The organism is Marivita hallyeonensis (assembly GCF_900129875.1).
GTDB lineage: Bacteria > Pseudomonadota > Alphaproteobacteria > Rhodobacterales > Rhodobacteraceae > Marivita > Marivita hallyeonensis.
The window spans coordinates 452,380-677,770 of record NZ_FQXC01000004.1; the positions used below are offsets into that span (position 1 = coordinate 452,380).

At 60.6% G+C, this 225,391-nt stretch carries 222 protein-coding genes, 2 tRNA genes and 1 pseudogene (1 of these 225 cut by a window edge); 139 read left to right on the forward strand and 86 right to left on the reverse strand.

Going from position 1 to position 225,391, the window contains the following annotated elements; translation table 11 throughout:
- On the forward strand, positions 1 to 550 hold the 3' portion of the coding sequence (locus tag BUA42_RS15070; RefSeq protein ID WP_072779117.1) for a DMT family transporter. Its footprint begins 374 nt before the window's first position; only the last 550 of its 924 coding nucleotides appear in the window; the start codon falls outside the window, past its left edge; it ends in the stop codon at positions 548 to 550.
- An 89-nt stretch (positions 551 to 639) separates the two neighbouring features.
- Complete coding sequence (locus BUA42_RS15075; protein ID WP_084066265.1) at positions 640 to 2,355, forward strand: SLC13 family permease; 1,716 nt, start codon at positions 640 to 642, stop codon at positions 2,353 to 2,355.
- 28 nt (positions 2,356 to 2,383) lie between these two features.
- On the opposite strand, the gene BUA42_RS15080 is transcribed toward BUA42_RS15075, so the two are convergent.
- On the reverse strand, positions 2,384 to 3,118 hold the full coding sequence (locus tag BUA42_RS15080; protein WP_072779118.1) for a glutamine amidotransferase: 735 nt from the start codon (positions 3,116 to 3,118) through the stop codon (positions 2,384 to 2,386).
- Positions 3,119 to 3,242: 124 nt separating this feature from the next.
- On the opposite strand from BUA42_RS15080, the gene BUA42_RS15085 reads away from it, so the two are divergent.
- Positions 3,243 to 3,983: a YebC/PmpR family DNA-binding transcriptional regulator gene (locus BUA42_RS15085; protein WP_072779353.1), complete on the forward strand. Its 741-nt coding sequence runs from the start codon at positions 3,243 to 3,245 to the stop codon at positions 3,981 to 3,983.
- Between the two features lie 187 nt (positions 3,984 to 4,170).
- Entirely contained in the window at positions 4,171 to 5,205 is a 1,035-nt protein-coding gene (locus BUA42_RS15090; protein ID WP_072779119.1) for a fatty acid desaturase, read from the forward strand.
- Positions 5,206 to 5,230: 25 nt separating this feature from the next.
- On the opposite strand, the gene BUA42_RS15095 is transcribed toward BUA42_RS15090, so the two are convergent.
- Complete coding sequence (locus BUA42_RS15095) at positions 5,231 to 5,956, reverse strand: FG-GAP repeat domain-containing protein (protein WP_245819028.1); 726 nt, start codon at positions 5,954 to 5,956, stop codon at positions 5,231 to 5,233.
- A gap of 7 nt (positions 5,957 to 5,963) precedes the next feature.
- Positions 5,964 to 6,287, reverse strand: a complete 324-nt coding sequence (locus BUA42_RS15100) for a 2Fe-2S iron-sulfur cluster-binding protein (protein WP_072779121.1) — start codon at positions 6,285 to 6,287, stop codon at positions 5,964 to 5,966.
- A 199-nt stretch (positions 6,288 to 6,486) separates the two neighbouring features.
- Here BUA42_RS15100 and BUA42_RS15105 point away from each other — a divergent pair, with 199 nt between their 5' ends.
- The gene (locus tag BUA42_RS15105) at positions 6,487 to 8,001 is read left to right on the forward strand and encodes a winged helix-turn-helix domain-containing protein (RefSeq protein ID WP_072779122.1); all 1,515 of its coding nucleotides are present in this window, start codon (positions 6,487 to 6,489) and stop codon (positions 7,999 to 8,001) included.
- Here the strand turns inward: BUA42_RS15105 and BUA42_RS15110 are convergent.
- Positions 7,998 to 8,204, reverse strand: a complete 207-nt coding sequence (locus tag BUA42_RS15110) for a hypothetical protein (RefSeq protein WP_072779123.1) — start codon at positions 8,202 to 8,204, stop codon at positions 7,998 to 8,000. The two genes, BUA42_RS15105 and BUA42_RS15110, sit on opposite strands and share 4 nt — an antisense overlap.
- Before the next feature lie 152 nt (positions 8,205 to 8,356).
- On the opposite strand from BUA42_RS15110, the gene BUA42_RS15115 reads away from it, so the two are divergent.
- From BUA42_RS15115 to prpE, 3 genes are all read left to right on the forward strand, one after another.
- A complete protein-coding gene (locus BUA42_RS15115; protein WP_072779124.1) occupies positions 8,357 to 8,758 on the forward strand; it encodes an OB-fold nucleic acid binding domain-containing protein in 402 nt (133 codons plus the stop codon).
- Positions 8,759 to 8,800: 42 nt separating this feature from the next.
- Positions 8,801 to 9,355 carry a peptidoglycan-binding domain-containing protein gene (locus BUA42_RS15120; RefSeq protein WP_072779125.1) on the forward strand — a complete coding sequence of 185 codons (555 nt, stop codon included), beginning with the start codon at positions 8,801 to 8,803 and terminating at the stop codon, positions 9,353 to 9,355.
- A 238-nt stretch (positions 9,356 to 9,593) separates the two neighbouring features.
- A complete protein-coding gene (prpE, locus tag BUA42_RS15125) occupies positions 9,594 to 11,486 on the forward strand; it encodes a propionate-CoA ligase PrpE (protein WP_072779126.1) in 1,893 nt (630 codons plus the stop codon).
- Between the two features lie 237 nt (positions 11,487 to 11,723).
- Here prpE and BUA42_RS15130 read toward each other — a convergent pair whose 3' ends face one another.
- The 5 genes from BUA42_RS15130 to BUA42_RS15150 form a co-directional block, all read right to left on the reverse strand.
- Positions 11,724 to 13,223, reverse strand: coding sequence for a DegQ family serine endoprotease (locus tag BUA42_RS15130; RefSeq protein WP_072779354.1), 1,500 nt, complete (start codon positions 13,221 to 13,223; stop codon positions 11,724 to 11,726).
- 121 nt (positions 13,224 to 13,344) lie between these two features.
- Entirely contained in the window at positions 13,345 to 13,536 is a 192-nt protein-coding gene (locus BUA42_RS15135) for a DUF2065 domain-containing protein (protein ID WP_072779127.1), read from the reverse strand.
- Positions 13,533 to 14,519, reverse strand: coding sequence for a protease modulator HflC (hflC, locus tag BUA42_RS15140; RefSeq protein ID WP_084066247.1), 987 nt, complete (start codon positions 14,517 to 14,519; stop codon positions 13,533 to 13,535). Before hflC ends, BUA42_RS15135 begins: the two co-directional genes overlap by 4 nt.
- The gene (hflK, locus tag BUA42_RS15145) at positions 14,519 to 15,679 is read right to left on the reverse strand and encodes an FtsH protease activity modulator HflK (RefSeq protein WP_072779128.1); all 1,161 of its coding nucleotides are present in this window, start codon (positions 15,677 to 15,679) and stop codon (positions 14,519 to 14,521) included. The genes hflC and hflK overlap by 1 nt, the downstream gene beginning before the upstream one ends.
- Positions 15,680 to 15,751: 72 nt before the next feature.
- Positions 15,752 to 17,191, reverse strand: a complete 1,440-nt coding sequence (locus BUA42_RS15150) for an FAD-dependent oxidoreductase (protein WP_072779129.1) — start codon at positions 17,189 to 17,191, stop codon at positions 15,752 to 15,754.
- A gap of 137 nt (positions 17,192 to 17,328) precedes the next feature.
- Here BUA42_RS15150 and BUA42_RS15155 point away from each other — a divergent pair, with 137 nt between their 5' ends.
- Together BUA42_RS15155 and BUA42_RS15160 are read left to right on the forward strand one after the other, a co-directional pair.
- Positions 17,329 to 18,612: a tetratricopeptide repeat protein gene (locus tag BUA42_RS15155; RefSeq protein ID WP_072779130.1), complete on the forward strand. Its 1,284-nt coding sequence runs from the start codon at positions 17,329 to 17,331 to the stop codon at positions 18,610 to 18,612.
- A gap of 2 nt (positions 18,613 to 18,614) precedes the next feature.
- Complete coding sequence (locus BUA42_RS15160) at positions 18,615 to 19,073, forward strand: GNAT family N-acetyltransferase (RefSeq protein WP_072779131.1); 459 nt, start codon at positions 18,615 to 18,617, stop codon at positions 19,071 to 19,073.
- Positions 19,074 to 19,082: 9 nt separating this feature from the next.
- Here BUA42_RS15160 and rpiA read toward each other — a convergent pair whose 3' ends face one another.
- Both rpiA and BUA42_RS15170 read right to left on the reverse strand, forming a co-directional pair.
- A complete protein-coding gene (rpiA, locus tag BUA42_RS15165; protein ID WP_072779355.1) occupies positions 19,083 to 19,865 on the reverse strand; it encodes a ribose-5-phosphate isomerase RpiA in 783 nt (260 codons plus the stop codon).
- Between the two features lie 137 nt (positions 19,866 to 20,002).
- Positions 20,003 to 20,206, reverse strand: coding sequence for a hypothetical protein (locus tag BUA42_RS15170; protein ID WP_072779132.1), 204 nt, complete (start codon positions 20,204 to 20,206; stop codon positions 20,003 to 20,005).
- Between the two features lie 137 nt (positions 20,207 to 20,343).
- Between BUA42_RS15170 and BUA42_RS15175 the strand changes: the two genes are divergently transcribed.
- The 3 genes from BUA42_RS15175 (at position 20,344) to BUA42_RS15185 (ending at position 23,447) form a co-directional block, all read left to right on the forward strand.
- Positions 20,344 to 21,036 (forward strand): glutathione S-transferase family protein, encoded by a 693-nt coding sequence (locus tag BUA42_RS15175; protein WP_072779133.1) that lies wholly within the window; start codon positions 20,344 to 20,346, stop codon positions 21,034 to 21,036.
- 2 nt (positions 21,037 to 21,038) lie between these two features.
- Complete coding sequence (locus tag BUA42_RS15180) at positions 21,039 to 22,412, forward strand: L-serine ammonia-lyase (RefSeq protein ID WP_072779134.1); 1,374 nt, start codon at positions 21,039 to 21,041, stop codon at positions 22,410 to 22,412.
- A gap of 90 nt (positions 22,413 to 22,502) precedes the next feature.
- Positions 22,503 to 23,447 (forward strand): DMT family transporter, encoded by a 945-nt coding sequence (locus BUA42_RS15185; protein ID WP_072779135.1) that lies wholly within the window; start codon positions 22,503 to 22,505, stop codon positions 23,445 to 23,447.
- Here the strand turns inward: BUA42_RS15185 and BUA42_RS15190 are convergent.
- The gene (locus tag BUA42_RS15190; protein ID WP_072779136.1) at positions 23,371 to 24,054 is read right to left on the reverse strand and encodes a thiamine diphosphokinase; all 684 of its coding nucleotides are present in this window, start codon (positions 24,052 to 24,054) and stop codon (positions 23,371 to 23,373) included. The genes BUA42_RS15185 and BUA42_RS15190 overlap by 77 nt on opposite strands.
- 137 nt (positions 24,055 to 24,191) lie before the next feature.
- Between BUA42_RS15190 and BUA42_RS20975 the strand changes: the two genes are divergently transcribed.
- The 3 genes from BUA42_RS20975 to BUA42_RS15205 all read left to right on the forward strand — a co-directional run bounded on the left by BUA42_RS20975 (position 24,192) and on the right by BUA42_RS15205 (position 27,842).
- A complete protein-coding gene (locus BUA42_RS20975) occupies positions 24,192 to 26,822 on the forward strand; it encodes a hypothetical protein (protein WP_143152712.1) in 2,631 nt (876 codons plus the stop codon).
- A gap of 157 nt (positions 26,823 to 26,979) precedes the next feature.
- Entirely contained in the window at positions 26,980 to 27,336 is a 357-nt protein-coding gene (locus tag BUA42_RS15200; RefSeq protein ID WP_072779138.1) for an ArsR/SmtB family transcription factor, read from the forward strand.
- Positions 27,333 to 27,842 (forward strand): SRPBCC family protein, encoded by a 510-nt coding sequence (locus BUA42_RS15205; protein WP_072779139.1) that lies wholly within the window; start codon positions 27,333 to 27,335, stop codon positions 27,840 to 27,842. Before BUA42_RS15200 ends, BUA42_RS15205 begins: the two co-directional genes overlap by 4 nt.
- A gap of 91 nt (positions 27,843 to 27,933) precedes the next feature.
- Here BUA42_RS15205 and BUA42_RS15210 read toward each other — a convergent pair whose 3' ends face one another.
- Together BUA42_RS15210 and BUA42_RS15215 are read right to left on the reverse strand one after the other, a co-directional pair.
- Entirely contained in the window at positions 27,934 to 28,155 is a 222-nt protein-coding gene (locus BUA42_RS15210) for a DUF2842 domain-containing protein (protein WP_072779140.1), read from the reverse strand.
- Positions 28,156 to 28,174: 19 nt separating this feature from the next.
- Positions 28,175 to 29,470: an adenylosuccinate synthase gene (locus tag BUA42_RS15215; protein ID WP_072779141.1), complete on the reverse strand. Its 1,296-nt coding sequence runs from the start codon at positions 29,468 to 29,470 to the stop codon at positions 28,175 to 28,177.
- A gap of 155 nt (positions 29,471 to 29,625) precedes the next feature.
- Here BUA42_RS15215 and BUA42_RS15220 point away from each other — a divergent pair, with 155 nt between their 5' ends.
- From BUA42_RS15220 to cutA, 5 genes are all read left to right on the forward strand, one after another.
- On the forward strand, positions 29,626 to 30,015 hold the full coding sequence (locus tag BUA42_RS15220; RefSeq protein WP_072779142.1) for a DUF6524 family protein: 390 nt from the start codon (positions 29,626 to 29,628) through the stop codon (positions 30,013 to 30,015).
- A 110-nt stretch (positions 30,016 to 30,125) separates the two neighbouring features.
- A complete protein-coding gene (gene secG / locus BUA42_RS15225; protein ID WP_072779143.1) occupies positions 30,126 to 30,500 on the forward strand; it encodes a preprotein translocase subunit SecG in 375 nt (124 codons plus the stop codon).
- A 228-nt stretch (positions 30,501 to 30,728) separates the two neighbouring features.
- Positions 30,729 to 32,372, forward strand: coding sequence for a CTP synthase (locus tag BUA42_RS15230; protein ID WP_072779144.1), 1,644 nt, complete (start codon positions 30,729 to 30,731; stop codon positions 32,370 to 32,372).
- A gap of 4 nt (positions 32,373 to 32,376) precedes the next feature.
- Positions 32,377 to 33,087 carry a hypothetical protein gene (locus BUA42_RS15235; RefSeq protein ID WP_072779145.1) on the forward strand — a complete coding sequence of 237 codons (711 nt, stop codon included), beginning with the start codon at positions 32,377 to 32,379 and terminating at the stop codon, positions 33,085 to 33,087.
- A 269-nt stretch (positions 33,088 to 33,356) separates the two neighbouring features.
- On the forward strand, positions 33,357 to 33,665 hold the full coding sequence (cutA, locus tag BUA42_RS15240; RefSeq protein WP_072779146.1) for a divalent-cation tolerance protein CutA: 309 nt from the start codon (positions 33,357 to 33,359) through the stop codon (positions 33,663 to 33,665).
- A 28-nt stretch (positions 33,666 to 33,693) separates the two neighbouring features.
- On the opposite strand, the gene BUA42_RS15245 is transcribed toward cutA, so the two are convergent.
- Positions 33,694 to 34,995, reverse strand: a complete 1,302-nt coding sequence (locus BUA42_RS15245) for a PQQ-dependent sugar dehydrogenase (protein WP_072779356.1) — start codon at positions 34,993 to 34,995, stop codon at positions 33,694 to 33,696.
- Positions 34,996 to 35,194: 199 nt separating this feature from the next.
- Here BUA42_RS15245 and BUA42_RS15250 point away from each other — a divergent pair, with 199 nt between their 5' ends.
- The 12 genes from BUA42_RS15250 (at position 35,195) to BUA42_RS15305 (ending at position 46,262) form a co-directional block, all read left to right on the forward strand.
- The gene (locus BUA42_RS15250; RefSeq protein WP_072779147.1) at positions 35,195 to 35,956 is read left to right on the forward strand and encodes a 23S rRNA (adenine(2030)-N(6))-methyltransferase RlmJ; all 762 of its coding nucleotides are present in this window, start codon (positions 35,195 to 35,197) and stop codon (positions 35,954 to 35,956) included.
- Positions 35,953 to 36,639 carry a hypothetical protein gene (locus BUA42_RS15255; RefSeq protein WP_072779148.1) on the forward strand — a complete coding sequence of 229 codons (687 nt, stop codon included), beginning with the start codon at positions 35,953 to 35,955 and terminating at the stop codon, positions 36,637 to 36,639. Before BUA42_RS15250 ends, BUA42_RS15255 begins: the two co-directional genes overlap by 4 nt.
- A gap of 41 nt (positions 36,640 to 36,680) precedes the next feature.
- Positions 36,681 to 37,118 carry a tellurite resistance TerB family protein gene (locus BUA42_RS15260; RefSeq protein ID WP_072779149.1) on the forward strand — a complete coding sequence of 146 codons (438 nt, stop codon included), beginning with the start codon at positions 36,681 to 36,683 and terminating at the stop codon, positions 37,116 to 37,118.
- The gene (locus BUA42_RS15265) at positions 37,115 to 37,876 is read left to right on the forward strand and encodes a phosphate/phosphite/phosphonate ABC transporter substrate-binding protein (RefSeq protein ID WP_072779150.1); all 762 of its coding nucleotides are present in this window, start codon (positions 37,115 to 37,117) and stop codon (positions 37,874 to 37,876) included. The genes BUA42_RS15260 and BUA42_RS15265 overlap by 4 nt, the downstream gene beginning before the upstream one ends.
- 111 nt (positions 37,877 to 37,987) lie before the next feature.
- Entirely contained in the window at positions 37,988 to 38,761 is a 774-nt protein-coding gene (locus tag BUA42_RS15270) for an ABC transporter ATP-binding protein (RefSeq protein WP_072779151.1), read from the forward strand.
- 26 nt (positions 38,762 to 38,787) lie between these two features.
- Entirely contained in the window at positions 38,788 to 39,516 is a 729-nt protein-coding gene (locus BUA42_RS15275; protein ID WP_072779152.1) for a transporter substrate-binding domain-containing protein, read from the forward strand.
- Positions 39,517 to 39,597: 81 nt separating this feature from the next.
- Positions 39,598 to 40,482: an ABC transporter permease gene (locus BUA42_RS15280; RefSeq protein ID WP_178346920.1), complete on the forward strand. Its 885-nt coding sequence runs from the start codon at positions 39,598 to 39,600 to the stop codon at positions 40,480 to 40,482.
- Between the two features lie 91 nt (positions 40,483 to 40,573).
- Positions 40,574 to 41,380 (forward strand): ABC transporter permease, encoded by an 807-nt coding sequence (locus BUA42_RS15285; RefSeq protein WP_072779357.1) that lies wholly within the window; start codon positions 40,574 to 40,576, stop codon positions 41,378 to 41,380.
- A gap of 82 nt (positions 41,381 to 41,462) precedes the next feature.
- A complete protein-coding gene (locus BUA42_RS15290; RefSeq protein WP_072779358.1) occupies positions 41,463 to 42,797 on the forward strand; it encodes a glutamine synthetase family protein in 1,335 nt (444 codons plus the stop codon).
- A gap of 62 nt (positions 42,798 to 42,859) precedes the next feature.
- The gene (locus BUA42_RS15295) at positions 42,860 to 43,543 is read left to right on the forward strand and encodes a type 1 glutamine amidotransferase (RefSeq protein ID WP_072779154.1); all 684 of its coding nucleotides are present in this window, start codon (positions 42,860 to 42,862) and stop codon (positions 43,541 to 43,543) included.
- Positions 43,540 to 44,904 (forward strand): glutamine synthetase family protein, encoded by a 1,365-nt coding sequence (locus tag BUA42_RS15300; RefSeq protein ID WP_072779155.1) that lies wholly within the window; start codon positions 43,540 to 43,542, stop codon positions 44,902 to 44,904. The genes BUA42_RS15295 and BUA42_RS15300 overlap by 4 nt, the downstream gene beginning before the upstream one ends.
- A 53-nt stretch (positions 44,905 to 44,957) precedes the next feature.
- Complete coding sequence (locus tag BUA42_RS15305; RefSeq protein WP_072779156.1) at positions 44,958 to 46,262, forward strand: NAD(P)/FAD-dependent oxidoreductase; 1,305 nt, start codon at positions 44,958 to 44,960, stop codon at positions 46,260 to 46,262.
- A 28-nt stretch (positions 46,263 to 46,290) separates the two neighbouring features.
- Here BUA42_RS15305 and BUA42_RS15310 read toward each other — a convergent pair whose 3' ends face one another.
- Positions 46,291 to 46,755, reverse strand: a complete 465-nt coding sequence (locus BUA42_RS15310) for a GatB/YqeY domain-containing protein (protein ID WP_072779157.1) — start codon at positions 46,753 to 46,755, stop codon at positions 46,291 to 46,293.
- Between the two features lie 178 nt (positions 46,756 to 46,933).
- Here BUA42_RS15310 and carA point away from each other — a divergent pair, with 178 nt between their 5' ends.
- The gene (carA, locus tag BUA42_RS15315) at positions 46,934 to 48,103 is read left to right on the forward strand and encodes a glutamine-hydrolyzing carbamoyl-phosphate synthase small subunit (RefSeq protein ID WP_072779158.1); all 1,170 of its coding nucleotides are present in this window, start codon (positions 46,934 to 46,936) and stop codon (positions 48,101 to 48,103) included.
- Between the two features lie 63 nt (positions 48,104 to 48,166).
- Positions 48,167 to 49,963, forward strand: a complete 1,797-nt coding sequence (locus tag BUA42_RS15320) for a glycosyltransferase (RefSeq protein ID WP_072779159.1) — start codon at positions 48,167 to 48,169, stop codon at positions 49,961 to 49,963.
- Here BUA42_RS15320 and BUA42_RS15325 read toward each other — a convergent pair.
- Positions 49,960 to 50,610, reverse strand: coding sequence for a GntR family transcriptional regulator (locus tag BUA42_RS15325; RefSeq protein ID WP_072779160.1), 651 nt, complete (start codon positions 50,608 to 50,610; stop codon positions 49,960 to 49,962). The genes BUA42_RS15320 and BUA42_RS15325 overlap by 4 nt on opposite strands.
- 102 nt (positions 50,611 to 50,712) lie before the next feature.
- On the opposite strand from BUA42_RS15325, the gene BUA42_RS15330 reads away from it, so the two are divergent.
- From BUA42_RS15330 to BUA42_RS15340, 3 genes are all read left to right on the forward strand, one after another.
- Positions 50,713 to 51,357, forward strand: a complete 645-nt coding sequence (locus tag BUA42_RS15330) for a pyrimidine 5'-nucleotidase (RefSeq protein ID WP_072779359.1) — start codon at positions 50,713 to 50,715, stop codon at positions 51,355 to 51,357.
- Between the two features lie 87 nt (positions 51,358 to 51,444).
- Complete coding sequence (locus tag BUA42_RS15335) at positions 51,445 to 51,675, forward strand: hypothetical protein (RefSeq protein ID WP_072779161.1); 231 nt, start codon at positions 51,445 to 51,447, stop codon at positions 51,673 to 51,675.
- An 81-nt stretch (positions 51,676 to 51,756) separates the two neighbouring features.
- On the forward strand, positions 51,757 to 52,953 hold the full coding sequence (locus tag BUA42_RS15340) for a UbiH/UbiF family hydroxylase (protein WP_072779162.1): 1,197 nt from the start codon (positions 51,757 to 51,759) through the stop codon (positions 52,951 to 52,953).
- On the opposite strand, the gene msrB is transcribed toward BUA42_RS15340, so the two are convergent.
- Both msrB and BUA42_RS15350 read right to left on the reverse strand, forming a co-directional pair.
- Positions 52,950 to 53,423: a peptide-methionine (R)-S-oxide reductase MsrB gene (gene msrB / locus BUA42_RS15345; RefSeq protein WP_072779163.1), complete on the reverse strand. Its 474-nt coding sequence runs from the start codon at positions 53,421 to 53,423 to the stop codon at positions 52,950 to 52,952. The genes BUA42_RS15340 and msrB overlap by 4 nt on opposite strands.
- Before the next feature lie 98 nt (positions 53,424 to 53,521).
- Positions 53,522 to 54,361 (reverse strand): hypothetical protein, encoded by an 840-nt coding sequence (locus BUA42_RS15350; RefSeq protein WP_072779164.1) that lies wholly within the window; start codon positions 54,359 to 54,361, stop codon positions 53,522 to 53,524.
- A 91-nt stretch (positions 54,362 to 54,452) separates the two neighbouring features.
- Between BUA42_RS15350 and cobS the strand changes: the two genes are divergently transcribed.
- The 4 genes from cobS (at position 54,453) to BUA42_RS15370 (ending at position 59,710) form a co-directional block, all read left to right on the forward strand.
- Positions 54,453 to 55,439 carry a cobaltochelatase subunit CobS gene (gene cobS, locus BUA42_RS15355; RefSeq protein WP_072779165.1) on the forward strand — a complete coding sequence of 329 codons (987 nt, stop codon included), beginning with the start codon at positions 54,453 to 54,455 and terminating at the stop codon, positions 55,437 to 55,439.
- 117 nt (positions 55,440 to 55,556) lie between these two features.
- The gene (gene cobT / locus BUA42_RS15360) at positions 55,557 to 57,434 is read left to right on the forward strand and encodes a cobaltochelatase subunit CobT (protein ID WP_072779166.1); all 1,878 of its coding nucleotides are present in this window, start codon (positions 55,557 to 55,559) and stop codon (positions 57,432 to 57,434) included.
- Positions 57,435 to 57,523: 89 nt separating this feature from the next.
- Complete coding sequence (locus BUA42_RS15365) at positions 57,524 to 59,305, forward strand: aminopeptidase P family protein (protein WP_072779167.1); 1,782 nt, start codon at positions 57,524 to 57,526, stop codon at positions 59,303 to 59,305.
- A gap of 60 nt (positions 59,306 to 59,365) precedes the next feature.
- Positions 59,366 to 59,710, forward strand: a complete 345-nt coding sequence (locus BUA42_RS15370) for a DUF427 domain-containing protein (protein WP_072779168.1) — start codon at positions 59,366 to 59,368, stop codon at positions 59,708 to 59,710.
- 14 nt (positions 59,711 to 59,724) lie between these two features.
- On the opposite strand, the gene BUA42_RS15375 is transcribed toward BUA42_RS15370, so the two are convergent.
- Together BUA42_RS15375 and BUA42_RS15380 are read right to left on the reverse strand one after the other, a co-directional pair.
- Positions 59,725 to 61,401, reverse strand: a complete 1,677-nt coding sequence (locus BUA42_RS15375) for a chloride channel protein (protein ID WP_072779169.1) — start codon at positions 61,399 to 61,401, stop codon at positions 59,725 to 59,727.
- A gap of 117 nt (positions 61,402 to 61,518) precedes the next feature.
- A complete protein-coding gene (locus BUA42_RS15380) occupies positions 61,519 to 62,118 on the reverse strand; it encodes a TetR/AcrR family transcriptional regulator (protein ID WP_072779170.1) in 600 nt (199 codons plus the stop codon).
- A 98-nt stretch (positions 62,119 to 62,216) separates the two neighbouring features.
- Here BUA42_RS15380 and BUA42_RS15385 point away from each other — a divergent pair, with 98 nt between their 5' ends.
- The gene (locus tag BUA42_RS15385) at positions 62,217 to 62,759 is read left to right on the forward strand and encodes an anthrone oxygenase family protein (RefSeq protein WP_245819029.1); all 543 of its coding nucleotides are present in this window, start codon (positions 62,217 to 62,219) and stop codon (positions 62,757 to 62,759) included.
- Here the strand turns inward: BUA42_RS15385 and recN are convergent.
- The 14 genes from recN to ftsW all read right to left on the reverse strand — a co-directional run bounded on the left by recN (position 62,756) and on the right by ftsW (position 78,410).
- Positions 62,756 to 64,408, reverse strand: a complete 1,653-nt coding sequence (recN, locus tag BUA42_RS15390; RefSeq protein WP_072779171.1) for a DNA repair protein RecN — start codon at positions 64,406 to 64,408, stop codon at positions 62,756 to 62,758. The two genes, BUA42_RS15385 and recN, sit on opposite strands and share 4 nt — an antisense overlap.
- Positions 64,409 to 64,441: 33 nt before the next feature.
- Positions 64,442 to 65,296 carry an outer membrane protein assembly factor BamD gene (locus BUA42_RS15395; protein ID WP_072779172.1) on the reverse strand — a complete coding sequence of 285 codons (855 nt, stop codon included), beginning with the start codon at positions 65,294 to 65,296 and terminating at the stop codon, positions 64,442 to 64,444.
- Positions 65,297 to 65,455: 159 nt separating this feature from the next.
- The gene (gene lpxC / locus BUA42_RS15400) at positions 65,456 to 66,376 is read right to left on the reverse strand and encodes a UDP-3-O-acyl-N-acetylglucosamine deacetylase (protein ID WP_072779173.1); all 921 of its coding nucleotides are present in this window, start codon (positions 66,374 to 66,376) and stop codon (positions 65,456 to 65,458) included.
- 213 nt (positions 66,377 to 66,589) lie between these two features.
- Positions 66,590 to 68,218 carry a cell division protein FtsZ gene (gene ftsZ, locus BUA42_RS15405; protein WP_072779174.1) on the reverse strand — a complete coding sequence of 543 codons (1,629 nt, stop codon included), beginning with the start codon at positions 68,216 to 68,218 and terminating at the stop codon, positions 66,590 to 66,592.
- 183 nt (positions 68,219 to 68,401) lie between these two features.
- Entirely contained in the window at positions 68,402 to 69,736 is a 1,335-nt protein-coding gene (gene ftsA / locus BUA42_RS15410) for a cell division protein FtsA (protein WP_072779175.1), read from the reverse strand.
- Positions 69,733 to 70,608: a cell division protein FtsQ/DivIB gene (locus tag BUA42_RS15415; protein ID WP_072779176.1), complete on the reverse strand. Its 876-nt coding sequence runs from the start codon at positions 70,606 to 70,608 to the stop codon at positions 69,733 to 69,735. Before BUA42_RS15415 ends, ftsA begins: the two co-directional genes overlap by 4 nt.
- Entirely contained in the window at positions 70,596 to 71,516 is a 921-nt protein-coding gene (locus tag BUA42_RS15420; RefSeq protein ID WP_143152714.1) for a D-alanine--D-alanine ligase, read from the reverse strand. Before BUA42_RS15420 ends, BUA42_RS15415 begins: the two co-directional genes overlap by 13 nt.
- A gap of 100 nt (positions 71,517 to 71,616) precedes the next feature.
- The gene (murB, locus tag BUA42_RS15425; RefSeq protein WP_072779178.1) at positions 71,617 to 72,552 is read right to left on the reverse strand and encodes a UDP-N-acetylmuramate dehydrogenase; all 936 of its coding nucleotides are present in this window, start codon (positions 72,550 to 72,552) and stop codon (positions 71,617 to 71,619) included.
- A gap of 39 nt (positions 72,553 to 72,591) precedes the next feature.
- Positions 72,592 to 72,849, reverse strand: coding sequence for a DUF2484 family protein (locus tag BUA42_RS15430; RefSeq protein ID WP_072779179.1), 258 nt, complete (start codon positions 72,847 to 72,849; stop codon positions 72,592 to 72,594).
- A 79-nt stretch (positions 72,850 to 72,928) separates the two neighbouring features.
- The gene (locus BUA42_RS15435; RefSeq protein WP_072779180.1) at positions 72,929 to 74,116 is read right to left on the reverse strand and encodes an APC family permease; all 1,188 of its coding nucleotides are present in this window, start codon (positions 74,114 to 74,116) and stop codon (positions 72,929 to 72,931) included.
- Positions 74,117 to 74,195: 79 nt separating this feature from the next.
- Complete coding sequence (locus tag BUA42_RS15440) at positions 74,196 to 74,528, reverse strand: DUF2484 family protein (RefSeq protein WP_245819030.1); 333 nt, start codon at positions 74,526 to 74,528, stop codon at positions 74,196 to 74,198.
- Between the two features lie 112 nt (positions 74,529 to 74,640).
- The gene (gene murC / locus BUA42_RS15445; protein WP_072779181.1) at positions 74,641 to 76,038 is read right to left on the reverse strand and encodes a UDP-N-acetylmuramate--L-alanine ligase; all 1,398 of its coding nucleotides are present in this window, start codon (positions 76,036 to 76,038) and stop codon (positions 74,641 to 74,643) included.
- Positions 76,035 to 77,153 carry a UDP-N-acetylglucosamine--N-acetylmuramyl-(pentapeptide) pyrophosphoryl-undecaprenol N-acetylglucosamine transferase gene (locus tag BUA42_RS15450; RefSeq protein ID WP_072779182.1) on the reverse strand — a complete coding sequence of 373 codons (1,119 nt, stop codon included), beginning with the start codon at positions 77,151 to 77,153 and terminating at the stop codon, positions 76,035 to 76,037. Before BUA42_RS15450 ends, murC begins: the two co-directional genes overlap by 4 nt.
- A gap of 90 nt (positions 77,154 to 77,243) precedes the next feature.
- A complete protein-coding gene (gene ftsW, locus BUA42_RS15455; protein ID WP_072779183.1) occupies positions 77,244 to 78,410 on the reverse strand; it encodes a putative lipid II flippase FtsW in 1,167 nt (388 codons plus the stop codon).
- Between the two features lie 127 nt (positions 78,411 to 78,537).
- Here ftsW and BUA42_RS15460 point away from each other — a divergent pair, with 127 nt between their 5' ends.
- Genes BUA42_RS15460 through BUA42_RS15470 form a run of 3 tightly spaced genes read left to right on the forward strand, consistent with a single transcriptional unit; the run spans position 78,538 to position 81,083 of the window.
- Entirely contained in the window at positions 78,538 to 79,734 is a 1,197-nt protein-coding gene (locus tag BUA42_RS15460; RefSeq protein ID WP_245819031.1) for a BaiN/RdsA family NAD(P)/FAD-dependent oxidoreductase, read from the forward strand.
- Positions 79,735 to 79,782: 48 nt separating this feature from the next.
- A complete protein-coding gene (locus BUA42_RS15465; RefSeq protein WP_143152715.1) occupies positions 79,783 to 80,430 on the forward strand; it encodes a ParB N-terminal domain-containing protein in 648 nt (215 codons plus the stop codon).
- The gene (locus BUA42_RS15470; protein WP_072779184.1) at positions 80,427 to 81,083 is read left to right on the forward strand and encodes a hypothetical protein; all 657 of its coding nucleotides are present in this window, start codon (positions 80,427 to 80,429) and stop codon (positions 81,081 to 81,083) included. The genes BUA42_RS15465 and BUA42_RS15470 overlap by 4 nt, the downstream gene beginning before the upstream one ends.
- Positions 81,084 to 81,094: 11 nt before the next feature.
- Here the strand turns inward: BUA42_RS15470 and murD are convergent, their stop codons facing one another.
- From murD to BUA42_RS21215, 6 genes are read right to left on the reverse strand one after another with little or no spacing between them, the layout of a single operon-like run.
- Complete coding sequence (gene murD, locus BUA42_RS15475) at positions 81,095 to 82,498, reverse strand: UDP-N-acetylmuramoyl-L-alanine--D-glutamate ligase (protein WP_072779185.1); 1,404 nt, start codon at positions 82,496 to 82,498, stop codon at positions 81,095 to 81,097.
- 57 nt (positions 82,499 to 82,555) lie between these two features.
- Positions 82,556 to 83,857: a histidinol dehydrogenase gene (gene hisD, locus BUA42_RS15480; protein WP_072779186.1), complete on the reverse strand. Its 1,302-nt coding sequence runs from the start codon at positions 83,855 to 83,857 to the stop codon at positions 82,556 to 82,558.
- A gap of 53 nt (positions 83,858 to 83,910) precedes the next feature.
- A complete protein-coding gene (locus tag BUA42_RS15485) occupies positions 83,911 to 84,429 on the reverse strand; it encodes a GNAT family N-acetyltransferase (protein ID WP_072779187.1) in 519 nt (172 codons plus the stop codon).
- Positions 84,426 to 84,896, reverse strand: coding sequence for a DUF2948 family protein (locus BUA42_RS15490; RefSeq protein WP_072779188.1), 471 nt, complete (start codon positions 84,894 to 84,896; stop codon positions 84,426 to 84,428). The genes BUA42_RS15485 and BUA42_RS15490 overlap by 4 nt, the downstream gene beginning before the upstream one ends.
- Positions 84,893 to 86,164, reverse strand: coding sequence for a UDP-N-acetylglucosamine 1-carboxyvinyltransferase (murA, locus tag BUA42_RS15495; RefSeq protein ID WP_072779189.1), 1,272 nt, complete (start codon positions 86,162 to 86,164; stop codon positions 84,893 to 84,895). The genes BUA42_RS15490 and murA overlap by 4 nt, the downstream gene beginning before the upstream one ends.
- Before the next feature lie 5 nt (positions 86,165 to 86,169).
- Positions 86,170 to 86,331 carry a hypothetical protein gene (locus tag BUA42_RS21215; RefSeq protein ID WP_178346915.1) on the reverse strand — a complete coding sequence of 54 codons (162 nt, stop codon included), beginning with the start codon at positions 86,329 to 86,331 and terminating at the stop codon, positions 86,170 to 86,172.
- A 99-nt stretch (positions 86,332 to 86,430) separates the two neighbouring features.
- Here BUA42_RS21215 and BUA42_RS15500 point away from each other — a divergent pair.
- From BUA42_RS15500 to ptsP, 12 genes are all read left to right on the forward strand, one after another.
- Positions 86,431 to 86,505, forward strand: a tRNA-Thr gene (locus BUA42_RS15500).
- Positions 86,506 to 86,545: 40 nt separating this feature from the next.
- Positions 86,546 to 87,955: a methyltransferase domain-containing protein gene (locus tag BUA42_RS15505; RefSeq protein WP_218588639.1), complete on the forward strand. Its 1,410-nt coding sequence runs from the start codon at positions 86,546 to 86,548 to the stop codon at positions 87,953 to 87,955.
- Positions 87,956 to 88,076: 121 nt separating this feature from the next.
- Positions 88,077 to 89,219: a glycosyltransferase gene (locus BUA42_RS15510; protein WP_072779191.1), complete on the forward strand. Its 1,143-nt coding sequence runs from the start codon at positions 88,077 to 88,079 to the stop codon at positions 89,217 to 89,219.
- A gap of 11 nt (positions 89,220 to 89,230) precedes the next feature.
- Positions 89,231 to 90,445, forward strand: coding sequence for a 3-deoxy-D-manno-octulosonic acid transferase (locus BUA42_RS15515; RefSeq protein WP_072779192.1), 1,215 nt, complete (start codon positions 89,231 to 89,233; stop codon positions 90,443 to 90,445).
- A 75-nt stretch (positions 90,446 to 90,520) separates the two neighbouring features.
- Entirely contained in the window at positions 90,521 to 90,955 is a 435-nt protein-coding gene (locus BUA42_RS15520) for a DUF1178 family protein (protein WP_072779193.1), read from the forward strand.
- The gene (locus BUA42_RS15525; RefSeq protein ID WP_072779194.1) at positions 90,955 to 91,605 is read left to right on the forward strand and encodes an SDR family oxidoreductase; all 651 of its coding nucleotides are present in this window, start codon (positions 90,955 to 90,957) and stop codon (positions 91,603 to 91,605) included. Before BUA42_RS15520 ends, BUA42_RS15525 begins: the two co-directional genes overlap by 1 nt.
- Positions 91,578 to 92,051 (forward strand): SgcJ/EcaC family oxidoreductase, encoded by a 474-nt coding sequence (locus tag BUA42_RS15530; RefSeq protein ID WP_245819032.1) that lies wholly within the window; start codon positions 91,578 to 91,580, stop codon positions 92,049 to 92,051. The genes BUA42_RS15525 and BUA42_RS15530 overlap by 28 nt, the downstream gene beginning before the upstream one ends.
- An 82-nt stretch (positions 92,052 to 92,133) precedes the next feature.
- The gene (locus BUA42_RS15535) at positions 92,134 to 93,372 is read left to right on the forward strand and encodes an aspartate kinase (protein WP_072779195.1); all 1,239 of its coding nucleotides are present in this window, start codon (positions 92,134 to 92,136) and stop codon (positions 93,370 to 93,372) included.
- A 178-nt stretch (positions 93,373 to 93,550) separates the two neighbouring features.
- On the forward strand, positions 93,551 to 93,973 hold the full coding sequence (locus BUA42_RS15540) for a DUF4437 domain-containing protein (protein WP_072779196.1): 423 nt from the start codon (positions 93,551 to 93,553) through the stop codon (positions 93,971 to 93,973).
- On the forward strand, positions 93,970 to 94,290 hold the full coding sequence (locus tag BUA42_RS15545) for an ArsR/SmtB family transcription factor (protein ID WP_072779197.1): 321 nt from the start codon (positions 93,970 to 93,972) through the stop codon (positions 94,288 to 94,290). The genes BUA42_RS15540 and BUA42_RS15545 overlap by 4 nt, the downstream gene beginning before the upstream one ends.
- Positions 94,287 to 94,700, forward strand: a complete 414-nt coding sequence (locus BUA42_RS15550; protein ID WP_072779198.1) for an SRPBCC family protein — start codon at positions 94,287 to 94,289, stop codon at positions 94,698 to 94,700. The genes BUA42_RS15545 and BUA42_RS15550 overlap by 4 nt, the downstream gene beginning before the upstream one ends.
- Positions 94,701 to 94,879: 179 nt before the next feature.
- Entirely contained in the window at positions 94,880 to 97,120 is a 2,241-nt protein-coding gene (ptsP, locus tag BUA42_RS15555; RefSeq protein ID WP_072779199.1) for a phosphoenolpyruvate--protein phosphotransferase, read from the forward strand.
- A 437-nt stretch (positions 97,121 to 97,557) separates the two neighbouring features.
- On the opposite strand, the gene BUA42_RS15560 is transcribed toward ptsP, so the two are convergent.
- Both BUA42_RS15560 and BUA42_RS15565 read right to left on the reverse strand, forming a co-directional pair.
- Positions 97,558 to 98,316: an EcsC family protein gene (locus BUA42_RS15560; RefSeq protein ID WP_072779200.1), complete on the reverse strand. Its 759-nt coding sequence runs from the start codon at positions 98,314 to 98,316 to the stop codon at positions 97,558 to 97,560.
- A 31-nt stretch (positions 98,317 to 98,347) separates the two neighbouring features.
- Complete coding sequence (locus BUA42_RS15565; RefSeq protein WP_072779201.1) at positions 98,348 to 98,833, reverse strand: GNAT family N-acetyltransferase; 486 nt, start codon at positions 98,831 to 98,833, stop codon at positions 98,348 to 98,350.
- Positions 98,834 to 98,933: 100 nt separating this feature from the next.
- Here BUA42_RS15565 and BUA42_RS15570 point away from each other — a divergent pair, with 100 nt between their 5' ends.
- From BUA42_RS15570 to BUA42_RS21540, 4 genes and pseudogenes are all read left to right on the forward strand, one after another.
- A complete protein-coding gene (locus BUA42_RS15570) occupies positions 98,934 to 99,542 on the forward strand; it encodes a flavin reductase family protein (protein WP_072779202.1) in 609 nt (202 codons plus the stop codon).
- 146 nt (positions 99,543 to 99,688) lie between these two features.
- Positions 99,689 to 100,039, forward strand: coding sequence for a Lin0512 family protein (locus tag BUA42_RS15575; protein ID WP_072779203.1), 351 nt, complete (start codon positions 99,689 to 99,691; stop codon positions 100,037 to 100,039).
- Positions 100,036 to 100,380: a Lin0512 family protein gene (locus tag BUA42_RS15580; protein ID WP_072779204.1), complete on the forward strand. Its 345-nt coding sequence runs from the start codon at positions 100,036 to 100,038 to the stop codon at positions 100,378 to 100,380. The genes BUA42_RS15575 and BUA42_RS15580 overlap by 4 nt, the downstream gene beginning before the upstream one ends.
- Before the next feature lie 61 nt (positions 100,381 to 100,441).
- A pseudogene (locus BUA42_RS21540) lies at positions 100,442 to 100,831 on the forward strand (GFA family protein).
- A 135-nt stretch (positions 100,832 to 100,966) separates the two neighbouring features.
- Here the strand turns inward: BUA42_RS21540 and BUA42_RS15590 are convergent.
- The 6 genes from BUA42_RS15590 to BUA42_RS15615 form a co-directional block, all read right to left on the reverse strand.
- Positions 100,967 to 101,878 (reverse strand): YwqG family protein, encoded by a 912-nt coding sequence (locus BUA42_RS15590; protein ID WP_072779205.1) that lies wholly within the window; start codon positions 101,876 to 101,878, stop codon positions 100,967 to 100,969.
- Between the two features lie 423 nt (positions 101,879 to 102,301).
- Positions 102,302 to 102,646, reverse strand: a complete 345-nt coding sequence (locus tag BUA42_RS15595) for a VOC family protein (RefSeq protein WP_143152718.1) — start codon at positions 102,644 to 102,646, stop codon at positions 102,302 to 102,304.
- A gap of 199 nt (positions 102,647 to 102,845) precedes the next feature.
- Positions 102,846 to 103,445 (reverse strand): short chain dehydrogenase, encoded by a 600-nt coding sequence (locus BUA42_RS15600; RefSeq protein ID WP_072779207.1) that lies wholly within the window; start codon positions 103,443 to 103,445, stop codon positions 102,846 to 102,848.
- Entirely contained in the window at positions 103,442 to 103,804 is a 363-nt protein-coding gene (locus BUA42_RS15605; protein ID WP_072779208.1) for a MerR family transcriptional regulator, read from the reverse strand. Before BUA42_RS15605 ends, BUA42_RS15600 begins: the two co-directional genes overlap by 4 nt.
- Before the next feature lie 181 nt (positions 103,805 to 103,985).
- Complete coding sequence (locus BUA42_RS15610) at positions 103,986 to 104,573, reverse strand: transglutaminase-like cysteine peptidase (RefSeq protein ID WP_072779209.1); 588 nt, start codon at positions 104,571 to 104,573, stop codon at positions 103,986 to 103,988.
- A gap of 35 nt (positions 104,574 to 104,608) precedes the next feature.
- Complete coding sequence (locus BUA42_RS15615; RefSeq protein WP_072779210.1) at positions 104,609 to 106,243, reverse strand: SulP family inorganic anion transporter; 1,635 nt, start codon at positions 106,241 to 106,243, stop codon at positions 104,609 to 104,611.
- Positions 106,244 to 106,405: 162 nt separating this feature from the next.
- On the opposite strand from BUA42_RS15615, the gene BUA42_RS15620 reads away from it, so the two are divergent.
- The 3 genes from BUA42_RS15620 to BUA42_RS15630 are packed head-to-tail and all read left to right on the forward strand — an operon-like array spanning position 106,406 to position 108,478.
- Positions 106,406 to 107,293 carry an S-methyl-5'-thioadenosine phosphorylase gene (locus BUA42_RS15620; protein WP_072779365.1) on the forward strand — a complete coding sequence of 296 codons (888 nt, stop codon included), beginning with the start codon at positions 106,406 to 106,408 and terminating at the stop codon, positions 107,291 to 107,293.
- A gap of 14 nt (positions 107,294 to 107,307) precedes the next feature.
- Entirely contained in the window at positions 107,308 to 107,931 is a 624-nt protein-coding gene (locus BUA42_RS15625) for a LysE family translocator (protein ID WP_072779211.1), read from the forward strand.
- A 7-nt stretch (positions 107,932 to 107,938) separates the two neighbouring features.
- Positions 107,939 to 108,478 carry an adenine phosphoribosyltransferase gene (locus tag BUA42_RS15630; RefSeq protein ID WP_072779212.1) on the forward strand — a complete coding sequence of 180 codons (540 nt, stop codon included), beginning with the start codon at positions 107,939 to 107,941 and terminating at the stop codon, positions 108,476 to 108,478.
- A 137-nt stretch (positions 108,479 to 108,615) separates the two neighbouring features.
- Here BUA42_RS15630 and BUA42_RS15635 read toward each other — a convergent pair whose 3' ends face one another.
- The 7 genes from BUA42_RS15635 to tldD all read right to left on the reverse strand — a co-directional run bounded on the left by BUA42_RS15635 (position 108,616) and on the right by tldD (position 117,003).
- Positions 108,616 to 108,906, reverse strand: coding sequence for a GNAT family N-acetyltransferase (locus BUA42_RS15635; RefSeq protein WP_072779213.1), 291 nt, complete (start codon positions 108,904 to 108,906; stop codon positions 108,616 to 108,618).
- Positions 108,899 to 109,525 (reverse strand): 3-oxoacid CoA-transferase subunit B, encoded by a 627-nt coding sequence (locus tag BUA42_RS15640; RefSeq protein WP_072779214.1) that lies wholly within the window; start codon positions 109,523 to 109,525, stop codon positions 108,899 to 108,901. The genes BUA42_RS15635 and BUA42_RS15640 overlap by 8 nt, the downstream gene beginning before the upstream one ends.
- 41 nt (positions 109,526 to 109,566) lie before the next feature.
- Positions 109,567 to 110,637, reverse strand: coding sequence for a PAS domain-containing protein (locus BUA42_RS15645; protein WP_072779215.1), 1,071 nt, complete (start codon positions 110,635 to 110,637; stop codon positions 109,567 to 109,569).
- A gap of 19 nt (positions 110,638 to 110,656) precedes the next feature.
- Positions 110,657 to 111,361: a CoA transferase subunit A gene (locus tag BUA42_RS15650; protein WP_072779216.1), complete on the reverse strand. Its 705-nt coding sequence runs from the start codon at positions 111,359 to 111,361 to the stop codon at positions 110,657 to 110,659.
- Between the two features lie 219 nt (positions 111,362 to 111,580).
- A complete protein-coding gene (topA, locus tag BUA42_RS15655; RefSeq protein WP_072779217.1) occupies positions 111,581 to 114,136 on the reverse strand; it encodes a type I DNA topoisomerase in 2,556 nt (851 codons plus the stop codon).
- 189 nt (positions 114,137 to 114,325) lie between these two features.
- A complete protein-coding gene (gene dprA / locus BUA42_RS15660; RefSeq protein WP_072779218.1) occupies positions 114,326 to 115,459 on the reverse strand; it encodes a DNA-processing protein DprA in 1,134 nt (377 codons plus the stop codon).
- Positions 115,460 to 115,581: 122 nt separating this feature from the next.
- Positions 115,582 to 117,003, reverse strand: coding sequence for a metalloprotease TldD (gene tldD, locus BUA42_RS15665; RefSeq protein WP_072779366.1), 1,422 nt, complete (start codon positions 117,001 to 117,003; stop codon positions 115,582 to 115,584).
- Positions 117,004 to 117,191: 188 nt separating this feature from the next.
- On the opposite strand from tldD, the gene coxB reads away from it, so the two are divergent.
- The 11 genes from coxB (at position 117,192) to BUA42_RS15715 (ending at position 127,051) form a co-directional block, all read left to right on the forward strand.
- Positions 117,192 to 118,070: a cytochrome c oxidase subunit II gene (gene coxB / locus BUA42_RS15670; RefSeq protein ID WP_072779219.1), complete on the forward strand. Its 879-nt coding sequence runs from the start codon at positions 117,192 to 117,194 to the stop codon at positions 118,068 to 118,070.
- Between the two features lie 75 nt (positions 118,071 to 118,145).
- Positions 118,146 to 119,093, forward strand: a complete 948-nt coding sequence (gene cyoE / locus BUA42_RS15675) for a heme o synthase (RefSeq protein WP_072779220.1) — start codon at positions 118,146 to 118,148, stop codon at positions 119,091 to 119,093.
- Positions 119,090 to 119,254: a hypothetical protein gene (locus BUA42_RS21220; RefSeq protein WP_178346916.1), complete on the forward strand. Its 165-nt coding sequence runs from the start codon at positions 119,090 to 119,092 to the stop codon at positions 119,252 to 119,254. Before cyoE ends, BUA42_RS21220 begins: the two co-directional genes overlap by 4 nt.
- Positions 119,251 to 119,835 carry a cytochrome c oxidase assembly protein gene (locus BUA42_RS15680; protein WP_072779221.1) on the forward strand — a complete coding sequence of 195 codons (585 nt, stop codon included), beginning with the start codon at positions 119,251 to 119,253 and terminating at the stop codon, positions 119,833 to 119,835. Before BUA42_RS21220 ends, BUA42_RS15680 begins: the two co-directional genes overlap by 4 nt.
- A 23-nt stretch (positions 119,836 to 119,858) precedes the next feature.
- Entirely contained in the window at positions 119,859 to 120,659 is an 801-nt protein-coding gene (locus BUA42_RS15685; protein WP_072779222.1) for a cytochrome c oxidase subunit 3, read from the forward strand.
- 99 nt (positions 120,660 to 120,758) lie between these two features.
- On the forward strand, positions 120,759 to 121,451 hold the full coding sequence (locus tag BUA42_RS15690; RefSeq protein WP_072779223.1) for an SURF1 family protein: 693 nt from the start codon (positions 120,759 to 120,761) through the stop codon (positions 121,449 to 121,451).
- Complete coding sequence (thrC, locus tag BUA42_RS15695) at positions 121,451 to 122,839, forward strand: threonine synthase (RefSeq protein ID WP_072779224.1); 1,389 nt, start codon at positions 121,451 to 121,453, stop codon at positions 122,837 to 122,839. The genes BUA42_RS15690 and thrC overlap by 1 nt, the downstream gene beginning before the upstream one ends.
- Entirely contained in the window at positions 122,836 to 124,098 is a 1,263-nt protein-coding gene (locus BUA42_RS15700) for a M16 family metallopeptidase (protein ID WP_072779225.1), read from the forward strand. Before thrC ends, BUA42_RS15700 begins: the two co-directional genes overlap by 4 nt.
- Complete coding sequence (locus BUA42_RS15705; protein ID WP_072779226.1) at positions 124,098 to 124,682, forward strand: GNAT family N-acetyltransferase; 585 nt, start codon at positions 124,098 to 124,100, stop codon at positions 124,680 to 124,682. Before BUA42_RS15700 ends, BUA42_RS15705 begins: the two co-directional genes overlap by 1 nt.
- A 90-nt stretch (positions 124,683 to 124,772) precedes the next feature.
- Positions 124,773 to 125,612, forward strand: a complete 840-nt coding sequence (locus tag BUA42_RS15710) for an MBL fold metallo-hydrolase (RefSeq protein WP_072779227.1) — start codon at positions 124,773 to 124,775, stop codon at positions 125,610 to 125,612.
- A 17-nt stretch (positions 125,613 to 125,629) separates the two neighbouring features.
- Positions 125,630 to 127,051, forward strand: a complete 1,422-nt coding sequence (locus BUA42_RS15715) for an FAD-binding oxidoreductase (protein WP_072779228.1) — start codon at positions 125,630 to 125,632, stop codon at positions 127,049 to 127,051.
- Here BUA42_RS15715 and BUA42_RS15720 read toward each other — a convergent pair.
- On the reverse strand, positions 127,043 to 127,858 hold the full coding sequence (locus BUA42_RS15720) for a lytic transglycosylase domain-containing protein (RefSeq protein ID WP_072779229.1): 816 nt from the start codon (positions 127,856 to 127,858) through the stop codon (positions 127,043 to 127,045). The genes BUA42_RS15715 and BUA42_RS15720 overlap by 9 nt on opposite strands.
- A gap of 351 nt (positions 127,859 to 128,209) precedes the next feature.
- Between BUA42_RS15720 and BUA42_RS15725 the strand changes: the two genes are divergently transcribed.
- The 20 genes from BUA42_RS15725 (at position 128,210) to BUA42_RS15820 (ending at position 145,456) form a co-directional block, all read left to right on the forward strand.
- The gene (locus BUA42_RS15725) at positions 128,210 to 128,413 is read left to right on the forward strand and encodes a Flp family type IVb pilin (RefSeq protein WP_072779367.1); all 204 of its coding nucleotides are present in this window, start codon (positions 128,210 to 128,212) and stop codon (positions 128,411 to 128,413) included.
- A 75-nt stretch (positions 128,414 to 128,488) separates the two neighbouring features.
- The gene (locus BUA42_RS15730; protein ID WP_072779368.1) at positions 128,489 to 128,692 is read left to right on the forward strand and encodes a Flp family type IVb pilin; all 204 of its coding nucleotides are present in this window, start codon (positions 128,489 to 128,491) and stop codon (positions 128,690 to 128,692) included.
- Positions 128,693 to 128,921: 229 nt separating this feature from the next.
- The gene (gene cpaB / locus BUA42_RS15735; RefSeq protein WP_072779230.1) at positions 128,922 to 129,779 is read left to right on the forward strand and encodes a Flp pilus assembly protein CpaB; all 858 of its coding nucleotides are present in this window, start codon (positions 128,922 to 128,924) and stop codon (positions 129,777 to 129,779) included.
- Positions 129,780 to 129,973: 194 nt separating this feature from the next.
- Complete coding sequence (locus BUA42_RS15740) at positions 129,974 to 131,389, forward strand: type II and III secretion system protein family protein (protein ID WP_072779231.1); 1,416 nt, start codon at positions 129,974 to 129,976, stop codon at positions 131,387 to 131,389.
- Positions 131,390 to 131,393: 4 nt separating this feature from the next.
- Entirely contained in the window at positions 131,394 to 132,068 is a 675-nt protein-coding gene (locus tag BUA42_RS15745) for an OmpA family protein (protein WP_072779232.1), read from the forward strand.
- Positions 132,069 to 132,259: 191 nt separating this feature from the next.
- Positions 132,260 to 133,504 (forward strand): CpaE/TadZ family protein, encoded by a 1,245-nt coding sequence (locus tag BUA42_RS15750; RefSeq protein WP_072779233.1) that lies wholly within the window; start codon positions 132,260 to 132,262, stop codon positions 133,502 to 133,504.
- Between the two features lie 11 nt (positions 133,505 to 133,515).
- Positions 133,516 to 134,961: a TadA family conjugal transfer-associated ATPase gene (locus BUA42_RS15755; protein WP_072779234.1), complete on the forward strand. Its 1,446-nt coding sequence runs from the start codon at positions 133,516 to 133,518 to the stop codon at positions 134,959 to 134,961.
- Between the two features lie 2 nt (positions 134,962 to 134,963).
- The gene (locus BUA42_RS15760; RefSeq protein WP_072779235.1) at positions 134,964 to 135,932 is read left to right on the forward strand and encodes a type II secretion system F family protein; all 969 of its coding nucleotides are present in this window, start codon (positions 134,964 to 134,966) and stop codon (positions 135,930 to 135,932) included.
- 10 nt (positions 135,933 to 135,942) lie between these two features.
- Entirely contained in the window at positions 135,943 to 136,917 is a 975-nt protein-coding gene (locus BUA42_RS15765) for a type II secretion system F family protein (protein WP_072779236.1), read from the forward strand.
- 4 nt (positions 136,918 to 136,921) lie between these two features.
- A complete protein-coding gene (locus BUA42_RS15770; RefSeq protein ID WP_084066253.1) occupies positions 136,922 to 137,482 on the forward strand; it encodes a tetratricopeptide repeat protein in 561 nt (186 codons plus the stop codon).
- 27 nt (positions 137,483 to 137,509) lie between these two features.
- On the forward strand, positions 137,510 to 138,370 hold the full coding sequence (locus tag BUA42_RS15775) for a tetratricopeptide repeat protein (RefSeq protein ID WP_072779238.1): 861 nt from the start codon (positions 137,510 to 137,512) through the stop codon (positions 138,368 to 138,370).
- Positions 138,371 to 138,379: 9 nt separating this feature from the next.
- A complete protein-coding gene (locus tag BUA42_RS15780) occupies positions 138,380 to 138,871 on the forward strand; it encodes a prepilin peptidase (RefSeq protein WP_072779239.1) in 492 nt (163 codons plus the stop codon).
- 96 nt (positions 138,872 to 138,967) lie between these two features.
- The gene (locus BUA42_RS15785) at positions 138,968 to 140,272 is read left to right on the forward strand and encodes an ATPase (protein ID WP_072779240.1); all 1,305 of its coding nucleotides are present in this window, start codon (positions 138,968 to 138,970) and stop codon (positions 140,270 to 140,272) included.
- 114 nt (positions 140,273 to 140,386) lie between these two features.
- A tRNA-Met gene (locus BUA42_RS15790) sits at positions 140,387 to 140,463 on the forward strand.
- A 151-nt stretch (positions 140,464 to 140,614) separates the two neighbouring features.
- Positions 140,615 to 141,820, forward strand: coding sequence for a 3-oxoadipyl-CoA thiolase (gene pcaF, locus BUA42_RS15795; RefSeq protein ID WP_072779241.1), 1,206 nt, complete (start codon positions 140,615 to 140,617; stop codon positions 141,818 to 141,820).
- A 3-nt stretch (positions 141,821 to 141,823) separates the two neighbouring features.
- Complete coding sequence (gene paaA, locus BUA42_RS15800) at positions 141,824 to 142,801, forward strand: 1,2-phenylacetyl-CoA epoxidase subunit PaaA (RefSeq protein WP_072779242.1); 978 nt, start codon at positions 141,824 to 141,826, stop codon at positions 142,799 to 142,801.
- A gap of 69 nt (positions 142,802 to 142,870) precedes the next feature.
- Positions 142,871 to 143,155, forward strand: a complete 285-nt coding sequence (paaB, locus tag BUA42_RS15805; protein WP_072779243.1) for a 1,2-phenylacetyl-CoA epoxidase subunit PaaB — start codon at positions 142,871 to 142,873, stop codon at positions 143,153 to 143,155.
- Entirely contained in the window at positions 143,155 to 143,916 is a 762-nt protein-coding gene (gene paaC, locus BUA42_RS15810) for a 1,2-phenylacetyl-CoA epoxidase subunit PaaC (protein WP_072779244.1), read from the forward strand. The genes paaB and paaC overlap by 1 nt, the downstream gene beginning before the upstream one ends.
- A gap of 1 nt (position 143,917) precedes the next feature.
- A complete protein-coding gene (gene paaD, locus BUA42_RS15815; RefSeq protein WP_072779245.1) occupies positions 143,918 to 144,376 on the forward strand; it encodes a 1,2-phenylacetyl-CoA epoxidase subunit PaaD in 459 nt (152 codons plus the stop codon).
- Between the two features lie 15 nt (positions 144,377 to 144,391).
- Positions 144,392 to 145,456 (forward strand): 2Fe-2S iron-sulfur cluster-binding protein, encoded by a 1,065-nt coding sequence (locus BUA42_RS15820; RefSeq protein WP_072779246.1) that lies wholly within the window; start codon positions 144,392 to 144,394, stop codon positions 145,454 to 145,456.
- Between the two features lie 13 nt (positions 145,457 to 145,469).
- Here BUA42_RS15820 and BUA42_RS15825 read toward each other — a convergent pair whose 3' ends face one another.
- The 3 genes from BUA42_RS15825 to paaI all read right to left on the reverse strand — a co-directional run bounded on the left by BUA42_RS15825 (position 145,470) and on the right by paaI (position 148,514).
- On the reverse strand, positions 145,470 to 146,654 hold the full coding sequence (locus BUA42_RS15825) for a LytS/YhcK type 5TM receptor domain-containing protein (RefSeq protein ID WP_072779247.1): 1,185 nt from the start codon (positions 146,652 to 146,654) through the stop codon (positions 145,470 to 145,472).
- Positions 146,655 to 146,761: 107 nt separating this feature from the next.
- The gene (gene paaK / locus BUA42_RS15830) at positions 146,762 to 148,069 is read right to left on the reverse strand and encodes a phenylacetate--CoA ligase PaaK (RefSeq protein WP_072779248.1); all 1,308 of its coding nucleotides are present in this window, start codon (positions 148,067 to 148,069) and stop codon (positions 146,762 to 146,764) included.
- Between the two features lie 16 nt (positions 148,070 to 148,085).
- Positions 148,086 to 148,514, reverse strand: coding sequence for a hydroxyphenylacetyl-CoA thioesterase PaaI (gene paaI / locus BUA42_RS15835; protein ID WP_072779249.1), 429 nt, complete (start codon positions 148,512 to 148,514; stop codon positions 148,086 to 148,088).
- Between the two features lie 67 nt (positions 148,515 to 148,581).
- On the opposite strand from paaI, the gene paaZ reads away from it, so the two are divergent.
- Together paaZ and BUA42_RS15845 are read left to right on the forward strand one after the other, a co-directional pair.
- The gene (paaZ, locus tag BUA42_RS15840) at positions 148,582 to 150,624 is read left to right on the forward strand and encodes a phenylacetic acid degradation bifunctional protein PaaZ (protein ID WP_072779250.1); all 2,043 of its coding nucleotides are present in this window, start codon (positions 148,582 to 148,584) and stop codon (positions 150,622 to 150,624) included.
- 38 nt (positions 150,625 to 150,662) lie between these two features.
- Positions 150,663 to 151,457, forward strand: a complete 795-nt coding sequence (locus BUA42_RS15845) for a PaaX family transcriptional regulator C-terminal domain-containing protein (protein ID WP_072779251.1) — start codon at positions 150,663 to 150,665, stop codon at positions 151,455 to 151,457.
- On the opposite strand, the gene BUA42_RS15850 is transcribed toward BUA42_RS15845, so the two are convergent.
- Positions 151,458 to 153,893, reverse strand: a complete 2,436-nt coding sequence (locus tag BUA42_RS15850) for a GcvT family protein (protein ID WP_072779369.1) — start codon at positions 153,891 to 153,893, stop codon at positions 151,458 to 151,460.
- A 151-nt stretch (positions 153,894 to 154,044) separates the two neighbouring features.
- On the opposite strand from BUA42_RS15850, the gene BUA42_RS15855 reads away from it, so the two are divergent.
- The 10 genes from BUA42_RS15855 to BUA42_RS15900 all read left to right on the forward strand — a co-directional run bounded on the left by BUA42_RS15855 (position 154,045) and on the right by BUA42_RS15900 (position 166,436).
- Complete coding sequence (locus BUA42_RS15855) at positions 154,045 to 155,601, forward strand: trimethylamine methyltransferase family protein (RefSeq protein WP_072779370.1); 1,557 nt, start codon at positions 154,045 to 154,047, stop codon at positions 155,599 to 155,601.
- Entirely contained in the window at positions 155,598 to 157,235 is a 1,638-nt protein-coding gene (locus BUA42_RS15860; RefSeq protein ID WP_178346917.1) for a sulfatase-like hydrolase/transferase, read from the forward strand. Before BUA42_RS15855 ends, BUA42_RS15860 begins: the two co-directional genes overlap by 4 nt.
- A 45-nt stretch (positions 157,236 to 157,280) precedes the next feature.
- The gene (gene xylB / locus BUA42_RS15865) at positions 157,281 to 158,717 is read left to right on the forward strand and encodes a xylulokinase (protein WP_072779252.1); all 1,437 of its coding nucleotides are present in this window, start codon (positions 157,281 to 157,283) and stop codon (positions 158,715 to 158,717) included.
- A gap of 178 nt (positions 158,718 to 158,895) precedes the next feature.
- The gene (locus tag BUA42_RS15870; RefSeq protein WP_072779253.1) at positions 158,896 to 159,927 is read left to right on the forward strand and encodes a LacI family DNA-binding transcriptional regulator; all 1,032 of its coding nucleotides are present in this window, start codon (positions 158,896 to 158,898) and stop codon (positions 159,925 to 159,927) included.
- Between the two features lie 91 nt (positions 159,928 to 160,018).
- On the forward strand, positions 160,019 to 161,323 hold the full coding sequence (locus tag BUA42_RS15875) for an ABC transporter substrate-binding protein (RefSeq protein ID WP_072779254.1): 1,305 nt from the start codon (positions 160,019 to 160,021) through the stop codon (positions 161,321 to 161,323).
- Positions 161,324 to 161,426: 103 nt separating this feature from the next.
- Complete coding sequence (locus BUA42_RS15880) at positions 161,427 to 162,293, forward strand: carbohydrate ABC transporter permease (protein WP_072779255.1); 867 nt, start codon at positions 161,427 to 161,429, stop codon at positions 162,291 to 162,293.
- Positions 162,294 to 162,306: 13 nt separating this feature from the next.
- Positions 162,307 to 163,137 carry a carbohydrate ABC transporter permease gene (locus BUA42_RS15885; protein ID WP_072779256.1) on the forward strand — a complete coding sequence of 277 codons (831 nt, stop codon included), beginning with the start codon at positions 162,307 to 162,309 and terminating at the stop codon, positions 163,135 to 163,137.
- 25 nt (positions 163,138 to 163,162) lie between these two features.
- Positions 163,163 to 164,167, forward strand: a complete 1,005-nt coding sequence (locus BUA42_RS15890) for an ABC transporter ATP-binding protein (RefSeq protein ID WP_072779257.1) — start codon at positions 163,163 to 163,165, stop codon at positions 164,165 to 164,167.
- On the forward strand, positions 164,164 to 164,937 hold the full coding sequence (locus BUA42_RS15895; protein ID WP_072779258.1) for an L-iditol 2-dehydrogenase: 774 nt from the start codon (positions 164,164 to 164,166) through the stop codon (positions 164,935 to 164,937). Before BUA42_RS15890 ends, BUA42_RS15895 begins: the two co-directional genes overlap by 4 nt.
- Positions 164,937 to 166,436: a mannitol dehydrogenase family protein gene (locus BUA42_RS15900; RefSeq protein WP_425435037.1), complete on the forward strand. Its 1,500-nt coding sequence runs from the start codon at positions 164,937 to 164,939 to the stop codon at positions 166,434 to 166,436. Before BUA42_RS15895 ends, BUA42_RS15900 begins: the two co-directional genes overlap by 1 nt.
- Positions 166,437 to 166,459: 23 nt before the next feature.
- Here the strand turns inward: BUA42_RS15900 and nagA are convergent, their stop codons facing one another.
- The 3 genes from nagA to BUA42_RS15915 all read right to left on the reverse strand — a co-directional run bounded on the left by nagA (position 166,460) and on the right by BUA42_RS15915 (position 169,227).
- A complete protein-coding gene (gene nagA / locus BUA42_RS15905; protein ID WP_245819033.1) occupies positions 166,460 to 167,614 on the reverse strand; it encodes an N-acetylglucosamine-6-phosphate deacetylase in 1,155 nt (384 codons plus the stop codon).
- A gap of 2 nt (positions 167,615 to 167,616) precedes the next feature.
- Positions 167,617 to 168,498 (reverse strand): glucosamine kinase nucleotide-binding domain-containing protein, encoded by an 882-nt coding sequence (locus BUA42_RS15910; protein WP_072779374.1) that lies wholly within the window; start codon positions 168,496 to 168,498, stop codon positions 167,617 to 167,619.
- 78 nt (positions 168,499 to 168,576) lie between these two features.
- Positions 168,577 to 169,227, reverse strand: coding sequence for a GntR family transcriptional regulator (locus BUA42_RS15915; RefSeq protein ID WP_072779259.1), 651 nt, complete (start codon positions 169,225 to 169,227; stop codon positions 168,577 to 168,579).
- A gap of 139 nt (positions 169,228 to 169,366) precedes the next feature.
- Here BUA42_RS15915 and dctP point away from each other — a divergent pair, with 139 nt between their 5' ends.
- The 6 genes from dctP (at position 169,367) to BUA42_RS15945 (ending at position 175,838) form a co-directional block, all read left to right on the forward strand.
- A complete protein-coding gene (dctP, locus tag BUA42_RS15920; protein ID WP_072779260.1) occupies positions 169,367 to 170,347 on the forward strand; it encodes a TRAP transporter substrate-binding protein DctP in 981 nt (326 codons plus the stop codon).
- Between the two features lie 74 nt (positions 170,348 to 170,421).
- Positions 170,422 to 170,973 carry a TRAP transporter small permease gene (locus BUA42_RS15925; protein ID WP_072779261.1) on the forward strand — a complete coding sequence of 184 codons (552 nt, stop codon included), beginning with the start codon at positions 170,422 to 170,424 and terminating at the stop codon, positions 170,971 to 170,973.
- The gene (locus BUA42_RS15930; protein ID WP_072779262.1) at positions 170,973 to 172,289 is read left to right on the forward strand and encodes a TRAP transporter large permease; all 1,317 of its coding nucleotides are present in this window, start codon (positions 170,973 to 170,975) and stop codon (positions 172,287 to 172,289) included. Before BUA42_RS15925 ends, BUA42_RS15930 begins: the two co-directional genes overlap by 1 nt.
- Positions 172,286 to 173,533 carry a malonyl-CoA decarboxylase gene (locus BUA42_RS15935; protein WP_072779263.1) on the forward strand — a complete coding sequence of 416 codons (1,248 nt, stop codon included), beginning with the start codon at positions 172,286 to 172,288 and terminating at the stop codon, positions 173,531 to 173,533. Before BUA42_RS15930 ends, BUA42_RS15935 begins: the two co-directional genes overlap by 4 nt.
- A gap of 10 nt (positions 173,534 to 173,543) precedes the next feature.
- Positions 173,544 to 175,067, forward strand: coding sequence for a malonate--CoA ligase (locus BUA42_RS15940; protein WP_072779264.1), 1,524 nt, complete (start codon positions 173,544 to 173,546; stop codon positions 175,065 to 175,067).
- Between the two features lie 75 nt (positions 175,068 to 175,142).
- Positions 175,143 to 175,838 carry a PQQ-dependent catabolism-associated CXXCW motif protein gene (locus BUA42_RS15945; RefSeq protein WP_245819034.1) on the forward strand — a complete coding sequence of 232 codons (696 nt, stop codon included), beginning with the start codon at positions 175,143 to 175,145 and terminating at the stop codon, positions 175,836 to 175,838.
- On the opposite strand, the gene BUA42_RS15950 is transcribed toward BUA42_RS15945, so the two are convergent.
- Both BUA42_RS15950 and BUA42_RS15955 read right to left on the reverse strand, forming a co-directional pair.
- Positions 175,835 to 176,776: a quinoprotein relay system zinc metallohydrolase 1 gene (locus BUA42_RS15950; RefSeq protein WP_072779265.1), complete on the reverse strand. Its 942-nt coding sequence runs from the start codon at positions 176,774 to 176,776 to the stop codon at positions 175,835 to 175,837. The genes BUA42_RS15945 and BUA42_RS15950 overlap by 4 nt on opposite strands.
- Positions 176,776 to 177,561: a quinoprotein dehydrogenase-associated SoxYZ-like carrier gene (locus BUA42_RS15955; protein ID WP_072779266.1), complete on the reverse strand. Its 786-nt coding sequence runs from the start codon at positions 177,559 to 177,561 to the stop codon at positions 176,776 to 176,778. The genes BUA42_RS15950 and BUA42_RS15955 overlap by 1 nt, the downstream gene beginning before the upstream one ends.
- A gap of 655 nt (positions 177,562 to 178,216) precedes the next feature.
- Here BUA42_RS15955 and BUA42_RS15960 point away from each other — a divergent pair.
- The 7 genes from BUA42_RS15960 to BUA42_RS15990 all read left to right on the forward strand — a co-directional run bounded on the left by BUA42_RS15960 (position 178,217) and on the right by BUA42_RS15990 (position 185,381).
- On the forward strand, positions 178,217 to 179,098 hold the full coding sequence (locus BUA42_RS15960) for an alpha/beta fold hydrolase (RefSeq protein WP_072779267.1): 882 nt from the start codon (positions 178,217 to 178,219) through the stop codon (positions 179,096 to 179,098).
- A complete protein-coding gene (locus tag BUA42_RS15965) occupies positions 179,095 to 180,159 on the forward strand; it encodes a tartrate dehydrogenase (protein ID WP_072779268.1) in 1,065 nt (354 codons plus the stop codon). Before BUA42_RS15960 ends, BUA42_RS15965 begins: the two co-directional genes overlap by 4 nt.
- Before the next feature lie 126 nt (positions 180,160 to 180,285).
- Entirely contained in the window at positions 180,286 to 182,154 is a 1,869-nt protein-coding gene (locus BUA42_RS15970) for an NAD(P)H-dependent oxidoreductase subunit E (protein ID WP_084066254.1), read from the forward strand.
- The gene (locus tag BUA42_RS15975; protein WP_072779269.1) at positions 182,151 to 182,864 is read left to right on the forward strand and encodes a 2Fe-2S iron-sulfur cluster-binding protein; all 714 of its coding nucleotides are present in this window, start codon (positions 182,151 to 182,153) and stop codon (positions 182,862 to 182,864) included. The genes BUA42_RS15970 and BUA42_RS15975 overlap by 4 nt, the downstream gene beginning before the upstream one ends.
- Positions 182,857 to 183,426, forward strand: coding sequence for an NADH-quinone oxidoreductase subunit B family protein (locus tag BUA42_RS15980; RefSeq protein WP_072779270.1), 570 nt, complete (start codon positions 182,857 to 182,859; stop codon positions 183,424 to 183,426). The genes BUA42_RS15975 and BUA42_RS15980 overlap by 8 nt, the downstream gene beginning before the upstream one ends.
- A 27-nt stretch (positions 183,427 to 183,453) precedes the next feature.
- Positions 183,454 to 184,896: a Ni/Fe hydrogenase subunit alpha gene (locus tag BUA42_RS15985; protein ID WP_072779271.1), complete on the forward strand. Its 1,443-nt coding sequence runs from the start codon at positions 183,454 to 183,456 to the stop codon at positions 184,894 to 184,896.
- Complete coding sequence (locus BUA42_RS15990) at positions 184,893 to 185,381, forward strand: hydrogenase maturation protease (RefSeq protein ID WP_072779272.1); 489 nt, start codon at positions 184,893 to 184,895, stop codon at positions 185,379 to 185,381. Before BUA42_RS15985 ends, BUA42_RS15990 begins: the two co-directional genes overlap by 4 nt.
- Positions 185,382 to 185,472: 91 nt before the next feature.
- Here BUA42_RS15990 and BUA42_RS15995 read toward each other — a convergent pair whose 3' ends face one another.
- The 5 genes from BUA42_RS15995 to BUA42_RS16015 all read right to left on the reverse strand — a co-directional run bounded on the left by BUA42_RS15995 (position 185,473) and on the right by BUA42_RS16015 (position 190,572).
- Complete coding sequence (locus tag BUA42_RS15995; protein WP_072779273.1) at positions 185,473 to 186,252, reverse strand: citryl-CoA lyase; 780 nt, start codon at positions 186,250 to 186,252, stop codon at positions 185,473 to 185,475.
- Positions 186,249 to 187,457, reverse strand: a complete 1,209-nt coding sequence (locus BUA42_RS16000) for a CaiB/BaiF CoA transferase family protein (protein WP_072779274.1) — start codon at positions 187,455 to 187,457, stop codon at positions 186,249 to 186,251. Before BUA42_RS16000 ends, BUA42_RS15995 begins: the two co-directional genes overlap by 4 nt.
- Positions 187,447 to 188,970, reverse strand: a complete 1,524-nt coding sequence (locus BUA42_RS16005; protein ID WP_072779275.1) for a tripartite tricarboxylate transporter permease — start codon at positions 188,968 to 188,970, stop codon at positions 187,447 to 187,449. Before BUA42_RS16005 ends, BUA42_RS16000 begins: the two co-directional genes overlap by 11 nt.
- Before the next feature lie 3 nt (positions 188,971 to 188,973).
- Positions 188,974 to 189,468, reverse strand: coding sequence for a tripartite tricarboxylate transporter TctB family protein (locus tag BUA42_RS16010; protein WP_072779276.1), 495 nt, complete (start codon positions 189,466 to 189,468; stop codon positions 188,974 to 188,976).
- Positions 189,469 to 189,588: 120 nt separating this feature from the next.
- Positions 189,589 to 190,572: a Bug family tripartite tricarboxylate transporter substrate binding protein gene (locus BUA42_RS16015; protein WP_072779277.1), complete on the reverse strand. Its 984-nt coding sequence runs from the start codon at positions 190,570 to 190,572 to the stop codon at positions 189,589 to 189,591.
- A gap of 106 nt (positions 190,573 to 190,678) precedes the next feature.
- On the opposite strand from BUA42_RS16015, the gene BUA42_RS16020 reads away from it, so the two are divergent.
- The 4 genes from BUA42_RS16020 (at position 190,679) to selD (ending at position 196,454) form a co-directional block, all read left to right on the forward strand.
- A complete protein-coding gene (locus tag BUA42_RS16020; RefSeq protein ID WP_072779278.1) occupies positions 190,679 to 191,347 on the forward strand; it encodes a response regulator transcription factor in 669 nt (222 codons plus the stop codon).
- Positions 191,344 to 192,714 (forward strand): sensor histidine kinase, encoded by a 1,371-nt coding sequence (locus tag BUA42_RS16025; protein WP_072779279.1) that lies wholly within the window; start codon positions 191,344 to 191,346, stop codon positions 192,712 to 192,714. The genes BUA42_RS16020 and BUA42_RS16025 overlap by 4 nt, the downstream gene beginning before the upstream one ends.
- Positions 192,684 to 193,709, forward strand: a complete 1,026-nt coding sequence (locus BUA42_RS16030) for an extracellular solute-binding protein (RefSeq protein ID WP_072779280.1) — start codon at positions 192,684 to 192,686, stop codon at positions 193,707 to 193,709. The genes BUA42_RS16025 and BUA42_RS16030 overlap by 31 nt, the downstream gene beginning before the upstream one ends.
- A gap of 576 nt (positions 193,710 to 194,285) precedes the next feature.
- Entirely contained in the window at positions 194,286 to 196,454 is a 2,169-nt protein-coding gene (gene selD, locus BUA42_RS16035; protein ID WP_072779281.1) for a selenide, water dikinase SelD, read from the forward strand.
- On the opposite strand, the gene mnmH is transcribed toward selD, so the two are convergent.
- The 6 genes from mnmH to BUA42_RS16065 all read right to left on the reverse strand — a co-directional run bounded on the left by mnmH (position 196,436) and on the right by BUA42_RS16065 (position 202,439).
- Entirely contained in the window at positions 196,436 to 197,491 is a 1,056-nt protein-coding gene (gene mnmH / locus BUA42_RS16040; RefSeq protein WP_072779282.1) for a tRNA 2-selenouridine(34) synthase MnmH, read from the reverse strand. The two genes, selD and mnmH, sit on opposite strands and share 19 nt — an antisense overlap.
- 6 nt (positions 197,492 to 197,497) lie before the next feature.
- Positions 197,498 to 198,073: a PqiC family protein gene (locus tag BUA42_RS16045; RefSeq protein ID WP_072779283.1), complete on the reverse strand. Its 576-nt coding sequence runs from the start codon at positions 198,071 to 198,073 to the stop codon at positions 197,498 to 197,500.
- 16 nt (positions 198,074 to 198,089) lie between these two features.
- Complete coding sequence (locus BUA42_RS16050) at positions 198,090 to 200,543, reverse strand: MlaD family protein (protein ID WP_143152719.1); 2,454 nt, start codon at positions 200,541 to 200,543, stop codon at positions 198,090 to 198,092.
- Positions 200,540 to 201,172 (reverse strand): paraquat-inducible protein A, encoded by a 633-nt coding sequence (locus tag BUA42_RS16055; protein WP_072779285.1) that lies wholly within the window; start codon positions 201,170 to 201,172, stop codon positions 200,540 to 200,542. The genes BUA42_RS16050 and BUA42_RS16055 overlap by 4 nt, the downstream gene beginning before the upstream one ends.
- Positions 201,142 to 201,762, reverse strand: a complete 621-nt coding sequence (locus tag BUA42_RS16060; RefSeq protein WP_072779286.1) for a paraquat-inducible protein A — start codon at positions 201,760 to 201,762, stop codon at positions 201,142 to 201,144. The genes BUA42_RS16055 and BUA42_RS16060 overlap by 31 nt, the downstream gene beginning before the upstream one ends.
- Positions 201,763 to 201,941: 179 nt before the next feature.
- The gene (locus tag BUA42_RS16065; protein WP_084066255.1) at positions 201,942 to 202,439 is read right to left on the reverse strand and encodes a pseudoazurin; all 498 of its coding nucleotides are present in this window, start codon (positions 202,437 to 202,439) and stop codon (positions 201,942 to 201,944) included.
- Positions 202,440 to 202,723: 284 nt separating this feature from the next.
- On the opposite strand from BUA42_RS16065, the gene BUA42_RS16070 reads away from it, so the two are divergent.
- A complete protein-coding gene (locus tag BUA42_RS16070; protein WP_072779287.1) occupies positions 202,724 to 203,989 on the forward strand; it encodes an MFS transporter in 1,266 nt (421 codons plus the stop codon).
- Positions 203,990 to 204,135: 146 nt separating this feature from the next.
- Here the strand turns inward: BUA42_RS16070 and betA are convergent, their stop codons facing one another.
- Genes betA through betI form a run of 3 tightly spaced genes read right to left on the reverse strand, consistent with a single transcriptional unit; the run spans position 204,136 to position 207,854 of the window.
- Positions 204,136 to 205,794: a choline dehydrogenase gene (gene betA, locus BUA42_RS16075; protein WP_072779288.1), complete on the reverse strand. Its 1,659-nt coding sequence runs from the start codon at positions 205,792 to 205,794 to the stop codon at positions 204,136 to 204,138.
- 9 nt (positions 205,795 to 205,803) lie between these two features.
- Positions 205,804 to 207,261 (reverse strand): betaine-aldehyde dehydrogenase, encoded by a 1,458-nt coding sequence (betB, locus tag BUA42_RS16080; RefSeq protein WP_072779289.1) that lies wholly within the window; start codon positions 207,259 to 207,261, stop codon positions 205,804 to 205,806.
- Complete coding sequence (betI, locus tag BUA42_RS16085; RefSeq protein ID WP_072779290.1) at positions 207,261 to 207,854, reverse strand: choline-binding transcriptional repressor BetI; 594 nt, start codon at positions 207,852 to 207,854, stop codon at positions 207,261 to 207,263. Before betI ends, betB begins: the two co-directional genes overlap by 1 nt.
- Before the next feature lie 96 nt (positions 207,855 to 207,950).
- On the opposite strand from betI, the gene choX reads away from it, so the two are divergent.
- The 3 genes from choX (at position 207,951) to choV (ending at position 210,809) form a co-directional block, all read left to right on the forward strand.
- Positions 207,951 to 208,868 (forward strand): choline ABC transporter substrate-binding protein, encoded by a 918-nt coding sequence (gene choX / locus BUA42_RS16090; RefSeq protein WP_143152720.1) that lies wholly within the window; start codon positions 207,951 to 207,953, stop codon positions 208,866 to 208,868.
- Positions 208,869 to 208,929: 61 nt separating this feature from the next.
- On the forward strand, positions 208,930 to 209,766 hold the full coding sequence (choW, locus tag BUA42_RS16095) for a choline ABC transporter permease subunit (RefSeq protein ID WP_072779292.1): 837 nt from the start codon (positions 208,930 to 208,932) through the stop codon (positions 209,764 to 209,766).
- The gene (gene choV / locus BUA42_RS16100; protein ID WP_072779293.1) at positions 209,763 to 210,809 is read left to right on the forward strand and encodes a choline ABC transporter ATP-binding protein; all 1,047 of its coding nucleotides are present in this window, start codon (positions 209,763 to 209,765) and stop codon (positions 210,807 to 210,809) included. Before choW ends, choV begins: the two co-directional genes overlap by 4 nt.
- On the opposite strand, the gene BUA42_RS16105 is transcribed toward choV, so the two are convergent.
- Entirely contained in the window at positions 210,770 to 211,480 is a 711-nt protein-coding gene (locus BUA42_RS16105) for a DUF1045 domain-containing protein (RefSeq protein WP_143152721.1), read from the reverse strand. The genes choV and BUA42_RS16105 overlap by 40 nt on opposite strands.
- A gap of 84 nt (positions 211,481 to 211,564) precedes the next feature.
- On the opposite strand from BUA42_RS16105, the gene BUA42_RS16110 reads away from it, so the two are divergent.
- Genes BUA42_RS16110 through BUA42_RS16125 form a run of 4 tightly spaced genes read left to right on the forward strand, consistent with a single transcriptional unit; the run spans position 211,565 to position 213,739 of the window.
- Complete coding sequence (locus BUA42_RS16110) at positions 211,565 to 212,428, forward strand: MBL fold metallo-hydrolase (RefSeq protein WP_072779295.1); 864 nt, start codon at positions 211,565 to 211,567, stop codon at positions 212,426 to 212,428.
- 4 nt (positions 212,429 to 212,432) lie between these two features.
- A complete protein-coding gene (locus BUA42_RS16115) occupies positions 212,433 to 212,858 on the forward strand; it encodes a YeeE/YedE family protein (protein WP_072779296.1) in 426 nt (141 codons plus the stop codon).
- Entirely contained in the window at positions 212,858 to 213,292 is a 435-nt protein-coding gene (locus tag BUA42_RS16120; protein ID WP_072779297.1) for a DUF6691 family protein, read from the forward strand. Before BUA42_RS16115 ends, BUA42_RS16120 begins: the two co-directional genes overlap by 1 nt.
- Positions 213,293 to 213,301: 9 nt before the next feature.
- The gene (locus BUA42_RS16125; protein WP_072779298.1) at positions 213,302 to 213,739 is read left to right on the forward strand and encodes a protein tyrosine phosphatase family protein; all 438 of its coding nucleotides are present in this window, start codon (positions 213,302 to 213,304) and stop codon (positions 213,737 to 213,739) included.
- Positions 213,740 to 213,755: 16 nt separating this feature from the next.
- Here the strand turns inward: BUA42_RS16125 and BUA42_RS16130 are convergent, their stop codons facing one another.
- From BUA42_RS16130 to BUA42_RS16150, 5 genes are all read right to left on the reverse strand, one after another.
- Positions 213,756 to 214,808 (reverse strand): FliM/FliN family flagellar motor switch protein, encoded by a 1,053-nt coding sequence (locus BUA42_RS16130; protein ID WP_072779299.1) that lies wholly within the window; start codon positions 214,806 to 214,808, stop codon positions 213,756 to 213,758.
- An 86-nt stretch (positions 214,809 to 214,894) separates the two neighbouring features.
- Positions 214,895 to 217,582 carry an ATP-binding protein gene (locus tag BUA42_RS16135; RefSeq protein ID WP_072779300.1) on the reverse strand — a complete coding sequence of 896 codons (2,688 nt, stop codon included), beginning with the start codon at positions 217,580 to 217,582 and terminating at the stop codon, positions 214,895 to 214,897.
- Positions 217,579 to 217,860, reverse strand: a complete 282-nt coding sequence (locus tag BUA42_RS16140; RefSeq protein ID WP_072779301.1) for a DUF6611 family protein — start codon at positions 217,858 to 217,860, stop codon at positions 217,579 to 217,581. The genes BUA42_RS16135 and BUA42_RS16140 overlap by 4 nt, the downstream gene beginning before the upstream one ends.
- Positions 217,857 to 218,225 carry a response regulator transcription factor gene (locus BUA42_RS16145; protein ID WP_072779302.1) on the reverse strand — a complete coding sequence of 123 codons (369 nt, stop codon included), beginning with the start codon at positions 218,223 to 218,225 and terminating at the stop codon, positions 217,857 to 217,859. The genes BUA42_RS16140 and BUA42_RS16145 overlap by 4 nt, the downstream gene beginning before the upstream one ends.
- Before the next feature lie 107 nt (positions 218,226 to 218,332).
- Positions 218,333 to 219,634, reverse strand: coding sequence for a helix-turn-helix domain-containing protein (locus BUA42_RS16150; RefSeq protein ID WP_072779303.1), 1,302 nt, complete (start codon positions 219,632 to 219,634; stop codon positions 218,333 to 218,335).
- Positions 219,635 to 219,853: 219 nt separating this feature from the next.
- Here BUA42_RS16150 and BUA42_RS16155 point away from each other — a divergent pair, with 219 nt between their 5' ends.
- The 6 genes from BUA42_RS16155 to BUA42_RS21520 all read left to right on the forward strand — a co-directional run.
- Positions 219,854 to 221,200, forward strand: coding sequence for a substrate-binding protein (locus BUA42_RS16155; protein WP_072779304.1), 1,347 nt, complete (start codon positions 219,854 to 219,856; stop codon positions 221,198 to 221,200).
- Between the two features lie 108 nt (positions 221,201 to 221,308).
- Complete coding sequence (locus BUA42_RS16160) at positions 221,309 to 222,340, forward strand: branched-chain amino acid ABC transporter permease (RefSeq protein ID WP_072779305.1); 1,032 nt, start codon at positions 221,309 to 221,311, stop codon at positions 222,338 to 222,340.
- 3 nt (positions 222,341 to 222,343) lie between these two features.
- Complete coding sequence (locus BUA42_RS16165; protein ID WP_072779306.1) at positions 222,344 to 223,585, forward strand: branched-chain amino acid ABC transporter permease; 1,242 nt, start codon at positions 222,344 to 222,346, stop codon at positions 223,583 to 223,585.
- A gap of 12 nt (positions 223,586 to 223,597) precedes the next feature.
- Positions 223,598 to 224,353 (forward strand): ABC transporter ATP-binding protein, encoded by a 756-nt coding sequence (locus BUA42_RS16170; RefSeq protein WP_072779307.1) that lies wholly within the window; start codon positions 223,598 to 223,600, stop codon positions 224,351 to 224,353.
- Positions 224,354 to 224,405: 52 nt separating this feature from the next.
- Entirely contained in the window at positions 224,406 to 225,161 is a 756-nt protein-coding gene (locus BUA42_RS16175; RefSeq protein ID WP_072779308.1) for an ABC transporter ATP-binding protein, read from the forward strand.
- Between the two features lie 166 nt (positions 225,162 to 225,327).
- Positions 225,328 to 225,391, forward strand: a 64-nt coding sequence (locus BUA42_RS21520) for an acetyl-coenzyme A synthetase N-terminal domain-containing protein (RefSeq protein WP_425435038.1), incomplete at its 3' end; no start/stop codon positions are given.

Below are 225,391 nucleotides of genomic sequence, written 5' to 3' on the forward strand. Positions count from 1 at the left end.
GACGGGATTGAGCCTTGGTTTCATCGGGATCAGCCTTCTGGTTGTGCCAGAGGCCAGCCTGCCGGAGACGGTGGTGACAATCTGGATCTTCGTCGCGCTCTTTTCGTCGCTCTGTTACGCGCTTGAGGGCAACGTGGTGGCAAAGCTGGGCCGCAACGGCCTCGATCCGGTGCAGGTGCTGTGCGGGGCCTCGCTTGTCGGCGCGGTCATGGCGTTGCCTCTGGCCCTCGTGTCGGGTCAATGGATTGCGCCGCATGTCGCCTGGGGCGCGCCGGACACGGCAATCCTCGCGTCTTCGCTGCTACATGCCGCGGCCTATTCCTCTTATGTCTGGCTTGTCGGGCGAGCCGGTCCGGTCTTTACGGCGCAGATCAGCTATCTCGTCACGCTTTTCGGCGTGACCTGGGCCATGCTGTTCCTTGGCGAGAACTATTCGCGGTTCTTCTGGGCCGCTCTTGCCATCATGCTGACAGGGTTGGCATTGGTGCAGCCAAGACCGAAAGCGGCGCTTGTGCCGTCTTCGGAACAACGCCACATTGAATCAACCTGAATGCGAGGGGATCCCGGGCGGTGCTGACTGCGGTTTTCGACATCGACCAGACGACACAGGCGGTGATCGCGCTCGGCACCGTAGTGGTGATGTTCGCGCTGTTCGTGCGCGAGGTCTACCCAACCGAGGTTGTGGCCATCGGTGGCGTCGGTTTTCTTTTGGCCACCGGTATCCTGCCTTACGCGGATGCGCTTCAGGTCTTGTCGAATCCCGCGCCTTGGACCATCGCCGCGATGTTTCTGGTTATGGGCGCATTGGTGCGAACCGGCGCGCTGGCTGCGTTCACGACGGCGGCGCAGAACGCGGCGGAAAAGAACCCCAAAAGGGCGATGGCGGGCATCCTTCTGGTGGTGATCGTCGCCTCGGCCTTCATGAACAACACACCCGTGGTCGTGGTGATGCTGCCGCTTTTCGTGCAGCTGGCGAAAACCCTTGGGCTGGCGCCGTCCAAGCTTCTTATCCCGCTCAGCTATGCGGCGATCCTGGGCGGGACGCTGACGCTCATCGGCACCTCGACCAACCTTCTGGTCGATGGTGTCGCGCGCGCGCAGGGTTTGGCGCCTTTCACCATCTTCGAGGTCACGCCGCTCGCCGTGGTGCTGATCGCGTGGGGGATGCTCTACCTCTGGCTTTTCGGCCGCTTCCTGCTGCCGGACCGGACCAGCATGGCCGGGATGCTGTCGGACAAATCGAAAATGAAGTTTTTCACCGAGGCGGTGATACCGCCGGACAGCAACCTCATCGACCGCGAGGTTCTGAGCGTACAGCTGTTCAAGCGTGAAGGCGTTCGACTTGTAGACGTGATCCGGGGCGATGCGTCACTGCGGCGCAACCTCGAGGGGGTGAAACTGCAGGTTGGTGACCGGGTGGTGCTGCGCACGCAGATGACGGAACTTCTGAGCCTTCAGCGCAACAAGGAACTGCGCCGGGTCGATCAGGTCTCGTCGGTTGAAACCACAACGGTCGAAGTGTTGATCACCCCGGTCTGCAAGATGGTCGGACGGCGCCTGGGTGCCTTGCGCTTGCGGCGGCGCTATGGGGTCTATCCTCTGGCGGTGCATCGGAGAAACCAGAATATCGGGCGGCAACTCGATGACCTTGTCGTACGGGTCGGCGACACGCTGCTGCTCGAGGGCGCGCCGGAAGATATCCAGCGTCTTGCCGAGGACATGAACCTCGTCGATGTCTCGAAACCTGCCGCGCGTGCCTATCGGCGCAGCCACGCCCCCGTGGCGATCGCCGCTTTGGCCGGTCTTGTTCTGCTCGCGGCATTTGGCGTCGCGCCGATTCTGGCTTTGGCGATCATCGCGGTTGCTGTGGTGCTCCTGACGAAATGCGTCGACTCCGAAGAAGCGTTTTCCTTCATCGAAGGCCAGTTGCTCGCGCTTATATTCGCCATGCTTGCCATCGGCGCCGCACTGGAAGCCTCGGGCGCGGTGACGCTGATTGTCGAAGCTTTGGCCCCCTACCTGATGAACCTGCCACCCTGGGCGATTGTCTGGGCCATCTATCTACTCACCAGCGTATTGACTGAGTTGGTGAGCAACAATGCGGTCGCCGTTGTGGTCACGCCGATCGCCATCGGGCTGGCCCAGGCGATGGGGTTCGATCCGCGCCCGCTGGTGGTGGCGGTCATGGTGGCAGCGTCCTGCGCCTTCGCGACGCCCATTGGCTACCAGACCAATACCCTTGTTTACGGTCCGGGCGGATATGCCTTTTCCGACTTCCTGAAAGTCGGTGTGCCGCTGAACCTGACCGTAGGGATGCTGGCCTCGGCTTTGATCCCGCTGATCTGGCCGTTGTAATGCTGGGTCGACGCAGTGACGGAAACGCCTACCGGTACCGTTGAACGAAACGGCGTAGGATGTCGGGCGGGACGGTGACCTCGCTTGACTTGACCGTCACGATCAGGTCCTCCGCCGTTTCCGGCGGAAAGTACCCTCTGTGTTTGTAAATGTTGATGCGGTCTTCAAAAACGTGGCCGTCCGCCTCGGGATGGAACTGCGTCGCATAAACGTTCCGACCGTATCGGATCATCTGGAACGGGCACGGGTCAGACGCGAGAAGATGCACGCAGCCAGTCGGTAGCTCCTGCACTGCCTCTTTGTGACCCACCAGAGCGTCGAATTGCGCGGGCAAACCGGCAAGAAGCGGGTCCGCCGCACCGTCTTCCGTCAAGGTGCAGGACACAGGACCAACCGGTTCGCCGAAGCGTTCCTTGGACACGTCCGCACCAAGGTGATGGGCAAGTATGCCGATCCCGTAACAACATCCCATAAACGGGACGTCCCGCGCGGTGATTTCGGGCATGAGGGACAGGATGTCGGCTTCGATCCTTGCCTCAACCGGGTCTTTGCTGGCTGGATCATCGGATACGCAGCCTGGGCCACCCCCGACAATGACACCGGCATAGTCCGAGAGGTTCAGATCGTCCGGCAGGGCCTGATGATCAAGGCAGATACGATGCACCTCTTCCGTGCGTAATCCGCCCTTGTCGAGAAAGGCTGCGAATTCGCCATCACTGGCCTCGGTCTCGGGACGTAACTGCAGGATCAAAAACGGTTTCATGCTCCTGTCTTTACTGCGCAGATGGCGCGGGGCAAACCGCAAAATGGGCCACTTGTTCCCTCACCTGCTTCTGCTGTACATAGCCGCGAAATCGCCTCCAAAAGACAATCAAGGACAGGACACCATGGCCGGCCATTCCAAATGGGCAAACATCCAGCACCGCAAGGGACGTCAGGACGCCGTGCGGGCCAAGCTCTTTTCGAAGCTTTCCAAGGAAATCACCGTCGCCGCGAAAATGGGCGATCCGGACCCGGAAAAGAACCCGCGCCTGCGTCTGGCGGTGAAGGAAGCCAAATCGCAGTCGATGCCGAAGGACAATATCGAGCGCGCGATCAAGAAGGCGTCCGGCGGTGACAGCGAAGATTACGAGGAAATCCGGTACGAGGGCTATGGCCCCAACGGCGTCGCGGTGATTGTCGAGGCGATGACCGACAATCGCAACCGCACGGCCTCGAACGTGCGGTCCACGTTCACCAAGAACGGCGGAAACCTGGGTGAAACCGGGTCCGTCGGCTTCATGTTCGAGCGCAAGGGTGAGGTGAGCTATCCGGCGGATGTGGGCGATGCGGATACTGTCATGATGGCAGCGATCGAAGCGGGTGCCGAAGACGTGGAGAGCAGCGAGGACGGCCACATCATCTGGTGCGCGGACACCGATCTGAACGAGGTCGCGACGGCGCTGGAGGCGGAGTTGGGCGAATCTGAATCGACAAAGCTGGTCTGGAAGCCCACGACGACCACCGAACTTGATCTTGACGGGATGCAGTCTCTGATGAAGCTGGTCGATGCGCTTGAGGACGACGACGACGTACAGCGCGTCACGACGAATTTCGAAGCGACGGACGAGGTGATGGCGCAGCTCTGATCGCTGTGTCCGACCTGCGGTCAACCGGCGCCCCGCTCCACCTGACTGGGCGGGGCTTCCTTTTGCGCGTCATCTCTCATGGGCCGCCCAACACACCGACTCCTTTTTTCAGGTTCCTCGCGTTTGCCGCATACCCCTCCGGCAGGTTTTCGCTTAAGACGGACCCATAACGACAAGAAGCAGGCACATGGACAACACTTCCGGGACCCCCGAGCAGGCGACTTCCACCCGTTCCGCACGCGAATGGGCACGAGTTCTCAACACTTACCGCGAACCGAACGCATGGCGCAGCTGGTACGAAGTGGCCGTGACCATCGGGCCTTTCGTTTTCCTATGGGCGTTTGCATGGTGGTCACTTGACGTCAGCTACTGGCTGACCTTCGTGATCGCGCTGGTGAACGGTGCATTTCTTTTGCGCTTGTTCATCATCCAGCATGATTGCGGGCACGGCGCGTTCTTCGCCAATCGTACGCTGAGCGACTGGCTCGGCCGGGTCCTTGGCGTTTTGACCCTGACACCATACGACGTGTGGCGGCAGTCACATTCGATCCACCACGGAACGACCGGCAACCTGCATCGACGCGGGATCGGCGACATCCACACGCTTACGGTGAAGGAATACAAAGCCTTATCGATGCCGCGTCGGATCCAGTATCGCCTTTACCGCAATCCGATCGTGCTTTTCGGGCTTGGACCGGGCTACCTGTTTCTGGTCGAGAACCGCATCCCGGTCTGCTTTCCGGACAAGGCCAAATACTGGCTTAGCGCGATGGCTACGAATGCGGGCATCCTCGTCGCCCTTGGTCTGATCCTGTATTTCGGTGGGATCGTACCCATCCTTCTCATCTTCCTCCCGACAACGCTTCTCGCCGCCACCGCTGGCATGTGGCTGTTCTATGTGCAGCACCAGTTCGAGGACACGCACTGGGAAGAGGAAGACGCGTGGAATGTGCAGGACGCCGCGTTTCAGGGCAGTTCGCACTACGTGATGCCAAAGGTCCTGCAGTGGGCCAGTGGCAATATCGGCATTCACCACGTCCATCACCTCCAAAGCCGGATACCGTTTTACCGGCTGACAGAGGTGCTGCGCGACCATGGCGAATTGGCATTCAACAATCGCTTGACCATTCGAGAAAGCCTGCGCAACGCGCGGCTTCACCTGTGGGATGAGGACAAGAAACAGTTGATGTCGTTCTCGCAAGCGCTCGGAGGGGTGCGCTGACCCGAACTGCGCGGTCGGGCAAGAGTCAGCAGGTCAAGGCCTGCTCTAGCGCCGCCGGGCTGTAAGGGCCCAATTCGGTGACGGACAACGCGGAGCCATCGAACCGGACGGCCACAACCTGGGTCCAGTTGGCATCGGCCATGATCATCTCGGGCCCCTGCCCGCAGGTCCGCGTCCCACCGGCAATATAGTCCCAGCCGATGCGATGGTTGGTGAGGCCCGGCAGCGATGCTGCTTCCGTCAGGATCGCCGTGCCATCGGCCTGTGGCTCATAACGCCAGACGCGCAGTGTCTTGGCCAGATGGGGCCGGTCGACATAGGCGATCTCGACCCTGCCGTCACCATCGAGGTCTTCCCACGCCGCAGGAGCCAGCCAACGGAAACGCGTGCCGATATGGGGGGTGGTGGCCAGCGGCATCAGGCGGCCATCACGAAGGCCCCACACGCCCAGCCGCGCGCCTTCGGTGTCGGAGCTTTCGATGGTGATGATCTCGGACGTGCCATCGCCGTCCAGATCGGCCAGTCGCGGCGCGATGTCTTCGAACACCATGCCGGGCTGCCACGTGGCCGAGGTTTGCGCGCCGTTGCTCAGTTGCACGACCAACGTCGTGTACTCCACCGCGTCGCCAAGCACGTTGTGCGGATAACGGTCGGTCGGCCCTTGATAGGTCGCCGACACAATGTCCTGCGCGTCAGCTGCGGTGGCGATCCCAAGCGCCGCCATGACCGAAAGCAGCGCCCTGCCCGGCATGCGCATATCAGATCTGCTTTTCCGGCATTTGCACCACAAGACCATCTAGGTCATCCGAGACCTTGAGCTGGCAGGTCAGGCGCGAGCGGTCGGGATCGGGTTCATAGGCGAAGTCGAGCATGTCTTCTTCCATGTCCTCTTTCTCGGGCAGCTTGCCGACCCAGTCGGGGTGCACGTAGACGTGGCAGGTCGAACAGGCGCAGGCGCCGCCGCAATCCGCCTCGATGCCGGGGATGCCATTGTCCCGCGCACCTTCCATCACGGTCAGACCGTTTGCCACGTCCACCACATGCTCGGTGCCGTTGTGCTCAATGTAAGTGATCTTCGCCATAACGCCGTTCTCTGTCAGTTCTTTCGCGCCATACCTAGTCTGCCCAATCCCGGGCTGCCAGTCCCGAAATGCCATTCCGCGTGATGTGTTGTGCGCCTTCGATGAATTTTGTCCCTGAGGGATTAAACGAGAGCAATCCACTTGGTGAAAAAGCGTGACAACGACTAGGGTTCGGATACGGGAAAGGCTCTGGCTTGGCATGAGTGATTTGCAGATCGATAGCGTCACGCGCAACGTGACCCTGGACGGTTCCGTGCTGACCCTTGGCGCGCGGGCTTTCGATGTGCTGAATTACTTGTCTCAGAACGCCGACCGTGTGGTGACGAAAGAGGACCTGCTGGATCACGTCTGGGCCGGTGTTCTGGTCGAGGAAAGCAACCTGAGCGTCCAGATCGCAGGTCTTCGCAAGGCATTGGGCAAAGATGCCATCAAGACCGTGCCGGGCGTGGGGTACAAACTGACGATGAGTGCGGGAGCCGAACCTGTCGCATCGGAGCCAAAAGCCAAACCCGACCTGCCCGATATGCCGTCACTTGCCGTGTTGCCCTTTGCCAATCTGACGGGGGATGAGGGGCTTCGATACATGGTGGATGGCATCGTGAACGAAATCACCTCTGCGCTCGCACGGGTATCGTCGTTCTTCGTGATCTCGAACACCTCGACATTCACCTATCGCGGCCAAGCCGTTGACCTTGCTCAGATCGGGCAGGACCTTGGCGTGAGATATGTACTGGAGGGCAGCATCCAGAAGGCCGATAACCGTCTGCGGATCTTCACGCAGTTGGTAGAGGCCAAGACCGCGCGGATGATCTGGCACGAGCGGTTCGATGGCACCACCGAGGACATCTTCGATCTGCAAGACCGCGTCGCAGAGCGCGTCGCCGGGGCCATTGAACCCAAAATGATCTGGGCCGAAGCCGCGCGTATACAGGCGAAACCAACACACAACCTTGCCGCATATGACCTGTGCATGAAGGCAGCACCCCTGGTCATGCGCCAAAACTCTCTTGATAACCTGGAAGAAGGGATAGGCTTGTTGAACCAGGCACTTGCGCTCGATCCGGGCTTTGTTCGGGCGAAGGGGCTGTTTTGCTACGCCCATACCGGGTCGTTTGCCGCGCGGTGGTGGTCGTTTGAGAAAGCGCGTGCAGCGCTTCCACTTGCCGAAAAGCTTCTGGACGAGGGCACCGACGACCCATTCGCGCTTGCCACGGCGGGTCATTACATCGCCTATATCGGTCAGGACCCGCACAGGGGGTTGATCGCCGTAAGACGCGCGAATGCGCTGAACCCGAACTCGGCCACCATCTCCTTATTGCTTGGATGGGTCTACAACTACCTGAGCGACGATGACGCGGCTATCGAGCATCTAAAACGCGCCCTGCGGCTAAGCCCTTTGCACCCCAATATCGGCATCACGACATCTGGAATTGCAAATGCCTATTTTCAGAAACAGGACCTTGAGACCGCCATCAGGTATTATGAGGAAGCCCTCATGCAGTATCCGGAATTTGCGACGATCCAGCTTGGATTGATAGGGTGTTACTGGAAGGTCGGCGAGCATGAGAAGTCGGCCCAGATGGCAACGTGGTTTCGCAACAAGGTCCCTGATATGACGGTCGCGACGTTCCTGCGCACGCGCCCGCATCACAATGAGTTTTATCGCAACGCTGTGGTGGACGCCCTACGCGCCAACGGGTTTCCCGAGGATTAGCGCATCAGGTTGTCGACAGCGCGGCGGTGTGTTTCGGCGCGGTTTTGGGCTGCAAGAAGGTCTTCCGGCTTGCGCTTCATGCCCTTTCTCGGCTTTGCAAGATACGCCGCCAGGATCCGGATCAGCCTGCGGAGATGTGTCTTGGTGTCGGTCACTGTGACCGGCGCTGCTGAGATCGTCTTGTCTGTGTCGAAATATGCCATGATGTCCTCGTCGGTATGTGCTGTGTCTGATGGCACTTTCCCACGTGGGTGTGCTCTGCGTCCTTAAGCCAGGATTAAGGGTTCCAAAGCGATCCGAATTTTGCGGAAAATGCCGGCTTGCATGATTTGGCATATGTTCTATTTTTGTTCTCATGCAGAACGCCTATGCCTCTCGCCATTCGGATGGGCCTGACTGGCCGCGCCCGCCGTCGTGCCTGATGGCGTCTCAGCTCAAGCTGCCGCCCAACGGGGCGCGGGTGGCGGTGGCGGGGCTTGTGATCCTGCGGCAGCGGCCCGGCACCGCAAAAGGGGTGATCTTCCTCACGCTTGAAGATGAAACCGGCGTGGTAAACATCATCGTCTGGCGCAAGATGTACGAACGCTTTCGCCGGGCGGTCATCGCCGGGCGGATGCTCCGGGTCACCGGGCGCATTCAGAATGACGGCGACGTCATCCATGTGATCGCGGAAGAAATCGAAGACATTTCGCCGATGCTCGACCTGCTTCTGTCGCCGAAACCCGAGACGCTTTCGCCGGACCTGCAAACCGGCTAGACTGCGCCCGAGCAGAAACAGACAAACAGGCGCAGTTTAATCGTGACCCGTCCCCCGACTGTGATCCGGGCCGTCTGTGCCGTGGTTCTGACGGGGTACCTGTGCGCCTGTACCTCCACCAGTGGCTTTGACGACGGGCCCAGCGATCTCGATGTCCCCGATTTCGCCTCGGCCCAGATCCCGCCACCGCCCGGCGTCAATCCTGGCGGATGCTGGGTGCGCGACGTGGCCCCGGCCGAGCTTCAGACCGTGACGCGTCAGATCGAGGTGTCGCCCGCCGAAATGGCCCCGGACGGCACCCTACTGAAACCCGCGCGGTTCCGAACCGAAACCGCGCAGGTGATCGTGCGAGAGCGGCAGGAGCTAATTTTCGAAACCCCCTGCCCGGCGGACATGACGCGCGAGTTCATCTCGACCCTCCAGCGGGCTCTGGATGCGCGCGGGCTCTATCGCGGACCGATCACCGGAGAGATGGATGTCTTCACCCTGCGGGCCGTGCGGCGATACCAAAGCGGACAAGGCCTGCCGAGCGGGCTGCTGTCCCTGCAATCCGCCCGACGGCTGGGTCTATTGACCACGCCGCGCGATCAACTCTGATCGCGACACGCGACTCAGCACGCCAAACGGTTTGCAAGGTGAAGTTTGCAGTTTTGCAAAAAGCGATTGCCCAGCAGGGCCACCTGCATAAACCCAAGCGCTTTGCAAAACTTTGCAGGTCAAATTCCTGAAAACTGCAAAGTTTTTGCGGCCTTCTGCCGCGTGACAAATCCAGAGACTTGCCGCAACGTCGCCCGCGCCGTAGGCCAGAGCCACGGACGAAGAGGAGGAGCACGGGATGGGCTACCAAGAGGTTTACGACAGCTGGAAATCCGATCCGGAGGGATTCTGGATGGACGCGGCCGAGGCGATTGACTGGGACCGGAAGCCCACGAAAGCGCTGACGGAAACCGGTGCAGATCTGTACGAATGGTTCGCGGACGGTTTGACCAACACCTGCTGGAACGCGGTCGACCGCCATGTGGAGGCCGGGCGCGGCGGACAGGTGGCGATCATCCACGACAGTCCGATCACCGGCACGCTGCACAAGATCACCTATGCCGAGCTGCGCAACCGGGTGGCCCGCCTTGCAGGCGCGCTGCGCGCGAAGGGCGTCGAGAAAGGCGATCGCGTGATCATTTACATGCCGATGGTACCCGAAGCGCTTGAGGCGATGCTGGCCTGCGCGCGTCTGGGTGCGATCCATTCGGTGGTGTTCGGCGGGTTTGCCGCGAACGAGCTGGCGGTGCGGATCGACGACGCAAAGCCCAAGGCGATCATCGCCGCGTCCTGCGGGTTGGAGCCGGGCCGCGTGGTAAAGTACAAGCCATTGCTCGACGGCGCGATCGAGTTGGCGGCGCACAAGCCGGACTTCTGCGTCATTTTCCAGCGCGAGCAGGACGTCGCGCATCTGGAAGACGGGCGCGACGTGGATTGGCACGGGTTCCAGTACGGGGTTGAACCGGCGGATTGCGTACCGGTGGAGGGCAATCACCCGGCCTATATCCTCTACACCTCGGGCACGACCGGCCAGCCCAAAGGTGTGGTGCGCCACACGGGCGGACATCTGGTGGCGCTGAACTGGACGATGAAAAATATCTACAATGTCGATCCGGGTGACGTGTTCTGGGCCGCCTCTGATGTCGGCTGGGTCGTCGGGCACAGCTACATCTGCTACGCGCCACTGATCCACGGCAACACCACGATCGTGTTCGAGGGCAAGCCAGTGGGTACACCGGATGCGGGCACGTTCTGGCGCGTGATCTCGGAGCATAAGGTGCGCAGCTTCTTCACCGCACCGACCGCTTTCCGGGCGGTAAAGCGCGAAGACCCCAAAGGCACGTTTGTCGAGAAATACGATCTGTCGGGGTTGCGGGCGATCTACCTGGCCGGGGAACGCGCCGATCCCGACACCATCGAATGGGCCCAGAACGTGACGGGCAAGCCGATCTACGACCATTGGTGGCAGACCGAAACCGGCTGGACCATCGCGGGCAACCCCGCAGGCATCGAAGCCCTGCCGGTGAAGATGGGCTCTCCGTCCGTGCCGATGCCGGGCTACGATGTGCAGATCCTCGACGAGGCAGGCAATCCGATGCCTCCTGGAGAGCTTGGCGCAATTGCGGTCAAACTGCCGCTTCCGCCGGGCACCCTGCCGACACTTTGGAACGCCGAGGACCGGTTCAGGAAATCATACCTCACCACCTTTCCCGGCTATTACGAGACCGGTGACGCGGGCATCGTGGATGACGATGGCTATCTCTACATCATGGCGCGCACCGATGACGTGATCAATGTGGCGGGACACCGGTTGTCCACTGGCGGCATGGAGGAAGTGCTCGCATCACATCCAGACGTTGCGGAATGCGCGGTCATCGGCGTGACGGATCAGCTCAAGGGGCAGTTGCCGATGGGGTTCGTCTGTCTGACAACCGGCGTGAACCGCCCGCACGACGAGATCACTGCGGAATGCGTGAAGCTGGTGCGGGACAAGATCGGACCCGTCGCGGCATTCAAGCTGTGCGCCGTGGTGGATCGGTTGCCAAAGACCCGGTCTGGCAAGATCCTGCGGGCGACAATGGTCAAGATTGCGGACAGCGAAGACTTCAAGATGCCCGCGACAATCGACGATCCGGCGATCCTTGACGAGATCAAGATCGCGCTGCAGGGCATGGGTTACGCGAAAGGCTGAGAAGCGTATTGGTTCGCGCCGGCGGTGCCGGTCCGACCGGGGCGCGTCTCCGACGCGCGTGAGGGCGCTGCCCTCACACTCCCGGGATATTTCGAAACCAGAGAAGTGAGGACCGCTGGCGCTTCGCGTTGCTCACTTCGCCCTTGGCTCAGCGGTTTGTCAGATCGTCAGATGTGACAAGAAAAAGGGCGCCCTCCGTGGGGCGCCCTTTTGGTTCGTGATCTCTTTGGTAGAGCTTTATTCGTTTTCTGCGATGGTCAACGCCACGAAGCGCGGGTCGCCGGAACGGCGGACGAGAAGGAGGATGGACTTGCGCCCCGCCTCGGATGCCTCTTCGATCCGTTCCTGCAGATCGCTGAGCGACGCCACCTGAGCCTGACCCGCTTCGGTGATCACGTCCCCGGCGCGCAGGCCTTTTTCGAATGCCTCCGACGTTTCGTCGACATCCATCACCGCCAGACCACGCGCCGAGTCCGGCAGTTCGAGCTGCTCACGGATCTCGTCACTGAGCGGGCTGAGGGTAAGACCCATCAGGTCCATGGACATCGGCTCGTCGTCATCTTCCACCGGTTGCGATGCGGGTACCGCGCCTTCGGCTTCCTCGCGACGGCCCAGAGTTACGAGCAGCGTCTGGGTTTCCCCGTTGCGGTTGACGACCACGCGCACGGCTTTGCCGACTTCGGTGTTGCCAACCTGACGAACGAGGCCACGGGTGTCTTCCACCTCGCGCCCATCGAAGCTTACGATCACGTCACCGGCTTCCATGCCGGCTTCCATCGCAGGGCCTTCGGGGACGTCGGAGACCAGCGCACCTTTGGCTTCTTCAAGGCCCAGCGCGTCGGCCACGTCTTCGGTCACATCCTGGATACGGACGCCGAGCCAGCCACGGCGGGTTTCACCGAATTCCTGAAGCTGATCGACCACGCGGACAACAACGTTCGACGCCATCGAGAAACCGATGCCGATCGACCCGCCATTGGGCGACAGGATCGCGGTGTTCACGCCGATCACCTCGCCACCCATGTTGAACAGGGGGCCACCCGAGTTGCCGCGGTTGATCGCCGCGTCGGTCTGGATGTAGTCGTCATATGTGCCGCTGAGCGCGCGGTTGCGGGCCGACACGATCCCAGCAGAGACCGAGAAGCCCTGCCCCAGCGGGTTGCCCATCGCCATGACCCAGTCACCAACGCGGGCGGTATCACTGTCGCCGAACGTGACGTATTTCAGCGGGGTTTCGCTTTCCACTTTCAGCAGCGCGATATCCGTGTTGGGGTCCGTGCCGACGATTTCCGCGGGAAGTTCAAAGCCTTCGAAAAACTCGATCAGGATTTCGTCAGCGCCTTCGATGACGTGATTGTTTGTCACGATGAAGCCGTCTTCGGAAATCACGAAGCCCGATCCAAGCGCGCTTGAGCGGCGCGGACGGTCGCCCTGGCCGTTGCGATCCTGGAATTCGCGGAAGAAATCCTCGAACGGGGAACCTTCGGGCACGATGCCTTGCGGGCCGGTACGGCCTGCGACGGTGGTTGAGGTTGTAATGTTCACAACCGCGGGGCTGATCTGATCGGCAAGATCCGCGAAGCTTTCACGTGCCTGCGCCACCAGCGATTGAGCGAGAATGAGGAAAATCGACAATGAGGTCAGCCAGAAAAGCCGCAGCGGCGTGGCTCGATCCCGATCGATTGCGATTGCCTGTGAGGTCAAGGGAAACTCCTTCGTGTTGGGTGTCGGGTGCATCGCCGACCACCTGCCTTGCATGTCCACAATGTAGGTGCGCGATCGCAACACGCAAATAGGAAAACCCCTGCTCAACCGCTTGTGAGTTGATTGTGACGTCAGGCAGCAGGGGGACGGTTTGTTAAAAGCTGTTTATTATCCAAAGCATGGCCACGCCCGCGGCAATGGACGACACACCGATCAAGCGACGCATATCCAGTGGCATCATGCGCATCGCCTCAAGCATGCGTTCAATAAGCGAAGGGGCCAGCGCGTAGGCCAGCCCCTCGATAATCAGAACAAGGGCAATCCCCAAAAGGATCGTTTCGATCAATTGCCGGCCCCTGCGCCAGTGTCGGTTTCGCTTTCCGTCTGGATCGCCGTGCTTTCGGCACCCGGTGCCTCGGGGATCGCGATGCGGGCGGCGTCTTCTGCCGAGATCCCGCCGCCCTGACCAACAGCGGAGTCAAAGTAATTGAAGAACTCGCTGTCCGGCGCCATGACGAAGGTCGAATTCTCGCCCTGCAGTGCCCGCTGATAGGCGGTCAGAGAGCGATAGAATTCAAAGAATTCCGCGTCCTGGCTGAAAGCATTGGCAAAGATGTTGTTCCGGCGAGCGTCAGCCTCACCGCGAATGATCTCGGCCTGGCGGTTGGCGTCTGAGACAAGCTCGACCACCGTACGATCCGCCTGAGCACGAACACGTTGCGCCGCTTCGTTACCACGTGCGCGTTCGTCGGTCGCTTCACGCTCACGCTCGGCTCGCATCCGGTCGAAGGTGGCGTCGAGGTTTTCCGCCGGAAGGTCGGTGCGCTTGAGGCGCACGTCGATAATTTCGATCCCGAGCGCGCGGGCCTCCTGAATAGCACCGTTGCGAATGCGCAGCATCAGCGCGGCGCGGTCCGAACTCAGGATATCGTTCGACGACACCGAACCAAGGATTTCCCGGGTTTCGGCGCGCAGGATCGAATCCAGACGGCTTTCTGCGGCAGGAATACCGCCAACACCGACGGCCTGACGGAACTGTTCGACATTGACGATCCGGTAACGTGCGAAGGCGTCCACGACGAGACGGCGATCATCCAGAGGCGTGATTTCCAACGGATCGATATCCCGGCTCAGGATGCGGTCGTCGTAGCGGACGACTTCCTGAATGAGCGGGATCTTGAACGCCAGACCGGGGTCCTCCTTGACCGACACCACGCGGCCGAACTGCAGCACCAGCGCGTTTTCGCGTTCGTCCACAATGAAGATGGAGGACAGCAAGCCCGCGATCGCAAGGACAACGACGGGCAAAAGGTACGTTGTTTTACGCATCAGTTCGTCCCTCCGGTGGGCGTATTGCGACGCAGCTCATTGAGCGGCAGATAGGGTACGACACCGCTGCCTCCGCCTTCGCTGCTTTCGTCGAGGATGATCTTGTCGACGCGGCCCAGAACCTCTTCCATCGTTTCGAGGTAAAGGCGCTTACGGGTCACTTCCGGCGCGTTGCGGTATTCGCCAAGAACGGCAAGGAAACGGCTGGCTTCACCTTCCGCTTCGTTCACGACGCGGGCGCGATACCCTTCGGCTTGCTCAAGCACCTGTGCCGCTTCACCGCGTGCCTCTGCGAGGACACGGTTTGCGTAGGCGTCCGCCACGTTCTGCAAGCGGTCGCGTTCCTGCTCGGCGGCCTGAACGTCGCGGAAGGCGGCGATCACCGGCTCGGGCGGGTCGGCCTTGTCAAAGTTCACACGGATGATGTTCACACCGGAATCGTAGCTGTCGAGCGTCGACTGGATCAGCTCCTGCAGGCGCGACGCGATTGCGCCACGGTCCCTGTTGAGGATCGGCGCGAGATCGGACTGCGCAATGATTTCACGCATTGCCGATTCACTCACGGCCCGGATGGTCGGCCGTGGGTCGCGCAGGTTAAACAGGAATTTCGCCGGATCGTTGATGTTCCAGACGACCTGGAAGTCGATATCCACGATGTTTTCATCGCCTGTCAACATCAGTCCCGCGTCAGACCCACGAGCGCCAACACCGATGTCTTCGGTCTGTTCGCGGGTCACCGGGATCACTTCGGCCGAGACGACCGGCCAAGGGGCGAAGTTCAGACCCGGGTTCCCGGTGGCGTAATATTCACCAAGGAAAAGTTCGACTGACTGTTCTTCCGGGCGAACGGTGTAAAAGCTGGCCATGCCCCAGAGGACGATGGCACCGATGACACCAAGACCGATCGTGCCGCGGGTGAACTTGAAGCCGTCGCCGCCACCGCCGCCGGATCCGTTCATCCCGCCATTGCCGCCGCGACCGCCCATTAGCACACGCAGGCGTTCCTGGCCCTTCTTCATCAACTCGTCAATTTCAGGAATTTGCGGTTGGCCGTCATCACCTGGACGCCGCCCGCCATTGTTGCCACCACGCGGGCGATCATCACCACGGTCTCCACCGCCTCCGCCGCCGCCCCACGGGCCGCCACTGTTACCTGCCATCTGGTCTTTTCCCCTCTCGGAAGTCTTACGTCTTTAATGTCTGTCTCTTACCTGTGCGCAATCGTCAGGAATTCAAGCCGTCCGCATCGGTTTGCGCATGGTCACGATCTCTTCGGACATGGTCGGATGGACCGCAACCGTGCGATCGAAGTCTTCCTTCGTCGCGCCCATTTTTACCGCAATGCCAGCCATCTGGATCATTTCGCCGGCCCCGGGGGCCACGATATGGCAGCCAAGAACCCTGCGGCTTTCGGTACTGACGATCAATTTCATGAGAACACGATGCGGTTTTTCGGCGAACGCGGTCTGCATCGGGCGGAACGAGGTACAGTAGACCTCGACCCCTTCTTGGTCACGGGCTTCTTCTTCAGTCATACCGACAGTGCCGAGCTCTGGCTGTGTGAACACCGCTGACGGGATCAGTTCATGATCTACAGGCGTCGGGTTGCCTTTGAATACCGTTTCCACAAAAGCCATGCCTTCGCGGATGGCGACGGGCGTCAGGTTGACCCGGTCCGTCACGTCGCCGATTGCGTAGATCGACGGCACTTTGGTCTGGCTGTACTCGTCAACCTCGATCTCTCCGTTACGACCCAGCGTGACCCCGACCTCTTCGAGACCCATGTCTTCTGTGTTGGGTTTGCGACCGGTGGCGAAAAGTACCTGATCGAACACCTTGATCCGACCGTTGGTCGCCTTGACCTTCAGCGGGCCTTCTTTGGGCGCGTCTTCGGCGGGCTGGGCAAACTGCTTGGCCTCCATCGGCGCTTCCATCCCGTCGGTGTCTTCTCCCCGATAACGCTCCATCTCGACGATGTTGGACCCTGTGTGCAGATCGACGCCCATTTCGCGCATCGACTCGGCGATCAGTCCGCGCGCCTCATCGTCAAAGCCACGCAAGATCTGCGCGCCGCGATAGTACTGGGTCACTTCGACGCCAAGTCCCGCCAGAATGCAGGCGAATTCGCAGGCGATGTAGCCGCCACCGATGATGAGAATGGACTTCGGCAGGGTTTCCAGGTGGAAGATGTCATCCGATACGATGCCCATATCGGCATTCGGCATATCGGGTCGCACCGGGCGACCACCTGTCGCGACGAGAATGTGCTTCGCGGTGTAGGTGTCCCCATTGGCCAGCTCGACCGTATGCGCATCCTTGATCCGTGCGCGGGTGTCGAAGGTCTCGACCCCACTGCCGGACAAAAGGTTGCGGTAGATCTGTTCCAGCCGGTCCAACTCTTCGCGCATCCGGCCCGCGAATTTGTCCCAGGTGAAGCCGTAGTTCCGCAGGTCCCATCCGTAGGCCGTGGACTCGTCCGGGATCGTGGCATAGCTGCTGGCAAAGACCATGAGTTTCTTCGGGACGCAGCCGCGGATGACGCACGTGCCGCCGTAGCGATCATGTTCTGCCAGTGCGACCTTCGCTCCGGCCTCTCCCGCTGCGACGCGGGCGGCGCGAACTCCGCCTGACCCCCCGCCAATCACAAAGAGATCATAGTCGAATTCGCTCATGGGTCGTTCCTCGTTTCGTCGGCGCAGGTATTTCACAGCGTCGCCCGGATGACCAGAGAACGTTGGCACCCAACGCACCAAGATTGCGCGACAGGCGTTTCGCGCCTAGCGTTTCGGGATACAGGGGAGGCCCGCATATGAGACGCGACCGGTACGACAATCCGCTATCGACCCAGTCCGATGCGGCGCGGGATCACTACATTCGCGCGGTTGATCTGCTTCTCGGCGGGCACGCGGGCATTTCAGCGGCGTTTCAAAGCGCGGTTGATGCCGATCCGGAGTTCGCTCTGGCACATGTGGGTCTGGCACGTGGGCTTCAGTTCGAGGGCAAGATGGCGGATGCAAAGGCCGCCATGTCCGCTGCCGCAGCAACCAAAGGCCCGCGCACCGATCGCGAAGACAGCCATCTTGCGGTATTCGACCTGCTCATCTCGGGCAGGACGGCCGAGGCTTACGCCGCGATCCGTACGCATGTCACCGAGCATCCGCGAGACGCATTGGTCGCGCAGACCTGCTCGTCCGTCTTCGGGCTGATCGGGTTTTCGGGCAAGCCCGGACGCGAACCGGAGATCCTGGCCTACACCACATCTTTATTGCCGCATTACGGCGAAGATTGGTGGTGCCTGAGCCAGCACGCCTTCGCGCTGTGCGAAAACGGCAATCAGGACGCGGCGACGACCTATATCGACCGGTCTCTGGCGCTGAATGCGCGCAACGCCAATGGCGCCCATGTGCGCAGCCACATCTATTACGAAAGCGGCGCGCCGGAGCTTGGGATTGCCTACCTCACCGATTGGCTGAAGCCCTATGATCGCGCCGGGTATTTGCACGGGCATCTGTCCTGGCACGCCGCGTTGTGGTCGCTGGAACAAGGTGATGTGGACACGATGTGGCAGCGGATCGAGACGGATATCCTTCCGGACGTGTCGCAAGGTCTGCCGATCAACGTGCTGACGGACACGGCGTCGATCCTGTATCGGGCCGAATTGGCAGGCGTGTCTGTCCCGCGTGAGATATGGATCGCAATCAGCCGCTATGCCTCACGCTTTTTTCCGACGACAGGGATCGGATTTGTCGACATCCACGCCGCGCTTGCGCATGCGATGGCAGACGATGCGGATGCTCTGATGCGCATTGTGTCGGAGCCGAACCCGGTGACGGGCGATCTGGTAACACCCGTGGCGGAAGCCTACCGTGCTTTTGCAGCGCAAGACTGGGCTTTGGGAACAGAGCTACTGGTGTCGGCCATGGGAGATCATGCGCGCCTTGGCGGAAGCCGGGCCCAGCGCGATTTGCTTGAATTCTCGCTTTTGGGTGCCCTTCTGAAGCAAGGCAAGGAGGACGAAGCCAGGCGCCTTTTGGCCCTGCGGCGGCCGGGTCTTGTCGGCACGCACGCCGTGCACGGACTGGCCGCACATTGAGCATGACGGACACGGCAATTGTCCTGCGTCGCGCGTCGATGTCCGATCTGGAACAGATCAAGGTGTGCGCTGTCGCAGCCTATGCACCTTACATTCCAGCGATCGGTCGACCGCCCGCCCCAATGGTCGCGGATTTCGCTGCGTTGATCGACCGGCAGTGCGTCGTGGTTGCCATGTCGGGACAGGACCTTGCGGGATTTGCTGTCTTCTTCCCGCGCGGTGCGGACATGTTCCTCGAAAACGTCGCCGTTGATCCGCGCTATACGGGACAGGGGCTTGGGCGGCGGTTGATCGAAGCCTGCGAAAGCGACGCACGACGCGCGGGGTTGTCGCGCGTAACGCTGTATACCAACGAGAAGATGCTCGGGAACCTGACCCTATATCCCTATCTCGGGTATGCCGAGACCGACCGGCGCACAGAGGACGGGTTCAACCGCGTTTACTTTGCAAAGGACCTTTGATCCCGGCAGTCAGATGTCCGAGAACAGATTGTCGCTGTCGGCAAGGGTGATCCGGTCTTCGCTGACGGTCCCTTCATTGATATCGCGTATTTCGACGCGACCGTCGCTGAAGCCGATGATGACCTTGTCGCAGAGATCGATGAACAGACCGTTTTCCACAACACCGGGCATCTGGTTCAGCGCCATGGCAAGTTGCCGCGCGTTGCCGATACGGCTGAGATGCAGATCGAGGATATAGTTGCCTTCGTCAGTGACGAATGGCTTTTCGCCGTTCATGCGAAGCGTGATCTTGCGGCCCATGACATCGGCGGAGACCAGCAGTTCCTCCACCAACATCTGCGTCGTGGTCCAGCCGAACGGGATCACTTCGATGGGAAGCGGAAACGCACCGAGGGTGCCGACCTCTTTGGCGGCATCGGCAATGATGACCACTTCCTCGCTCGCCGCAGCAACGATCTTTTCCTGCAAGAGCGCACCACCGCCGCCTTTGATCAGGTTCAATTCGCGGTCGAATTCGTCCGCCCCGTCGATGGTGATGTTGAGTGTCTTTGCCTCATCCAGCGTGATTACCTCGATCCCGACCTCGCGGGCGAGCGCGGCTGTGCGCGACGAAGTCGGCACACCTTTGATCCGCAAGCCGTTGTCACGCACCATGTCGCCCAGATGCCGCACCAGCCATGCCGCGGTCGAACCGGTGCCTAGACCGACGCGCATGCCGTCTTCGACCATTTCCGCAGCGCGTTTTGCGGCGACATACTTGGCTTTATCGATGGGCGACAATTCACCGGACATATTGGTGGCTCCGTTGGCAGACATGGCAGCCTTATAGGGTGTCGGTTTTACAGGTGCGAGACCGAATCCGCCGCATCCCATCAAACGCTTTGGCTGCTCTGCCCATGGGCGGTGATTATGTACCCCAAGACACCCCGCTAATTGTCCGCGTGCGAGGCGCCTTTATCCGCCCGTTTTGATGTCTCTGGGTCCAGCGCGACAGGCGGCAAGTCACTGACCGTGATGGTTGGCACCTGAGGGAAGACCACCACATTCGCCGACACAAGATGGGGGACAAAGGCCCAGACGAGCACGGCCAGCGCTGCGGCGACCCATGCAAGCTTGTTGTAGCGTTCCGTCATCTGCGAGCCTTTCGATCAATTGCGGGCCTGCAGCATCGGGCGCAGCAGTAAAAACCGGGTTAAGCGCATCGCTTTTTTGTGACGACGCGCCGTTTTCGCTGGTCTCGTTCGGGACAACCGAGGCTACATGTCATTCCATGAGCGGGTATATTCTTCACTACGCACCAGACAACGCGTCGCTGATCGTTCGGCTGGCGCTGGAAGAGCTTGGCGTGCCGTACCGCACCGCGCTGGTGGACCGCCGGTCAAAGGCGCAACGCAGCGCGGCGTATCTTGCGCTCAATCCCGCCGGGCGCATTCCGGTGCTTGAGACGCCGGACGGCCCGATATTCGAAACCGCTGCCATTTTACTTTGGTTGGCAGATCGTCATCGTAACGCTGCAGACCTTGCGCCGGAGACGAGCGATCCGCTCAGGGGTCGCTTGCTCAGCTGGTTATTCTACCTGTCGAACACTTTGCACGCAGACATGCGATTGCTGTTCTATCCTCCCGATCTGCCGGGCGACACGTTCCCCAAAAACCTTCATGAGCGCCTCGCGGATCACTTCGCCCTATTGAACGCCGAATGCGCGGCCGGAATCGTCATGGGAAGGGCGAATCCGATGATCTGTGATCTTTACCTTGCCGCCTTGCTACGGTGGCCCGCGCTCTATCCAACGGATGGGGATCGCGACTGGTTTGACTTGTCATGCTGGCCCGCGCTTCATGCACTTGCGCAGCGGATCGAGGCTCTTCCCTCTGCCATTGCCGTTGCCCAGGCGGAAGGGCTTGGTCCAACGCCATTTTCCAATCCTCAGCTCCCAAATCCGCCCGAAGGAAGCGCGCTTTAGCCATGTTTCTGTCAGTCTTCGATATGTTCAAAGTGGGCGTGGGTCCGTCGTCGTCCCATACCATGGGCCCGATGGTGGCCGCGGCGCGGTTCCTGCAGATGCTGCGACACGCGCCCTTCAAGGCGCACGGCGTCAGGGCGTCGCTGCACGGCTCGCTTGCATTCACTGGCGTCGGACACGCCACCGATCGCGCGACGATCCTCGGTCTCGCCGGATGCGTGCCGGACAGCTACGACCACGCCAAGGCCGAAGCGCTGTTGGCTGACATCAAGGACAATAAGACCGTTCGCCCGGACGACCTTCCACCTTTGCACTTTGATCCCGAAACGGACCTGATCTTCGATTTCGGACCAAACCGGCCGGGACACGCCAATGGTATGATCCTGAGCGCCACCGACGCGCAGGGAGACGTGATCCTGCAAGAGACGTTCTATTCCATCGGCGGCGGTTTCGTGATGACAGAGGCGGAATTGGCCGCTGGCAAGGACACCGACGATGGACCGCCTGTGCCCTACCCGTTCCACTCCGCCGCTGAAATGCTTGAAATGGCGCGCAATTCCGATCTGAGCATCGCGGACATGAAACGGGCCAATGAGCTGTCGCGCCGCACGGCGACCGACCTTGATGCCGGCATCCAGCGACTGTGGGAGGTGATGAACGACTGCATCAACCGCGGGCTTGAGACGGATGGCATCCTGCCCGGCGGGCTCAAGGTCAAGCGCCGCGCCAAGGGCATCCATGAAAAGCTGCTGGCCGAGCGTGGCATGAACCTGACGGCGCCGCATACGATCAATGACTGGATGAGCGTCTACGCAATGGCGGTGAACGAGGAAAATGCGGCTGGCGGGCAGGTCGTGACAGCACCCACCAATGGCGCGGCAGGTGTGGTGCCTGCAACGTTGCGCTACTACCTCGATTTCGTACCCGGCGCGACCACGACGCGGGTGCCGGAATTCCTTCTGACCGCAGCGGCCATTGGAGGGTTGGTCAAGTTCAACGCATCGATCAGTGGGGCCGAGGCCGGGTGCCAGGCAGAGGTCGGCAGCGCCAGCGCGATGGCGGCAGCGGGCCTTTGCGCCGTGATGGGTGGCACGCCCATGCAGATCGAGAATGCCGCGGAAATCGCGCTGGAACATCATCTTGGCATGACATGTGACCCGGTAAAAGGTCTGGTGCAGGTGCCCTGTATTGAGCGGAACGGGCTGGGTGCCATCAAGGCCGTCTCGGCGGCGAGCCTTGCGCTTCGAGGTGATGGAACCCACTTCGTGCCGCTCGATTCGGCGATCGAGACCATGCGCCAGACCGGCCTCGACATGCATGAAAAGTACAAGGAAACCTCGCTCGGCGGTCTGGCCGTGAACATACCCAACTGCTAGACACTCGGCTGTTCAGGCGAAGAACCGCGCGCTGGCGCCCCCGTGAAGGAGAGCGTTGACAGCCCAGCACAACCAAGAGTAGCGTGTCGCATGCATCAGGATCGCCCCACCCTTGGAATTATGCTCATGCTCGGCTTCTGCATTGTCGCGCCGATGGGTGATGCGATGGCCAAGATCTTGTCGGACAAGGTGGCGTTGGGGCAATTGCTTTTGCTGCGGTTCGGCATTCAAGCGCTCGTCCTCATTCCCATCCTCGTGATGGGGAACCGGATCTGGCGCATGAACCGACGGATCTTTGGACTGACGGCGCTCAGGACCGTGATGCATATCTTCGGCATCGGAATGATGGTGTCGGCGCTATATTACCTGCCCCTCGCGGACGCGGTTGCCATCGCCTTTGTCATGCCATTCATCATGCTACTGCTCGGGCATTATGTGCTGGGTGAAGAAGTGGGCCTGCGCCGCATGATCGCCTGCGCGGTCGGGTTCGCGGGCACGTTGCTGGTCGTTCAACCCTCGTTCCAGCAGGTCGGTTGGCCCGCGCTACTGCCGCTTGGGGTCGCTTTGAACTTCTCTCTTTTCATGTTGATCACCCGCAAGATCGCCAAAGACACCGACCCGGTCGGATTGCAGGCTGTCTCCGGGGTGATGGCGGTGTTCATCATAGCGCCGCTGATCATCCTCATCCCCGATGCCGCCGCGCCAGTCCTCGCTTGGGATAATGGCGTGGGCCAATTCGTGTGGTCGCTTCTGATCATCATCGGGCTGGCCGGAACACTGGCGCATCTTCTGATGACGTGGTCGCTGCGCTATGCACCATCGGCTACGGTTGCACCCATGCAATATCTCGAGATTCCCATTGCCACGATTATCGGCTTCATCGTCTTCGGGGATCTGCCGAATACGATGGCGGCAATCGGCATCGCCATCACCATCGCCGCGGGGCTTTACATCGTGTTCAGAGAGCAGGCCATCGCGCGTCAGACGACAGCAACGCCTCTTGCAGCACAGCGCGCGCCGACACCGGCAGAATAACGAGCAATCCCGGGGACTTTGCCTCAAGCGCAACCGGACCTTCGGCCCGGTTGGACGTTCCGACACGCGTGGATGGGGACAGGGTCAGGCCGTCTATGGGCCAGTGCAATCCAGTCGACCGCCCCTCGACGCGGCGCATCGGGTAGAGCGAGACACGCGTATCTGCTTCCAGCGGCAGCTCAAGTCTGGGCGGCATATGCGCGATGACGTCGCTTTCCCCGACCAGCAAAACACGGCGATCCGGGTATCTTGCCAGAACGGTCATCGCGGCCAGAAGATGGTCTACCCGCCCGCCCAAAAAGCCGATCCCGACAATCAGAGGTGCCGCGATGGACCGCAAGGCCTTGTCGAAATCAGTGCTGTCCTGCTCTGCGATGTGATGCACCCGATCCGGGGGAAGCGCTGCGCGCGTCTCGGGCGAGACGGAATCCAAGTCGCCGATCAGCGCATCCGGCCATCGTCCCATCGCACGAACCCAGTCCGCGCCGCTGTCTGCTGCGACAACGCATGGAAACGCATCCAATAGCTCTGCAAGCTGCTGATTGTCGCCATTCGCGCCACCAACGAGCAGAACTGGTTCTTCCGAGAAAACAATTGCGTCATTCATGGCCGATTAATGGCAATTGGCGAAACAGATCACAATCAGGTCACGAAATGATACCGTAATAAGCACAGATTCGATGCGCTTTGGTCTTGGTAAACATGCATCAACCAAGCGCAGAATTTTGGAAAGTGAGTGTTGCTATGGTGAGTTCTAACAAAATACTCACGGTATCCTACGGTACCTTTTCATGTACGCTCGAAGGGTTCGACGACTCTTTCGACACGATGAAGGCAATCGCCGAGTACTTTCGCGACCTTGCCCAGGACGACCGTTATTTTGGTGCGGAACCCCCCACCCCAGATGCCGAGATGCTCGCCCGGATCGCCGAGCGCGAGATCGAGCGCAGGGTCGAAGCCCGATTTGAAAAAGGTAGTTTGGTTCTGCGCCCGACTGATGAGGCCGAGCCGCCGCGCGGGGATGTCGCGCCGGAACCATCACACGGCGCAGCTCTCGTGGGCGCGACAGCCGGTTTGGCTGCCACTGATCCGGCTGTCGCGGACACACCCGAACCCGAGGTCAAGGTCGACACGCCGGACATCTCGTTCGACAACGTCACGACATTCGACCGCGGTGCGGATATCGAGAGCAGCGAAGTTTCGCTGGACCTGTCTGGTCTCGAAGACGACGGGACGATCATCAAGCTGGTCGAGGACACGAACGGGCTCTTGGATGAGGCTGAGACCGCAGAGGTCGATGACGCCGAAGACGTCGACGATGAACTGAGCATCGACGACCTGATCTCGCAACAGGAAGCGCAGGCCGAGGCACATGCTGCGGAAGACGCCGCCCTGGAAGAATACATCGAAGCAAGTGAAGAGTTGGACGCTGACGAAGAGCTTCAAGCGCAGGCCGAGGAAGAACTGCAGGCTGAGGCCGAGGAAGAGCTGGAAGCGGAGGCCGAGGAAGAGCTGCAAGTGGAGGCCGAGGAAGAGCTGCAAGCGGAGGTCGAGGAAGAACCTGTAGCCGTCGCAGAGACGATCGATGAAGTTTCGCCCGCAGCAGAAGCAGAAGCAGAAGCGGAAGCAGAAGCAGAAGCAGAAGCAGAAGCAGAAGCAGAAGCAGAAGCAGAAGCAGAAGAAATCATCGACGAAACTCCGACGCAAGATGTCGTGCAAGAAGCTCCGGCGCGTACCATTGCCGACACTGTGGCTGACAAACTGCAGCGCATTCGCGCGGTGGTCGCATCCAAGCCTCAAGAAGAGCCTGACTACATCGAAGACGAACACGCGATGTCCGGTCCCGATGGTGACGGCAATGACGAGAACGATGCCATCGACCTTGAGACCCACATGCCGGGATTTGACGACGATGTCGCGGCGGACCAAGACAAAGTGACCGAGGTTGAAGCCGCGGAACTGACCGAAACTGACGACAACCTGTTCACTGACACCATTGCGGCTGTCAGCGACATGGTCGCGTCCGACGAGGACGAGGACGCTCTTCTCCCAGAACTGGCGGATGACGACACCGAGGTCGAGGCAGAAGACACGCACAGCGAAGTCGAAGCGCTGCGGGCCCGTATCGCAGAACTCGAAGCCCTCGCCGCGAACCCGGATCCCGTCGCAGAAGACGACGATGAGGATCTGGCTGAGCTTTCAGAGGACGATTTCGAAGAGTTCGACGACGACGCAGAGGACGATGCCGCGCCGCTGGTTCTTGAGAAGGACCATGCCGTTCGGGACGAGAGCGCCGAAGAGGAGTTGTCCGAGGCGGAAGACGCCCCGCTGGTCGCGCGCGTCAACAAGGTCAAGCGCAGCGATTTCGAGGCTGCTGTGGCGTCGGGCGATCTTGAAGAGGTGGCCGAGGACGAAGCCGAAGATGACGATGTCCCCGGCACTGAAGACAGCTCGCTGACGCCCGAGGAAGAAGCAGAGCTGGCGCAAGAGTTGGCCGAGCTTCAGGCGGAGATCGACGAAGACGAAGACTGGAACTTCGACGTCTCCGAGGACACGGCCGAAGTTGATACGGCAGAAGAAGAAGACGAGCCGGTTGAAGCGCTTTCGGATGAGTATGACGACGAGGCCGAAGCCAACATTCGGAAGGCGGTCAAACTGACCAGCCCGGCCCGCGCGATGCTGACGGACAAGCCCATCGAAGACGACGAAAGCTCTGTAGAGCGTCTGATCGATGAGACCGAGCATGCGATGGAAGAGCCGGAAGGCAATCGCCGTCGCAGCGCCATCGCGCATCTTCGTGCCGCGGTTGCGGCTACCCGCGCAGATCGTTTGTTGGGTCTTGGAAAAAAGAAGGATGACGCCGAGGAACAGTATCGCGAAGACCTCGCCGACGCCGTCCGCCCGCGCCGCCCGACCGTGACACAAGCCACGTCCGAGCGCCCGGCGCCGGTGCGCCCTGCCCCGCTGAAGCTGGTTGCGGAGCAGCGGATCGACGTGGACGAGGATGAGGATGACCGGACCCCGGTGCGCCCGCGTCGTGTGATGCGCAACGAAACGATCGACGCGATGGACGATGTGGCCGGTGACGACACGGGTTTTGCGGAATTCGCCGAAAGCCAGGGGGCGCACACGCTGCCCGAGTTGCTTGAAGCCGCAGCAGCCTACATGTCCTTCGTAGAAGGCCGCGACCAGTTCTCGCGCCCGCAGCTGATGACGAAGCTGCATCAGGCCGAAGGTGAGGCCAGCTCTCGTGAGGAACGGCTGCGCAGCTTTGGCCAGCTTCTGCGCGACGGCAAGATCGAGAAGACCGGTGGCGGACGTTTCACCGCATCGGACAATATCGGTTTCAAGCCGGACGAACGCGCCGCAGGCTAAGTTCCCAAATCCAGAACGACTGAAAAGGCCGGGCCGCGAACGCCCGGCCTTTTTAATGATGCACCTTGGTTTGACGATCGCTCCGCTCCACGGCGGTGAAATCGCTTTGACTTTATTTAACTCTTAAGTTATATAACAAGAAGATAAAGGAATTTCCATGCCCTTCGACATCCCGCAAGACGCCACGTTTACCGCCCTCGCCGACCCCACACGGCGTGCCATTCTCGCGCGACTGGCAGAAGGTCAGGCAACCGTGGCGGAGCTTGCCGATCCGTTTCAGATTTCCCAGCCTGCGATCTCGCGCCACTTGCGCGTTCTGGAGAAAGCCGGGCTGATTTCGACTCGCATCGACGCACAGCGCAGACCACGGCAGCTCAATCCACAGGCTTTGGCACAAGTCGCGACCTGGCTCACCCACCTGGCCGCGCGCTACGAGGCGCAATACCAGCGGCTCGACGCGGTTTTGGAAGACCTGCAATCCGATCCCACCATCCCCGAAGGAGATATGAAATGACCACGCTGATCGCACCTGCCGACGTCACTTTGCCAGATGACCGATCCGTATTGGTCACGCGCGATTTCCACGCATCCGCGCCGCTTGTGTTCCGCGCGTATACCGATCCCGATTTGCTTGTGCGCTGGCTTGTCGGCAGTGACGGCTGGGAGATGACCCGCTGCGATGTCGATCTGCGCGTTGGCGGCAGCTATCGCTGGGAATGGACCCATGTCGACAGCAAAGCCTATTTCGGCTTCTTCGGCGACTTCCTTGAAATCGACGCACCACATCGGATCGTCAATTCCGAAACCTTCGATCCGGGAACCCTGGGCGGGGACATGGGCAAGCCGGCGCAATCCGAGGTGACCTTTGTCGAAAAGAACGGCGTCACAACGTTGACGACGCGGATCACGTATCCAGACCAGGCCTCGCGTGACATGGCCTTGTCGACCGGCATGACCGATGGCATGGAGCAGTCTTATCAGCGGTTGGATACGTTTATCGAAGGCGACCTTCAGCCCTAATCGATGGCTTCTCTGACACTGGACGAGCGGAGGCTGCGTGTGATCCGAAATGTCGCACACCGCGTCCTGTTGGTTCCACCGTGCAGTCAGGTCACTTGCTGGCGTCAGGGTCTTCCTGTCCGATGCCCTTGAACACGAACTTGAACGGCAATGCCCACAGAATGCCTAAGATCAGGTACACGAAAATCTCCAGCCAGAATGGCGGCCGGTCGAGCCAGTTCAGCACCGTCACACAGGCCACGACATACGCCGGCATCCCGATGAGCAGGATCACCAGCGACCATCGTTTGCGGGCTTTGTAGCTTAGCGCCATGGCTCTCTCCGTTGCGGCCTCAGTCTGCGAACGGGTCTGTCACAAGGATTGTGTCTTCCCGCTCCGGTGAGGTGGAAAGTAGCGCAACCGGGCATTCGATCAATTCTTCGACCCGGCGAACGTATTTGATGGCCTCTGCTGGCAGATCGGCCCAGGATCGCGCGCCTTCGGTGGATTGCGACCAACCCGGCATTTCTTCGTAAATCGGGACGCACCGGGCCTGTTCTTCGGCCGCGATGGGCAAGTAATCAAGCCGCTTGCCGTCAAGGTCGTAGCCAACGCAGATTTTCAGTGTTTCGAACCCGTCCAGCACGTCCAGCTTGGTCAGAGAGATGCCATTGACGCCGCTGGTGGCGCAGGTCTGTCGCACAAGGCAGGCATCGAACCAGCCGCAACGCCGCTTGCGGCCCGTGGTCGTACCGAACTCGTGCCCCCGTTCGCCAAGGCGTTGGCCGTCAGCATCTTCCAACTCGGTGGGGAACGGGCCTTCCCCGACGCGGGTCGTGTAGGCCTTTACAATGCCCAGAACGTAATCGATCGCACCCGGCCCCAGGCCAACACCCGTGGCAGCCTGACCCGCGATCACGTTAGACGACGTCACAAAAGGATACGTGCCGAAGTCGATATCGAGGAGCGCGCCTTGCGCCCCCTCGAACAAGATGCGTTTGCCCGCCTTGCGCTTTTCGTTCATCACCTTCCAGACCGGAGCGGCGAAAGGCAGGATATGGTCGGCGATCTCGTTCAGCTGCGCCAGCAGCGCGTCGCGGTCGACCGGCTCAAAACCAAGTCCCTTGCGCAACGGATCGTGGTGCTGCAGCGCCCGGTCCACACGCGCTTCGAGCGTGGCGGCGTCGGCCAGGTCCGCCACGCGGACCGAGCGGCGCCCAACCTTGTCTTCATAGGCGGGGCCGATGCCGCGCCCCGTCGTGCCGATCTTGGTGCCCTTGCTGGCGGCCTCTTCCCGGGCGCGATCCAGTTCGCCATGAATTGGCAGGATCAGCGGCGTGTTTTCGGCGATCATCAGCGTCTCGGGCGTGATCTCCACCCCCTGTTCGCGGATCGTCGCGATTTCCTTCATCAGGTGCCACGGGTCGAGCACCACGCCATTGCCGATGACCGACAGCTTGCCGCCACGCACGACGCCAGACGGCAGCGCGTGCAGCTTGTAGACCTTACCGTCGATGACAAGCGTGTGGCCGGCGTTGTGGCCACCCTGGAAACGGCAGATCACATCCGCGCGCTCGCTGAGCCAGTCCACGATCTTGCCTTTGCCCTCGTCGCCCCACTGGGCGCCCACGACCACAACGTTTGCCATTATCCAAGACCTTTTGTTGAAGTTCCGTCCGTCAAACCCGCGCCCGTATAGCGCCGGATTGCCACAGGCGAAACCGGGAAAGTGACGCGCCCTCTGGACAGCCCGCAACGGGTTGGGCCATCTGCCCAGATCGACACGCAAGACGAGGTAGGATCATGGGGTTTCTTCTACGCTGGCTCTTTGCCTTTGGCCTGATTTCAGCCACCTACAATCCAACCGAATACAACTTCGTTCGCTGGGCCTCCACCTCGGATCAGCTGTCGATCACCGTTCTGGCCGGCCTCGTGCTGCTGGTCGGATATATCATCTATCTGCGCGCCACGCTTCGATCCATCGGCGCGTTCGGGATGATCCTCATCCTCGCGCTCGTCGCTGCACTTTTGTGGGTGCTCTACGATTTCGGGCTGCTCGATCTGCAAAACAGAAACCTGACAGTGTGGATCGGAATCGTTGCACTGGCCACCGTGTTGGGCATCGGTCTCAGCTGGTCCATCGTGCGCCGAAAGCTTACGGGCCAGACGGATGTCGATGACGTGGACGAATAACGTGGACGAATAACGTGGTGTCGTGACGATCCGGTCGGCGAACACGGGTTGCACGGCTTGGCTCTTGGCCTTAGATACCCCCCATTCACACCTGACATCCCGGTTGGCCCATGGAAAACGTCGTTCTCATCATTCACCTGCTTCTGGCGCTCGCGCTGATTGGCGTCGTGCTGTTGCAGCGGTCTGACAGCGGCGGATTGGGTGCCATGGGTGGTGGCGGCGGTGGCGGGTCCATCAGCACACGCAGCGCGGCGACGGGGCTGGGCAAATTGACTTGGATCCTGGCCATTGCCTTCATCTGTACATCGCTGACCCTCACGGTCATCGCGGCGCAGAATGCGTCGGGCAGTTCGATCATGGACCGTCTGACCCGTGGCGGTGGCGCTCCGGCAGAAGACAGCACCAACGAAATCGACACGGACGGGCTTCTGCCCCCGCCTTCGACAATCGACCCGAACACGCCGCTGGTGCCGCGCGCAGATTAAGCCGCCTTTCCTAAGGGTTGGTGCGCGCGCTGGAGATGCTCGGCTGCGCGTGACACTCACGTTCATCGCCCACCATCCCTAGAGGCGGGCTGTTCTGACGCAACATCATCTTGGGCCGAGCCTTGCCAAACGGTGCCGAATCCCTTACCGGTTAAATCCCGTGATGCTGCGTGGTTTTGACTGTGCAGGACGCAAGTTTGACAGGCGCTTCGCGGGAGGTTTCACCACATGGCACGCTTCATTTTCATCACCGGCGGCGTGGTGTCTTCCCTTGGCAAAGGGCTGGCCTCTGCAGCCCTTGGAGCGCTGTTGCAGGCGCGGGGCTTCTCGGTGCGGTTGCGCAAGCTCGACCCCTATCTGAACGTCGATCCCGGCACGATGTCGCCATTTGAGCATGGTGAGGTGTTTGTCACCGATGACGGGGCCGAGACGGACCTTGACCTTGGTCACTACGAACGGTTCACCGGCGTGCCTGCGCGCAAGACCGACAGTATCTCTTCGGGGCGCATCTACACCAACGTGCTCGAGAAAGAGAGGCGCGGCGATTATCTTGGCAAAACGATCCAGGTGATCCCGCATGTCACCAATGAAATCAAGGACTTCATTTCCATTGGCGAGGATGAGGTCGATTTCATGCTCTGCGAAATCGGCGGCACCGTGGGCGATATCGAGGGATTGCCGTTCTTTGAAGCCATCCGCCAGTTCAGTCAGGACAAGCCCCGCGGACAGTGCATCTTCATGCACTTGACCCTGTTGCCCTACATCAAGGCGTCGGGTGAGCTGAAGACCAAACCGACCCAGCACTCGGTCAAGGAACTCCGTTCCATCGGTCTGGCACCAGATATCCTCGTCTGTCGCTCCGAAGGGCCGATCCCCACCAAGGAACGCGAGAAGCTGGCGCTCTTCTGCAACGTCCGGCCCGACAGCGTGATCGCCGCGCAGGATTTGAAATCGATCTACGAGGCGCCGCTGGCCTACCACCGCGAGGGGCTGGATCAGGCGGTGCTGGACGCGTTCCAGATCACCCCTGCCCCGAAGCCGAACCTTGAGAAATGGGAAGACGTGGCCGACCGGATCTACAACCCGGAGGGTGAGGTCAACGTCGCCATCGTCGGCAAATACGTACAGCTTGAGGATGCCTACAAGTCCATCGCCGAGGCGCTGACCCATGGCGGTATGGCGAACCGGGTCAAAGTAAACGTCGAATGGGTCGATGCCGAGATTTTTGAGCGCGAAGATCCGGCCCCGCATCTCGAAGGCTTCCACGCGATCCTCGTTCCCGGCGGTTTCGGCGAACGCGGCACCGAGGGCAAGATCAAGGCTGCGCAGTTCGCACGGGAACACAAGGTGCCTTACCTGGGCATCTGCCTCGGCATGCAAATGGCGGTGATCGAGGCCGCGCGGAACGTGGCAAAACTGCCCGATGCCGGGTCCGAGGAGTTCGACCACGAGGCCGGCAAGAAACGCTTCACCCCGGTGGTCTATCACCTCAAGGAATGGGTGCAGGGCAACGAAAAGGTCAACCGCAAGGTCGATGACGACAAGGGCGGCACGATGCGCCTTGGCGCCTACGACGCGGTGCTTTCGGAAGGGTCAAAGGTGGCAGAGGTCTACGGCACCACCACCATCGACGAACGCCACCGCCACCGCTACGAGGTCGACATCAAATACAAGGACGATCTGGAGAAAGCGGGCCTATGTTTCTCGGGCATGAGCCCGGACGGTCGCCTGCCGGAAATCGTCGAATGGCCGGACCACCCGTGGTTTATCGGGGTGCAGTTCCACCCGGAATTGAAGTCGAAACCGTTTGATCCGCATCCGTTGTTCAAGGATTTTGTCCGGGCGGCGAAGGATGTGTCGCGGTTGGTGTGAAGTTTTGGCAGATCGTTACGAGTTTTTTCTCAAGAATGAGTCGGTAGTACGAGCGAATAAGAACGGCTCTGACGTAAGCGTGAAAGGGCTAGAGTTCGAACAAACCTATTCGCTGTCTAGTCGCCATTTCACGAACAGCTTTAATCTATTGCTACAATTGGAAGACTCCGTCGATGCAGATTTCGCAAGAAACTTTGGCATGCTGGCGTTTCTTTCAGCCGCAATGGGGCTAGAAGCATTTATTAATGCGTACTTTTTGCGTTCGGCGTCTGAGACCGAAGTCCATAAAATTCGAAAGATTGTTCAACGAAGAGACGGATCACTGAAAGATAGAACTAGAGAACTTCTTAAGGCCAGCGGCATTCGTTGCATACACCACAGCGAAATCATTCTGGTCTTAGGATTTCTAAGTGAAAAAAGGCACGAACTTGTTCATCCAAAACCGGTTGAGACAACTGTCGAATTCAAGGGCAGTACTGAAATGGTCTTGGATAAGCTACATGTTCCGCCTTGGCCTCGCTACGGTGACTTGGGCTACTGCTCGCTTCTGTTGGATTGGTGTCTTTTCTTACCTGCCAGCATCGCATTGGAGGTGCAGGAAAACAATCGGCGGTTCATGCTACAGTGGACTGGGCTATCGGACCATGATCCAAGCCAGATTGTGAGTGACGTATGCTTAGAAGTACGTAAGGCACAAAAGAGTGGCTCCATTTAATATGAGGTTGCAACACCGGTCTGGGCTAAGCAGTGTTTTCATGACCAATGCGCCATCGCCAGACCGCGGGATGGCGATCCAACCTCTGAACGACAGCGCTTTATCCCGGCCAAACCCGCGCGCAGAACGAACGTTTTGCCTAGCCCAACCAAATCGCCAGCCCGTCCGGGCGGCCTGGCGATGGCGCGGCCCCTTCGGTGCTATTCGCGCCTTGGCGCTGCGCTTATCGCTGGCGTAGGGTGGGTTTCCAACCCACCAAAAGGCCTGCCATGCCCCTTCTCTCCTACACGACGCTCGACGATGACCAAACTGCGAAAGCCCTCGCCCGCAAAGTGGTCGAGGCGAAACTGGCAGCGTGTGTGCAAATCCAGCCCATCACCTCGGTCTACGAGTGGAACGGCATACAGGAAGAGGCGGAAATCCGGGTGATGTTCAAAACGAGCCGCGCGGCGTATCCGAAGCTCAAGGACCTGATCCTGCGCGAGCACCCCTATGACGAACCGGCGCTCTGGGTGGTTGAGATCGCGGATGGCTCGGAGAGCTTCCTGAACTGGATCGACGCGACGGCGACGGGATGAGCCCGAAGGCTCACCCCAGGTTCAGAGATCAGTTGGACGGCGGCGTGAGCTTGTGGATCTGGCCCTCGTCCACCGCCGTGTAGAGGCTGCCATCGGGGCCGAGCACGACCGAGCGGAAGCGCGCCGATTCCATTGGCAATGTCATCTCGGTCACGTCCTCCACGATGAGCGATCCGCCTTCTTCCACCAGATGGATCACGTCGATCCGCTGACCGATCGGCGTGCCGCCAAAGCCGATGCCCATGATGCCGACGACCATTGCGCCGTCCCAATCGCCCCAGGCCTCGCCTTCGAGGAAGGCCGCTGAGGACGTCCCCCGCGACCAGCCGTTGTTTTCCCAAATGGGGGGCATGGCGTCGGGATAGGTGTCGAAATCGGTCATCGGCATAAAGGCCGCGCGTTCGAAGCGGTTCATGCCTTCGTTCTGGTTGGGCATGTAGCCGCAATAGTTGTCCGGGCAGTCACCTCGTCCGGACATGTTCGGACGCGGGTCCCAGCCGCCATTGCCGCCGTTCACCAGCGGTGTGATCTCGTCCGAATGCCAGGGACCGTGCTCTGCCACGATGGGCTGGCCGGTTTCGGGATGAAACGCAATGCCCTGCACGTTCCGGTGGCCGTAAGTGAAGGTGCGCGGGTCGAACCCTTCGGGCGGTGCGTTGTCGGGCGCAGCGTTTCCGTCAGTGTCGATGCGGATGACCTTGCTGCCCATGATCGCCGGGCTTTGCGGCACCTCGCCATTATGGGTGTCACCGGTGGTCAGGTAGAGGAACCCGTCGGGACCAAAGCGCACCCGCCCCCCATTATGTGCGCCAGTGCCGCCGAACGGGTGATCCGACGCTGCGGTCTTGTACGGCACGTCGTCGACGATGTCGGTGCGGTCCGAGACGTTGGAGAAATCCTCGCTGACGGTGAGGCGCATCAGACGGTTGGTCTGCGGATCAGACAGGTTCGACGTGGAGTAGACATAGATGCGGCGGTTCTCTGCAAAATCAGGATCGACCGCGACACCGTTCATACCAGCTTGACCGTCGCAGAACAGATCCTCCGCCGTGCTGGCGTAGTCGCTGCTGCCCGACATGCCGAGCAAGGCGTTCACCTCTCCCGACGGCAAGCGGACGGACAGGCCATCGCATTTTTCGGTGAAGAACATCGTGCCATCTTCAAGGAACGCCATGTCCCAAGGGCTGTCTAGCTCATCCAAAACAACCGTGTGTTCCAGAGCGCTGGTGTTCATGCCGGTTTGTGCCAGAGCCGGCACCGTCAGAAACGCCGTACCTGCAAGAGCCGACGCGAGCCAGGACGCGGATCGGGTTCGAGTGCGTGTCAACATCATATCCTCCCAAAGTTGAACGAAGGCGCCGGACGCGGGTCCGCGCCTTCCGAAGCCCCGAGCATTTCGGGGACCGGGCAACACGCCGCCGATCACAAGATTACGCAACGTCAACCCAGCTCTGAAGAATTAGCCTTTTGCGGAGTCCGATCAATCTCTGCCTCTACCCGACAGGCGCATTCTCGCCTATCAGTGGGGGATGCTGTCCTATCAACATCTCTACCATGCCGGGAATGCCGCGGACGTTCACAAGCACGCACTGCTTGCCGTGGCGCTGGACTATCTCACCCGGAAGGACAAGCCGCTCACCTATATCGAGACCCATGCCGGCCGTGGTCTCTACGACCTCACCGCCCCTGAGGCGCTGAAAACCAATGAGGCGGCGCAAGGCATTGCCCGGCTGCGCGCCCATTTTGCGCCGGATCACCCGTACCGCAGGGCGCTCGATGCCCATGACCGGTATCCCGGGTCGCCTGCTATCGCCGGGGCTTTGCTGCGCCCGCAGGACACGCTGCATCTCGCAGAACTCCACCCGCAAGAGTACACCGCTTTGCGTGACAACCTCGCCGGGCCAAACGTGCATGTTTACCGACAGGACGGCCTCGAACTGGCGCAAAGCCTGTGCCCACCGACACCGCGACGCGGGTTGATGCTGGTCGATCCGTCCTACGAGGTGAAGGCAGAGTACGCGGCCTTGCCGAAATGGTTGGCCGCAATCACGCGGAAATGGAATGTCGGAACCGTCATGATCTGGTACCCGATCCTCACGTCGAACCTGCATGCGCCAATGCTCAAGGCACTGCGGGAGGCGCATCCGGACGCACTGACCCACGAGGTGGCATTCCCACCAGCGCGCGAGGGCCACCGGATGGTCGGTTCGGGTCTGTTCGTCGTGAACCCGCCCTACGGATTGGAGCCAGAGCTTCAGTCTCTCAGCAAACTATTCGACAAACTACGATGATCCGCGCCGCCGTTCTGTGTCTGCTATTGCCGCAGATCGCTTTCGCCGGTGAGATGAGACCGGTGTCGTTCGACAGCCTGCGAAGCCTGCCGCACAGGATCGAAACCTTCGACACTGTGCCGCGCACGCCCGAGCCGGGCATCGCCTTCGATTATCACTGGCGAGCACCGGGTTTGTCCGTCGCGGAGAGGCTGCTTGGCCAAAACGCAGTGGTGACAGAGACCGCACACGGGCGGTTCGATCGCCTGGCTGGGCACCCCAGTGCGCCGCCGCAGGTCACATCTGGGCAACCGGGCCACAACCTGACCATCGCCTATCACGAGGGGTTTCAATCCAACGCGCTGTTCCCCCTCGGCCCTGCCGGTTTCGCAAGTGCGGATGGGCGCGGTGAGGGAAGTATGGCTTTGGCCTTCGATGACCCGCAGTTCGCGTTTGGATTTCGACTGCATGCCGAATACCCCGACCCTCTGGGGCAGCGCCCGGAGCCACACACAGCACAGGTCACCTTTTACGATGCCGATGCGCGGCTATTGGCCCGTGTGACGCTTGGGTTGACCCACGGGGTCATGTCGCTGGGATGGCGCAACGACGACGGCGTTGCAGCTGTGACCATCGAGACCACCGACCCCGGTGGGATCGCAATCGATGACATTCTGTTCGCCGTCAAAGACCTCTCGGGCTAAAACCCATTGGCGAAGCAGCGGGTCCGGCATATATCACCCTCATGTTTGGTGAATTCCTGAAGCGGCTGACCGCGCCCGACCCCGCCCCTTTGCCCGATTCCGACGCCCGTTTGGCCCTGACGGCCTTGCTTGTGCGTGTCGCGCGAACCGACGGCAATTACGATCAGAGTGAAAAGTCCCGTATCGACAAGATCGCGTCGGCCCGGTACGGCCTGTCGCCATTCGAAGCGACCAAGCTGCGCAGTGATGCTGAGGTGCTGGAAGATGAAGCGCCGGATACGGTGCGCTTTACGTCTGCCATCAAGGACGCCGTGCCTTACGAAGACCGGATCGGCGTCATAGAGGCGCTGTGGCAGGTCGTTCTGGCAGACGGTGTGCGCGAGGCGGAAGAGGATGCATTGTTGCGTTTGGTCTCCAAACTGCTTGGCATCAACGACCGCGACAGCGCGCTTGCCCGCCAACGCGTCGAGAACGCATGACAATAGCCAGCCTGCCGATGTACTGGCGGGCTGAGAACGCAGAGATGTGGCGGGCGTTCTGGTCGGTGTTACAAGATTGCGCAGCGGAGGAAGGCATTGCCTTGCCCAATCTGACACCGCCGAATGATCTCCCGTCCGATCTGTACGCGCATTGGACGGCACCGGACCTTGCCCTGTCGATGACCTGCGGCCTGCCCTTCCGCACTGCGTTGAAGGGAAAGGTCCAGTACATCGGGACGTTGGACTTCAACTTGGACTGCCCCGCAGGGCACTATTATTCCTGCGTCATCGCGGGCTCTGATTCAAACGTCATGACGCGAACGGGCAACCTGCGACTTGCCTACAATGCCGCCGACAGCCAGTCGGGATGGGCAGTGTCGCAAAGCGAGCGGCCATTCGCCCGTCCACCGCGTTTTTCCGGGTTTCTTGAAACCGGGTCGCACGCGACTTCGCTTGCGGCCGTTGCCGAAGGACGGGCCGATATCGCCTATATCGATGCGGTCACATGGCGGCTGCTGGAGCGCTTTGACCCCCGCGCGCAGCAAGTTCATGTACTTGGCCACACGGATGCGACGCCGGGATTGCCGCTCATCGCCGCGAAGGGCGTTGACCCGGCACCCCTGCGTTCCGCCCTGGGCGCCGCGACGACGGGTTTCACGCCAGAGGACCCGTATCTCATGGGTGGACCAATGGCGTTTTGCGTGTTGGAGGAAGCGCAATACCATACGCTGCCTAATCCGGCGCCACCGCCTGCCTGACGCATCGTCACTTTGCCAGTCCTGATGCCAATCGCTGGTTTTCGTTTGCATAAAGACAGGTTTTGGCGTCAAGGTCGCCCGCGACGTTAGCGAAACAATGAACGCCGCCCAGTGACAGACACCCCCGTCCTCGACATTCGGAACCTGCACAAGCAGTACGGCACCCTTGAGGTTATCAAGGGCGTCGATATCTCGGCGCATCGCGGGGACGTCGTGTCCCTGATCGGCTCCTCCGGGTCGGGCAAATCCACGATCCTGCGCTGCGCCAATTTGCTGGAGGACAGCCAGCAGGGCGACATTCTGTTCAAAGGTGAAGCGGTGTCGTGGAAAGGCTCGGGTCTTGGTCGGCATCCGAGCGACCCGAAACAGGTTCTGCGGATCCGCACCAACCTCAGCATGGTGTTCCAGCAGTTCAATCTGTGGTCCCACATGACGATCCTGCAGAACGTGATGGAAGCGCCGCTCACCGTGTTGGGTCGCGACCGGTCCGAAGTCGAACAGGCCGCGCGCGGCTATCTCGACAAGGTGGGCATCGGTGACAAATGCGATGTCTATCCGGCGCAGCTTTCCGGCGGTCAGCAGCAGCGAGCAGCCATCGCGCGGGCGCTTTGCATGGAGCCGGAAGCGCTTTTGTTCGACGAACCCACGTCGGCGCTCGATCCCGAGCTCGAACAGGAGGTGGTCAAGGTCATCAAGGATCTCGCCGCCGAAGGCCGCACGATGCTGATCGTCACGCATGACATGAAACTGGCCCGCGATGTGAGCAACCACGTCGTGTTCCTGCATCAGGGTCTCATCGAAGAAGAAGGCGCGCCCGACACCGTGTTCGGCGCGCCCAAATCAGAACGGCTTCGGGGGTTTCTCTCCTCCACAATGGCCGAATAACCACTCAAAATCAGGGAGTAACCACCATGAAAACCATCCTTTTGGGCACTGCCGCTCTGGCCATCACGGCCACCGTCGCGCTTGCGGGCAGCCATTCGGTCGTCCGCATGGGCACCGAAGGCGCCTACCCTCCGTACAATTTCATCAACGATGCCGGTGAAGTGGACGGGTTTGAGCGTGAACTCGGCGATGAGCTTTGCGCGCGGGCCGAACTGACCTGCGAATGGGTCACGAACGAATGGGACAGCATCATCCCCAATCTCGTATCGGGCAACTACGACACCATCATCGCAGGCATGTCGATCACAGACGAGCGCGATGAAGTCATTGATTTCACACAAAACTACACCCAGCCCGACCCGTCCGCCTACCTCGCCCTCGAAGGTGCGGATGTCGACTTCGAAGGCGGCGTGATCGCGGCGCAGGCAGGCACCATTCAGGCGGCGCATATCGCGTCCTCCGGTGCGACGCTTGTCGAGTTTGCCACACCGGACGAAACGATTGCCGCCGTCCGCAGCGGTGAGGCCGACGCTGTCCTCGCTGACAAAGGCTACCTGACGCCGATCGCCGAAGAGAACGCCGACGTGGCGATCGTGGGCGAAGACGTGCTGCTTGGCGGCGGCATCGGCATGGGTGTCCGCGAAAGTGACACAGAGCTGCGCGACAAGTTCTCTGCCGCGATTCAGAGCATGAAGGATGACGGCTCCCTCAACGCGCTGATTGAAAAGTGGCTGCCCGGCTCGGCCACGTTCTAAGCACTACGGTCGAAGGGGGCGCCACCCTGTCCCCTTCTTCTTTTTCCAAATATGCCACTCTGACCGCGCCAGAGGCTCGCCATCTTCAGCTTTTGCACAGACCCCGACACGCTCGATAGCCTCCGCTGGATGGCGTGTTACCTCACGACCGGAAAGCACATGGCGTTCTACTGGTCGTTCGGCACCGTGCTTTTGCTGTTGGCCATCACGGCCCCTGCGGCGCTGGCATTCGGGTTCGGCGGCGCGTCGATGGCACGGTCGAAAATCGCGCCTCTGCGCTGGTTCGGCAAAGGCTATATCTCCGTGGTGCGCGGTGTGCCGGATATCGCGTTTTTCCTGTTCTTCGTGTTGGCACTCGACATCTTTTTCGAATGGCTGCGGCACGAATGGAAATGTCCGGAGTGGACCGACAACATTTGGCAAGGCAATGATTTCGTCGTCTGCGACATCGCCAAACTGCCGCTCGGCAATGCCCCGCAATGGGTACATGAAACCTACGGGTTCTTCCTTGCCGTCCTGACCTTCGCCATCGTGTTCGGCGCATTTGCGGCCAATGTGCTTTATGGCGCGATGCGCGCTGTCCCCCGCACCCAGCTGGAAACAGCCGAGGCTTACGGGATGACCCAGCGCCAGGTCTATTGGCGCATTCTCGTGCCGCAAATGTGGGTCTTTGCGTTGCCTGGCCTGTCGAACCTTTGGATGGTCCTTATCAAAGCGACACCCCTTCTTTTTCTTCTTGGCGTCGAGGATATCGTTTACTGGGCACGAGAACTTGGCGGCGCGAAAACCGCGCGCTTCACGGACTACCCGCATCCTGACTGGCGGATGTGGTATTTCCTGTTTCTGTTGGTCTTCTACCTCGCCTTCACGCGGGTGTCAGAGATCGTGCTCGACAAGCTGATGCTGAAGCTCACGCATGGGCAGGCCACCATGGCTGGCGAAGCGCAGCGAAAGGCAGCGGCATGATCCCTCTTTCTGCATCGTCCCAATGGAGTCGGAGCGCGCCCGCTTTGCGAACGCTGCCACAGGCGCGGTGCCTCATACGGAGGCCCCGAGCATGAGTTGCTGGGAGACCATCGCCGACTACGGATTGCGTTCCATCGGGATCGGTGAACGTATGTTGCCGCGCGAGGGCTTCACTCTTTGTCAGCAATTCACGCTCATCGGCTCGGGGATGATCTGGAACATCTATTTCGGTGTTGTGGCGTTGTGTGCCGGGTTCTTTTTGGCAACTGCGGTGGCGCTTGGAAAGGCGTCCAACAACTGGCTGATTCAGAAGACGAGCGCTTGGTTCATTTTTGTCTTCCGGGGCTCGCCCCTCTTTATCCAGTTCTTCTTCGCTTATTTCCTGTTTCTCACGTTGAAGCCGGTGTCGCCGTTCTTTGATCCGTTCACCTCTGCGTGGCTCGGCGCGCTGATCGTCCTGTTTTTGAACACCGCCGCATATTCCGGAGAGATCTTTTTCGGCGCGCTGCAATCCGTGCCCAAAGGCGACATTGAAGCGGCGGATGCGTATGGCATGTCCGGGTGGTCACGGTTCAAACGGATCACATGGCCGACGATGCTGCGGCTGGCGTGGCCCGGTTACACGAACGAAGCGATCTTTTTGTTCCACGCCACGACACTTGTCTACTTTTCCGGCTTCCCGGCATGGCAGCAGAGGGGCGACGCGCTTTACTACGCGAATTTCTTTGCCGACAAGACGTTCAACCCGTTCATCCCCTACCCGATCCTTGCGTTCTATTTCATCCTGCTGACGTTGTGCATCATCGGTGTGTTCGGCTTGATCAATCGTCGCCTCAATCGTCATCTTCCGCAGGACGCGCGAACGAAGATGAAGCTCAAGATGAACGTCATCCGCTGAATTCCCCTTGCGTCGCGCTGTGTCGGGCGCCTATCTCTGAATTTGATCAAATTTTCACATCATGGTTCCCATGGATACCCATATTCGAAATTGGCTTCGCAAAAATCCCGAGGTGCGCACGATCCGCGTCGCGGCTTCGGACCTGAATGGTCAGGCGCGGGGCAAGCGTGTTCCGGCGAGGTTCGCAGACAAGGCCATCGAGGGCGGAACGCGGTTTCCGCTCTCGGTGCTGAACCTCGACATCTGGGGCGAAGATATCGACGACAGCCCGCTCGTCTTCGAAGCGGGCGATGCAGACGGAGTGCTCTGGCCGACCGGGCGCGGGTTCGTTCCCATGCCATGGCTTGAAGCACCCAGCGCGCTCTTGCCGCTCTGGATGTATCACGACAGTGGCAAGCCCTACGCCGGAGACCCCCGCCATGCGTTGAATACGGTGGTGCAGCGCTACAAGGCGCGCGGGCTGACACCGGTAGTAGCAATGGAGCTTGAATTCTTCCTGATCGACGACAGCACACGCAACCTGCAGGTGCCCGCCTCTCCGCGGTCGGGCAAGCGGCGCAAAGCCGGTGAGATCCTGTCGATCCGCCTGATCGACCAGTTCGACCGCTTCTTCACCGATCTCTACGATGCCTGCGAAGCGATGGACATTCCGGCTGATACTGTGATTTCCGAGGCCGGGCTCGGCCAATTCGAAATGAACCTGATGCATTGTGACGACGCCTTGCGTGCGGCGGATGATGCGTGGCTCTTCAAGATGCTGGTCAAGGGACTTGCGCGCCGTCACGGCTTTGCGGCGTCTTTCATGGCGAAACCCTATCCGGACTATTCCGGTTCGGGCATGCATACGCATTTCTCGCTTCTGGATGAGGACGGGAACAACGTCTTCGACGATGGTGGGCCAAAGGGCACGGACACACTCCGACACGCCATCGCGGGCTGCATGAACGGTATGTATGACAGCACACTGCTCTTCGCGCCGCATATGAACAGCTATGACCGCCTCGTTCCGGGATCGCACGCACCGACCGGGATCGCCTGGGCCTACGAGAACCGCACAACCGCGATCCGCGTGCCATCGGGCAGCCCGGCAGCGCGTCGGATCGAACATCGTGTGGCAGGCGGCGATGTAAACCCGTACCTGACGCTTGCGGTCATCCTCGGCGCGGCGCTCACCGGGATCGAAGATGCAAAAGATCCGCCTGAACCGGTCAAAGGCAACGCCTACGCGCTCGATCTGCCGCGCATTCCAGGCGACTGGCCGACCGCCGTCGCCGCGTTCGAGAAAAGCACCCTGATGCCTCGCATTTTCGATCCTGAACTGATCCGAAACCTGGTTCTGACGAAGACCCAGGAAATCCACTACATGAACGAGCTCACACCCGCCGAACGGGTGGAGATCTACCTCGACACGGTATGACCGCCGCCTTGCCGTAAGGCAAAGCATCACTTAACTCTTTGACTGAACCCCTTTGGTGACACATGAAAATCGGGATCCTGCAAACCGGCCTTGCGCCTGATGAGCTTGTCGATGACTTCGGCGAGTATCCGGCTTTTTTTGAAAGGCTGCTCGACGGCAACGGCTTCACCTTCCAGAGCTGGTCGGTGGTGCAGCACGTCTTTCCCGATGGTCCGGAAGACGCCGATGGCTGGCTGATCACCGGATCGAAACACGGTGCTTACGAGGATCACGACTGGATCCCACCTCTGGAGCAACTCATCCGCGATATCGTCGCGGCGGAACGGCCGCTGATCGGCGTCTGCTTCGGCCACCAGATCATCGCGCAGGCACTCGGCGGCAAGGTCAACAAATTCGAAGGCGGCTGGGTCGTCGGCCAGCACCACTATACGATCGGTGACGAGGTACTGACCTTTAATGCCTGGCATCAGGATCAGGTGATCGAAGCCCCGCAAGGGGCCGAGGTTGTCGGGACCAGCAACTATTGCGCCAATGCCGCCCTGCTTTATCCCGGCAAGGCATTCACCGTGCAACCGCATCCGGAGTATGGCGACGATTTCATTCAGGGTCTAATCGATACGCGCGGCAAAGGCGTGGTGCCAGACGATCTGATGGAGGCCGCGCAGACCCGTATGGGCCAACCGCTCAGCAACCAGCGCATGGCCCGACAATTCGCCACCTTTTTCCGCGAAGGACGTCTCTCATGAATGACTGGACAGTGAACCTTCCCGATCCGGCCGCGCTTTATCTGCAAGGCAAGCGGTTGGACGAGGTGGAATGCGTGATCGCGGACCTGCCGGGCATCGCGCGAGGCAAAGCGGTGCCTGCCTCAAAGTTCGCGCGCCAGAAGTATTTTCATTTGCCGGACTCGATCTTCTTTCAGACCATCACTGGCGACTGGGGCGAAGCCGCTGACGACGCCGATGGCGGTTTCATTGAACGTGACATGATCCTGAAGCCGGACATGAGCACCGCGACCGCCGCACCTTGGACGGGCGACTGGACATTGCAGGTCATTCACGATGCCTTTGATCGCAAGGACCGACCCGTGCCCTACGCGCCCCGCAACGTTTTGAAACGAGTGGTTCAACTCTATCGTAATCAGGGATGGGAACCGGTCGTCGCACCCGAAATGGAATTCTTCCTGACCGCCCGCAACCTCGATCCGGCAAAACCGATCGAGCCCATGATGGGGCGTTCGGGCCGCCCCGCGGCGGCGCGCCAGGCATACTCGATGACCGCCGTTGACGAGTTCGGCCCGGTTATCGACGACATCTACGACTTCGCCGAAGCGCAAGGATTCGAGATCGACGGCATCACGCAGGAAGGCGGAGCCGGGCAGCTTGAAATCAACCTGCGCCACGGCGATCCGGTCAAGCTTGCCGACGAGGTGTTCTACTTCAAGCGACTGATCCGAGAAGCGGCTCTACGGCATGATTGCTTTGCGACCTTCATGGCGAAGCCGATCGAGAACGAACCTGGCAGTGCCATGCATATCCACCATTCGATCATGGACATGGAGACAGGGCGGAACCTGTTCTCGGGCCCGCAGGGTGGCGAGACGGATGCGTTCTTTCATTTCATCGGTGGCCTGCAAACGTATATGCCAGCGGCGATTGCGGTGATCGCGCCATACGTGAACAGCTACCGCCGCTACGTGAAAGAACACGCCGCGCCGATCAATCTGGAATGGGGTCGGGACAACCGGACCACCGGTATCCGCATTCCTCTTTCCGGCCCCGAAAGCCGCCGGGTGGAAAACCGTCTCGCGGGGATGGATTGCAATCCGTATCTTGGGATCGCGGCGTCGCTGGCCTGCGGCTATCTCGGCTTGATGGAGGAGCGTCGCCCGTCCAAGCAATTCAAAAGCGATGCGTATGAGGGCGATGCAGATATCCCTCAGGTTCTTGGACAAGCGCTGCTGTTGTTTGACGAGGCCAAAGCGCTGCACGATGTGCTTGGCCCAGAATTCTGCCGCGTCTACGCGATCGTCAAACGCGCGGAATACGAGGAATTCCTGCAGGTCATTTCTCCGTGGGAGCGGGAACACCTGTTGTTGAACGTGTGACACTTGGGGGCTCTGCCCCCAAACCCCCGAGATATTTTTGAACCAGAGAAGATATGAACCTGCTTTTCAGCAACGACCGGCGCGGTGAATATCCCCAAAGCTGGTACGCAGCGACCGCGACGCCGCTGGATCCGTTCCCACCATTGGGAGGCGCCACAAAGGCCGATGTCTGCATAATCGGTGCAGGCTTCACCGGTCTCTCGGCAGCGTTGCATCTGGCTGAGATGGGTGCGGATGTCGTTCTTCTTGACGCGCACCGGGTCGGCTTCGGCGCTTCGGGTCGAAACGGCGGCCAGTTGGGATCGGGTCAGAGGCAGGACCAGATCACACTCGAGAAGATGGTGGGGAAAGAGGCTGCGCGTCGGCTTTGGGACCTCGGCGAGGATGCGAAAGCGCTTGTGCGCCAACTGGTGCAGACCCATCAGATCGACTGCTACCTGAAAGACGGTATTGCCTGGGCCGGATCACGCCGCTCCGAAGTGGACGAGCTACATGGCTATGCCGAGCACCTGCAAAAACGCTATGGCTACACCAAGATCAAACCGCTGGATTCCGAGGCTTTTCACGCACTCTGCCCGTCCCCGGACTACAAAGGCGGCACACTCGACATGGGCGCAGCGCATCTGCATCCGCTGCGGCTTACGCTGGGGCTGGCAAAGGCGGCTCAAACGGCAGGCGTCCGGATTCACGAGCGCAGCCATGTCCACGACATCAAACACGGGCAAAAAGTGACGGTGCGCACGGATGCGGGGCATGTCGAAGCTGATCACGTGATCCTCGCCGCCAATGGCTATCTCGGCTCGCTCGAACGGCGCGTCGCGTCGCGCGTCATGCCGATCAACAACTACGTTGTCGCGACCGAACCATTGGGCGACGCAGCCAAGAAGGTTCTGACACAGGACGTCGCTGTTGCGGATTCGCGTTTCGTTGTGAATTATTTCCGTCTGAGCCATGACAAGCGCCTGATTTTCGGCGGCGGTGAGACCTATGGCTACCGCTTTCCGAAAGGCATTTCGGCCTTGGTCCGCAAGCCCATGACCACCATCTTCCCGCATTTGCGCGATGTGAAGATTGACTACGCCTGGGGTGGCACACTGGCAATCACCATCAAACGTATGCCTTTCCTCACCCGGGTTCGCCCCAACATTCTGTCCGCCTCAGGCTATTCCGGGCACGGTGTCGGCAACGCCATTCAGGCCGGAAAACTTCTTGCCGAGGCCACCAGAGGACCCTCGGAGGGCTTTGCCGCTTTCAATGACATCCCGCACACGCCGTTTCCCGGCGGCGGCATGTTTCGCACGCCGATCCTGTCTCTGGCAATGTCATGGTACGCGATGCGGGATCGGCTGGGCGTCTGACGGCGACTGTCAGACGCGGCACAAGACCTCAGGCGTTCGACAACCGATCTTTCACCATCGGACCGACCGCGCCGAAATCCATCTGACCGGTGTATCTGGACTTCAAAGCGCCCATGACGCGGCCCATGTCACGGATCGAGGACGCACCGGTCTCGGTCACGGCAGCGTCAATTGCGCCCGCCACTTCGTCATCGGAGAGTTTGCGCGGCAGAAATTCCTCGATCACCTCAATTTCCGCCAGTTCCCGCTCGGCAAGATCAAGCCGCCCACCCTCTTCGTAGGTGGTCGCCGATTCCTTGCGCTGCTTGGCCATTTTATCAAGGATCGCAAGCACTTCGGCGTCAGAGACCCCATCGTCATTGCCAGTGCCGCGCGCCGCGATATCGCGGTCCTTGATGGCGGCGTTGACCAGGCGAAGCGTTGAAAGACGCGCGCTGTCCTTGTCGCGCATCGCCTGCTTGATCGACGTGGTAATCCGTGTGCGAAGGTCCATGACGTCCCATCCTCGGGTTGTTCGAAGGCGCACATTACGAAAAGCCCCGCTGGGACGCAAGCCAACACGCGCCTACCTAAATCTTTGTTTTTATTGAAAATCGCAATTCCTCTGGAACCTTGACCACAGGCCTGCGCCCCCGTAGGTTCCGGTCGATTTTACCCAGCGGAGTCGCGCCATGTCCCAGCTTTCGAATGACACACCTACGGCCTGTCTCGCGCTGGCGGACGGGACGATCTTCTACGGTCAGGGCTTTGGTGCAACGGGCACGGCGGTGGCGGAGCTGTGCTTCAACACCGCGATGACCGGGTATCAGGAAATCATGACAGACCCGTCCTACGCGGGACAGATCGTGACCTTTACCTTCCCCCATATCGGCAATGTCGGCGTGAACCCGGATGACGATGAAACCGGCGATCCGGTTGCCGAAGGCATGGTTGTCAAATGGATGCCGACGCAAAGCTCGAACTGGCGCGCGACGCAGGAACTCGGTGAATGGTTGTCCGCGCGCGGGCGTATTGCAATTGGGGGTGTCGATACACGGCGCCTGACCCGCGCGATCCGCCAGCAAGGTGCGCCCCATGTCGCGCTGGAGCATAACCCAGAGGGCAAGTTCGATCTGGAAGCGCTGGTCGAGAAAGCCCGAGCATTCCCCGGCCTTGAAGGTCTCGACCTCGCCAAGGATGTCACATGCGCGCAATCCTACCGTTGGGACGAGATGCGCTGGGCGTGGCCTGACGGTTATGCACGGCAGACCGATCCGAAGCACAAGGTCGTGGCAATCGACTATGGCGCGAAGCGTAACATTCTGCGGTGTCTGGCGAGCGCGGGCTGCGATGTAACGGTGCTGCCTGCAACCGCAACGGCAGAGGACGTGCTGTCGCATTCCCCGGATGGCGTGTTTCTATCCAACGGTCCTGGTGATCCTGCCGCGACAGGGAAATACGCCGTGCCAATGATCCAACAGATTTTGAACGAGACGGATTTGCCGATGTTCGGAATCTGCCTTGGTCATCAGATGCTTGCGCTGGCGCTCGGTGCGAAAACAGTAAAGATGAACCACGGGCATCACGGGGCGAACCATCCGGTGAAGGAAATCGAGACCGGCAAGGTCGAGATCACCTCGATGAACCACGGGTTTGCGGTGGACAGCCAGACCCTGCCGACCGGAGTGCTGGAAACACATGTGTCCCTTTTCGACGGATCGAACTGCGGTATTCGGATGGAGGATCGGCCGGTTTTCTCGGTCCAGCAGCACCCCGAGGCCAGCCCTGGTCCACAGGACAGCTTCTATCTTTTCGAACGTTTCGCGGCTTCGATGGACCGCGAAAAGGCATCCAGCGCTTGACGGCATTAACGGTCATTTAACCGTTTAACGTCTTGATACCCCCGAGCTGCTCCCGGGGGTGACATGGTCCTGTCCGCACCAGAAAAATCGGCTTCGCCATTTGTGATGAAGCCAAGTGACCGGTTCGCCACCGAACCGCGTGAGACAGTGTCGCGTGAAGATCGCGTGATCGATCGCGCGACAGCGCTGGCATCGGCGCGGCGGCAACTCGATCCGGTGGATCATCCGCCAACACGCGATCTCGATCACGCCCTGTCACCGGAATTCTGCCTCGAAAACCTTGTGCTGCCCTGGGACAAGGTCGGCAGTGCGACACTTGTCGCCACGGCACATCGCGACTTTCCGGGACAGCTGCGCCATGTCGTGGAAGACGCGATCGGTCCGATCGTCTTTGCCTATCTGCCCGAAGCCGAACTTCAAAACGCGATCAGCGACGTCTTCGGCGAAGACCTTGTCGAACACGCGGAGTCACGCGTCGACAAGGACCTGAGCTGCCGCGACATCAACAAGATGACACTGCGAAGGGCCATTGCGGCAAGCCTGTTCTTCGGGGTCAGCCTCGCGTTGATCTTTCTGTTTCCACGTGCCTTCTTCATCGGGATCACGACAGTTGCGATCACCAATGTCGTGGCCTGTTCGCTGTTCAAGGTCGTGATGTTGTTCGTCGGCTACCGCAAACCCATCAAGAACCCGCAGGCCATTCCACTTGATGAACACCCAGTCGTCAGCATCATGGTACCGATGTATCGCGAGGAGAGGATCGCAAACGAACTGATCGCGCGGTTGAACCGGCTCACTTATCCCAAGGCGCTCATGGACGTGGTGCTGATTGTCGAGAAATTCGACAAGCACACCAAGCGTATGATCGAGGACCAGTCGCTGCCCAGTTGGATGCGGATGATCGAGGTTCCCGACGGGCGCATTCGGACCAAGCCACGCGCGCTGAACTACGCGTTCAAGTTCACGCGCGGCGACATTGTCGGCATTCTGGACGCTGAGGATGCGCCGGCGACAGATCAGATCGAGCGTGTGGTGGAAGCGTTCCACGCAGCGCCGAAAGAGGTCGCATGCGTGCAGGGCATCCTGGATTTCTACAACACCAGATCCAACTGGATTGCCCGGTGCTTCACTATCGAATACGCCACCTGGTTCCGTGTGATCCTCGCCGGTGCCGCGCGGATTGGTCTGCAGATTCCGCTCGGCGGCACCACGGTCTACCTGCGCCGCCACGCGCTGCAGGAGGTCGGCGCGTGGGATGCCCACAATGTCACCGAAGATGCTGATCTCGGCGTCCGCCTCGCCCGGTTCGGCTACCAGACAATCCTCTTGCCGACGGTCACCCGAGAGGAAGCGAACAACCGGATGATCCCGTGGATCAAGCAGCGATCGCGCTGGCTCAAGGGTTACATGATCACTTACATCGTCCACATGCGCAGACCTTTCCGCCATTGGCGCGAGGTCGGAACGAAGAAATTCGTGGGCTTTCAGCTGTTCTTCCTGACCAGCATCCTGCAATTCACCCTGGCCCCGGCACTCTGGTCCTTCTGGTTGGTGTTTTTCGGGCTATCGACGCCCTTCATGGACGTCTTCCCAAGCGACTGGATGAAGGGCCTTCTGGCCCTTTTTTTGATGACGGAACTCATCTCGCTGATGATTGGCTTCGCGGCAGTCGCGCGCACACAGCATGAAAAGCTGATGCAATGGGTGCCGATGATGATGTTCTACCACCCAATGGGTGTGTTCGCAGCGTACAAGGCGCTGGCAGAGTTGGTCATGAACCCGTTTTACTGGGACAAGACGAAACACGGCATGTCGTCACCCGACACGCCCGGTGGCGACATCCACAGTTCGGTCAACTAGCTGTTTTCGTGCGCCAGCGAGTCGAGCTTGAGGCGGGTCACGAAGGCCACCGAAATGTGGTCCCGCAGCGCCTGGTACGCCGCGTCCTCATCCCGTGCACTGATGGCATCGACGATGGCCTGGTGTTCGGCAAGGGCAATCTCTCCCCTACCCTGAGCGGCCAGAGATGTCGTGGCCATGAGCGCCATCGACCGATGCACAAGGTCGAGTTGCTGAACCAGAAAGCGGTTGTGCGAGGCGAGGTGAATTTGCTTGTGAAACCGTCGGTTGGCCCGTGCGAGCGCTGACGGGTCTTCCAGCAAGGCGCGGTCGGCTTCGACCATGTCGCGCAGGACTTGCACCTCTTCATCCGTGGCGTGGCGTGCCGCCAGCCGTGCGGCAAGGCCCTCAAGCTCTGTCCGAACGACATAAAGCTCTGCCATCTGGTTGTGATCAAGCGACGCCACGATAAGGGACCGCCCGTCTCGCGTCAGCAAGGACTGCGTCTCAAGCCGTTGTAAGGCTTCCCGGATCGGCGTCCGCGACATGCCAAAGCGCTCGGCCAGATCGCTTTCGACAAGGCGATCGCCGGGGCGGTACACGCCGACGTCAATCGCCTCAAGGATCGAGGTATACGCGTCCTTCTGCGGTGGCTTTGCATCTTTCATGTCACGTATCCTCCCAACGTCTTCAGAAGGATAGCGCCCTGACCCCAAAAGAGGCAAGCAGAGCCATTGCGCGCGGCACTGCCGGGCCCTACGTTCCGCAACATGGTGAAATCAGCCTTCAAACATGTGCGGCACTGGGTGTTCGATCTGGACAACACCCTTTACCCGCCAGCCATCCGCCTCTTCGATCAGATCGAAGTGCGTATGACCAAATTCGTGATGGATGCGTTGAACGTGACGCGGGCAGAGGCAGATCACCTCCGGGTCAAGTACTGGAAGCAGTACGGCACAACACTCAGCGGGCTGATGCAGGAACATGATGTCGATCCCGGACCATACCTTTACGAGGTGCACGATATCGACTTTTCGGTACTGCCCGAAGACCCTTACCTCGCCGATCTCATCAAGCAGCTTCCCGGCCGCAAGATCGTGTATACGAACGGCTCGGCCCCCTACGCCGAACGCGTGCTCGCAGCGCGCGGGTTGAACGGGATCTTCGACGCGATTTATGGGGTCGAACATGCAGACTTCAAACCAAAACCCGAGCGCGCCGCGTTCGAGCGCGTGTTTGGCCGCGATGGCGTGGATACGACAACCGCAGCGATGTTCGAAGATGAGCCGCGCAACCTGGCAGCACCGCATGACATGGGCATGCAGACGGTCCATGTCGCCGACGAACCGCATGATGCGCCGCATATCCATCACCATACCAATGACCTGGCCGCGTTTCTTGCGCGCTTGACGTGAGACCCGGAATTCGCGCTTGCGGCAATTTGACAGTTTTAGTCAGGCAATCGCCGACTATGTCCTCAATCAGAAAAAGAGGAGTATCAAATGTCTGTTTCCGATCCCGGGTTTTCCCGTGGCACCGCATCCGCGTTCGAACCCGTTATCGAGGCCATCAAAGAGGGCAAGCCGCAGGCAGTCTTCCTTTTGCTCGCTGTCCTGATAGCCGCGCTGGCATTCGCTGTTTCGCAATGGGGTCTTGTCGCGCTTAGCCTGACCGCGCTTGCGCTTGTGCCTGTGATCATGGTGGTACTTGTCCTCATAACCGTCGGGAAATAGACGCAACGGCACTCCTGACGCATCGCGCTTTGCCGGGTCTCGCGTTAAGCAGATACCGGACCACAGGTGAAGGATCTCGGCATGCAGTATGACATCGTCGTATCTGGCGGCGGCATTGCCGGTCTCGCAGCCGCCGCAGCGTTTGGTACTGAAGGCTACTCGGTCCTTTGTGTCGATCCGACACCGCCGGTCACAGACCGCGACGCGGATGGCGCGGACCTTCGCACGACAGCATTTCTGCAGCCCGCTCAAGCGTTTCTCGAAGAAATCGGACTGTGGTCGCATCTTGCAGACCATGCGATGCCGCTTCAGATTATGCGCATTGTGGATGCGGGGGGCGATACACCCACACCGCGGGTCAACAAGTCCTTTGACGCGTCTGATATCTCTGACCTCCCGTTCGGATGGAACTTGCCGAACTGGCTCCTACGACGGGAATTCGTCAAACACCTCGAACGCGTGCCCAATGTTGCTTTCAGGCCTGGCACATCGACAACATCGCTTTTCACCCGTGAGGCCGAGGCGCGCGTCGGGCTGAGCGATGGGACGAAAGTTCGCTGCAAACTGGTGATCGCCGCGGATGGGCGCGGGTCGCCAATGCGGCAGGCGGCGGGCATCGGGGTCCAGACCACACGGTTCGGCCAGAAAGCATTGGCCTTTGCTGTAACGCATCCGATCCCGCACGAGAATGTCTCGACCGAGATCCACCGGACGGGGGGGCCCTTCACCTTCGTACCGCTGCCCGACTTAGACGGTCGCCCGTCGTCCGCCATCGTCTGGATGGAGGAAGGCCCCAAGGCGCAGGCGCTGGCCGAGCTTGACGAGGCCGCATTCGAAGACGCGATGACAACACGGTCATGCAGCCTGTTCGGCCCGTTGAAACTGGCCTCGCGTCGCAGCATCTGGCCCATCATCAGTCAGCAGGCGGATCGATTGAGTGGTGAGCGGATCGCACTTGTCGCCGAAGCTGCACATGTTGTGCCGCCGATCGGGGCGCAGGGGCTGAACATGAGCCTGACCGACCTGCGTGTGCTGCGCGACCTGGCCCGCACACATGGCGACGACATCGGCAGCCGCAAGATGCTCGACGCATACCACAACAAGCGGATTGCCGACGTGCGGGCGCGCGTCGCGGGGATCACGCTGCTCAACCGGACATCGATGCTCAGCGCACAACCGCTGCGGGACTTGCGCGCCAAGGGATTGGACGCGCTCTACACCCTCAAACCGGTGCGCACATCGGTGATGCAGCTGGGACTGGGCGCGCGAGGCGCTTAGGCTGCGCGGAACGTCAGGCTCACCCCATTGATGCAATGCCGCTTGCCGGTAGTTTGCGGCCCATCGTCAAAGATGTGACCCAGATGACTGCCACAGCGCCGGCAGTGGCATTCCGTGCGCACCATAAAGAACGACCGGTCAGGCTTGGTTCCGATGGCATTACTCCGCGCCTGCCAGAAACTCGGCCATCCTGTGCCGCTGTCATATTTGTGCTCCGAGGAATAGAGCGGCAGGTCGCACCCTTTGCAGTGAAATATGCCAGCGCGCTTTTCATCGTTGAGCGGGGATGTGAATGCACGTTCAGTCCCCTCTTCCCGCATCACACGGTACTCAAGAGACGTCAGCATCGCCTTCCATTCGGCCTCGGATCGCGTCACTTCGAAATTGCCTTCCGCCGCGGCGATGGCTTTCGGTGACGCCGACAGCCCCAAAAAGGCCGCTGCACCTTGGAAAAAATTGCGCCTCAACATCGCATCCTCCTTCACTTGCCTTCAACATGGGGTCTCCAATGGGCAACGCGCAAGCAAAAGGCAGACACGATTGCGCGAGTCCCAACCGCATTCAAGGGTCAAAGCGGCAGCAAAATCCCCGCCCGCATGGCCAGCCATAAAACGCCGGCGGCCAGAGCGCCTGCCACCGCATATGGCCAAATCTGCGCCCAGATCGTTTCCTGGTCGGGCGGAACCACGCGCGACGTGATGCGGCGCAAGACCTGCTCGGGCACGGGAATCGGGTCGGTTTCAGACAGCATCAGATGCGCAATCTGACTTTGCCAGAACGCGAGCACGTCAGATATGTCGGCGGGTTGCCCGTTTTCCTCGTGACCACCAACACCAAGCGCTGCCTCGGCAGCACTTATCGTGTCCTCGACGCTGAAATCCGAGCCCGAGATCATGCATGCACGCAACGCGACAATCGCCCCCTGCACCGAGGCACGCACTGTCTCCACATCCACGTCCGCCGCCTGTGCCAGATCGTCATAGCTTTCGCCATCTAGAATGATCCGCCGCATCAGCGTGGCTCGCGCTTTTGGCAGCGTCTCCAGACATCCGGCCAGAGTTGCCGCCTCATCGACGGTGTGATGGCCCGGTTGCGACAGAAGATCGCTGGTCCGCAGCTCTGGAGGTCGGTTCGCGCGGCTGCGCTTCCGGGTTATGGCGCGGTCGCGAATGGTGAGCGCCAGTTCATCGATTGCCGGCAGCGGACCGTCGCGAAAGTGGTCCGCCTGATCCCAAAGATCGACATAGAGCTGCTCGAGAATCTCTTCCGCCTCGACCAGATCTCCAGTGATCCGTTGGGCGATAGCCAGAAACGTCCCCGACGCCTGATGGAAGACCGTCTCGAACGCGACCCGATCCGCCATCGCGATGCGTGCGATCAGGCTGTCTGTCTCCTCAGGCCCTGTCATCGACCGATTCCCGCGCCCTTTCCCTTGCTCCTCCCGCCATTATGTTGCACCACACACGCCAACACGCCCAGCTGAGAAGGATGTCCGCAACATGGCCGACGGGACAATCGACATCAACGCCAAACCGACCGAAGAGATTCTGGTCCGCGAGGTTTTTGGCATCGATACGGATATGGTTGTGCACGGGTTTCCGGAGCGCACGGAGCGTGTGCCGGATATCGACAGCACCTACAAGTTCGACCCGGACACGACGCTCGCCATCCTGGCCGGCTTTCGCAACAACCGTCGCGTAATGATCCAGGGCTATCACGGCACCGGCAAATCAACCCATATCGAGCAGACCGCGGCGCGGCTCAACTGGCCCTGCGTGCGGGTGAACCTCGACAGCCATATCAGCCGGATCGACCTCATCGGCAAGGACGCGATCAAGCTGGTGGATGGCAAGCAGGTGACACAGTTCCAGGAAGGAATTCTGCCCTGGGCGTTGCGGAACCCGACGGCCATCGTGTTCGACGAATACGACGCGGGCCGGGCCGACGTGATGTTCGTCATTCAGCGCGTGCTTGAAACCGACGGCAAACTGACCCTGCTCGACCAGAACGAGGTTATTACACCGCACAAATATTTCCGGATTTTCGCGACGGCCAACACAGTCGGCCTTGGCGACACGACGGGTCTTTACCACGGCACGCAACAGATCAACCAGGGACAGATGGACCGCTGGTCACTCGTGGCGACACTGAATTACCTGTCGATCGACGCAGAGACTTCGATCGTTCTGTCGAAGGCGCCGCATTACAACACCGAAAAGGGCCGCAAGACCGTGCGCCAGATGGTGACCGTGGCTGACCTGAGCCGCACCGCCTTCATGTCGGGCGATCTGTCGACCGTGATGAGCCCGCGCACCGTGATTGCCTGGGCACAAAACGCAGAGATCTTCCGAGACGTGGGCTATGCCTTCCGCGTGTCGTTCCTCAACAAATGCGACGAGCTGGAGCGGCAGACGGTGGCGGAGTTCTATCAGCGTTGCTTTGACGAAGAGCTGCCGGAAAGCGCGGCCAGCCTGAGCATTGCCTGATGGTTTCGGATCGGTTTCACCGATCCAACCGGAGCGCGCCTGCGGCGCGCGTGAGGGCGCTGCCCTCACACTCCCGAGGTGTATTTGAAACAGAGAAGATGAAGAGGCGGGTCAGTCTTGAGCAAACCATCTGACAATCCCGCCGATCCGTTCAAGAAAGCGCTGGCCGAGGCGACGAAGGTCCTGGCGAATGACCCCGAGCTGACGGTCAGCTATTCTGTCGACCCCGCCGGCATGTCCGGAGACGCGATGCGTCTTCCGCAAGTCAGCCGGCGACTGACGCGCGACGAGGTGATGCTCGCCCGCGGTACGGCGGATGCGATGGCCATGTACCGGCGCTACCACGATGCGGGCACGCATCAGCGCTACGTGCCGCAAGGCGATATGGCGCGCGAGTTGTACGAAGCGATGGAGACCGCGCGCTGCGAAGCGATGGGCGCGCGCGACATGCCCGGCACGGCGGGCAATATCGACGCGAAGATCGGTCACGACGCGATGCGCAGGGGCTATGACCAGATCCGGGAAGCGTCCGAAGCGCCCCTTCCCGCCGCCGCCGGGTACCTCGTGCGTCATCTGGCGACAGGGCGCGACCTGCCTGAAGGCGCGCAGAACGTCATGGAGCTCTGGCGCGGGTTCATCGAGCAGCAATGCGGCGGCACGCTCGACGGGCTGGACGACGTTCTGAACGATCAGGCCGCCTTTGCGCGGTTTGCGCGGGCGATGATCACCGATCTCGGCTACGGCGACCAGTTGGGCGACGACCCGGACGAGATCGACGAAGACGCCGAAGATCAGGGTGAGGAAGGCGCGGACGAGGATCAGGAACCCGACAGCACCGGTCAGGACGACGATCAGGAGCAGGACGCCGAGGCCAGCCCCGAACAGAGCCAGGACGAGACACAGGACCCGAGCCAGGCTCAGGTGTCCATGGACGAGATGGCCGACCAGGAGATGGGCGAAGAGGCCGAAATGCCTGAAGGCGAAGCCCCTTTGGAGCCGCCGCCCCCTGCCCCGATCTCGGAAGCGGACCCGGACTACAAGGTGTTCGACACAGCGCATGACGAAGAAATTCTGGCGGAAGAACTGGCGGAGCCGGTCGAACTGGAACGGTTGCGCGCCTATCTCGATCAGCAGCTTGAGCCGCTGAAGGGCGCTGTGAGCCGCCTCGCCAATAAGCTGCAGCGGCGCCTTCAGGCGCAGCAGAACCGCTCGTGGGAATTCGATCTGGAGGAAGGCATCCTCGATGCCGGGCGTCTGGCGCGTGTCGTGGCCAACCCGACGACGCCGCTTTCCTTCAAAGTGGAGAAAGACACCGAGTTCCGGGACACGGTGGTGACCCTGCTTTTGGACAATTCAGGGTCGATGCGCGGGCGACCCATTTCGATTGCCGCGATTTGCGCAGATGTTCTGGCGCGAACCTTGGAGCGGTGTTCGGTCAAGGTGGAGATTCTCGGTTTCACCACACGCGCCTGGAAAGGTGGGCAGGCGCGGGAGAAATGGCTGAACGAAGGCCGCGAACAGCAGCCCGGTCGCCTCAACGATCTGCGGCACATCATATACAAGGGGGCCGATGCGCCGTGGCGGCGCACGCGGGCCAATCTTGGTCTGATGATGAAGGAAGGCCTTCTGAAAGAGAATATCGACGGTGAGGCGCTGGAATGGGCGCACCGGCGCATGATCATGCGGCCTGAGGCGCGCAAGATCCTGATGGTGATCTCGGACGGGGCGCCGGTCGATGACAGCACCTTGTCGGTGAACCCGGCGAATTACCTCGAGAAACACCTACGTGATGTGATCGCGATGGTGGAGCGCCGCAAGCAGGTGGAGCTTCTGGCCATCGGGATCGGGCATGACGTGACGCGCTATTACGAACGCGCGGTGACGATCACGGATGTGGAACAGTTGGCGGGTGCGATGACCGAACAGTTGGCATCGCTCTTTGACAGCGATCCACGGGCGCGGGCACGGCTCATCGGGATCAAGCGCGCGAGTTGAGCCACATGTATGCCCCTTGGCACTTGGGGTGCAGGCCTTTTTAAAGAAAAGAAGGGGCGGCGAGTGCGCTCCGATCCAAGGACGTCGCGATGTTTCAAAGCTTTCATGAGACCTCGAATCCGGAACAAGGCCCGCCCCGGTTGGCCGCCCTGCGCGAGGCGATGGCGGCGGAAGGGCTGGATGGGTTCATCGTTCCACGCGCCGATGCACATCAGGGAGAATACGTCGCGGCGCGGGACGAACGGCTGTCCTGGTTGACCGGCTTTACCGGATCGGCCGGGTTCTGTGTCGCCCTGCGCGAAAAGGCCGGGGTCTTCATCGACGGTCGCTACCGGGTGCAGGTGCGCGCGCAGGTGGCGGAATGTTTCACACCGGTTTCCTGGCCGGAAACCTCTCTCGGAGACTGGATCGCAGAGCATGTGGACGAGGGTGGTGTCGTAGGTTTCGATCCCTGGCTGCACACAGTGGGCCAATTGCGAGACCTGGAGAAAGCATCCGCGGGAGTCACCCTGCGCCGCACAGAAAACCTTGTGGATCGTATCTGGGACGATCAGCCGGAGCCACCATCGGCGCCCGCCTTCGTGCAACCGGTGGAATTGACCGGCGAAGCACACAACGCCAAGATCGCGCGCCTTGCGGAAAGCCTTGGTGAAGCGTCCTGCGCCGTCATCACGCTTCCCGACAGCTTGTGCTGGCTGTTGAACATTCGCGGCGACGACGTTCCCCGCACGCCTTTCATGCACGGATTCGCTCTGCTGCATGCCGACGGCACAGTGTCCCTTTTCGCGGACCCGGCGAAACTGACCGGGCTGGGCGACCATCTGGGTGAGCGCGTACACACGGCGCCAGTGGACGCATTTTTACAGACCCTGTCGAAGCAAAAGGGTCCGGTGCAAATCGACCCGGCCTCATGTCCGGTAATCGTGGCCGATACGCTGATTGCCGCCGGGGTCGAGATCGTCGAGGCATCTGATCCCTGTGCCTTGCCGAAAGCCTGCAAAACGGCGGCCGAGTTGGACGGCGCCCGCGCGGCGCAGTTGCGGGACGGCGCGGCAATAGCGCGGTTTCTGTGCTGGCTCGATGCGCAACCTGCGGGCAGCCTGACCGAGATCGGTGTTGTGAAGCGGCTCGAAGCCGAACGGTCGGCTACGAACGCACTGCGGGATATCAGTTTCGACACGATTTCCGGCGCCGGCCCGAACGGGGCAATCGTACACTACCGGGTGACGGACCGTACCAATCGGACGGTTGAGCCGGGTTTGCTGTTGGTGGACAGCGGCGGTCAATACGTGGATGGCACCACCGATATCACACGTACGGTTGTGATTGGTGAGGCCGGCGAAGAAGAGCGGCGCGCGTTTACTCTGGTCCTCAAGGGCATGATCGCCATATCGCGGTTGCGCTGGCCGAAGGGTCTGGCCGGACGCGATATGGATGCGCTCGCCCGCGTTGCGCTTTGGGAGCATGGTATGGATTACGCCCACGGCACCGGGCATGGCGTGGGGTCCTACCTGAGCGTGCACGAGGGCCCGCAAAGGCTGGCACGCGTCGGCACCGTGCCGTTCGAGCCAGGCATGATCCTGTCGAACGAACCCGGCTTCTACAAGGAAGGCGCGTTCGGCATCCGGATCGAGAACCTGATCGTGGTGCAGGAGGCCGAACCGCTGCCGGAGCAAACCGTGGCCGAGATGCTATCCTTCGAAACGCTGACATGGGCGCCCATTGATACAAGACTGGTGGATGTCGCCCTTCTGACGGAAAAAGAACGGGACTGGCTCAACAGCTATCATGCGCAGGTTCGCGAAAAGATCGGACCTCTGGTCGATGGCGAAGTGTCTGAGTGGCTTTCTAAGGCTTGCGCCCCAATTTGATCCAAAACGTTTACATTCCACCGCTAAGCCCGCTACATCGCGGGCAAAAGGGAGACCGCTATGCAGAAACACATCACAATTACACCGGCCGCGGGAACTTGGTCTGTGCGCGCTGGCGGTGCCGTCCTGGCGGAAAGCAAAAACGCGCTTGAACTGCAGGAAGGCGATCTGCCCTTAGTGATCTACTTTCCGCGATCCGATGTGGCGATGGCGTTTCTTGATGCCAGCGATCACACCACAACTTGCCCGCACAAAGGCACGGCAAGCTATTTCGATATCGTGTCGAAAAGCACCACCCTCAAGAACGCGGTCTGGAGCTACGAGGAGCCAAAGGCTGACGTCGCCGAGATCAAGGGTTACCTTGCCTTCATGGCGCAGGATGGCGTGACCGTCGAACAGGTCTGATCCCCGACCGACTATTAGCTATGCTCTTCTTCGGCCGTCGCTGCCAAAGCGCGGTTGTAGGCTTTCAATGCATCAACATGGAACAACGCGCCTTGCAAGACGGGTGCATTGTCCGGACCTGTGAGGGTGACGACGGGAAGGAAAGCCACGCCCGACTTGTCGAAGAGCGGCAGGGCCGTCTCGAGCGTCGCTTGCGCCTGCACATACAGGCCCTGCTCGATCATTGTGAGACACGCGTCTTCATCGGCCGAGTTCGGGTCGTTGGGCTTACGCATCACGCCCTGCACGCGGAATATTGCCAGCAGATAGGCCTGCGGCCCGGCGGCGAGGTGGACGTTGCGGCGCTCCAATTGCGTGAGAAAGAAAGAGCGGTCGACAAGACGCGCCGCCACGGCTGTCGACATCGAAACCGAGACCATCACAGCGAGCCCGGTCTGCCAGTCCCCGGTCAGTTCAAACACGATGAGCGTTGTGGAGATCGGCGCGCCCAGAACCGCAGCTGCCACCGCGCCCATACCGGCCAGAGCATAGAGTGTGGATGCGCCGGAGTTCTCCGGGAAAAGTCCGGTTGCGATGAGGCCGAACGCCAAACCGGTCAGAGCGCCGAGCATCAGCGACGGAGAGAACACGCCACCGCCCATACGTCCGCCCATCGTGATCGCCACTGCGACCACCTTGAGCACGGCAAAGACCATCGCTTCGTGCCAGAGCAAGGCGCCCGTCAGCGCACGCGACGTGGTCTCGTAACCCACACCGATGATGTGCGGATACCAAATCGCCAACCCGCCAAGCATGACCCCTGCAATAGCGGGCCTCAAGAGATGTGGCAGCCTCAGGCGCTGCTGAAAGCTTGTGCCAAGGTCATCGGCAAGGAACACCGCCCGCATCATGATCACCGCCACCAGCCCACAGACAAGCCCGAGGATGAAAAAGGCCGGAAGTTCGAGGTAGAACTCCACCGTGGTCGTGCCTGGCAACGCGAATTCGGTCACGTCGCCGAACATCAATCGGTTGATGACCGTTCCGGCTGCGCTTGCCACCACAATGGGCGCAAAGGCGTGCAGCGCGAAATGCCTCAGGATCACCTCCATCGCGAACAAAGCTCCGGCGATGGGGGCGTTGAAGCTGGCCGAGACCGCCGCAGCCACGGCACAGCCCAACAGGTCGCGACCGGTGATCCCATCGGCCCGGATGGTATTCGACACCCACGACGAAATCATTGCCGCGATGTGGACAACCGGACCTTCCCGTCCGGTGCTGCCCCCGGTCGACAAGGTGATCCAGGAACAGATGGCAGAGGCGATACCTGCCTTCTTCTCGACCCGCCCGTCATTCAGGGCCGCGCCTTCAATCACATCGGCAACGGATCGCACTCGTCCATCCGGCGTGAAGAAATGGACGATGATCCCCACGACCAATCCGCCAATTGTCGGGATCGTCAGCAGCATCCACCACGGCAGATTGGCGGCATAGCTGTGAATGGTCGTGACGCTTGGCGTGCCATAGACTGTTGTCTGCAGGAACGTGATCGCCAAACGAAAGACCGTCGCCGCGAGACCTGCTGCGATCCCAATCATCAGGGCGATCAACCAGAACTGAAATTGCGACGGTCCTTTATGGCGCAGCAAATCCCAGCCGCGCCCGCACTGCCGCCTCATTTCCAGCAATTGACCACGCAAAGCCGACGCCATGCCAAGCGGTCCTTTCGGTGACGGGGAGAGCCGTCAAAAATCTCCTGATTATCAACGGTTAACCGAAGCGGCCTCGGTGTCCACCCCTTCGAACATCAAACTGTGTGACGGTCGGTGTCAGGACACAGTCGCCAGCGCGATCAGACGTCGTTCGGCACGTCGCGCCCGTTCAGCGATCACCTCCGGTGATACGGGGCCCAAAGCCCCCGTGGCCCGGCGGATTTGCAGGTCACCAACCAACAGATCGACGTAGAGCGAGGCAAGGTCCGCCGGATCTTCCGTCCACCCGTAAGCGTCCCGCAGTAGCGAAAACAGGTCCACCATCAGCGGGAAGACACGCCCACGTCCGGCCTCGGCCAGCGTCTTGCCCAAAGTGCCCGTCGCGTCAGCGGCCGCAGCACGGTTCAACGCAATAGCTCTGTCCCCCAGCAGCATGGTCAAAAGCACGCGTCCAATGTCGGACAATGCCGACTCCTGAATGTCGGATGCCTGAATCTGGTGCCGCAAGCGTTTTGCGACCTCCTCGGCGTTGCTGTCGATCAGCGCCGTAAAAAGGCCGAGCTTGTCCCCGTACCAGCGATAAAGCGTCTCGTTCGACGCCTTCGCCGCCTTCGCCACGGCCAGCATCGACATGTTCTGAAAGCCTTTTTCGGCAAGAATGTCATAGGCCGCCGCCTCAATCTGGGCACGACGCAAAGCCTTTGCTTCGTCTCTCATGTCGCCTCGTGAAATTCCGGGTTGACTAAAATCCGTAACACAGTGTACGGAATTGTAAAGGCGTACACTGCGTTACGGATATTGAAAGTGAGACAGCTATGACCCCTCTTCCCCTGGCCTACTCGGCCCCACCACAGGACATCACCGATGCGATGCGCGTTGCCGCACAAATCTCAGGCTTGGCGGCGGTGCTCTTCAGCGGCGCCATCTTCGGATTTTTCTACGCATGGATTTGTTCGACCATGTGGGGTCTGGATTCTACGGACCCCCGCATCGCAATTCAGGCAATGCAGGCTATGAATGGTTCTGTCCGCAACATGGTCTTCGCACCCGCATTTTTCGGCACGCCCTTCGTTCTTGGGATCGCCGCTTTGCTTGCGCTGAAGGTCGACAATACGCAGGCCGCAGTCGCCTTCGGGCTGGGTGGCGTGATCTACGCGCTTGGCGGAGTGTTCTTGACCATGACCGTCAACGTTCCGATGAACGAAGCGCTTGGCGCTCTGCCGGTGCCCACCGACATCGACGCGGCGCGAGAGATCTGGGTGGCCTATTCCGATGAATGGCAGCTCTACAACACCATCCGCACCGTGTTCAGCGGCATTGCCCTCGCACTTGCGGGCTTTGGAATGATGCGTCTTTAGCCGGCCAGTAGGGCCCGCGCCGCGGCACGGGCCTCGTCCGTCACGGTATCCCCAGACAACATGCGCGCGATTTCACCTTCGCGCGCCGACGCATCCAGCGGAATCACGGTCGAGGTCGTCTGCGCCTCGGCCACCCGCTTTTCCACTCTCCAGTGATGCGCCCCAAGAGCCGCGACCTGAGGCGAATGCGTGACCACCAGAACCTGTCCGCCCTCCGCCAACGCCGCGAGTCGACGCCCGACCGCTGCCGCCGTGGCTCCACCGACCCCGCGATCGATCTCGTCGAAGATCATCGTCAGACCTGCATTGCTTTGCTCGGCCAAGCAAACCTTGAGCGCCAAAAGAAAGCGGCTCAGTTCGCCACCAGAGGCGATCTTTCCTATAGGCCCTGCTGGCGCTCCCGGGTTTGTGGCAACGGTGAACGCCACCTGGTCGACCCCGTCAGGGCCTGCTGCAGCCGTGCTGAGTTCAGTCGAAAACACAGCCCGTTCCATCTTCAACGGAGCCAGTTCTTCACAGACAGCGGTGTCGAGTCGTTTTGCGGCTTTCGCACGGCTCTCTGACAACGCCTTCGCCGCCTTTTGAAAAATCGCTTCCCTAGTGCGCAAATCCGCGGTCAGTTCACTAAGCCGACCCGCGCCCTGATCCAACGCGTCCAGCCTGCCCCGTAGCGTCTCTGCCAACCCGGCAAGGTCATCCGGCGCAACCGCATGTTTTCGTGCCAGCCCGCGCAGGGCAAACAGCCGTTCTTCGGTTGCTTCCAATTCGTGTGGGTCGAAATCCAGCGCATCCAGAACTTCGGCCACGCCGCGCCCAGCCTCGTCCAGTTCTGCCATCGCCCGGGCCAGTGCGGAAAGCGGGTCGTCCAAGCGCCCCTCTGCAGCATCGCTCGCGCCTTCGAGCCACCGCAACGCGTCGCCCATCGCACCTTCGGCCCCATCTAGTCCCATCGCCTGCGCCGCCCGTGCGATGTCGTCGCGGATTCGCTCTGCACCCTGCATCATCCGGCGGCGGGCATCGAGCTCGGCATCCTCGCCCGGCTCTGGGGCCAGCTTGTCCAGTTCGGCAACCGCGTGTCTCAGGAAGTCTTCTTCCGCGCGCGCTTCGGAATAGGCCGTTTCGGCGGCGTTCACGGCTTTGCGCGCTGCTGACATGCCGCTCCATGCGGCTCGCGTGTCAGACAGCAAGCCTTCATGCCCTGCGAAATCGTCAAGCAAGGCCCGGTGGCCCTTCGGATCGAGAAGCCCTCTGTCATCGTGCTGGCCGTGCAACTCGACAAGCGTGTCGGACAAAGCGCGCAGCATTTCACCACTGACCCGACGGTCGTTCACCCACCCGGTCTTGCGACCATCCTTGGCGTTTACACGCCGCAGGATCAACTCGTCAGCATCGTCGAACCCGGCTTCGATGAGGACCTTATGCGCCGCATGATCCTTCGGCAGTTCGAAAACAGCGATGACTTCCCCTTGCTCGGCCCCGGACCGTACCAGTTCGGCCCGACCCCGCCAGCCAAGAACGAAACCGAGACTATCCAAAAGGATCGACTTGCCGGCGCCGGTTTCCCCGGTCAGCACATTGAGACCCGGCTGGAACTCAAGCTCCAGCCGGTCAATGATCAACATGTCCCGTATTTCAAGCGTGCGCAGCATGTCTTGCAGAATGGGTGCGATGCCCCATCGCCCTTACAACCACTGCCCTCTGACCATCTGGCGATAGACCTGACGCAGCCAGTTGTCGCCAGTCGCTGTCAGTTCGAGGCCACGGCCGGTCAAAAGCTTGAAGCTGTCCTCGTACCAGTCGGTCGACTGGAAATTATACCCAAGGATAGCGCCAGCGGTCTGCGCCTCGTCCGTCAGGCCAAGAGACAAATAGGCTTCGACCAAGCGATGCAGCGCTTCTGCGGTGTGCGTTGTGGTCTGGAAATCCTCGACAACCACCCGGAACCGGTTGATCGCGGCAGCGTAATGGTCGCGGCGCAGGTAATAACGCCCGATTTCCATTTCCTTGCCCGCAAGGTGGTCGAACGCCAGATCGAACTTGAGAACGGACGACCGCGCGTATTCGCTATCCGGGTAACGTTCGATGACCGTGCGCAGCGCCTGGAGCGCTTGGAAGGTCAGGCCTTGGTCGCGACCGACCTCCTCGATCTGGTCGTAATAGCTGAGGGCAAGAAGGTATTGCGCGTAGGCTGCGTCTTCGTCGGTCGGGTAGAAGTCGATATATCGCTGCGCCGCGCTTCGGCTGTTTTCATAGTCCTTGTTCTGATGATAGGCGAAGGCCTGCATGATGACCGCGCGCTTGGCCCATTCGGAATACGGATAAAGTCGTTCGACTTCAGAGAAAAAGAACGCCGCATCTCTGGGATCGCTGCGATCCAGTTCGAACTCTCCGCGTTCGAAGATCTGTTCCGCAGTGAAATTCTCGATCGGCACACCACCGGGACCAAAACCGGGGCGTTCCCCATTGCCGCACGCGGTCAGCGTCACAACCAAGAGCCCTGCTCCGATCACAGCTTTTGCGTATCTGCCCGCTGCCATGCCCGTCACCTTCGTTAAGCCGTCGTGGCTATATGTGCCACTTGTCTGCATTTGGTCCTAGCACAATAAATCACAAGGCAAAACGCCTTAAGGGACCGTTGCAAAGGACCACCGGTCGAACACATTCGCTCGACCTTGGGATGGGTCCACAAAATGGGATTACGCGACGGCGGGAACTTCGTGTTCCTCGACACCGGCACCGGGAAGCTGCGCCGCCTCGGCAGGGTCACAATCGCGGATGCGGAACCCGTCCGGCGTTGCGAACAGCGCGCAGAGCAGCATGTTCGTCAATGCGTGCCCGGCCTTGTGACCCTCGTAATGTCCAAGGATCGGCGCGCCAGCCAAGGCAAGATCGCCAAGCGCATCAAGCATTTTGTGGCGCACAGCCTCGTCGTGATGGCGCAAACCGCCGGGCGTCAGCACGGTATCGCCGTCCACCACGACTGCATTTTCAAGCGTCCCACCCAAAGCCTTACCTGCCGCGCGCATCGCGTCCACGTCCGAAGCCCGACAAAACGTGCGGCTGTCGCAGAGTTCACGCACAAATGTGCCGTTGGCCAGGTTCAGCGACTTGCTCTGCCGACCGATGGCCGCATCGGCGAAATCGATGTGAAAGTCCATCGTCAGACCAGTTCCCGGTCCAAGACGCGCCCAACCTTGGGCGGTATGGACTTCGACCGTGCTGAGCACCTCGATCACGCGGATCGGCGCGTTCAGGCGTTTGACGCCAGTTGCCATGATGGCACGCACAAAGGGGGCCGCGCTGCCATCCAGAACAGGAACTTCCGGCCCATCGATCTTGATCAGCGCGTTATGGACACCGCAACCGGCCAAAGCGGCCATCACATGTTCGATGGTCGACACGGACACGCCGGCATCGTTCTTGATCAGAGTACACAACGGCGACTGCTCAGCCTTGTCCCACAGCGCCGGAATAGTTGCGTCGCCCAACCGGATATCGCTGCGCAGAAAGACGATTCCATGATCTGCCGGCGCCGGACACACGACCATCTTCACCGGCTGACCAGTGTGAAGACCCGTGCCGTGAAACCGCACCGTTGATTGAACCGTTGTCTGCAAATGACCCTCGGATTGCTACGCGCACACCCCCATGCCGCGCTTCGAGGTAGGTCATATAGAGTGACCTGTTTGGTCTCAAATCAAAGATTGTAACGGCGTGAAACACAGGCCCGATGAATATCGGCGGATTTTTGCCGTGATAAATAATAGGCTGATCTTAAACGAAAAACGCCCCCGGAATTGGGGGCGCTCCGCTAGAATTGTGTCGCCGACTTAGTTTGCCTGACGGCGCAGGAAGGCCGGAATTTCAATCCGCTCCTGATCGGCATCCGCTTCAGGCTCGGGCGCCGGGGCTGCCGCGGCGGACCGCACAGGTGGCTGCGTCGAGCGGCGCACAGGGGCGTCTGGTGCCTGTCCATGGCCGGTCATGCGGTTGATGAGGGAGTTGATCCCGAAACGCGGGCGATCCGCATCAGCGGGCTCTGCTTCGGTCGCGGCGGCGGGTTTCGCTGCTGCCTCGGGACGGGCGCGAGAGGCTGCTGCCTGCAGGCGGGCCAGCGCTTCTGCGCTCGGTGTGCCCGGTGCCGGAGCACGCGGGGCCACAAACTGCTCCGGATCCGCTTCGATGCTATCTTCACGCGGGCTGAATTCCGCAACCTGCGGTCGATATGCCGGCGCTGGCAGTCCGTCGTCGTCAAGCGCATCCTGAGCGCTGTCATCCTCAAAGATGGTTTCCATCTGCTCTTCGGCTGCGACACGCTCTGTCTCGGTCGGTCCGAAGAGCGACGGCTCTTCTGATGTCTCGGCGGCGCGGGCTGCGACGCGCTCGGGCGAGACCTCTTCACGCTCGGATTTCGCGTGCTCTTCAACCTGGGTCATCTGGGTAAGAGGCGTGGCCAACGACCGGCGCGGGACCGGGATTTCGGTGTGTACGTCGGTTGCATCAATGCCGGTTGCCACAACGCTCACGCGCATCGCGCCCTGCATCGCATCGTCGAGGGTCGAGCCGACGATGATGTTGGCATCTGCATCGACTTCCTCGCGGATACGGTTCGCCGCTTCGTCCAGTTCGAACAGCGTCAGGTCGTGCCCGCCGGTGATATTGATAAGAACACCCTTGGCGCCACGCAGACTGATTTCGTCCAGAAGCGGGTTCGCAATGGCCTTCTCGGCCGCTTGAATGGCGCGATCTTCGCCTTCCGCTTCGCCTGTGCCCATCATCGCTTTGCCCATCTCGTCCATCACGGCACGAACGTCGGCGAAGTCGAGGTTGATAAGACCCGGGCGCACCATCAGGTCGGTTACACCCTTCACACCCTGATACAGCACATCGTCGGCCATCGAGAACGCTTCGGTGAAGGTGGTCTTCTCGTTGGCAAGGCGGAACAGGTTCTGGTTCGGAATGATGATCAGCGTGTCCACGACCTTCTGCAGCGCCTCGACGCCATCTTCGGCCTGCTTCATCCGCTTGCCGCCCTCGAACTGGAACGGCTTCGTCACGACCCCAACCGTCAGAACGCCAAGCTCGCGGGCGGCCTGCGCGATGATCGGGGCAGCGCCGGTTCCGGTGCCGCCACCCATGCCCGCGGTGATGAAGCACATGTGCGCCCCGGCAAGGTGATCGACGATCTGTTCGATGCTTTCTTCGGCAGCGGCGGCCCCAACAGACGCACGCGCCCCGGCACCCAATCCTTCGGTGACCTTGACCCCGAGTTGAATACGGCTGTTCGATTGGCTTTGTTGCAACGCCTGCGCGTCCGTGTTCGCCACCACGAAATCGACGCCATCAAGCGCCTTTTCGATCATGTTGTTCACGGCGTTGCCGCCTGCACCTCCGACACCGAACACGGTGATGCGGGGTTTCAATTCTTCCTGTCCGGGCACCGAAAGGTTCAAAGTCATTTGATTGTCCGCCTGCTACTACAGCCCGATTCCGGGCATTTTCTGCACCTATTCCGCCAATTATTACCGGGCAAGTACCCGAAGGTCACGTAAAAACCTTTGTTATCCACAGTTTCGACACTAAATCTGCCTATCGCCGAAAACCGCAAAACCGGATTTTGTCGAAACCTCAACATCTTGCGATCACCAGTTATCGCGGAACCATTTCACCGCTCGCTTCAAGGACCGGGCGGGATACCGGTCTACGGGGATTTCGAAATCCCACCATTCATCCTGTGGATGTGCCGCAAACAGGCACAAACCCACGGCGCTTGCGAATCCCGGACCGGTCGCGGCCTGTGGCAATCCGTGTACGCGCATGGGGCGGCCCAGACGCACTTGCTGGCCCAGGATCTTTGTCGCCAAGCCATCAAGTCCGGGGATTTGGCTCGCGCCACCCGTCAGCACGATCTGCTGGCTTGGCAAGTGTTCAAACCCCGCCGCATCCAACCGAGCACGTACCTCTTCAAGGATTTCCTCAACGCGTGGTCTCATGATGCCGATCAGTTCCGCGCGGCTGACGGAACGCCGATCATGGTGCCAATCGCCGGTATCGCCACCGATCTCGATCATGTCGCGGTCGTCCATGCCGGTGGCCACGACACCACCGTGAAAGGTCTTGATCCGCTCGGCCACCGCCATCGGGACCTGAAGTCCCATCGAGATGTCGCTTGTCACATGATCCCCGCCCATGCGCACAGCATCGGCGTAAATCATGTGCTTTTTCATGAAGATAGAAAGCCCAGTTGATCCACCACCCATGTCGATACAGGCGGCCCCTAGCTCTTGCTCATCCTCCACCAGCGCGGCAACGCCTGACACATAGGCCGAACTCGCGATGCCCGCGAGTTCCAGATCACACCGCTTCATGCAATGGGCGAGGTTCTGGATCGCCATCGCGTCCACCGTCAGCATATGCATGTCGGTAGCGAGTTCCTGCCCGATCTGCCCGCGCGGGTCGATCAAACCCGACCGGTGATCCAGCGCAAAGTTCACGGGCTGCGCGTGCAGCACCTCGCGCCCGTGGCCGAAATCCGGCACGTCACAGGCCGACAGCACCCGCGCCACATCCTGTTCGTCAACGGTGGTCCCGGCAACTTCGACCTTGCCCGCCAGACCATAGCTGCGCGGATCGGCGCCGCCGAAACAGGCGATCACGTGATCCACCCGGATCTGCGCCATCTTCTGCGCCGCCTGGACCGCCGTCCGGATCGCGCGTTCGGTCTCGCTCATCGAATCGATCTCGCCGAAACGCACGCCGCGCGACCGGGTTGTGGCCGCTCCGATCACCCGGAACCCGGACTGCCCCGCCAAGGACCCGATCGAATCGCTTTCAAGTCCCCGGTCCGTGCCATCGAACCGCAGGACAAGGCAGGCGATCTTCGAGCTTCCGATGTCGAGGATCGCGATAACCCCACGCTGCATCGCCGCCTTGCGCATATTGCGCATCGCCCGTTGAGACTCGTAAAGCTCGATCATTCCACTGGTTCCCCTGCCTCAATCGCCCGGATGCGGATCAATTCCTGCACCGCTCCGTCTGTCATTCTGAGCGTCGGTCTGTGCGGTAACCGCAGGTCGACCGTGACCAGATCGCGCTCCAGCATGTCCACCGCCTGATCCATCGCAATCACACGCTCCAGTGCCTGCGCCGCATCGGCCTCGGGCAGCAGGATGCGTTGGTCGCGGTCAAGCACGACGTCCCAGCGTCGCTCGCCCATACGCACAAAGCCACGCAACCGGTCGGCCAAAGGCTCTGCCGCCTGCATCAGGTTGAGCGCTTCTTCGACGTAGCCATTCGCACCGTCGCCCACGATGAGCGGCAATTCCGGCCAATCGGACCGTACGAAGGCCGGGCCGACCAGTACGCCTTCGTCGTCGAGAAGCTGCAACCCCCGATCGTTCCGCCAAAGCACGACCGGAACGCGCTCGACCACGTCGACCTGAAGAACATTGCCCTGCCGCACGTAGAGCCGTGCCGATTTCACCGGATCGAGAGACACGACCGTCTCGCGCATCGCCTCGAGGTCCAGATCAAAAGAGCTGATCGGGAAATCAACCGGAAGCATCTCGCGCACGCCTTCGGCCACAAGATCGCTCGCACCATCGACAGCCATCATGTTGACCATGAACTCCGGACGGCTTTCCACCTGCGACCGCAGGTCAGCGTAGGTGTCGACCACCATCTGCCGATTTCCTTCGACCGACAGCCACCATGTGGCGACACTGAAGGTCAGCAGACAGGGCAGTCCAAACCGGAGAAGCAACCGGAACAGCGGCGTCAGCATCAGCCGCTCCATTCGGTATTTCAGCCGCGACGGGGCCGGATCGGGACGCGCGTTCATCTGTGACATGACGCGTCCTCCACCATCCAGCGGCACAGCGCCCCAAAGCTCATGCCTGCGTGCTGCGCCTGCTCCGGAGTGAGGGATGTGGGCGTCATACCGGGTTGCGTGTTGGTTTCGAGGAGGATCAGGCCATCCACACCTCGCGCCTCATCCCAGCGGAAATCTGTCCGCGTGACACCGCGACAGCCCAGCGCTTTGTGCGCCCGCACCGCGTAGTCCAGACAGGCTTCGGTGATTTCGGAGGGCAAATCCGCGGGCACCACATGCCGAGACCCGCCCGCCTTGTACTTGGCGTCGTAGTCATACCACCCGTCGGTCAGGATATCCGTCACGCACAGCGCCCGGTCGCCGACGACGGTGGTCGTGAGCTCCCGCCCGGGCGCAAAGGTTTCCACCATCACGGTCTCGGGCATATCATCAGACAAGTGCGGCGGACCGTTCGCGGCGTCATGTACGAGATACACGCCGACAGACGAGCCTTCGTTGTTCGGCTTCACGACGTAGGGCGGTGCCATCACATGGCGCATCCGAACTTCGTCGCGCGGCGCCAGAACGCTCTCGACCACGGGAAGACCTGCGCGCCGGTAGACCTCTTTCGACCGTTCCTTGTCCATCGCAAGGGCCGACGCCAACACACCGGAATGCGTATAGGGCAACTGCATCCATTCCAGCAGGCCCTGAACACACCCATCTTCCCCCCAACGACCGTGGAGCGCGTTGAAACAGACGTCCGGCGAAAGGGCGGTCAGAACAGCAGCAAGGTCACGGCCCGCATCGACCTCGTGAACCTCAAAACTTTCACCCCGCAAAGCGGCCGCGCATTCGCGCCCCGTCGACAGCGACACCTCGCGTTCGGCCGAGGGGCCACCCATCAACACTGCCACTTTCGGGTTTGCCCTGCTCGACATACCCAAAATCGCCTCAAATCAGGGGTTTACCCCCATTTCTGCCTGGGGCCATGCCCCTTATGATTTTGTGCAACCTGCTCGCTGCACCGCCTCAATTCGCAAGGGTTTATCCCTTGTCAGAAGACACCGGTTCACCGATGCGCTTGATTTCCCATACTAACTCTATTCCAGACTGTTGGAAAACCCTTTTTCTCACTTCCTCGCCCAATCCCTCAAGGTCCGCCGCCGTCGCTGACCCGGTGTTGACCAGGAAGTTGGAATGCTTGGGTGACATCTGCGCCCCGCCCCGTGTCGCACCGCGCAAACCGGCGTCATCGATGACCTTCCACGCTTTCAGATCATGCACGTCATCCGCCCGTCCCGTAGACGAAAACCCCGCCGGGTTTCGAAAGGTACTTCCCGCCGATCGGTCCTTGGTCGGTTGCGTCTCGTCGCGTCGCTTGAGCTGTGCCTCCATATGCGCGTGCAACTGCTCAGCGTCGGCGACGTGTCCCTCGAACACGGCCTCCACAATCACGGCCCCCTCGGGGACCTCGGATGACCGGTAGGCAAAGCTCAGATCAGATGGGGTGAGGGTCACCAATTCACCGGACCGCAGCACCGCGCGCACCTCTAACAGATGATCGGCCACGTAAGACCCGTAGCACCCGGCATTCATGCAGACCGCGCCACCAATCGCGCCCGGAATGGTGCGCAGGAAGGTGAGATCAACACCGGCATCAGCCGCCTTTCGTGCAACATGCGCATCGAGCGCGGCGGCGCCTGCCGTAACCCGCGCGCCCTCAACCGAAATGGAGTTGAAACCCCGGCCCAGCCGGACCACCACAGCGCGCAAACCCCCGTCGCGCACGATCAGGTTCGATCCCACTCCCATGGGAAAGACCGGCACCTCTAGTGGCAAATCGCGGAGAAAGTCCTGAAGATCCGCAAGATCGGCAGGTTGGAACAGCCAATCGGCAGGTCCCCCCACGCGCAGCCAGGTCAGATCTGACAGCGGTTTGTTCGGGGTCAGTTTGCCCCGTACTTTCGGTAGCTCAGTCATGCTCCGCGTAATGCAACGCCACGCAAAGCCCGTAAAGCCTCATTCCGGCCGGCGCGCGAACTGCCTGACGATCCACGCCCAGAGATACCGCAACGGCCACCGAAAAACGCTCGCCGCCGCCGCGGTGAAGGCCAACCCGAACAGGATACCATCATTCCAATAGACCATGACTAGGATCGGAGCCCCGATCAGCATCAGGAAATAGGCGCGACGCCAGTGATTGTCATTCGACGGGATCGCCGCAAGGATGGCGGCAAGGATGATCCAACAACACGCGGCGCTTAACGTCAGGCTCATCGCGGTTCTCCCTCAGGCACTGCTCTTCTCGAACTGGGAAACACCAAATCAAATTGACCAAAAATTGGCACAGCCATGGTCATCCCGCGAAAAGAGCGGTCAACAAAGCGGCAAGGCTCAGCACACACCCGAGAACCGGAACAGCAATCGGCACCGTGAAGCCCTCACCCGTGCCACCTCTCAATTTTACCAGAATGAGGGCTCCGTTGACCAGCACGAAGACGCTTAACAACACTATCGACGTGACCTCGGCGAGCGTGGAGATCGGCAACAGCAAAGCACCGAGTATCACGCAAACGCCGACAAGAACCGTCGCCAGTACGGGTGTGCCGAAACGTGGATGTGCGTGATGAAACCCTTTGAAAACCGCAGTCCGACGGCCCAACCCGAACAACACCCGCGCCGCCATCACGTTTTGCGCCAGAACACCGTTCAACGCCGCGAAGACGGCCACGACCGAAAGGAAGTCCGCGCCACGGCCAAGCGCCGTCTCCCAAACCAGTGCAAGCGGTTGCTCGGATGCGGCCAGCGCTCCGACAGGTGCCACCCGCACGGCGGCGTAGGCCACAAGCGCATAGATCGCACTGGTGATCATGAGCGCAAGCAGGATGGCTCTTGGCATCGTCCGGCGCGGGTCGCGCACTTCTTCGGCCATGTTCACGATGTCTTCGAACCCGATGAAAGCAAAGAAGGCCAACAGTGCACCAGCGGCCACACCACCCCAGATCGGCGCAGGCGGTGCCGCCATCTCCGCCACAGGGGACGCGGTCAATCCCACCCAGATCACAAGCGCCAACCCACCGATCTCGATGACCGTGAAGACCGCCGCGACGCTCAGGCTTTCCAACGCACCGAGCACAGCGATTCCGACCAACGCCAGGCCAAGACCGATGATGAGATACGCGGGTGCGACATCCACGAGCGCACCCAGATACCCGACACCCCCGCGCAGAACGGCGGCCGCCGACACCGTTCCGGCGATCACGATCGCCACTCCGACGATCACGCCCAGCCAATTCGCACTGTAGCCTTCCGCGACAAACGCCGCCTCGCCCGCGGCATCCGGCAGACGAGCGGAGAACTCGCCGTAACTTAACGCCGTTGGCGCGGCGACGATGCCCGCAAAGACAAAAGCAAGCGGAGCCCAGACACCGGCTTCGGCCGCCACTGCCCCGATCAACACGTAGATGCCCGCGCCGACCATGACCCCAACGCCGTAGGCGGTCAGCAGCGGCAGACCGATGCGTCGTTTCAAGTGCTCCGCCATGCCGCCCTTTCTCGCCTCATCGCAAGGCGCAGCTAACCGAAATCGGGCAGGTGCATCCATGCGATGGGTCAAACGCGCTTCAGCGCCGCAAATTCACCGGCCAACCCGTCACTTTCTTCCAGAAGAACTTCAGCGGATTGCGATACATCGACAAAAACGCCGCCATCGCGGCAAATCCGGCCCAGAGCGCGACCTCGACGGCGATGACATAAATCAGCATCGGAGCCGCCAACAATAAAAGCACCCCCGGCACATACTGCCGCCGCATCGGCAACATCGCGACCAGAACGGACGCGAAGACCCAGCCGATACTGAGCCAGAGAAGAAGCATGTCGATTTGTTCCTTCGCTATTCGGGGACCGCTGCGATTGTCACCACGTTCAGGGCGAAAGCGCGGCACGAAGACGATCATCCGGTGGCAACGTGATCCTCATCTTCTCTGTTTCGGAAATACCTCGGGGTGTGGGGCAGAGCCCCACCGTTTCCGGACCCGGAAACGCCAAAATGCGGAGACGCATTTTGGTCTACGCGGTCAACCGCGCCGGCAACCCGTTGGCCCAGGCCGAGATCGTGCCGGCGCCAAGGCAGACCACCATATCGCCGGGACGGGCCTGTTCCCGGACCAGCCGTTCCAGGTCGTCCTCGGACAGAATCGCCCGCGCATGGCGGTGACCGTGACGGATCAGCCCCGCCACCAGATCATCGCGCGACGCCCCTTCGATCGGGTTCTCTCCAGCCGAAAACACCTCGGCAATCGCCACCACATCCGCCTCGTTGAAACAGGCGCAGAAATCGTCGAACAAGTGCGCAAGCCGCGAATACCGGTGCGGCTGGTGCACCGCAATGACCCGACCTTCCGAGGCCTGTCGCGCGGCCTTGAGAACGGCGGCGATCTCGACCGGGTGATGGCCGTAATCGTCGATGATGGTGACCCCGTTCCATTCGCCCACCTTGGTGAAGCGCCGGTTCACCCCGCCGAAAGCCGCCAGAGCCGCGCGGATCTCGGATTTCTTCATCCCCAAATGCCGCGCCACAGCGACGGCAGATAGCGCGTTCGATACGTTGTGATCGCCAGGCATGGGCAGGGTGCAGCCCTCGATCACCCCGTCCTCGGCCTGCAGCGCAATGTCGAAATGCGCGACACCCTTCTCGTACCGCAAGTTCACTGCGCGGACGTCTGCCTGTGCGTTGAAGCCATAGGTCACCACCCGACGATCCGTGACCTTTCCGACAAGCCGCTGCACTTCCTCATGGTCGGTGCAGCACACGGCCAGCCCATAGAACGGGATGTTTGAGACGAAGTCCTGAAAACCTTGGCGCAACCGGTCGAAATCGCCCCAGTGCTCCATATGCTCGGGGTCGATATTGGTAACGATCCCGATGGTCGCGGGCAAGCGGTTGAATGACCCGTCGCTCTCGTCTGCCTCCACGACCATCCATTCGCCCTGCCCCATCCGCGCGTTTGAGCCATAGGCGTGGATGATCCCACCATTGATCACGGTCGGATCGAAACCGCCTGCCACCATCAGTTCGGCCATCATCGTTGTGGTCGTGGTTTTCCCGTGGGTCCCCGCAATCGCAATGTTGGACTTGAGCCGCATCAGCTCTGCCAACATGTCCGCCCGCCGCACCACAGGCAGGCCACGGGCGCGTGCCTCGTCAAGTTCCGGATTGCCCGGCTTGATCGCGGTGGACACGACAACCACCTCGGCCCCGTCGAGGTTTTCGGCGCGCTGTCCTTCGAAGATACGTGCGCCAAGATCCGCAAGGCGATTGGTGATCTTCGACGCCTTCAGGTCGGACCCCTGTACCGTGTAGCCGAGGTTCACCAAGACCTCTGCAATCCCGGACATGCCTATCCCGCCGATGCCCACAAAATGAATGGCCCCGATATCGACCGGGAGTTTCGTGGCGGCGTTCATGCGGGTTGTCCTTCTTGGTCTTCGGGCGCCTGTCCGGCGAGCATCTCGACAAGCGCGGCCAACTCTTCGGCGGCGTTGGGCTTCGATTGTCTGACGGCGGCAATGGACATCTGCAAGGCGCCATCGGGATTGTCCAGAACCGCCGCTATCTGTTCCCCAAGGCTGTCCACCGTGAGTTTGCTTTCCGGAATTCGGATCGCCGCACCGGCCTCGACCAGACCTTTGGCATTGGCGGTCTGATGGTCCGCCGTCGCAGCCGCGTATGGGATCAGAATCGCGGGCCGTCCGATGACCGAGATATCGGCGACACTCGAGGCGCCCGAACGCGAAATGACCAGTTGCGCTTCACTCATCCGTTTCGGCACATCGTTGAAGAACGGTTGCACCTCGGCGGTGATCCCGTGCTCTTCATAAAACTGCGCAACGCGCTCGCCGTCCTCGTCGCGCGCCTGATGACTGACCCGCAGCCGCTGCAGTGTCTCTAAAGGCAAGGCGGCAATGGCAGGCGGCACGACATCCGACAGGATGCGCGCGCCCTGGCTGCCGCCGATGACAAGGATCGACATCGGGTAATCCCCCGGCGGGATGAAGGGTGCCGCCGCACGCTCTTTCACGGCAAGCCGGACAGGGTTGCCCACATGGATCGCCTCGACGCCTTCGGGAACTTTGGTCGGCCACGTGCCGCATGCGACAAGGTCCACCCGCTTGGCAAAAAGATCATTGACACGGCCCAGCACACCGTTTTGTTCGTGGATCATGCGCGGCCTGCGCAACAGCGTCGCCGCGCCCAGCGCCGGAATCGACGGGTAGCCGCCAAAACCAACGACGACATCAGGTTTGTCGCGCAGCATGCGGCTCGCCATGGAGAGCACGCCCCCGGCAATGCGCAAGGGCACAAGTGCTTTGGACAAAAGACCGCCGCGTGCGAAGGTTGCGCTGCTTACCTCTTCGATCTCGGTCGAATGCGGGAAACCGCCGGTGTAGCGCGCGCCGCGCGCGTCAGTGGACAGCTTCACGCGCCATCCTCGACGAAGCATGACCTCGGCCAGCGCCTGCGCCGGGAACATATGCCCGCCCGTGCCGCCTGCCGCGATGACCAGATATGGTTTGCTCATGAATGCCCCGCCCGAAGGTTGAAGGCACACAGACCCATCCACGACCGGTTTGTCAACAAACCAGGGCGTAAATCACCCCAGATGATGACGCTATCGCAACCGTCCTCGCAAGATATCGCCGATTTCGCCTTGCGGTCGTGTTCGCGTGAAGGCCAACAACATACCCACAGCAATCCCGCCTGCAATCAAGGACGACCCGCCATAGCTAACGAAGGGAAGCGTCATGCCCTTGGCAGGCAGAAGGCGGACCGCCACACCCATGTTGATCATCGCCTGAACGCCAAACATGCAGGCAAGCCCCGTCCCGGCCAGTCGGATAAACGGATCCCTCTCGCGCATCAGCCGCAGCAGGGACCGCACCACGATCGTGGCGTACAAAGCGATGATGATAAGAACCAGAACAAGCCCGTATTCCTCGGCAGCCACTGCAATAATGAAATCCGTGTGCGCGTCCGGCAGGGACCACTTCACCTGCCCCTCTCCCACGCCAACGCCGAAGAAGCCGCCTTCGCGGATGGCGTTGGTGGCGTAGCCCAGCTGCGTCGTGGGATCGACCTCGGGGCTCAGAAACCCATCGATGCGCCGCGCAAAATGTTCAGAGTTCTGGTACGCGACCGTGCCCGCAAAGATCACCAGACCTGCCATGCCAATGAGCAAGAGCATCGGTGCACCGGCCACGAAATACATCACGCCCCATCCGAAAAGCACCAGACAGGCCTGTCCAAAGTCCGGTTGCAGCGCAAGCATGAGGACGATGCTTACCGTCAACGCGAAGGACAATGTTTTACCCGGCGGTCCGCCAAGCTCCTGACTGGCCGCAAGAAGCCACGCGGCGACGATGACGAAGGTCGGTTTCAGAAACTCGGATGGCTGCAGGGACCCGAACCCGATGGAATACCAGCGCACCGCGCCTTTGCCGAAGTCAGTGCCAAAGAACGGCAACAGGGCCAAAGCAATAAAGGCGAAGACAAATCCGATGACCGCAAAGCGCCGGACAACGATCGGGCTGAGCATCGACGTCACGATCAGGACGATCAGCGCCGTGCCTCCGAAAAACGCCTGACGCTGCACATAGTGGAACGGCGCAAAGCCATTGCGTTCCGCCAAGGGCGGCGACGCGGCCAGCCCAAGCAAAAGCCCGATGCCGAACAGAATGAAGATGCAGGACAACGACCACTTGTCGACCGTGCGCCACCACTTTGGCAACACAGGTTCACCCGCGCGCGAGGGCACCGCGCCATAGACCATCTCTGTCATGGTTTCACCGCTAACTCTGCCTCAACCGCCCGGGTTCTCCCGGGTCTCTGAGCGCACCCTAACGCATATGATTCGCCCGATCCAGAGGAATGATTCGCACCTTGCCTCTTGCGACGCTCCGCGATCCATGATGGGTGCCGATATGGACGTGAACACCCTTATCCTTGGCGCTGGCGCCGCCGGCATGATGTGTGCGGCGCATGCCGGACCTTCGACACTGGTCATCGACCACGCCAAGGCTCCGGGTGAAAAGATCCGTATCTCGGGCGGCGGGCGTTGCAATTTCACCAACCTGCACACCGATCCGGCGCGCTTTCTTGGGCAGAACCCGCATTTCCACAAATCCGCGCTCAGCCGGTACACCCAGTGGGACTTTCTCGACCTCGTCGACCGCCACAAGATCGCGTGGCATGAAAAGACCCTTGGCCAGCTCTTCTGCGACGACAAAGCCACGCAGATCATCGAAATGCTGCGCGCCGAACTCTTGCAGACAGGTGCAGAGCTTTGGTTGAAAACGACGCTCACCGATCTCGCCCACGATGGCGATCAGTACGAGGCGACGCTTGAACGGGACGGAACACGCCACGTTTTGCGGGCGCGCAACCTCGTGCTTGCGACCGGCGGGAAATCCATTCCCAAGATGGGCGCAACCGGGCTGGCGTACGACATCGCACGCAAGTTCGGCCACACGGTCACTGAAACGCGCCCTGCCCTCGTTCCACTGACCTTCAGTGACAAGCGCTTTGCCGACATCTCGGGCGTTTCGACCCCAGTCGCGGCCTGCGCCAATGGCACCACCTTCGAGGAAGCAATGCTGTTCACCCATCGTGGTCTGAGCGGCCCGGCGGTGCTTCAGGTGTCCAGCTATTGGCACGAAGGCGACAGTATTTCCGTCAACCTTTTGCCGAACCATGATCTTCAGTCCAGCTTACGCAGCGCGCGCACCATCCAAGGGAAGCGAAACGTCACCACGGCCTTGGCCGAAGTCCTGCCGGAACGGCTGGTATCGCATCTCGCAACCCAGTTGCCTTTGCAAGGCAATGTCGGAGATCTGTCCGACAAACGGATCGACGAGATTACCGACGGGCTGCGGCAGTGGACACTGACACCGACGGGCAGTGAAGGCTACCGTACCGCGGAAGTGACGCTTGGCGGTATCTCAACCGACCGGATCGACAGCAAGACCATGATGTCTCGCAAGGTTCCGGGGCTTTTCATGATCGGAGAGGCCGTGGACGTGACCGGCTGGCTGGGTGGCTACAACTTCCAATGGGCGTGGAGTTCCGGCGTCGCAGCCGGGCGTGCGATCACGGCTCGGACTTGAATGCGATTGAAAACTGTTTCACATCTGCCGCTCATGTCGGATGTTGCCATGTCTGTTCCCAAAGCACCTTTTCCGGTTCTGCGCGGCGTCTTGCGCGATCTGGCGAACCGCTTGGCGGAAGGGCAAAACGCGCCGCATGCGCAGGAACGCATCTGGATCAACCCTTCGCGCATCACTCGCATCTACACCCGCAACCCGTTGGAAACGCCGGATTTCAAACGTCGGCACTCCGGCATGATCGTGGCTGGCGACTGGGATCAACGCACCGAACCCATTGACCAATCCTGGAAGATCGCCGCGTGTCTGGCGCATTTCCGGGACGGTGTGCCATGGGAGCAAACCGGCGTCTTCGAGAGGATGCAGGACGTGATCGCGCGTCGTGGCACATTTGACGGATGCCGGACTCAACAGGATATTGAAGCGCGATACCGCCGGATCGATGCGCTTTATGCCAACATCAAAGCCAGCGGTTACCGGAACGAAACGGTGATCCGGCGCGCCGTGCCGCGCCTGCCCGAAGGGGTGTTTGTCCATATCGACCGTGATGGGACGCCCGTTTTTGGGGCCATTGGCAACCACCGCATGGGTATTGCACGCGCTCTGGGTCTGACCCGCATCCCGGCGCAACTTGGCGTCGTGCACCCCAAAGCACTGTCTCAAGGCGCGCTGCAGGGGTTTCGGGATCCACGTCCATGAACAAGATTCGAAAGACCATCAGTGCGGGCGTACCGCTCAAGGCTTTGCGTGATGTCACCAATCGGCTGCGCTTTGGCCCTGACGCCCCTCAAAGCGACGAGTTGATCTGGATCCGGCCGCGCGACGTTGAGAATTGGTACAAACCCGACCCTAAGAATGGCGCGCCACGGTTTCGCCGACGACATTCGGGCATGGTGGCACCGGGCAATTGGGATCGCTCCACCTCGCCGTTCGGCAGCCACCTCAAACTCAACAGCATCAGGCAGCACTTTGAAAACGGTGTTCCGTGGGAAGAAACCAAGCTCTTTGGCTGGATGCTGCAACAGATCGAGGAGAAAGGCCGCATCGACGGCTGCCGCAACCGGGAAGAGCTGTTGGACCGCTATAGGCGGCTGGACCGGATCTACGACGAAACAAAGCGTACCGGTCGGTTGCGCCCGCACGGGTCAGTCAATGAGACGCGGCGCGAGCATGGGGGTATCCTCGTGCATATCAACCGCAACGGAACGCCCTTGCGCGACGGCGGCGGCATGCACCGTTTCGCCATCGCCTATAGTCTCGATCTTGAAAAGGTCCCGGCGCAACTGGGCGTGATCCACCCCGATGCGGTACGCTCGGGTGTATTAAAGAACCTGCGACAAGCGCCGGACTAAGCCCACAAGCGTCAGTTCCCGAGCTGTGCCGTGACCCGCGCCACAAAGTCCTCTCCACGCTTTTCGAAGCTGTCATACTGATCGAAACTCGCCGCCGCCGGGGCCAGCAGGACAACGTCGCCCGCCTCCGCATCGGCAACCGCCCGCGCGACGGCCACATCCATCGTCCCGCACGCCTCGGTTTCCAACCCGGTCAGTTGCACCGCAAACGCATCCGCCTCGCGCCCGATCACATAGGCCTTGCGCACATGGCCAAATCCGGCGCTTAAGGCCTCCAATCCGCCTTCCTTCTGCAAGCCGCCGCAAATCCAACGGATGTTCTTGAAGGCCAGCAGGGCTTTCAGCGCCGAATCCACGTTCGTTGCCTTGCTGTCGTTCACGTAGGTCACACCGTCTTTTTCGCCCACGATCTGGCTTCGATGCGGGAGACCGGCAAATGTGCCCAAGGCAGCTTCGATGGCCCGTGGCGCAACGCCCAGCGCGCGTACGGCGGCGTAAGCCGCGCAAGCGTTCTGGTGGTTATGCGCCCCCGGAAGACCCTTGATCGGACGCAGATCAATCGAGGCGACCTGCCGCCCCTTGCGCCACTCGGCCAGAAACCCCTTCCGGGCGAAGACGGACCAGCCCGGACCAGAGAGCTTTTGTCCGGACGAGATTTGGATCACGCGATCATCCGTTGCGCCTTCGGACAGCTGATTGGCGATGTACCGTCCCTCGTTTTCGTCGACGCCGATCACCGCGCGATCCGGGCCGCCTTCGGCAAACAGCCTGCGCTTCGCCGCGAAGTAGCCGCCAAGGCCAGCGTGGCGGTCAAGGTGGTCCGGCGACAGGTTGGTGAACACCGCCACATCTGGCGTCAGCGCCCGCGCAAGGTCTGTCTGGTAGCTCGACAGTTCAAGCACGATCACATCCCCATCGCCTGGCGGATCAATGTCGAGCACGCCGCGCCCGATATTGCCCGCCAGCTGGCTACGGAACCCTGCCTCTTCAAGGATATGATGGATCAGGGCCGACGTGGTGGACTTGCCGTTCGATCCCGTCACCGCGATCACGCGCGGTGCGGTGTCGAACCTGTCCCAATCACCTGTGGCGAGCGACCGGAAGAACAGGCCGATGTCATTGTCGACCGGAACGCCTGCGTCCCAGGCCTTGGCGATCACGGGGTTGGGTGCGGGATAAAGATGCGGGATGCCGGGACTGATGATGAGCCGTGAAATGTGGTCAAACGCGCTGTCCTTGGACAGGTCGCGAATGTCAAAACCTTCGCCCTCGGCGGTTTCACGGGCCTTCGGGTTGTCATCCCAGCAAATCGCGGTTGCGCCACCTTCGCGCAACGCCCGTGCCGCTGACAGGCCAGAACGCCCCAAGCCCAGAACTGCTACTTGCTGCCCATCGAAACCCTGAACCGGGATCATCGCACCCCTCCCCTTCGCTTCGCCAATCGCTAGCGCATCTGACAGGGCGGGGAAAGATCAGCCGTTCAGCTTCCGCAAGCGCGCCGTAACGGACAGGCCGTGCGCCTCCAGCGACTCCGACGTTGCCAGCACTTCAGCCGCAGGTCCTATCGCCCGCAACGCTTCGGGCGACATTTTGGCCAAGGTCGTGCGTTTCAGGAAGTCGAGCACGGACAACCCGGAAGAGAACCGCGCCGACCGTGCCGTGGGCAAAACGTGGTTTGGGCCGCCGACGTAATCGCCAATCGCTTCGGGCGTCCACTGGCCCAGGAAGATGGCTCCGGCATGGGTGATCTTGTCGGACAGCGCTTCAGGGTCAGCGACACACAGTTCCAGATGCTCGGGCGCAATCCGGTCGCACAGCCTTGCCGCCTCGTCCAGATCCCGCACCGTGATGATCGCACCAAAATCGCGCCAGCTCGCCCCCGCAATCTCGCGCCGTTCCAGTGTCTCAAGACGCACCGTGACCGCATCTGCTACAGCCTGTCCGAAAGCCGCGTCCGTCGTAATCAAAAGCGACTGCGCGCTTTCGTCGTGTTCGGCCTGGCTCATCAGATCAAGCGCGATCCAGTCGGCATCATTGTCCCCGTCCGCAATGACAAGGATCTCGGACGGCCCCGCGATCATGTCGATCCCGACCTTGCCGAACACCCGCCGTTTGGCGGCTGCGACGAACGCGTTTCCCGGACCGGTGATCTTGTCCACGGGTGCAATGGTTTCGGTCCCATAGGCCAGCGCGGCCACAGCCTGCGCCCCGCCAATGCGGTACACTTCGTCGACGCCGGCCACCCGCGCCGCCATCATCACCAAAGGATTGATGATTCCGTCCGGTGTCGGCACCACCATCGCCAACCGCTCCACACCGGCCACCTTGGCCGGAACCGCGTTCATCAGGACCGACGACGGATAGCTGGCCAATCCACCCGGCACGTAAAGCCCCGCCGCCGAAACCGGTGTCCACCGCCAGCCAAGCGTCGCGCCATCCGGATCGGTCCACATCTCATCCGAGGGCATCTGGCGCGTGTGATAGGCGCGAATGCGTTCCGCCGCCAACTCGAGCGCATGTTGCTCCTCGTCGGACACCTTGGCGATCTCCGCGTCGATCTCGGCATCGGACAGACGTATCTGGTCCGCATCGATCTGCATCCGGTCGAACTTCGCCGTCAACTCCAGGACTGCCACGTCACCGCGCGCGCGAACATCGGCGATGATGCCAGACACCACGTCATCCACATCCGGGCTGTCTTCGCGTTTCGCGGCCAGCACCGCGGAAAAACGCTGCTCGAAATCGGCGTCCGTCGTTGACAGAAACTGTGGCATCAACCTCTCCCGGTTTGGCAACGCCGGACACTTAGACCGAGCCGCCCGAACCCTCAAGCGTCCCGGGTCAAATCCGTTTCATCGAGAGCCCGGATCATGAGAAAGTCATCGCGCGGACCCCCATCGACAAGCACCGATCTCGGGCGCCGTCCGAACACATGAAATCCCATTGACTTGTAAAGCGCCTGCGCGCGTGTGTTCTCCACGTCGACACAAAGCTCGGCCTGCAGCACGCCGTTCCGCGCCAGTTCCTGCAACATCGCCTCAACCAGTGCGCGACCGAGCCCCTGTCCCTGTGCCGTGTCCCGCACGTAAAGCGGACCGATATCCGCCATATGCCGCATGCGCCGCGGGCCACCGCGCCGTGCCGAAATGAACCCCTGAATGCGCGACGCCTCGTCAAACGCGCCGAAAGTCAAATGCGTCTGCAGCGCCTTCTCGATGTCCTTGTTCGGAATCGCGCGCACTTCTTCCGCACCAAAAAGAAAGGCCGTGGGTACACGCATCAGGCCTTCGGCCCAGATGGCACGGTAGGCAGACAGGTCCTTCGGCGTCAGCCTGCGGATCGTCATTCGGGGTGATCGGGTACCTTGCCGGATACCGCCACATAAGGCCGCGTCACATCGCGCAAAGCAACTTCAAGCTCGTCCACCTGCAGCCGCAAGGCGCCGTCTCCGGCCAAGGTTAACTCTAACGCCGAGCCGCCTTCGTCAAAGCTGACAGACAGCAAGGACAAGATCGTATCCGTGTCAGACCGGTCGACGCCCTGGCTGGAGACGCGGACCACATTCTCCACCGCGAGAACGGACTGAACCCGCTCGGGTTTATGTGTCCCACGCTGGGCCGCCGGAATGTCCTCCCAGCGGAAACGGTTGATGAGAAGGCCGAACCGTTTCTGGCGCGGTTGCCATTGCATCTCCGTCGCGGGAAATACAGCGTCCTGGCACAGCGCCGAGAGGATTTGCAGGTCCTCCGTGTCCATCGCAACCAGCCGCAGCGGCCGTTCCGCACCGCTTTCGAATGTGGCGTCTTCTGTCACTGTTCCTTCACCCGCTCAATCTTGGCGCCCACACCTTCCAGTTTGCGGACGACGTGCTCATATCCCCGGTCCAAATGGTAGACGCGGCTCACAATCGTTTCTCCTTGGGCCGCCAGCCCGGCAAGGATCAACGACACCGATGCGCGCAAATCCGTCGCCATCACCGGCGCGCCTTTCATGCGGTCCACCCCGGTGACCGTCGCCGTCCCGCCATGCACATCGATCTGCGCACCCATGCGGATCAGTTCCGGCGCGTGCATGAAGCGGTTCTCGAAGATTTTCTCTTCCAGAACGCTTGTGCCCTCTGCCGTACATAAGAGCGCCATCATCTGCGCCTGCAGATCGGTCGGGAACCCCGGGAAAGGTTCGGTGGTCACATTCACCGCCCCAACACGCCCATTCTTGCGCGCCACCTTAAGCCCCGCCTCGGTCTCCTCAACCGAAATCCCGGCCTCGTCCAGCTTCTCGCAAAACGCCGACAAAAGGTCGATCCGTCCGCCCAGACACTCGACTTCCCCACCGCAAATGGCGGGTGCCAACATATAGGTCCCCAACTCGATACGGTCTGTCACCACCCGGTGCGTTGCACCCCCAAGACGGTCGACCCCCTCGACCGTGATCTCGGACGTGCCCGCCCCGTCGATCTGAGCGCCCATCTTCTGGAGGCATTCGGCCAGATCCACGATCTCCGGCTCCCGTGCTGCGTTCCTGAGTACGGTTGTCCCCTTCGCAAGCGTCGCCGCCATGAGCGCGTTCTCTGTCGCGCCCACGGACGCAAACGGGAAGTCGACCTGCCCGCCATGCAGCCCGCCCGAGGGTGCCTTGGCATGCACATAGCCGTCCCGCAGGTCCAGCTCTGCGCCCATCGCTTCCAACGCCTTCAGATGAAGGTCGACGGGACGCGCCCCGATCGCACAGCCCCCTGGCAAAGACACTTCCGCATGTCCGAAGCGCGCGAGCAGCGGCCCCAGAACGAGGATCGACGCGCGCATCTTGCGAACAATGTCGTATTCCGCGCGCTGGGACGTCAGGTCATGGCTCGACATTGCCAACACCTGCCCATCTTGCAGCGCCTGAACCTCGGCACCTAGCGACTGCAGCAAGAGTGTCATGGTGCGAATGTCACTTAGCCGCGGCGCATTGGTCAGCGTCAAAGGCTCATCGCTCAGAAGCGTCGCCGGCATCAATGTCAGGCAGGCGTTCTTTGCGCCTGCAATCGGAATCTGCCCGCTGAGCGGTCCGTTCCCCGTCACGATAATCTGATCCATACCTGCTAACTGCCCTCGCTCGCGTTCGATTTTTTCTTGTCGTTGTCCTCGCCCGACCGCGCCCGCGCCTGCGCTTTGCGCCGCGCCAGATTGGCCTTCAACGCCGCCTTGAGGCGATCTTCACGCTCGGCAGCCGCGCTTTTCCCGGATGAGGATTTCTGCACCATGCCGCCTTCCTATCCCAGAGCCCAAAAAGGGTCCAGATTGCCCTTGCACCGATTCTCGTTTGCGTCTAATCACCCGCCACGCTGACCCCAGCGCCCGGCGCTGCTGTAGCTCAGAGGTAGAGCACTCCCTTGGTAAGGGAGAGGTCGAGAGTTCAATTCTCTCCAGCAGCACCATCCATTCGAATGTGCATCGAGTTACTGTCAGGCTACCGCAGTGGTCGACTTGGACCTCTTCGTGTGCCAGCATAGTTGCGGCACAATTCAATATTCAGAGCATAGCGATTTTTTGAGGTATCAAACTGGGGAGGCCAGAGACGTGAGCAAAAACTCTGCGAACCAAACCTGCTCCACAAACCACGGTGACCCAGAACTCGAGAAGTTTGCGTTCATCGACGCTCAACTCGAAAAAGCCCGGGACCTGGTCACCGAAGGCAAACAGGAAGAAGCGCTTCGAACCTGCACTGATGTTTTGAAGCAGGGTGATCTTCCAATCCAAAGCGCATCAACGCTTGCGCGCATCGTGCGACACCTCGGTCAGGATGAAATGGCTGACCAAATCACATCGGTCTTGATCGAAGGGATCCGCAAGAATTTGGAGAGCTTATCGCAATCCACACCGAACCTGATCATCGCGGCGCAGTCACTTGCCGACCTCGAAAAGTTCGACGACGCCAAACAGCTTTCCGATCTTGCACGACCGACCGTAATTAATGATGTGCACCTGACAACCTCGTACTGCTCGTTGATGGTCAGCATGGATTACGAGAAAGATGCTTTTTCTGCAGCAACAGAATTCATCAAGGGCAAGCCGGACCAATTCGAAATTGCCATCCATTTTGCAATGGTTTTTGCCCATTTGGACTGCCGGGAGAGCGCAAGGCACTTTTTGTTTCATGCTCGGGAACACGTCACGTCCAAATCGCAACGTGCGCAGCTCAACTACCAGTTAGCCGCGCATGGCTATCCGGTTGATGACCTTGATCAGCATGCTATGGCCGTCGAGCTTTTTGACAATTTCGCGGACACCTACGACGAGCAACTCAAACTTCTGGAGAACAACGGCCCGAGCCTGCTCTACAGCGTATTGGAAGATTTGAATATTCCCAAGAACGGAACACGGCGCATCTTGGACGCAGGATGCGGAACCGGCCTCTGCGCACCGTTCCTGAGACCTTACGCGAATGAGGTGTTCGGCGTCGATTTGTCGGTCAGCATGCTCGAGAAAGCCAAGTCGAAAAGCGTTTACGACTACCTCGCGCGCACGGATTTGTCGGTCGCTGCAACTTACCCTGAAGGCACATTCGACATGATTGTCAGCTCGGACGTGCTCGTTTATGTGGGCGCACTTGATACCGTTTTCGACAACTTCCAGACCATTTTGAAACCCGGTGGTTGGCTCTTGATTACCGTCGAGACAGAAACCGATCCAAAGCGCGCAAACGGTTTCCGGCTCTACAGCAGCGGTCGCTACAAACACTCCGACGGGTATTTGTTGGACACTCTGGCGCAGACCGGATTTCCCAAACCGAAAATTCTGACACACGCCCGCTTGCGAGATGAAATGGCAAAACCCATCCTCGGCACTGTACTCGCGGTACAAAAACCTGCGTTTCTGACGGGCTGAACACGTTAAATTTGGTCAGAGTGACATGCCGTCGCTCATTTCCACGTCGCCCGAGGCCTTTGCCTTGCTGGTGTTTCTCTGCACTGCTACCTAACAGTCTGTTATCTACCCGGACACTCACATGCGCGCTGCAATCGCGACTGGCGAATATCATCTGGGCGGTGAGACCTTCATCAACCGCCACATCGAACACTTGTTCGGTGGCAATACCGTTGTAGTCTGTGGGCGGTTTCATGGGGACAATCCCTACGGCAAATCCTATTTCGTCCGGCGCGATGGTTTATCCGGCAAGGATATTCTGATTGCACCCTGGTGGCTCCTGCGCAATCGCATCCGGCATGGGACATCGCGATTGCCATTTGGAGAGGCGAAAGTGGCGCTGACCAAGTTCGTGCGCGATGAGGGGGTGGAGGTCATCCTGGCCGAGTTCGGCACTCAGGCCTTGGCTCTTGCGCCGCTCGCGAATGATCTTGGCATTCCGATCTTCACCTATTTCCGTGGCACCGACGCCTCCAAAGCTATTCGGACCGAGCGTATGCGGGCGGCGTATCGGAAGATGATGCCGCGTTTGGCGGGTGTGTTTTCGGTGTCGCAGTTTCTGCTCAACAACCTCAAAAGACACAACATCACGCACCCGAACAGCCATGTCATCCCTTCCGGCGTCGATGTCCGCCGGTTTGCGCCTCAGGACAAGGTGCCGCTGAGCTTCATGGCGGTGGGGCGGTTCGTCGAAAAGAAGGCGCCGCTCATCACCCTGCGCGCGTTTGCCGACGCGACACAGGGTTTTCCGGCGGCTAAGCTCGACTTCATCGGCGACGGCCCTCTGCTCGAGGCGACACGTGCGTTGGCCGAAGAGATCGGCGTGACTGGCAAGGTCCGGTTCCACGGTGCGCAGCCTCACGACACCGTGCGCGACCGGTTGATGAGCACGCAATTCTTCCTGCAGCATTCCGTCACCGCGCGGGATGGCAACACCGAAGGCCTGCCCACCGCCATTCAGGAAGCCATGGCTTGCGGCTGTATCACCATATCAACCCGCCATGCGGGCATTCCCGAGGCCATCGACGAAGGCGATACCGGCTTTCTCGTCGATGAACACGATGACGTTGGTTTCACCGCAGCGGTCTCCACCGCGATTGCGGTCGACGACCCGGCAGCCATGTCGCAGCGTGCGCGCAAGGTGGCGGAAGACCGGTTCGACAATCATACCCTGCTGAAGGTGCTCGAACGCCGGATTCAGGACACGCTCGCCGACCGCGACTGATCGGGCCGGGCGTGCTGCTGTACCATATCCTTTTGCGTGTGCTGGCCGCCAAAGAGCTCGCGGCGCGCGCGGCGAAAGCGGACTGGTCGGGGATCAAAGCCAGGCTTGGCCGGGTAGACGCGGCACCGGAGGGCGCCACGATTTGGCTTCACGCCGCGTCGAACGGTGAAATCGCGTCTGCGAAGCCGGTGATCCGCCACCTTCTGGACCAGGGGCACCGGCTCCTTGTCACCCTGAACACCGATACCGGCGTCGCGTTGGCGAAAAGCTGGGCGCTCCCGAACCTTTTTGCACAGTTGGCGCCACTCGATCTGCCCGGGCCAACAAGACGCATCTATCGCGATTGGGGTATCACCGCCCACATCACCCTGGAATCCGACCTCTGGCCGCATCGCATTCTGGCCTGCCCCGGGCCGGTCATCGTCCTCGGCGGACGGTTGACCGAGCGGTCGGCAAAAGGTTGGCGTCGGTTCCCCAAGCTCGTGGGCCGCGTCATGAAAAAGATCACCTTCCTGTCCGCCCAGGACACAGGGTCGATGAGGCGTTTTGAAGAGTTCGGGCTTTCGGATGCTGCCAAAGGTCCGGTGTTCGATCTGAAAGCGCTTTACGAGCCGCCAGACGCTCCGATGAATGCCACCTTGAAAAGCGCATTTGACCGCGACACCACGTGGTTGGCCGCATCCACCCACGAAGGGGACGAGGACATTGTTCTAGAGGCCCACAAGCGTTTGCTGAACGTCCACCCGACCGCGCGCCTGATCCTTGCGCCACGCCATCCCAGACGCGCGGACGTGATCATCAACCTGATCCGGCAGCACGGCCTGAGCTTTGCCCAGCGCTCGAAGGGCGAAAACCCGGAGACCGCGCAAGTGTATCTCGCCGATACGATGGGCGACATGCACCTCTGGTACGCGCTGGCCGGGATTACCCTTGTCGCAGGGTCCTTTTCAGACCGTGGCGGGCACACACCTTATGAACCGGCGCATTTTCGGTCAGCCATCCTTCACGGCACGGATACGGCGAATTTCGAAGCCGCTTACGAGAAACTGGCACGGTTGAACGGTGCGATTTGCGTAGACGATGCGGCATCGCTTGCGGACGCCCTCGAGTCCCTGATGACGTCCAAAACCCATACCAGACTGGGTGCTGCGGCGCATGATGCGCTCTTGCAAGACGTCAAAATTGACACATTGATGCAGCACGTGATTGCCGCGCTGAACGCTTGATGTCGTCGAGCCTATGCTTATTTGTTAAACAGAAAGACAAATTGGCAACATGGTGCAACTAACCACGGTCACCTCATGATTCAGTACACTCTAAAATGTGCACAAGATCACCAGTTCGACAGCTGGTTTCAGTCCGGGTCGGCATTCGACAAGCTCCACGCCGCCGGGATGGTGAATTGCGTGGTTTGCGGATCGAATGATGTGAGCAAGGCGATGATGGCTCCGCGCGTCAGCACCAAGGACGCGCCAGATGCGGTGCCTGCCAAGCCAAAGCTCAGCACTCCGGCAAGCCCGGCAGAACAGGCCTTGGCCGAGTTGAAGGCCTATGTCGAAAAGAACTCCGACTACGTCGGCAAAAACTTCGCCACCGAAGCCCGCGCGATCCACGATGGTGTTTCGCCAGATCGTCCCATCTGGGGCGAAACACGCGGCGATGAAGCCAAAAAGCTGATCGAGGATGGCATTCCGGTTGCGCCATTGCCGTTCACGCCGACGCGAAAGTCCAACTGATGGTTACTCTCATCACCGGTGCCAATCGCGGGATCGGAGCTGCATTGTTGGAGGCTGCTTCGGCCCGGGGCGACACGGTGATCGGCACGACACGGACCTCGGATCATCCCACGCTCCTGCCGTTGGACGTTCGTGACCCCGATAGCTGCGCGGCACTGGCGGACCGTCTGAAAGACACGCAGATCGACACGCTCGTCTGCAACGCGGGCGTCTACCTGGAAAAAGGCCTTCCTACGGAGGGTCTGACCGAGACGCAGCTTTGGAACGACACATTTGCCACCAACGTTACGGGCATCTATCTGACCGCAATGGCCTTTCTGCCGCACTTGGCAATGTCCAAATCCCCGAAGATCGCGATCATCTCATCCCAGATGGGGTCCAGCGAACGGGCCGGCGGCAGTGCATACATCTACCGCGCTTCAAAAGCGGCAGCCGTGAACCTGGGCCGTAACCTCGCCGTTGACCTCAAGCCGAAGGGCATTGCGGTCGGCATCTACCATCCCGGCTGGGTCCGTACCGATATGGGCGGCAGTGCCGCCGCCATCGGAACGGACGACTCCGCCGCTGGCCTGCTTGCCCGCTTCGACGCGCTGTCGCTCGACACCACAGGCTGTTTCGAGATGTGGGACGGCGCGCCGATGCCGTTTTGACGGTCACCAATCCCGCCGATTTCCCGCATGCTTTCGCAGAGGCGTGGCACAGCCGGGACGGGCACCGGATCGCCGCACTTTTCGCAGAGGATGCTGATTTCGTGAATGTCACAGGGCTTTGGTGGCGCAACCGCGCCGCCATCGCAAAGGCGCATGATTACGCGCTCAAATCGTTCTTCGCGGAAACGGTTCTGAAGCCGGGCACGATCACCACACGCACATTGGGCGACGACCATGCAGTCGTGCATTGCCGGTTCCACCTGTCCGGCCAGACAGCCCCGGATGGCAGCGCGGCGGGCGACCGTAAAACCATTCTGGTTTTCGTGCTTCGCCGCACCGACACAGGCTGGCACGCCGTCACCGCACAGAACACGGATGTGGTACCCGGAAAGGAAACCCATCTGAACACTGGCACCCTTGGTGCTGTGGACTATCGCAACACCTGACCCGGCCGCGACATCCACCGCCCTTGCACCGTCGTGCCACCCCACGTAAAGGACCGCTGACATTTAGCCGGGGAGGCCACGTATGCCCGTTCTCGTGATGAAATTCGGCGGAACCTCCGTCGCCACACTGGACCGCATCAAGCGTGCGGCCAAGCGTGTCGGCGTCGAGGTGGCCAAGGGGTACGACGTGATCGTCATCGTCTCGGCCATGTCGGGAGAGACGAACAAACTGGTCGGCTATGTGAACGAAACCTCGCCTCTTTTCGATGCGCGCGAATACGATGCGGTCGTCTCTTCAGGTGAGAACGTGACTGCGGGCCTTATGGCCTTGACCCTGCAGGAAATGGACGTGCCCGCACGCAGCTGGCAAGGCTGGCAGGTTCCGGTGAAAACCACCGCCGCTCACGCGGCTGCGCGGATTGAAGAGATCCCGACCGACAACATCACGAAGAAGTTCAACGAAGGCATGAAAGTCGCTGTCGTCGCGGGCTTTCAGGGCATCGGGCCGGATGGTCGCATCACCACGCTGGGGCGCGGTGGATCGGACACCACCGCTGTGGCCTTCGCCGCCGCCTTCGGCGCAGAACGCTGCGATATCTACACGGACGTCGACGGCGTCTACACCACCGACCCGCGCATTTGCGACAAGGCCCGCAAGCTGGACAAGATCGCGTTTGAAGAAATGCTGGAACTCGCGTCCCTTGGCGCGAAAGTATTGCAGACCCGCTCTGTCGAACTGGCCATGCGCTATAAGGTGAAGCTGCGCGTGCTCAGCAGTTTCGAGGAACAATCAGACAATGCAGGCACCCTGGTCTGCGACGAGGAGGACATCATGGAAAGCAATGTTGTGGCCGGTGTGGCCCATTCCCGCGACGAGGCCAAGATGACGCTCGTCTCCGTCGCCGACCGCCCCGGCATCGCCGCTGCGATCTTCATGCCCCTGTCAGAGGCCGGCGTGAACGTCGACATGATCGTGCAGAACATCTCGGAAGAGGGCCGCACAGACATGACTTTCTCCTGCCCCACTGATCAGGTGAAGCGGGCAGAAAAAGCGATGATCGAGGCAAAATCGGCGGGAAAGATCAACTTCCATGACATCGTCGCCGACACCGACGTCGCGAAAGTCTCCGTCGTCGGGATCGGCATGCGCAGCCACACAGGCGTCGCGGCCAAAATGTTCGACGTACTGGCCAAGGAAGGCATCAACATCAAGGTCATCACCACGTCAGAGATCAAGATCTCGGTGCTGATCGACCGCAAGTACATGGAACTTGCCGTGCAGGCACTGCACGACGCGTTTGAGCTGGAGAAGGCGGCCTGACCGCAACCATCGCGACGCCGCAGCCTTAAATTAAGCAGAAACAACAGGTCAAAGCGCCAGGTTGCCCGGCGCTTTCTTCATTCGCGCGCGCTGTTCCTCCAGGCAGTTGCAATTCCCTTGACGTGATACCAAACAGTATCCTATTAAATGAAACCATTCGGTATCACATGGAGTTTCCATGAAACACGTACTACCTGCCCTCCTCCTCGCCGCGGCCTTACCCGGCATTGAAGAGGCTGACACGATCACTCTTCTCGACTCGTCCGATTTCGCATGGCAACGCACGCCCGAAGGTGTGTCTTTCGCTCCCTTGCACGGTGACCGCTTTGTCGACACCTATCAGGCGCTCGTCGAATTGCCCGCCGGAACGGTCAGCCCACCACATGTCAAATCGGCCAACATGTTCGGCGTCCTTTTGCGTGGCGAGATGATCCACTACGCCGCAACTGATGATCCGCATACCGCACGACGGGTCGGAGCCGGATCGTACTACAGCATCCCGGCAGGGCTTCCTCACATCTCGGCCTGTGTCTCTGACACGCCCTGCCTCGCCTATCTCTATCAGGACGGTGCGTTCGATTTCGTTCCGGTTTCACCATGACCGACGCACAACAGCTTGGCTTCCGCGCGCTCTCCGACCCGACACGCCGACGCATCCTGCAACTGCTCGCCCGCGAGGACCTCACAATCGCCGAGGTCGCCGAGAACTTCCAGATGACCCGCGCGGCAGTCAAAAAGCACCTCGCAATCCTAAACGAAGGCCATCTCATTAAGGTCGAAACCGTCGGACGGACCCGCCGGAATTCGCTCGATCCGGACGGGTTACGCCGGGTCTACGACTGGTTCGGCTTCTTCGACCAGTTCTGGGATGACCGCCTCAATGCCCTCAAATCCGAAATCGAAAAGGATGTCCAATGACCAAACGCGTTTTGACAAAGTCGATTTACCTAAAGGCCACGCCAGCGCAGGTCTGGGCTTATCTGACCGAACCGGAAAAACTCGCCAAATGGTTTCACAAGCCGAACACACCCCTGACCGATGGCGATTACGAGATGCGCAGCGCTGAGACCGGAGATCGATTCATGTGGGGCACGGTTTTGTCGGCCAAACCATTCGAGACGCTCGAATATACGTTCATCATCACCCCATTGGCAGACACGCCTACAACCGTCCGATGGACCCTGCAGGACGTCCCTGGCGGCACGCACCTGTCGCTCCGCCACGAAGGCGTGCCGGACGGGGCTGACGCCTTCGACCTCACGCTCGCGATGGACGCAGGCTGGGACGAGCATCTTGGCCGTCTGCGCGGGGACATCCACGACACCTGAGCCGGGGCCAACCGCATCAGGGCGCAGTGGGCCGTTCGGTTGCGTTGCAAGCGTTTCGCCTCCCCCGCCCGCACTGCACAAACACGCGCCGAAGCGACGTAAGATGCTCAAAGGAACAGCTTTCCCCACCTGCGCACTAAGCCTATAGTTGACCCCGGACCGACAAGGCAGTGGGGCGGATGCCAGAGAGATTCGAAAGCGAAAGCCGCAAGCTGCTGGGCCGCCTGCGCGACACGATGGCCAGCAAGGCTGCGGGTCAGGAACGCCTTGATCGCATCACACATCTGACCGCGGACTCCATGGGCACCGAAGTGTGCTCGATCTACCTGTTCCGCGACGATGAAACGCTTGAGCTCTGCGCCACGCAGGGTCTCAACCCCGAAGCCGTGCACCAGACCCGCATGAAGCTTGGCGAAGGCCTTGTCGGACGCGTCGCGCGCACCGGCAAAACGGTCAATACCGCCGACGCCCCCGCCGCACCCGGTTTCCGATACATGCCAGAGACCGGGGAAGAAATTTACTCCAGCTTCCTTGGCGTCCCGATTCAACGTCTGGGTGAAAAACTCGGTGTCCTCGTGGTCCAGTCCAAGCAGGCCCGCAAATACAGCGCCGACGAGGTCTACGCACTTGAAGTCGTCGCCATGGTGCTGGCCGAAATGACGGAACTAGGCGCGTTCGTCGGCGAAGGGGCCGCCCTGCGTGCCCGCCACACCGAACCGGTGCTTCTGCGCGGTGTGACGGGACAGGAAGGCACCGCCGAAGGCCACGTCTGGCTGCACGAACCGCGCGTCGTGGTCACGAACCTCGTCGGCGACGACCCCGATGTCGAACGCAAACGCCTCACCGACGCTGTGGAAAACCTGCGCATCAGCGTGGACCAGCTTCTGGCGGGTGCGCACGGGGACAGCGAGCAGGTCCAGGTGCTCGAAGCCTACCGCATGTTCGCCAACTCCAAGGGCTGGCTGCGACGGATGGAAGAAAGCATCGACCGCGGCCTGAGCGCCGAGGCCGCCGTGGAAAAGGAACAGTCCGACGTGCGCGCGCGCATGTCCCAGGCCAATGACGCGTACCTGCGCGAACGTCTGCAAGACCTCGACGACCTCTCGAACCGCCTGCTGCGTATCCTCACCGGACAGGGCGCACAAACCGGCGCCGAACTGCCCGATGACCCGATCCTCGTGGCTCGCAATATCGGACCCGGCGAACTGCTCGAATACGGGCGCAAACTGCGCGGCATCATCCTCGAAGAGGGCTCGGTCGGCAGCCATGCGGCCATCGTCGCCCGCGCCCTTGCCATCCCGCTGGTCATCAGCACCAAACGCATCCAGAACGAAGCGTTGAACGGCGATCACGTCATGATCGATGGCGATCAAGGCATCGTGCATCTGCGTCCCGACGACACGGTCGTCAGCGCGTTCCGGGACAAGATGGCGATGCAGGCCAAGGCACAGGAGCGTTACGCCTCGATCCGGGAAAAACCGGCACTCACGCTCTGCGGCAAAACCATCCGGCTGGACATGAACGCTGGTCTGATGGCCGATCTGCCGTCGCTTGAAAACTCCGGCGCCGAGGGCGTCGGCCTTTTCCGGACCGAGCTTCAGTTCCTTGTCCGCAACCAGATGCCGCGACGGACCGAACTCGCCGCTCTTTACGCCCGCGTGCTCGACGCGGCCAAGGGCAAGCGCGTTGTCTTCCGTACCCTCGACATCGGCTCGGACAAGGTCCTGCCCTACATGACGCCACAGGACGAACCGAACCCCGCGCTTGGTTGGCGCGCCATTCGCGTGGGCCTCGACAAGCCGGGCGTGATGCGCATGCAGTTGCAGGCGCTTCTGCGCGCTGCCAACGGGCGCTCCCTGACGATCATGTTCCCCTTCATCGCCCAATACGACGAGTACACCCAGGCCCGCGCCGAAGTGGACAAGGCCATCGCACGCGAGATCAAGCTCGGCCATGCCATCCCGGAAAGCCTTGAAATCGGCGCGATGCTGGAAACCCCTTCACTCGCCTTCGCCTGCAAGAAATTCTACGAAGAAGTCGATTTCCTCTCGATCGGCGGCAACGACCTCAAACAGTTTTTCTTCGCAGCCGACCGCGAAAACGAACGCGTGCGGCGGCGCTACGACACGCTGAACGTGAGCTATCTGACCTTCCTTGAAAACATCGTGGACCGCTGCGCATCGACCAACACTCGCGTGTCGTTCTGCGGCGAAGACGCAGGCCGCCCCGTCGAAGCGCTCTGCATGGCCGCCATCGGCCTGCACTCCCTGTCGATGCGACCGGCCTCCATCGGCCCGGTGAAACACCTGCTGCGCCGGTGCAATCTGGACGACGTCCGCAACGTCATCCACACCGCGCGCGACGCCGGCGAACAATCCGTCCGTCCAGCCGTGATGGAGTATTTGCGGGGACTAAGCTGACCTCGGAACAGGTCGGATCAGATGTCTGGAGCTCGAAACCTTGCTACCATTTACGGTAAGCCGCGTGGTGCCCGACAGGGCGCGCGCGCCCTTCCGATTTTTTGGTGCAGTTTGAGGAGCCCCTTGATCCCCGCGGGGATAGTCTTCAGCAGAGCCGTCAAAACTTGCTTTTGCACAAGTCCGGCAGGGATTTGCGGGTGCCAGCGCAATTCACACCAAGGCACCTGACAGCACGCTTCAGCCGTTTTGGCTGGTCTCATCCGGGTTTTCCGGCGTGCGTGCTGTCAGAGCTTTGTGAGCGAACGGGTCAACCCGGGTCCAGTGCCGGATCATGTAACGGTCCAAGGTGACCCGTCCGCTATCGTCCCGGGATGCCCCCGAAGAACACCGACAATGTGATCTATTAACGTTAAGATATCGTGAAGCGTGCGGGGGATTTACCGAGATTTCTCGGATTTGATCGCGCGGCGGAGTTCCTCGACCAGCAGCGTCTCCGGCTGTCCGCTGTCCCGCGCCAGACGCCGCAGGCCGAAATGCACATGCGCCATTTCCTGATAATAGCTCGTGAAGGCATAGTTCGTCGCCGCCCCGGCCGCCGCGCCAAGAATTGGCACGGTCTGCGCCGCCAGCTTCTGACCCAGCACAGTCGCCAGTCGGGGTGCCACGGATTTCATGATCCCGTGAACCGCCGTGCCGGTCAGCGTCACGCGTGTCGTGAGGAACGCCATATTGGCGCCGTCATCGTCCTCCAGTGGGCCGGCACTGGCGAAGACGGTCATGCAATCGGCCAGCATGTCCGGGTCGTTAGCGTCGAACCCGTATTCCGCCGCGATCCCCTGAATCGTGCGCAGGAGAACAGTTGTGGTTACCGGCAGCTCGGCCAGCGCGGTGGGAAGGCCACCTGCCCCACCGACCGCGCCCATGGCGGTGGTCAGGGCGGTGTTGAGCCAGCCTTTTTGATCCGGCACCACGCCACGCGATTGTTTCGCTGCGTGCAGGGCGACGGTCAGCGCGCGCTCCGTGGCGCTTTCCAAACCCAGTTTCACGGGGTCAGGCAGACGTTCGAGAAGGTTCTCCGCCCGTCCGCCGATCATGTTGAGAACCTGCAGGCCAACCCCACCCGCTGCCCTGTGGCGGCGCGCGAGCTCGGCGATGGTTTTGTTGGTGTCCAGCGGGACAAGGTCAGTACCGGTCATGTTTCATAGATTGGGTCATTCCGCCGCCGCTTCAAGCGTCCCCGGTCACTTCGCCTGCGACACCGTCCCACGCATGCTCGGCCAGAGGCAGTCCCAGGACCCGGTCCGGGTTGGTCGGCGGCGGCATGATCACATGCGGCAAGCGCTCGAACCCGAAGCGCCCGTAATAGGGTGCGTCGCCCACGAGGAGAACCCGCAACCAGCCATCGCTGCGCGCCTGTTCGACCGAGTCGCGGATCATTGCGCCGCCCAAGCCTTCACCCTGCGCCGTCGGATGAACGGCAATGGGGCCCAGCAGAAGCGTCCGGTGGCCACTCACCCGCACTGGCCAGTACCGGATCGCACCGCCAAGGATGCCCGCCTCGTCCCGCGCAACACGGGACAGTGCCGCGATCGGGGCCACACCGTCGCGCAGGCGGTAGGAACTCAGCGCCTCGCGTCCGGGCGCGAAACACAGGTCGTAAAGCGCTTCGACCTCCCACCAATCTTCTTTGGTTTCCGGGCTCAGGGTGAACATGACACCGCTCTTCGTTGACGCGCGGCACACCCCCGTGCATTCCGCTGCGAAACGGCCTATCACGCAGGGAAATTTTCGGCAAACAGGGAAGCTCACCCGTATGTTCTACCGCCCAGAGGACGGCCACGGCCTGCCGCACAATCCGTTCAACGCCATCGTCACACCCCGCCCCATCGGCTGGATCGCGACGCGTGGAAAAGACGGGCACGACAACCTCGCACCCTATTCGTTTTTCAACGCCGTCGCCTACGTGCCGCCGCAGGTGATGTTCGCCTCCACCTCCACCAAACCGGATCGCGGCGACACGAAAGACAGCGTTGCGCAGATCCGGGAAACCGGAGTGTTTGCCGTGAATATCGTGGAATACGCCATGCGGGACGTGATGAACCAATCCTCGGGCGCGTGGGACAAGGATGTGGACGAGTTCGAGCTGGCCGGGATCGAGAAGGCCGAGTGCGAGACCATCGACTGCCCGCGCGTGGCAAAAGCCCCGGCGACGCTGGAGTGCAAGCTGACGCAGATCCTGCAGCTGGAGGGCGCGTCGAACTTCGCGGTGTTCGGAGAGGTCACCGGTGTGCATATGCGGGACGACTGCTTGAAGGACGGCATGTTCGACGTGCTGAGCTTCAACCCGCTGACCCGGATGGGGTATCGCGATTATTCGGTGATCCGCGAAAAGTTCAGCCTCAAACGCCCCGGCGAGGAATAGGTCACCATGCATATCCAGGGCTCCGCCCATTCTCACCTCAAACCTTCCCCCGGATGGTTTGTGTGCCGGAGGCACAACCGGTTCGAATTGTTTCGCGCGCGAAACATTGGGTCCGATCCGGTCCTTTAAGAAAAGGTAAATAAGACATGGCTCTGAAACGTCTGCTGACCGAATTCGGCATGGGCAGTTCGCTGCGGCGGCAGGACTATACCGAGGCCGCGTCGCGCGCCGTGCGGGACGCTCTGTGGCACAACTCGATCAATCTCGCCGAGCTTTACGGCAAGGAGAAATCCGAGATGCAGATCACGGTCGAGGTGGGCGTGCAGCAGCCCGATCAGATCGACACCCGTACGATCCGTACGCTGTTTCCGTACGGTCAGATCGAGGTCATCGCCCGCAAGGGTGGTCTGGACGTGCCGCGTTCGGATGGCGGCAAGCCAACGGTTATCGCCAATGTCGCGATCTCGGTCGCGCTGGATGTGGAGGGCACGGCATGAGCGATCAGCGCTTCATCATCGAAATGGGCATGGGCAATGACCAATACGGGATGGACTACACCAAGGCCGCCGCCCGCGCGATCGAGGACGCGATCCGGCATTCCTCGATCCCGCTCTTCGACGCCACCGGCCTGTCCCACGACGCGATGCGGGTTCAGGTCACTGTGGGCGTTGCTGAGCCGGACAAGGTGGATTGTGCCGCGCTCATTGCCTCCCTCCCCCGTGGCCGGGCCGAGGTCAAAGCCGTCGAAGGAGGCTTGAATGTGGTCAATCCTGACAGCGGCAATACGCTTGTGATTGCAACCGCGGCGGTGGAGGCGTTTTTGCCGAAGCAAACTTGATCGCGAAGTATTGTCACTTTGCGACGATTCCATCCTAAGGTATCGACGCGGAGGATCGGCGATGTCAGAGCGACTGCTTGGTGGATGCAAATGTGGGGCGGTGCGCTACGAAGGCACCCGTTTGGATGCTCCGATGTTTCGTTGCCACTGTCGGGATTGCCAACACCTGACAGGCTCGGGTCATTCAGAGATGATGCCTCTCGCACTCGAAGATTTCACGATTACCGAGACCTGCAAAACCTAAAGAATGGTGGGTGGTTCGGGGCAGTTCACCTTCAGCGGATTCTGTCCGACTTGCGGGTCTCAGATCACGCGGAACAGCCAAAGGATAAGTGATCGGATATACGTTCACGCGTCTTCACTGGACGACCCCGGAAAATATGAACCAGAGAAATCGATTTACCCGAACTCTGCGCAGGCGTGGGATGAAGTTGCGATCATAAAGGGGTAACCAGGGCTCGGAGCGGTCACTCGGCAGATTTGGGTCAGCGGCTGCTCAGCGGACAAACCGCCCTTTCGCTGCGGCTGCCTGAATGGCTGCTTTTGGAGTGGATCGGCTGTGGAAGCGGATTGGCCCCAAGGTGGCTTAGGCGCAGTCCCATGTAAGGTAAGCCTTCTGAAAATCTCTTTGCAAAAGGGCTTCACGACTGATCATCACATTCAACTCGCCGCCGTCACCTAGATTGATTTCGTCGTCGCAGCCCATGTGGAACAAGATGCGGTTGAGATTCTGGCACTCAGGACAGCTGGCCCTAACGTCTTGCTGCACAAATCTTGGATGTCCTCCTACCCAATGGTCGCCATACCCATTGACGATCTGCTCGGTCCTGGCTTCCCAATTATCCATAAAGGCAGCAACCTCTTCACTTTCAGGGAGCCTATTTTCCATTGACGGATCGCTCTCTTCAAATGGCCAGTTGTACGGATTTCCCGGTGCGACATCTGGTTCAAAAATCAAGGGTAGTCCTACCCGTCGTGCCTTTTCACTGAAATCTCTTGTCTGACGGGTGGTCTTCTGAATTTCATCAGGAACAACAAGAAGCTGATCAGTTTGCGGATCGGGCTCCCATCTTATCACCCGGTCACATTCACCTGTATCGTCAATCATCTCGAAAGACGAAAAGATTTGAAGAACTCCACGCGTGGGGAAGCCTTCCAAGCGAGGCAACTCTGAGAAGTTTACTTGAGCAACGAAGGCCATGGGAAAGTCGTTGTGCGGATTTCTCGGCCATGACGTGTCCTGACCTATTGCGAGCGGTGCACCGCCGATCCGGCTCTCTTGTGGCGAGCTTGGAGGCCTCGACTGGACGATGGCTTTTGCGATGGGCAATGCACATTCTTCAATCGCGTTCCAGAACGATTGTGCTTCAGCAAGCGTGATGCGAGGTGCCCCCTCCGCTTCACGTCTGAGCCTAGGTTGCCATACGAGTCTATTCATCAGCCATGGGGCTGCAAACAGAGTAGCTATGACCGCTGCATAGAAGAGAACTGTGTCCATAGGTAAGCTTCCGAAAATCTCTGCACATTTTGGAAATGAAAACTGTCAACATTGTGTCTGCTACTGGCATCATTCACGACGGCTAAGCAGACCTTAGCGGCGCCGCAGAAATCCGGTCACTCTGGTCTCCAAGCAGCCGTTGCCTCGAAAACGCTGGATGCAACACGAACTGTGCCAGCGCCGAGCCGAGGGGTGGCGCTGCAACCCAAGTTCGTGGCGCTATGTGGCCACCAAGTCATTTCTCGGATGCTCTGCGCGCTGACGGGAGCCAAAGCGCCTTCCCGTGGCATCGGGCCGGCGCTGGCACGGCGGCCTTCGGCCTTGAGTCGTGCCGGGTGAGGTGAAAGGATGACGGCTACGCGGGACGTAGCTGCCTTTTGCAGTGTTTCGCCCAATGACTGCGTTGTGTTTTACTGACCGCGATCAGGCATCATGAAAGAAGTAAAACTTGTTGGCGCAGTGATCCTCGACGGTAAATTGCCTTAGACCCCATGGCTTGAGCTCCAGTTCGTCAGTGATATTCGCGCCGCGTCGAGCCAAATCCGTCTGCATGGCTTCCAAGTCTTCGCAAAACACCCAGAAAGTGCTACCCGGCCGTCCTTCAATCGTTTCTCTGAAGAATATTGAGCAATCGCCGTGTGAGACGGCTCCAATCTTGCCCGCTTCATTGTACCATCTGATCTCAAAGCCAAGTCTGTCGCGATAGTATTCTTGCGCAGTTCGCACATTGGGGACCGGTAGTTCTGGCGTTGGCTGCGAAAAACCCATCAAAAAACCTCAGTTCGCTTGTGATTCACAGAGTGTAGCACGTGGGCGATCTGCCCGGAGGGGACATTCGTGAACACCGCAGCATCAGGCAGTCTGGGCCCACAGCGGTCACTCGGCAGATTTCGGTCAGCGGCAGCTCAGCGGGACGGAGGGGAGTTTCGCTACGGCTGCGCGAAGGTCTGCTTCGTCGGCTGGTCGTTTATTCCACGATCACCACCTGCCCGGTCAGAGCGCCCTCAACGCATTTTGCATACGCCAGCCCGACATCATGTGATGCCACAGGCTTATGACCATGAAACCAAGCGCCATAGCGCGCTGCGGAGACGTCCAGCATTCCAGGACTGACGACATTCACTCTCAACCCGCGCGGCATCTCTATTGCCGCTCCTTTGACGAAGCCAGCCAGCGCCCCATTGGCGGTCGCGGCATTTGACCCCATACGGATCGGATCGCGATCAAGCACGCCGCTAGTCAGTGTGAAGGAGCCGCCATCCGATACGACATCCAGCCCGGCGAGGACGAGGTTCACCTGCCCCATCACCTTTTGCCGTAGCCCGACCATGAACTTCTCTTGGTCCATATCTGACAAGGGCGCGAAGGTTGCATCGCCTGCGCAAGATACGACAGCATCAACGGTGCCGACCTTGTCATAGAGTGACTTCACCGCATTCAGGTCGCCAACATCGACCTGAAAGTCTCCGGAGGAACGGCCTACAGTGACGATTTCATGTCTCTGTTCAAGTTCTTTGCAGGCGGCTCGCCCGATATCGCCAAACGCGCCGACGACGATTATCCTCATATCTGATCCTTCATTATCTCATCGTACTTTTGCAGCTTTCGGTCGAGGATTGTTCGGCAGCGCTCCAACTCCACTAGTCGAGCCTTAAGGCTCTGTCGGTGTGCTAGAAGCGCCGTCCTGCGTATTGGGATTGTTGTATCGCCTGATGCATACAAGTCGGCGAACCTGCGCATCTCCGACATCGACATCCCAGTCGCGCGCAGTGATGCCAGCAACTCCAGCCAGTCGGCATCCGTCTTTGAAAACCGGCGGTTTCCATCCGCCCCGCGTTGGACTAACGGACAGAGTCCGGATTTCTCATAAAAGCGTATCGTTGAAACGCTGAGCCCGGTCAGCTCAGCTACTTCTGAAATCTTCATGCGGTCACACCCTTTCACTCAGGTTCATACCGACCTGAAGCTACTTTAGGTCAAGCATCTTCATCAGACTTGATCGTGAAAGCTACCGTTCGTGCGCTGCGCAACATCGGTCAAAATGAGCTCTTTTCTGCCGTTCGGAACGCTGCGTTGCAGCGCGGCATGACGTGCCGTCTGCGCAGGTCTAACGAGGCACCGCGTAACGCTCCCATTGGCCGTCGGTGCGTTCGCGGTAGGTGATCGTGTAGGGCGCGGTGGTCCAGCAGAGGAGGTCCTCCTGCAGGTTGTCGAGGACCCAGGTTCCGTGTGTTGTCTCGACCAGCAGAAGCGCGTGTGGGACGGGGGGTGCGTTCTTCAGGGCAAGCGCAAGGGTGAAAGCCGCGCTGGGGAGACCCGCTTCGGTCAGTTGCCTGCGCTTTTCGAGCGCGATGTCTTCGCAATCCCCCTGGCAGTTGAAGGGGTAGTCCCAGACGTCTTCGAGGCCGTGAAACTGCCAATCGGGGACAACCGTGATCTCTGCATTCACCTTGGCGTTGATCTGCGCGATCTTGGCATGAGTGTCAGATGTCCACTCCAGCACCTCAGGCCCGGTGAGCTCACACGCGCCGTCGTATTGCAGGCAGAACTCGACGTAGGTCTCTGGCGGGGCGATGACGCGATCCACAGGCAGGTGCATTTGGAGACACGTATCCTGAGCCTGCACTTCGTCGGGCGCGGCAAGCCCAGCGACGCAGGCCAAGACACAAAGGCTCAGGCAGGTTTTGACGTTCACGTCAGAAGTCTAGCACGGCCCAGCGGTTTTGCCGATCAGTGATCGCCGAGGATGCCCGTCCGCACGCCGTAATCCACCGCCAGCGCATAGTCGGGATCGTCATCGTTTTCGACCACGAGGTGTCCCGCCTTCGACAAGAGCTTGTGGCAGTCTCGGCTGAGGTGGCGGAGTTGCAGCTGCTTGCCCGCGGCCTCGTATTTGCCTGCAACGGCTTCGATGGCTTGCAGGGCGGACTGATCGACGACGCGGCTTTGGGCGAAATCGGCAATGACCAGATCGGGATCGGTCTCGACATCGAAAAGCTCGGTGAACCCGTCGGAGGAGCCAAAGAACAGCGGGCCCTGGATTTCGTAGACCTTTGCGCCCTCGGCCGTGCGGCTTTCGCGCGTGATGGCATGGATGCGGCGGGCGTTGTTCCATGCGTAGGCAAGCGCCGAGACGATCACGCCGACGACCACCGCGACGGCAAGATCTTCGAGCACGGTTACGACCGTCACCAGGAGGATCACGAAGGCATCGGTCAGCGGCACCTTGCGCAGGATGGTCAGCGAGTTCCACGCGAAGGTGCCGATCACCACCATGAACATCACGCCGACAAGCGCTGCCAGCGGGATGAGTTCGATCATGGGTGCGGCGAAGAGGATGAAGATCAGCAGAAAGAGCGCTGCGGCGATGCCGGCGATGCGGGTGCGGCCGCCGGATTTCACGTTGATCATCGACTGGCCGATCATCGCGCAACCGCCCATGCCGCCGAAGAAGCCGGTGACGGTATTGGCGACGCCCTGCGCGATGCACTCCTGGCTCGCGCCGCCGCGTTCGCCGGTGATCTCGCCCACGAGGTTGAGGGTGAGCAGCGATTCAATCAGGCCGATGGCGGCGAGGATGACCGCGTAGGGCAGAATGATCTCGAACGTCTCCCATGTCAGCGGGACCGTGGGAATATGGAAGCTGGGCAAGCCGCCCTGGATCGAGGCGAGGTCACCAACGCGTGGGACATCGAGGTTGAAGCCGATCACCAGCGCAGCGACGACCCCAATGCCAACAAGCGGCGCAGGCACGACGCGGCTGATGCGCGGCATGACCCAGATGATCGCCATGGTGAGGGCAGTCAGGCCCAGCATCAGGTAAAGCGGCATGCCGGACAGCCATTCGCCGCCGCCCATGCCGTGGCCCGTGTTCTCGACCGATCCGGGCACCTTGAACTGGCTGAGCTGAGCGAGAAAGATCACAATGGCAAGGCCGTTGACGAAGCCGAGCATCACGGGGTGCGGCACCAACCGGATGAATTTCCCCCAACGAAGCGCGCCCGCGATGATCTGCAGAACGCCCATCAGGACCACGGTCGCAAAGAGATACTCCACCCCGTGTTGCGCCACGAGCGCCACCATGACCACGGCCAGCGCACCGGTTGCCCCAGAGATCATGCCCGGCCGCCCCCCGATCAGCGCGGTGATGAGGCCGACGAGAAACGCGGCATAGAGGCCCACCAGCGGATGCACTCCGGCGACGAAGGCAAAGGCCACCGCTTCGGGCACCAGAGCGAGGGCCACGGTCAGGCCCGAGAGGAGTTCGATGCGGATGCGCGCCGGGGTCAGGCGCTCTTTCGGCATGAGGCTCAGATCGGGAATGGCAAGACGGTTGGCAAAAGATGCCAGCAAACCTCTGGACATGTGCGCTCTCGATGGCTTTGGGATTGAAGCGCACCGAATAGTGGGTGCAGCGGCAAATGACCATCGTGTCTTGCGGGTGACGGCCATGCGTTGCGCGCATGTCACGGTTGAAGCGCTGCCTTAGCGCTGCAAAAGTGGCAGTGAATGTCGGAAGGATGCAACATGGCACGGCGCAAACTCGGGGTGATCGGTGGATCGGGTCTTTATGCGGTGGACGGCTTGACGGAGGCCGCGTGGCACCGGGTCGAGACGCCGTGGGGCGCGCCGTCGGATGATCTCTTCTGCGGTCTGCTGGACGAGCTTGAAATGGTGTTCTTGCCGCGCCACGGGCGCGGTCACGTGCACAGCCCATCCGATGTGCCCTATCGCGCGAATATCGACGCGCTGAAGCGGCTGGGGGTGACGGATGTCATCAGTGTCAGCGCCTGTGGGTCGTTTCGGGAAGAGATGAAACCGGGGGACTTCGTGATCGTCGATCAGTTCATCGACCGGACGATTGCGCGCGACAAAAGCTTCTTTGGCGCGGGCTGCGTCGCACATGTGTCGATGGCACATCCGGTCTGCGGCACGCTGGGGTCGGTCTGTGCAACCGCGGCGCAGGCAGCCGGGGTCACAGTGCATGAAGGCGGCACCTATCTGGCCATGGAGGGTCCGCAATTCTCGACGCTCGCGGAATCGGTGATGTACCGCGATCAGTGGGGATGTTCGGTCATCGGGATGACGAACATGCCCGAAGCCAAGCTCGCCCGGGAGGCGGAGCTGTGCTACGCGAGCGTGGCGATGGTGACGGATTATGATTGCTGGCATCCGGACCACGATGCGGTGGAAGTGGCCGATATCCTCCGCGTTTTGACCGCAAACGCAGAGGCGGCGCGCGCCATGATCACGGAGTTGCCGACACTTTTGGGACCGGAGCATGCGCCCTGCCCGCAGGGCTGTGGCACCGCGCTGGAATACGCGCTCATCACCGCACCCGACGCGCGTGACCCGGAGGTGCTCAAGAAGCTGGACGCGGTGGCGGGACGCGTGCTTTCTGGGCCAAGTGATTGATCTGGAGCCTCTTCATGCCGCTTGACCTTTGGCTGACCTTCGTTGCGGCCTCGACCGCCTTGCTGCTCATTCCGGGGCCGACCGTGCTTCTGGTGCTGTCCTATGCGCTGAGCCAGGGGCGGCGCGTTGCCGTCGCGTCAGCCAGCGGCGTGGCGTTAGGCGATTTCATCGCGATTAGCCTGTCTCTGGCGGGCCTGGGCGCGTTGGTCATGGCCTCAGCCACCCTCTTCACCGTGCTCAAATGGGTGGGCGCGGCCTACCTCGTGTGGCTCGGGATCAAACTGTTGCGCTCCGCGCCAAGCGCAGGGCTGCCCATGACGCCGGACGTGTCAGAGGCACGGGGCGTATTTGCGCATGCGGCGCTTGTGACCGCACTGAACCCAAAGTCCATCGCTTTCTTCATCGCCTTCGTGCCGCAATTCATCACCCCCGGCGCGCCGCTCGGCCCGCAATTCGCGATCCTGATCGCCACCTTCGTGACGCTGGCCGCGGTGAACGCGCTCATTTACGCGCTGGCCGCCGACCGGTTGCGCACGTGGATCGGCAAACCGACTGTCATCTCCTGGCTCACCCGCGCGGGCGGGGCCACCCTGATCGCCATGGGCGCGCTGACCGCCATGGCACGTCGCAACACCTGAGGACCCCATGCCACCGACCAAGACCGTCAAGGACTACATCCGCACCATCGTCGACTTCCCGCATGAAGGGATCATGTTCCGCGATGTCACCACGCTTTTCGCCGATGCGCGCGGGTTTCGGATGGCCATCGATCAGCTTCTGCACCCGTACGCCGGAATGCGGTTCGACAAGGTGGTCGGGCTGGAGGCACGAGGCTTCATCCTTGGCGGCGCGATTGCGCATCAGCTGTCCGTCGGGTTCGTCCCGGTCCGAAAGAAAGGCAAACTGCCAGGCGCGGTGATCTCCGAGGAGTACACGCTCGAATACGGTGAGGCGGTGGTGGAAATCCATGACGATGCCATCGAGGCGGGAGAGAAGATCCTTCTGGTGGACGATCTTTTGGCCACGGGCGGCACCGCGGAGGCCGGGTTGAAGCTGATCGAACGGCTGGGCGGCGAGACCATCGGATGCGCCTTCATCATCGATCTTCCCGATCTTGGCGGACGCCAGAAGCTGGAAGCGATGGGGATGGATGTTCACGCGCTTTGCGCATTCGACGGCTTATGAGGCAGGCGTTTCCGTGAACGGAAACGACGCCCTGCGGGGGCGCAGGGCCTGCGTGCGCGACCGCGGCACGCGGCGTTTCCGATGACGGAAACGGGATGATGCGGTGACGCATCACGGCGCGCCGGTGACGGCGCGCGCTACACGTTGAAAGCGTCGGCCCAGTCAGGGTGTCTGCGCCGTTGCGCGTTCACGAAGGGGCACAGCGGCACGATCTTGAACCCTTCGGCTCGGGCATCGGCCACCAGCCGTTCAACCAGTGCCAGCCCCGCCCCGGTGCCACGAAAAGCGTCCGGAACGCCGGTGTGATCGGCAATGACGAGGGTCGGCGAGGCGATGGAAAAGGTCAGTTCCGCCTCTTCACCGTCCTTGCGGATCACGTAGCGGCCCTTTGCGCCGTCCTGTTCCCGGATGATGTCGTGCTCAGACAATGGTTGCTTCCGTCGCGGCGATCATCTCCTCGCGCGTCACGCCGGGGGCCAGTTCCTGAATGTGTAGCCCCTTGTGGGTCACATCGAGAACACCGAGATTGGTGATGATGCGATCGACCACCCCTGCCCCGGTGAGCGGCAGGGTGCATTCTTTCAGGACCTTGCTCTCGCCGTGCTTGTTGGTGTGATCCATCACGACCACCACGCGTCCGACACCGGCCACGAGGTCCATCGCGCCGCCCATGCCTTTGACGAGCTTGCCGGGGATCATCCAGTTCGCGAGGTCGCCTTTTTCGTCCACTTCCATCGCGCCAAGGATCGCCATCGCGATCTTGCCGCCGCGGATCATGCCGAAGCTGGTGGCGCTGTCGAAATAGCTGGTGTGGGGCAATTCGGTGATCGTCTGCTTGCCCGCGTTGATCAGGTCAGGGTCTTCGTCGCCCTCGTAGGGAAACGGCCCCATGCCCAGCATGCCGTTCTCGGACTGCAGCGTCACGGTCATGCCCTCGGGGATATAGTTCGACACGAGCGTCGGGATGCCGATGCCGAGGTTGACATACATGCCGTCCTCGAGCTCTTGCGCCGCGCGTTCGGCCATCTGATTGCGATCCCATCCCATGGTAGCGTTCCTTCGTTTGTCCTGATCCGCACAGGCGCGGATTATTCCCTGATATCGGTGAAGCCGACGGGCACATCGATCATGATGACGGTTCCCGCCGCTCCACGCGCCACGTTGAGCGTCGCGTCCAACCCGTCGAGCAGCGAGGAGACAAGCCGTCCGCCGACGGAGGTGCTGGACGGAAACCCCTGTTTCTTCGGAATGCCGACGCCGTCGTCGGCGATAGTCATGCGCAACCCGCCCGCAGCGAGGCGGTTCACGCGCAATTCCAGATATCCCTGATCCAGCCCGTCGAACGCGTGCTGGAAGGCGTTCGACACCAGTTCGAACGTCATGAGCGCGACGCGGATCGCGGTGTCGAGGTTCACTTCGAGCGGTTCCACCAGCGACACAAAGCGCACGCCCGGGCGGCCTTCGTTATGCGCAATGGTGTGAGAGATCCGTGACAGGAGCGAGCCAAGGTCGATGCCATCGCGGTTCCACTGTTCGTCGGCGAGCTGCATTTCCTCGTACACGAATTGCAGGCATTCCAGACGGCGCGGCAGCACATCCAGGGTGCGCAGGAACTTTTGGCGCTCTTCCTCGGTGGTCGGTGGTTTTGCGTCGCTTTTGCCGACGAGCGATGTGACGATCAGGCCGAGGTCCTTGCTGACCCGGGAGCAGACCGTGTCGAGGTGCAATCGCGCGGAATCGTTGGCCTGATCCTGCTCGTCATCGCGCAGCTCTTTCTGGATGCCGAGGAAGTAGACCGGTTTGCCGCGCGCGCCGAGGATCGGAGCGATCAGCAGGCGGTTCATGAACGGTTCACCGCTGGCCCGGTAGTTCAGGATATCGACACTGACATCCTCACCGGCCTCGATCGCGCTGCGGATTTTGCGCACGGCTTCGGGGTCGGTGTCGGTGCCCTGCAGGAAGCGACAATTGCGACCGATGACGGCCGCGCGGTTATACCCCGTGGTACGCTCGAACGCATCGTTCACGTAGACAATCGGGTTGTCCTCGGATTGCGGATTGGAGATCACCATTGCCACATTCAGGCGGGAAAACCCCGCCAGGGCCTGACTGTCGTCAAGCACGGATGTCAGCTTTGGTTTATCTGCGGCGCGTTCCACGGGGAATGCGGTCCCTTTCTCAGGCTGCCGGGCGTGGCCGGGTAGTGCGCTGTTCGATACGTTTTTCGTGTTCACCCTGGATGATGCGGTGCACGTAGATCCCCGGAAGGTGAATGTTGTCCGGATCAAGCTCGCCCGGTTGGACGATTTCCTCGACTTCCATCACGCACACTTTGCCACACATCGCAGCGGGCGGATTGAAGTTGCGCGCGGTCTTGCGGAAAATCGCGTTGCCGGTGGTGTCGGCTTTCCAGGCCTTGACGATGGAGAGATCGGCGAAGATGCCGCGCTCCATGATGTAGGTCTCGCCGTCGAAGTCTTTGTGGTCCTTGCCCTCGGCGATCACGGTGCCGACGCCGGTCTTGGTGTAGAAGCCCGGAATGCCCGCGCCACCGGCGCGCATACGTTCAGCCAGCGTGCCTTGCGGGTTGAATTCAAGCTCCAGCTCCCCGCTCAGGTATTGGCGCATGAATTCCGCGTTTTCACCGACGTAGGAGCTGATCATCTTCTTGACCTGACGGGTCTGCAGAAGGATGCCGATACCGAAATCATCCACGCCCGCATTGTTGGACGCGAAGGTCAGGTCTTTCACGCCGCTTTCGCGAATGGCGTCAAGCAAAAGCTCGGGAATTCCGCTGAGGCCAAATCCACCGGCAGCGATCAGCATGCCATCCGAGAGGACCCCGTCCAGTGCTTCAGCCGCAGTTGCATAGACCTTGTTCATCGACAGTTCCCCTCGTGTTCAGCGACGTGTCGCTTTTGGCGTCTCAGGCGGGGTAAGTCAACGGCTGCAACGATGCGAGTGCAATGTGTCAACTTCGCGCGTCATTGCGAAAGTTGACACTTTTCCATGGCTGTTTTCAGGCCGGTTTGCTGAATATTCAGGCAGTGAAACAGCGGTTCCCGGCCAGGCCCGGCAGCCGGGGCATAAAGGCATCTTCGGTCAGGACTTTTTCGCCGCAGCCTTCTTTTTCGCCGCCGGTTTCTTCGCGGCTTTCTTGCGGGTGCCCTTCTTTGCGGACTTCTCCGTGATCAGGGCCACGGCCATGTCCATGGTCACTGCATCCGGCTCCACATCCTTCGGCAAGGTCGCGTTGACCTTTTCCCATTTCACGTAAGGACCGTAGCGCCCCTCCATCACCGCGATCGTGCCACCCTCTTGCGGGTGTTCGCCCAGTTCCTTCAGCGGCTTTGCTGCCGCACCACGGCCGCGGCCCGGATTTGCGCGTTTTTCCGCAAGAAGTTCGACGGCGCGGTTCATGCCGATCTCGAAGACATCGGTCGGTTCCTTGAGGTTGGCGTAGACCGGTTTCGCCTCATCCGGAAGCTGATGCATGATGTAGGGGCCAAAGCGCCCGAAGTTCGATTTGATCTCGCCGCCTTCGGGGTGCATGCCGATGATGCGCGGCAGGCTTAGAAGCGTCAGCGCCTTTTCGAGGGTCATGTCGTCGGCCTGCCAGCCTTTCGGCAGGCTCGCACGGTCGGGCTTCTTGTTCTCTTCTGTTGCCTCGCCACGCTGGACGTAAGGGCCAAAACGACCGGAACGCAGACTGATTTCATTGCCGTGCTCGTCCTCGCCCAGCACGCGGTCGCCCGCTTCTGCCGCGTCGCCGCCGATGGGGCGGGTGTACCGGCATTCCGGGTAGCGGCCGCAACCGACGAAGCCACCGGAGCGCGAGCTTTTGAGATGCAGTTGGCCCTCACCGCACAAAGGACAGGTGCGCGGGTCACTGCCGTCTTCGCGTGGCGGGTAGAGCTGAGGGGCAAGCGCGTCATCGAGCACGTCAAGCACTTCGGAGATACGCAGTTCCGAGGTTTCGGCGATGGCCGCAGAAAAGTCGCGCCAGAAGCGACCGAGCAATTCCTTGTAATCCTTGTCCCCGGCGCTGACGTCATCCAGCTCGGATTCGAGGGCGGCTGTAAAGTCGTACTCCACGTAGCGCTTGAAGAAATTCAGGAGGAAAATCGTGACGATCCGGCCCTTGTCTTCGGGGAAGAGGCGGTTCTGTTCCTTGCGGACGTATTCGCGATCCTGGATCGTAGTGATGATGCTTGCATAGGTCGACGGGCGACCGATGCCGAGTTCTTCCATCTTCTTAACCAGCGTCGCCTCGGTGTAACGGGGCGGCGGTTGGGTGAAGTGCTGATCGGGTGTCACGCCACGTTTGTCGGCCTTTTCGCCCTGCATGATCTGCGGCAGTCGCTTGTCGTCATCGTCGACGACGGCGTCGTCACGGCCTTCTTCGTAGACACGCAGGAACCCGTCGAAGAGAACCACTTGCCCCGTTGCACGCAGTCCGACCTGACCGTCCGCGCTCCCCACCTCGACCGTCGTGCGTTCGAGGCGTGCAGATTCCATCTGGCAGGCAAGCGTGCGTTTCCAGATCAGGTCGTAGAGTTTGCGCTGATCCGGTTCGCTGATCTTGAGGCTGGCCGCATCCTTGGCCATGTCGGTGGGGCGGATGCATTCATGCGCTTCCTGCGCGTTCTTGGCCTTGTTCTTGTAGATGCGCTTCTCGGCCGGCACGTATTCGGCGCCGTACCGATCCTTGATCGCGGCGCGGGCCTCGTCCACGGCTTCGGGGGCCATGTCGATGCCATCTGTTCGCATATACGTGATGTGTCCGGCCTCATAGAGGCGTTGGGCGGCGTTCATGGTCTGGCGGGCGCCCATGCCGAATTTGCGGCTGGCCTCTTGCTGCAACGTCGAGGTCATGAAAGGGGCGGACGGGTTGCGGGAGGCGGGTTTCGCCTCGACCGAGGTGATTGTCAGATCCCGGCTCTGGATCGCCTGGACGGCAAGCTCTGCCTGGGTTTCGTTCTCGATGTCGTAGCGATCGAGTTTCTTTCCGGCGAGCACGGTGAGGCGCGCCTCGTATTCCTGACCGCGCGGGGTCGCGAGGATGGCTTTGACCGACCAGTATTCGCGGGGCTTGAACGCCTCGATCTCCATCTCGCGTTCGACGATCAGGCGCAGGCAGACCGACTGCACCCGGCCTGCGCTGCGCGCACCGGGAAGTTTGCGCCAGAGAACCGGGCTCAGGTTGAAGCCGACAAGGTAATCCAGCGCGCGGCGGGCGAGATAGGCTTCGACCAGCGGCGCATCGATGTCACGCGGGTTGGCCATTGCCTCGGTTACGGCGGCCTTGGTGATGGCGTTGAAGGTGACGCGTTTCACGTCCGTCGTTTTCTTGATCGCGCGGCGTTTGGTCAGGGCTTCCTTGAGGTGCCAGCTGATTGCCTCGCCCTCTCGGTCGGGGTCAGTGGCGAGGATGATCGCGTCGTCGGATTTGAGCGCTTCGGCAATGGCGGCGACGTGTTTGCGAGAGTCGCTGGCGACTTCCCATTTCATGTCGAAACCGTTCTCGGTGTCGACCGATCCGTCCTTCGGTGGCAGGTCGCGAACGTGGCCGTATGACGCCAGAACGGTGTAATCGGATCCCAGGTACTTGTTGATTGTCTTGGCTTTTGCCGGGGATTCGACGACCACAACTGGCATGAAACAATGACCTTTCTCAGCGACCCGATGGCGATCCGGGTGGACCGCATATGGCGGCGCAAGATGTGGTGTGCAAGCGCGAATTGTCAATCGGCGCGAAAGTGCCCTTGGCCCGCAAGGTGTTTGACCGGCGTGGTCTTCCCTTGAAAGGAAATGCTCGAAATCCTTGCAGATTTCGGGCGATCTCAGTCAGCTGGCCCGCGATATCAGGCCACCGGGCTGTCGGTTGATACGCCCGTCCAGTTCCAGATCGGTGAGCGCTGGCGAGACCTGTTGCGACGGCGCGCCAAGATCGCGGATCAGCTGGTCTTCGCCCATCGGCGACGGGCCAAGCCGGTCGAGAATTTGCTGGTGGAGTTTCGCAACGTCGGACAGGCTTTGCCGTTTCTGCGGCGCTTGCATCGGCAGGTCCGGCGCCGCTTCGGCAAGAGGTGCCAACGCCTCGATCACGTCGTCGGCGTTACGCACCAGACGCGCGCCATCGCGCAGGAGCATGTTGCAACCGCTGGCCCGCGCATCGAACGGGTGGCCGGGAACGGCCATGACCTCCCTCCCCTGATCGAGCGCGGTTCGCGCGGTGATGAGGGAACCGGATTTGGCAGCCGCTTCGACGACGATGACCGCTTGTGACAGCCCCGAGATGATGCGATTGCGCGCCGGGAAATGGCGGGCCTGCGGTTGCAGGCACATTGCTTGTTCGCTGACCCGGAGGCCGCCTTTGGCCACGATGTCTTCGGCCAGTTTCGCATTTTCGGACGGGTAGAGCACGTCGACCCCACCGCCGAGCACCGCGATGGTGCCGGTGTCGAGCGCGGCGAGATGCGCCGCCGTGTCGACACCGCGGGCGAGGCCCGACACGATGACGTAACCGGCCTCTGCCAGACCCTGTGCCAGGCTGCGGGCCATGCGGCCACCGAGGGAAGACGCATTTCGCGCACCGACCAATGCGATCTGAGGTCTCGTGAGGATTGGTAACGCGCCCACCGCCCAAAGCAGTGGCGGTGCATCCTCCAGATCGCGCAGCGCATCGGGATAAGTGGTGTCACCAAAACAAAGTAGCTGCGCGCCGACGGCTGCGGCGGCTTTCAGTTCCGCTTCGACCACCGATTCCGGACAGGTCTGATAGTTGTCGACCCCAGCGGCGCGGGCGATCTCCGGCAGCGCACCCAGCGCAGCGGCAGCCGACCCATGTTCGTGCATGAGGCGATAGAACGTGCTGATCCCGACCCGTCGGGAGCGCAAGAGACGGAGCCAGTCAAACCGTTGGTCTTCCGTGGTGGGTGGGATTAGGGGGTGAGTGGAAGAGCTGTGTTCCAATGGCATCCTGTCCCCGTCTGCTTGCTTAGACAGGAATAGACGCACAGTGGTTAATCAGGTGTGAACGGGCACGCACATTCCCAACGCTGCGCCGCGGCCAGATCGTAAGCGTCTGAAAAGTCTCGGACTTAGGCCTGTGCACCGCCGACGGTCAGCCCGCCGATCATGACCGTTGGCTGGCCCACGCCCACCGGAACCCATTGGCCCTGCTTGCCGCAATTGCCCATTCCGGGGTCAAGCGCCATGTCATTGCCCAGCGCGCGAATCTGTTGCAGCGCAGTCGCCCCATCGCCGATCAGCGTCGCCCCCTTGACCGGGGCACCGACTTTTCCGTCCTTCACACGGTAGGCTTCGGTGCAGGAGAAGACGAACTTGCCGTTGGTGATATCCACCTGACCGCCGCCGAACCCGACGGCCCAGATGCCGTCCTTGAGGTCGGCCACGATGTCTTTCGGGTCCGCCTCGCCACCCAACATGTAGGTGTTCGTCATGCGCGGCATCGGAATATGCGCGTAGCTTTCGCGGCGACCGTTGCCAGTGGGATCGACCCCCATCAAACGCGCGTTCTGACGGTCCTGCATGAAGCCGACGAGAACACCGTCTTCGATCAGGACATTCTTGCCAGAGGGCGTGCCTTCGTCATCGACTGTGATCGAGCCACGCCGGTCCGGGATCGTTCCGTCATCGAGCACGGTCACACCCTTGGCGGCAACCTGCTGCCCCAACAGACCCGCAAAGGCCGAACTGCCCTTGCGGTTGAAATCGCCTTCCAGCCCGTGACCCACCGCCTCGTGCAGCAAAATACCGGGCCAGCCGGGGCCGAGGACGATGTCCATCACACCTGCGGGCGCCGGAACGGCTTCGAGATTTACCAACGCAATGCGCAGCGCCTCGCGCGCCTTGGCCTGCCAATCCGCCGGATCGAGCAGACCGTCGAGCAGGACGCGCCCCCCGCCACCGGCTGTTCCGGATTCGCGGCGGCCGTTTTCCTCGACGATGACGCTGACATTGACGCGCGTCATCGGGCGGGTGTCCGAGACCAGCGTGCCTTCGGGGCGGAGGATCGCGACCTCCTGCAGCGAGGCGGCGATGGTTGCGCTTACCTGAACCACGCGACGGTCAAGCCCACGCGCAAAGGCGTCGATCTCTCGCAGGGTATCGACTTTGACCGGAAAGCTGTGCCCTGCGATGGGGTCGGCATCGGTGTAGAGCTTTGTGTTGGTGCCCGAAGGTTTATCGGCCAGTGTGCCGCCGCCCTCGCCCACTGCGAGGCGCGCCGTTTCCGTAGCGCGCTTGATCGCCGATTCGGAGATATCGGTAGAATGCGCGTAGCCCGCCACCTCTCCGTTCACGGCACGCAGGCCGAACCCTTCGGATGCGTCATAGCTGGCGGTACGGATGCGCCCATCATCGAAGACCAGAACTTCGGACCGTCGCCGTTCGAGAAACAGCTCACCATCCTCGGCCCCGGCGACCGCGTCGCGCAGCAGCGCCAGCGTCCGATCCTTGTCGAGTTGGGTGTCGAACGGTTGGAAAGCGGAATCGGACATGAAGCCTCCGGTCTGGATTTGATCTGCGTCAAAGAAAGCGCGTTTTTGCCGCAAGCAAGCTTCTTTAACTGGTGTCCAGAATATGGTTTTAACCGAGCCCAAGACAATGGGGTGCTGCCGTTGGTGAAACCGCCGACCGAAATCCGCTCCATTCGAATGACGACACACGCAACCGATCAGGGTACGACATGCAACTCAAACCTTTGCTCTTGGGCCTGACCTCCGCTTTTGCAGCGGCACCTGCTTTTGCCCAGCAAACTCTGGAAACCATTGGCGCCCCGGTGGATCGGGGCACCGGCTTCCAGCCTGCCGCCACAGAACTGGCCCGCGACCTTCAGTGGCTCGACGGCATGATCCTCGTGATCATCACCGCCATCGTGCTTTTCGTGACGGCGCTTCTGGCCTACTGCATCGTGCGCTACAATCGCCGTGCCAACCCGAACCCGTCGACCTTTACTCACAACACACCGGTGGAAATCGCCTGGACGGTCGGTCCGATCCTGATCCTCGTGTTCATTGGCGCGTTTTCCCTGCCGGTGCTGTTCAAGCAGCAGGAAATCCCGGAAGGCGACGTGGTGATCAAGGTCACCGGGTATCAGTGGTACTGGGGTTATGAATACGTGGGCGAAGACCTGGCCTATGACGGCTACATGATCGGCTCCCCCTTCACCGGAGGCGACAATCGCCTGACACCGGAAGTCGAAGAACAGCTGGTCGAAGCGGGCTACCGGAAGGAAGACTTCCTCCTCGCAACAGACACTGCCATCGTCGTTCCCGTGGGCAAAACCGTCGTGATGCAGGTGACAGGGGCAGACGTGATCCATTCCTGGACCATTCCCGCCTTTGGCGTGAAGCAGGACGCCGTGCCGGGCCGCCTTGCTGAGCTGTGGTTCACGGCAGAGCAGGAAGGCATCTATTTCGGCCAGTGTTCCGAGCTTTGCGGTATCGCGCACGCCTATATGCCGATCACCGTGAAAGTGGTGAGCGAAGCGGCCTACGACGCGTGGCTCACAGCCTCGAAAGAGGAAGGCACGTATGTCGACGTGCGCACGGTTCTGACGAACTAAGAACACTGCGCGCATGCGTGCCTCCTGCATGCGCGACCCGACCGGCCAATCTGACGCAACCCAGTTGAGACGCCCGTGACCGATACAAGCTTCAACAGCCAGACCGGCACCTACCAGACCGAAGCCACCTTCGGCGACTATTTCGCGCTGCTGAAGCCGCGCGTGATGACGCTGGTCGTGTTCACGGCATTTGTGGGTTTGCTGGCGGCACCGACGCCGGTGCACCCGTTCATCGGGTTCTGCGCGATCCTGTTCATCGCCATCGGCGGCGGGGCCTCGGGCGCGCTGAACATGTGGTGGGATGCGGATATCGACGCGGTCATGAAGCGTACGCAGCGCCGCCCCATCCCGGCTGGCAAGGTCACGGGTGACGAGGCGTTTGCCATCGGGATGGCGCTCTCGGCGTTCTCGGTCGTGTTCCTTGGCCTTGCGACCAACTGGTTCGCAGCCGGACTGCTGGCTTTCACCATCTTCTTCTACGTCGTCGTCTATACGATGTGGCTCAAGCGCTGGACGCCGCAGAACATCGTGATCGGCGGCGCGGCGGGCGCGTTCCCTCCGATGATCGGCTGGGCGGTCGCAACGGGCGGGGTCAGCGTCGAGTCGGTGCTGATGTTCTGCCTGACATTCATGTGGACGCCACCGCATTTCTGGGCGCTCGCCTTATTCATGCGCAAGGATTACGACAACGCAGATGTGCCGATGCTGACCGTCACGCATGGTCGCCGCGCGACGCGGGTGCATATCCTTGTCTATACAATTTTGTTGGCAATTCTGGCCGTCGCCGCCGGGTTCACATCCATCGGCGGACCGATCTACCTGAGCGTGGCTGTCGTGCTGAACGTGCTGTTCCTGCGCGGGGCATGGCAGATCTGGCGCCGGGACGAGGATATGTCGGAAGCCGACAACTTCCTGACAGAACGCAAATTCTTCAAACTCTCACTGCTCTACCTTTTCGCCCATTTCGGCGCGATTCTGGTCGAGGCGGGGCTGGACAAACTGGGCTGGGGGCTTTGGGCATGAGCCTGTCCAAGCAACATGAGCTGCACACGCGCCGCTACGGTCGCAACGTCGGCGTCGGGCTATTGCTGGTTGGCGTGATCGCCATCGTCTTCGGCCTGACGGTCGTCAAGGTGACCCGCGGCGATTACGAGACCCCGGCTACAACAACGGTGCAAGAATGAGCATGGATCCGAAGACCAAGACCGCGCTTCAGGGCGTCGGCGTTGTCATCTTCATGGGCGCTATGGCGTGGGCCTCGGTGCCGCTTTACGACTGGTTCTGCCGCGTGACCGGCTTTGGCGGAACCACGAATGTTGCGGAATCGGGCAGCGTCGAAATCCTTGACGAGACCATCAAGGTCCGTTTCGACGCCTCCAAGGAACGCGGCATGCCGTGGGAGTTTCGTCCCATGCAGCTTGAGGTCGAGGTGCGCTTTGGCGAAGACGGGCTGGTCTTCTACGAGGCCTACAACCCGACCGATGAACCCGTTGCGGGCACGGCAAGCTTTAATGTCGCGCCTTATGGCGCGGGGCTCTACTTCTCGAAAATCCAGTGCTTCTGCTTTGAAGAGCAGTTGCTGATGCCCGGCGAGCGGGTAGAGATGCCAGTGACGTTCTTTGTCGATCCTGCATTGTTGGACGACCCTGACGCCAATGGCACGAACCACATCACGTTGTCTTATACGTTCCACCAGATCGAGCTGACCGAAGAAATGCAGGCGATGGTGGATGCAGCTGCGCCCGCGCAGACGCAAACGAACTAACGCCTATCCACGAGGGACCCAAAATGGCGCACGCAAAAAACCATGATTATCACATTCTGAACCCCTCAGTCTGGCCGTTCATCGGCGCGGTCTCGGGGTTCGCGATGCTCTTCGGGGCGGTGCTCTGGATGCACGGCAATGGCCCTTGGCTGTTCCTGATCGGCCTCGTGGGCGTGCTTTACGTCATGTTCGCCTGGTGGTCGGATGTGGTGACCGAAAGCCAGGTGGGTGATCACACGCCCGTCGTGCGGATCGGTCTGAAATACGGCTTCATCCTTTTCATCATGTCCGAGGTCATGTTCTTCGCGGCATGGTTCTGGAGCTTCTTCAAGCACGCCATGTATCCGATGGGTCCCGAAAGCCCTGCCATCGACGGCGTCTGGCCGCCGGTCGGGATCGAAACTTTCGACCCGTGGCACCTGCCGCTTATCAACACATTGATCCTGTTGTGCTCGGGCGCGGCGGCCACATGGGCGCACCATGCGCTGGTGCATGAGGACAACAAGGAAGACATGAAGTGGGGCCTGATCATCGCCATCGGTCTCGGCGTGATCTTCACCATCCTGCAGGCCTACGAATACTCGCATGCGGGCTTCGGGTTCTCGGGCAATATCTATGGCGCGAACTTCTTCATGGCGACCGGCTTCCACGGTGCGCACGTGATCATCGGAACGATCTTCCTGTTCGTTTGCCTGTTGCGCCTGATGCGCGGACATTTCACCCAAGACAAGCATATCGGCTTCGAAGCCGCTGCATGGTACTGGCACTTCGTGGACGTCGTGTGGCTGTTCCTGTTCGCGGCTATCTACGTCTGGGGTGGCTGATCCGATAGCGCGGTTTTTCCGGGTTGAACACGGAGAAGCGACAAGGATAAAGCAAGGCGCGCTTGATCGGCGCGCCTTTATCAATTCTAGGAGTGTTTCTTGGTCTCTCGCCTCGCCATCCCCCTTCTGTTCGGCCTGATCGGCACTGCCATTCTCGTGTGGCTGGGCACGTGGCAGATGCAGCGGTTGGAGTGGAAGCGTGGCATCCTGAACGAGATCGAAACGCGGATCGACGGGCCGTTCGAAGCGATCCCCCCTTCAAGTGCGGTCATCCCCGCACGCGACCGCTATACCCCGGTCGCCCTGATCGGGGAGATCGGCGAGGAAGAGCTTTTGGTGCTCGTGTCGCAAAAGCGCGTGGGCGCGGGATACCGGGTGATCTCTCCCTATACATTGAATGACGGTCGCAGAGTGCTTCTTGATCGCGGGGTCACCCCGGTAGATCAGCGGGATGCAGACCGGTCGCGCGCCGGTGAGACGGTAGAGGTGCAAGGCAACCTGCATTGGCCCGATGACCGGACATCCTCCACCCCCGAGAACGATGTGGGCGGGAACACATGGTTCGCCCGCGATATCGACCGGATGTCCGAAGTGCTGGGCACCGAGCCGCTTTTGGTGATTGCCCGCAACATGTCGCCGCCGGACCCCAGCGTGACGCCCTTGCCGGTGGACACCAGCGGTATTCCGAACGATCACCTGCAATACGCGATCACGTGGTATTCGCTGGCGGCGGTCTGGGTGATCATGACAGGCGCATTCATCTGGCGGCAACGCAAAGGCAAGGAAGGCTGATGCAGTATATCTCGACCCGTGGCAAAGCCCCGGCGCTTGGATTTGAGGACACGATGCTGTCGGGCCTTGCGCGCGATGGGGGGCTATATGTCCCCGAAACTATCCCGCAGATGTCAGCCGACGACATTCGCGCGATGCACGGGCTGCCGTATGAGGATATCGCGTACCGCGTGATGCGCCCCTTTGTGGGTGACGCGTTTACGGACGAGGTATTCGCAGACCTCATCGCGAAGGCTTATGCCGGGTTTGGGCACGATGCCCGCGCGCCGCTGGTGCAACTTGGATCCGGGCATTTCCTGCTTGAGCTGTTCCACGGGCCAACGCTCGCGTTCAAGGACTTCGCGATGCAGCTTATCGGACAGATGTTCGAGGAAGCGCTCACGCGGCGCGGGGACCGGGTGACCATCGTGGGGGCCACATCCGGCGATACAGGCTCTGCCGCCATCGAGGCGTTCCGCGGACTGGATGCGGTGGATGTGTTCATCCTCTACCCGCATGGCCGGGTGTCCGAGGTGCAGCGGCGGCAGATGACGACGCCGGTCGAAGACAATGTGCATGCGCTGGCTCTCGACGGGACGTTCGATGACTGCCAGGCGCGGCTGAAAGACATGTTCAACGATTTCGACTTCCGCGATGGCGTGAAATTGGCCGGTGTGAATTCGATCAATTGGGGCCGCGTGCTGGCGCAAGTGGTCTACTACTTTTCGTCCGCCGTATCGCTGGGCGCACCGGACCGCATGGTGAGCTTTACCGTGCCCACCGGCAATTTCGGTGATATCTTCGCGGGCTATATTGCCAAGCGCATGGGGTTGCCGATCGATCGCCTCGTGGTGGCGACAAACCAGAACGACATCCTGCACCGGTGCTTAACGACCGGCGGCTATGTGACCGACAGCGTCACCCCTTCGATCAGCCCGTCGATGGACATTCAGGTGTCCTCGAACTTTGAACGCGCGCTGTTCGACGCGTACAACCGCGACGGTGGTGCGGTGGCGCAGTTGATGGACGAGCTCAAGGCCGGTGGGTTCCATGTCAGCCAAGGGACCATGCATGTCCTGCGGGAGCATTATGACAGCGGGCGGGTCAGCGAAGACGAAACGCTTGCCATGATCACGCACGCGCACAACCACATGGGCGAATTGCTCTGCCCGCATTCTGCGATTGGCGTCAAGGTTGCCGAAGAGATCAAAGACCCCTCGGTGCCGATGGTGACGCTCGCCACAGCGCATCCCGCGAAATTCCCCGATGCGGTCGAGAAGGCGAGCGGCTTGCGGCCTGCCCTGCCGGAGCGCATGGCGGACCTCTTTGACCGCGATGAGCGTATGACCCGCGTGCCCAACGACCTTGCGAAGCTTGAAACCCTCATCAAAGACAGGATCGCCTCTTGACCGTTCAAACCGCCACACTCTCCAACGGTTTCCGCATCGTGACCGAGCATATGCCGGGCCTCGAAAGCGCGGCGATTGGTATCTGGGTGACCGCAGGCGGGCGGCACGAACGGCCCGAGCAGAACGGCATCGCGCATTTTCTCGAACATATGGCATTCAAGGGGACCGAGACACGGTCAGCCCTGCAGATCGCCGAGGCCATCGAAGACGTGGGCGGATATATCAATGCTTACACCTCGCGCGAGGTGACGGCGTACTACGCGCGCGTGTTACGCAATGATGTGGGTCTCGCGCTGGACGTGATCTCTGACATCCTGCGCAATCCGGTGTTCGACCCGAAGGAAATCGAAGTCGAACGGCACGTGATCCTGCAGGAGATCGGCCAGGCGCTGGATACACCGGACGACGTGATCTTCGACTGGTTGCAGGAGCGCGCCTATCCGGATCAGGCCCTCGGGCGCACGATATTGGGCGAAACCGACCGGGTCTCTGCGTTTTCCAAAGAGGACTTGTCGACTTTCGTCACCGAGCATTACGGCCCAAGCCAGATGATCCTCGCCGCCGCCGGTGCCGTGGAACACGACAGCATCGTGAAGCAGGCGGAACAGATGTTCGGGGACATGGCGGAGCGCCCTGCCCTCGTCGCCGACGCGGCGCGTTTCCAAGGTGGCGAGAGCCGTCATGTGAAAGACTTGGAGCAAGCGCATATCGCCCTTGCTTTTGAATCGCCGGGTTATCGCGATACGGATTTCTATGTGGCCCAAGTGTATTCGGTCGCGCTGGGTGGTGGTATGTCGAGCCGCCTGTTTCAGGAGATCCGCGAAAAGCGCGGTCTTTGCTATACGATCTTCGCGCAAACCGGGGCCTATTCCGACACCGGGATGACCACGATCTACGCGGGCACAAGCGGCGAGGAAATTCTCGACCTGACGCATCTGACGGTCGACGAGATGAAACGCGCCGCAGAGGATATGTCTCCGGCGGAAGTGGCACGCGCGCGAGCGCAAATGAAAGCCGGGCTGCTCATGGGCTTGGAAAGCCCGTCCTCGCGGACCGAGCGGCTGGCCCGCATGACCCAGATCTGGGGCGAAGTCCCGCCGCTTGAAGATACGGTGTCCCGCATCGACAGCGTCACCACGGGTGACGTTCGGGCATTTGCCGAACATCTCGCCTGCAAAGCGCCCGCAGCTCTGGCGCTTTACGGCCCCGTGCAGGCGGCACCCGGTCTCGACGCGTTGCAACAGCGCCGCGTGGCCTGATGCTTGGACTGCGGCGCAAGCTACGGCTCGATACCGAGCGGATGGTTCTGCGCCCGCCGATGCACAGCGACTTCAATCCGTGGTGCGCATTGCGACGGGACAGCGAGGTCTTCCTGACGCGATGGGAGCCCAGTTGGGCGGAAGACCACCTGACCCGTCGTGCCTTTACCAATCGCGTCTACTGGGCCAACCGGGCCATCGGGAATGGATCAGCGGTGCCCCTGTTTCTGCTGCGCAGGAGTGATGACATGCTGTTGGGCGCGATCACGCTCGACAATATCCGGCGCGGACCGGCGCAGGCGGGCACGCTGGGTTATTGGATCGGAGAGCCGTTTGCGCGGCAGGGCTATATGCGCGAAGCCATCGAAGCGATGGTGCACTACGCGTTCGACCGGTTGGACCTGAGCCGGATCGAGGCAGCCTGCCTGCCGGAAAACCAGGCTTCGCGCGGGCTTCTTGAGAAATCGGGCTTCAAATACGAAGGGGTCGCGCAGAGTTATCTGCAGATCGACGGGCGGTGGCGGACCCACGTTCTTTATGCACAGCTGCGGCTGGATCGGCGCGGACGCACCGACGCCGGGTAACAAGCCGTTTGAACGCCCTTGACCAAGCAACTGCGAAGAGGCTTGCACCGCTCCGTAACAGGGCTACCTTCGTCGTCAGGAGGTATCGGTATGCGAGTGACACGTCTGCTGAGCGCCCTTGCGCTATTGGTTCTGGCCGGTGCCGCCGCAGCGCAATCGGACACGCGACGCCCGAGCCATTGCCTTGCCATAGCGGACGCCACACCCGGCGCAGCTTTCATCCAGAAAGCGTCCTGGTCAGACACGGTCCCCGAATTCAGTGTCCGCATCAACTACGTGGCGCATGCGACCTTTCTGTTGCAGACACCCGGCGGGCTGAATATCGCGACCGATTTCACGGGTTTTCTTGGCACCACCACGATGATCCCCGATGTGGTGACGATGAACCACGCGCATGAGACGCACTGGACCGCACATCCGGACCCGGCCATCCCGCACGTCCTTCCCGGCTGGGGCCCGTTCGGCGAAGGCATCGACCATCATCTTGAACTGGGTGAAGTTCTGATCCGCAATGTCTCGACCGACATCCGCTCGCAATGGAGCGGGGTCGAGGAGAATGGCAATTCGATCTTCATCTTCGAGGTGGAAGGCCTGTGCATCGGCCATCTCGGCCACCTGCATCACGAACCGAACGAACAGCAATACGCAGCCATCGGGCGACTCGACGTGGTGATGGTACCTGTCGATGGCGGCTTCACCCTACCCCGCGAGGTCATGGTCCGCATCGTCGACCGTCTGAAATCAAGCATTGTCATCCCGATGCACTGGTTCTCGGGCTTTGCGCTGGAGGCATTTCTCGACGAAGTTTCCGACAGCTTTGCAATTGACCGCCGCGATGCGCCCTACCTGGAACTGTCGTTGCGCGACTTGCCGTCGCGGCCTACCGTCGTGGTCCTGCAGCCACAATGGTTGCGCGACACGGACGACTAAGAGACAGAACGCCAAATATGCCCCGCGATTCGGCTGACAGCACCTTCATTGACGCGCTCTCGCAGCGGTTCCCTGCAGACATGTTTGCGCGGGCAGAGCAATCCTATCTGGAAGAGCCGCGTGGACGCTGGCAAGGCGCACAGGGGTTCGTCGCTCGCCCCCGCGACACGGCAGAGGTCTCCGCCCTCGTACAAGCCTGTTCCGACGCGGGTGTCGGCATTGTGCCATACGGTGGCGGAACCGGCCTTGTTGGCGGTCAGATCGCACCGGACGGCGCGCCCGAGACGCCGCTGATCCTGTCGCTTGAACGGATGACGCGGATTCGCGACGTCTTTCCCCAAGAAAACGTGCTGATTGCAGAGGCAGGCGTAATCCTTGCGAATATCCAGACCGCAGCGCGGGATGTGGACCGCCTGTTCCCGTTGTCTCTTGCCTCGGAAGGGTCTGCACGCATCGGTGGGCTACTCAGCACAAATGCCGGCGGTGTGAACGTTCTGCGCTACGGCAATACGCGGGATCTGTGCCTCGGGTTGGAAGCCGTTATGCCGGACGGATCGATCTGGCACGGGCTGAAGCGGCTGCGAAAAGACAACACAGGGTACGATCTGCGGAACCTGCTGATCGGGGCGGAAGGCACGTTGGGCATCATCACAGCGGCCTCGCTCAAGCTCTACCCACGCCCCGCCGCGATCGGAACAGCCGTATTCGTGATCCGCGATGCCGAAGCGGCTCTGGAGTTGTTGTCTTTGGCGAAAAGCCAGCTTGGCGAAAGTATCAGCGCTTTCGAGCTGATGCATAAGACGGGCCTGGATTTCCTGTCGGAGACTTTGCCAGACGTTCGAAAGCCTTTTGGCGACCACCACCCTGAATGGATGATCCTCACAGACATTGGCTTGCCGAAAGGTCTTGATCCGCAGAGCGCGCTCGAAGACCTTTTCGTCGCCGCCGAGGCAGAAGGGATCGCGACGGACGCTGTGATCGCGCAATCGGAAGCTCAGCGGACAGAGTTCTGGTCGGTGCGTGAACATATCCCCGAAGCCAATCGCCGTATCGGCGCGGTGTCGAGCCACGATGTCTCTGTACCCCTTGGTGCGCTACCGGCTTTCATCGCGCGCGTACGTCAGGCCATCGCGCAGGTCGGCGATTTTCGGATCAACTGCTTTGGCCATGTCGGGGACGGCAACCTGCACTTTAATGTGTTCCCGCCCTCTGGTCAGTCCCGTGACTCCTATCTGGCCGAAACGAAGGCCATCAAACGGCTCGTGCACGATATCGCGCACGAGCTTGGCGGTACGTTCAGTGCAGAGCATGGCATCGGTCGCGCGAAGACAGCCGATCTCGCACGGTACGGAGATCCGACCAAACTTGCCGCAATGCGCGCCATCAAGAACGCGCTCGATCCAAAGGGCATTATGAACCCAGGCGCTGTACTACCGTGAAGCCACGCGGAACACGCATCCGTCGGTGACGAGTTGCGGCGGCGTCAGGCAAAGCCCCTTGGCCGTCTGGAATGCTTGCAGGACTTTTGGCACGTAGGCGCGTGTTTCTGCGTAATCCGGCACACCATTGTTCTTCAGAACCGCGTTCTCCCCCGCGTTATAGCCCGCAAGTACAAGGATCACGTCATTGTCGAAAGTCTCCATCAGGAAATCGAGAAACGCGATACCACCCTTGATGTTCTGTTCCGGAGACAAGCTGTCATTCACGCCAAAGCGTTCCGCCGTTGCTGGCATGAGCTGCATGAGCCCCTGCGCCCCCGCCGAGCTCTGCGCGTCGGCACGGCCGGATGATTCGACTGCGATGACGGCAAGCGCCAAGGCTGGTGATACGCGTGTGCCCACGGTGCTAAGAAGAATGTCGCGCCCGTACCGCGCCGCAATATCCTGAAGATCCTGCAAGCGCGGACCGGCAAGACCCTTCCCCGATGGCGGGTTTGCCAACCGCACTAAGGCGGGTTCGAGGCGTCCTGGGCTTTTCGCCTCTATCGATGGGGAGATCTCGGACCAGAACCACGCCAGCGTCTCGCTTCCCGGAGCCCGGGGCGCCGGTGAAGCCGCAGACGCGGCCGTCGCAGCCGGTGCGGTTGGAGCCTGCGGCGCGATCTGGACTGTGATCCGCTTCTTAGAACTCGATGACGGCGGCTTTACCCGTTTGGCAGAGAAATCCTGGAACGGTGCAGGCTCTGCCCGCACGTCAGAAATGCCAAGAGAGATGGCGCAGATGGCCATTACCAATAAGTGTTTCATTGTCAGGATCCTGCTCGATGCCCTGTTTTGCAGGGATTATGACACAATCTTCATTTCAGCGCCATTTCGTTTCGAATTCGGAAGAAATCAGAAAAAACACCGTTGCGTAAACCGCCTCCAATTCAAGAAAAAACGAAAAAATTTGAAAAAACTATCTTTTCTTATCAGATACTTAATCTGGATGGATGTGGTTTTTTTACGGGCTGCAAAAACGGACCATTCGCGTCAAACTGCTGCCCCAATCCGGCGACTATAACTGCTCATCCAAGACGGGATGGAGCGAAAGAGAGAGCGCTCACTATCAGTCCTGAGCTTGGCTAACGTGAGCAAACTAGGACTATGGAGACTAACATGATCAAGTTCATCAAAAACTTCCGCAAGGACGAAGACGGCGCCGTAACAGTTGACTGGGTCGTTCTGACCGCTGCTGTTGTGGGTCTGGCAATTGCTGCTTATTCCGCAATCGAAACATCCTCGACTGGCCTCATCACCGCAGCTGGTACAGCTGTGACCGGCCAGAACGACGGCTTCGGTGCTGGTGGCGGCGGCGCATAATAGCGCTTCGCTTAGCTACAAAAATTGGAAAGGCGCAGAGCGCGCCTTTCCATCCGCAGCACAAAGGAGTTCAGCGTGACACGTTTTCTCACCAAGTTTCGTAAGGACGAAGACGGTGCGGTCACAGTTGACTGGGTTGTCTTGACTGCTGCTGTCGTTGGTCTCGCCATTGCGGCATGGACCACGATCGAAACCGCTTCTGTTGGCCTTACGACTGCTGCTGGTACGGCTGTCACCGGGCAAAACGACGGGTTCGGTGCAGGCGGCGGCGGCGCCTAAAGTCAGGCAGATCGCAAGAAAGAGAAGAGGCACGGAAGTGCCTTTTCTTTGTTTCCGGAAACTAAACTCCTTCTGCAGAACGCGCCGCGAGGCGCGTTTTTGCATTCAGGACGACGGTCTTTATTTCACCACAGTTTTCTCAAGTCGCGGTCACATTCATCTGTCAGAGCACTGACAGACACTGTCCCCAGCTGCTGTCGCAGAACCCGGGTAGAGTATAGGAGGCATTATGCGCATCGTCTTTGGACTTGTCCTGTTGGCTGGCCTGGCTTTGGCAGGTTTTGCAGTCTACATGGCACAAAACTACATTGGCGCGTACCAGACCGCGCTCGAGCAAGAACGCACCAAGGCAACCGAAAGCGTGCCAGTGCAGGATATCTATGTTGCAACACGCGCCATAGATTTCGGCGAAGCAATCACCGAGGAAGACATGGCTTTGGTCCCGTGGCCAATACAAGCTCTCCCTGAAGCTTTCTTTGATGAAGCCAATCCACTGAATGTTGAAGGCGACGAATACCGCGTTGCCCTGCGTCAGATTGAGAAAAATGAAGCTTTCATGGCAGTGAAGGTAAGTGCGCCCGGCGCGGATGCGGGGCTGACATCGCGTCTTGAACGTGGGCAGCGTGCATTCGCGATCCGCGTCGATGTAGCGTCTGGCGTGTCCGGCTTCTTGCGCCCGAACGACCGGGTCGATGTTTACTGGACCGGTCGCGTTCAGGGTCGTGATCGTGATTTGCCGACGGGCGATGTCACCAAGCTTATCGAAACCGGCGTGAAACTGATCGCCATCGATCAGACTTCCGAAACCGAAATTACGGACGCGACTATCGCTCGCACCGTGACCGTCGCGGCAAGCCCGCAACAAGTCGCGGCGCTGGCTCAGGCACAGTCCACCGGGCGTCTGTCTTTGTCCCTTATGGGCCGCAATGATGATACGGTGGCCGAGGTGATCGAGGTCGACCAACGGTCTCTTCTTGGCCTTCGCGAGCGTGAAGCCAGCGAAACTCCGGCAACTATTCAGGTTTGCACCATCCGGACACGTAAGGGCGGTGAAGTGGTCGAAATGCCCATCCCTTGTACAAACTGATCCGGTACACACCGCATTTGGTGAATTAACAATTTGGTCGACAGGATAAGGCGCAACGTCATGTTGCGCCTTATCCACATGAAGCGGACCACTGAAACTATTGATTCTTGAAATAAAACGCGACTTGACGCAGGTTGGCACCAATACGGGCGAAAAGACCCATAAACCGAGGCGTGATCGGAAAGGCAGGTCACATGTACACGAGTAGTCCCTTCAAGGCCGCCCTCTTGGGCGTTGCACTTGCACTGACATCGATGACGCAGGCGGCCATGGCCGACACGTTGCGCGTCATCCGAAAGAACACTGAAGCTGCATTGAACGTCCCGATGAACCGGGCCGTCGTTGTGGAAAGCGAAGTTCCATTCGCGGAACTCAGCATCGCAAATCCCATGATTGCGGATATCTCGTCTTTGTCGGATCGAAGCATCTACGTTCTCGGCAAGACGCCCGGAACGACAACACTGACGATTCTTGACGCGAACGGTCAGCTCATCACCAACGTGGACGTAAGGGTCGCGCCAGACCTTACCGAGTTCAAAGAACGTTTGCGGCAGATTATTCCGGACGAGAAGATCGAGGTACGCTCTGCGAATGACGGGATTGTCCTGTCTGGCACCGTGTCCAGCACGGCGCGCATGCAACGCGCTTTGGATCTTGCACAGCGTTACGCACCGGAACGGGTCTCGAACCTCATGACCGTCGGCGGTGTCCAGCAAGTCATGCTGAAGGTGCGTTTCGCCGAAATGCAGCGTTCGGTGTCCAAGGCGCTGAGATCCTCAATTGCACTTGGCGGCACGGTTCTTGACGGCGATTTGGGCGTCGCCAGCGAAACCGGAACATGGCTCGATGGGGCCAACGGTCTCGGAAGCCCGATTGCTCTAAGACCCGACAGCGAGGGAGGCATTGCCTTTGGGTTCACCTCTGGTGGCCTGGAAGTCGGTATCCTTCTTGAAGCACTTGAAGCCAAGGGTGTTGTCCGAACACTGGCGGAACCAAACCTGACCGCACTTTCCGGACAGGAAGCCAAGTTTCTTGCCGGTGGGGAATACCCGCTTCCGGTTGGACAGGACGACAATCAGGTCACGATTGAATTTAAGCCCTTCGGTGTGGAGCTGAACTTCATCCCACGCGTTATCGATGGCGACCTGATAAATCTTGAACTCGAAGCTGCGGTATCGGCACTTGATCCCGACAACGGGATCGACATCGGCGCGGTCCGCGTCGACGCTTTCAGCCGTCGTGAGACATCAACGACCGTGGAGCTCCGTGACGGCGAAAGCTTTGCAATTGCTGGGCTTTTGCAGGACGACTTCCGCGATCTGAACGGTCAGGTGCCTTGGTTGGGAGACATTCCCGTTTTGGGCGCGCTGTTCCGCAGCGCCGAATACCAACGCGAACAGTCAGAACTTGTGATCATCATCACACCCCATCTTGTAACGCCGACCCGAGGTGAGGCGCTTGCCCTGCCGACAGACCGCGTTCGTCCCCCCACCGAAAAAGACCTGTTCCTGTTCGGGCGTGTCACTGACGACTCGCGCAATCTGCGCGGCGCAGCCGGCGAAGTTGCCAAACAGGACTTCAACGGGTCTTATGGCTATGTGATGGATTGAGGCGATGGCTATTCAAAAGAACATCCGTATCCCAGTGGCTCTGACAGGCATTGCCTTGCTCACTGCCTGTGCCACCAGTGATCCCATTTACAGCGCGTTCAACCGCGAGGCGGGGGCGCTGATCGACACCGGCAACTTCGGCAATGCGACCATGAACAACGTGCAGATCATGTCGGGCGAAAAGAGCTACACCTACAACCTGGCTCAACGGTTTGCCGGCGATGTGATGACCACGGTCAACTTCGCGTTCAACAGCGCGGTTCTGGATGCAGGCGCACGAGACACCTTGCGTGAGCAGGCCAACTGGATCCGCCAATTCCCCGAAGTCAGCTTCCGGGTTTACGGCCATACAGACGCCGTGGGCAGCGAAGCATATAACAAACGCCTCGGATTGCGCCGCGCACATGCGGTTGTGGATTTCCTTGCATCGCAGGGTATTTCCAAGTCGCGACTCGAAGCCGTTGTCTCCTTCGGCGAGACTCAGCCTTTGATCGTGACGGAAGGCCGTGAACGCCGTAACCGCCGGACAGTGACCGAAGTTTCGGGCTTTGTCGGGTCGCATCCGTCCGTTCTTGAAGGACGGTACGCGGAGATCATTTACCGCGAATATATCAACAGCGCTGTCCCACCAAGCCGCCTCACCGGCATCGTTGGTGCGGACTTCGAAACCGAACGATAAGGAAACGGTCCCTACGGGGACCGCTTCACTTGCCTGAAATACCGTACAATTTCGGTATTTCGGCCCCAATCTCGCCAAGTTTTCAGACGACTTTCGGACTGTAGCAGTCCATCCCGAGCGACTCGGGAGCACTGTTCGTGCTGCGTGCAGAACGTATGCGCCACAGTGAGAAGTTAGAGGAAACGAGGCACATGACGAGTATCCTTCCAAGCACCCCGGAACCAGCACCGCTGGTTGCCTGCACAATCAGCCGGGATGTGCAAGAATTCGATCTCCTGATCGAGGATATGGAAGCCGTCCTTGGCGAAGCCTGGGGTGATCTCGGGTTTGATGAATCAATTCACTTTTTCTCGCAAAGCGATGCCGAACATCTTGAATTCGTTGCCATCGCAATCGATGCGGAGGACGAGCACGACGTCGAAAACTTGTCGTCAATCATTGCGGCCGCGAAATCACACAACATCAAGGTTGTCCTGATCGCACATGACGTCACGCCGGCCGCTTTGCATCATTTGCTGCGCCAAGGCGCGGACGAGTTTGTCCCCTACCCTTTGCCTGAAGGTGAGTTGATTTCAGCCATCGAACGGATGCGCGCTGCGGATCAGAAACCAGCGTCGAGCGCAGGCGTGGATGCCAACGGCGTGAAGCTGTCGCATGATGGCGATGGTGTCATCATTGCCGTTCAGGGCATGGCTGGTGGATGTGGCGCCAGCACCTTTGCGACCAACCTTGCGTGGGAACTCGCAACCGTCAGCAAAGACAAACCTCCGCGCGTCTGCATCCTTGATCTTGGCTTGCAGTTCGGCGCGGTCTCGACCTACCTCGATGTTCCTCGCCGTGAAGCGGTCCTTGAACTGCTGACCGATATGGAGGCGCTTGACGACGACAGCTTTGCGCAAGCGCTTGTAACCTTTGAGGATAAACTGCAGGTCTTCACGTCCCCGGCGGATCTTCCGCCGCTCGACATCATCGGGCAGGCGGAAGTGCAAAAGCTCTTGGACACGGCTTCGCGCCATTTCGATTTTGTCGTCGTCGATATGCCACCCAGCCTCGTTCAGTGGTCCGAAACCGTGCTCTATGCGGCGCAGGTCTACTTCGGGATCATCGAACTCGACATGCGGTCGGCACAGAACACGTTCCGACTGAAACGCGCGCTGCAGTCCGAAGAATTGCCGTTCGAGAAGATACGTTTCGTTCTGAACCGCGCGCCGAAATTCACCGATCTTCAAGGCAAAAGCCGACTGAAGCGGATGCAGGAAAGCCTTGAAATCTCGGTAGATCTGCACATGCCAGACGGCGGTCGCGCCGTGGCGGAAGCGGGCGATCACGGCCAACCCCTTGGCATGCAACAGCCGAAAAACGCGCTCCGCAAGGAAATCGCCAAATTGGCACAATCCCTGTTCGAAGTCGGTCAGTCCGACGCTGAAGCCGCTTAAGGAGTTTCAGAATGTTTTCGCGTTACAAGAAAACGGCAGATATCGCACCTCCCGCCGCTGTCGCAGCGAAAGCGGCGGCTGCTGCACCCGCGGCCGACTTAGACGCCGCCCCGAAAGTCATGCGCAAGGTGCTGCCCAAGACAGCAGCAAAAGCGCCGCCAGCGGATCGTGAGAAAAAGCGGAAAGAACGTCTGAGCGAGATCAAGCTCGAACTGCACCGCGCCCTCCTCGACAATCTCAACCTCGCCGCGCTCGACCAGGCGACGGAAAACGAGCTGAAGGAAGAAATCAGCGCGATCACCAGCGAAAGCCTGCAAGAGAAAGGTATGGTGCTGAACCGTGAGGAACGGATCGCGCTGAACCAAGAGCTGTACGACGAGGTGAAAGGGCTCGGCCCCCTTGAGACACTTCTGAAAGACGAAACGGTCAGCGATATTCTCGTGAACGGCCCGCAACAGATTTTCGTCGAACGCAACGGTAAGCTTCAGATCAGCGACATCACGTTCAAAGACGAAAAGCACCTGATGCGGATCATCGACAAGATCGTGTCTGCGGTAGGTCGTCGTGTCGATGAATCAAACCCTTACGTGGACGCCCGTCTGGCTGACGGTTCGCGTTTCAACGCCATGGTGCCGCCGATCGCGGTGGATGGATCTCTGGTATCCATTCGTAAGTTCAAAAAGGACAAGCTGGGCATTGACGACCTCGTCAACTTTGGCGCGTTCACCGAAGAAATGGCCGTGTATCTTCAAGCTGCTGTGTCGACGCGACTGAACGTGATCGTCTCGGGCGGTACCGGTTCGGGTAAAACGACGACGCTCAATGCGCTGTCTTCGTTCATTGACGATAGCGAACGTATCCTGACCATCGAGGATACGGCGGAACTTCAGCTTCAGCAGACCCATGTGGGCCGGATGGAAAGCCGACCGCCGAACGTGGAAGGCAAAGGCGCGGTTACGCCGCGCGACTGTCTGAAAAACGCTCTGCGTATGCGTCCTGACCGTATCATCGTGGGGGAAACGCGCGGCGAAGAAGTCATCGACATGCTGCAGGCCATGAACACGGGCCACGATGGTTCGATGACCACGATCCACGCAAACAGTGCCCGCGACGGCGTCAGTCGTTTGGAAAACATGATCGCGATGGCCGGGATCGAGATGCCGCTCAAAGCGATGCGGTCTCAGATCTCATCGGCTGTGAACCTGATCGTGCAGGCCTCGCGTCTGCAAGATGGCTCGCGTCGCATGACCTCCATCACCGAGATCACTGGTATGGAAGGCGAAGTGATTTCCATGCAGGAAATCTTCCGCTTCCAGCGTGTCGGTCTGACACCGGAGAACAAGATCATCGGTCACTTCACGGCGACCGGTGTGCGATCGAACTTTTCGGAGCGCTTCAAGATGTGGGGCTTCGATCTGCCGCCATCGATCTACGAACCCTTTGACGGGAACTACTGACCATGACTCTTAGTGCAGAACCAATTGTCTATGGCCTGATCTTTATCGCGGTGCTGGTGCTCGTCGAAGGCGTGTATCTGGTCGCCTTCGGTAAATCGATCAGCCTTAACAAACGGGTCAACCGCCGTCTCGAGATGCTGGACAAGGGGTCCAAGCGCGAGGAAGTGCTGGCCAAACTCCGCAAGGAGATGGACCAGCATATGGCCTCGCGTGGCCTGCCGCTTTACTCGATCCTCGCCGATCGCGCACAAAAGGCCGCCATCGCATTCACGCCACAGCAGTTGATCATGATGATGGTGCTGGTCAGTGTGCTGTCCTTCGTGGGCTTGACTGTTGGCACCGAAGCCCAGCTAGGCGTCCGGGTGCTCATGGGCATCGGCATGGGCGTCGGTGGCATCTTCTTCTGGATCAACAGCAAAGCGAAGAAACGCATCAGCATGATCGAAGAACAGCTGCCGGATGCTGTCGAACTGATGGTGCGGAGCCTGCGGGTGGGCCACCCCTTCTCGTCCGCGATTTCAATCGTATCGAAGGAAATCAAGGATCCGCTGGCAACCGAATTCGGCGTCATCGCCGACGAGTCGAGCTATGGTCGTGACATCGGCGAGGCGCTGAAAGCCATGGCCGAACGCCTGGATATGCAGGATTTGCGCTTCCTCGCAGTCGCCGTATCGATCCAGCAGCAATCGGGTGGTAACCTTGCCGAGATCCTTGAAGGTCTGGCCAAGGTGATCCGGGCGCGGTTCCGTCTTTTCCGACGGGTCAAGGCGATCACCGCCGAAGCGCAGTGGTCCGGCAAGTTTCTGTCGGCCTTCCCCATCGTCGCGCTTATCGTGATCCAGGTGACAGACCCGCATTACTATGACGAGGTCCTGGATCACCCGTGGTTCATTCCAGCCTGTTTCCTTGTCGGCATTTTCCTGGCGGCCAACCTGTTCGTCATGCGCATGCTCGTGAACATCAAAGTGTGAGGTCCAGATCATGGAAGCCTTCAACCAATTCGCCGTGAACATGTTTGGACCTGCCGGCCCGATGATCGTCATCGCCGGTCTGGGGGCCTTGCTGCTTGTCCTCGCGATCCCGATGTTTTTCGTGTCACGCTCCAACCCGATGGATCGTCTCGACACCAAAAGCGGTCGCCAGAAACTGGACGAAGAAACGCGCGCCGTTTTGCGGGACAAACGCAAGAACGAAAAGCTGAACAAATATGCGCAGTTCCTAGAACCGCAGGACGCAAAAGAGCTGTCCGACGTTCGGGCAAAACTGCTTCAGGCGGGCTACCGTACGAAAGACGCGGTTCAGTTGTACTACTTTTCCCAGTTCGCCCTCGGTATCGGCGGTCTGATCCTTGGCGTGGCCTATTTCACGCTGATCATGGATAATTCCACGGCGACGACGCAGCAGACGATCTTGTACACGCTCGGCCCAGGCGCTGCGGGTTACATGTTTCCGAAGTATTGGATCACCAAACGGGTGCAGACCCGTCAGGAAGAAATCGAAGGCGGATTCCCGGATAGCCTCGACATGATGCTGGTCTGTGTCGAAGCAGGTCAGTCGATGGATCAGGCGATTGTCCGCGTCAGCACGGAACTGCGCGCATCTTACCCCAGCCTTGCCGATGAGTTTGAGCTGGTGAGCTTCGAAATGAAGGCCGGTAAAGACAAGTCGACCGTTCTGAACGACATGGGCGAACGCTGCGGCGTGCAGGACGTGATGTCTTTCGTCACCGTTTTGAACCAAAGCCAGAGCTTCGGGACACCGATTTCGGACGCGCTTCGGGTCTATGCGGCAGAAATGCGTGACAAACGCGTGATGCGTGCCGAAGAGAAGGCAAACAAGTTGCCAACGAAAATGACTTTGACCACTATGATGCTGACGGTGCCGCCGCTCCTGATAATCCTCGTGGGTCCATCTGTGGTCGGCATCCAGCAACTGGGGCAGATGTCAGGGCCGTAACCCTATGAGACTTGGCCGTTTATGGGCCGCATTGATGTGTATCGGACTTGCCGCCTGTGGACCGGGCGGCTTTTCCGCGTCTGGCGACACTGTTTTCGCGCCGAGCGTGGATCCGCGTGGAGATCAGGTGGACCAGCTTCTCGTGGGGCACAGGCTCATGGCTGCCGGCGAATACGAACTTGCGCTCAGTTCTTTCAAACTTGCCGCCGCCGATCAGGGGCTAACCCCCGAAGTCGTCACCTCTCTGGGCTCGGCAAACCTCGCATTGGGGCGTTTGGGACAGGCTGAACAATTGCTCCGTCGTGCGGTGAAAGACGACGCGGACAGCCCGGAGGGCTGGAACAATCTGGGTGTCGTCCTCATGGAACGTGGCAAAAGCGCCGAAGCCGCACAGGTTTTCCGTCGCGCATTTGCACTGGACAATGGCGAAAGTGTTGCAATTCGCGATAATCTTCGCTTGGCACTCGCAAAAATCGAAAATTCGCAGTATGGTGCCGAAACAGAACAAGAATATAAACTCGTGCGGCGCGGCAGCAGTGACTTTTTGATCCGCCCAGCACAGTAAAGAGGCAGAGCAGTAAAGGACGCAAAAATGCGCCATCCCTTTATCGTGACCCTGTGTGTGGCAGGGGCAGTCGCCCTATCTGGGTGTGAACAAGGCATCGATACAGACGCCGTAGACCGCGAATTTCAGGACGTGAACGTCATCGACGGGACAAACCTGAATCAGGTCATGCTGTCTGTATCCGACCCGAATGAGGCCGTCTCCTATTTCCAGCGGGCAAGTTCGAATGATCCCGAACGCATTGATTTGCAACGTGGTTTGGCCTTGTCCTTGATCCGCGCCAAGCGTCACACAGAGGGTGTGGCGGCATGGGCCCGGGTCGTCTCGCATGAGGAAGCCACCAATGCCGATCGCGTCGAACTGGCCGACGCGCTGATCCGCAACAACGAATGGGAGCGGGCCGAGACCGTACTCGATGCGATCCCGCCGACACACGAGACCTACAAGCGCTATCGTCTTGAAGCGATGATCGCGGACAGTAACAAGGAATGGGACAAGGCCGACAGTTTCTACGAAACCGCCGTCGGACTGACCACCACTCCGGCCTCCGTGCTGAACAACTGGGGGTTCTCCAAACTGACCCGCGGCGATTATCAGGGGGCTGAACGGCTCTTCAGCCAGGCGATCCAGAACGATCAGGCGCTCTTTACCGCCAAGAACAACCTCGTTCTGGCGCGTGGGGCACAAGGCAACTACGTCCTTCCGGTGGTTCCGATGACACAGGTGGAACGCGCTGAACTTCTGCATTCCATGGGTCTCGCGGCGGTGAAACGTGGTGATGTCGTGACCGGCAAGGGTCTGATGCGCGAAGCGATCGAGACGCATCCCCAGCATTTCGAAACTGCGGCGCGGAGCCTCAAGGCGCTTGAATCCAACGTCACGAACTGACGTCAGCCTATGGATATCTCGGCTTTTTCGGCACTGCTCTTCTTTCCATTTGTGGTGCCAATTTGCATTTACGTGGCTTTTTCGGACATGCGAGACATGCGCATCCCGAACCAGATGGTCGTGGCGCTTTTCTTTGTCTATGCGGTCGTCGGCCTCGTCGCCCTGCCCTTCGATGTCTATGCGTGGAGGTACCTGCACCTGATCGTGGTGCTGGCGGCAGGTATCGCGCTGAACGCCGGCGGCGTGATGGGCGCCGGCGATGCCAAATTCGCCGCTGCGGCGGCACCGCTGATCCATCTGGGTGATCTGCGCTTTCTGATGGTACTTTTCGCAGCCAACCTTCTCGCCGCCTTTGTTGCCCACAGAATTGGCAAACACACGCGGCTCAGCAGCATCGCACCGCATTGGAAAAGCTGGACAAATCCGAAATTTCCGATGGGTCTGGCGCTGGGTGGAACGCTTGCGATTTACTTGGGGTTGGGTGTGGTTTTCGGCAAGTGATCCGCCAACACTCGGTCCCGGCATAGCCCTTCTATTGCCACATTGACTTGCCACGGTAGCGGCACGTGATTTGGCATAACCGACCCGGGGCTACCGATGAATATGCAACCCAGCGCCGTCATGGCGCCGCCACCGCCCAAGCGCATGGAAGACATGCACCTGTCCCCCGTCATGATGCGCGACATCATGATCAAGACGGTTTTCCGCAAGAACGTCTCGACGGCGACGGATATCGCCAAGAGCATCTGCCTTCCGGTGCCAATCACACAAGAACTCATTGATTACGCCCGCAGCCAGCTGTTGCTGGAAGCAACCGGCACGCTGAACGCCAATAACGGCAATGAGATGGGCTATCAGCTCACCGATGCGGGCAAGGCGCGCGCGCTCGATGCCTTGGCGCAGTCCGAATATTACGGCGCGATGCCGGTTCCGCTTGCCATCTACGCCGAACAGGTGGAGCGGCAATCGATCCGCAACATCCATATTTCACGGGAGCAGCTGACCGACGCGATGGGTCACCTCGTGCTGCCGGACGACCTGTTGAGCAACCTTGGCCCGGCCGTCGGATCGGGCCGCTCCATCCTGATGTACGGGCCTCCGGGCAACGGCAAATCGTCGATCTCGAACGGCATCCGGGACGCGATGGGTGACAAGATCTACATCCCGCATGCCATCGAATACGCCGGTCAGGTGATCACCGTTTATGACCCGATCGTACACAGCGCTGCGGAATCTGCCTCCAGCACGACCGGGCTGCGTATCACGAACCGCTTTGACACGCGATACGTGCTCTGCGCGCGACCGACCGTTGTGACCGGTGGTGAACTCTCGCTCGATATGCTCGACCTCGTCTACAACCCGACGGCCCGCACCTACCAGGCGCCGCTCCAGTTGAAATCAACCGGCGGCATCTTCATCGTCGACGACCTTGGCCGTCAGGCAGAGCCGCCTCAGAAGCTCGTGAACCGCTGGATCGTTCCGTTGGAAGAAGCCCGCGATATCCTCGCGTTGCAGTCGGGCGAGAAATTCGAAGTTCCCTTCGACACGCTTGTGATCTTTTCGACCAACTTCCACCCGAATGAGATCTTCGACCAAGCGGCCCTGCGCCGGATTTTCTTCAAGATCAAGATCGACGGGCCAAACCAGGCCGACTTCCTGAAGATCTTCTCGCTCGTGGCGAAAAAGAAAAAGATGCAGCTTTGTGAGAAGTCGCTGATTCACCTGCTGAAGACCAAATATCCGACAATCAACAACATCTACGCGAACTATCAGCCCGTCTTCCTTGTCGATCAGATGATTTCTGTGTGCGACTTCGAAGGTTGGCCATACAAGATGACGCCGGAACTCATTGATCGCGCGTGGGCAAATATGTTCGTCAAAGACGAACACATCGTGAAGTAACACGTCTCTTATCGTGAACGGCGGGGAAGCGGTGAAACACCAGTGTTTCGGCTTCAAATTTTGGCCGATTCCACTTGACGACGTTACACCACTATCATAGCACCCGCGCACCGTGGCGCGGTAGCTCAGTTGGTTAGAGCGAACGACTCATAATCGTTAGGTCGGGGGTTCGAGTCCCCCCCACGCCACCACTCTTCCCCTTCGTCTGTGGCCCTGATGATCTGAACTGGCTCTGGGCACAAAACGTTACAGATATCCCATAGATACAAAAATGCCGTAACTCTTTCTTGCCGAATTCGCACATTTGAGATACAGTTTTCGCTCAGGAGCAATGGGTAGAACATGCGCGACGCTTTCATTTGCGACGGGGTACGCACCCCCATCGGACGCTATGGTGGTAGCCTGTCTGCCGTGCGGGCGGACGATCTCGCAGCGATGCCCTTGGCGGCGCTTCTGGCGCGCAATCCGCGGCTGAACCCCGAAAACATCGACGAGGTTATCCTTGGCTGCGCCAATCAAGCGGGTGAGGACAATCGCAACGTCGCGCGCATGGCGGCGCTGCTTGCCGGCCTTCCAGAGACGACGCCGGGCGTGACCGTCAATCGACTTTGCGCCTCCGGACTTGACGCTGTCGCCTTTGCAGCACGAGGGATCACTGCGGCAGAGCACGACGTGGTCATCGCCGGCGGCGTTGAAAGCATGAGCCGCGCGCCCTTCGTGATGCCAAAGGCCACAACCGCCTTTTCGCGAGACACTGCGGTCTATGATACGACGATTGGCTGGCGCTTTGTGAACCCCGCTTTTCGGGAGGCGTTCGGTACGGATTCAATGCCGGAGACGGCCGATAATGTGGCCGAAGATTTCACGGTGTCACGCGCCGATCAGGATCGGTTTGCGGCGGCCTCGCAGAAAAAATGGGAGGCCGCCCACATTGCGGGTCAATTTGCGGGCGAAATCGTTCCGGTGACTCTGCCGCAGCGCAGGGGTGATCCGGTGGTATTCGACACGGATGAACACCCAAGGCCGGGAACCACTGAGGAGAGCCTGACCAAACTCAAGGGCATCAACGGTCCGGATCTGAGTGTGACCGCCGGGAACGCGTCGGGAGTGAACGACGGCGCTGCCGCTTTGTTGATCGCGTCGGCTACGGCGACAAAGGAATACGGGTTGTCGCCGATGGCCCGCATAGTGGGTAGCGCCAGCGCGGGTGTCGCGCCACGTGTCATGGGCATCGGCCCTGTACCAGCGGTGCGCAAAGTTCTGGATCGCACTGGCCTGTCGATGAGTGACATGGATATCATCGAGTTGAACGAAGCTTTTGCAGCGCAGGCGCTGGCTGTTTTACGTCAATTGGGCATCGGTGATGACGATCCGCGTGTGAACCCCCAAGGCGGGGCAATTGCGATGGGGCATCCACTAGGCATGTCCGGCGCGCGGCTCGTGCTGACGGCGGCGCATCAATTGAAACGCAGCAGTGGAAAATACGCGCTTTGCACCATGTGTGTGGGCGTGGGCCAAGGCGTGGCCATGATTTTGGAAAGGATCTGAGAGATGTATGCACAGATGATCAAATCCGAGGCGAGCGCAGAAGATCCTGAGAAGCTCGCCGCCTTTCAAGCCCGCATCGACGCGGGCGAAAAGATCGAACCGAAGGATTGGATGCCGGAGGGCTACCGCAAGACGCTTATCCGGCAAATCGGGCAGCACGCTCATTCCGAGATCGTGGGCCAATTGCCCGAGGGCAACTGGATCACCCGCGCGCCGACGCTGGAGCGCAAGGCAATCCTGCTGGCAAAGGTGCAGGATGAGGCGGGCCACGGGCTCTATCTTTACTGTGCTGCCGAAACACTCGGCGTCAGCCGTGATGAACTCACCGAGATGTTGCTTGACGGGCGCATGAAGTATTCGTCGATCTTCAATTACCCGACGCTGACTTGGGCCGACATGGGCGCTGTCGGCTGGCTGGTTGATGGTGCGGCGATCATGAATCAGGTGCCGCTGCAGCGTACCAGCTTTGGACCATATTCCCGCGCGATGATCCGGATCTGCAAGGAAGAGTCGTTCCATCAACGTCAGGGCTACGACATCATGATGAAGATGGCCCGGGGCACAGATGCCCAGCGCAAGATGGCACAGGATGCGCTCAACCGGTTCTGGTATCCGTCACTCATGATGTTCGGGCCGTCGGACAAGGACAGCGTGCATTCCGCGCAGTCGATGGCGTGGAAAATCAAGATGAACACCAATGACGAGCTGCGCCAGAAATTCGTCGATCAGACTGTGCCACAGGCCGAATACCTTGGCCTCACCGTGCCGGACCCGAACCTGACATGGAACGAAGAGAAGGGCGGCTACGACTTCTCGGAACCCGACTGGTCCGAATTCTTCGAGGTGATCAAGGGCAATGGCCCCTGCAACACCGAACGGCTGGAGGCGCGCAACAAAGCGTGGGACGACGGCGCGTGGGTGCGCGAGGGGCTTATGGCGCATGCTGCCAAGAAACGCGCGGCGAAACTGGCCGCGGAATAGCTCATCTGCCTTTGCAGGCATCTTCGCGCAAAAAGCCGTCAGGCGCGACAGGCGACAGGAGAAACCGACATGTCGAAGGAATGGCCCCTCTGGGAAGTGTTCGTGCGCAGCCAGCACGGGCTGAACCACCGCCATGTGGGAAGCCTCCATGCACCGGACGCGGAAATGGCCCTGAAGAACGCGCGCGATGTCTATACGCGGCGCAATGAAGGGCTCAGCATTTGGGTGGTCGAGGCACGGCACATCACCGCCTCGTCCCCGTCAGACAAGGGGCCGCTCTATGAGCCCTCGGAAAGCAAGGTCTACCGGCACCCGACGTTCTTCGACATTCCCGATGAAGCGGGCCACATGTGATGACGACGCAGGACGCATTGTTCGAATACCTTTTGCGACTAGGGGACAACACGCTGATCCTTGGCCATCGTGTGAGTGAATGGTGCGGGCACGCGCCGGTTCTGGAAGAGGACATCGCGCTGGCCAACACGGCGCTCGATCTGATCGGACAGACGCAGATGTGGCTTGGCCTTGCCGGTGAGGTTGAAGGCAAGGGGCGCAGCGCCGATGATCTGGCCATGCTACGCGATGTCTGGGATTTCCGGAATGTGCTGCTGGTCGAACAACCCAACGGCGATTTCGGCCAGACCATCCTTCGGCAGTTCCTGTTCGATGCCTTCCACTTCGATCTGCTGACCGGCCTGACAAAGGCGTCGGATGACCGCGTCGCATCAATCGCGGCGAAAGCGGTGAAGGAGGTGACCTACCATCTTGATCGGTCAAGCGAGACCGTGATCGGGCTGGGGGATGGAACCGAGGAAAGCCATACGCGCATGCAGGCCGCGCTGGACCGGTTGTGGCCCTATGTCGGCGAGCTTTTCGCGGCAGACGAGGTGGATGCAGCGATGCAAGACGCGGGCATTGCGCCCGATCTGTCAGAGCTCAGCAGCTCTTATCACACCAGAATGTCGGCCGTGCTGGCCGAAGCGACGCTCGTCGCGCCCGAGGGCGGGTTTGCGCATTCCGGCGGGAAGACCGGGTTCCGGCATTCCGAACATCTGGGGCATTTGCTCACTCAGATGCAGTGGTTGCAGCGGGCCTACCCCGGGGCGCAATGGTGATATGCGACCCGAGGTTTCCACAATCTGGACATGGCTCGACGCGGTGCCTGATCCCGAGATCCCGGTGATCTCTGTCGTCGATCTGGGGATCGTGCGGGATGTGTCGTGGGTCGGGGATACCTTGGAAGTGGCGGTCACGCCCACCTATTCCGGATGCCCGGCGACCTCCGTGATTGCCATGGATATCGAAACCGCGCTGCGGGACAACGGTATCACGGATCTTCGGATCAAGACCCAGATCGCGCCGCCTTGGACCACGGAGTGGTTGTCGGAAAAAGGCCGTGCTCGGCTTGAGGCGTATGGCATCGCTCCACCCTCACCCGCTGGCGGACCGGATCACTGCCCGCGGTGCCAAAGCACCCGCGTGACCCGGGTCAGCCAGTTCGGCTCGACTCCCTGCAAGGCACACTGGCGCTGCGATGCCTGCCTCGAACCCTTCGATTACTTCAAATGCATCTGACTGTAAGGCCCTGACATGGCGCGCTTCTTTCCATTGACCGTCACCCATGTGGACAAGACCACCCGCGATGCTGTCGCCGTGACGTTGGAAGCCAGGGATGGCGGAGACTTTTCCTTCAAGCAGGGACAATACCTGACGTTCAAGCGCGACTTCGACGGGACGGAAATCCGTCGGTCCTACTCAATCTGCTCTGGCGTGCAGGAAAACAAGCTGCAGGTGGGCATCAAACGTGTGGCCGACGGTGCGTTTTCGGAATGGGCCAACACGGAGTTGCAGCCCGGCATGGTTATCGACGCGATGGAACCGATGGGGCGCTTCTACACCGCGCTGGAGCCTGATCGCGCGAAATCCTACCTTGCTTTTGCGGGCGGCTCGGGGATCACGCCTGTGCTGTCGATCCTGAAAACGGTGCTGGTGGCCGAACCGCAGTCACGCTTCACGCTGGTTTACGCCAATCGCAGCGTCAGCTCGATCATGTTCCGGGAAGAGCTGGAAGACCTGAAAAACCAGCACATGGGGCGCTTCAACGTCATTCATGTACTTGAAACCGACGCGCAGGATATCGAGCTTTTCCAGGGGCGCGTCGATGCGGATAAATGCGCGGCCCTGTTTTCCGGTTGGATCGATATCGAAGATGTGGACCTTGCCTTCATCTGCGGCCCGGAACCGATGATGCTGGCCATCGCCAAGGCGTTGCAGGATCATGGGCTGACGAAAGACCAGATCAAGTTCGAGCTTTTTGCCAGCGCGCAGACTGGGCGATTGGAGCGTCGCAAGACCCGCCGCGACGCCGCGACCCAAGCCGCGGTTGAAGCCAGTGTCACGGTGGACGGCATCTCGCGCACGTTCGAGATGTCTCGCGATGCCACCGTGTTGGAAGCAGCACTGGAGAACGCGCTCGATGCGCCGCATGCCTGTAAGGCTGGTGTCTGTTCGACCTGCAAATGCAAGGTAATCGAAGGCGAGGTCGAGATGGTCGTGAACCATGCGCTAGAGGATTACGAGGTGCGTGCGGGTTATGTTCTGTCGTGCCAATCCTATCCGCTGACCGACAGGCTGGTTGTGACCTACGACGCGTGATTGCAGCCGAACGTCACGTGAGTTTCACGGCCGCTCCTGCGTTTTGCGCCATCAGAACCTCTGCTTTGGCGAAAAGATGATCCAACCTCGGATCCTCTTTCTGGTGGTGAGCGATACGCCTGTTTGATCCGACCGCGCCATTTGGCGGGATCCGGTTCCCAACTCGTCGGCGCAACGCCAGTTTTTCGAGCTTGTGAATTTCGGACATCAGATCGATGGCGTGCACGTCAACATTGACGCGATGTCCGACAGCACCGTTCAGCGCGTAAGGATCTTCGGTCGCTGCGCGGTGCACGCGGATCTTCGTTGCCTCGACATCGATCACTTCAGCCTGCGTCATGGGCAAGACCAGCGTCGCGCTGCCGTAAACGGTGGCGAGGTCGCATCGAGGGAGTTCAGACATCAGGCGCAGGCGCATCGCCGCCACGAGACGTTTGCGCATGCGCGATGTGTTCCAGATCGAAAACACGTTTGTGGGACGCACGACGACCACCAGCGCGGTCGTGAATGACCCATCAGCCAGTGCCGTGGCACGCACCATGCATTCGCGCCGCAGCGCCGACAGCGGCAGCAATCCGGTCTCATGATCCACAACTGCCGATGCCCGCAAGGCCTCCTCTGTGTCGAAGCTGCGTTTCTCGGCCTCAAGCGCGCTCGCCAAAAACGGCACCGTCAAAAGGTTCAGAGCAAGCACGGGACCGGCAGCTTTGGTAAAAAACCAGAACGCAATGTCGGCGGGCAGAATTACGCCTGCCACCAGATGTGTCGACATCATCGCAGCGAGAACGACGAAGGCGCGCAAGCTCCGCGTTTGTTCGTTTTGGTGGAGCCGTTGCCAGAGCGCACCCGCCGCAAGGGCGATCATCATGCCCAAAAGGCCCGACCACATACCGACCCCGCCGATGCCAGCCCGCCCGGCCATCGCGATGATCAGCGTGAGGATTGCGCCCCGTGTGCCAAGAAACGCACCGGCAAGCGCAATGGGGACGTTGCGCAAATCGACGATCATGCCCGGAAAGGGCTCGATCGGATGGTGCATTTCAAGAAGCGCGACAAAACCGAAACTTGCGCCCAAGCTAAGCTCTGCAACAACGGGCATGTGAACAAGACGGCGCAGGCGTGCGTAAGCGAACCCAAGCGCGATCACCAGTCCAAGTGCAGCAACCAGATCAAGCCAAGCAGCAACAACCGTATTCATCGAAACCCCCGTCTCCAATTAAAAAAGACATTGGAGGCAGAGGTTTAAGAGAGGCTTAGCAGATCAAATTTTCCACAGTTTGCAACGTGCCACAGGAGAACGACGCTCTAGGTTCCGCGCTTATCGACGACGCGCACGGCCTTGCCTTGCGACCGCGCCACGCTGCCGGGATCACCGACCTGGACCTCGACTGAAACACCGACATGGTCCTTGATCCGCTCGGTCAGCATGGTCGCCGCAGCCTGACGAGACAGGTCACTGGCTGCCGTAGGTTCGGCTTCGACCAGCACCCGCATCGCATCCATGCGGCCAGCATTGTAAAGCTCGATCTGGAAATATGGCGCGAGGCCACCGGTCGCCATGACCTCTTCCTCGATCTGGGTCGGAAAGACGTTCACGCCGCGCAGGATCATCATGTCGTCGCTGCGCCCGGTGATCTTTTCCATGCGCCGCATCGTGCGCGCCGTGCCAGGCAAGAGCCGGGTCAGGTCGCGCGTCCGGTACCGGATGACCGGCATGCCCTCTTTGGTGAGCGTCGTGAAAACCAGTTCACCGCGCTCTCCATCCGGCAGAACCTCTCCTGTTTCGGGATCGATGATCTCGGGATAGAAATGATCTTCCCAGATATGCAGACCGTCTTTGGTCTCAACGCATTCATTCGCGACACCCGGTCCGATGACTTCGGACAGCCCGTAGATGTCGACCGCGTGCATGTCGAACGCCTCTTCGATCTCCTGCCGCATCGCGTTGGTCCACGGTTCTGCCCCGAAGACACCAACCTCCAACGAAGACGCCCGAGGATCGAGGCCTGCTTTGTGAAATGCCTCGAGAATGTTGAGAATATAGGACGGTGTGACCATGATCCCTTTGGGTCGGAAGTCGGTGATCAGGCTCACCTGCTTCTCGGTCTGGCCGCCCCCCATCGGAACCACGGTTCCGCCCAGCTTTTCCACCCCGTAATGCGCGCCCAGGCCGCCGGTGAATAGGCCATAGCCATAAGCCACGTGAACCATGTCGCCTGACCGCAATCCCGAAGCCCGCAACGACCGCGCGACCACATCGGCCCACATGTCGATATCGTTCTTGGTGTAACCCACCACGGTCGGCTTGCCCGTCGTGCCCGAGGAGGCGTGGATGCGCACGATCTTGTCGCGCGGCACGGCAAACAGTCCGAAGGGATAATTGTCGCGCAGATCGGATTTCAGGGTGAACGGGAATCTCGCGAGGTCCGACAGATCTCCAAGGTCATCTGGATGCACACCTACTGCATCGAATTTCTCTTTATACATCGGCACGTTGTCGTAGGCATGGCGCAACGACCAGCGAAGCCGATCCAGTTGCAATGCCCGAATTTCGTCAATCGATGCCAGCTCGATCGGGTCAAGATCGGACGGCTTTGGTGACAAATCCTTCATGCGTTTGGCGCCTCCCCTACGCCTCTTCGAACACCTGCCCGTTGATCGCGCGCGACATGCCGCGGAATTCGGCGATCAGCGTTCCGGACTGATTGGTCACGCGCACGTCTGTGATGCCATTTCGCCCCGTCAGCGAGATTTCTGTCGCCTGCGCCGTCAGCCGGTCCCCCAATCGGCCAGAGGCGATATAGCTGATCACGTTATGCTGCGCGACGGTTGCCTGATTGCGGCTGTTGCAGGCAAAGGCAAAAGCGCTGTCAGCCAGTGCAAAGATCACACCGCCGTGGCACATACCGTGACCGTTGCTATGGTGTCGTTCCACAGTCAGTTCAAGCGTTGCCTCGCCTTCGGCGACATGGATCAATTCAAACCCCATCCACTGCGATGCCTTATCCTGGCTCCACATGGTTTGGGCGGCTTTTTGGGCGCGGTCGTCAGGTGTCATGGCCGCGACGCTTGCATGAAGTGCGCGCGCGGTCAAATACTTAGGGCATAGCGAGGGAGACGCAGATATGACGGTTCAAGACGTGCAGAGTTTCGTTGCCGGTCAATGGCTTGAGCCAGACAGCGGCGCACGGGACATCGCCGATGCGGCAACCGGCAAGATCATCGCCCGAGCGGGACGGGATCGGCTCGACACGACCGCCATGATCGATCACTCGGTAACTGTCGGCAGCCCCGCGTTAAAGGCGATGACCTTCCACGACCGGGCGCGGATGCTCAAAGCGCTTGCCTTGTATCTGCAGGACCACAAACAGGTCCTCTACGGTCTCAGCTTCTCGACCGGGGCGACGCAAAAGGATCACCTCATCGATGTGGATGGCGGCATCGGAACGATGCTTGTCATCGCCTCAAAGGGTCGCCGAGAGATGCCGGACAGCCACGTTTATCTGGACGGCGGGACCGAGATGTTGTCTCGCAAGGGCAGTTTCCTGGGGCAGCATGTCTGTACGCCGTTGCACGGCGTTGCAGTGCACATCAACGCGTTCAATTTCCCCGTTTGGGGGATGCTGGAAAAGCTTGCGCCGACGCTCCTTGCCGGGATGCCGGCAATTGTGAAACCGGCGACGGCCACCTGCTATGTCACGGAGGCCTGCGTTCGGCTGATGCTGCAGAGCGGGATTTTACCAGATGGTACAATTCAGCTGGTGACGGGCGGAACGGGTGACCTTCTGGATCGGCTCGGATCGCAGGATGTGGTCAGCTTCACAGGCTCGGCCGATACCGCATTCAAGCTCCGCAGCGCGCCGACCCTTTTGCGCGAGTCCGTGCGGTTCGTGGCAGAGCAAGACAGCCTGAACGCCTCGATCCTTGGCAATGACGCGGTGCCGGGCACGCCGGAGTTCGACATCTTCATCAAGGAGGTGCATCGCGAGATGACCACGAAAACGGGTCAGAAATGCACGGCAATCCGCCGGATCATCGTGCCCGATTCACAGGTCGATGCGGTCATTTCGGCGGTGTCTTCGAAACTTGCCGACACCACCATCGGCGATCCGCGCGATCCGAAGACACGCATGGGTGCACTGGTGTCGCAAAGCCAGAGGCGCGATGTGCTTGAGAAAGCCAACGCGCTTGGGCAAGAGGCCGAGCGTGTGTTCGGAGATCCCGACGCGTTCGAGGTGCAGGGGGCCGATGCGGAAAACGGCGCATTCCTGCCGCCCATGCTATACCACTGCGCGGACCCGGATCACGCGACGACAGTCCATGACACCGAGGCATTCGGTCCGGTTGCGACTGTCATGGGCTACCGCGACATCGATCACGCCATTTCATTGGTGAACAAGGGCGCAGGCAGCCTCGTGGCTTCGGTCATCACCCATGATCCCGATGTGGCGCGCGAGGTGGTGATGGGCGCTGGCGCGTATCATGGCCGCCTCTACTTCAACAACCGCGACAGCATGGACGAGGCGACGGGCCACGGATCGCCGCTGCCCCACATGGTGCATGGCGGTCCTGGACGCGCGGGCGGGGGTGAGGAACTGGGCGGTGTGCGAGGCGTGTTGCACTATATGCAGCGCACAGCGGTTCAGGGCAGTCCTGACATTCTGACCAAGGTCACAGGTCAGTGGGTGCCGGGCAGCAAGACCGTGAAAGGCCCGGAACACCCGTTCCGGCGCACGTTCCACGACCTTCAGATCGGCGAGAGCCTGACGACGTCGGAACGGCAAGTCAGCATCGAAGATATCGAAACCTTCGCGCATTTCACCGGCGACACGTTTTACGCACATATGGACGAAGACGCCGCGCTGCGAAATCCGTTCTTCCCGGGTCGCGTCGCACATGGGTATCTGCTCTTGAGCTTTGCCGCCGGGCTGTTCGTCGATCCGGACGAAGGTCCGGTTCTGGCGAACACCGGCCTCAACACGCTACGCTTTCAACAACCGGTCAGCGCGGGTGACAGCATACACGTGCACCTCACGGTCAAGAAGAAAACCCCGCGCACCGACACCTACGGAGAAGTGCGATGGCATGTGCTTATCCGCAATCAGAAGGGCGAAACTGTTGCAGAGTATGAACTTCTGACGATGAATGCCTACGAGGCGGCCGCTTGACGCTTGGCGGCGGAGAACGCAGCGCGTAACGGTGGACTATGAAGTCTGCCGATTTCGATCACCTGATACATCGCCTTCTGGGCCAGACACCGCCGCGTGTTTGGTCGCTCTTGGTCACGATGTTCGGCGATCTGGCTTTGGCCCCTGACGCGCGGTTGAGCGGCGCATGCGTGAACGCGCTGACCGCGGCCATCGGGATCAAGCCAGAGGCCACGCGCGTCGCCTTGCATCGCTTGCGGAAGGAAGGCTGGATCGAGAGCCAGCGCGTCGGTCGGCAATCGCGGTACGGTCTGACCAACCTTGGACGGTCGGAAACGCAAGCAGCCCGGCCGCGCGTCTACGCGACCGGGTCGCCGGACACATATCCAGTTGTTGCCCTTGATGACCCATCCACGGCCATGGTGGCCGAAGACAAGGGCCTTGGCCACACAACCGTGCGTATCGGGCCGCATTGCGTCGTGACCTTGGACACTGCGCGGGCCGACACGGATCTGGTTCTGACGATGACCCCTTCGGATCGCGTTCCGAACTGGGTGGCCGAAAAGCTTTGCCCAACGGAGGTGCAGACTGCATCCGCCGCTCTGGAAACACGGTTTCGTTCGCTCGTCGATACGCACGAGTTGGCGGCGCTGACAGTCTTGCAACGCACCGCGCTGCGGGTGAGCGTTGTTCATGAATGGCGAAGGTTGATCCTGCGGGTTCCGGATTTCCCGGATCACCTGTTCTCGGAAGGTTGGCGCGGTCCTGCGTGCCGTGGCTTGCTCCATGATCTCTTGACGGCTCTTCCCGCCCCGAACCTGAGCGATCTTGAAGACCACCTTGGCGATACCTGATCAGGTTCTTACGAGGTTCATCTCGGGGTCATAAAGCGGCGACGTCACGACGGTCGCAGGCACCCGGTCGCCCAAAAGATCGATGTGCAGTTCTGTGCCACTGTCCGCGTAGTCCGGAGACACAAATCCATAGGCGATGTTCTTCTGAACCCGATGGCCCCACCCACCAGAGGTCACCGTGCCGACAAAGGCATCGCCCAGCATGACCGACGCTCCGCCATGCGCCGGAGCGGCTTTGGACCCCACCTCTAACGTGACGAGCCGCTTCGACGGACCTTGCGCCGCGCGGGTTTCCAACGCGGCCTTCCCGATGAACTGAGGTTTGCCCATGTGGACGAAGCGGTTCAGCCCGGTTTCAAACGGATCAAACTCGGTAAGTACGTCCGCCTTCCAATGAAGAAAGCCCTTCTCAAGCCGCATCGACTCGACTGCCAAGGCCCCGAAGAGCCGCAAGTCATGCGCTTCACCAGCCTCCCGCAGTGCCAGATATGCGGCGTAGAGCGATGCGTTCGGCACGTGGATCTCGTAGGCCAATTCGCCCGAGAAGCTGACGGCCATGACCGTTGCGGGGGCAATGCCGATGAAGCACTCGCGGACCGAAAGCCACGGAAACGCCGCGGCGGACCAATCTGCGCGGCTGACAGCCGAGATCACATCGCGCGATTTCGGACCGGCGAGCACGAGGATCGTCTGATCATTCGTCAGAGATCTGATCTGCACATCCTCGTCGCTGCCAAGGTGCTGCGTCAGCCAGTCCATGTCGTGCAGCTCTGACGCTGCGGCAGACCCGTACCAGAACCTCTCGGGTCCAAGGTCAGTGGCGGGCAACCGCGCGATGGTCGCCTCGGATTTCAGCATGCCGTGATGGTTCAGCAGATAGGCCAGTCCCACGCGTCCAAACCTGCGCGGCAGGCGGCCGCAGATCATCCTGTCAAGAAAAGCTTCCGCATCCGATCCCGTGATCTCGAACCTGTTGAAGCCGTTGACCTCGCACAGACCGACAGCCGACTGCACGGCTTTGATCTCTTGCGCGACAAGGTCGAAGCTTTCGTCAAAGCGGAAGGAATGCGTGACATCGAAATCCGGTGCGGGCTTAAAATACTCCGCGCGCTCCCAGCCGTTCACCACAGTGAACGCCGCCCCCTCGGCCGCAAGAACAGGGGTCAACGGGGTTGTCTTTGCCATGCGACCTGCCGGGCGATGTTCGTTCGGAAAATGGAACCGGAATTCGTTCTGATAGTCCTCGATTGCCTTGAGCGCTGTCAGTTCTACATTGGCGTGACCCGCAAACCGCCGCGGATCGAGACACCAGGTGTCGTAGCATGCTTCCCCGTGCACAATCTGTTGGGCAAGCAACCACCCGTGCCCTCCGCCCTCGCCCAGCCCGGCGCGCAAGCCGATGATGCAAAACGCGTTTCGCTTGCCCGGGATCGGTCCAACCAACGGCGCACCGTCGATGGTGTAGGTGATCGGGCCATTGACGACCGTATGGATCCCGACATCCATCAAGGCCGGCATCCGTGCGAATGCGCCTTCTAGCACGTCCGTGGTACGATCCAGGTCATCTGGGCAGAGCGCATTGACGAAATGCGGGTCGATCCCGTCCATGCCCCAGGTTTTGCAATTCTGCTCGTAGAACCCGACAAGAAGTCCGTACTTCTCCTGACGGCAGTAGTAATCGCTTATCGGGCAGCGCAAGAGCGGCATGCGATGACCGGCCTCGCGGATTGCGGGGATCTCTTCCGTGACAAGATACTGGTGTTCCATCGACATCACGGGGTGATGCACACCCATCATGGCGCCCAGTTCGTTGACGCGGTAACCGCACGCATTCACGACGATCTCGCAGGTGATATCGCCGTGTTCTGTGTGCACGGTCCAGCTGTGGTCCCGGTGCTGGGTCAAGCCGATCACGGGTGTGTTTCGATAGACTTCCGCCCCGGCGGCACGGGCGCGACGCGCCAACGCCTGACACAGCTGCGCCGGGTCAATGTCGCCATCCTGACCATCCCACAAACCGCCGATCAGGTTATCGGTCGAGATGAGCGGATGGCGGCGGGCGCATTCCTCCGCATCGATGACTTCGAACTCGACGCCCATCCCACGTGCCATTGAGGCGAAGTGACGATACCCGTCCATCTGCGCCTCGGTGTTCGCGAGCCGGATGCCGCCATCGCCGTGGTGGTAGTTGATCGGATAGTCCGGATCGCTGGCAAGCTCTCGGTAGAGCTCGATCGAATGAGACTTCAGACCGACCATCGTCTGGTTCATGCCGAAATTCGTGACCTGCGCGGCAGAGTGCCAGGTGGTGCCGGAGGTCAATTCGTTCCGTTCGACAAGAACGACATCCGTCCAGCCTTCCTGCGTAAGGTGGTAAAGCGTCGAGCATCCCGCAATTCCGCCACCGATGACGACCACGCGCGTCTGAGATTTCATCTTGCCCATCCCCTTGTCCGTCCCGGCCGATGCAGTCCCGCTTCCGGTCGTTTGGATCGCCATGCCTGCGCGTGTTGCCATCAACCGTTCCGGTTCAGCCCGCACCACGAAATCAGTTGCGCCTGTGCACGCCGCGGTGTCCAGTCCGGTTATGACGGATTCCTCCCGAAACCTCCGCCGGTCCGGCCGGAAATCGCGCCTTGCACAGCGTGCGGCACCTCCCAAGGTGAACCCGGCTCCACCCGGTCAAAGCGGGGGCGTTTACCGTCCTTTGTCCGACACCGATATGGGCCACATTTACGCAACTGCGCTCAAACTCCTGGCCGACTTGGGCATGGGCGAGGTGCCCCACCGGCTTTGGGCGGACCTTACGGCTGCAGGTGCAACCGACCTCGGCAGCGGGCGTCTGGGACTTCCATCGGCCATGGTCGAGGACTCGATCGCAAAGGCGGCGAAGCGATTCATCCTGCATGGCCGCGACCCCAACCAATCCATCGAGGTGGGCGGTGACGCGGTCTATTTCGGAACTGGCGGCGCAGCGCTGAACACGCTTGATCTGAAGACAGGACGCTACCGACCCTCCACGTTGCAGGACCTGCATGACTTCGCACGGCTTCAGGACACGCTGACGAACGTGTCATGGTTCACCCGGTGTTGCATCGCGACCGACGTGCCGGACATGTTCGACCTTGACGTGAACACGGCCTACGCTCTTTTGCGGAACACGACCAAACCGGTGGCCACTGCCTTTACGCTGGCGGACCACGTCGACCCGATTGTGCAGATGTTCGACATCGCCGCGGGCGGAGACGGCGCATTTGCGAAACGACCTTTCGTCAAGGCACATATCAGCCCGGTCATCTCTCCGATGCGGTTTGGCGAAGACGCTGTCGACGTGGTCTACAAGTGTATCGAACACAACATCCCGATGTCCTGCATCACTGCCGCACAGGCCGGTGCGACGGCACCGGCGACCCTTGCCGGGTTCCTCGCCCAATCACTGGCAGAAACGATGGCGAGCCTCGTGATGGTCAATGTGCTCTCGCCCGGATTTCCGATGGTGTTCTCCAACTGGCCGCTGGTGATCGACCTGCGCAGCGGCGCCTTTGCCGGGGGCGGAGGTGAAACCGCGCTTCTGAACGCGGCTTCCGCACAATTGTCGAACTGGCTTGGCCTGCCGTCCGGGGTCGCCTGTTCGATGACAGACGCGAAAGCCATCGATGCGCAGTACGGTGTTGAAAAGGGCGTAACCAGCCTCGCCGCCGCGCTGGCCGGTGGGAACCTGATCTACGAAAGCTCCGGCATGACCGCCGCTCTGCTTGGCGCGAGTTTCGAGGCATTCATTCTGGACGACGAGATGCACGCCATGACCTATCGCGCCTTGCGCGGGATCGAGGTGTCAGAGGACAATCTGGACTTTGACGCGATTTCCAGCGCCATCCTCGGGGACGGGCATTTCCTTGGATCAGACCAGACATATGACGCCATGGAGCGGGACTATCACTACCCGAAACTCGCCAACCGCGAACAGCCGCGGACGTGGGAAGACGACGGCGCGCAGGATGCGTGGGCGCGGGCCAGGATTGTTGCGAAACGCATTCTGGACACGCATCATCCGTGCTACCTGAGCACGGATCAGGATCAGCACATTCGGAGCCGTTTCAATATACTCCCGACCCGGAAAGCCACGGCAGGAGAGGCTTTGTGAACATTCTCTACATCATGTTCGACCAGTTGCGCTTCGACTACCTGAGCTGCGCCGGTCACAAGACATTGCACACGCCCCACATCGACCGTCTCGCCTCTCAAGGTGTGCGGTTCACCAACGCCTATACTCAATCACCCGTCTGCGGTGCCGCGCGGATGAGCGCCTATACCGGGCGCTATGTCAGCAGCCACGGAGCGGCATGGAACAACTATCCCTTGCGTGTCGGTGAGATGACCCTCGGCGACCATTTGCGCGACGCGGGCATGGACTGCTGGCTGATCGGCAAAACACACATGAAGGCTGACGCGAAGGGGATGGAGCGGCTTGGTCTGTCACCGGACAGCGTGATTGGCGCGCGGCAGGCGGACTGCGGGTTCGACGTGTGGTGCAGGGACGACGGTCTTTGGGCCGAAGGACCAGACGGACCGTATGACCAGAAGCGCAGCCCGTATAATGAATATCTGAAATCGAAAGGCTACGCAGGCGGCAATCCTTGGGCAGACCATGCAAACGCAGGTGTCGAGAATGGCGAAATCGCCAGCGGCTGGTTCATGAAGAACGCGGACAAGGCCGCCAATGTGGATGAACCAGACAGCGAAACACCTTGGCTCACCTCACAGGCCATCGCCTTCATTGAACAGGCGAAATCGCCATGGTGCGCGCATGTCAGTTACATCAAACCGCATTGGCCCTACATCGTCCCCGCGCCCTATCATGACATGTACGACGTGGACGATATTCAGCCCGTGATCCGGTCCAAACGCGAAGTGGTCGACCCGCATCCGATTTACCGTGCCTTCACGCAAGGCCGCGTCGGCAAAAGCTTTGCGCAGGATCATGTCCGCGAAAAGGTCATCCCCGCCTATATGGGTCTTATCAAGCAATGTGACGATCAGATGGGTCGGTTGTTCGACTACCTCGAAACGACGGGTCGAATGAATGACACGATGATCGTGCTGACCTCGGATCACGGCGATTATCTTGGCGACCATTGGATGGGAGAAAAAGACCTGTTCCACGCCCCTTCGGTGAAGGTGCCGCTGATTGTTCACGACCCACGTTCATCCGCCGACGCCACTCGTGGCACCACTTGCGAAGCGCTGGTTGAAGCGATTGATGTGACGGCGACGTTCATCGAGGCCGCGGGCGGCGACGTACCCGACCACATTGTCGAAGGTCGCTCACTGCAGCCTTACCTCACCGGCACCCCACATCCCAACCCGCGCAATTTCGCAATCAGCGAATATGATTATTCCAGCCACCCTGTCGGCACCGCCCTGAACGTCCCGCCAAAAGAGGCGCGGCTCTTCATGGTGGCGACGCAGGATTGGAAACTGGTGCATTGCGAAGGTGGCTTTCGACCGATGCTCTTCGATCTGAAAAACGATCCGAATGAGCTTTTCGATCTCGGCGGCGACCCGGACTACGAAGACACGCGGGCCATGCTCTACGATCACCTGCACACCTGGGCACGTCGTCCAGCCCAACGCGTCACGATCTCGGACGCCGAGATCCATGCCAAGCGCAAAATTGGCGCACGCACCGGTGTGTTGCTTGGCGTCTACGACGAGGATGAGATCGCCCCCGATTTGCGTGCGAGGTACCGGGGTCCCAGTCCCAAGCGTCCGAACTAACGCGGCAGTCTTGCGCATCAATATGGCCTCACATATCCCTTGGCCATGTTTCTTGGCATCGATATCGGCACATCTTCGGTCAAGGCCATCGTCACCGATGGCGTAACCTTGGTCGCCTCCGCCACTGCGCCGTTGACGTCGCAATCACCCCACCCCGGATGGTCGGAACAAGACCCATCGACCTGGTGGAACGCGACGAAATCTGCGTTGCATGAGCTGAACACACTAGCATCGTTGAGTGAGATCACGGCGGTCGGCCTCTCCGGGCAAATGCACGGCGCGGTACTGTTGGACAAGGACCACACCGTCTTGCGCCCGGCAATTCTATGGAATGACAGCCGCTCAACCGCGGCCTGTGCGCAGTTGCGGGCGTCTTTACCCGGGATCGGTGAGATTGCAGGCGTGCTCCCACTTCCGGGATTTACAGCGCCGAAACTGATGTGGGTCAGGGACCATGAACCGGACGTTCATGCCCAGATCGCGCATGTCCTTTTGCCAAAAGACTATGTCGGCCTTCGTCTGCACGGGTCATTGGCGACGGATCGGTCGGACGCCGCAGGGACGCTTTGGCTGGATCAGGCCGCGCGCGACTGGAGTGCTATCGTAGCATCGGAATCCGCAACCGATACGGCTTGGCTGCCGCAATTGTTCGACGGGCACGAGGTTGTGGGTACCGTCACCGAGACAGCCGCTAACGAAACCGGTATTCCACGCGGCATCCCGGTTGTTGCGGGCGGCGGCGACGCGGCGACTGGCGCAGTCTCGCTCGGGGCCACCGAGGCGGGACGCGGGTTCATCTCACTCGGCACCTCGGGCCAGTTGTTCGTTGCAGGGGATGCCTATAGCCCGAACCCCGCGAAATTCGTGCACGCCTTTGCGCATACCGTACCCGACCGCTGGTACCAGATGGCTGCCATGCTCAATGGTGCACGTCCGATTGCATGGCTTGCCGATCAACTCGGTATTGCAGAGGCAGAGGTTGTTGCGCTGGCGGAAACCGCTGACCCGGCCCGCGCGCCGATCTTCCTGCCCTACCTCACCGGTGAGCGCAGCCCGCATGGCGACCCGAACATTCGGGCGGGATTTTTTGGACTGGAAGACGCAACTGACAGGGCCGGGCTGTGTCGCGCTGTTGTCGAAGCGATCTCGTTCACTTTCGCAGACGCTGCAGAGAGTTTTGGTGACACGATCAATGATCTGCCCCACCTGGCTGCCATCGGCGGCGGCAGCAAATCCCCGTTCCTTCTGCAGCTGATTGCCAATGCCACTGGAAAGCGCATCGGGCGCGCGGCGGGATCAGACGCGGGGCCAGCTTTGGGTGCCGCAAGACTTGCAGCCTGCGGGACCGGGGCGTTGGCTTTGTCCGATCTCGGAGCCACGCCTGCCATTTCGGATTGGTTTGATCCGGAGCGCAGTGATCTGACCACCACGCGGTTGGCACGTTACCGTGCGTTGTACCGGGCGCTTCAGCCTTTGGCCTGAGAGCCGATACCGCTCAAATCGCGCGCAACCCTGCGCCGCAGTGGTGGAAATTGCACCGTCCTTCATTGATTTGGCTTCCGATGAAGAGAATTTTCCGGTGATTAATTGATTTTTTGCGCGCGATAAGAAAATGTAAACATGAAAACTCACACGTTACGCGCCGATCAAGAGTAAAGTTATGTCCGAGTCGAAAATCAAAAACATGGAAGAATTCGCAGCGATCAGCGGGATATCCCGCCCGACCGTATCGAAATACTTCCACGACCCGGCCAGCGTGCGCCCTTCGACACGCGCGCGGATCGAGGCTGCGCTCGAGAAGTACGATTACCGCCCAAACATCTACGCGATGAACCAGAACCGCAAGCTGACGAAGAATATCGGCATTGTGGTACCATACCTCGCCGACCCGTTCTTCGCCGAGATCGTGCGCGTGATCGAACGGCGTTGTATCGAAGCGGGCTTCACTCCCTCTCTCTTCAGCTCGCACGGTGAGCAGGCGTTCGAGAATGACATTCTCGACAGCCTTCGGTCGATCAAACCAGCGGGTGTCCTGCTTGCCCCGCTGGGTCGGCAGTCCGACAAATCGGCGATCGAGACCTTCTGCAAGAATGTTCCGACGGTGCTGTTTGACAGCAATATCGAAGGCATGGGCGAAGCGTTCATTGGCTCCGACAATTACAGTTTTGTGTCGCAAACTGTCGAATATCTGAGCCGGACCGGCGAAAATCCGTGTTTCTTCGAAATGAAGACGCCCGCCAACCCGAATGCAAACAAACGACGCCTTGCCTACCTGTCGATGGCCGAACGCCTTGGGCTTGAGCCGCATGTGATCCAGATCGATGGCACCGGGTGGGCGTTCGAAGAGATCGGCCGCCAGGGTGCGCTCAAGCTGCTTTCGGGAAACGCTCTGCCGACCGACACCGTTCTGTGCAGCAACGACCGCCTCGCGATCGGTTTCTTGTCTGCCTGCTACGAGATGGGCGTCAAGGTCGGTCGTACGCAGGACTGCCAGCTGCGCGTCGCCTCGCATGACGATCATCCGTTCTCCAAGTTCACCTGCCCGTCGCTCACCACGGCAGCGCATGACTACTTTGCCGTATCCGATCAGGCGGTTGAGACGCTGTTCCAGGTGATCGAAAGCGGCGGCCACCTGAGAAACCGAACCGAGACTGTCTTCCCGGCACGACTGATTATGCGGGACTCGGCTTAGGTTTCTTTACGCGAGTAAATTTTATGTTGACGCGAGTAAACCAAGTGGTGTTAGTTTCCCGTAGGTAATCCATTAATCAGGGAGGATTCGGATGCACCTCAGGAGCGCACTTTTGGGAGCGACGGCTTTGTCGCTTGCTACGGTCGCTGCCGCACAGGCAGAAACCATCACCATTGCGACCGTGAACAATGGCGACATGATCCGTATGCAGGGTTATACCGACACGTTCACCGAGCAGACCGGCATCGAAGTGGAGTGGGTGACGCTGGAAGAAAACGTTCTTCGTCAGCGTGTTACAACGGACATCACCACCAAGGGTGGTCAGTTCGACATCATGACAATCGGTATGTACGAAACCCCGATCTGGGGTGCCAACGGCTGGCTTGTGCCGCTGAATGATCTGTCGGCGGAATATGACGTCGATGACATTCTGCCCGCGATGCGCAACGGCCTGAGCCACGAAGGCACGCTTTATGCAGCGCCCTTCTATGGCGAAAGCTCGATGGTCATGTACCGCACCGACCTGATGGAAGCGGCTGGCCTTGAGATGCCGGAAGCTCCGACATGGGAATTCATCCGTGAAGCAGCGGCTGCGATGGACAACCCGGCAGAAGACATCAACGGCATCTGCCTGCGCGGCAAGGCAGGCTGGGGCGAAGGCGGTGCATTCATCACCGTTACCGGCAACTCCTTCGGCGCACGCTGGTTCGACGAAAACTGGACACCCCAGTTCGACCAGCCACAGTGGAAAGAGGCGCTGGAGTTCTACGTCAATCTTATGAACGACTACGGCCCGGAAGGCTACGCCACCAACGGCTTCAACGAAAACCTGTCGCTCTTCCAGCAAGGCAAATGCGGCATGTGGATCGACGCAACAGTTGCGGCGTCCTTCGTGACCAACCCGAACGACTCGACCGTCGCCGATAGCGTCGGCTTCGCGCTTGCCCCGAACAAGGACGGCGTCGAGAAGCGCGCGAACTGGCTCTGGGCCTGGGCACTTGCGATCCCCGCGGGCACGCAGAAAGAAGCGTCAGCCAAGCAGTTCATCGAATGGGCCACCTCGAAAGAGTATATCGAGCTGGTTGCCGCCAACGAAGGTTGGGCGAACGTCCCACCGGGTGCACGCACATCTCTTTATGAGACAGCCGAGTATCAGGAAGTGCCGTTTGCAGCGATGACGCTCGACTCCATCAATGCGGCCGACCCGACCGATCCGACCGTGGATCCGGTGCCTTACGTCGGCATTCAGTTCGTCGCGATCCCGGAATTTGCGGGTATGGCGACCGAAGTGAGCCAGGAGTTCTCGGCGGCGTATGCCGGTCAGCAGTCCATCGACGAAGCGCTTGCCAAAGCGCAGGACATCGCGACCGAAGTGATGGAAGCGGCAGGGTACTAATCCGCGCTTTTCGGGTGGGCAGTCTCTGCCCACCCCAGTCAACTATTCAAAACCGCCGTTTTCTCGCAGGCTGCAGAGAGCCTGAACAGAGAGGTCTTGCGTCATGGCTACACAACATTCCCGATCCGCAGCGCGACTGATGATGGCTCCCGCCGTGGTCCTGCTTCTGGGCTGGATGCTGGTGCCGCTGACGATGACCCTCTACTTTTCCTTCAAGAATTACCTACCCCTGCGCGGTGGCGATCTGGGTTGGGCGGGGTTTGACAACTACGTCCGGTTCGTCTCGTCAAGCGCCTTCTGGCCCGCTGTACAGACGACGCTCGTGATCGTCGGCGGGGTTCTTTTGATCACCGTCGTTTTGGGCATCCTTCTGGCGATGCTTCTCGACCAGCCGATGTGGGGTCAGGGCGTTGTGCGCATCCTTGTGATTGCGCCGTTCTTCGTCATGCCGACCGTGTCCGCGCTGGTTTGGAAGAACATGTTCATGGACCCGGTGAATGGGCTGTTCGCCCATCTGTGGCGCTTCTTTGGGGCCGAACCTGTGTCCTGGCTGTCCGATGCGTCACTCAGTTCGATCATTATGATCGTATCCTGGCAATGGTTGCCCTTTGCGACACTGATCCTTCTCACCGCGATCCAGTCGCTGGACAGCGAACAGCTTGAGGCAGCCGAAATGGATGGCGCCCCCGCGCTTGCCCGGTTTACCAACATCATTCTTCCGCACCTGGGTCGCGCGATCACGATCGTGATCCTGATCCAGACGATCTTCCTCTTGTCGATCTTCGCCGAGATCTTCGTCACCACAGGCGGTGCCTTCGGAACACGGACACTGACCTACCTGATCTTCCAGCGCGTGCTCGAAAGCCAGAACGTCGGCCTTGGATCGGCGGGCGGTGTCTACGCCATCATTCTCGCCAATATCGTTGCGATCTTCCTGATGCGCATCGTCGGCAAGAACCTGGACGCGTGAGGAGGATCTGACCATGGCACGCGCAGTCACGACACAACGCAAAGCGATCAACACCACCCTCGCCTGGGCGATCGGTCTGCTGATCTTCTTCCCGATCCTCTGGACGATCCTGACCTCCTTCAAGACCGAGGCGCAGGCGATCGCGAACCCACCGATCTTTATTGGCTTCGACTGGACGCTGGAGAACTATTCCATTGTGCAGGAGCGCTCCAACTACATGCGCTTCTTGTGGAATTCGGTCATCATCGCGGGTGGCTCCACCATCCTGGGCATCATCATTGCCGTCCCAGCGGCGTGGTCGATGGCGTTCGTCCCATCGAAGCGCACCAAAGACATCCTGCTCTGGATGCTGTCGACGAAGATGCTGCCCGCCGTGGGCGTGCTCTACCCGATCTACCTGCTGTTCATTCAGCTTGGACTGCTCGACAGTCGCATCGGGTTGGTGATTGTCATGATGCTCATCAACCTGCCGATCATCGTCTGGATGCTGTACACCTATTTCCGTGAAATCCCCGGCGAGATCCTCGAGGCGGCGCGGATGGATGGCGCGTCTTTGCGGGAAGAGTTGCTGTATGTGCTCACGCCGATGGCGATCCCGGGCATTGCGTCGACAATCCTGCTGAACTTCATCCTCGCCTGGAACGAAGCGTTCTGGACGCTTAACCTGACAGCCGTGGATGCCGCACCCCTGACCGCCTTCATCGCCAGCTATTCCAGCCCCGAAGGCCTCTTCTTCGCGAAACTCAGCGCGGCCTCGACCATGGCCATCGCGCCGATCCTCATCCTTGGCTGGTTCAGCCAGAAACAACTCGTCCGCGGCCTGACGTTCGGCGCGGTGAAATAGGACCTGACAGGAGGGAACCTGACGTATGGGACGCATTCAACTCAAACAGGTCACCAAGTCCTTCGGCGACGTGCAGGTCATCCCGCCACTGGACCTGACCATCGAGGATGGCGAGTTCACCGTCTTCGTCGGCCCGTCGGGCTGCGGCAAGTCCACGCTTCTGCGTCTGATCGCCGGGCTTGAGGATATCAGCAGTGGGTCGATCGACATCGATGGCGCTGACGCGACAAACGTGCCGCCCGCCAAGCGCGGCCTCGCCATGGTGTTCCAATCCTACGCGCTTTACCCGCATATGACGGTGCGCAAGAACATCGCCTTTCCGCTCCGCATGGCCAAGCTTGACCAGGCCGAGATCGACAAGCGGGTGAACGGCGCAGCCTCTGTTCTGAACCTGACAGATTATCTTGACCGTCGCCCCGGACAGTTGTCGGGCGGCCAGCGCCAACGTGTCGCCATCGGGCGCGCGATCGTCCGCGAACCGGCCGCGTTCCTGTTCGACGAACCGCTCTCCAATCTCGACGCCGCCTTGCGTGTCGGCATGCGGCTTGAGATCAGCGAACTGCACAAGCGCCTTGCGACGACCATGATATACGTGACCCACGATCAGGTCGAAGCAATGACCATGGCCGACAAGATCGTCGTGCTGCATGCAGGCGTGATCGAACAGGTGGGCAGTCCGCTGGAACTCTACCAGCGTCCGCGAAACACATTTGTCGCGGGCTTTATCGGCTCACCGAAAATGAACCTGATCACAGGCAGCGAGGCCACGAAGCACGACGCCACCACGATTGGCATTCGGCCCGAGCATATCGACATCTCGGAAACCGACGGCACATGGAAAGGCACGATCGGGGTGTCCGAACATCTTGGGTCCGACACGTTTTTCCACGTGTTGTGTGACGCGTCATCCGAACCGCTGACCGTGCGCGCCAGCGGCGAGCGTGACCTGAAATACGGCACAGAGGTCTACCTCACACCGCGCCTCGAAAACCTGCATCGCTTCGACCAGCAGGGCTTGCGGATCGAATGAAACGGCTCGACGGAAAGACCGCGCTGATCACGGGTGCCGCCCGCGGCATCGGGCGCGCCTTTGCCGAGGCTTACATTCAAGAGGGTGCGCGCGTTGCCATTGCCGACATCGACGACAGTCGCGCGGCAACAACGGCGGCGGAACTGGGCGAGAACGCCCTTGCAGTCCATCTCGACGTCACCGATCAGGCCAGCATCGAGGCGGGCGTCGCGCAGACCATCGCGCATTTCGGGCAGATCGACATTCTGATCAACAACGCCGCGATCTTCACCGCGGCTCCGATCGTTGACATCACACGCGAGGACTATCAGCGCGTCTTCGACATCAACGTGTCCGGCACCCTGTTCACATTGCAGGCGGTGGCGCGGCACATGATCGACAAGGGTATCAAGGGCAGGATCATCAACATGGCCAGCCAGGCCGGTCGCCGCGGGGAGCCTTTGGTGGCGGTCTATTGTGCCACCAAAGCGGCGATCATCTCGCTGACACAATCGGCAGGTCTGAACCTGATCGAGCATGGCATCAACGTCAACGCGATCTCGCCCGGCGTGGTCGATGGCGAGCATTGGGATGGCGTCGATACCTTCTTTGCGAAATACGAGAACAAGTCCCCGGGCCAGAAAAAGGCCGAAGTGGGTGCGGCTGTGCCTTTCGGGAGGATGGGAACCGCCGAGGATTTGACCGGCATGGCCGTCTTTCTGGCGTCTGACGACGCCGAGTACATCGTCGCGCAGACCTACAATGTGGACGGTGGAAACTGGATGAATTGATGAACACGATGTCCGAGATCACAACGCCAACCAAACTGTCCAACGCGACACTTGATGCTTTGCCCGACGATGTTGCGCGACCGACCTACGACCGATCCAAACTGACGCCGGGCATCGTGCATATCGGCCTCGGCAATTTCCACCGCGCACATCAGGCGTGGTATCTCCACCGCCTCATGCAGCAGGGCAAAGCGCACGACTGGGCCATCATTGGCGCTGGTGTCCGTGCCGGTGATGCGGCAATGCGCGAAAAACTCCTCGCTCAGAATTGTTTGACGACACTGATCGAACTCGACCCGTCCGGCACCTCGGCCGAGGTCATTGGATCGATGATCGACTTCGTGGCTGTAGAAGAGGGCAATGGACCACTGATCGCTGCCATGTGCGACCCAGCGATCCGCATCGTGTCTATGACCGTGACTGAGGGTGGCTACTACCTTGATGCGAAGGGTGGGTTGGATCTGGATCACCCGGACATACGCCACGACATCGACCGTCCGGACACCCCGCGTACCGCGTTTGGGGCAATGGTGGCAGCGTATAGGAACCGACGTGACTTGGGGCACCCGGCGTTCACCGGGCAATGCTGCGACAACCTTCAGGGCAATGGTGCGGTCTTGCGCCAGACCGTTCTGGGCCTTGCACGGGCGATTGATCCGGAGCTTGCCGACTGGATCGAGAGAAACGCGACCTTCCCCGACTCCATGGTCGATTGCATCGTGCCTGCAACCGGCGAAGCCGAACTTAGAACCGCACGCGCCATCGGCATCGCCGACGTCGTGCCGGTCACACATGAAAACTTTCGTCAATGGGTGATCGAAGACAACTTCTGCAACGGGCGTCCGCCCTGGGAAGCTGTCGGCGCCACTCTCACACAGGACGTTCATGCCTACGAGGCGATGAAAATCCGAATCCTGAATGCAGGTCACCAAATCCTCGCCAATGCAGGTGAACTGCTCAACGTTCCGACCATCGCCGCCTGCATGGAGCATCGCGATATCGCCGCGTTTTTCCGCAAGGTGCAATCAGAAGAGGTCGTGCCTTACGTCGACCCGGTGCCGGGCATGGCCCCCGACGCCTATCTCGCACTGATCATCCTGCGGTTTTCGAACCCCAAGATTCGTGACACCACCCGCCGTGTCGCATTCGACGGCTCCTCGCGGCATACCGGGTTCTTGCTTCCCATTCTCAGGGATGCGTTGAAAGCGGGCGGGAGCGTCGATGGACTTGCACTGACCGAAGCGTTGTGGGCGCGCATGTGCGCCGGGACCCGCGAAGACGGAACCCGGATCGAGCCGAACGACCCGCTCTGGCCGTCCCTTCAGGAGGCTGCGAACGCCGCCAAATCGCGGCCGATGGCGTGGCTGGAGCAGACGAAGCTCTACGGAGATCTGGCGTCCCAGCCCGACTTCGCGTCGCGGTTCGAGGCATGGCTCAAGAAGATCTGGTCAGACGGGACCGAAGCGGCCCTGCGGGCGTATCTGTCGCAATCCAATTAACCGAAGACGTCCGAAGAATCCGTTCAAACCGAACCGAGGTAAGCAAAGTCTTCGCCAAGGTGGATCACGTTTGCAGGCTGATCCAGCACGAACCGTCCGACATGCCTCGGGGTTCGCAAAACGGATGCCGGACCGGATGTCGCCATGGCGAGCGCTTCCGCCTTGTCGATACCGACCTCGTTGCAGAGCACGCGTAGCGCCTTGGGGAAATCAAGGTCGGCCCCCGCCAATGTGCCATCTTCCAGCGTCAGCCGTCCGTCGCGACGCGCAACCGTACGCCCGTTCAATGTGAACCGCTGGATATCCGATCCAACCGTCGGCATAGCGTCAGTCACCAAAAACACCGATCCGGGCCGCTGCGCCGCAAGCGCGATCCGCATGGTTGCCGGATGCACATGAATGCCGTCCGCGATCAGGCCGGACATGACACCGTCTGTGGCCAGCGCCGCCCCGACGAGACCGGGTTCCCGGCTACCTAATTGGCTCATTGCGTTGAACAGGTGCGTGACACAGCGCGCGCCTGCCGCAAAGGCCGCTTGCGCGTCGGCGAAACTGCAATCTGTATGGCCGAGCGAGACAATCACCCCGCCCTCGGCAAGACGGGTTATCTGATCGGTGCGCACGTTTTCCGGGGCGACGGTCACCATCACATTGGGGAGCGCTTTCGCCGCATTCAGGAAGAAGGCTTCGTCCTCCTCGTCCATCGGGCGGATCAGGTTCGGATCGTGCGCCCCTTTCTTAACGACCGCCAGATGCGGGCCCTCGAAGTGAATGCCGATGACGCCCGGTACGCCTTGGCGGAAGGCCTCACCGACCGCGTCCACCGCTGCGCGCATGCAATCTTTCGTGTCGGTGATCAGGGTTGGCAACACAGCACCCGTTCCGGTCCCGCGATGGGCCTTCGCAATGGTTCTCAAACCGTCGACCGTTGGCGCTTCGTTGAACAGAACACCACCTCCCCCGTTGACCTGCAAATCGACAAACCCGGGCAAGAGCGTGCCGCCACCAAATTGCTGAAGGTGATATCCATCCGGGATGTCGCCCTCTGCCATAACACCTTTCAAAAGGCCGGCATCCAACAGCAGCGCACAGTTTGACCTTAGGGTTTGACCGTCAAAAACATCCGCTCCAACAAGTGCGCGTTTGTCCTGATTACCGTTCATATCCAAGCCGTTCATGATCAGCCGCCCTCGCTGTCCCGAAGCTTTCGCGCCAAACTCAGGGCACCATCCAGCGCCGTGCCCAGCGCAGAGACGATACGCGCCTTGTATCGCTTTTCCAGGTAGGGCGCATATCGCGGGCCAACGCCGCCAGCGAGGCAGAGCACACAAGTCTCATCAAATTGCACAGCGTCTAGGCAGGCTTCCAAATAGGCGACCCCCTCTTCGATCAAGGCCTTGGCCTGCTCATCGCCAGCCCCGGCGCAGTCGAAAACCACGGGTGCGAAGGCTGCAAACTCTTTTGGCTGCGCCGAGGCGGCGAATTTGACGACAGCGATCGGGTCCCCCTCGAAATGGCCCATGACGGTGGCCGTGAAGCCCGTGTTCGGCAGAAGGCCATCCTCAGTTTGCATCGCAATCTGCAACGCACGGCGTCCAAGCCATCCGCCTGACGCTTGATCCGCCAATACAGGGCCCCACCCGCCAAGATACCGGACCTGCCCCCGCCTTTGCGCAGCGATGATGGTCCCGGTGCCCAGCGCCAACAGCACACCATCACGATCCCCCAAGGCACCGGCCACCATGGTGGCGCGGTCATCCGAAACCGCCATGTTCCGAAAGGGCATCGCATCAGCCACGGCCCGTTCATCCGCCTGATCCATCACCCCGGCCAAGCCAAGATGCGCAATGCACGCTTCGAGTCCCTCGGCGTCAAGTCCGGCGGCTGCAGCAACCTCCTCGATCGCGTGCAGAGCATTTGCGATTGCACCGTCCGGATCAGTCGTGAAATTCGCAGGCCCGCCAGTCGCCTGCGCCACAATGCGCCCGTCAGGCGCAGCTAGGGCGACGCGACACCCACTGCCGCCGCCGTCCACTCCGATAAGATACCGCTTTGACCTCATGGTCGCAAAATGACGGGTCGGGCGAGGCAGCACAATGCGGAACGGGGGCAATCTCCAAGCAACGCCAAAGCGCCGATATCACTCTGCGGCATGCTTGAGCGACGCCATCAGGTGATGGAATTTCTCGCCCTGCACGGCCACATGGGACCGAATGGCGGACGCCGCCTTCTCCCCATCACCTTCCTCAAGCGCCGCCACGATTGCTTCGTGTTCGCCCATGGATTGCTTCAACCGGCCTCGCAGACGCAATTGCATGCGGCGGAAGGGTTGCAGGCGTTTGTGAAGACGCGAGCATTCCTGTTCCAAGAACGAATTCCCGGACTGCCGATACAGGATCGCGTGGAATTTTTCGTTCTCGTGGTAGTAGCCGTCCGCGTCCTGTGCGGACACCGCCGCGTTGCAGCGTTCATTTGTGGCGTGCAATTCGGCCAGTGCCGCGTCGCTGATACGAGTGGCGGCCAGACGGGCGCAAACCGCTTCAAGCTCGGCCATCACCTCGAACATCTCGATCAGTTCTACCGGTCCCGGCTGGCGGACAAACACCCCGCGACGCGGGATCTGTTCTGCCAGGCCCGACAGCGCAAGCCGTTGAATCGCTTCACGAACAGGTGTGCGTGACACCGCGAACTTCTCGGCCAACTGCACCTCGTCCAGACGCTCTCCGTCGGCGAAGGTGCCGTCGAAGATCATCCGCTCCAGTTCCTGTGCAATGGTGTCTGCGCGTGTCATGACAAAGCCCGTAGCACGCTCCCTTTTCGCATTCAATCTTTTCATTCTTGTATACAAGAAACTTGATAAAGCACACACGCTATGCAATCCAAGAGCCCTGCCCGACGTCGAATCGGGCTTTGCACTTGGGAGGACACCAATGAAAAAGACCTTGATTTCAACGGCTGTTGGGTTGGCACTTTTGGCAGGAAGCGCATCTGCAGCGGACCTGCGTTTATCGCACCAGTGGTCGACGCAAGATATCCGCCACCAGGTCGCGCAGATGGTCGCCGACGGTGTGGCAGAGGCCGATGTCGGTCTCGAGATCACCATTTACCCATCCCGGTCGCTCTTTGCCCCGCGCGAGCAGTACAATCCGCTCAGCCGTGGTCAGTTGGACATGACCGTTCTGCCGCTCAGCTACGCGGGTGGTCAGCAACCGGCCTACAACCTGACCCTGATGCCCGGTCTGGTGAAGAACCACGATCATGCGGCGCGACTGAACAATTCGCCGTTCATGGAGCGGCTGGAAGAGATCATGGCCGAGGATGACGTCATGGTCCTCGTGCACGGCTACCTCGCCGGTGGTTTTGCGGGTGTCGACGAGTGCATCACCGCGCCCGAAGACATCGAGGGCAAGCAGACACGCGCTGCCGGTCGCGCATTCGAACAGATGCTCGCAGGTGCTGGCGCGTCGATCACCTCGATGGCCTCGTCCGAGATCTACAACGCGATGCAGACGGGCGTTCTTGACGCGGCGAACACGTCGTCGTCGTCTTTCGTCTCGTACCGCATCTACGAACAGGTCAGCTGCTACACGCCTGCTGGTGACACCGCGCTGTGGTTCATGTACCAGCCGCTCCTGATGAACAAATCCACCTTTGATGGCCTGACCGCAGAGCAGCAAGAGGCCCTGATGGCCGCCGCTGCCGAAGCCGAAGCCTTCTACCTCGAAGAAGCCAAGAAAGAGGACGCGGCTTCGGTTGATGTCTTCCGTGAAGCGGGCGTCGAGATTGCCGAAATGAGCCCTGAAAACTTCGAAGCCTGGCGCGCGCTTGCGCAAGAGACGTCCTACGCGGCGTTCGTGGCGGACTATCCGGAAGGGCAGGAACTGCTCGATCTGGCACTCTCCGTCGAATGATCTGCGCGGTCGGGCGGTAAAATTGCCGCCCGATCCCGGCATCGACGACACTCATTCACGCGACGGGAGGTCTCATGGCAGTCCAATCCAATGCGCATGCCGCGCGCACCGGCGACAACTGGTTTCTGAAAACGGTCGCGTTTTTGTCGCTTCTGTCCGGCTGGACCGCCGCAGCGCTGATCGTGGCATCTGTTTTCATCACCTGTCAGATGATCTTCGTGCGCTTCGTTCTGAACCAGTCAACGATCTGGCAGACCGAGGCCGTGGTCTACATGATGATCGCCGCGACCATGCTCGGGCTGCCCTATGTTCAAAGGCTGCGAGGGCACGTGAACGTGGATCTCATTCCGCTGGCCCTACCGCTCAAGGCGCGGAAGCTGCTATTCTACGTCACCATGAGCCTGTCGATCCTCGTGATGGGAATCATGGGTTTTTACGCGTTCGAATACTGGCACATTGCGTGGGAACGAAACTGGCGCAGTGACACCGTCTGGGGTGTCCGCCTGTGGATCCCGTACCTTGCCCTGCCCATCGGCTTCGCTCTGTTCATCCTGCAGCTGATTGCCGACACGGTGGCCGTGGCGATCGGTGTCGATAAACCCTTCGGCATCGGGGAGGTGAGCTGATGGATCCGCTTCTGCTCGGCGCGTTTGTCGCCATCGCAACCATCCTTGTTCTGTTCTCCGGCGTGTCGGTTGCCGTTGGACTTGTGATCGTATCGGGCGGGTTCCTTGTCATCTTCGACGGGTTCCGGTCGCTAGAACTCATGCCCGAGGTGATGTTCGGCAAGCTCAACAATTTCGCGCTTCTGTCGATCCCCATGTTCATTATCATGGGGGCCGCCATCGCCTCGACCCGTGCGGGCGCGGACCTTTACGAAGCGCTGGAGCGCTGGTTGACGCGCGTTCCAGGTGGCTTGGTTGTCTCCAATCTCGGGGCCTGTGCCCTGTTCTCCGCGATGTCCGGGTCCAGCCCGGCCACTTGCGCCGCCATTGGCAAGATGGGCATCCCCGAGATGCGCAAGCGCGGTTATCCCGATGCGGTCGCTGCCGGATCTATCGCAGCGGGCGGCACGCTTGGCATCCTCATCCCACCGTCCGTGACGATGATCGTTTACGGTATCGCGACCGAGACCTCGATCGGCCGTCTGTTTCTTGCAGGCGTTCTGCCCGGTCTCATGCTGGTCGGCCTCTTCATGGCATGGTCGCTCTATTCCACTTGGAAATCCGGCAATACGGCGGTCCTTCGGAATGTGACTTACACCTGGAAAGAGAAATTCGAGATCCTGCCCCGCGTCGCGCCCTTCATCCTGATCATCATCGGCGTGCTCTACGCAATGTATGGCGGCGTCGCGACCCCGTCCGAAACCGCAGCTGTGGGCGCTCTTCTGTGCGTCGTGATTGCGATGATCATCTACAAGCTGTGGAACGTGAAAGACCTCTGGGTTGTCCTGCGCGACAGCACCAAGGAATCGGTGATGATCCTCTTTATCATCGGCGCGGCGGGTGTGTTCAGTTTCATGCTGTCGAGCCTCTTTATAACCCAGTCCATCGCTGCCTGGATCGGCACGCTGGACGTGAACCCCTGGGTTCTGATGTTCGCCGTGAACATCTTCCTCCTTATCGCAGGCTTCTTCCTTCCGCCGGTCGCGGTGATCCTGATGGCTGCGCCGATCCTGCTTCCAATCATCACGAGCGCCGGGTTCGACCCAATCTGGTTCGCCGTCATCCTGACGATCAACATGGAAATCGGACTGATCTCACCACCCGTCGGCTTGAACCTCTATGTCATCAACGGCATCGCGCCGGACATCAAATTGAAAACCATCCTTCAGGGCTCCTTGCCGTATGTGGCGTGCATGGTCGTCGCGATCATCCTGCTCTGTTTTTTCCCCGGCATCGCTACTTGGCTGCCCAACGCTGTAATGGGACCGGCTCTGTGACCTTGCTTGCGGACCTTCTCGCCAATGTGTTCGAGCGGCGCTACCGCTCAGGCCGCAACGGAGACTTGGCGAAGCGTCCGTTCACCGATCTGACGATGGAATTGATGGGCACCAGCGGCGAGGTGTCGGGCATGAATGTCGCCCGCGCGATCCTTGATCGCTACAGCGTCAGCGATGAGACAGAGAAACTGGCCTTTTTTCACCACTTGGCCGAGGACATGACGATCTCGCCCAGCTCGGTCCGACAAGCGCTTGACGCCTACGAGCAAGGACAGACCAAGGCCAGCTATCGCGCGTTCATGACCGCATCGGAACCACCCCGTCAGGAACTGATCCGGCGCCTCAACCAGGTTCCCGGGGCCACCAAAGCGCTGGTCGCGATGCGGTCAGACCTTTTGCGGCTGGGCAAGGGCGTAGCCGCGCTCGAAGCACTTGATCTGGATTTCCGACATCTTTTCGCCAGCTGGTTCAATCGGGGCTTTCTTGTGCTGATGCCGATCAACTGGGAAAGCCCGGCGCATGTCCTCGAAAAAATCATCGCATACGAGGCCGTTCACGCCATCGACAGCTGGGACGACCTCCGCGGGCGGCTGCAACCGTCGGATCGCCGCTGCTTTGCGTTCTTCCACCCGGCGATGCCAGACGAGCCGCTGATCTTCGTCGAAGTGGCGCTGACCAACGGCATCCCGGGCTCGGTGCAGGCGCTGCTCTCTGCGAAACGCGAAGTGCTGGCGGCAGAGGACGGAGATACCGCAGTGTTCTACTCGATCTCGAACTGTCAGGCCGGTCTCGCCAGCATTTCGTTCGGCAATTCGCTCATCAAACAGGTGGCCGCCGATTTGTCCGCCGAATTGCCCAACCTGAAAACCTTTGTCACGCTGTCGCCGATCCCGGGCTTCCGCCGCTGGATGGAGGCCGAAGGGCATGATGCGCTGATGGCAGACGGCGACCGCCTGAGGGCGCTGGCAGCGCATTACCTGACCGAAGCACGCCGCCCCGACGGACACCCACTTGATCCTGTCGCACGGTTCCATCTGGGCAACGGGGCCGAGGTCCACCGGGTGCACGCAGGTGCGGACCTGTCCGAAAAGGGCATGCAACAGTCTGCCGGGGTTATGGTGAACTACCTTTACGATCTCGCGCGCGTGTCGCAGAACCATGAACGTTTCGCGGCGTCGCACGAGATCGCTGCATCGTCCGAAATCCGATCGCTCAAATCCTCCGTGGAAAAAGCCAACGCCTAGGAGTACCGGCATGTCCAATCCCCTCTACGACACGCTCTTTGGAATTCATGCAGGCAGCACCAAACCGTTCCTGTTGCTCAAGGACGGGACCCACTGGACCTACGACGCATATCTGCAGAAAACCGCACAGATCGCCCATGTTCTGAATGACCACGGCCTGCGCCCCGGCGACCGTCTTGCCGCCCAGGTGCAGAAATCCCCCGAAGCACTGGCGCTCTATGCGGCCTGTGTGCAGGCCGGGATCGTGTTTCTGCCGCTCAACACGGCGTATACGGCGGATGAGCTGACCTATTTCATCGAAAACAGCGGAGCCTCCATGGTGGTCTGCGACGCCGCCAAGGAAGCGCAGCTTTCGCCGATTGCCAAGCGGCTTGGCGCGACGCTGAACACGCTCAATGCCGACGGCACCGGTACACTGACCGATGCCGCCAGAGATAAACCAACCAAATTCGACACCGTTGCACGCAACAAGGACGACCTCGCGGCGTTCCTCTATACGTCGGGCACGACGGGTCGCTCCAAAGGCGCGATGCTCACGCAGGACAACCTGTTGTCGAACGCGCTTGTACTCGTCGATTACTGGCGCTTCACCGAAGATGACGTGCTTCTCCATGCGCTGCCGATCTTCCACACGCACGGGCTTTTCGTGGCGACAAACGTCATCCTGGCGGTCGGCGGGTCGATGATCTTCCTACCAGCATTCGACATCGACATCATGATCGACCGCATGGGCGAGGCGACCACGATGATGGGCGTACCGACCTTCTACACTCGCCTGCTGGGCGATGACCGGTTCGACCGCGATCTGGTGGCCCATATGCGCCTCTTTGTGTCCGGTAGCGCACCGCTTCTGGCCGAGACCCACATCCAGTTCGAAAAGCGCACCGGCCATCGCATCCTCGAACGGTACGGCATGACGGAAACCAACATGTCCACGTCCAACCCCTATGACGGCGACCGCCGTGCGGGCACCGTGGGTTTCCCCCTGCCCGGCGTGGAACTCAAGATCACCGATCCGGAAACCGGCAAGACCATCCCGGACGGTGAGGTCGGCCAGATCGAGGTGCGCGGACCGAACGTGTTCAAGGGCTACTGGCAGATGCCGGAAAAAACCGCCGCCGAACTGCGCAGGGACGGCTTCTTCATCACCGGCGATCTGGGCAAGGTCGATGAGGACGGCTACGTCCATATCGTAGGGCGGAACAAGGACCTGATCATCTCAGGCGGCTACAACATCTACCCCAAGGAAATCGAACTGGTACTCGACGAACAGCCCGGTATCCTCGAAAGCGCTGTGATCGGCGTGCCGCATGCCGATTTTGGCGAGACGGTCCTGGCGATCCTTGTCCCCGAGCCGGGTGCCACGCCCAACCTCGAAGCCATCGCCGAGGCCGCAAGTGCGACGCTGGCCAGGTTCAAGCAGCCCCGGAAGATGATCGTGATCGACGAACTTCCGCGCAATACAATGGGCAAAGTCCAGAAAAACATCCTGCGCGATCAATACTCAGATACGTTTGCGCCCGCCGAGGGTTGATGTCTCACCTGAACAGTGATGCGCCTGTCCGTTGCTGGAGTCATCGTGGGAATCCCTTTACGCTCCGACGACACGATGAGCGCAAAACAGACATACAGGTCGAACTCGACTAGTATCCCGGATCGCGGACGTCGCGGACCCCACACCGCTGCTTTGCGCTTTGTGGCCGCATCTTTCCACTCCACGTCAAAGCTGTTCGCAGCGCTACTGTTGATGCTCGTCATCCTGCCGACACCCCCGAGTGCAGCGCCGTACAGCGAGCATCAGACAAAGCGCCCGGAGCTTTTCGATCCCGAGACCGGATACCGCATCGCGCGGCAGCGCGCAGCGACACCGGATGACATTCCACCTCCGGCGCAACTGATCGGACCGGAAGACGCGCGTGCCCTTCTCGATCAGGGCGCTTTGGCCATCGACGTCTTCGGCGCCGCGCAATCCCGCTTTGATGAGCTTGATGGAACGTGGCTTGTCTCGGAGCCAAGGCTGAGCCTTCCCGGCGCGGTCTGGTTGCCAGAGACCGGTCGGGGGACACTCACGCCGGTGATGCAGGCTTATCTTTTCGACAATCTGGCGGCATTGACCAACGGAAACCTTGCGCAGCCTATTGTGATCTTTTGCATCGCCGATTGCTGGATGAGCTGGAACGCGGCGCAGCGTATTGCGGCTGCGGGGTATTCACAGGTCTACTGGTTTCGGCTCGGCACAGATGGCTGGCAGGACATCGGTGCCCCGCTCTTTCCAGTCGCGCCCATCCCCGTCCAAACAGACTAGTTACCGCGCGGCAATTCCTGCAGTTCAATACCGGGGAAAAGGTGCGACACGGACCTGTGGAATTCCTGCGGCTGCGCGCCCATTCCTGCGAACTCCGCAGGCAGCGTTGTGTCCATCACCTCGATCATGTCCAAGCCCTCCCGCGCCGCATTGCGCAGCGTGTGCTCCAGCCAGGACAAATACGCACGTGTTTGCGGGATCGCCGCGCGCGTCTTGTCGACCGGGCCGTGCCCAGGAACAAGCTGCGCCGCATTAATCGCCTCAAGCTCATTCAGCGACGCCTGCCAAATCTCAAGATCCGCGCTCGGCGTCGTGGGCGCGCGATCGTAGAAGACAAGGTCTCCGGCGATCAGTGTCCCGGTTTGCCGATCCAGCACAGCAAGGTCCGCGACCGTGTGACCGCCCAAGGGCAGTGCTGTGAAGGACCGCCCGTCTATGGTGACCTCGCCGCTGCTGATCACCTGTGTGGGTGGCACTACCTCGGTCCCGCGCATCCAGTCGCCCAGAAGCCGGTACATGTTGTCGGCAAACGCATCCCCGTCCGAGACGGCGGCAGACAAGGTCTCACCCAGGGAAAGGATCGGCTTGTCGGCAAACACCTGATTGCCGAAGAAATGGTCCGGGTGGTGATGGGTGTTGATGACGGCCGATACGCCACGCAGATCGAGTCTACGGGCGACACTGGCCAGCGCCTCACCATAACGCAACGACGGTCCGCTATCGATCAGGATCAAACCAGAGTCACCTTCGATCAGGACGATATTCACAATCGCCCCACCATTCTGCATCGAGAAATAGTCGGTGGACCCTTCGATCATCCACATGCCATCTGCGATCTGAATCGGTGTCAGGTCGTAAACGTGACGCGCCTGCGCGTAGGCGCGCGGCGCAATGATCCCTGCCCCTAGGATACCCAACGCGTGACGACGGGTGAACATCAGTGCGTGTCGCCCTCGGCGAGCAAACCCCTGATCCGATTGCCGTTGTTGTCCCGACCTTTGACGTGCAACGGACCCGTCAGCGTCCCCGGCTCGAAATAGAGCGAAAAGGCCGGGTCTTCGTTGACCGGTTCAAACAGCTCCAACCGCGCCAGGAGGTCACCGGAGTCGCTCTCGAAGGCGAGGTTCTGAATAATGAAGACCGGGATATTGCCGGCAAGACCGGTGTCCATCGGGTGATCGACAATCACCCGGGCCCGGCCGCTCGCCGCCCAAAGCCGTCCGTGAATCTCGCCCAGCTTCTCTTCCCAGTCATCGCTGGCATACGCATGCGCAGGGGCCGTGCAACCGCCGCCCGCTGCGTCGATATAGGTGGACCCAACGAACCACTGGCCGTCATTCGTCTCAACACTTGCACGGATCGCCGTGCCCTGATCGATCTTGAACCGCAGACCAAGCTTGGCCTCCGCCTGTTCCGGGTAATAGGTCAGGATGTGCGGGATCGGCCCGTAGTCGGCGCTGATCACAATGCGTTTCACATTGTCGATGCCGGTGGCATCCACGAGAAGCGGTACGTTCAGACTGTCTTCGGCCGACACCGGGCCGCGCACGATCACCCTCTCATCGAACCGGATCACCTCGGGATCGCCCAGCAATTCGACCTGGTGATAATCCCACATGCCCGATTTCATCGGATCGTCCAGCTTGGTCTTCGGATCATCCAGCGCAAACGCGCCCTGCGCCCAAAGCGCACAAGACAGCCCGACAACGGTTTTTCTGAACATGCATGCACCTCCCGATCTTCCCCCAAGACGTACAAGACCAAGTGCAAAAAGTCACTTGCAATAAGGTCGTAGCTTTGCTCCGGCGGCAGGAACCGGAGTTCGCGCTCCTCATAACTCGCACGACGAAAGCTTTCGCTAGAACGCTTCCGCACCGAACTTGTACTTGGCGATTTGGTGGCGCAGAGTTGTTTAGCTCACATGAAGTACGTGCCATGATAGCGCAATCGGAAAACCTTCAGCTGCCTCATAATAGTTGTGCCAATGAGTATTTCGACAGAGAACTCGCTCATCCCTGCCCGCTTTCATCATCCTGCCCCACTCGCTAACAATCAGAACCACTGGCCGAGTATGGTCGGGCGTCGAAAGTCCTTCAAGAAGCGAACGAACAGATCGAGATTACCGCGGTGGTAGCCGCAGGTCTTCGCCTGTCGCTCGCACCGAATTGAGTCACTCAGTTCAAACGTAACACGTTCGACTATCGTCACTTGCGGGCGACAGTCCACTGGTGAGCGCTTGCGTCCCCTGGCGTCGCAAAGATACGATGGACATGGTGCAGAGGTTTCTGGGCCACCGCCCCGAAGAGCGGAAACTGAGAACGGTATCGTCTCAATGAATCCGGCTGGACTTCCTGCCGCATCTGCGGCTGTCTGCTTCCATGTTCGACACGTTTGATCCTTTTGACATCGAAACATCCGGCGCGCGGATCTCCGGTGTGAACGGCGGCGAGGGTCCGCCGCTCTTGCTGTTGCACGGGTATCCGCAAACCCACGTCATGTGGCACAAGGTGGCCCCCGGGCTGTCGCGTCATTTCACCGTCGTGGCCGCTGATCTGCGCGGCTACGGCGCGTCGTCGAAACCGGCCACGGATGCGCGGCATACGCCCTATTCCAAACGCGCGATGGCCCAGGACATGGCAGAGGTCATGACCGCTTTGGGACATGACACCTTTTTCCTCTGCGGCCATGACCGCGGGGGGCGCGTGGCGCATCGTCTGGCCGCCGATCACAGCAACCGGGTGCGCAAGATTGCCGTGCTGGACATCGCGCCCACGCGCGAGATGTATCGCAACACGACAGAGGCGTTTGCACGGGCCTATTGGCACTGGTTCTGGCTCATCCTGCCAAACCCGCTGCCGGAACAGATGATCAATGCCGACCCCGAAGCGTTTCTGACCTACAAATGCGGACATGGCTCCGCCGGGCTCTCACCGTTCACCGAAGACGCCTGGTCCGCCTATCTCAGTGCGATCCGGAGCCCTGCAACGGTGCATGCCATGTGCGAGGATTACCGCGCCGCGGCCTCCATCGACCTCGAGCATGACGATGCTGACGCGCAGAAATTGCCCATGCCTCTGCTTGCGCTGTGGGGCAAACGCGGCACGATCGAAGCCTGTTTCGACTGTCTTGATCTCTGGCGGCAGCGCGCGGAAGATGTGCGCGGCTGGGCTATGGACGGCGGGCACTACCTTGCCGAAGAACGGCCAGACGACGTTCAGAACGCGCTCATCGAATTCTTTCTGGAAGGACCTGCCCCGTGACCCAACGCCGCCACAGCATTGCCGTCATCCCCGGAGACGGCATCGGACCCGAAGTGATCGAAGCAGGACAACGCGTTCTCGAAGCTCTGGCGGACCGGTTCGACTTTGCGCTGGACTGGACAACGTTCGACTGGTCCTGTGAGCGCTATGCCGAAACCGGTACGATGATGCCCGAGGACGGTATCGACCAGGTCCGGGCCCATGACGCAATCTACCTCGGCGCCGTCGGATGGCCGTCGGTACCGGACCACGTCTCACTCTGGGGACTGTTGATCCCCCTGCGCCGGGATCTTGATCTTTACGCCAATGTCAGACCGGTCAAGCTTTTCGAAGGTGTCACCTGCCCGCTGGCCGGGCGCACCCCCGATGACATCGACTTCGTTGTCGTCCGCGAGAACGTGGAGGGCGAGTATTCCAAGATCGGCGGCCGCCTTTACGAAGGCACCGAACACGAGGCCGCCAACCAGGTGGCGATGTTCACGCGACACGGAACCGACCGGATCATGGACATCGCCTTTGAGCTGGCCCAAACCCGCCGCAAGCACGTGACCTCGGCCACCAAGTCCAACGGTATCGTGCACACCATGCCGTTCTGGGACGAACGTTTCGAAGCGGCAAAGACGCGCCATCCCGGCATCGACACGGCGGCCTATCACATCGATATCCTGACCGCGCATTTTGTCCTGAATCCGGATCGCTTTGACGTGGTCGTGGCGTCTAACCTCTTCGGCGACATCCTGTCCGACCTTGGCCCCGCCATCGCGGGGTCTATCGGGATCGCCCCGTCCGCCAACCTGAACCCCGCCCGGACCACGCCGTCCATGTTCGAACCGGTACACGGATCGGCCCTGGACATCGCCGGGCAGGGCATCGCCAACCCCGCCGCCGCCATCTGGTCCGGCGCAATGATGCTCGACCACCTCGGCGAAACCGCCGCCAGCGACGCGGTGATGAGCGCGCTGGCCGAGACTTTCAAACACCCCGAAACCCGCACCCGCGACCTCGGTGGAACGGCATCAACCAGCGAAGCGGTTGATGCTGTCCTGAAAGCCATGGGCTGACACCGCTTCCTTTCGATTGCAGTTGCAGAACCGCTTGGGCGTCAGCGATCAAGCCTTCAAGTCCCGTTCAGTGGCTCGACCCAACTCATACTGGACAGCCTGTCCGCTAAGTTGCACCATGAATTCATGGCGTCGCATCCCGAGGACACTGCCCAGAAGTCCGGTCTTTCTCTGGAAGAGAAAGCGACTATCCGATCGATCTGTCGCGAGGTCGAAGATGATCCGGCGCGGATGATGGACATCCTTTTGCGCGTGCAGGATCGGTTTCGCTGTATCTCTGCGCCCGCGATGGATGTCATTGCCGAAGCGACGGGGTTGTCGCGGATCGCGGTTGAAGGGGTTGCGAGCTTTTACGCGTTTTTCTCGTCCGAACCGAAGGGTCGGGTAACGATCCGGCTCTGCGACGACATCATCGACAGGTTTTCGGGTCTTGCTTCGGTCACTGCGGCCTTCGAGAACGCGCTGTCCATCACCGTGGGCGAGACCACGCCGGACGGAGCATTCTCACTGGAATATACGCCCTGCATCGGTCTTTGCGATCAGGCACCGGCGGCGATGGTCAACGACCTTGTCGTTACCAATCTAACGGCAGAGCGTGTTCATGAAATTGTTGCCGCTCTCAAGGCTGGGGCGCCGCCGGAAGAAGTTCTTGTCGACCGGTATGCGGAGCGCACACCGTACCAACGCGCCAAAGAGATGGTGTCGAACAACATCCGCCACGCGGGTCCCGTGCTATTGGGGCCAGTGCCGGAAGACGCCGGGCTTGAAGCGGCGGTTGAAACCGGTCCGGCGCAGATCATCCGCACGCTGGAGACAAGCGGGCTTCGAGGATGCGGGGGCGCCGGATTTCCAACCGGCCGGAAATGGCGCGCCGCGGCCGCGACGGAGGCGGACCGCCGCTTCGTCATTTGCAATGCCGACGAAGGCGAGCCGGGCACGTTCAAGGATCGCGTGCTACTGACCGAGCGCCCGCATCTTGTCTTTGAGGGAATGACCATCGCGGCCCGCGCCATCGGGGCGAAAGAGGGCATCATCTATTTGCGCGGCGAATACGTCTACTTGCGGGACCTCCTCGAAGAGGTCCTGGCTGACCGACGCAATCGAGGGCTTCTCGGTCCAGCGATCATGGGGGTGGATGGGTTCGATTTCGACATCCGCCTGCAACTTGGAGCGGGGGCTTACATCTGTGGCGAAGAAGGCGCGTTGATCTCGTCCTGCGAGGGCCTGCCGGGAGAGCCGAAAACCCGCCCGCCGTTCCCTGTGACGCGCGGCTATCTTGGCTGCCCCACCGTGGTCAACAATGTCGAAACGCTCTGCCACGCGGCCCGCATCCTTGGAACCGGCGCGCAGTGGTTTGCGGGCATGGGCACCAAGGACAGCCCCGGGACGAAACTCTTCAGCGTGTCCGGCGACTGCCTGAACCCAGGCATCTACGAATTGCCTTACGGGGTGTCGATCCGGGATCTTCTTGAAATGGTGGGCGCCGAGGATGCCGCTGCCGTGCTCGTCGGCGGTCCAAGCGGCACGATGATTGCGCGTGACACGTTTGACCGACGTCTTGCCTTTGACGATCTGGCGACCGGCGGTGCCGTCGTGGTCTTCAACGGCGACCGGAACATCCTAGAGATCGTCGAATACTACATGTCGTTCTTTGTTCACGAAAGCTGCGGTTATTGCACGCCGTGTCGGGTCGGCAACGTGTTTCTGCAAAAGGCGATTGGCAAGTTTCGCAAGGGCCTCGCCAACCCGTCTGACATCGCCTATCTGCGCGACCTGTCTGACACGATCATCGAGACCAGCCGCTGCGGGCTTGGCATGACATCGCCGAACCCGATCCTGTCCACTTTGGAAAACTTCCCCCTTGTCTATTCCGCGGTGGCAAAGCCGTCGGCCGATCGGACCCGGGCCACATTCGACATCCAATCGGCCATCGAAAATGCGCGCCAACTGGCGAAGCGACGGTCGCATATCTACGACAGGGATTTCACCAAATGAGCGATTTCAGCTTCATGATCGATGGCGTTGAGATCCCGGCGTGCGAAGGGCAAACGATCCTGGAAGCCGCCGATGCGGCAGGCATCTACATCCCGCGCCTCTGTGACCATGAAGGTCTGAGGCATCAGGGCAGTTGCCGCGTTTGTACGGTCAAGGCCAATGGACGCAGTGTCGCCGCCTGCACTCAGCCTGCAGCGCCGGATATCCTGGTCGAGAACGAAAATGCGCATATCAACAAACTGCGCCGCGACCTTGTCGAGATGCTGTTTCACGAAGGCAACCATCTTTGCCCGATTTGCGAAGCCAGCGGGAATTGCGAATTGCAGGCGATGGCCTACCGGCTCGACATGACGGAGCCGACACAGTTCCCCTATCTCGAACCCTGCCGCGCGCTTGATGCATCCCATCCGGACATCGCATTGGACACGAACCGGTGCATCTCGTGCGGGCGGTGCATCCGCGCCAGTCAGGATGTCGATGGCAAAGGCGTCTTCGGGTATGTCGGACGTGGCATTCACCGGCGCGTGTCGGTCAACGGGGACACGCTTGCCGACACGGATGCGGAGGTTACCGACTTCGCCATCTCATCCGAGGTTTGCCCGGTGGGTTGCATCATCCGCAAACGCGAAGGCTTTACGACGCCCATCGGCGAGAGGGAATTCGACAAGGCGTTGATCGGCCATGACATCGAGGAAAAGCGCGATGACTGAGTTGCGCAAGGCCCGTGTCGCAACGGCATCGCTGGCCGGGTGTTTCGGCTGCCACATGGCAATCCTAGATATGGACGAGCGCTTGATCGACCTGATGAGCAAGGTCGAAATCGACCGGTCGCCGCTGACCGACTTCAAGCAGTTCACCCGGCGCTGCGACATCGGCATCATCGAGGGCGGCTGCTGCAACGAAGAAAACGTGCATGTGTTGCAGGACTTCCGGCGCAATTGCGACGTGCTGATCGCGCTTGGCCAATGCGCGATCATGGGCGGTCTGCCAGCCATGCGGAACGCGATCATGCATTCCGATGCGCCTTTGCGCGAATGCCTTGAAGAAGCATTCATCACGGGCCGCAACCTCACGAACGCCACGCACAACATCCCGAACGATCCTGCTTTGCCGCTTCTCCTCGATGAGGTGTACGCCTGCAACGAGGTGGTCGAGATCGACCACAACATACCCGGCTGCGCACCGTCGGGGGACATCATCTATGACACGCTGATCAAGCTCTTGGCCGGAAAGTTCCACGGTTTCGAGCGCGAGACGATACGGTTTGATTAGGAGGCCGGTGCGACCGGGTTGAATGCCATGAGCGAACCGCGCCTGATCGAGATTTCCCCCGTCACACGGGTCGAGGGGCACGGCAAGGTGACCATCCACCTTGACGCTGACGGGGCCGTCGATGAAGCGCGGTTGCACATCGTCGAATTCCGCGGTTTCGAGCGGTTCATTCGCGGGCGCCTTCTTTGGGAAGTGCCGGTCATCGTCCAGCGGCTTTGTGGCATCTGCCCGGTCAGCCACCATCTGGCGGCGGCCAAGGCGATGGACATGATCGTCGGGGTCGATGAGCTGCCTCCCACCGCCGAAAAGATGCGGCGCTTGATGCATTACGGACAGGTGATGCAAAGCCACGTCCTGCATTTCTTCCATCTCGCCTCTCCCGATCTTCTCTTCGGATTTCAAGCACCTGCCGCAAAGCGCAATATCTTCGAGGTCCTTGCCGAACACCCCGAGCTTGGCCGCCGCGCCATCCTGATGCGCAAGTTCGGCCAGGACGTCATCGAAGCGACGGCGGGCAAAAAGATTCATGGCACGGGTGCCATCCCCGGCGGCATCAACCGCAACCTGCCTGTTGAGACGCGCGACGCGCTACTCGAGCAGATCGATGATATGGAATTGTGGGCACAGAATGGGCTGGCGCTGATCCGGGACTACACCATGAAGAACCTGGACATGGTCAAAGGGTTCGCCGCGTTCGCCTCCAGCTACATGTCGCTCGTCCGCGAAGGCGACGGCGCGCTTGACCTCTATCACGGCAATTTGCGCGCGGTGAATTCGGACGGCAGCGCGATCTTCGACCAGTTGGATTACGAGCGCTATCACGAGGTTCTTGTCGAGGATGTGCGGTCGTGGTCCTACATGAAGTTCCCCTTCATCGACACGCTTGGACCGAAGGACGGATGGTACCGTGTTGGACCTCTGGCGCGGATGAACACTGTCGATTTCATTGACACACCGTTGGCCGATGCCGCCCGGACAGAGTTACTGGAAACAAACCACGGCATGCCCCAACACGCCGTTCTCGGCAATCACTGGGCGCGTCTGATTGAGGTCCTGCATTGCGTCGAGAAGATCCGCGATCTGTTGCACGATCCGGATTTGCAGGGCACAGATCTCGTTGCCACCGGCACACGCCGGCACGACGGGATCGGCGTGATCGAGGCCCCACGCGGCAACCTCATCCATCACTACGAAGTCGATGAGAACGACCAGGTCACCTACTGCAACCTCATCGTGTCGACCACGCATAACAACGAAGGGCTCAATCGCGCCGTGAAAGCCGTTGCCGTGCGCGCGCTATCCCATCAACCGACGATCACCGAAGGGATGTTGAACGAAGTTGAAGTGGCAATTCGCGCCTATGATCCATGCCTGTCCTGCGCCACCCACGCGCTTGGGCAGATGCCTCTTAAAGTCGAGATCGTCGATGCCGCTGGCAACGTGATCCATCAACGAACGCGGGACGCATGACCCTTCTCATAGGATACGGAAATCCCGGTCGCGGCGACGACGGGATCGGTCCCGCGTTCGCCCACTGGGCCGAGGCGCAGGCGCTTCCCGGATTGACGGTCATCAGCGATTTCCAACTCAAGGTGGAACACGCAATCCAGATCTCAGAGGCCTCTCAGGTCATCTTCGTCGATGCCTGTATTGGCGCCGACAGGCCGGTAACGCTGGAGCCGCTCGCGCCATCGCCGTCTGCTCGTATCGACAGCCACAGCCTTCACCCGTCAACGGTGCTCGGCCTCACGCAACTTCTGTTTGACGCAACGCCCCCGGCCTTCATTCTGGCGATCGCAGGGACCAGTTTTGAAATGCTTCACGACGGTCTCAGCGACACAGCCCAACGCAATATCGACATCGCTCAAACGCACTTCCTGCGATGGTTCCATGATGCGCAAGTTACTGAAAGACCCACGCCGGTCGAGAAAGGCAGCTTTCCGGCGCCGGGCTGAATACTCTACACAATGCCATTCAGCCGGTCAGCATGGGATGAGCTGGTCACACTCCGGTCAATCACATGCGTCCATTTGAGCGGCAGGTGCGCTAATCGCCGTCGTACGTCCACCGATATTCCGGTGGCGTTGGTCCTTTGTTCCGGCCACCCTGCTCCATCTGCTCCCAGGCGTGGGCGAGCAGGCCCACGGACCGTGACAATCCGAAAAAGCCACGGGCGAGCGGTGGGGGGCAACCCAGTTCCGCATAGATGACCGCAGTCGCGCCGTCGATGTTCATCGGCACGGGTTTGCCGCGTTCTTCTGCCAGATGGCGCTCAATGGCGCGGCCGATCTCGGCATAGACACCGGACACCGCACCCGCCTCGGCCGAGTCATCGACCAACCCAAGAAGGCGCGGCGCGCGGGGATCAACCGGCTTGTGAAACCGGTGACCAAAACCGGGAATGAACCGCCCGTGTTTCGCACGCCACGTATCGAGGCTTTCGGCAAGACCCTCCGGACCAGCTTTCTCGCACTCGCGGTACAGCTCTACTGCCTGCTCGCCCGCGCCGCCATGAACACTACCAAGCATGTTCAGGCCAGTCGCCATGGCGGACTGAAGTCCGACACCACAAGTCGCGGCCATGCGCGCGGCGGCAATCGAAGGCGCTTGCGGTCCGTGATCAACACTTGCCACCAAGGCCGCTTCGAACAGCGTCGCACGATGGCCGGTGATGGTGTCACCCATGACCAGAAGCCAGATCATCTGCGCAAACCCGGTCTGTCCGATCAGGTCCTCGATCGGTTGGCCGCGCAAGTGAATGCGGCCCGGTTCCATGTCTATGATCCGCGTACGCCACCAATCAGAGACTTTGTTTCTTTCGATCACGTGACGCCCTCGTTTTGCATGCTTTCGATATCGTCCCGGGTATAGCCGAGTTCGGCAAGGATCCTTGTGGAATCCTGTCCAAGAGTGGGCGGTGGCGCCGGGACCTTGGGTCGTTCGCCGTCAACCGTGACACCGACGGTCACGAGGTCGATGGCGCGGTCGAGACCGGCGACGTCGTCGTAATGCGCCAAGAATTCCCTACCGACGATCTGTGCGTGGCGCAGCACTTGTGGAACGGTCATGACGGCGCCCGAAGGCACACCAATCGCGTTCAGCTCGCGCGCCCAATCGCCCGCCGGTCTTTTCGTCAGCACCGTTTCCAGTTCTGCCTTGAGCTGAAGCCGATGAGCCTTGCGGGTTTCCCGCGTGGCAAAATCCTCTCGATGCAGCAAGTCCTCGCGGTCCAGATGACGCGCCAGAAGCGCCCACTGTTCGTCCTTGTTGGCCGAGATGTTGATCAACCCATCGGCGCATTGAAAAGCGCCGGATGGGGCCGAAGTTGGATTCTCGTTACCATTGGCCTGCGGTTGAACGCCACCGATGAGGTGGTTCGATACCACCCAGCCCATCGTCGCAAGAACGGATTCCAGCATGGATACGTCCAGAAAGGCACCTCGCTTTTCGGCGTTCAGGGCCGCGCTGATCGCCATCGCAGCGGTCAGACCCCCAATCGTATCCGCAAGCGGAAAGCCAACGCGCAAGGGCGCGCTTTCGGCATCCCCGGTGATGGACATGACACCGGACACGCCTTGCACGATTTGGTCATAGGCCGGGCGATCTGCCCAGGGCCCCGTTTGGCCAAAGCCGGAAATCGCGCAGTAGACGAGATCGGGTTTGATCGATTTCAAAACCTCGTAGCCAACGCCGAGGCGATCCATCACACCCGGTCGGAAGTTTTCGACCAACACATCGGCGGTTGCGACCAATCGCTTCAATGCATCCACGCCGCGCGGGTCTTTCAGGTTGAGCGTCAGTGAGGCTTTACCGGCATTCTGGGCCAGAAAACTAACGCCCATGCCTTTGGCGGAAAGCTCGGGGTCCGCGCCAAGATTGCGGGCCAAGTCGCCACGCCCGACCGCCTCGACCTTTATGACCTCCGCCCCGAGATGCACAAGTTGATGACAGGCAAACGGGCCAGCCAGCACATTTGTCAGGTCAAGGACGCGAACCCCTGACAGGGGACCGGTCGCAGGTTCAGTCCCCATCGGCCACGCCTTCAGCCCGCCGCCGTGCCCGGCGCGCGCGATAGCTGGGCAGAAGGACCAGCAGCATCGCCAGAACCAGCAGAGCAAGCGTCATGGGACGTTCCACAATGAAATCGAGCCCACGATAAAGCTGCATAGACCGCGCGAAATTGTCTTCGAGCATGGTGCCAAGGATGAACCCGATCAAAAGCGGGGCCAGCGGATAATCGGCAAAGCGCAGGATCGTCGCCATCACACCCAAGCCAACGAGAATAAGCAACTCGGTCGCGTTGTTCTGGCCGATATAAGCCCCCATGAGCGTGAAGAAGAGGATGAACGGGATCAGATAGTTGCGCGGGATCGCGAGGATCTTGGCGATATAGGGGATCAATGGAAGGTTCAGGATCAGCAGAACCAGATTGCCGATGAACATGGAGATGATGACCGCCCAGAACACCTCTGGCGTATCGGTCATCAGGCGCGGCCCCGGTGTGACGTTCAGCGCGATCAACGCACCCAACAAAATGGCGGTTGTGCCGGACCCTGGGATTCCGAGCGTAAGCAAGGGCACGAAGGACCCCGTACAGGCGGCATTGTTGGCCGTTTCCGGCGCAGCCAGGCCTTTGACCGATCCCTTGCCGAATTCGGCCTGTTCCTCGCCCTTCGCGATGTTGCGTTCCACGGCATAGCCAAGAAACGAAGCGATCGTCGCGCCAGCACCCGGAAGAACGCCGATGAAGAACCCTTGGATCGACTGCCGTCCAATGACAGGGGCCATCGCCTTGGCCTCTTCGCGGGAAAAGCGCAGCCCCGTAATCTTGTTGGACCCGCTACCGTCGGCATTTGCGCCGCGCAACGGGTTGAGCACAAGGAACATCGCCTCTGGCAAGGCGAACATCGCCATGGCCAACGTGATGAAGGAAATCCCCGACTGCAGGTCCATCAGGCCAAGCGTGAAGCGTGGCATGTTGAACAGCGCACCTTCACCAACCGTGGCGAGGATCAGACCGAGGATCGTCATCATGAGCGCCTTTGCGACCTGACCGGTCCCCGCGAAGGCCGCGATGGCGGAAAGGCCCACCACCATCAGCGCGAAGTATTCGGCGGAATGGAAGAGCAAGGCGACCGACGACAGCGCAGGCGCGAAGATCATCAACAGGATCGCACCGATGGTGCCACCGGCGAAACTCGCCACGGCGGCGATGGTCAGCGCCTTCCCGGCCTGTCCCTTGCGCGCCATCGGGTAGCCGTCGAAACTTGTGGCGACCGTCCCGGCGACACCGGGCGCATTCAGGAGGATTGAAGATGTCGATCCCCCGAAAATCGCGCCGTAGTACACGCCTGCGAGAAGGATCAGCGCCGCGGTCGGATCGCCCAGGGTAATCGCAACCGGGATCATGATGGCGATGATCGACATTGGGCCCAGACCGGGTAGCATGCCAATGAACGTGCCAATCAGGCAGCCCGCAATCACCATCAGCAAGTTCTGGATCGAAAGAGCGGCCGTCAGGCCGATCATAATACCTTCGAGCATGTCTCAGATCCCCATGAAGTACGGAAATGGCCGCAGAAAGATGCCAAGCACCTCTTGCACGAGATACCAGACGCAGCCTGTGGCGATCATCGCGACGGGGATCATGACGTGCCATTTCCGCTCTCCCAGAACGGCACTACCGGCAGCCAGAAAAAGCGTCGTCGCCAGAAGAAACCCGATGGGGCGCAAGGCCAGGGCATACGCCACCATGAGACCAAGCAGCATGAGGGCCTGCCCAAGTTTATACTCGTGCAAGCGTCGGTAATTGATGTCCGTGGCCGACGGTTCGCTGTCTCCGCTCGGTTTTTCCAAACCCAGCAAGACAATCAGGCCCACGACCACGCCGAGAACGGACAGCACCTTGGGAAAGGTGGACGGCCAGACGGGATTGCGTTGCATAAAGGGCGGCAACAGCTGATCCATCGTGAAGTAGGCCAAGTAGCCATACACACAGCAGAATGCGATGAAGATGAGCGCGATCCAGCGATCCAGCACCATGGCTATTCCCTCCCTCGGAACAGTGGCTGTTCAGATGGCATCGCCCGACACTCGGCGATACCTGTATTGTGCGTCGGGCAGCCTATTATCGCTGACTGCCCGATCGACGGCATAAGGGACTTAGAGGAAACCCAACGTCCGCATCAGATCGCCGATTTCCTGTTCCTGGCTCTCAAGGAAGGTGCGGAAATCGTCGCCGGGATTGAAGATGTTCACCCACCCGTTGCGCGACCGGACCGCCTCCCAGGCTTCGGTGTCGTACATGGCTTCTAGGGCCGAGACGTATTGCGCCACCTTTTCGTCCGATGTGCCAGGTGCCGCGAAGAACCCGCGCCAGTTGACGAAGGACGTGTCGATCCCTTGCTCCATGAACGTGGGTGCCGCGTCATAGGCCGGGACACGCTCTTCGGCGGTCACGCCAAGGATGCGCACTTCGCCCTGTTCCGCCAGTGCAATCGCTTCCGAGAACCCGGTCGACAACGCGTCGATCTCACCGGACAGAAGTCCGGCCATCGCTTCGCCGCCTGCGTCATAGGGAATGTAGTTGACCGCCGTCGGGTCCTCGCCTGCCGCCTGCATGACCATTGCGGCCACGAGGTGATCCATTCCGCCCGGCACCGAACCGCCACCAACGGCGAAGTCTGGCCCCTGTTCCTGATAGGCGGCCAGCAGGCCATCCATATTCTCAATCGGGCTGTCGGCCGGAACAACCAGCGCCGCGTAGTCACCGATGGTTCCTGCGACCAGCGTCAGATCGCGGAAGCTTTGCGGGAAAACGCCGGTCAGCGACCGGATCACGATCGGCGTCGAATTCACCATCAATGTGTTGTCGAGGCTTTCCGCGTTCTCGATCATGTAGGCGATGGCCACGCCACCGCCGCCGCCCGACATGTTCTCGAAACTCGCCGATCCGACAAGACCGGCCCCTGTCAGCGCTTCACCGGTGCCGCGCGCAGTGCCGTCCCAACCGCCGCCTGCGCCGCCCGGAATGACGAAATGCAGTTGCTCCAGAACCTGATGGCCACCGGCATAAGCTGTTCCCGAGACGGCAATCGTGGCGGCAGCCGTTGCCATCACGACCCGGCGGGTCATGGTCATTTTCATAGTGTATCCTCCCATTTGACAGACGGTCCTCCGCCGCCCATGGTCCTACATCACCACAGAAAGCTGACAGAAGCCTGACACGGGGCGCGGATCAGAAGGACATCTCGTGCGCTATCTCCTGGTAGAGGACAATCTCGAACTGGCCGAAGCCGTTCTGAACCGGCTTGCGCTGGATGGGCATGCCGTCGATCACGCAGCGAACTTGTCAGACGCCGAAGACTGCCTTGCCACAGCAAACTACGATCTGATCCTCCTCGACGTGATGCTGCCCGATGGTGATGGCCGGGACTTTCTGGCGCGCAGCAGGGCGCATCTGGAAACGCCCGTGATCGTCCTCACCGCACGCTCACAGGTCTCGGATCGCGTAGGAGCGCTCGATCAGGGGGCTGACGATTACATAACGAAGCCGTTCGACTTTTCCGAACTCGAAGCGCGCTGCCGGGCGGTATTGCGTCGCCGTGGGGGAGAGGCGCGAAACGAGATCGCTCTCGGCTCTGCCCTGTTCGACCCCCTTGCAGGCACCCTGCGACAGGGCGATCAGACCATCGAACTCCGGAACCGCGAAATTCGCTTGCTCGAAGTCTTCGCCCGCCATCGCGGCCAGATCCTGTCGAAAAGCCAGTTGATGGACCGTCTGTTTTCCTACGATGCCGACGTGACCGAAAACGCCATCGAGGTTTACGTCGGGCGCCTACGCCGCCGCATCGACGGGGCTGGCGTCCGGATCGAAACCGTGCGCGGTCTGGGCTACCGGATGGAGACGGCAAAGACGTGATCGGCACCGGCTCAATTGGCCGCCGCCTGACGTTTCTCCTGGCCGGCGTCGCGGCGCTTCTGTCCGTGCTGAGCTGGTGGATGGTCAGCGGATTGGCCAGAGAGGCGGCAGAACGCACACAAGACAACGTGCTGGCCGCGTCGGCCACGGCAATTGCCGAAACGCTGCGATCCGAACAGGGCGAGGTTCGGCTGGAACTGCCGTATTCCGCCTTTTCCATGCTCGGGGCGATCAGCGAAGACCGGGTTTTCTATCGCGTCATGGCTGGGCAAGACTTGCTCACGGGATATGCCGGGCTTCCCGCACTGTCCGACCCGCCATCGCCCGGCCAGGTTGCCTTCGACACGGGCGAATTCAGTGGGGAACCGATCCGGATGGCCTCAGTCTCGCGCCTGGTTCTTGCCGGAACGCAACCGGTCCCTGTTACGGTCACCGTCGCGCAAACCCGCAATGGGGTGGGCGCGATCTCCGCCGATCTGTCGCAACTGGCCGCGTTGCTCGCGGTCGCATTCTTTATCATCGCGGCCGTACTGTCTGCCTTTGCAGCGCGAACATCGCTCAGGCCGCTGAACGAGATCGCCGCCGCGGTGTCGCGGCGCGGACCGTCCGACCTCCGCCCGCTGAAACGGGACGCTCCGGCAGAATTGGCACCGCTCATGTCATCTCTGAACCGGTTGATGGACCGCCTAGGTCAGTCGATCCGCCGGTCCGAGGACTTCATCGCGGAAGCCGCGCACCGGGTGAGGACACCTCTTGCCACGGTGCGCACGCAAGCTGAAATCGCGTTGCGCTCGATTGACAACGAAACCGAAAAGCAGCGGTTGCGCGCGATCATTCGGGCCGTGGACGAAAGCTCGCGCTCGGCAGGCCAGCTGCTCGACCACGCCGCCGTCACCTACCGCGCAGACGACCTCGACCGTGTGCCCATCGACCTGTCCGACCTTCTGTCCCACACCGCCGCCGCCTTGGAGCCCACAGCGGCGATGAAAGATATCACGTTGCAACTCGAGACGTCACACGTCCGCGTCGAAGGCGATCCCGTGCTGCTCGACAACGCGTTTCGCAACGTGCTGGACAACGCCATCAAATACTCGCCAGAAGACACCAATGTGCATATGCGGATCACCAGTACAGCCGATGAAGCCCTCATCATCGTGACCGATGAAGGTCCAGGCCTTGGTGACGGCCCTGTCCAGGAACTCACAGAACGGTTTCGCCGCGGCAGCACCGCGAAAGGCATCGTGGGGTCCGGGCTTGGCTTGACCATTGTGGAAGACGTGCTGTCGGCGCATGGCGGTCGGGTCGAATTGGCATCAAGACAGGGAGGCCGCGGCGCATGTATCACGCTTGTCTTGCCTTTGCCCTGATGTTTTGGGCGACCGTTGTCGCCGCGCAAACCATCGAGGATCACAGATATTACCGGGGATCGACGGACGTGACACTTCGGATCGTGTCCACGGCTGATTTGGAGGTCTTCGAACCTTATCTTCTGACATTTCAGCAAGACCGGCCCGACGTGTCCATTGACTACACTGTGGTGTCCTCGGCAGAGCTTCATCGCGCCATCAAAGAGGGAGCGTCGTTCGATCTCGCCCTCTCGTCGGCCATGGATTTGCAGTTCCAACTTGCCAATGATGGCTACGCGCAAAGCTATCGATCCGACGCAACAGAGGCGCTGCCCGACTGGGCGCGCTGGCGCGATCTGATCTTCGCCTTCACTGCCGAACCGGCTGTGGTCGTGCTATCGTCAGACCGCTTCGACGGGCTGAGCACACCGTCCACCCGTCAGGAACTGATCACCCTGCTGCGCGAAAACCCCGACACGTTTCGCGGCGCGGTGGGCACGTATGATGTTCGGGAAAGCGGGCTGGGGTATCTTTTCGCAACCCAGGAAGCCCGATCCACCGATGCCTACTGGCGACTCTCCGAAGTCATGGGGCGCCTCGACCCACAGCTCTATTGCTGTTCCGGCCAAATGATCGACGATGTCGCGGAGGGACGGCTTGCACTCGCGTACAATGTGCTCGGTTCCTACGCCGCCGAACGTGTCGCACGAGACAGCGGAGGTCGTGTGCAAATTCTGCGGATGCAGGACTTCGCCAACGTCATGCTGCGCACCGCCATCATCCCGAAAACCGCAAGCCAGACCGATGCCGCAGGAGCAATGATCGACATGCTTGCAACGCTAGGCCTGCGCGACGAACCGGAAACATGGCCACTGCCACCACTTAGCCTGTCCGGTACCGGAGAAGCCCCAGATTTCGGCCCCATCCGCCTCGGCCCCGCCCTGATGGTCTATCTCGACACGCTCAATCGACGGGCGTTCCTGACCGAATGGGAAGACGCGATGGAGCAGAGGTAGCCAAATAACGCACCAGTTTTGGATTAAGCTATCACACGTTGGCCAGATGGCTCACACCGCCATCGTCCAATAACTACTCGGCAAGCGATGATCGCTGCGATTTCCAATCCCGTGCAGTACTCGCATCACAAAGATCCATTACCAGCTGACGAACGTTTCAGCCTTTGATCACTTTTTATGTGAAAAGCACCTCTCTTGGTCCGTGGCGCGTATCGCGCTGCCACCCGATCTGGCTAGGTCAGGACGAAACGGCCATGGCTCGAAATGCGTTCTAGCGCGTCGGGGCGCGTGCGCTGGTCAAATTGCATCTTGACCACCTGTGAGCCTCCGTCGACAGAATGTCTTGGCGTTACACGCACAGAGAAAACGGTTCGTCTAAAACCAAGCCAAGGCGCAATCAGCCATACCGCCAGATTGAAGAACACTCTTCACCGCGTCTAGGTACCCTCTCGCTCATATTCCGACACATCAGTTCTTCAGAGCGCGACAAGTCGTGACCGGATTTGAGTCATCCGTCATAGGCCCCGCGCGGCAGCCGTGTTAGACCGCGTTCGATCATCCGAGGACGCGCCATTCATGCACCAACCGCCCCTTCCGCTCTCCCAAGACCTTGTCCTCATCGGCGGCGGGCATACGCACGCGCTTGTGCTGCGCAAATGGTTGATGAAACCGCTTCCCGGTGCGCGGGTGACGCTGATCAATCCCGGCCCGACCGCGCCCTATTCGGGGATGCTTCCGGGGTTCGTCGCGGGGCATTACACCCGCGACCAGCTGGACATCGACCTCGTGCGCCTTGCCACTGCGGCGAACGCACGGTTGGTGATCGGGTCGGCTACCGGGATCGACCTCGCCAGTGGGCTCATCCATATCGACACCGGCCCGCCCATCGGCTTTGACGTGGCCGCCGTTGACGTGGGCATCACCTCTGACATGCCGTCCCTCCCCGGGTTCGCCGAACACGCCGTTCCCGCCAAACCGCTCGGCCCCTTCGCGGCGCGGTGGGATGCGTTCCGCAACGAAGACGGCCCGGCCAGCGTCGCGATCATCGGCGGCGGTGTTGCCGGAGCAGAGCTTTCCATGGCGATGGCCCACGCGCTGCGTCAGCGCAATCGGCCCGCCACGATCCATGTCATCGACGCGTCCAAGGCGCTCTCTGCCCTGCCCGCCAAAAGCGCCGGGGCCCTGCGCGATGCGATGAAGGCACAAGGTGTGGTCATCCACGAAAACGTGGGCATCACGCAAATCGACGGGCACGACATTCACCTCGACGACGGGCGCACCATCACCGCCGCCTTCATCACCGGCGCCGCCGGCGCGCGGCCCTATCCCTGGCTGGCCGAGACCGGCCTCGACACGCATGACGGTTTTCTCACCGTAAATGACCGCCTGCAAACCAGCGATCCGCGCCTTTTCGCGGTGGGCGACTGCGCCCATATGGCCCATGATCCGCGCCCGAAAGCGGGTGTCTACGCGGTGCGACAGGCGCCTGTGCTGCACAACAACCTGATCGCTTCGCTCTCCGGCGGCCCGCTCAAACGATATGCCCCACAGAAGGACTACCTGAAACTCATCTCGCTCGGCGAAAAATCGGCCCTTGGGGATCGGTTTGGCCTCACGTTCACCGGCCCTTGGGTGTGGACGTGGAAAGACCGCATCGACCGCACGTTCATGGACCAGTTTGAGACCCTGCCGAAGATGGCGAGACCGCCGCTCCCCTACCCGCGCGCAAAAGGCTTGCGAGAGGCGCTTGGCCCCAAACCCCTCTGCGGCGGTTGCGGCGCCAAAGTGGGACGCAACGCCCTGTCGAATGCGCTGGCCACCCTCGCGCCACCACAGCGCGCCGACATCACGCCCCTTCCCGGCGACGACGCGGCGCTCCTGACCACCGGCGGCACAAAACAGGTGTTCACCACTGACCACTTGCGCAGCTTCTGGGGCGATCCCGCCGTGATGGCGCGCATCGCCACGCATCATGCGCTTGGCGACATCTGGGCCATGGGTGCGGAGCCACAGGCGGCTACACTCTCGGTCACGCTGCCAAGGCTGTCCGAGACATTGGCCGAACGCACGCTCACCGAGATCCTGAACACGGTCGAGGCTGTCCTGCGCGACACGGGCGCCGATCTGGTCGGTGGGCACAGCACCATCGGGGACGAACTCACCATCGGCCTCGCTCTGACCGGGCTGTGCGATCACGAGCCGATCACGCTCGCCGGGGCGCAGGACGGCGCGGCGCTGATCCTGACGAAACCCATCGGCACCGGCGTTATCATGGCCGCCGCCATGTCAGGCCAAGCGCGCGGCGCAGATGTGGCCGGTGCGCTGGATGCCATGCAACAGGGTCAACGGTCAGCCTCCTTCATCCTGCGCAGATGCGCCCAAGCGATGACGGATCTTACGGGCTTCGGCCTTGCGGGCCACACGCAGAACCTCTGCCACGCCTCTGGCTTGGCAGCCTCTCTCACTCTCGACGCGATCCCCCTACTCGCCGGTGCACGCGACCTGTCGGACAGCGGCGCGCACTCTTCGCTTTATGCGAACAATCGCGCAGGATTTTCAAATATTCCCGAAACACCACAGAGTCGTCTGCTCTTCGATCCCCAGACCGGCGGGGGCCTGCTCGCCGCCGTACCAAAGGATGACGCAAAAGCCGTGGTGCAAGAGCTACAGCAAGCCGGTTATTCAGACGCCGCGATCATCGGTCACCTGCACAGCGGCACACCGGGTCAGGTCTCCATCGCCTGAAGCAAATCTTCGATCTCTGCCGCCACCGTCTCAAGATCGCGGGGTTCCAAACCCCGCGTTTCGACGGTCGCCATCATGGTCGGGGACATCGCTTTCATCGACTTCGCATAGGCCAGATCATAGTGATCCTCCATCAGCGACCGGGTCAACGCAAACCTGTCGCCCGCCACGCTCAACCCGATCCAGTGAGCCACCAACGCCTCGCCCCGATGCGCCCTCAACGGCGCAAGCTTTGCACGCAGCCCTTCGGGATCGGACAGGATATCGTCATAGGCCCGCACAAGGTAGCGCGTGCGCGCGTCGATCGGAGCGCGGATTTCGATCCACGGGGCAAGCTTCATCGCCTCCCACAAGCTGGGCGGCAGAAGAATGTTTCCAATCTTGCTGCTTTCCGCCTCTACCAGCACGGGCCGCGCCGGGTCCAGCCGACTGATTTGCGCAGCCAGGGCGCTTTCAAAGGCTTTCTGAGACGGCTGCGTGCCCATGGCCCCCAACAGAGATCCACGATGCCGCGCCAATCCCTCCAGGTCGATCACCTGAACGCCACGCGCCGCAAGCAAAGGCAATACCTCGGTCTTCGCGGTGCCGGTGTAGCCGCCAAGCTGCACAAACCGGTGCGGCAACGCGCCGTGGTGCAGCATGTCGACCACCAGCCGCCGGTAGGTCTTGTACCCGCCCTGAATGACCTCCGACCGCCAGCCAATCTCTTTCAAAAGCCATGCAAAGGACCCGGACCGCTGCCCGCCGCGCCAGCAATAGACAAGCGGTTGCCATGCGCCATCGTGGTGCGCCAGCGCCGTCTCGATGTGCTGCGCGGCATTGCGGAACACCAACGCCGCGCCGATCTTGCGGGCGTCGAACGGGCTCACCTGTTTGTAGATCGTGCCGACGCGGGCGCGCTCTTCGTTGCTCAGAACCGGGAGATTGATCGCCCCGGGAACGTGGTCTTCGGCAAATTCGGCCGGGCTGCGCACATCGATGACCGTGTCAAAGCCGTGATCCAACAAATCGGCCAGAGACTTTGGCGCAAACGGCATCCTGGATCAGCGCAAGAGCCCGATCAGCTCATCCGCCAAGGCGACAAGGGCCCGGCCCTGTGCGTCCGTAACCGCAGCCGCGGTGGCCTCGGTCAGCGGCACGACAATCGCAAACCGGTCCACCCGCTCGCGCGGACGCCCTTCGACAGCGCTGACCGCCGCCTGACCGGTGATCTCGAACACGCCCGAGGCATCCGCAAGCATGCGGTCGATCCGCACGTCAAGCCGCGCCGACGGACCGTCAACCAAGGGCCACGGCTCTGCCGAAACGGTGGCGGTGCTGCGGGCGTCCAGAAGCTGCGCCAGCGTGCCGGTCACAGCCCGCTCCGGATCGTCCGCCCATTCCGCATCACCTAACGGGCGCAACGCCCCGCCTTCGTCGCGCACGAGGATTTCCGTACCCGACGCATGGCTTGGCAAAGAGACATCGCGCAATTCAACCGTGCGCACGGACACTCGCGTCTCGGCGTTCGTCGTACCAGCTGGCGCAGCCACCAGATAGCGCGCGCCATCGCCGGAGGCACAGGCGGCCAATGGCAAGGCCAGGATAAGGGCAAAGCTGCGCAAATGTCCGAATGTCATAGTCGTTCGTCCTTCCTCAGCGCCCGAAGATCAGCGAATTGGGGCTGCGTTCAATCGCGCGCGCCAGTTCTGAAATCGACTTGGCGGCGTTTTGCACCTCGCGCAGCGCAGACAAAGTCTGCTGGTTGAAATCGGAGCGCGCGCCATAAGACCCGATCACCGCTTCCGTCTCGCCTACCAGACGCTCCAGACGCGCGGTCAACTGCGGCAGGTCCTCAACGGACTCCGCCACCGATCCGGCTGCATCCGATGCCGATTGCAGCGTCGCATTCAGGTTCTCGACCACACCGCCCTGACGCAATTCCGACAGGGCCAGACGCATCTCGGTCAACGCATCGTTGATGGTGCCGGGCAGGTCCATCGTCTCGTCGCTGCCGATCAGCGCGTCCACACGGTTAAGCGTGCCCGTCGCGCTATCCACCAGTGCCTGCAGCTCAAGTTCGTTTGCCGTCTTCGCGACAGCCTCCAGCTCACCCAAAAGGGCTGGAATGTCGGTTTCCGTGATCTGCCGCAAGTTGGCGGTCAGGGCGGGCGCATCCTGAGATGCAACGCTGGCATCCGCCATCACCCGATCAAGGTTGCGCAAGGCCCGTCCCAGCGACTCGACCGCGCCTTCCGCCTGAAGATCGGCCACCACCGTGCGTACATCCGCAATCGCCGCGTTGACCGAGGCCGGGATCGACTGCACCGCCTCCTGCGCCAAAAGGGCATCGACGCGATTAAGCGTCTGTGTGGCGCCCGCCACAAGCGCATCCAGCTCCAGATCCTGCGCGGTCTGCGCCACGCCTTGCAGCTCGGACAGAACGGCCGGAATCTCTTCTTCGGTCAACCGGGTCAGGTTCTGCGCCAAGGCCGGCGCGCTTTGCGAGGCCTCGTTGATCCCCACCATCGCCTCGTCGAGCCGCGCCAGCGCGCTGTTGAGCGAGGCCACCGCGCCACCTTCGCGCACCTCCGCCACCAGCGCCGTCAGGTCTTCCACAGCCGCTTCGATTTGCGCCGGAATGGATTGGATCGCCTCACTCCCCACCAGCGCGCGCGCATCGTCAATCAGGGCAACGGTCGACCCCGGCACGCGTTGCAGATCCTCGTTGCGCGCCAGTTGCTCGAACGAGTCCATCAGACTGATCGCCTGATCCATCACCTCTTCGATGGGCAAGGCGTTGATCCGTTCCAGAACACCTTCGGCTGTGGCGGTAAAGTCCGACAGGTTGGATTCGACACTCGGCAAAAGCGGATGACCGTCGTCAGTCTCGACAAGACGATCCGCAGAAACGTCATCAAGCACCACAAGCTCGACCCGCAGGTCGCTGCTCAAAAGGCTCTCGGTCGCCAGGCGCGCACGCATGCCGGTCGACACCGCGAAGCGGAAGAACTCGACCGTTTGCTCAGGCGTCGCGTCGGGCGGAAGACCCATGCGCAGCGGATCGATCGACACATCCGCGACGAGCGTCAATTGCGGGCCAAACGGCGTCTCCTGGATGCTCGACCGCAGTTCCGTCACCACACCGACATCCAGACCCTGATACGTCACCTCATCACCCGCTTCGAGACCGGCCACCGACTCGTCGAACTGGATGGAAAACGGCACGCCCCGTGCGACCCCGCGCACCAGACGGTTGCGCCGCGCCTCTTCCTCGTCTTCATACAGCGTGAAGACGTAACCTGGCCCAATCTCCTCTCCGTCCTCGTACAGGTTGTCGAACTGGATCCCGCCGGTCAGAAGCGACGCAAGACTGTCGAAATCCACCTCGAACCCCGCCGTGCCGAAGGACAGCTCGAACCCCGAGGAATCCCAGAACCGGGTGGCCTGGCTCAACCGCGCGTCATGTGGCGCGTCGATGAAGGCGTCCACGAGAACCGTGCGCCCATCCGCCGACAGGCGCGGTGTTTCAAGCCGCCCGACTTCCACACCCCGGAACAACACAGGAGACCCGTAGGAGATCGTCGTTCCATCATCCGTCGCCAGCGTGATCCGCTTGCCCGGACGTCCCGGCTGCACCAGGGGCGGCGAGTCAGCGCCGACAAACTCCGTCATCGGGTTTCCGGCGACATTGTCCCACGCACCTTCGATATAGACGCCGGACAGCACCGTCGACAAACCGCTGATCCCGCGCGCCGATACCTCGGGCCGCACCACCCAGAACACGCTTTCGTCGTCCATGAACGGCACGATCTCGTTGTCGACACGGACATTCACCAACACCCGCCCCAGATCGTCCGTGAAATTCACCCGCTCGACCTGGCCCACCACCACATCGCGGTAGCGCAGCGTTGTCTCTCCCTGCGAAATGCCGGACGCGTTGCCGAACGAAATCGTCACCAGAGTGCCGCGATCCGCATAGTTCTGCCACGCGATCCCCAAGGACACCGCCAGCGCCAGAAGCGGCACAAGCCAGACAAATGACAGGTTCCGCCAGAAGGACTTCTTTGGCGGCGATACCTTCATGTCTGCAGGAGAGAGGTCGCTCACGCCGGCGTTCCTTCACGCGTGTCCCAGATCAATCGTGGGTCGAAGCTATTGGCGGAAACCATGGTGAATGCAACCGAAAGCGCGAAACTCACCGCTGCAATGCCCGGATTAATCGTCGCAACGAAGTCGAGCTGCACCAAGGCCGACAAGATGGCCACCACGAACACATCGATCATCGACCAGCGCCCGATGAACTCCACAACCTCATACAGGTGCAGATGCCGCGCGTGGCCGCGTTTGCCGGTCTGCACCCGGTACGCCAGATAAGCAATCGCGATAAACTTGCTGATCGGGATCACGACGGACGCGAAAAAGACAATGAACGCAACGCCATAAGATCCATGATCCACCAGCTCCAGCACCCCGCCGACAATCGTGCTGTCCGACGTGTTGCCAAAGGTCGAGGTGCGCAGCATCGGGTACACATTGGCCGGAATGTAGACCACCATCCCGGCAAAGAGCCACGCCCAGACCTTCTGCAAGCTCGCCGTATCGCGGCTTTGCAGCGGCGCGCCGCACACCGTGCACAAGGGCACATCACGGCGATGCACCCGTCCGCATTCGGCACAGCCAATGAGCCCCGCCGCGCGGGCGGTGATCACACCCTGCGCTGGTTCAGCGTTTGCCATACCGTCACCCGACACATGAAACTGTCCTTGAGCGCTGTCACGATCACCAGAAGCACAAACGCCCAAAAGGCGGGGCCCAAGGTGACCGTGGCCAGTCCCGCCACTTTGACCAGGGCAACCGCGACCCCGATGATGAATATCTCGGCCATCGCCCAGGGGCGGATCACCTCGGCCAGTCGAAACACCTCCCGCGCGCCCCGCGCCGGCTGCCAGCCCAGCGCCATCGGCGCAAAGACATAGATCAGCGCCATGAACCGCATGATCGGCAACACCACGATCAGCGCCGCCACCGCAAAGGACAGCGGCAGCATCAGCCCGTCGGAGAACGCAAGAACCGCATCGAAGACCGAGCTTTTGCGTCCCAAACCCTGAACGTTGAGTTCAAGAAACGGGAAAAAAACTGCCCCGATCATCAGGATCAGCCCCGTCGCCGACAGCATCACAATCCGCGTCATCGCCCCGTCGCGCGGCGCCATCAGCACCGTGTCGCACCGCACACACCGTGCCCGCGCGCCCTTTTCCACATGTGGAATCCGGTGCAGCGCATCGCATTTCGGGCAGGCGATCATATTGGCAAGCGAGTCGGTCATCGGGTCACGATAGGGGAAGCCCAGAGAAGGTTACATAAGGATAATGCAAGGATTTGCTGGCTCAGCGGCCCCACATCGCAACAGGGTTTGCTTATGAAAAAGAGGCACGGAACCGAATTGGTTCCATGCCTCCTTGTATCGCGTATGGCGATTGGCCCGTTGACGACCAGTCGCAGCGGTCAGGTCGATGCCAGACCGTCAGCCTCGATTTGGGCAAAGAGCGCGTTGAACTTCTCTTGAAGACGGCGCGGGCGATGCTGGACCGACTTCGCAGCCTCGTAGTTGTCCATCTTGCCCTCGCCCTCGACGACGATAATGCCCGCCATGCCCATCGACACGTGCGGCTGGCACACATAGCCGTAGAAGCCCGGCGTCTCGACGGTCAGTTCGATCTCTTCATTGATCCGACCGCGCCACTCCTCGACGCCCTCCGGAAGCATCCCATCAACGGACACCGTGTTATGGCCGCGATCCGTTGCCACAAAGCGCACCGTGTCTCCGGGCTGTGCGACAATGATGTCGGGGTAGAACACCATGTTGGTGCGGTCCTCGGGATGCCGGTTGAGCATTTCGATCTGTAGCGTCTCCTGTGCCCGTGCGCCGCGCGGCAGCAGCAATGCGGCGGAAGCGGCGCTTGCGGTCATCAGGAAGTGTCTGCGTGGAAGGTGAAACGGCATGTTAACTCCTATCGGTTTTTTTGAGCGCCGACCCGATCCATGCCTCAGCATGAATGTCGTGCGCGGCTCTCCGTCCAACGCAGAGATGGCGCGTAAGTGCCCTGCGGAACCCTCCTTTTCACAGAGATGTCAGAATGGCGCGCAATGCTGTGATTGCGACGAAAACGCATGGATTTCACCGCAAATCGCGCTAAACGATGCGCCGCCAAAATGGCGCTTGATCTCCACCTAGCTTGAGCTTCTAGCTTGACCGTCGATCCTTCAAGTGATGGACGAGAGGCAGCATGGTAAGAAATCCCCAATTCTCGCGCTTTATCCTGGCAAGCGGCGTGACCAACCTCGCCGACGGCATCGCCGTGGTGGTCTGGGCGTGGGTGGCAACCATGCTGACCCGCGATCCGTTTCTCGTCGCGCTCATGCCCGTGGCCTTGCGTCTTCCGTGGTTCCTTTTCGCCCTGCCCGCCGGGATCGTCACGGACCGGGTGAACCGCAAGACGCTGATCCTGACGATGGACATCCTGCGCGCCGCCGCGTTTGGCGTCGCCGCGATTCTTGTCTACGTGTCCTTGCCGTTTGACCCGCCGACTGACGAAGGCACCGCCATGCCCGGCCTCTTCGCGGCACTCATGACCTGCGCACTGGTTGTCGGGACGGCAGAGGTCTTTCGCGACAACGCGGCGCAAACGGTCTTGCCTGCCTTGGTTCCGCACACCGACCTCGAGAAAGCGAACGGGCGTCTCTGGAGTGTCGAACTTGTCGGCAACACTCTTCTGGGCCCTGCTGCGGGGGCGTTTCTGATCGCTGCTTTGGTCTGGCTGCCCTTTGCGACCAACACCGCCGCCTTCGCCATCGCTGCCCTGCTCATTGTCGGCCTGAAAGGACAGTTCTCGGCTGCCGCGCCGAAAATCCGCAATTGGCGCGCGGAATTGGGCGAAGGTCTGGCATATCTCCGCGATGCGCCGCTCTTGCGGTTGTTGGCGGTAGTCACCGGCCTCTGGAACCTTTTCGACCAGATGGTCGTCATCGCGCTGGTCCTTTACGTGCAAGAGGTGCTCGGCCTCGGCGCGCAGGCCTACGGTCTCATGCTCTCTGCCGCCGCTTTTGGCGGCATCGCAGGCGGGTTCTGCGCGGACGCCATCGTCCGCAAGCTCGGCCCCGGCCGCGCCGCCCAATACGCGCAATTCGCCTCCGCCCTCACATTTGCCGCGATCCCCTTCGCACCGAACGCCGTGACCTTGGCCGTCATCCTCGCCACCTTCGAATTCGTTGGCCTGACATGGAACACCGTCTCGGTGTCCTATCGCCAACGCACGATCCCCAACGCGCTGCTCGGCCGCGTCAACAGCGTCTACCGGTTGCTCGCCTGGGGCATGATGCCGATCGGTCTCCTTCTCTCGGGCGCATTGGTCAGCGCATCCGAAAGCATCGTTACGCGCGAGACCGCCCTCACCATACCATTCATTGTCGCCGCAATCGGTGTCATCGCATTAAGCGCGCTTACCTGGAAACCACTGGGCGAAGGGTTCCGGGACCGCGCATCAACGAAGTGAGTTCTACGCGCCAAAAGTTAAGAAACCATGATCGAGTTTCGTTCTCTATGATCGAACGATCTTTCCGAAACCAAAATCTCAAGTGAACTTTCCAGGCCGATTTTCCACAATCGCAACCGTACGGACCAATCGGGCGAACCGTACGCCTAACGCTGCGCCACGCGCCAATTCGGATGCACCCAAGGCTCTGCATTCTCGGGCGGCAACGGCGCCCGGCCCAAGATATGATCCGCCGCTTTTTCACCGACCAGAATCGACGGCGCGTTGAGGTTCCCGTTGGTGATCCGCGGAAAGATCGAACTGTCCGCAACTCTCAGATTTTCCACACCAATCACACGTGTCTCCGGATCGACAACCGCCATCGGATCGTCACGCGCCCCCATCTTCACCGTGCCGCAGGGATGATAGGCGCTTTCGGCATGTTCGCGGATGAATTCATCAATCGTTTCATCACTTTGCGCATGTTCGCCCGGCTGGATTTCGCTTTTGTAGAACGGCGCGAACGCCTCCTGCGCAAAAATTTCCCGCACCAGCCTGATGCCCGCGCGGAACTCCTCCCAATCCTCTATGTGGCTCATGTAATTGAAGAAAATCCGGGGGTCTTCCTTCGGGTCCGCTGATTTCAGCGTGACCTCGCCGCGCGAAGGCGACCGCATCGGCCCGACATGCGCCTGAAACCCATGCCCTTCCGCCGCCGTCTGACCGTCATACCGCACCGCGATCGGCAGGAAATGGATCTGCAGATCCGGATACTCAACCCCGGCCCGCGACCGGATAAAACCACATGATTCAAACTGGTTAGACGCCCCCGGCCCGGTCTTCGTAAAGAGCCATCGCGCCCCGACATAGGCCTTTCCCAGCAGGTTCCAGTATCGATAGAGACTGACCGGCTGCTTCGACGCCGCCTGCACATAGACTTCCAGGTGATCTTGCAGATTCTGTCCAACACCGGGCCGATCCGCGATGACTTCGATCCCGTGCTCACGCAGGTGCGCGGCGGGTCCAATCCCGGAAAGCATCAATAATTTCGGGGAATTGATCGCCGATGCTGCGAGAATGACTTCTTCACGCGCCGTAACGGTCTGAATTGCGCCCTGTCGCTCGATTTCGACCCCTGTGGCGCGTCCGTCATCGATCACCACTTTCCGCGCGAAAGCTCTGATAAGACTACAGTTTTCGCACTTCAAAGCCGGGCGCAGATAGGCCTTCGCGGCGGACCACCGCTGCCCGTTCCAAACCGTCATCTCAAATGGTCCAACGCCTTCCTGACGGTGGCCGTTGTAATCGCCAGTGATCCCGTAGCCCGCCTGCGCTCCCGCTTCGACAAACGCACGCGTCAGTGGGTTGTCCCGCCGACCCCGTGTGACATGCAGCGGACCGTTCGCGCCGCGCCAAGCCGGATCACCGCCGTGCCCGCCATCGTGCCAATCCTCTAACCGTTTGAAATACGGCAAAACATCTGCATATCCCCAACCCGCCGCGCCCGCGTCGCGCCAGTGGTCGAAGTCCTTGGCGTGCCCACGAACATAGACCATGCCGTTGATCGAGGACGATCCGCCAATCACCTTGCCGCGCGGGCAGGCGAGGCGGCGGTTGTTCAGATGCGGTTCCGGTTCGGTCCGGTAGCCCCAATCGTAGCGCTTCATGTTCATGGGGAAACTGAGCGCGCCGGGCATCTGGATGAACGGCCCGGCATCACTGCCGCCATGTTCGATGACGATCACCGACCGACCTGCCTCGGACAGGCGGTAGGCCAAGCCGCATCCAGCCGAACCGGCACCGACAATGACGTAATCTGCAATCATATCAGAGTGCTAGTACGGAGCTTCAACGTCGCCCATGCGGACATAGACGGATTTCAGTTCGCTGTAGTTGTTGATCGCGTCCTTAGAATTCTCGCGTCCGACACCAGACATCTTTGTCCCTCCGAACGGTGCTTCGACCGGCGCGTCGTTGTAGGAATTGATGAAGCACGACCCGGCCTCAAGCTGCGCAATCACTCGATGCCCGCGCGACAGGTCAGAGGTAAAGACCCCCGCAGACAGACCGAACTCGGTCGCGTTGGCACGCGCGATCGCGTCTTCCTCGGTTTCGAAATCAAGCACCGCCATGACAGGTCCAAAGATCTCTTCCCGCGCGATAACCATGTCGTCTTTGACATCGGCGAATACAGTGGGCTGGAGGTAAAACCCTTCGCGATCAATACGTTCGCCCCCAGTGACCAACCGCGCGCCTTCGGCTTTGCCTTGTTCGATATAGTCCAGAACGATGTTCATCTGTCGTTCGCTGACCATCGGGCCAAAGCTTGTTGCCTCGTCCAGCGGATCACCGATCACCGCGTTCGCAAGGCGCTCGGTCAGGCGCTTCAGAAACGCTTCTTTAATGCCTTTCTGCACAAATACCCGCGTCCCGTTCGAACAGACCTGCCCGGACGAATAGAAATTGCCAAGGATCGCGCCGCCGACCGCGTTATCAAGATCGGCGTCATCGAAGATCAACAGGGGGGATTTGCCGCCAAGCTCCATCGTGACGTGTTTCATGCCGGCCGCGGCAGCGGCGTAGACCTTTTTGCCTGTCGGCACCGATCCGGTCAGTGACACCTTTGCCACGCGGGGGTCAGAGACCAGCGATGCACCCACCTCTCCAAGACCCTGAATGACGTTATAAATCCCTGCAGGCAGCCCGGCCTCGTGCAGGATCTCGGCCACCTTCAAGGCGCAAAGCGGCGTTGTCTCGGATGGCTTGAACAGCATCGCATTGCCACAGGCGAGCGCTGGCGCGCCTTTCCAGCAGGCGATCTGCGTCGGATAGTTCCACGCGCCGATGCCGACGCAGACGCCAAGCGGTTCGCGACGGGTGTAGACCCAGTCCTCACCCAGTTGGATATGCTCGCCGGTCAGGCTGCCCGCCAGCCCACCGAAATATTCCAGAGCGTCCGCGCCGCTGGTGGCATCGACAGCAATTGTCTCCTGATACGGCTTGCCGGTGTCGTAGGTTTCAAGCACCGACAGGTCGTGATTGCGCTCGCGCATGATGTCGGCCGCGCGGCGCAGGACGCGGCCACGTTCGGTGCCCGACAGCGCAGCCCAATGTTTTTGCGCGCGTTTCGCAGAGGCCAAGGCCTGCTCAACGATCTTTGGTGTTGCCGCGTAAACAGTGGCGATTTGCTCTCCGCTGGCGGGGTAGATCACCGCGATCGGCGTGCCATTGGTGTCCTCGACATAGGTTCCATCGATGAAATGGCTGGCAGTGGGTTGGGTCGGATAGGTCATCACTTCCCCTCTTTGTCGGCAGATTTCAGTTCCTGGTCGAGCAGGGTCAGCACGTGACGTGTTGCTGCATCGCCTTGCGGGGCCTCCCGACGCAGCGCTTCGCGCAGGTATAGACCGTCGATCAAACCGGCGATGCGGACCGCCGCCTCTCCGGCCCGAGCGCCAATCAGAGGGCGCAGGCTATGGACGAGATTGGAGTGCAATCGCCGCTGGTAGACGCTCAGAAGCCGCCACGCCTGATCGTCGCTTTGAGCGAGGACGTAGAAATTGAGCCACGCCGCCACCACCTCGCGCCGGAAATTCGCGCTGGTAAAGCCCGCCCGAATGATCGCCTCACACCGCGCGCGCGGCCCCCGTGCCATCGACAAGGCACCCCGAACTTCGGCCCCGTAGAGACTCAGTGTGTGGCGCATCGCGGCCAGAAAGATCTGGTCCTTGCCGCCAAAATAGTGATGCGCCAGCGCCGACGACATCCCGGCCCGTCGCGCGATCTGGGCCACGGTCACATCGAGCGACCCGGCATGTCCGATCTCGTCAATCGTGGCTTTCACCAACGCCGCCCGGCGTATAGGCTCCATCCCAAGTTTCGGCACATTCGACCCCTTTTGGTTGACCGCCGGACGGTATGGCGATTTTTATTGACTCGTCAATCAACAAAAAACGAGACCACATCAGGGAGCTTCTTGAACATGTTGAAATCTACTCTTTCGGTCGTTGCGATTTGCACCGCGACAACGGCTGCCGCCAATTGCGATACTGTTGTCTTTTCGGACGTGGGCTGGACCGACATCACTGCGACCACAGCCGCGACCACGGTGGTCCTCGATGCGCTTGGCTACGAGACCGACATCAAAGTGCTGTCCGTCCCGGTGACCTATACCGCCCTGGCCGAAGGCGATGTGGACGTGTTCCTTGGCAACTGGATGCCAACGATGGAGGCCGACATTGCGCCCTATCGCGAAGCTGGCACGGTCGACACTGTGCGCGCGAATCTCGAAGGCGCGAAATACACGCTGGCCGTGAACAAGGCTGCTGCTGATATGGGCATTGCAAATTTCGCGGACATTGCCACCCATAGGGACGCCTTGGATGCCGAGATCTACGGCATCGAACCCGGCAATGACGGCAATCGCCTCATCATGGACATGATCGCCGACAATGCGTTTGACCTCGACGGCTTCGAAGTGGTCGAAAGTTCCGAACAAGGGATGCTGGCACAAGTGGCGCGCGCCTCAGACCGGGGTGAGCCCATCGTGTTCCTCGGCTGGGAGCCACATCCGATGAACGCCAATTTCGAGCTCACCTACCTTGAAGGAGGCGATGACTGGTTCGGTCCGAACCTCGGTGGCGCCACGGTCTACACCAACACCCGCGCCGGATATGTCGAGGAATGCACGAATGTCGGTGCGCTGTTGAACAACCTTGAATTCAGCCTCGCCATGGAAAACGAAATCATGGGCGCGATCCTGAATGACGGTGAAGAACCGCGCGACGCCGCGATTGCGTGGCTGTCGGCCAACCCGGACGCTTACGCGGAATGGCTTGACGGCGTCACCACCAAAGACGGCGGAGATGCCGTTGCGGCGGTGCAGGCAGCGCTTCAATAATCGACACATCGGGCGGCCAACAGGCCGCCCTTTTCCAATCATGACATGACGAAGGCGGCGCATGGACTGGCTGACCGAAAACAAGATCCCCGTTGGTCAGATCGCGGGCGATGGCTTTGACTGGCTTGAAAGCAACGGAGCCTTTTTCTTCGATGCCCTGTCTGACGCGCTGGAGGCGATGATCGACGGGTTTCTCTGGCTGCTGCAGACGCCGCATCCGCTGTTCATCATCGGTCTCTTCGTAGCGCTCACCTGGCTGCTGCAACGCAGTTGGAAGGTCTGCCTGTTCGTCGGCCTCGGGTTTTTGTTCATCATCAACCAAGGTTATTGGGAGGAAACGACCGAAAGCCTGACGCTTGTCTTATCCGCCTGCGTGGTCTGCATGGGCTTGGGTGTCCCAATCGGCATCGCCGCGGCACATAGGCCCAAACTCTACGCGTGGATGCGGCCCGTGCTGGACCTTATGCAGACCTTGCCGACCTTCGTCTATCTTATTCCGGCGATTGTGTTTTTCGGTATCGGGATGGTGCCGGGCCTGATCGCGACGGTGATCTTCGTGCTGCCCGCACCAATCCGCCTGACCCATCTTGGCGTCAGTTCGACACCGACGCCCCTCATCGAAGCTGCCGAAGCGTTCGGTGCTACGAAACAGCAGCTTTTGTGGAAGGTCGAACTGCCCTCTGCCCTGCCGCAAATCATGGCGGGGCTGAACCAGACGATCATGTTGTCGCTGTCGATGGTCGTGATCGCCGCGCTTGTCGGTGCCGATGGGCTTGGGGTGCCGGTGGTGCGTGCGCTTAACCAAGTGAACACGGCGCGTGGTTTCGAAAGCGGCTTTGTCATTGTGGTCGTTGCGATCATCCTTGACCGGATGCTGCGGATGGAGCGCGACAAATGAGTGAACCGCGCGTCTCGTTCGACAATGTCTCGATCGTCTTCGGGGACAAACCGGAGGCCGCTCTGCCACTCATGGATGCGGGCCAAAGCCGTGGTGAGATCCAAAGCGAAACGCATCAGGTACTTGGCGTGCACGATTGCTCGCTCGACGTGGCCGAGGGCGAGATCCTTGTTCTAATGGGGTTGTCCGGGTCCGGCAAGTCCACCCTGCTGCGCGCGGTCAATGGGCTGAACCCCGTGGTGCGCGGCTGCGTTCGGGTGCATGACGGCACGCGGCTGGTTGATGTCACCCATGCCGACGCCGCGACCTTGCGGCAGTTGCGGCTGCGTCACGTGGCGATGGTGTTCCAGCAATTCGGCCTCTTGCCATGGCGCACCGTGCGCGAGAATGTCGGCCTGGGTCTGGAATTGGGCGGCCAGTCCAAAACCGAACGGCAGGAGCGCGTGGAGGCGCAGCTAGCGCTCGTGGGGCTGTCCGATTGGGCCGATCGCAAGGTCGGAGAACTGTCCGGCGGGATGCAGCAACGCGTGGGCCTTGCCCGCGCCTTTGCCACCGACGCGCCGATCCTCCTTATGGACGAACCCTTTTCGGCCCTCGATCCCCTGATCCGGACGAAGCTTCAGGATGAACTTCTTGAATTGCAGGACACGCTGCGGCGCACGATCATTTTCGTGAGTCACGATCTGGACGAGGCCTTCAAGATCGGCAACCGCATCGCGATCATGGAAGGCGGACGCATCGTGCAATGCGGCACGCCACAGGACATTTTCCGTCATCCCGCAAACCATTACGTGGCCGATTTCGTCAAGCACATGAACCCGCTCGGCGTTCTGCGCGCGCGTGACATCATGCGAAGCGGGCACGGCACCAAGGGCGCGCCCGAAGTTGATGCGGACGCGCGGGTCATGACGGTGATGCAGACACTTGTCGGGCAGGACAGAGACTTGACCGTGGTCGCAGAGGGCGCACCCATTGGCGTGATCGGTAAAAATGACGTGCTGGCCTACTTGTCTGACCCGACCGGAGGTTCCGGCAGATCATAGCGCGCGATCTGGTGGAACCGCCCATCCCTGTCCTCCCCCATCAATGAGATGTGTCGCATCAGATAAGGTCCGGAGACGTCAGGCAGGGGGGCGCGCACGGTCTCCTCTATTGTCGTACGCTCGGCCTGTGGCACGCGGTCCGTCAGGGTCATGTGAAAGCGGAACGCGTCCATCACGAAGGGGTATCCCCATGTGAGCAGGTTTTGGTGCAGCGTCTCAGACAGGTTGCGTCGCGCGTATTTCTCACGCTCGTCGACACTGAGCGGCGCGCGAAATCTGTCCAACTCGGTCACGCAATGCGCGGCAAGATCGCTCAAGGCATCGTTCGAAGTGGCGGGAACCAGCGCAAGAAACCGCCCAAGCCACACCAGTGACAGGCCGCCCAGCGAAACCGCGGCGCGCTTCTGCGCGAATGCTTCGACCGCCCGCGGCAGTTGTGCAGCATCACACGTGTCATAGAGGCGAAACGGAGCCTTCAGGGTCGCGTGAAACCCGTATCTGCTGGCATTTGCGATCCAGTCCTGCCGCGCCAACGGTGTGGCCTTTTGCTGTGAAACGCAGTCCCAGCCAAACCAGCTTGCGCCAAAATCGCCCAATGGGCCGTCTGGAACATGGTAAATTGCATAGCGCTGGAACTCGGTTGCGGGCATGATCGCAGTTAGGCGCGACACGATTTCTTTGACAAGCCTACGGAAGCCTGTTGCAACGTATTCAACTTTGCTTATATGTTTTCCAACAGTAAGGAGACTTGCGATATGACACCTAAAATTACCGGATTTTTCGACGACGCGACGAACACCATCTCCTATGTGGTGCAAGATCCCGAAGGCCGCGCTTGCGCCATCGTGGATAGCGTTCTGGATTTCGACTACTCCTCGGGCCGGACCGATACGAAATCGGCCGACGCCATCATTGCCTTCGTGCGTGAGAATGACCTCGACGTGCAGTGGTTGCTCGAAACACACGTCCATGCGGATCACCTGAGCGCGGCGCCCTATCTTCAGGACGCTCTCGGCGGGAAAATCGGCATCGGCGACCGCATTCAGGTCGTTCAGGACACGTTCGGCAAGGTGTTCAACGAAGGCACCGAGTTCCAGCGCGACGGCAGCCAATTCGACCAGCTTTTCGTCGAAGGCGACAGCTTCCACATCGGACAGTTGCGGGCCGACGTCCTCCACACTCCCGGGCATACACCGGCTTGTCTGACCTACGTTGTGGGCGACGCGGCCTTCGTGGGCGATACCCTGTTCATGCCGGATTTCGGCACCGCGCGGTGTGACTTCCCCGGCGGGTCGTCGGAACAGCTGTACGACTCGGTCCAGAAGATCCTCGCTCTGCCGGACGAGACCCGCATCTTCGTCGGCCACGACTACAAGGCGCCGGGTCGCGAAGAATACGCGTGGGAAACCACCGTCGGTGAGCAGAAGGCCAAGAACGTGCACGTGGGCGCTGGTGCGTCGAAGGATGACTTCGTCGAGATGCGCGATGCCCGCGATGCGACGCTGGCGATGCCAAAGCTCATCATCCCGTCCCTGCAGGTCAACATGCGCGCGGGCCAGATGCCGCCAGCCGACAAGGACGGCAAGGTGTTCCTCAAAGTTCCTGTGAACGAGCTCTGAGACCATGAACCCGGATTGGATTTACGGGCTGATCGGCGGATTGGTGATCGGCACAGGTGGCGCAGTGTATCTGTTGGCCAATGGACGCATCATGGGGGCCAGCGGCATCGTCGGTGGCCTCGTGGACGGCAGCGGCGCATCAACGAAATGGGAGCGGCTGAGTTTTTTGGCAGGTGTCGCTCTCATCCCCTTCCTGCTGCTGAGCGTATTGGGCCCGAAGGACACGCATGTGACCAGTAATCTGCCCGTTCTCATTGCGGCAGGCCTTCTGGTCGGCGTTGGCACGCGTCTTGCCAATGGCTGCACCTCCGGTCACGGCGTTTGCGGAATCTCGCGCCTGTCGTTGCGCGGGATCGTCGCAACTGTGTTCTACATTCTGGCGGGTGGTCTCACGATCGCGCTGTTCCGCCACGTGTTGGGGGTGGTGTGATGCGGAACGCGTTTGCTTTTCTCGCCGGTGGCCTCTTCGGGGCCGGACTCATGATCTCGGGCATGACGGACACCCGCAAAGTGCAGGGATGGCTCGACGTGTTTGGCAATTGGGACCCGACGCTGGCATTCGTCATGGGGGGTGCCATCATCCCGATGTTTATCGCGTGGCGTGTCGCGGCGCGGCGGCAATACGCCCTGCTGGGCGATGCCATGCCACCGCCGCCTAGCACACAGGTCGGTCGCAACCTCGTGCTTGGCTCTGTCATGTTCGGCATGGGCTGGGGCCTCGTGGGCCTGTGCCCCGGACCGGCCATCGCGTCGCTCAGCTATGGCGGGTTCGAGGGACTGGTCTTCCTTGCCTCCATGCTGGTCGGCATGGGTGCGATGCCCACAATTCGCGGGTGGCTGGACAGGCCAGCACCTGCACAGTAGGACTTTGCCATGGATATTCGCCAAATTTCAGAGCGCTACAGCGTCTCCCCGCAGATCGATCCCGAAGACGCCGCCGCCATCAAGGCGGCAGGCATCACCACTGTGATCTGCAACCGACCCGATGCCGAAGTGCCGCCCAGCCATCAGACGGACGCCATTCGCGCCGCGCTTGAGGCGGAAGGGCTTCGTTTCGAGGTTCTGCCGATCACGCATCAGACCATGACGCCAGACCGTGTTGCCGCGCAGGCTGACATCGTCGCGTCGTCGGATGGCCCGGTGCTAGCCTATTGCGCGTCGGGCACGCGGTCGTCAATCCTGTGGGCGCTGAGCCAGGCGGGGCAGCAAAGCGCGGACCAGATTTTGAATGCGGTCAGCCGTGCGGGATATGACCTTGCTGCTCTGCGTCCGACGCTCGACGCAGCGGCATCGGCGCAAAAGCAAGGCTAGGTTTCGGCGCCACGTATCACGGCTCCAAATCATCGAGGCCCAAGGCCAGATCATCCAAAGACATGTCCATCGGTTGAGGCACCAAAGGCGCCTCAACATTAACAGCATCCGAAAATGCGGTATCCGTGACCGCGTCTTTTGGCTGCTTTGCTGACACTTTGGGCGTGGTCCGCGCGGCGTCCCCCCTGTCAGCCTGCTGCAAAAGCGGCGCGTCACCACCGATGCGAATGGCGCGAAAGCCGTTTATCTGACCCAGCTTGCCTTTGGCGACGACATAGCCACCATCAACCACGAGACTGGTGGCGTTCAGGGCGGCCGGGGAGATTTCCAGAAGATCACCGGGCTTCAGAGACTGCGCTTTCGACAAAGGCACATGGATGCGTGTCAGCACTGCACGCATCCGGGCAGGCAGGCGTTTCATCGCCTCGGCGTGCTTGCCCAACTGGATCGAAGACGCGTCATCGGTAGCCTTGCTCGGCTCAGGTTCGGGAAACAGAAAGGCAACCTTTCCGACCCGCGTGTCTTGAGCAAGGCTGACGTCGAAAGACAGCATGTGATGGCTGTCCCCGTCCAGAGCCAGCCCTGCCGTCTGCACATCATCCACCTGCGCGCCGAAGCGAAATCCCTGCAAGTGTGCCCGTTCCGGCTGACCCTCCAGCATGGCCCCAAACCGCGGGAGCGCCGCATCGACGAGCGGGGCCGTCATGGCAGCATCGGTGGCGGTGAAGGGGCGGTCATCCAGCGGAAACCGCGACACTTTTCCAAGCGTCTGCACCTCGATCAGGCTGGTCACAACCGAGCGGTCCAACGCCAACAGCCCGCAGGATCCTGCGTCATTCTCAAGAATGAGCAGCAAGGCGTCTTCGGGCAGGCGCGCAAGCGCCAGATCGGTCGGCAAAGTGTCGTCCCTGGTGGCCTGCGCGACGAGACCAAGCGCCCAAAGCGCGTCAGCAGCAATCGACAGACTGCGCCCAAGGGCGCGATGCACGGAGAGACCGCCAACACCCAGCGACCGGCGTTGTGCTTGCGCCTTGCGTTCCAGAACTGACTCTGCTGTGCCGTCAGGCATCGTACTGTGTTCACCCGTCAAACCACGTTCCTGCCGTTATGGCGGGGAATGGTTACCAAGGGCTTAGCGTCTCTTGGACAACCCGCTCATTGCGCGGCCATCGCCAGACGATAGGGCAGCACCACGCGGAAGGTCGTGCCGGATTTTGTCGGAATGAAGTCTACCGATCCACCCAAACGCGTCATCACCTGCCGACAGATCGCCAATCCCAGCCCGGCGCCCCCGGCTTTCTGATCGCTCACGCGCGCGAATTTTTCGAAGATCATGTCGGCAGCTTCCGCCGAAATGCCCGATCCGTTGTCCTGAAAGTCGATCACCACCCGGTCGGTTTCCTGCATCACCCGTATGACGAGCCTTGGCGCATCCGCATCACAGTATTTGCGGGCATTCGCGATCAGATTGATGAAAACCTGACTGAGCCGGTCGAGGTCCGTGAACAGCGAAATGTCCTCTTTCAGCGCGTCGCGCTGGATCTCAAGCTGCGCGCCATCCTCCCCGATTGCGGCCGAAGACACCGCACGATCGAGGGCGTCTTTCAACAAACCATCGCGCAGATTGAGGTTCACTTGCCCGTTCTCAATGACACTTAGGTCAAGAAGATCATCCAGCAGACGCGTCAGGCGTTGCGCCTCATCATGGATGATCGAGGCATAGCGCGACTGGTCCTCGGGACCCATCTCATCGGTGTCCCGCAGGATCTCGGAAAACGCTCGGATCGACGTCATCGGCGTGCGCAGTTCGTGGCTGATCTGGCTGAGGAAGGCGTCTTTCTGGATCGACAGACGCGTCAGCTTCTGGTTGGCGTTGCGCAGCTCCAATGCGGTACGGCTCAATTCTTCGGATTTCTCTTTCAGCTCGGCCGAGTATTCCAGCATCTGTGCGGTTTCATCTGCCACCGCCATCAGATCTTCCACGGACACGGCCATCCCGCCGGTGATCTGACCCACCATCGCATGTGCCGTCGCGGCTCCTACCGAGCTCCCCAGTTCGCGTTCCAGCACCTCAAGAAAGTCCGGCGTCGGGTCAGGCAGATCCCCTCTGACCCCCTGCTTGCGGGCATGCGCCGAAAACAACGCCTGCGCTTCCGGCGCGCCCAGGATGCGCTGCGCCATGACCATCAGGTCTTCGGTCTGAGCAACGCCGCCCGACCAGCGACGCTTGCTGCCCGAATGTTCGAAGATGTTCACGAATTGCGCCGCCTGTAGCCGTTCGATGGGTGACGGGAAGGTGACCAGTGACACCGTCAGGAATGCGAGAACGTTAAAGGCGATACTCCAGAGAACCGAATGCATCAGCGGGTCGAGCCCTTCGATCCCGAAAAGCGCATACGGGCGCAGCCATGCCAAGCCGAACAGCCCGTTTTCCACAACCGATACCGGCAGAACGGTGCCAACGCCAAAGCTTGGCAAGTAAAGGGTGTAAAGCCACGTGCCGAACCCTGCTGTGAGGCCCGCAAAAGCGCCCAGCCACGTGGCCCCGCGCCAGAACATACCCCCAAGCATCGCGGGCAGCACTTGGGCCAGACCGCAAAAGGCCACAAGGCCAATGGTGGCCAATGCCTCCCCGCCGCTCGACATGCGGTAGTAGAGGTACCCCAACATGACCACAGCCACGATTGATATTCGCCGCGCCATCAGGACCGCATTGCGCACATCCCCGGATACGCTTGCCCCGGTCGAAGACACGCGCAGCCAGATCGGCATGACGATATGGTTCGACACCATTGTGGATAGCGCAATCGCCGCGACGATGACCATGGAGGTGGCCGAACTGAACCCACCAAGGAATGACAGCATTGCCAACCCGTTTTCCCCCAGTGCCAGTGGGATGGTGAGGACAAAAAGGTCCGGGTTCGATCCGTCCGGCATCAAATCGAGGCCGACCACGGCGATGGGCACCACGAAAAGGCTCATCAGGCCGAGGTAGAGCGGGAATGCCCAACTGGCGGTGCGCAGATGGCTTTCGTCGTCATTCTCGACCACGAGCACCTGAAACGTGCGCGGCAAACACAGGAACGCCGCCGCCGAGAGGAAAATCAGCCCCGCCCAACGGCTGCGATCGGTCTGCCACTGTCCGAACTCGGACGCATCAATGCGTGACAGCGCCTCGGACACTCCGCCGGAGACCCCCCAGACGACGAAGATCCCCACCGACAGCAGCGCCACCAGCTTCACCACCGCCTCGACCGCAATGGCCATGACGACTCCGTCGTGCCGCTCTTTCGCGTCGAGATTTCGTGTCCCGAAGAGAACCGTGAACAGGGCCAAGCCCAACGAGAGCCAAAGCGCGAAGCTTTCCAATCTCTCCGGCGTACGGTCATGCGCTTCGGCGGCGAAGACCGAAAAGGACAGTGTCACCGACTGAAGCTGGAGCGCGATGTAGGGGGTCGTGCCGATCACTGCGAGGATGGTGACACCCGCTGCCAGCAAACTTGATTTACCGTAGCGTGAAGAGATCAGGTCAGCGATGGATGTGATCTTTTGCGTCCGACCGATGCGGATCAGTTTGCGCAACAGCCACCACCAGCTGACCATGACCAAGGTCGGTCCAAGGTAGATGGTGAGATACTCGAACCCGTTGCGCGCTGCGCTCCCGACCGCGCCGTAGAACGTCCAGGCCGTGCAGTAGATCGACAGAGATAGCGTGTAGATCAACGGCGACCGCAGCCACGCCTTGTGACCCTGAAGCGCGATCCGGTCGGCCGCGAACGCGACCGCGAACAGGAACAGCACGTAGGCGCCACAGACGGCGACAAGGATGTTGAGCGTGGTCATGGGTCTGACCCCGGATCATCCTCCATCCGGCTGCCCAAGGCGCGGGACAGTCCGAAGGTGAGAACGATCACGCCGGCCCAGACCGCGAAAATGTAGATCAAGGCAGCCGCGCTGCTCACCCTCGCGTCGCCGGATTGCGGCCAGATCAGCGGTAGGAGCCACAATAAGAGTGCAAGGATCGGCGCAAGGCGCGCGGCGTCCATGAGCCGGCGCTGCCGGTAGGTGCGTTTCTCATGAAATACCGGCGACGGTTTGGGCCTGTCCGCCGGTTCGCTCATTTCGACGCCAGTGTTCTCACGGTCTCCAACACGTCGGCGTTGGAAAAGGGCTTGGTCATGAACGCATCGCAACCGGCGCGTTCGGCAATCTCGCGGTCCTTACTCTGACCACGGGCGGTGAGCATCAGGACCGGCAAGTCGGAATTGGCCGGATCGCCCCGCAATTCGCGCAGGATGTCATACCCGCTCTTGCCCGGCAGCATAACATCGAGGATGAGCACATCCGGTTGACGTTCGCGCACGATATCGACAGCGTCCGCGCCATTGGAATGGGTTTTCACCGTCCAACCATCGCGCGACAGAATAAAGCTAATCGCTTCAATGATATTCGGTTCATCTTCGATCAACAGAACCTGTTTCGACATGCGTCCCCTCCCGCGGCCCCCCGCATGGCCTTTTTGAACTGACGCCAATTCAGGCCAATACTCGCACTTTAATACGTTTTATGTGCAGACTGTCAAAACTTCCGGGATCACCTTGCGACCAAGATCGAAGGCTCCCGCCGAGCCTTGCACTCTGATTGCGGACAGATGCGGCAGCTCAGGCCAACCTGCATCACTGGTTCGGACGTTTCGTGCTTGGCTTCCGGAACGATCAGCATATGGCTTTCGAACAGGGTGTCCCGCCCGAGTTTCGGCGCTTCGGAAGGCTGCGCGATTGCGATGACCAGATGGTGGGCCGAGGCACGGGTCGATTGCTCAACCCGTTCGGCGTGGATCATCATGGGGCGCGCCAGCGCCTTGTAGAGAGGCCAAAGCGCGCACCCTGCCCCAAGCCGGGGCAACGGAAATTCCGGCAGTGGTTTGCGGAAGGTGGTGACGCCAGATCCATCGCAAATCGCCAGGCCCACCGGTTGTTTCAGGATGCCTGTCGGCAACTGCGCAAGCCGACGCATCGCGCTGGCGACATCCGCATGGGCCGCATCTGCCAAAGCTAGCGGATCGCTTCCAGACTTGGCGACCACCCGTGCGCACAGATCAAGGGGCATGCGCAAAGCGTCTTCGCGGTACCGATCCAGGGCACGCAACAACAACCACTGCGCGGCATGGGACAGGCCGTCCGACAATTCGCCCAGCACAGCATCGACCGACGCATGCGGGTTCTCAAGTTGGGGGATGTGAAACCCGAGCTTCTGGAACACACGGTCCATCTCGTCTTGCGGAGCACTGTTGGTGGGTGCTTCGGATTCTGCCTCTTCGAGATATCGCACGAGGCTTCGGCTGGTTTCGGCAAGCCGCGCGCTGTCTTCGTAGATGTTGCGGTTGAACCGGCGCTGCCATTCGGGTTCGATGTCACCCGGTTCTGCCAGAATAGAGGACGCCGACCGGATCGCTGTGACGGTGCTCAGCATCTCGTGCAGCGACGCTGCGAGATGGGGATCATGGGTCAGTCGGTCAGTCAGCGCTTCGACGCTTTGCTGCAACGTTTCCACCCTGCGCTGGTATTCGGCCAGCAAAGCTGCCCAGCCCGGGAAACGTCCGGCAAACTCTTCAACACGCGCGAGCTCGGCCTCTGGAAGATCCGTATTGGTCGCGGCTTCCCGCAGGTTGGTCAGAAGCGCCGTTTCCGCACCCTCGGTCAGGGAGGTCGGTTCGACGTCAAGCGCATGAGCGATATCGACCAGCAGTTTCCCGCCGATTCTACGCCGGTTGTGTTCAATCAGGTTGAGGTACGAGGGTGAGATATCGGCCCGCTGGGCCAGCTCGGATTGCTTGATCCCCGCCATGATCCGCCGTTCGCGAATTCGGCTGCCTGTCAAAGTGTCGCGGGCCAATGCGGAATCCCATGATGAATCAATCGGTTTCTGCGCTGCGGCTAAAACTTTTTTACATATTTCTGCGCTGCACTGTTCATTTATTGACAGAAAAATCGTTTTGAGCAAAGCGCTTATTGATATGTTTTCACTGCATATCCGATACTCACCCTGCACATATGTGCGGTGTTGGCGGTCAGAGGAACCCCGCCAGACCCTTTAAGACATTGGGAGGATTATATGTCCAAAGGCAACCTGACACGTCGCGGCGTGCTCAAGACAGGTGCAGTTGCAGGGGCGGGTCTTGCTCTGCCGACGTACCTGTCCGCAGCGGGCCACGAAGGCTTCACAAACGCACCAACAGGATCGACCGTCACGCTGGGTTTCAACGTACCCCAGTCCGGCCCCTACGCGGACGAGGGCGCAGACGAACTGCGCGCCTACGAACTGGCCGTTGAGCACCTGAACGGTGAAGGCGACGGCGGTATGCTCAACACCTTCTCGTCGAAGGCACTTCAGGGCAACGGTATCCTCGGCAAGAAAGTCGAGTACGTCACAGGCGACACGCAGACCAAATCGGACGCGGCGCGCGCATCGGCGAAGTCGATGATCGAAAAAGACGGCGCCATCATGATCACCGGCGGTTCGTCCTCGGGCGTGGCCGTGGCCGTGCAGGCGCTTTGCCAAGAGGCCGGCGTCATCTTCATGGCGGGTCTGACCCACTCCAACGACACCACGGGTAAAGACAAGAAAGCCAATGGTTTCCGTCACTTCTTCAACTCGTACATGTCCGGTGCGGCTCTCGCGCCCGTGCTTGCTGCGAACTACGGCACAGACCGTAAGGCGTACCACCTGACAGCTGACTACAACTGGGGTTACACCACAGAAGAGGCGGTCCGCTCCTCGACCGAAGCGATGGGTTGGGAAACAGTCGGCACCGTTCTGACGCCGCTGACGCAGACCGACTTCTCGTCCTACATCACGCCGGTTCTGCAGTCAGATGCAGACGTTCTGGTTCTGAACCACTACGGCGGCAACATGGTCAACTCGCTGACCAACGCGGTGCAGTTCGGCCTTCGTGACCGTCAGGTCAACGGCAAGAACTTCGAAATCGTTGTTCCGCTGTACTCCCGCCTGATGGCGAAGGGTGCGGGCGCCAACGTGAAGGGCATCTTCGGCTCCACCAACTGGCACTGGTCGCTGCAGGACGAAGGCTCCAAGGCATTCGTTCAGTCCTTCGGCACCAAGTACGGCTTCCCGCCGTCTCAGGCTGCGCACACCTGCTACGTGCAGGCTCTGCTTTACGCGGATGCGGTCGAGCGTGCCGGCTCCTTCGCACCGTGCGCGGTTGTCGAAGCGCTCGAAGGCTTCGAATTCGACGGTATGGGCAACGGCCCGACACTCTACCGCGCCGAAGATCACCAGTGCTTCAAAGACGTTCTGGTCGTGAAGGGTAAGGAAAACCCGTCCTCCGAATTCGACCTTCTCGAGATCGTCGAAGTCACACCGGTGGAACAGGTCACCTACGAGCCGGATCACCCGCAATTCGCGGGCGGTGCTCTGGGCTCCTGCAACAACGGCGCATAAGCCGCTGCGCTTCGGGGTGGGCCAACGGGCCCACCCATTTCCTGCATCAGCCCGCAGAACTGCTGGGCTGTCTGCACTTCCACACTTCTGACCGCAAAGGGTGGGGCAATGGACGCCATAATTCTGCAAATTCTGAACGGGCTCGACAAAGGCTCGGCCTACGCGCTGATCGCGCTGGGTTTGACACTTATCTTCGGCACGCTCGGCGTGGTGAACTTTGCGCACGGCGCTTTGTTCATGATCGGCGCGTTCTGCGCTGTGACACTGTCGCGCCTGCTGAGCCTCAGCCACGAGGTGGCAATCCCGGGCCAAGTGGACTTCCTCGGCAATCCGGCCACACGGGATGTCCCATATGTGTATGATATCTTCGGAGAAGCTGCCGGAGCCGCGATCATCGACTGGTCGGTGCCGCTGGCCATTCTGCTCGCCATCCCGGTGATGATCGCAGTCGGCGTCATCATGGAGCGCGGCCTCATCAAGCATTTCTACAAGCGCCCGCATGCCGACCAGATCCTTGTGACCTTCGGCCTCGCCATCGTGCTTCAGGAAATCATCAAGTACTACTACGGCGCGAACCCGATCCCGGCACCGGCCCCACAGGCGTTTGTCGGATCGTTCGATTTCGGTGCATTGATTGGCTTCGAACCGGGCACGATCATCTACCCGTACTGGCGCCTTGTTTATTTCGCCTTCGCGGTTGTGATCATCGGTGCCGTGTTCGCCTTCCTGCAGTTCACCACGTTTGGCATGGTCGTGCGGGCCGGAATGGCAGATCGCGAGACTGTCGGCCTTTTGGGTATCAACATTGACAAGCGCTTCACCATCATGTTCGGCCTCGCCGCAGCGGTCGCGGGTCTGGCTGGTGTGATGTACGCGCCGATCACCTCACCAAACTACCATATGGGCATGGACTTCCTTGTCCTGAGCTTCGTCGTGGTGGTTGTCGGCGGCATGGGATCACTCCCTGGCGCCGTGCTTGCAGGCTTCCTTCTGGGCATCCTCGAAAGCTTTGCGTCCATGCGCGAGGTTCTGGAGATCGTCCCGGGCCTGAACCAAATCATCATCTATCTCGTAGCCATTGTGATCCTTCTGACCCGCCCACGCGGTCTGATGGGACGCAAGGGCGTCATGGAGGACTAAGCCATGTTTGGACTCGACAAAAAAGACGGCTCGCTCCTTCTCATCGTGACGGCGCTCGTCATCTTCGCACCGTTCCTTCTCAATCCCTTCCCGGAAGGCTCTGCACTCGCGCAGTTCAACGCCGGGTATCCGGACCTCATGCAGCGCTTTGTCATCTTCGGGATCTTCGCCATCGGCTTCAACATCCTGTTCGGTCTGACAGGCTACCTGAGCTTCGGTCACGCCGCTTTCCTAGGTGTGGGATCCTACGCTGCGATGTGGATGTTCAAGCTTTTCGGCATGAACGTACTCCCAGCGCTGGCGCTTTCGATGATCATGTCCGCCCTGTTCGCCGTCGTCATCGGCTACGTGAGCCTGCGGCGGTCGGGGATCTACTTCTCGATCCTGACCTTGGCCTTTGCGATGATGTCATACGCGCTGGCCTATTCGGTCCTTGCCACCGATATGGACGGCCCGACGCAGCAGGGCCTCCTGCAAAAGGGCCTCACCGGTGGTGAAACCGGCCTCCAGCTGACGCTGCAGGACCCGCGCATACTTGGTGCGCAGACCACGGCCGATGGGAACATCCCCGTTCCGACGCTCTTCGGGCTGGAAATGCGCAGCGCGACCGAACTCGTTCTAGGCGACTGGGTCTTTACCTTCAGTGCGGGCTACTACTTCAGCGCCGTTGTGATGCTGATTGCCTTCTACCTGTCCATTCGCATTTTCCGGTCCCCGTTCGGCATGGTCTTGCGGTCGATCAAATCGAACCAGCAACGTCTCACCTACACGGGGATGAACCCCCGTCCCTATATGCTTGCCGCCTTTGTGATCTCAGGCATGTATGCAGGTCTGGCAGGCGGATTGATGGCTGCGATGGACCCACTGGCCGGACCCGAACGGATGTTCTGGACCGCGTCCGGGGAAGTCGTGTTGATGACGATCCTTGGTGGCGTCGGAACCCTGATCGGGCCGGTTCTTGGAGCAGGTGCCATCAAGTACATGGAAAACATCATTTCCAAGATCAACTCCGATATCCTGCACAGCTGGTTCGCCTTCCTGCCCGACGGTCTGGAAGACTTCATTGTCGCGATCATCTACCCGTTCATCGGCAAGGGCTGGCATCTCACGCTTGGCATCATCTTCATGCTGGTCGTGATCTTTCTACCCGGCGGCCTGGTCCAGGGCGGTCAGAAACTCGCGGCGCTCTTCCGGCGGAAAAAGCAGGAAGACACCAAATCCGCAACCACCGAACCTGCAGAATAAGGAGACGGGCACATGGGACTTCTTGAAGTCAAAGACGTCAACAAACGCTTCGGTGGCCTGCAGGCTCTGGGCAATGTGAACCTGAGCGTGGCGGAACAAACGGTCCACGCGATCATCGGCCCCAACGGCGCGGGCAAGTCGACCTTGCTGAACTGTCTCGTCGGCAAACTGATCCCGGACACAGGGTCGGTGATGTTCGACGGGCAGTCGGTCCTGGGCCGCACCCCGTTCGAGATCAACCAGATGGGCATCAGCCGCGTGTTCCAGACGCCCGAGATCTTCGGCGATCTGACCGTCATGGAAAACATGCTGATACCCTGCTTTGCCAAGCGGGACGGGTCCTTTGCACTCCACGGCATTCGCTCTGTCGTCAGCGAGGGCGAGTTGCGCGATCAGGCCGAACAAATGCTTGAAGACGTAAACATGCTCGACAAACGGAACATGCATTCCGCTTCGATGTCACGCGGCGACAAACGGCGCCTCGAAATGGCGATGTGTCTGGTGCAGAATCCCAAGCTTCTGTTGCTTGATGAACCGACCGCAGGGATGGCGCGCGCCGACACCAACAACACGATCGACCTGCTCAAGGAGATCAAGGAAAAGCGCAACATCACGATCGCCATCATCGAACACGACATGCACGTGGTATTCTCTCTGGCCGAACGGATCACCGTGCTGGCGCAAGGCACTCCTCTGGTCGAGGACACGCCCGAAAACATCAAGGGCCATCCGAAAGTCAAGGAAGCCTATCTCGGCGAAGCCGCCTGAGCCATCAATGTAGGCCGGGCGTCCACCCGGCACCCGACAAAGGGACGCAACCATGAACGTCAGACCCGACTTTTCCAAGAACCGCAACATGGCGGAAACCGCACCGGCCTTCCTTTCGGTGTGGGACATGCACAGCTACTACGGCGAAAGCTACATCGTGCAGGGCATTTCCTTCAACGTGCACGAAGGCGAGATCCTAGCGCTGCTCGGTCGAAACGGTGCCGGCAAGACCACGACACTCCGTTCCATCGCACGCATGGACGATCCTCAGGTGAACCACGGCGAGATCTGGCTCGATCACCAACCGCTGCACAAGATGACCTCCTACGAGGCGTCCACGGCGGGGCTTGGGCTTGTGCCCGAAGACCGTCGGATCATCCCTGGCCTCACGGTCGAGGAGAACCTGCAACTGGCACAGATCGCTCCGCCCATCGGCTGGTCGATCGAACGCCTGTACGACCTCTTCCCGCGCCTTGGCGAGCGCCGCAAGCAGGAAGGCGTAACCCTCTCCGGGGGCGAGCAGCAAATGCTGTCCATCGCCCGTGCGCTGGCGCGTGACGTGAAGGTTCTGCTTCTGGACGAGCCGTACGAGGGTTTGGCCCCCGTGATCGTGGACGAGATCGAAAAGACGCTGCGCCACATCAAGGAACAGGGCATGACAACGATCCTCGTTGAGCAGAACGCGATCCGCGCCTTGCAACTCGCGGACCGGGCCATCATCCTCGACACCGGTTCCATTGTCTTCGACGGCAGTGCCGAAGAGGTTCTTGAGAATGACTCGCTGCGGGCGGAATATCTCGCAATCTGATCCAGCATGATCTGCATCATGTGCGACCATAGCCGCCCTTGCCATAAGCTGCCGGGGCGGCTTTTCTTTTTTCAAAGCGGAGGAGATTCACATGAATGACATGACCTACCCACCGGCGGACAGCCTGGTGAAGAACGCCCATGTTGATGCGGCGCGTTATGAGGAGATGTATGCGCGGTCGGTGAGTGACAGTGAGGGGTTCTGGGCCGAGCAGGCGGAGCGTCTGGACT

Excerpts from the sequence above, each read along its gene's own strand:
- BUA42_RS21220 (WP_178346916.1), top strand. The coding sequence starts at position 119,090 with ATGAGCCTGTCCAAGCAACATGAGCTGCACACGCGCCGCTACGGTCGC.
- BUA42_RS16070 (WP_072779287.1), top strand. The coding sequence starts at position 202,724 with ATGGTAAGAAATCCCCAATTCTCGCGCTTTATCCTGGCAAGCGGCGTG.
- BUA42_RS16060 (WP_072779286.1), bottom strand. The coding sequence starts at position 201,762 with ATGACCGACTCGCTTGCCAATATGATCGCCTGCCCGAAATGCGATGCG.
- BUA42_RS15885 (WP_072779256.1), top strand. The coding sequence starts at position 162,307 with ATGGCACGCGCAGTCACGACACAACGCAAAGCGATCAACACCACCCTC.
- BUA42_RS15890 (WP_072779257.1), top strand. The coding sequence starts at position 163,163 with ATGGGACGCATTCAACTCAAACAGGTCACCAAGTCCTTCGGCGACGTG.
- BUA42_RS15605 (WP_072779208.1), bottom strand. The coding sequence starts at position 103,804 with ATGAAGATTTCAGAAGTAGCTGAGCTGACCGGGCTCAGCGTTTCAACG.
- BUA42_RS15765 (WP_072779236.1), top strand. The coding sequence starts at position 135,943 with ATGGAAGCCTTCAACCAATTCGCCGTGAACATGTTTGGACCTGCCGGC.
- BUA42_RS15250 (WP_072779147.1), top strand. The coding sequence starts at position 35,195 with ATGCTGTCCTATCAACATCTCTACCATGCCGGGAATGCCGCGGACGTT.
- BUA42_RS15625 (WP_072779211.1), top strand. The coding sequence starts at position 107,308 with ATGCCGCTTGACCTTTGGCTGACCTTCGTTGCGGCCTCGACCGCCTTG.
- BUA42_RS15630 (WP_072779212.1), top strand. The coding sequence starts at position 107,939 with ATGCCACCGACCAAGACCGTCAAGGACTACATCCGCACCATCGTCGAC.
- BUA42_RS15440 (WP_245819030.1), bottom strand. The coding sequence starts at position 74,528 with ATGATCGTCTTCGTGCCGCGCTTTCGCCCTGAACGTGGTGACAATCGC.
- BUA42_RS15875 (WP_072779254.1), top strand. The coding sequence starts at position 160,019 with ATGCACCTCAGGAGCGCACTTTTGGGAGCGACGGCTTTGTCGCTTGCT.
- BUA42_RS15385 (WP_245819029.1), top strand. The coding sequence starts at position 62,217 with ATGACCCCTCTTCCCCTGGCCTACTCGGCCCCACCACAGGACATCACC.
- BUA42_RS15200 (WP_072779138.1), top strand. The coding sequence starts at position 26,980 with ATGCCCTTCGACATCCCGCAAGACGCCACGTTTACCGCCCTCGCCGAC.
- BUA42_RS15620 (WP_072779365.1), top strand. The coding sequence starts at position 106,406 with ATGGCACGGCGCAAACTCGGGGTGATCGGTGGATCGGGTCTTTATGCG.
- BUA42_RS15970 (WP_084066254.1), top strand. The coding sequence starts at position 180,286 with ATGGCGTCGCATCCCGAGGACACTGCCCAGAAGTCCGGTCTTTCTCTG.
- msrB (WP_072779163.1), bottom strand. The coding sequence starts at position 53,423 with ATGTTGAGGCGCAATTTTTTCCAAGGTGCAGCGGCCTTTTTGGGGCTG.
- murC (WP_072779181.1), bottom strand. The coding sequence starts at position 76,038 with ATGAACGCCGCCACGAAACTCCCGGTCGATATCGGGGCCATTCATTTT.
- selD (WP_072779281.1), top strand. The coding sequence starts at position 194,286 with ATGCACCAACCGCCCCTTCCGCTCTCCCAAGACCTTGTCCTCATCGGC.
- BUA42_RS15430 (WP_072779179.1), bottom strand. The coding sequence starts at position 72,849 with ATGAGCCTGACGTTAAGCGCCGCGTGTTGTTGGATCATCCTTGCCGCC.
- BUA42_RS15990 (WP_072779272.1), top strand. The coding sequence starts at position 184,893 with ATGACCCTTCTCATAGGATACGGAAATCCCGGTCGCGGCGACGACGGG.
- BUA42_RS15230 (WP_072779144.1), top strand. The coding sequence starts at position 30,729 with ATGGCACGCTTCATTTTCATCACCGGCGGCGTGGTGTCTTCCCTTGGC.
- BUA42_RS15900 (WP_425435037.1), top strand. The coding sequence starts at position 164,937 with ATGAACACGATGTCCGAGATCACAACGCCAACCAAACTGTCCAACGCG.
- BUA42_RS15940 (WP_072779264.1), top strand. The coding sequence starts at position 173,544 with ATGTCCAATCCCCTCTACGACACGCTCTTTGGAATTCATGCAGGCAGC.
- BUA42_RS16045 (WP_072779283.1), bottom strand. The coding sequence starts at position 198,073 with ATGACATTCGGACATTTGCGCAGCTTTGCCCTTATCCTGGCCTTGCCA.
- BUA42_RS15365 (WP_072779167.1), top strand. The coding sequence starts at position 57,524 with ATGTTTCAAAGCTTTCATGAGACCTCGAATCCGGAACAAGGCCCGCCC.
- tldD (WP_072779366.1), bottom strand. The coding sequence starts at position 117,003 with ATGTCCGATTCCGCTTTCCAACCGTTCGACACCCAACTCGACAAGGAT.
- BUA42_RS15095 (WP_245819028.1), bottom strand. The coding sequence starts at position 5,956 with ATGCCGGGCAGGGCGCTGCTTTCGGTCATGGCGGCGCTTGGGATCGCC.
- ptsP (WP_072779199.1), top strand. The coding sequence starts at position 94,880 with ATGCCAGAGAGATTCGAAAGCGAAAGCCGCAAGCTGCTGGGCCGCCTG.
- BUA42_RS16055 (WP_072779285.1), bottom strand. The coding sequence starts at position 201,172 with ATGGCAAACGCTGAACCAGCGCAGGGTGTGATCACCGCCCGCGCGGCG.
- BUA42_RS15535 (WP_072779195.1), top strand. The coding sequence starts at position 92,134 with ATGCCCGTTCTCGTGATGAAATTCGGCGGAACCTCCGTCGCCACACTG.
- BUA42_RS16065 (WP_084066255.1), bottom strand. The coding sequence starts at position 202,439 with ATGCCGTTTCACCTTCCACGCAGACACTTCCTGATGACCGCAAGCGCC.
- BUA42_RS15930 (WP_072779262.1), top strand. The coding sequence starts at position 170,973 with ATGGATCCGCTTCTGCTCGGCGCGTTTGTCGCCATCGCAACCATCCTT.
- BUA42_RS15460 (WP_245819031.1), top strand. The coding sequence starts at position 78,538 with ATGATGGGTGCCGATATGGACGTGAACACCCTTATCCTTGGCGCTGGC.
- BUA42_RS15570 (WP_072779202.1), top strand. The coding sequence starts at position 98,934 with ATGTTCTACCGCCCAGAGGACGGCCACGGCCTGCCGCACAATCCGTTC.
- BUA42_RS16115 (WP_072779296.1), top strand. The coding sequence starts at position 212,433 with ATGAACCCGGATTGGATTTACGGGCTGATCGGCGGATTGGTGATCGGC.
- BUA42_RS15925 (WP_072779261.1), top strand. The coding sequence starts at position 170,422 with ATGGCAGTCCAATCCAATGCGCATGCCGCGCGCACCGGCGACAACTGG.
- murD (WP_072779185.1), bottom strand. The coding sequence starts at position 82,498 with ATGATCCCGGTTCAGGGTTTCGATGGGCAGCAAGTAGCAGTTCTGGGC.
- BUA42_RS16160 (WP_072779305.1), top strand. The coding sequence starts at position 221,309 with ATGGACGCCATAATTCTGCAAATTCTGAACGGGCTCGACAAAGGCTCG.
- BUA42_RS15260 (WP_072779149.1), top strand. The coding sequence starts at position 36,681 with ATGTTTGGTGAATTCCTGAAGCGGCTGACCGCGCCCGACCCCGCCCCT.
- BUA42_RS15760 (WP_072779235.1), top strand. The coding sequence starts at position 134,964 with ATGACTCTTAGTGCAGAACCAATTGTCTATGGCCTGATCTTTATCGCG.
- BUA42_RS15175 (WP_072779133.1), top strand. The coding sequence starts at position 20,344 with ATGAGCGGGTATATTCTTCACTACGCACCAGACAACGCGTCGCTGATC.
- xylB (WP_072779252.1), top strand. The coding sequence starts at position 157,281 with ATGTTTCTTGGCATCGATATCGGCACATCTTCGGTCAAGGCCATCGTC.
- cutA (WP_072779146.1), top strand. The coding sequence starts at position 33,357 with ATGCCCCTTCTCTCCTACACGACGCTCGACGATGACCAAACTGCGAAA.
- BUA42_RS15580 (WP_072779204.1), top strand. The coding sequence starts at position 100,036 with ATGAGCGATCAGCGCTTCATCATCGAAATGGGCATGGGCAATGACCAA.
- BUA42_RS15880 (WP_072779255.1), top strand. The coding sequence starts at position 161,427 with ATGGCTACACAACATTCCCGATCCGCAGCGCGACTGATGATGGCTCCC.
- BUA42_RS16135 (WP_072779300.1), bottom strand. The coding sequence starts at position 217,582 with ATGACCACGCTCAACATCCTTGTCGCCGTCTGTGGCGCCTACGTGCTG.
- betA (WP_072779288.1), bottom strand. The coding sequence starts at position 205,794 with ATGATTGCAGATTACGTCATTGTCGGTGCCGGTTCGGCTGGATGCGGC.
- BUA42_RS15590 (WP_072779205.1), bottom strand. The coding sequence starts at position 101,878 with ATGGACACAGTTCTCTTCTATGCAGCGGTCATAGCTACTCTGTTTGCA.
- paaK (WP_072779248.1), bottom strand. The coding sequence starts at position 148,069 with ATGAAGGATTTGTCACCAAAGCCGTCCGATCTTGACCCGATCGAGCTG.
- BUA42_RS16015 (WP_072779277.1), bottom strand. The coding sequence starts at position 190,572 with ATGAAAATGACCATGACCCGCCGGGTCGTGATGGCAACGGCTGCCGCC.
- BUA42_RS15215 (WP_072779141.1), bottom strand. The coding sequence starts at position 29,470 with ATGGCAAACGTTGTGGTCGTGGGCGCCCAGTGGGGCGACGAGGGCAAA.
- paaB (WP_072779243.1), top strand. The coding sequence starts at position 142,871 with ATGTCGAAGGAATGGCCCCTCTGGGAAGTGTTCGTGCGCAGCCAGCAC.
- BUA42_RS15975 (WP_072779269.1), top strand. The coding sequence starts at position 182,151 with ATGAGCGATTTCAGCTTCATGATCGATGGCGTTGAGATCCCGGCGTGC.
- BUA42_RS15870 (WP_072779253.1), top strand. The coding sequence starts at position 158,896 with ATGTCCGAGTCGAAAATCAAAAACATGGAAGAATTCGCAGCGATCAGC.
- BUA42_RS15560 (WP_072779200.1), bottom strand. The coding sequence starts at position 98,316 with ATGACCGGTACTGACCTTGTCCCGCTGGACACCAACAAAACCATCGCC.
- BUA42_RS15780 (WP_072779239.1), top strand. The coding sequence starts at position 138,380 with ATGGATATCTCGGCTTTTTCGGCACTGCTCTTCTTTCCATTTGTGGTG.
- dctP (WP_072779260.1), top strand. The coding sequence starts at position 169,367 with ATGAAAAAGACCTTGATTTCAACGGCTGTTGGGTTGGCACTTTTGGCA.
- rpiA (WP_072779355.1), bottom strand. The coding sequence starts at position 19,865 with ATGTCCGGTGAATTGTCGCCCATCGATAAAGCCAAGTATGTCGCCGCA.
- ftsA (WP_072779175.1), bottom strand. The coding sequence starts at position 69,736 with ATGATCGAGCTTTACGAGTCTCAACGGGCGATGCGCAATATGCGCAAG.
- BUA42_RS15740 (WP_072779231.1), top strand. The coding sequence starts at position 129,974 with ATGTACACGAGTAGTCCCTTCAAGGCCGCCCTCTTGGGCGTTGCACTT.
- BUA42_RS15685 (WP_072779222.1), top strand. The coding sequence starts at position 119,859 with ATGGCGCACGCAAAAAACCATGATTATCACATTCTGAACCCCTCAGTC.
- choV (WP_072779293.1), top strand. The coding sequence starts at position 209,763 with ATGAGTGAACCGCGCGTCTCGTTCGACAATGTCTCGATCGTCTTCGGG.
- BUA42_RS16010 (WP_072779276.1), bottom strand. The coding sequence starts at position 189,468 with ATGGTGCTGGATCGCTGGATCGCGCTCATCTTCATCGCATTCTGCTGT.
- BUA42_RS15075 (WP_084066265.1), top strand. The coding sequence starts at position 640 with ATGTTCGCGCTGTTCGTGCGCGAGGTCTACCCAACCGAGGTTGTGGCC.
- BUA42_RS15825 (WP_072779247.1), bottom strand. The coding sequence starts at position 146,654 with ATGAATACGGTTGTTGCTGCTTGGCTTGATCTGGTTGCTGCACTTGGA.
- murB (WP_072779178.1), bottom strand. The coding sequence starts at position 72,552 with ATGACTGAGCTACCGAAAGTACGGGGCAAACTGACCCCGAACAAACCG.
- mnmH (WP_072779282.1), bottom strand. The coding sequence starts at position 197,491 with ATGCCGTTTGCGCCAAAGTCTCTGGCCGATTTGTTGGATCACGGCTTT.
- BUA42_RS15415 (WP_072779176.1), bottom strand. The coding sequence starts at position 70,608 with ATGTCACAGATGAACGCGCGTCCCGATCCGGCCCCGTCGCGGCTGAAA.
- BUA42_RS15750 (WP_072779233.1), top strand. The coding sequence starts at position 132,260 with ATGACGAGTATCCTTCCAAGCACCCCGGAACCAGCACCGCTGGTTGCC.
- paaZ (WP_072779250.1), top strand. The coding sequence starts at position 148,582 with ATGACGGTTCAAGACGTGCAGAGTTTCGTTGCCGGTCAATGGCTTGAG.
- BUA42_RS15150 (WP_072779129.1), bottom strand. The coding sequence starts at position 17,191 with ATGAGCGAATTCGACTATGATCTCTTTGTGATTGGCGGGGGGTCAGGC.
- BUA42_RS15465 (WP_143152715.1), top strand. The coding sequence starts at position 79,783 with ATGTCTGTTCCCAAAGCACCTTTTCCGGTTCTGCGCGGCGTCTTGCGC.
- choX (WP_143152720.1), top strand. The coding sequence starts at position 207,951 with ATGTTGAAATCTACTCTTTCGGTCGTTGCGATTTGCACCGCGACAACG.
- BUA42_RS15265 (WP_072779150.1), top strand. The coding sequence starts at position 37,115 with ATGACAATAGCCAGCCTGCCGATGTACTGGCGGGCTGAGAACGCAGAG.
- BUA42_RS15985 (WP_072779271.1), top strand. The coding sequence starts at position 183,454 with ATGAGCGAACCGCGCCTGATCGAGATTTCCCCCGTCACACGGGTCGAG.
- BUA42_RS15955 (WP_072779266.1), bottom strand. The coding sequence starts at position 177,561 with ATGTTCAGAAAAACCGTTGTCGGGCTGTCTTGTGCGCTTTGGGCGCAG.
- BUA42_RS15820 (WP_072779246.1), top strand. The coding sequence starts at position 144,392 with ATGGCGCGCTTCTTTCCATTGACCGTCACCCATGTGGACAAGACCACC.
- BUA42_RS15080 (WP_072779118.1), bottom strand. The coding sequence starts at position 3,118 with ATGAAACCGTTTTTGATCCTGCAGTTACGTCCCGAGACCGAGGCCAGT.
- BUA42_RS15340 (WP_072779162.1), top strand. The coding sequence starts at position 51,757 with ATGCAGTATGACATCGTCGTATCTGGCGGCGGCATTGCCGGTCTCGCA.
- BUA42_RS15110 (WP_072779123.1), bottom strand. The coding sequence starts at position 8,204 with ATGGCATATTTCGACACAGACAAGACGATCTCAGCAGCGCCGGTCACA.
- topA (WP_072779217.1), bottom strand. The coding sequence starts at position 114,136 with ATGCCAGTTGTGGTCGTCGAATCCCCGGCAAAAGCCAAGACAATCAAC.
- BUA42_RS15325 (WP_072779160.1), bottom strand. The coding sequence starts at position 50,610 with ATGAAAGATGCAAAGCCACCGCAGAAGGACGCGTATACCTCGATCCTT.
- BUA42_RS15540 (WP_072779196.1), top strand. The coding sequence starts at position 93,551 with ATGAAACACGTACTACCTGCCCTCCTCCTCGCCGCGGCCTTACCCGGC.
- BUA42_RS15770 (WP_084066253.1), top strand. The coding sequence starts at position 136,922 with ATGAGACTTGGCCGTTTATGGGCCGCATTGATGTGTATCGGACTTGCC.
- BUA42_RS15210 (WP_072779140.1), bottom strand. The coding sequence starts at position 28,155 with ATGGCGCTAAGCTACAAAGCCCGCAAACGATGGTCGCTGGTGATCCTG.
- BUA42_RS15755 (WP_072779234.1), top strand. The coding sequence starts at position 133,516 with ATGTTTTCGCGTTACAAGAAAACGGCAGATATCGCACCTCCCGCCGCT.
- BUA42_RS16140 (WP_072779301.1), bottom strand. The coding sequence starts at position 217,860 with ATGAGCGAACCGGCGGACAGGCCCAAACCGTCGCCGGTATTTCATGAG.
- BUA42_RS15350 (WP_072779164.1), bottom strand. The coding sequence starts at position 54,361 with ATGACAGGGCCTGAGGAGACAGACAGCCTGATCGCACGCATCGCGATG.
- BUA42_RS15845 (WP_072779251.1), top strand. The coding sequence starts at position 150,663 with ATGAAGTCTGCCGATTTCGATCACCTGATACATCGCCTTCTGGGCCAG.
- BUA42_RS15295 (WP_072779154.1), top strand. The coding sequence starts at position 42,860 with ATGAAAATCGGGATCCTGCAAACCGGCCTTGCGCCTGATGAGCTTGTC.
- BUA42_RS15520 (WP_072779193.1), top strand. The coding sequence starts at position 90,521 with ATGATTCAGTACACTCTAAAATGTGCACAAGATCACCAGTTCGACAGC.
- BUA42_RS15395 (WP_072779172.1), bottom strand. The coding sequence starts at position 65,296 with ATGGCAGCGGGCAGATACGCAAAAGCTGTGATCGGAGCAGGGCTCTTG.
- coxB (WP_072779219.1), top strand. The coding sequence starts at position 117,192 with ATGCAACTCAAACCTTTGCTCTTGGGCCTGACCTCCGCTTTTGCAGCG.
- BUA42_RS15525 (WP_072779194.1), top strand. The coding sequence starts at position 90,955 with ATGGTTACTCTCATCACCGGTGCCAATCGCGGGATCGGAGCTGCATTG.
- BUA42_RS15450 (WP_072779182.1), bottom strand. The coding sequence starts at position 77,153 with ATGAGCAAACCATATCTGGTCATCGCGGCAGGCGGCACGGGCGGGCAT.
- BUA42_RS15745 (WP_072779232.1), top strand. The coding sequence starts at position 131,394 with ATGGCTATTCAAAAGAACATCCGTATCCCAGTGGCTCTGACAGGCATT.
- BUA42_RS15130 (WP_072779354.1), bottom strand. The coding sequence starts at position 13,223 with ATGCACCCGACACCCAACACGAAGGAGTTTCCCTTGACCTCACAGGCA.
- BUA42_RS16030 (WP_072779280.1), top strand. The coding sequence starts at position 192,684 with ATGTATCACGCTTGTCTTGCCTTTGCCCTGATGTTTTGGGCGACCGTT.
- BUA42_RS15085 (WP_072779353.1), top strand. The coding sequence starts at position 3,243 with ATGGCCGGCCATTCCAAATGGGCAAACATCCAGCACCGCAAGGGACGT.
- BUA42_RS16145 (WP_072779302.1), bottom strand. The coding sequence starts at position 218,225 with ATGTCGAAACAGGTTCTGTTGATCGAAGATGAACCGAATATCATTGAA.
- BUA42_RS15915 (WP_072779259.1), bottom strand. The coding sequence starts at position 169,227 with ATGACACGCGCAGACACCATTGCACAGGAACTGGAGCGGATGATCTTC.
- cpaB (WP_072779230.1), top strand. The coding sequence starts at position 128,922 with ATGCGCATCGTCTTTGGACTTGTCCTGTTGGCTGGCCTGGCTTTGGCA.
- choW (WP_072779292.1), top strand. The coding sequence starts at position 208,930 with ATGGACTGGCTGACCGAAAACAAGATCCCCGTTGGTCAGATCGCGGGC.
- ftsW (WP_072779183.1), bottom strand. The coding sequence starts at position 78,410 with ATGACAGAGATGGTCTATGGCGCGGTGCCCTCGCGCGCGGGTGAACCT.
- BUA42_RS15960 (WP_072779267.1), top strand. The coding sequence starts at position 178,217 with ATGTTCGACACGTTTGATCCTTTTGACATCGAAACATCCGGCGCGCGG.
- murA (WP_072779189.1), bottom strand. The coding sequence starts at position 86,164 with ATGGATCAGATTATCGTGACGGGGAACGGACCGCTCAGCGGGCAGATT.
- prpE (WP_072779126.1), top strand. The coding sequence starts at position 9,594 with ATGGGCTACCAAGAGGTTTACGACAGCTGGAAATCCGATCCGGAGGGA.
- BUA42_RS15785 (WP_072779240.1), top strand. The coding sequence starts at position 138,968 with ATGAATATGCAACCCAGCGCCGTCATGGCGCCGCCACCGCCCAAGCGC.
- BUA42_RS16005 (WP_072779275.1), bottom strand. The coding sequence starts at position 188,970 with ATGCTCGAAGGTATTATGATCGGCCTGACGGCCGCTCTTTCGATCCAG.
- cobS (WP_072779165.1), top strand. The coding sequence starts at position 54,453 with ATGGCCGACGGGACAATCGACATCAACGCCAAACCGACCGAAGAGATT.
- BUA42_RS15945 (WP_245819034.1), top strand. The coding sequence starts at position 175,143 with ATGAGCGCAAAACAGACATACAGGTCGAACTCGACTAGTATCCCGGAT.
- BUA42_RS15115 (WP_072779124.1), top strand. The coding sequence starts at position 8,357 with ATGCAGAACGCCTATGCCTCTCGCCATTCGGATGGGCCTGACTGGCCG.
- BUA42_RS15545 (WP_072779197.1), top strand. The coding sequence starts at position 93,970 with ATGACCGACGCACAACAGCTTGGCTTCCGCGCGCTCTCCGACCCGACA.
- BUA42_RS15105 (WP_072779122.1), top strand. The coding sequence starts at position 6,487 with ATGAGTGATTTGCAGATCGATAGCGTCACGCGCAACGTGACCCTGGAC.
- BUA42_RS15155 (WP_072779130.1), top strand. The coding sequence starts at position 17,329 with ATGAGACGCGACCGGTACGACAATCCGCTATCGACCCAGTCCGATGCG.
- BUA42_RS15310 (WP_072779157.1), bottom strand. The coding sequence starts at position 46,755 with ATGGACCTTCGCACACGGATTACCACGTCGATCAAGCAGGCGATGCGC.
- paaA (WP_072779242.1), top strand. The coding sequence starts at position 141,824 with ATGTATGCACAGATGATCAAATCCGAGGCGAGCGCAGAAGATCCTGAG.
- dprA (WP_072779218.1), bottom strand. The coding sequence starts at position 115,459 with ATGCCATTGGAACACAGCTCTTCCACTCACCCCCTAATCCCACCCACC.
- BUA42_RS15170 (WP_072779132.1), bottom strand. The coding sequence starts at position 20,206 with ATGACGGAACGCTACAACAAGCTTGCATGGGTCGCCGCAGCGCTGGCC.
- BUA42_RS15895 (WP_072779258.1), top strand. The coding sequence starts at position 164,164 with ATGAAACGGCTCGACGGAAAGACCGCGCTGATCACGGGTGCCGCCCGC.
- BUA42_RS15510 (WP_072779191.1), top strand. The coding sequence starts at position 88,077 with ATGCGCGCTGCAATCGCGACTGGCGAATATCATCTGGGCGGTGAGACC.
- BUA42_RS15595 (WP_143152718.1), bottom strand. The coding sequence starts at position 102,646 with ATGGGTTTTTCGCAGCCAACGCCAGAACTACCGGTCCCCAATGTGCGA.
- BUA42_RS15100 (WP_072779121.1), bottom strand. The coding sequence starts at position 6,287 with ATGGCGAAGATCACTTACATTGAGCACAACGGCACCGAGCATGTGGTG.
- BUA42_RS15375 (WP_072779169.1), bottom strand. The coding sequence starts at position 61,401 with ATGGCGTCGGCTTTGCGTGGTCAATTGCTGGAAATGAGGCGGCAGTGC.
- BUA42_RS15320 (WP_072779159.1), top strand. The coding sequence starts at position 48,167 with ATGGTCCTGTCCGCACCAGAAAAATCGGCTTCGCCATTTGTGATGAAG.
- BUA42_RS15190 (WP_072779136.1), bottom strand. The coding sequence starts at position 24,054 with ATGAATGACGCAATTGTTTTCTCGGAAGAACCAGTTCTGCTCGTTGGT.
- BUA42_RS21215 (WP_178346915.1), bottom strand. The coding sequence starts at position 86,331 with ATGGTGCAGAAATCCTCATCCGGGAAAAGCGCGGCTGCCGAGCGTGAA.
- BUA42_RS16120 (WP_072779297.1), top strand. The coding sequence starts at position 212,858 with ATGCGGAACGCGTTTGCTTTTCTCGCCGGTGGCCTCTTCGGGGCCGGA.
- pcaF (WP_072779241.1), top strand. The coding sequence starts at position 140,615 with ATGCGCGACGCTTTCATTTGCGACGGGGTACGCACCCCCATCGGACGC.
- recN (WP_072779171.1), bottom strand. The coding sequence starts at position 64,408 with ATGCTGCGCACGCTTGAAATACGGGACATGTTGATCATTGACCGGCTG.
- BUA42_RS15575 (WP_072779203.1), top strand. The coding sequence starts at position 99,689 with ATGGCTCTGAAACGTCTGCTGACCGAATTCGGCATGGGCAGTTCGCTG.
- BUA42_RS15640 (WP_072779214.1), bottom strand. The coding sequence starts at position 109,525 with ATGGGATGGGATCGCAATCAGATGGCCGAACGCGCGGCGCAAGAGCTC.
- paaI (WP_072779249.1), bottom strand. The coding sequence starts at position 148,514 with ATGACACCTGACGACCGCGCCCAAAAAGCCGCCCAAACCATGTGGAGC.
- hisD (WP_072779186.1), bottom strand. The coding sequence starts at position 83,857 with ATGCCACAGTTTCTGTCAACGACGGACGCCGATTTCGAGCAGCGTTTT.
- BUA42_RS15185 (WP_072779135.1), top strand. The coding sequence starts at position 22,503 with ATGCATCAGGATCGCCCCACCCTTGGAATTATGCTCATGCTCGGCTTC.
- paaC (WP_072779244.1), top strand. The coding sequence starts at position 143,155 with ATGACGACGCAGGACGCATTGTTCGAATACCTTTTGCGACTAGGGGAC.
- BUA42_RS15980 (WP_072779270.1), top strand. The coding sequence starts at position 182,857 with ATGACTGAGTTGCGCAAGGCCCGTGTCGCAACGGCATCGCTGGCCGGG.
- carA (WP_072779158.1), top strand. The coding sequence starts at position 46,934 with ATGTCCCAGCTTTCGAATGACACACCTACGGCCTGTCTCGCGCTGGCG.
- BUA42_RS15565 (WP_072779201.1), bottom strand. The coding sequence starts at position 98,833 with ATGTTCACCCTGAGCCCGGAAACCAAAGAAGATTGGTGGGAGGTCGAA.
- hflC (WP_084066247.1), bottom strand. The coding sequence starts at position 14,519 with ATGCGTAAAACAACGTACCTTTTGCCCGTCGTTGTCCTTGCGATCGCG.
- BUA42_RS15090 (WP_072779119.1), top strand. The coding sequence starts at position 4,171 with ATGGACAACACTTCCGGGACCCCCGAGCAGGCGACTTCCACCCGTTCC.
- BUA42_RS15680 (WP_072779221.1), top strand. The coding sequence starts at position 119,251 with ATGAGCATGGATCCGAAGACCAAGACCGCGCTTCAGGGCGTCGGCGTT.
- BUA42_RS16155 (WP_072779304.1), top strand. The coding sequence starts at position 219,854 with ATGTCCAAAGGCAACCTGACACGTCGCGGCGTGCTCAAGACAGGTGCA.
- BUA42_RS15720 (WP_072779229.1), bottom strand. The coding sequence starts at position 127,858 with ATGAAACACTTATTGGTAATGGCCATCTGCGCCATCTCTCTTGGCATT.
- secG (WP_072779143.1), top strand. The coding sequence starts at position 30,126 with ATGGAAAACGTCGTTCTCATCATTCACCTGCTTCTGGCGCTCGCGCTG.
- thrC (WP_072779224.1), top strand. The coding sequence starts at position 121,451 with ATGCAGTATATCTCGACCCGTGGCAAAGCCCCGGCGCTTGGATTTGAG.
- BUA42_RS15370 (WP_072779168.1), top strand. The coding sequence starts at position 59,366 with ATGCAGAAACACATCACAATTACACCGGCCGCGGGAACTTGGTCTGTG.
- BUA42_RS15775 (WP_072779238.1), top strand. The coding sequence starts at position 137,510 with ATGCGCCATCCCTTTATCGTGACCCTGTGTGTGGCAGGGGCAGTCGCC.
- BUA42_RS15485 (WP_072779187.1), bottom strand. The coding sequence starts at position 84,429 with ATGACGATCCGCAGGCTGACGCCGAAGGACCTGTCTGCCTACCGTGCC.
- BUA42_RS15710 (WP_072779227.1), top strand. The coding sequence starts at position 124,773 with ATGCGAGTGACACGTCTGCTGAGCGCCCTTGCGCTATTGGTTCTGGCC.
- BUA42_RS15205 (WP_072779139.1), top strand. The coding sequence starts at position 27,333 with ATGACCACGCTGATCGCACCTGCCGACGTCACTTTGCCAGATGACCGA.
- BUA42_RS16110 (WP_072779295.1), top strand. The coding sequence starts at position 211,565 with ATGACACCTAAAATTACCGGATTTTTCGACGACGCGACGAACACCATC.
- BUA42_RS15650 (WP_072779216.1), bottom strand. The coding sequence starts at position 111,361 with ATGAACAAGGTCTATGCAACTGCGGCTGAAGCACTGGACGGGGTCCTC.
- BUA42_RS15180 (WP_072779134.1), top strand. The coding sequence starts at position 21,039 with ATGTTTCTGTCAGTCTTCGATATGTTCAAAGTGGGCGTGGGTCCGTCG.
- betB (WP_072779289.1), bottom strand. The coding sequence starts at position 207,261 with ATGACCTATCCGACCCAACCCACTGCCAGCCATTTCATCGATGGAACC.
- BUA42_RS15330 (WP_072779359.1), top strand. The coding sequence starts at position 50,713 with ATGGTGAAATCAGCCTTCAAACATGTGCGGCACTGGGTGTTCGATCTG.
- BUA42_RS16125 (WP_072779298.1), top strand. The coding sequence starts at position 213,302 with ATGGATATTCGCCAAATTTCAGAGCGCTACAGCGTCTCCCCGCAGATC.
- nagA (WP_245819033.1), bottom strand. The coding sequence starts at position 167,614 with ATGAACGGCTTGGATATGAACGGTAATCAGGACAAACGCGCACTTGTT.
- BUA42_RS16130 (WP_072779299.1), bottom strand. The coding sequence starts at position 214,808 with ATGCCTGACGGCACAGCAGAGTCAGTTCTGGAACGCAAGGCGCAAGCA.
- BUA42_RS15245 (WP_072779356.1), bottom strand. The coding sequence starts at position 34,995 with ATGTTGACACGCACTCGAACCCGATCCGCGTCCTGGCTCGCGTCGGCT.
- BUA42_RS15435 (WP_072779180.1), bottom strand. The coding sequence starts at position 74,116 with ATGGCGGAGCACTTGAAACGACGCATCGGTCTGCCGCTGCTGACCGCC.
- ftsZ (WP_072779174.1), bottom strand. The coding sequence starts at position 68,218 with ATGACTTTGAACCTTTCGGTGCCCGGACAGGAAGAATTGAAACCCCGC.
- BUA42_RS20975 (WP_143152712.1), top strand. The coding sequence starts at position 24,192 with ATGGTGAGTTCTAACAAAATACTCACGGTATCCTACGGTACCTTTTCA.
- BUA42_RS15160 (WP_072779131.1), top strand. The coding sequence starts at position 18,615 with ATGACGGACACGGCAATTGTCCTGCGTCGCGCGTCGATGTCCGATCTG.
- BUA42_RS15725 (WP_072779367.1), top strand. The coding sequence starts at position 128,210 with ATGATCAAGTTCATCAAAAACTTCCGCAAGGACGAAGACGGCGCCGTA.
- BUA42_RS15950 (WP_072779265.1), bottom strand. The coding sequence starts at position 176,776 with ATGTTCACCCGTCGTCACGCGTTGGGTATCCTAGGGGCAGGGATCATT.
- BUA42_RS15220 (WP_072779142.1), top strand. The coding sequence starts at position 29,626 with ATGGGGTTTCTTCTACGCTGGCTCTTTGCCTTTGGCCTGATTTCAGCC.
- BUA42_RS16175 (WP_072779308.1), top strand. The coding sequence starts at position 224,406 with ATGAACGTCAGACCCGACTTTTCCAAGAACCGCAACATGGCGGAAACC.
- BUA42_RS15705 (WP_072779226.1), top strand. The coding sequence starts at position 124,098 with ATGCTTGGACTGCGGCGCAAGCTACGGCTCGATACCGAGCGGATGGTT.
- BUA42_RS15615 (WP_072779210.1), bottom strand. The coding sequence starts at position 106,243 with ATGTCCAGAGGTTTGCTGGCATCTTTTGCCAACCGTCTTGCCATTCCC.
- BUA42_RS15850 (WP_072779369.1), bottom strand. The coding sequence starts at position 153,893 with ATGAAATCTCAGACGCGCGTGGTCGTCATCGGTGGCGGAATTGCGGGA.
- BUA42_RS15910 (WP_072779374.1), bottom strand. The coding sequence starts at position 168,498 with ATGAGGTCAAAGCGGTATCTTATCGGAGTGGACGGCGGCGGCAGTGGG.
- BUA42_RS15470 (WP_072779184.1), top strand. The coding sequence starts at position 80,427 with ATGAACAAGATTCGAAAGACCATCAGTGCGGGCGTACCGCTCAAGGCT.
- BUA42_RS16000 (WP_072779274.1), bottom strand. The coding sequence starts at position 187,457 with ATGGGGACTGAACCTGCGACCGGTCCCCTGTCAGGGGTTCGCGTCCTT.
- BUA42_RS15715 (WP_072779228.1), top strand. The coding sequence starts at position 125,630 with ATGCCCCGCGATTCGGCTGACAGCACCTTCATTGACGCGCTCTCGCAG.
- BUA42_RS15285 (WP_072779357.1), top strand. The coding sequence starts at position 40,574 with ATGAGTTGCTGGGAGACCATCGCCGACTACGGATTGCGTTCCATCGGG.
- paaD (WP_072779245.1), top strand. The coding sequence starts at position 143,918 with ATGCGACCCGAGGTTTCCACAATCTGGACATGGCTCGACGCGGTGCCT.
- BUA42_RS15255 (WP_072779148.1), top strand. The coding sequence starts at position 35,953 with ATGATCCGCGCCGCCGTTCTGTGTCTGCTATTGCCGCAGATCGCTTTC.
- BUA42_RS16170 (WP_072779307.1), top strand. The coding sequence starts at position 223,598 with ATGGGACTTCTTGAAGTCAAAGACGTCAACAAACGCTTCGGTGGCCTG.
- BUA42_RS15380 (WP_072779170.1), bottom strand. The coding sequence starts at position 62,118 with ATGAGAGACGAAGCAAAGGCTTTGCGTCGTGCCCAGATTGAGGCGGCG.
- BUA42_RS15550 (WP_072779198.1), top strand. The coding sequence starts at position 94,287 with ATGACCAAACGCGTTTTGACAAAGTCGATTTACCTAAAGGCCACGCCA.
- BUA42_RS15305 (WP_072779156.1), top strand. The coding sequence starts at position 44,958 with ATGAACCTGCTTTTCAGCAACGACCGGCGCGGTGAATATCCCCAAAGC.
- BUA42_RS16165 (WP_072779306.1), top strand. The coding sequence starts at position 222,344 with ATGTTTGGACTCGACAAAAAAGACGGCTCGCTCCTTCTCATCGTGACG.
- BUA42_RS15335 (WP_072779161.1), top strand. The coding sequence starts at position 51,445 with ATGTCTGTTTCCGATCCCGGGTTTTCCCGTGGCACCGCATCCGCGTTC.
- BUA42_RS15855 (WP_072779370.1), top strand. The coding sequence starts at position 154,045 with ATGACGGATTCCTCCCGAAACCTCCGCCGGTCCGGCCGGAAATCGCGC.
- hflK (WP_072779128.1), bottom strand. The coding sequence starts at position 15,679 with ATGGCAGGTAACAGTGGCGGCCCGTGGGGCGGCGGCGGAGGCGGTGGA.
- BUA42_RS15600 (WP_072779207.1), bottom strand. The coding sequence starts at position 103,445 with ATGAGGATAATCGTCGTCGGCGCGTTTGGCGATATCGGGCGAGCCGCC.
- BUA42_RS15300 (WP_072779155.1), top strand. The coding sequence starts at position 43,540 with ATGAATGACTGGACAGTGAACCTTCCCGATCCGGCCGCGCTTTATCTG.
- BUA42_RS15275 (WP_072779152.1), top strand. The coding sequence starts at position 38,788 with ATGAAAACCATCCTTTTGGGCACTGCCGCTCTGGCCATCACGGCCACC.